The following is a 230,686-nucleotide window of genomic DNA, read 5'->3' as shown; positions in this document are numbered from 1 at the left end:
CCAGCGGCGCGTGGGTGAGCAGCGCCCACAGCCGCTCGGCCCGCTCGTGGACGTTCTCGTCGCCCTTGGAGGGCGCGGCCAGCGCCAGGTCGCGGTGGACGGCGGCGTCGCGGGTGCGGACGGGGTCCACCCACAGGGCGCCGTCCTCCCTGAGCGAGGCGTGCGCGCGGACGTGGCCGCGCAGCCGCTCGGCGTGCGCGCTGCCGGGCAGCCGGGAGAGCAGGGACAGCGCGGTCCCGCGCACGTTGGCGCTGCGGTCGTCCAGCGCCCGGTCGAGGAAGTCCGCGTCCGCCGGGCCGAGCCCGGTGGCGAAGGTCTCCAGCAGGCGGCGGCGCAGGTCGGCCTTGGCCAGGCCGGTCCAGACGGCGGCCAGCAGTTCGCGGGCGCGGTCGGGGTCGGTGGCGCGCAGCGCGGCGAGCGCGCGGCGGCGCTCGCCCGGGGCGCCGCGGCCCCAGTCGCGCTCGCTGAACCGGTCCGCGTGGACCGACTCGGCCAGCATGTAGGACCAGGCGGGGTTGAGCCCTGCCAGCCAGTGGCCGCGTGTGCCGACCGCGGCCGCGAGCGCGGGGCGCAGCTCGCTGTCGCGGGCTCCCTGGTCGAGGAGGGCGGGAACGCTGGAGTGCGCGACGCGCCGTCCCGAGGCGGCCACCAGCCCGAGCCACTCCGGGAGGAGTTCGGTCCGTCCCGTGAGGATGTCCTCCAGTCGGGTGGTCGCGGCCTGTCCGGGCTCGGGGCGCTCGTCCTCGGCGCCGGGCTCGACGGGTTCGACGCCGGTGGCGGGGACGTACCCGGCGGCGCGGCGGACGGCGATCAGGGCCGCCCGGTCCAGGAGGGCGACGGAGTCCTCGTCCTCGGGGGTGGGGGGCAGGTCGGGGGTGTCGGGGACGGGGCGCTTGGAGGTGCCGACCAGGGCAGTGGAGACCAGGCGGTCCCAGGAGTCCACGGCGGCCAGGGGGTCGGGGGTCACAGGGAGACCGCCTTTCCGTTCCGGTCCCACACGGTGATGGGGGTGAGTCCCGTAGCGGGCGACCACTCGGCGGCGACGGTGGAGGGGTGGCCGCCGGTGACCGCGAGGAGGCGCCAGGGCTCGGGGGAGGCCAGGGGCAGGGCGTCGCCCTCGGTGTCGGTGAGGTACCACCGGCCGTCGCGGGCGGGGGCGGCGCGGTCGAGCACGACCGGCCAGGTGTCGCGCCAGGGGTCCTCCGCGAGGGAGGCGGCGAAGTCGTCGAGGGCCTGCACGACCGTGCCGCCCACGGGCGGGGCCGCCTCGGTCGTGACGCCGTCGCCGACGGGGGCGAACCGGTGGCCGTCGGGGTAGAAGGCGAACTCCGCCTCCACGTCGGTGCCGGCCCGGAAGGGGGTGGTGGGCGCCTGGCCGGGTCGGGCGAAGGCCAGGTACAGGGCCACGCGCCCGGTCGCGGCGCCGCGCAGCCACAGGCGGCGCACGCGCATGTCGGCTTCAAGGGTGGAGGCGTCGTGCCAGCCCAGGACCCGCCAGGTGTCGCGGACGCGCTCACCGGTGGCGAGGACCTCCTCGGCCTTGACGGTGATGCCCACCCGGGAGCGGACGGCGCCGCGAACGCGCTCGTCGAGGGCGTCGCCCGCGCGGTAGCCGTTGACCAGCAGGTGGAGGAGGCCGAGCCGTTCGAGCATCCTCTCGGGCCAGCCGTCCCCGCGCGCCGCGGAGGGCAGCCGGGAGACGAGGGAGGCCGCGCCGCCCGCCTTGGCGTCCACGAGGCGCTTGGCCATGCGGTCCCAGTGGTCGTAGCCGTGCTTGGGCACCTCGGCCAGCCCGGTGTCGACCTGGTCGCGCAGCCAGAGGCCGAGTTCGTCGACCCCGGCCCGGACCGCCTCCTCCCTCTTGCGCAGGGTCGCGGCCGCCCGTTCGGGGTCGGCGGGGGCCGCCGGGCCGTTGGCCCTCTCCTGGCGCGCGGCCCTTCCGGAGAGCCACTTGGCCACCCACTCGGGCCGCTCCTCCCGGTCGGCCACGCTGTCCTGGGTCCACAGGGCCAGCAGGCCCAGGACGTGCTTGCACGGAATCTTGCGGCTGGGGCAGCTGCACTTGTAGGCGGTCCCGCCCGCGCCGTCCAGGTGGACGGCGGCCAGGTAGGGCTTGGAACCGCTGCCCTTGCACTCGCCCCAGACGGCGGAGGTGCCGCCGGAGGGGGCGGCGACCGCTCCGCGCTCGGGCCAGGACGACTCCTTGGCCACCTTCAGGGCGGCCTTGCGGGAGGAGGCGTCCGGAGCCAGAGCCCATACGTCGTCGGTACTCCATCGATCGCTCACACAGAGAACACTACGGACTCCCTATGACAAAAAGCGCCCTTTTCGAACCTCCTTGCGAACGCTCGTGGAACTGTCGCATCCCCATGGCAGACTTCGGCCGCGGAGCGGCTCCATCCGGCGCGCGACCCCGGGTTCCGGCGCGAGGGAGCCCCAGAAAAAGAGCACCTTAATACTATTTGTCACTAATACGCATGCACCCTTTCTCTGCCGTGTTGAAAAAAGAACTCCGCCCCTTCTACAATGAGCGATCCCGCTTCTCCCCTCCGTCACCGCACCGGCACACCATCTCCCCGAAGAGAGGGAATCGGTTCGTTGACGAACACACGGCTGTACGGCACCACACCCGCCACCGGACGCGACGGCCTCTGGGCCGCGCTGCGCGAACGCCACGGACCCGTGGCCCCGGTCGAACTGGAGACCGGCGTACGGGCCTGGCTTCTGCTGGGCTACCACGAGAACCTGGCGGTGTTACAGAACCAGCACCTCTTCTCACGCGACACCCGCCGCTGGCGCGAGGTGGCCGAGGGGCGCGTCGACCTCTCCTGCGCCCGGCCCGCGCTGTCCTGGCGCCCCAACGCCCTGTACGCCGACGGGGCCGAGCACACCCGGCTGCGCTCGGCCATCGCGGACAGCCTGGCCAGGGTGGACCTGAACGCCACCGCCCGCACCATCCGGAGGATCGCCGACGAACTCGTCGACTCCTTCGTCGCCGACGGCAGGGCCGACCTCATCTCCGAGTACGCCAACCCCCTGCCCGTGCTCGTGGTCAACAGCCTGTACGGGCTCTCCGACAGCTACGGGTACATGCTGGGCGACCTCACGTCCATCGTCTTCAGCGAGAACGCCGAACGCGCCGAGGACGCCGTCGGCCGCATCCACCAGTACTTCTCCGAACTGGTGGCCCGCAAGCGCAGGATCCCCGGCCAGGACCTGGTGTCGTGGATGCTGGAGCACCCGGCGGGGCTGAGCGACCACGAAGTCGCGCACCAGGCCGCGCTCATCAACAATTCGAGTCACCAGACCACCACACACCTCATCGGCAACACGATGCGCACCCTGTTCACCGACGAGGCGGTCCGCACCGCCTACACGGACGCGCAGATGACCGTGCACGAACTGCTCGACCACGTGATGTGGACCGACACGCCCTTCCAGATCCTGCCCGCCCGCATCGCCCTCCAGGACATGCGCATCGGCGGAGTCGACATCCGTGCGGGCGACGCCCTGCTGATCGGCTTCGACGCCGCCCACCGCGATCCGACCGTCCGCTGCGAACAGGCGGGGGGCAGCCGGGCCCACCTGATGTTCGGCGCCGGGCCGCACGCCTGTCCGGCCCGCGAGCTGGCCCGGCTGACCGCCACGATCGCGGTCACCACGCTCCAGGAGCGCCTGGGCGGGCTCCGGCTCGCCGTGGAGCCCGAGGACCTGCGCTGGACTCCGTCGCCGTTCCTGCGGGGGCTGCGCGAACTCCCGGTGGCCTTCACCCCGGGCGAACCCGTCGCCCTCGGCCCCCGGGAGGGCGCCGGAAGGGGCGGCTCCGGAGGGGACGGGCAGGCGGAGTCCGGGGCGCGGCCAGGGGGCCGGGACCACGACGACGAGGGCTACGAGGACGACCTCCTCAGCCGTCTGCTCGCCTGGTGGCGCGGGCGGAGTTGACCCTGACGCGGCGGCGTCGACTCCTAGTGTCGGTGGTGCGGGCGCGGGGCGTGGGCCCCGCGCCCGGCGCGGCAGGCACGGGCGACGCCGGGGGCGGGCCCCGCGCGCCTTCGCGGTCCCGCGCTAACCGGCGCCCATCGCCCGGATCGGCCCGGCCAGCTCCCGCTCGAAGAAGCCGAAGAACCCCTCCGGATCGGGTCCGGCGTTGATCAGGCACAGGTGGTCGAACCCGGCGGAGGCGAACTCCCGCACCACCTCCAGGTGCCGGTCCGGGTCCGGCCCGTAGGCGAAGACGTCGCGCATCGCGTCCCTGTCGATCAGGGCGGTGGCCGCCTCGAAGTTCACCGGGTTGGGCAGCTCGGCCTGCACCTTCCAACCGGTGAGCGCGAAGCGGAACAGCTCGCGCGCCGACTCCAGGGCGTCGCCCTCGTTGCCCGCCCACGCCAGCGGTACCTCGGCGTAGCGGGGGCCGGAGCCGCCGTTGTCCTCGTAGGCCCGGTTGAGCTCCTTGCTCGGCTCGGTGCAGAACAGGCCGTCACCCGCCTCGGCGGCCAGCAGGGCGGCCTGCTCGCCGCCCGCGGCCACGACGATCGGGGGCGCCTCCTCGGGCAGGTCGAAGACCCGGGCGTCCTCCAGGGTCAGGTACCTGCCGTCGTAGGAGTGGTAGCCGCCCGACCACAGCAGGCGGATGATCTGGATCGCCTCGCGCAGCATCTCGTGGCGCCTGGTGGCGTTGGGCCACCCCTGGCCCACCACGTGCTCGTTGAGGCGCTCCCCCGCCCCCAGACCGAGCGTGAACCGCCCCTCGGACAGGATGGCCGTGGTGGCCGCCGCCTGGGCGACGATCGCCGGGTGCACCCGCAGGATCGGGCAGGTGACCCCGGTGGCCAGCTCGACGCTGTCGGTGCGTTCGGCGATGGCGGCGAGCATCGACCACACGAACCCGGAGTGGCCGTGGCTGTACAGCCACGGGTGGAAGTGGTCGCTGATCTCCACGAAGTCGAACCCGGCCTGTTCGGCGCGGACCGCCTGCTCCACGATCTCGCGGGGCCCGAAACCCTCGGCGAAGAGCTTGTAGCCCACCTTCATCGCGTCTTCTCTCCCCTCGTTACGCCTTCACTCCGTGCCCGGCGTCCCGTACCCGACGCCCCGGCCGTTCCCCGTCAGGCAGGCCCTGTCAGGCGGGCACGGACGCCGTCGGCCGGTCCCAGAACCGGTGCTCGCCCAGCAGCCTCGTGAACTCGGCGACACCGGCCTCCCCCGCGTCCGGCGCGGCGACCACGCCCAGCTCCACCCGCAGGGCGTCCACCGGCCCGGCCAGCTCGTCCGGCAGCGGCGGGGCGAGCAGCTCCGTCCCCGCGCCGACCGCGGCCACCGGCTTGTGGTGCTTGTACGCCTCCAGCACGAAGTGCCGCGCGAGCCCGTCGCCCGCCAGAGTCCGGGCGGCGTCGGGGCCGCCGGTCACCACGACCGCGTCGTAGAGCACCGAGGAGACGGTCGAGTAGGCCCGGTCGACGGTGACGACACCGCCACGCGAGGTCCGGACCGAGCCGTCGGCCGCCGCGAGGAGTTCGACCACGGCCCCCGCCCCGATCAGGGGTTCGCGGAACGCGTCGACGGCGGCCTCGTCCACCCCGTCCGCGACCAGGACGGCCACCTTGCGGCCGACCACGGAGCCGAACGCGGTGTTGAGCTGGCTCAGGGCGGGCGAGGAGCGGCCGTGGTTGGGCGTGGCCTCCCTCTCCGGCGGCTCGACGCCGATCCCCTCCGCGACCTGGACTGACAGTCGGTGGTCCACGTGGTTGAGGTTGGTCACGACCCGCTGGCGCACCTCCAGCTCCTCGCACTTGCCCAGCTCGAAGCGGAAGGCCTCCACCAGGTGATCGCGCTCCCACTCGGCGAGGCTGTTGTAGAAGAGCGTGGCCTGCGAGTAGTGGTCGGCGAAGCTCTCGCTGCGGACCCGGATCTTGTCGCCCTCGACCTTCTCTGTGTAGTGGCGGTAGACGCCCTCCCCGTGCGCCAGGGCCGGGCAGCCCCCGCCCAGGCTGTTGGGGTAGTAGGAGGTCCCGCCCCTGTGCACCCGGTGCTGGGCGAAGCCGTCCCGCTGGTTGTTGCTCACCGGGGCAACCGGGCGGTTGACCGGGATCTGCTGGAAGTTGGAGCCGCCCAGGCGCAGCAGCTGCGTGTCCAGGTAGGAGAAGTTGCGGGCCTGGAGCAGCGGGTCGTTGGTGAAGTCGATGCCGGGGACCACGTTGGCGGTGTGGAAGGCCACCTGCTCCGTCTCCGCGAAGAAGTTGTCCGGGTTCCGGTTCAGGGTCAGCTTTCCGATCGGGCGGACCGGAACCTGCTCCTCGGGGATGATCTTGGTGGCGTCCAACAGGTCGAAGTCGAAGGCGTGCTCGTCCTCCTCCGACACCAGCTGCACGCCCAGCTCCCACTCGGGGTACTGGCCGCGCTCGATGGCCTCCCACAGGTCGCGCCGGTTGAAGTCGGGGTCCTTGCCCTGGACGCGCTGCGCCTCGTCCCAGACCAGCGAGTGCGTGCCGAGCAGGGGCCGCCAGTGGAACTTGACGAAGGTGCCCCGGCCCTCGGCGCTGACGAACCGGAAGGTGTGGACGCCGAAGCCCTGCATCGTCCGGTAGCTGCGCGGAATCGCCCGGTCCGACATCAGCCACATCATCATGTGCGTGGTCTCGGGCTGCAGGCCCACGAAGTCCCAGAGGGTGTCGTGCGCGGACTGCGCCTGGGGGATCTCGTTGTGGGGCTCGGGCTTGACCGCGTGGACGAAGTCGGGGAACTTGATGCCGTCCTGGATGAAGAAGACCGGCATGTTGTTGCCGACGAGGTCGTAGTTGCCCTCCTCGGTGTAGAACTTCACCGCGAACCCGCGCACGTCGCGCACCGTGTCGGCGGATCCGCGCGACCCGGCGACCGTGGAGAAGCGGACGAAGACCGGCGTGGTGACGTCGGGGCCGCTCAGGAAGTGGGCCGCCGTCAGCTCGGAGAACCCCTCGTAGGGGCGGAAGTGGCCGTAGGCGCCCGCGCCGCGCGCGTGCACCACCCGTTCGGGGATGCGCTCGTGGTCGAAGTGGGTGATCTTCTCCCGGGCGTGGAAGTCCTCCAGCAGCGTCGGGCCGCGCGCTCCGGCCCGGAGCGAGTTGTCGGTGTCGCCCACCCGGACACCGGTCTCGGTGGTCAGGGACTGCTCGGAGTCGGTCCTGACCGCGTCGAGCTGGCGGTCCTTGCCGTCGCGCCCGTCGCTTCCCCCACGTCCTTCAGTGCTCACAGCAGGCCTCCGTCGATCTGCGGGTACCACGTGCCGAGGTCTCCCTCCGGCTCCACCTGACCGACGCCCGTTCGGGGCAAACGTCGTTGACCGCCTTTTGGAGCGACGTTCACCGCGGCGCCGTCCGGGCCGGGACGACCCGCGCCGGGCCCGAGTCGGCGGGGGCGAACGGGGTAGGGGCGGGCACGCGGCAAGACCGCCCGGGCTCGCCCGGGCGCACAGCGCGGGACGCCCCGGACCGGTTCCGGGCCGGGCCCGCGGAACCGAGACGACAGGGGGAGACGACCATGTCAGAGACTTCGCCTCCGGCGCAGGGCCAGCCCTACCCCGGCCGGACCGAGCCGATGGATCCGCAGCCCAGGGACGAGATGCGCGACTACGAGGGCCGCGGCCTGCTGAAGGGGAAGCGCGCACTGATCACCGGGGCCGACTCCGGGATCGGCCGCGCCGTCGCCGTGGCCTTCGCCAAGGAGGGGGCGGACGTCGTCTTCGGCTACCTCAGCGAGGACGCCGACGCCCAGCACACGGTGGGGCTGGTCCAGGAGCAGGGGCGCAAGGCGGTGGGCGTACGCGGCGACCTGGCCGACGAGTCCTTCTGCACCCACCTGGTGAACCGCGCGGTGGAGGAGCTGGGCGGGATCGACATCCTCGTCGAGCACGCCGCGACCCAGGCGCCGGTGGACGACTTCACCGACCTGAGCACCGAGCAGCTGCGCCGTACGTTCGACGTCAACGTGATGGGGGTGTTCTGGACCGTCCGCGAGGCGCTGAAGCACATCCCCGAGGGCGGTTCGATCATCATCACGGGGTCCATCAACGGCCTGCGCGGCAACAAGTCGCTGATCGACTACGCGTCCAGCAAGGCCGCGGTGATGAACCTGTCGCACTCGCTCGCGCAGACGCTCATGGGCCGTGGCATCCGGGTCAACTGCGTGGCTCCCGGACCGGTGTGGACGCCGCTCATCCCCTCCACGCTCGGGGAGAAGGGCGCGGAGGGCTTCGGCCAGCAGTCGCCCATGGGCCGGGCCGCGGAGCCGGACGAGATCGCGCCCTCCTACGTCTTCTTCGCCAGCGGACGGCTGTCGTCGTACTACACCGGCGAGACGCTGGCCCCGACCGGCGGAGAGATCCAGGCGAGCTGAGCCGGGGAGGAGGGGGCGGGCCGCGGGTTCCCGGCCCCTCCACGCGCGCCCCCTCACGGCGTGCGCCTCCCCGGCGCAGGAAGAAGCCCCTCCCGGACGGAGTCCGGGAGGGGCTGTCCGGGGTGGGCCGACGGCCCGTCCTGCCGGGGTGGTGTCAGGAGCGGGCCTTGGCGGTGCGACGGTCGTTCTCCTTGCGCAGCGCCTCGACCAGCTGGTCCTTGTTCATGTTCGAGCGCCCCTGGACACCGAGCTTCTTCGCCTGCTCGTAGAGGTGCTCCTTGCTGGCGTTGGCGTCCACTCCCCCGGCGGTCTTCTTGTCCCCGCCACGGCCGCGCGCGGCCTTGGGGTTGGACGCCTGCTCGTCCGAGGGGCCCGAGCGCTGCTTGGGCACCCAGCGGTCGCCCTGTTTCTCGAACTCGTGCTTGACCGCCGCGAAGGCGACGCGGTGTGCGCGCTCGCCCTCCCCGTACTCCTCCACAGCGGAGTCGTGCGCCTTGATCCAGGTGCGCTGGGCCTTCTTCGGAGACCGCTGGAGGGTCGACGGAAGTTCGCTTGCACCGGGCATGGTCCTCACTCCCTCGTCGTGCGCCTACACGGTTCGCCTGCCCTGGGAGGGACCGCCGAAACACCGCGGCCCACCGGCGCGGCGGGGCCTCGGGACGTCGATGCCCAGAACGCCGGTGCCACGGGAGCACCACGAGCGCACCCGGGTCACTGGGTGAGCGCACGCCCCCTCATCCCCTGTGAGCTGGGCTCTGTCACTACTGGTGATTCAACGGATGCACGTTTACCGAAACGACACCATAGTGAACCCACGGCCGAAGGGAGCCGGTCACCCGGCCCCGTCCTCCCGCCACCGAGAGGCGGGGCGGCCACCGCCGATCACCGTACGTTGACCCCCTATCACTACCGTTCGGTAATGTCGGCTTCCCCCCACGGGAGACCCTTGGTCCGCGAACACCGCGAGGTGCGCGGATTCCCGCTGTACGAGAAAAGGAAAAACCGTGCGAACATACCCCCTTTCCCCCGAAGAGACCGACGGCGCACGCAGCGGCCCCCGCTCCCGGGTGGTCCGGTTCGCCGCCCGCGCGGGTATGACCCTGGCGCTCACCGCCGGACTGACCGGCGTCGTCGTGGCCCCGGCCCAGGCCGCCAACCCCTACGAGCGCGGCCCCGCACCGACCGAGTCCAGCGTCACCGCCGAGGAGGGCTACTTCGACACCGACGAGGACAACGTGTCCTCGCTGGTGAGCGGGTTCGGCGGCGGCACGATCTACTACCCCACCGACACCAGCGAGGGAACGTTCGGCGGCGTCGTCGTCGCGCCCGGCTACACGGCCAGCCAGTCCTCGATGGCGTGGATGGGCCACCGGATCGCCTCGCAGGGCTTCGTGGTGTTCACGATCGACACCAACACCCGCTACGACCAGCCCGACAGCCGGGGACGCCAGATCGAGGCAGCCCTGGACTACCTGGTCGACGACAGCGACGTGTCCGACCAGGTGGACGGTGATCGCCTGGCGGTGATGGGCCACTCGATGGGCGGCGGCGGCACGCTCGCGGCCGCCGAGAGCCGGCCGGAGCTGCGCGCGGCGATCCCGCTGACCCCCTGGCACCTCCAGAAGAGCTGGGACGACGTCGAGGTGCCCACGATGATCATCGGCGCGGAGAACGACAGCATCGCGTCGGTGAACCTGCACTCCATCCCGTTCTACGAGAGCCTGGACGGCGACCTGGAGCGCGCCTACCTGGAACTGGAGGGAGCGAGCCACTTCGCGCCCAACCTCTCCAACACGATCATCGCCAGGTACAGCATCTCCTGGCTCAAGCGCTTCGTCGACGAGGACGAGCGCTACGAGCAGTTCCTGTGCCCGCCCCCCGACACCGGGTTCTTCTCCGACTTCTCGGACTACCGGGACTCCTGCCCGCACATCACCTGATCCCGCATCGGCGACGCGGGGCTGCTCCGGTCCCGCGTCGTCCGGAACCGCGACACGGCGGCGGCTCGGTGGACGCTCTCCCGGGCCGCCGCCCCGTGTGTCCGGGCAGAGGAGGTCGTCCTCACCGACGAACAGGGACGGGGTTACCGTCTGGGGGCGCCGTCCAACGCCCCGCCCGTTGATGGTGGACGAGGCAGCGGCGCCTGCCGCCGCGAAGTGGTGCGGTTCGCGTTCAACGCCCGGGGTTGGGAGATGGTCGGCCTCTGCTGCGGTGGCAGCGAAGGCGGCGGGGCTGGCGGGCCTCGGGCAGCACTACCGGCCCCTGGGGCGGGGCGGGGGCGGGCGACGCTGGCAGCGGCAACGGTGGGCGCGGGGCCCGGGCCGCCTTTCGGGCGCGGGCGTGCCGGACACGGACATGCCGGGGACCGGCACGACCCGGGGGTCATTCCCGGCGTGGGGGAACCGGAATCCTGTCGGGCGGATGGTGCCGTTTCCTCTGCTGGTGTGTGCGTAGTTCGCGTTGGTACTTGGCCCGGTTGTGCGGCCCGCACAACGGTTGCAGGTTCGCCACCACCGTGCGCCCTCCCCGGGAGAACGACCGCACGTGGTCGGCCTGGCACAACGCCACCGGCACCTCACACCCTTGCGGGTGGGCGCAGGTGGTGTGCCCGTGGAAGGCTGCCGCCCGTTGCCGGGCTGAGGCCAGGCGTCGACCGGGCCCCACGTCCAGCACCTGGCCGGTAGGTGGGGCGGTGAGCATCCGCACCACCTCGGAGTCGGCGGCCAACTCGTGCACCAGCCCGACGGGGATGACTCGGCCGTGCTCGTCCAGCGCCGGAACTTCCTGACCCTCAGTGTCCAGGTAGGTCTGTACGGGCACGACGATGCGGATCTGCGCCAGCGGGGCGGGAGTGTTGCCGCATCCGGTGTGGGTGGTGGCAAAACGCAGCGCCGCGATGAGCGCGTCGTGCTCACGCTGCGAACGACTGCGCGTGTCCTCGTACGAGACCGCAGCGTCGAAGGTGTCGATGGCCGCGCGCACGACCAACGCATCCCCGGATCCGCCCCAGGCCTGGAGTTGGTAGCTGCCCTGGAACGTGTCATGGACCGTCAGGCCGCGTGCGGCATGAGCAGCTTCGTGGTCGCGGTCCAAACGGTGGGGGTCCAAACGGTAGGCGACCTGGCGGGCCACCGACTGGAGTTGGTTGACCGACAACGCGGGCCGCTCCGCCTTCGCGGCCACCAGCGCCGCTTCGAACCCCTGCCGGTACTGCGCCTGGTCGGGGAAATGGTCCTCGTCACGGGTCTGGACGGCTTTGTCGGTGGCCTTGGCGATCACCACCGCCTCACCCAACACCACCCGGCCCTTCTCCACCGCTTCCACCGTGGCGGGCAGCGTCTCCTCGTGCACGTGCTGGGCCAAACGCGCCAAATCCTTGGCCTGGGCGGTGGGCAGCGCGGCGTGGTGCACCAGCCACTTGTCCAACGTGGAGTAGCCGCTGTAGCGGGCCACCGCACCACGCGCGTACAAACGCGCCATCCGCGCCAGAGCCTGGTACCGGATCTGGTCCAGTTGGGCCCACAGCGCCGCGATCTCCTCAGCGGCCGCCTCGTCCGCCCCGGGCGGGACTTCAGCGTTCAACGCCCGGTCGATGATCTCGCGCGCACCGGCCAGCGCGGCCACGGCCGGGGAATATCCCCCGGGAGCCGCCTCGGGCGCTGCGATCATCATCTCCATACTTCTTATTATAGGCCAGCACCCGCCCTTTCCTCCACTGTTCACAACGTCGAATTCGACGCGTTTCTTTCCCGGGGCTGCTCTCGATTGACAGACCACATTTCAGGCGAACCGAAAGGCGCCCGAAAATGGGCACTTAGAATGGCGGCTGGCATTGGTGTTGCCGTCGCCCGCCCCGGCCGCAGGTGCCGGGATCGTTGCCCGAGGCCGGAGGGTCCGCTTGCCGTTGGTGCCGACGCAGCGAAGCCCGACCACCCCTACTCCTGGGCGTTGGTCGCCCTCCGGTGGTCGCTCCTGCCTTTGGTGCCGCTTTTCGTCGGCCACCCACACCCCCCACCCGGCCCCGGCCGTTCCCCGCCGTCCGTGCCCTTTCGCGGCAGCTGGCGCGCTTTCGCTGCCGCCGGAAACCCCCGCCAGGAATGGCGTAGGAGAGGGGCCCTGTGGGCGGCCCCTCCCTACCCCTCAATTCATTATCATTATTGAGCGCTGGGTGCTTGAGGGCATGCCGAAACATGCGTGGGTGGGATCCCCCCTATTTCCAGGAAACCATCACCGCACCACCCACGACCAGCCCCAATTGCCACCTGTGGAAAACGCAGCCCTACGGAGACCACCGCTCTCCGAAACCATCCGAGCCCGTCCGGGCTCAGTCGTGGAAGGCCAGCTCGTCCGGGCTGAGAGCCGTGAAGTCGGTCTCCTCGATGGGGCCGCCCTCGCGGTCGGTCACACGCGTCTCCTGGATCATCTCGATGCTGCCGCCCGACTCGTAACGGACGACGTAGACGCCCTGGTGGCCGCCGTGGTCACCGTCGCCGGAGGTGAAGGGGACGGAGCTGGGACCCTGCCACTCCTGCGACTCCAGGGCGTCGACGAGCGACTGGCGGGTGAGGTCCTCCCCCGCCGACCTGAGCACCTGGGCGAACATGACGGCCTGGGTCATGCCGAAGACGTGCGTGTTGGTGATCGCGCCGCCCTCTCCGTACTCCTCGTACACGTCGATGAAGAACTGGGCCCACTCGTCGTCCTCGTCCTCCACGCGCGGCATGTAGCTCGTGATGAGCATGCCGTCGAGGAACTCGTCGGCGGGCACGCCCTCGGCGTCGGTGTCCTGCGTGAACTCCGCCAGCAGCCCCTGGAGGGTGGCGGTGTCGCCGCCGATGCTGGAGACCATCCACTGGGGCTCGTAGCCGATGCTGGCCGCCTCCAGCATGCCGAGCGCGACGAACGCCGGGATGCAGGAGCACACGACCACCTCGGCCCCGGTCCGCTCCAGTTCGGCGACCTGGGCGCCGAGGTCGGGCACCTCGGACTCGTAGTGCTCCCGCGCCACGACCTCGTCGCCGAGGTACTGGTCGAGCCCGGACTGGGAGTCCTCGCCGACGTCGTCGTTCTGGAACAGGTAGCCGACGCTCTGGTCGGGGAAGTTCGCCGCGATGTACTCGCCCTGGACCTTCGCCTCCTTGGTGTAGTCGGTCTGCCAGCCGTAGGTCAGCGGGTGCTCGTCGGGGTTGTTCCACGCCAGTGCGCCCGAGGCCGGGAAGACGTCGGGCACGCCCTCCTCGTTGAGGTAGTCGAGGACGCTGCTGTGCGTGGGTGTGCCCAGGCCGCCCACCATCGCGAAGATCTCGTCCTCGATGACCAGCTGCCGGGTCACGTCGATCGTCTGCGCGGGGTCGTAGGCGTCGTCCTCGACCCGGTAGTCGATCTCGCGGCCGTTCACACCGCCCTGGGCGTTGACGTACTCGAACACGGCGCGGGCGCCCTGGGAGATCGCGAGGTAGCCGGGGGCCGCGGGTCCGGTCAGGGGCTGGTGGGAACCGATGACGACGGCGTCGTCGGTGACGCCGGGTGAGACGTTCAGGTCGACCTCGGAGCCCTCGGTGACCTCACCGGCGCCGGTGCAGGCCGTCGCCAGCATCGTCAGGGCCAGGGAGGCCGCCAGGGCGGCACGGGTTCCGCTGCGGTTTGACAACTTCATTGAGACTCCTTCTCGGGGGGCGGGGGGCGGGGGGTGGAGCGGTGCCGGGCGGGCGGGCGCCCCGGCACCGGCTAGCGGGGTCCGGACCCGGCGGGTCCGAGGCGTGTGGTCAGGCGCTGGAGCGCGCCGTGGATTCCCAGGGGCCAGAAGCGCAGGACGAGGATGAGGACCACGCCGAAGAACACGATCGGGAGGTTGTTCTCCGCGTCGCGGCTCAGGCCCAGGGTTCCGGCCAGGTCGGAGACCCAGACCTCCAGGTAGACGACGGCGACCGCGGCCCACAGCGCGCCCCACAGGCTGCCGATGCCGCCCAGGACGAGGGCCGCGAGCAGGGTCAGCGACAGCGCGAGGGTGAAGGTGCTGGGGGTCGCGGTGCCGAGCACGTAGGCCTGGAGGCCGCCCGCGAGGCCGCCCGCCGCCGAGGCGATGACGAACGCGACCACCTTCGTCGTGCCGACCGGGATCCCGGCCATGGCGGCCGCGGTCTCGTCGTCGCGGATGGCGCGCATGCGGCGGCCCAGGCGGCCGGTGGAGACGGTGGCCAGCACGGCCAGGCCGAGCGCCACGGTGGTCCACACGACCAGGGCCTTCCACTCGCTGTCCGTGACCAGGCCCTGGAGGAGTGGCGGCGCGCCCGCCGTGCGGATGTTGAGGCCGTTGCTGCCGCCGAGGACCTCGTGGTAGCGGTGGGTCAGCCCGGGCAGGCCGACGGCGAGGATGAGGGTGGCCCCCGCCAGGTAGGGGCCGTGCAGGCGTGCCGTGGCGGCGCCGACCGCGACCCCTGCGACGGCGGAGACCCCCGCGATGAGCAGCAGGTTCGCCGCCAGGGGGAGCATCGGCTGGTACAGGACCAGCATCGCCATCGTGTAGGCGCCGATCATCATGAACGCGCCGTGGCCTAGGGAGACCTGGCCGCTGCCGCCGACGAGCAGTTGCAGCCCGGCGACGGCCAGGATGGTGTAGCCGACGGCGGCCACGCGCAGCGCGGTGAGGTCTCCGGTGGTAAGCAGCAGCACGGTGACGGCGGCGAGGCCGAGGGCTGCCAGGAGCAGGTGGCGCAGCGGCGCGGGCAGGGCGCGCCACCTGCCGCCGGAGGAAGCGGCGGCGGACGGGTTCGGGGGGTGGGGGGCGGTGGCGCGCTGCGCGCGCTGCCGGGTGGGTGAGGGCATCGCTACACCTTTCGCGCGGCCGGGCGGGACAGGATGCCGTCGGGGCGAACGCTCAGCACCGCGACGACGATGACGAGGGCGGCGAGGGTGGCCAGTTCGGGCCCGGCGTAGCCGGACACGTAGGACATCCCGAGGCCGATGAGCATCCCCCCGAGGACGGCGCCGAACGGGTTGTCCAGGCCGCCGATGACGGCGGCGGTGATGCCGTAGACGAACACGACGTCGAACACGTTCGGGGAGATGAACGGCGGTCCGGCGAGCATGCCCGCCAGGGCGCCGATGAAGGAGGCGATCGCCCACCCCGCGGTGAGCATCAGGCCCACCCGCACGCCGCTGAGCCGGGCGGCCTCGGGGTGGAAGGCGGCGGCGCGCATGCGCAGGCCCAGCGGGGTGAACCGGTACAGGGCGAACAGCAGCAGCGCGACGGCCCCGACCGACACCAGGGCGAACACGTTGGCGGGCGAGAAGCGGCCCACGTAGCTGAACGCGTAGCCGAACCCGTGCTGCTCGTTGCCCCAGACCATTCCGACCAGCCCCTGGACGACCAGGAGGAGGCCGAGGGTGACGATGATGGCGTTGAGCTGGGAGACGCGGGCGATGGGCCGGATGACGAACCGCTCGACCAGCGCGCCCGCGGCCAGACCCGCGGTGAGCGCGGCGGCGAAGCCGAGCCAGTACGAACCGGTGAGCTGGGTGACGGTGTAGGCCGTGTAGACCGCGACCAGGGCGAGCGCGGGCTGGGCGAAGTTCACCAGGCGGGTGGCCTGGTAGATGATCACCAGGGACAGCGCCAGCGCCGCGTAGGCCGCCCCGGAAGCCAGCCCGTTGAGGGTCAGGTTGATGAAGTGGGTCATGCGGGGACTCCTCTAAAAGCCCAGGTAGGCGTGGCGCGTGCGGTCGTCGGAGAGCAGGTCGGCGGAGGCGCCCCCGACCGCGACGCGTCCCTGGTTGAGGACGAACCCGGTCTCGGTGACCGACAGCGCCCCGGCCGCGTTCTGCTCGACCAGGACGACGGTGAGCCCGGTGCGGTCGCGCAGGTCGCGCAGGAGGGTGAAGATCTGCCTGGTGACCAGGGGCGCCAGGCCCAGCGAGGGCTCGTCCAGCAGCAGCACCCGGGGCCTGGCCATGAGGGCGCGGCCGATGGCGAGCATCTGGCGCTCGCCCCCGGAGAGGGTGCTGGCGGGTCTGCCGCGCCTTTCGGCCAGGGGCGGGAAGAGCTCCAGGACCTCGCCCATGGCGGAGTCGCGGCGGCGGTCGGAACGCCACAGTCCGCCCAGGCGCAGGTTCTCCTCGACGGTGAGCTCGACGATGACGCCGCCGCCCTCGGGGACGTGGGCGAGGCCGCGGGTGATGACCTTCTCGGCGGGCAGGCGGGTGATGTCCTCGCCGTCGAGCAGGACGCGCCCGGAGGCGGCCGGGTGGAGGCCGGTGAGGGTGCGCAGAAGGGTGGTCTTGCCCGCGCCGTTGGCGCCGAGGACGGCGCACACGCCCTTGGCGGGAACGGTGAGGGACACGCGGTCCAGGGCGCGGACGGCTCCGTAGGAGGCGCTGAGCTCCTCGACGGACAGCAGGGGCGGGGCGGTCATCGGGCGGCTCCGTTCGCGTCGCCGGGACCGGCGTCGGGGGTGTCGGTGGAGGCGGCGGCCGTGTCCCTGGCCGGGGTTCCCGTGTCCCGGCCGGACGCGTCCGCCGGGGTTGCCGCGTTCGGGGCGGGGGCGGCCGCGGGTGCGTCCGCCGGGGTGCCGAGGTAGGCCTGGGTGACGAGGGGGTCGGCCTGGACCTCGGCGGGGGTGCCGGTGGAGATGACCCGGCCGAAGTTCAGCACGACGATGTGGTCGCAGACCCGCATGACCAGGTCCATGTGGTGCTCGACGAGGACCACGGCCATGTCCCGGCTGAAGCCGCGGATCCGCTCGGCGAGCGCGTCGATCTGCGCCCCCGACAGTCCGCTGGCGGGTTCGTCGAGCAGGAGGAGTTCGGGTTCGCCCACGCAGGCGCGCGCGAGGGCGACCTGCTTCTGTACGCCGTAGGGCAGGGTGGCGGGCAGCCGGTGGGCGTGTTCGGCGACCCCGAAGCGCTCCAGCGCGGCCAGGGCGCGCCCGCGCAGGTCCCGTTCGTCGCGGTGGTGCCGTCCCAGGCCGGTGAGCAGTGAGAACGGGCCTCCGGAGGCGAGGCGGTCGGCCCCGGCGACGACGTTGTCCAGGACCGTCATCATCGGGAAGAGGTTGAGGCCCTGGAAGGTCCGGGCGATGCCCGCGCGGGCGAGGTGGTGGGGGCGGCGGCCGGGCGGCGGGGCGCCCTTCCAGGTGATGGTTCCGGCGGTGGGGCGCAGGACGCCGGAAAGGACGTTGAACAGGGTGGTCTTGCCCGCTCCGTTGGGGCCGATGAGGCCGACCACGGAACCGGGCGCGACCCGGAGACCGACGTCGTCGAGCGCGGTGAGGCCCCCGAAGCGCACGGTCACCCCGTCAGCGCTCAGGAGGTGCTCCGTTGCGGTCGTCGTCATTGGCTGCCTTTCTCTTCGACCGGAGGCGTACCGACCAGTTGGTATGAAGGGGGTGTCCGGCGGCGCCTCGGCCGTCGGCCCGGGGGTCAGTTGAACAGGCGGGCCAGGTCCACGCGGGACCTGATGTTGAGCTTGCGGAAGATGCCGCGCAGGTGGTGCTCGACCGTGCGCGGGCTGATGAACATGTGGGCGGCCACCTCGCGGTTGGTGGCCCCTTCGGCGACCAGCCGGGCGATCTGCTGCTGTTGCGCGGTCAGTTCGCTGGTGGAGACGGGGTCGGGTCCGCGTTCGGCGGTCCCGATCGCGCGCAGCTCGGCGCGGGTCTGGCGCACCCACAGCCGCGCCCCGAAGCGCTCGAAGGTCTCCAGCGCGTTGTACAGGTGCTCACGGGCCCGGCCGGGCAGGCGGGCCCGGCGCAGGTGGGCGCCGAACAGCAGCTGGGTGCGCGCGTGCTCGACGTCGTCGTCCCCGCAGGCCCGGTGCAGGGCCAGCGCGTTCTCGAAGTGGTCGCAGGCCTCGTCGCCCGTGGCCAGCAGACCCGCGCCCCGGGCGGCCAGGGCCAGCGTGCTCGGGCTGCCCACCGACTCGGCCCAGCGCCGGTACCCGGCCAGGGAGGTGCGCGCCCACTCGGTCTCGCCCATGCGGGTCGCCGCCTCCACGAAGTGCGGGGCGGTGAGCAGCCGCATGGTGGGGTGGCCGTGCCCGGGGGCGGCGTGGACCAGGGCGCGCAGCCGGAAGAACGCCTCCGCGGCGTTGCCCCGGGACAGCTCCAGGACGGCCAGCGCCCACGCCGACAGGGCCGCGGCCAGGCCGAGGCTGTTCTCCCCCGCCTGGGCGGCGACCGCGCGGGCCCGGATGCGGCAGGTGTCCACGTCGCCCTGGATGGCGGCGATCATCGCCAGGGACGCCAGGTGCTGGGTGGCCCACACGGTCTGGCCGGTCTCGCGGGAGACCCGCAGGCCGGTCAGGGCGGTCCCGGCGGCCGAGGGGAAGCGTCCGCTCCAGAACTCGGAGAAGACCAGGAAGCCCAGCGCGGCGGGCAGGGTGGCCCGTTCGCCCCGCAGACGGCCGACCTCGACGGCGCGCGAGGTGACCGACCGCACGAACGGCGCGTCGCCCAGGCGCAGACCGCTGATGCCCGCCCAGACCAGTTCGGAGGGCTTGGCGATCGCGGCCAGCCCGGTGGCCTCGCGCAGCAGCGGGGTGGAGCCGGGGTAGTCGCCGCGGAAGGAGACCGCGCAGCCCTCCAGGAAGGACGCGACCATGCGCATCGGCGCCGGGTCGTCCGGGCGGACCAGCGGCAGGGCCAGTTCGGCGGCCCGGCCGTGGCGGACGGCGTCCCCGGCCAGGGAGGCGGCGTCGGCCGAGCGCACGAGGGCGCGCAGGGCCAGGGAGCGGTCGTGGGGGATGAGTTCGCGGCCGACGGTGAGCAGGCGTTCGGCGACGTCCATGGCGTTCTCGCCGCGCATGGCGATCTGGGCGTCGATGAGGTCGGCGGTCGCCCGCCGCCGGTCCGAAACCGCCAGGGGCCGCGCCCGCGCGAGCAGCCGGGCGGCGCGCGCCGAGCTCCCGGCCATGTAGGCCTCGTAGGAGGCCGTGTTCAGTCGGCAGGCGCGTTCGTCGGGGTCGGGGCACAGGTCGGCGGCGCGCTCGTAGGCGTGGGAGGCGGCGAGGCGGCCCTCGATCCTCTTGACGCGCCGGGCGGCGGCGGTCGCGGCTTCGGCGAGCCCGGCGTCGGGCGCGTCGGCCCCCGCGGCGGTGTGGCGGACGAACTCCGCGGGCGAGATCCCGGGGTCGCAGGCGCGGGCCAGGGCGCGGTGCGCGGCGCGCAGCCGCCCGGCGGGGGCGTCCTGGGCGATGGCCCCGCGCGTCAGGGGGTCGGCGAAGACGACGGTGTCGCCCTCCACCCGCACGAGGCCCCGTTCCTCGGCGGGTTCGAGGTCGGTGACGGTCGGTCCGGGGCCGGTGGCGTTCGGTCCGGGTTCCCGGCAGGCCTCCAGCAGCCGGTGGACGCGGGGCTCGTCGCCCAGGGCGGCGAGCAGCAGCAGGTGGCGGACCCGTTCGGGGAGGCCCTGGTAGGGGGAGAGGAGGCCGGCGCGCAGGCGGCCGGGCAGACGAGGCGGGTCGGGGAGGGGCTGCTCACCCAGGAGCTGGCCCCGGGACAGCCCCAGCAGGAGGCCGAGGACGGCGGCGGGGTTGCCGTGGGCGGCGCGGACCAGGGCGGAGCGCACGGCGGAGGCCGGGGTGACCGGGGCCCTGTCGGTGAGGATGTCGTGGAGCGCCCGCTCCTCCAGGGGCGCGAGCGGGAGTTCGGTGACACCGGGGACGAGGGCGTCGAGAGGGGGTTCGGCGCCGGTCTCGGAAGCCCGGGTCCCGGCGGGCTTGCCTTGGCCCTGGCGCGCGGTGAGGACGGCGGCGACGGGGGTTCCGGCGAGGCGCCGGGCGACGAAGGCCAGGGCGTCCAGGGAGGGCGCGTCGAGCCGGTCGGCGTCGTCCACGCACAGCAGGAGGGGGCGGTCGGCCGCGGCGAGGGAGAGCAGTTCGACCAGGCCGGTGTAGAGGGCGAGCCGGTCGGCGTCGGCGACCCCTCCCCCGGTCAGGGCGTCGCGGAGGAGGTCGCGCAGGGGCTCGGGAAGGCGCTCGGTCTCCCGTGAGAGGGGGCGGAGGAGGCGTTGGAGTCCGGCGAGGGGCAGGTCCGCCTCGTCGGCGACGCCGTCCGCGCGGAGCACGGTGAAACCACCTGCGGTCCCGCTCAGGTGCTCCAGGAGCGCCGTCTTGCCTCGCCCGGGGCCGCCGGAGAGGAGCAGGGCGGCGCCCCGGCCGGACCGCGCGTCGTCCAGGGCGTCGGAGAGGGCCCGCTGCTCCGTGTCGCGACCTCGGAGGCGGGCGACGGGGGGTTGTGTGTTCCTGCCAGCCACGTGCACACATTCGCACAGCGGGCCCCCGTCGCGGCAGGTGCGGGCGACCACACTGGTGGTTTCACCGATGCTCGCCCGGAGTCGCACGCGACGTGCGGGACGGGCCTGGGCAGGGGTGCTCACGGTGTCCCCGGGACGGGTGCGCGGGCGGGGCATCGCGGTGCCCACCTGGGTTTCCGCGACCGGGGAAAGTGACGGTGCTCACTCTGCGGAGGGAGCCCGGAACCGCCCCCTCGCCCGCACCGGCCGGGAGCAGGGTTATCAAGCCGTAACGTGCGCGCAACGACACACCCGCGATACCGACAAACGGGACAAAAGATCACACGGATAGCTTTTTATCTTCTTCAGGACACTGTCGCGACCGCCCCCGACGGGGATATCCAGTCCGGGACGCCCCCGTGAGGGAGCGCCCCTACGGCAGGGAGGGACCGACGCCCATGGAGAACCGCTCCACGGCAGCACACGACACTCGGCGGCCGGCGGCCGCCGGAGCCCGCGACGGGAACCGCACCGTGCCCCCGACCTTCGGCGTCGAGGAGGAGTTCTTCGTCGTCGACCCCGGCACCCGCCTCATCCTGTCCCGGGCACCCGAGGTGCTCGCCAACACCCGCGTCCTGCGCGACCACCTGTGCGGCGAGTTCTCCCGCGCGCAGGTGGAGGCCAACAGCCCCGTGTGCGACGACGCGGGCGAGGCCCTGCGCTTCCTGCGCGCGGCGCGCGGGGAGCTGGACCGCGCCGCGGGCGCGGCCGGGCTCGCCGTCGTCGCCTCCGGCACCGCCGTCCTGGGCGATCCGGCCTCGGTGGGGACCAGCGAGGGGCGCCGCTACACCGACATCGCCGCGCACTTCGGCGCGCTGCGCGAGTCGCACGTGGTGTGCGGCTGCCACGTGCACGTTGGCGTCCCCGACCCGGAGACCGCCGTGGCGGTGGGCAACCACCTGCGCCGGTGGCTGCCGTTCCTGGTGGCGCTGTCGGCGAACTCCCCGTTCCACGCCGGACGCGACACCGGCTACTCCAGCTGGCGCACGGTCGCCTGGAACCGGCTGCCCTCGGCCGGTCCTCCCCCGCTCCTGCGCTCCCTGGCCGAGCACGAGCAGACCGTGCGGGCGCTCTCCGACGCCGGGGCGATCCTGGACCGGCGGATGGTCTACTGGGACGTCCGCCTCTCGGACCACCTGCCCACGCTGGAGATCCGGGTGAGCGACGTGGCCGCCACCGCCGAGGAGGCGCTGCTGCTGGCCCTGCTGGTCCGCGGCCTGACCGGTCGAGCGCTCACCGACGTGTGCTACGGGATCCCCGCGCCGGGCATCCCCGACCAGGCGCTGCGGGCCGCCGTGTGGCGGGCCGCCCGGGACGGGCTGGAGGGCGTGGTGCCCGACCCGCTGACCGGTGAGGCGCTGCCCGGACACGCGGCCGCCGAACGGCTGCTGCACGCCGCGCTGCCCGGGCTGCTGGCCACCGGCGACGCCGACCTGGCCTCCTCCCTGCTCTGCCGGGTGCGCGCGGCCGGAAGCGGGGCGTCCCGCCAGCGCGCCGTGTACGACCGGCGGGGCAGTCTCGCCGACGTGGTGGACCACCTCGTGGTCCAGACGAGGGAGGGCCTCGCCTGAGGCGGGCGGGCCGCTGTCGTCCACAGGGGCTACCGCCCGCCCCGGATCCGCGGTTTCCTGGATACGGGGGGTCCCCAGGGCCCTCCCACGTCGTGCTGCCCGTATCCGGCCACCACCCGCCCCAGGCGTCGGCCCCCGGGGCCACCGCCCGACCCCTGAACTACCGCCCCCCGGCCACCGCTCCCGGGGCTACCTCCGGGCAAGCTCCTGCGGGCCCCCGGGGCTCCCGTCCGCGCCCGCCACCTCGGCCATGGTGGGCGGGTTCGCCCCCTCCCGGGTCACCGTGACCGCGGCGACCGAGACCGCGAACCCCAGCAGGTCCGCCAGGTCCGCCCCGTCCAGTCCGGCGAGGCGGGTCCGCGGGTCCTCCCCCAGCCGGTCGTGACGGTCCAGCCAGTTCAGCAGAGCGCCCATGAAGGAGTCGCCCGCGCCCACGGTGTCGGCCACCTCTGTCCTCGGCGCGGCCACCGCCACCTCCTCGCCCCGGCAGACCGCCAGGGCCCCCTCCGCGCCCATGGTCACCACCACCAGCGCCGGGCCCAGCGCGGCGACGGCGTGGGCCGCCCGGACCGGGGACAGGTCCGGGTACAGGAACGCCAGGTCCTCGTCGCTGGCCTTCACCAGGTGCGCCTGCGCGGCGTGCCGCAGTGCCAGCGCCCGCGCGGTGACGGGGTCGCCGATGACGTCGTGGCGGATGTTGGGGTCCAGGGTGAGCGTCACCCGCCCGCGCCCGTGCTCGCGGCGCAGCATCGCCTCGATGAGGGTGGCGCCGGGCTCGCGGAACAGCGCTATCGACGCGGCGTGCAGCGCGCGGACCCCCGGTTCCAACTCCTCGGGCAGCTCCCCCGCGCGCCAGCGCCAGTCGGCGGCGTCGTCCATGCGGAAGTCGTAGCGGGCCGACCCGTCCCGGCCGAGCGTGGCCAGGGCAAGCGCCGTCGGCTCCCGGGCCGGGAGCAGTCCCGCCGGGTCCAGCCCCTCCCCGAGCAGGCGCTCGCGGATCAGCTCGCCGAAGCCGTCCGCGCCGATCCGCGCGAGCAGCCGGGTGGGCGTGCCCAGCCGGGCCGCCGCCACCGCCGTGTTGGCCGGACCGCCGCCGGGCGCCGCCTTGAGCACGTCGGGGCCGTGGGAGGTGGGCAGCAGGTCCATGACGTTCTCGCCCACCACGACGAGGCGGGGGGAGGACCCGGCCCCCGCGGTCCCTCCGGCCGGGGCGCCCTGCGCGTCCCCTGCGTTGTCGGTGGTCACGCGTTTCCTCCGGGGTTCTCATCGGTGCCGGGCAGGAGGGCGGCCGCGATGGAGGCCGACAACCCGACCTGGGGCAGGAGTGCCGCCTGGTAGGCGTGGTAGACGTCCGGCTTGCCCGGCCACACGCTCGCGGCCGGACGGTTGTCCGGGTCCAGCTCGTGGTGCCAGCTGCCGCGCTCGCGGTCCAGGTGGTACCGGTCGGCGTAGGTCCACCAGCGTTCGTACAGCTCGGTGTAGGAGGCCCCGCCCGTGTGCTCCCCCAGCGCCCAGGCGGCCATGGCGGCCTCGGCCACCACCCAGTGCATGCGCTCGCGCACGACCGGCCGGTCCTGCCAGTCGAGGGTGTAGACGAACCCGTCGGCGCCGTCCACGGCCCAGCCGCGCCGGACGGCGTGGTCGAACAGCGCCTCGGCGTCGGTGCGCAGCCACGCGGGGACGGGGTCGCCCGCACGGCTGAGCCCGACCTCCAGGTGGACCAGCAGGCGCGCCCATTCGAGCAGGTGCCCGGTGGTGCTCCCGAAGGGGCGGAAGGGGTGGTCGGGCTGGTCCCGGTTGTAGTCCGGGACGGGCTTCCAGTCGGGGGTGAAGTGCTCGGGCAGCCGCCAGTCGTGCTCGGCGGCCACGCCGTGGATCAGGCGCTCGGCGACGGAGAGCGCGCGGCGGGCCCACACGGCGTCGCCGGTGGCGTCGGCAGCCGCCAGGAAGGCCTCCACGGCGTGCATGTTGCTGTTGGCGCCCCGGTAGTCCTCGGTGGCGTTCCACCCGCTGTCCCAGCTCTCGCGCAGGGCGCCCGCGGACTCCTCCCAGAAGCGCTCCTCGACGACCCGCAGGGCGTCGTCGAGCAGCTCGCGCGCTCCCGGGCGACCGGCGAGGGTGGCGCTGGAGGCGGCCAGGACCACGAACGCGTGCTCGTAGGCCGACTTGCGCGGAAGCTCATGGGAGCGCTCCCGGGAAGAGTCCCCCGCGGTGTCGTCCGGCACCCGGTCGAACCAGCCGCCGTCCCGGGCGTCGCGCAGGGGGCCCGTCGCCAGGGCCGCCACACCGTGGTCGGCCAGCCGCCCCGCGTCGGCCTCACCCCGCAGGTGGGCCAGGGAGAACACGTGCGTCATCCGCGCGGTGATCCAGGCGGCGGCGGGCCGGTCCGGCTCCACACGCCCGTCCGCGTCGAGCCAGCCGAAGCCGTCGGACACGGCGGATCCCGCGGCGAAGCCGTACAGCCGCCGCTCCTCCTCGCGCAGCCACTCGGGCAGGCCCGGGGCCGGTCGTGTCGATGGTGTCAATCCACTGCCTCCTCAAGGCGTCGGTGAGCGGGTCCACGGTATCCCGCGAACTCGACACAGCGGTAGACCGGGGAGCCCGGTCAACAGAACACACCATCACTCCCGGGACAGCACATTTCGGACACGCGACTCCGGAGAGGAGGCCGAAAACCGGGTGCGCCGCCCCACCCCTTCTGCCAGAGTCGCCCCGGCGCCGCGCACACCGCGGCTCCCGGGATCGCCCGGACCCGCGGCGCGGCCGGCTCCCCGTCCGTCCCCGGCAGAAGGCAGGCCCGCCATGGCCCACTCCGCTTCCTCCCCCGAACGCTCCGACCGGGACGCCCTGTCCCGCGACCCCCTGCCCCTGCGCGGCAGGACGGCCCTGGTCACCGGCGCGAGCAGGCGCGGCGGCATCGGCTACGCCGTGGCCCGCCGCCTCGCCGCGTACGGCGCCTCGGTGATGGTCCACCACCACCAGCCGCACGACGCGGAGCTGCCCTGGGGCAGCGACGACCTCACCGCCGTGCTCGACGGCGTGCGCGCGGTGCTCGGCGACCCCGCCGCCCGCGTGGCCGACGTAGGCGCGGACATGGCCGACCCCGACGCGCCCCGGCGGGTCGTGGAGGCGACCGTGGGCGAGTTCGGGCACCTGGACGTCCTGGTGGCCAACCACGCGCGCAACGGCGGCGACGCGTCGCTGGCCGAGGTGACCCCGGAGATGCTGGACGGGCACTGGGCGGTCGACGCCCGCGCTCCGATCCTGCTCGCCCAGGCCTTCGCGGCACGGCACGACGGGCGCCCCGGAGGCCGGGTGCTGTTCATGACCTCCGGGCAGATCCGCGGGGCGATGCCCGGCGAGGTGGCGTACGCGTCGGCCAAGGCGGTCCTGGCCCAGATCACCCCGACCCTCGCCGCCGAGCTGGGCCCGCGCGGCATCACCGTGAACGCCGTCGACCCCGGCCCGGTGCAGACCGGCTACATCGACGAGGAGCTGATGCACCGCGTGCTGCCAGGCTTCCCGGCCGGGCGGGTGGGCATGCCCGACGACCCGGCCAGGCTGCTGGCCTGGCTGACCACCGACGAGGCCTCGTGGGTGACCGGCCAGGTGATCAGCACCGACGGCGGTTTCAGCTGCTAGAAACCGGGCTCAGTCCTGGGGACCGGGTCTGGTCACGCGCCCGGCCGCGTTGCGCGCGGCCGCCTTGGCGCTGCCCAGGTCCGCGGCGCGGCAGGTCCACCGGACGTGCTCGGCGGCCGTGACCGGGTCGTCGGCCATGGGGATGTGCCCGCTGCCGATCAGCGAGACCATGCGCGCGTTGGGCACCCGGCGGTGGGCGTGCGCGGCGCTGGACGGCAGCAGTGTCCGGTCGCGGTCGCCCCAGGCGATGGTCACCGGGCACTCGATCGGCCGCGCCGTGAAGACGTACTCGGCGATGCGCGGCACGAGCCTGATGTAGGGCGAGCCCTGCTGGAGGCCGCGGACGCTGAACCGGGTCGCCTTGGCCACGGGGGACGAGGGGTCGCCGCGCAGCGCGATCCGCGCGGCCGTCCTGGCCGGGGCGGTGTTGGCCAGGCGCTCCTTTACCCGCATCGGGACGTGCGTGGCCAGGCGGGAGAGCGCGCCGACCCCGCGTATCGCGCACCGGGCGAGCCTGTCGGAGAACCCCGCCGGGGAGAACACCGTCACCGACGCGGCCAGGCCCCGGACCCCGAGTTCGAGGGCGATCGAACCGCCGAGCGAGTTGCCCGCCAGGTGCGGGCGCTCCAGCCCGTGCAGGCGGCAGAACTCCTGGATGTCGTCGGTCAGGGTGAGGACGTCGTAGGGTTCGTCGGGGCCGGGCCCAGGCGAGGCGCCGAACCCCGGCAGGTCCACGCAGACGACGCGGTAGTCGGCGGAGAGCCGCCGCATCACGGCGGTCCAGCTCTGGCGGCGGTCCCCGAGTCCGTGGAGGAGGACCAGGGGGCGGCCGCTCCCCCGTTCTTCGAAGGCGATACGTGTCGGGTCCATGTCCTTCGGTCTACCCGATAAGGGGACCGGTAGCGCCCCGGATCCGCGGGGCGCCGGGAGAGCGGCCGGCCCGGGGCACTTCCGGACCGGGCGCGGGGCGGTCAGCTCCTCCGGGGAGCACGCGTCAGGAACACGCCCGACAGCACCGCGAGCAGTCCGAGCACCGGGCCCGCGCCGAGCCCCAGTCCGGACACCGTCAGCAGCAGCATCCCGCCGCCGACCAGCGCCGCGGCGGCCAGGACGCGGACCATGCCCGGGGAACCGCTCAGCACCTTCGGCGGGTTCTCGAACCGCACCGCCCAGTGCGCCAGCGGCACGATCAGGGGCACCAGGACCACCAGCCCCAGCACGCCCCACAGCACCCACAGGCCCGTCAGCGGCTCGGGGGTGTCGATACCCAGGCCGAACACCAGCACGCCCGCCACCACGCTGAGCGGCAGCATGTGCCACAGGTAGACCGTCATCAGCTGAGGGCAGATCCGGTCCAGCAGACGCGCCGGGCCCGGGCGCTCCGACCAGGCGCTGATCCGCTCGCGCAGCAGCACCGCGACGCCGATCTGCAGCGCGCCCATGGCGGCGAGCACCAGGGTGGGCGGGGACACGTTGGAGGACTCCGTGGCGAACACGCCCGTCATGTTGAGCGAGTAGGGGCCGAACGTCGTCAGGGCCAGCGCGGCGGCCGCGCCGCCCGCCACCATCCCCGCGGCGTAGCGCAGGCGGATCGTCCCCGTCGCGTAGCGGAACCCCAACTGGTGCACGCCCAGCCACACGAAGGCCACGTTGAGGTAGCCGACCCAGTCCGCGCCGGTCGAGAAGCGGGTCAGGTCCACGGCCGCGGCGGCGGCCAGCAGGGCGATCGGGACCCACCAGCCGAAGAGCTCCTGGGCCCGCACCAGCAGCGGGGTGGAAACGACCACCAGCACGTACACGGCGAGGAACCACAGCACCATGCCCGCGGCCTCGGCGCCCACCAGGACCGCCTGGGCCGGTGCGCCGCCCAGGACCAGCAGGTGGGAGGCGACGATCCACAGGGCCGTCAGCGGCACCACCGGCCAGGCGAGTCTGCGCAGTCTGCGCGCGAACCAGTCCGACGCGGACATGCCCCGGCCCGAGGCCGAGCGCCAGCTGATGAGGTTGGCCGCGCCCCCGACGAAGAAGATCAGCGGCATGACCTGGACGACCCACGTCAGCACGAAGCCGCCCTCGGTGGCCAGGACGCTCCCCGCCTCGAAGGACCCGGGCTCGTGGACCAGGACCGGCAGCCACCAGTGCTGCATGACCACCAGAGCCATCACGAACAGCCGGATGACGTCCAGGAACCTGTCCCGGCCCGCCCCGGGCCGCGGTGTCCGCGGAGAGGGCAGGAGGGCTGTGCCGGAGGCGTACGCCGACGACGGGCCCCCGCCTTCGTTCTCGACGGTCACGGTCATCGGTCGCTCCTTGGTCTACCCCGTACGCGTGTGCGTCCCCGGACGCGATGGTGCGCGGGGGCCGTGTGGCCGGGATCAGGGGGGTGGCGACGCGTTCTCGAACGCGCCCGGTGGCGTGGCCGCGTCGGCTCAACTGTCGGCGACGCGTGGTAACGAGAGTAGGTCGGGCCGGGTGGTGGCCGCGATGGATCTGACGCCCCTCTCCGAGGGGCGGTTGCCCGACCGTGGAAGGTGGTGCCTGCACCACCGCGCGTCGGGGCGCGGCGGATCGGGGACCGTTCTCCCCCCGGCGGAGGGCGCTGACGCGCCGAACCTGCTCCGGGAAGTCCGGGAGAGTTCCCGCACACGGTACCCCGCGAGACGGCGTGCACGAAACCCTTGGGGAGGGTCCGTGCGCGGAGACGGAACAGCTGTCCGGGGCGGTCGGGCCGCGCGGCAGCGGTGTGAGGGCCCGGGGCGCGTACGGAAACGGCGGCGGAACGAAGAGGTTACCGGTCCGCCGCCCGGCCCCGCACGCGCGGCGGGCCCCGGCCGCCGGTGTCGGCCGTGGGGAGCGGGGCCCGCCGGTTCGCCGTGGCGGCGTCAGGGAGCGGTTGGCAGCGCGCGCTTGTGGGCGGTGGCGCGGTACCGGTCGACCAGCGCCGTCTCCACGTGCCCGGGGACCGGCAGACCCTCCAGGAAGTCGTCGATCTGGTCGTAGGTCAGGCCGAGGGCCTCCTCGTCCGGCTTCTGCGGGGAGAGCGTCTCCAGGTCGGCGGTGGGCACCTTGCGCACCAGGTCCTCCGGAGCGCCCAGCTCGGCGGCGACCGCGCGCACCCGGCGCTTGGTCAGACCGGTCAGCGGCACGAGGTCGGCCCCGCCGTCGCCGTACTTGGTGAAGAACCCGGTGACCGCCTCGGCCGCGTGGTCGGTGCCGATCACCAGTCCGCGCAGGCCGCCCGCGACCGCGTACTGGGCGATCATCCGCTGCCGCGCCTTGACGTTGCCGAGGACGAAGTCCGCCGAGGCCTCGCTGGCGTAGGCCATCCCGGCGGCGGCCAGGGAGTCGGCCATGGCGTCGCTGGCGGGCCGGACGTCGACGGTGAGGCAGCGCTCGGGGGCCGTGAACGCGACGGAGCGGGCCGCGTCCTCCTCGTCCTTCTGCTCGCCGTAGGGCAGGCGCATGGCGACGTACTCGCACTCGTGGCCGTTCTCGCGGGCCCGGTCCACCGCCAGGCGGCACAGGCGTCCGGCGGTGAGCGAGTCCACACCGCCGCTGATGCCCAGGACCAGCGCGGTGGAGCCGGTGCTGATCAGCCGCTCGGCGAGGAAGGCCACACGGCGTTCGATCTCGACGCGCGCGTCGAAGTGCTCGGGCACTGCGAGGTCGCGGATGATCTCGCGACGGTCCTGGCTCAGATCGGTGTCGGTCACTGCGGTCCCCCGTGGGTGTGGTGCGTGTGCCCGCCGATTATCGCCTGTCCGGCGTTCGGGGACGAGCCCGGGGAGCGGCCCGGATCGGAGGGGCCGGTGGAGGAGGCGGCGGAGGGGGCGCGGCGTCGGGGACCGGGGGATCGCGGGGGCGGGGTGGGGATGCGCGGGGGCGGGGGCGGGGTCCGGGGCGGCCTCAGGTGTCCGTGCGCAGGCGGCGGGCGAAGCGCTCGTAGTCGACGACCACGCCGTCGCCGTCCACCGACAGCCGGTACTCGCCGTGCAGGGGGTCGCGGTAGGTGTAGCGCTCCAGGCCGTCCTCGGCGGGGTGGCGGGTGTAGCGCTGTCTGACCCGGCGCACCCGCAGGGAGGGGATGTCGATCCAGACCACCGCGATGTCGCGGTACTCGCCCGGGCGCAGGCCGAGGCGGCGGATGGGCAGGGTGTTGGTGAGCGGGGTGGCGGCGACGTCCACGTCCAGGCAGCCCACCAGTTCGGGCCGGGGAACGCCGTCGGGTCCGCTCCAGTGGCCTCCGTGGGCGTCGAGCGTGACCGACTCCAGGCCCTGGGAGGAGAGGACCTCGGCGTACACCCGCCGGGTCGTCCACGCCAGGTCGGTGCGGACGCTGAAGCGGGTGAGGAACCGCTCCTCGCCCACGACGACGGTCTCCCCGGCCTCCAGGCGGTGGCCGTCGGGCTCGGGGAGGAGCGCGCCCAGCCCGAGGCCCTCGGGCACGTCGGTCCGGGCCCACACGGCCGGGTGTTCCGTCAGTGACGACATGTCACCGTTCTACCGTTCCGGGGTCGGGTGCGCCAGAGCGGCCTTCCCGTCCGCACCGCGGACGCGGTGCGGACGGGAAGGCCGGGACGGCCGCCGCTCCGGCCGCCGGTCAGACCCGTGCGGCCTCTCCCGGGGCGGAACCGGTCCCGCGGATCTCCGCCTCGACCCGGTCGAAGTCGCTCTCCATCTGCGGGGTGACCCTGGCCAGGCCGTTGAAGACGAAGACGGCGGCGACGCTGAGGACCACGGCAGGGACCATGGCGTACAGGCCGGTGCCGAAGAGGTTCGCGTCGAGGACGTCCCACACGATCGCGGTGGTGCCGCCCGCGATCATGCCCGCGAGCGCGCCGGACCAGCTCATGCGCTTCCAGAACACGGAGAGCACCAGGATCGGGCCGAAGCCCGCGCCGAACCCGGCCCAGGCGTAGCCGACCAGGTCCATCACCGACTGGTCGCCCCACAGGGCGATGGCCGCGGCGCCCAGGGCCACGGCGACCACGGTGACGCGGCTGATCCACAGCAGCCTCTTGGGGTCGGCGTCGCGGTCCACGAAGGCCCGGTAGCCGTCCTCGGTGAGGGCGGAGGCGGCGACCAGCAGCTGGGAGTCGGCGGTGCTCATGACGGCCGCGAGGATGGCGGCGAGCAGCAGACCGGCGACCAGCGGGTGGGTGAGGGCCTCGATCAGGAGCGGGAAGACCTGCTCGGAGTTCTCCAGCGGGGTGTCGAAGTAGGCGATGCCGATGAAGCCGACCAGCACGGCCAGTGCCATGGCGGTGACCGCCCAGGCCACGCTGATGGTGGCGGCCTTGGGGATGTCGCGGACCGAGCGGATGCCCATGTAGCGGGACAGGATGTGCGGCTGGCCGAAGTAGCCGAAGCCCCAGGCCAGGCCGGAGACGATGACCACCCAGCCGAGGGTGTCGGTACCCACCCACTGGCCGAGCTCGGCGTCCAGGGCGGTGCCGCCGACGGCCGACAGCAGCCCGTCGCTCTTGTCGGACACGCCCTCGGTCAGCCCGGCGAAGCCGCCGAGCGCGGTGACCGCCATGGCGGGGACGACCAGCAGGGCGATCCACATCATCGCGGCCTGGACCACGTCGGTGTAGGACACCGCGAGGAAGCCGCCGAGCACGGTGTAGAGCACCACGATGCCCACGCCGATGGCGATCGCGGGGCCCGGGCTCAGGCCGAAGACCTGGTCGAACAGGGCGGCCATGGCGACGAGCCCGGAGGCGACGTAGAAGAAGTAGAAGACGATGATGAGCACCGCCGAGACCCCGCGCAGCAGTCTCGTGGGGTCGTTGAAGCGGTTCTCCAGGAAGGAGGAGAGGGTAAGGGAGTCGGAGTCGCCCCCGGAGCGGGCGTCGGTCACGCGCTCGGTGTACACCCGCAAGCGGGGCGCGAGGAGGATCCAGCTCCCGGCGAAACCGCAGGCCAGGCCGACCGCGATCCAGGCCTCTCCCAGGCCGGAGACGTAGATGGCGCCGGGCAGCCCGAGCAGCAGCCACCCGCTGAAGTCGCTGGCGTTGGCGCTCAGGCCCGCCACCCAGCTGTTGAGCTGTCTGCCGCCGAGCACGAAGTCCGACTGCGAGACGGTGCGCTTGTAGGCCCACAGGCCGATGGCCACCATGGCGGCGAGGTACACGCCGAAGGTCGCGACGGACCAGAGCATGGACTCGTCCAAGACACTGCCCTCCCTTCTCCTGAGCGCGCGGGCACGAGCCTTACGCGCTGTTCGTGGATATTGCGGGGGATCATTGCCCCGTGCCCGGTAAGTCACAACATCCGTGCGTGGAACAACACCGCTTTGAGACCTCGGCGAGTCCTCGGCGAGGAGTCGCTGTCCGCCAGGCCATGCCGGGGGGCCGGTGTTTGTCGGGCCGGACATAGACGGGGCCGTCGCCCGCCCCGGATGAGCCCGTGCCGCGAAGCACGTTCCACCGGAGCGCCGGAATCCGTGCGTACCGGTTCCCACGCTCGTCCTCATAACTCCCTTCCGCCGCAGAAAGCACTCGTGGAACTCCGTTCCCTCCGCTCCAATGCCTCTTGACCCGCCGCTGCCCGGGGGCGAGTCGTTCCGGGAAGAGTTGACATCGGGGGAGGTCTCCCGAACGTGGCCACCCCCACAACCCGCGTGGTCCGCTACCCGACGAGCCCTCATGGCGGATGCGTGTGCTCGACCGGTACGACACCGTGGGCGGTGCCGTGCTCCTGTCCCCCCGGCCTGCCGACCACGTGCGCGCACGTCGTCAACGCCGCGCTCGGCCTCGACGGGGGCGGGGAAGAGCATCCGGGCGCGCTCGCCACCGTGCGCCTCGAGTCCTTCGACGGCCGGGAGCGGGAGGCCGCCGTCGACACCCGGCTGTGGTCGGCGGGGCCCGACAGCCGCGACCCGTCCGTGCTGCGGCTGCGGCTGCGGCTGCGGGAACCGTCCTCCTCCCCGATCGCCCCCTCGGGGACCGAGGTGGAGTTCGGGGTGAACGCGACCGCCGAGGCCGGGGCCGTGGTCGTCGAGGGGAGCGCGGAGGCCGCCTTCAACGTCAGGACGACCCGGTCGGACAAGGGCTGAGCGCACACGGCGGTGGCCCGGGTCGCACGCCACGACCCGGGCCACCGCCGGCGGAAGGGGAGCCCTCCGGCTCCTCTAGTCCCAGTCCAGGCCGCCGCCGGTCTGGTACTCGATGACGCGGGTCTCGAAGAAGTTCTTCTCCTTCTGGAGGTCCATCATCTCGCTCATCCACGGGAACGGGTTCTCCGTCTCACCGAAGATGGGCGCCAGGCCGATCTGCTCGGCCCGGCGGTCGGTGATGAAGTGCATGTACTTCTCGCACAGCTCGGCGTTGAGGCCGAGCACGCCGCGCGGCATGGTCTCGCGGCCGTAGGCCACCTCCAGCTCGCAGGCCTCGGTGAGCATCTGCCGGACCTCGGCCTGGAACTCCTCGCTCCACAGGTGCGGGTTCTCGATCTTGATCTGGTTGATCACGTCGATGCCGAAGTTCAGGTGGATCGACTCGTCGCGCAGGATGTACTGGTACTGCTCGGCGATGCCGACCATCTTGTTGCGGCGGCCCAGCGACAGGATCTGCGCGAAGCCGGTGTAGAACCACATGCCCTCGAAGATCACGTAGAAGGCCACGAGGTCGCGCAGGAAGGCCTGGTCGGCCTCCGGGGTGCCCGTGCGGAACTCCGGGTTCTCCAGGTTCTGCGTGTACTTGAGCGCCCAGGCGTCCTTGGCGGTGATCGAGGGGACCTCGCGGTACATGTTGAAGAGCTCGCCCTCGTCCAGGCCGAGGCTCTCGCAGATGTACTGGAAGGTGTGGGTGTGCACCGCCTCCTCGAAGGCCTGGCGCAGCAGGTACTGGCGGCACTCGGGGTTGGTGAGCTGCCGGTACACGGCCAGCACGATGTTGTTGGCCACCAGCGACTCGGCGGTGGCGAAGAAGCCGAGGTTGCGCTTGAGCATGAGGCGCTCGTCCTCGGTCAGCCCGTCCCTGGACTTCCACAGCGCGATGTCGGCCTGCATGGCGACCTCGGTGGGCATCCAGTGGTTGTTGCAGCCCGCGAGGTACTTCTCCCACGCCCACGTGTACTTGAGCGGGAGCAGCTGGTTGACGTCGGCGCGGGCGTTGATCATCGCCTTGTCGTCGACGTTGACGCGCTCGGCGTCGCGCTCGATCTCGCCGAGGCCGCTGGTGGCGCTCGCGCTGTTCTCGGAAACTGCGGTCATGCTGGGGTTTTTCCGTTCCCCGGACGTACCGGAAGAGTCGTGGCTGGGTGGAGGGGACGGACGCCTGCTCGGCCCGGGGCCCGCCGGGAGGGCGGGGGCGGCACGACGCCGCCCCCGCCCTCCGGCCGCCGCACGGGGCGCGCGGCCGCCGGTGCTACTGGCAGGCCTCGCACTCGGGGTCGTCGATCGAGCAGGCCTGGCCGTCGATGATCTCGAACTCGTCCTCGTCGGCCGCGCCGCCGGTGACGGGCTGCGGGCTCGGGGACGGGCTGGGCGCGGGGCTCGGCGTCGGAGCCGGGGCCGGGCTCGGCGCGGGCGAGGCGGCCGGGGCGGCGGGGGCGGCAGGGGTCGCGGCGACCGCGTTGAGGCGGCCGTCGGTGCCCTTGAGCGTGCTCTTCTCCACGTGGGTGGCGCTCTGCGAACGCAGGTAGTAGGTGGTCTTGAGACCGGAGCGCCACGCGCGGCGGTACAGCGAGTCCAGCTTCCTGCCGCTGGGGGCCGCCATGTACAGGTTCAGCGACTGGGCCTGGTCGATCCACTTCTGGCGGCGCGAACCGGCGTCCACCAGCCACTCGGGGTCCACCTCGAACGCGGTGGCGTAGAGGGCCTTGAGGTCGGCCGGGACGCGGTCGATGGCGCCCAGGCTGCCGTCGTGCATCTTCAGCGCGGAGACCATGTCGTCGTCCCACAGGCCGCGGGCCTTGAGGTCGCGCACCAGGTAGGGGTTGACCACGGTGAAGTCGCCGGACATGTTCGACTTGACGTACAGGTTGCGGTAGACCGGCTCGATCGACTGGCTCACGCCGGTGATGTTGGCGATGGTCGCGGTCGGGGCGATGGCCATGACGTTGGAGTTGCGCATGCCCGTGGCCTTGACGCGCTCGCGCAGCGAGTCCCAGTCCAGGGTCTCGCCCCGGTCCATGTCCAGGTCGCCGTCGCGCGACTCGGCCAGCAGGCGCAGCGAGTCGATCGGCAGCACGCCGCGGCTCCACAGGGAGCCCTCGAAGCTCTCGTAGGAGCCGCGCTCGGCGGCCAGCTCCATGGAGGCCTCGATGGCGTAGTAGCTGATCAGCTCCATGCTCTCGTCGGCGAAGGAGACCGCGCCGTCGGAGGCGAACGGGGTGCGCAGCTTGAACAGCGCGTCCTGGAAGCCCATGAGGCCCAGACCCACGGGGCGGTGGCGCATGTTCGCGCGGCGCGCCTCGGGGATCGTGTAGAAGTTCACGTCGATGACGTTGTCGAGCATGCGCACGGCGGTGCGGACGGTGCGGCGCAGGCGCTCGGCGTCCAGGCCGTCCGGGCCCGTGTGCTGGGCCAGGTTGACCGAGCCCAGGTTGCAGACCGCGACCTCGTCGGCGCTGGTGTTCAGCGTGATCTCGGTGCACAGGTTGGAGGAGTGCACCACGCCGACGTGCTGCTGCGGCGAGCGCAGGTTGGACGGGTCCTTGAAGGTGATCCACGGGTGCCCGGTCTCGAACAGCATGGTCAGCATGCGCCGCCACAGGTCGACGGCCGGGATGGTCTTGGAGACCTTGATCCGGCCCGCGGCGGCCTCGGCCTCGTAGTGGGCGTAGGCCTCGGCGAACTCGGCGCCGTACTTGTCGTGCAGGTCGGGGACCTCGTCCGGCGAGAACAGGGTCCAGTCGCCGCCCTGCTCCACGCGCTGCATGAACAGGTCCGGAACCCAGTTCGCGGTGTTCATGTCGTGGGTGCGGCGGCGCTCGTCACCGGTGTTCTTGCGGAGGTCGAGGAACTCCTCGATGTCGATGTGCCAGGTCTCCAGGTAGGCGCACACCGCGCCCTTGCGCTTGCCGCCCTGGTTGACCGCGACGGCGGTGTCGTTGGCGATCTTCAGGAACGGCACGACGCCCTGGCTCTTGCCGTTGGTGCCGCGGATGTGCGAGCCCAGGCCGCGCACCGGGGTCCAGTCGTTGCCGAGGCCGCCGGAGTACTTGGACAGCATCGCGTTGTTGCTGATGCCGTGGAAGATGGCCTGGAGGTCGTCGCCCACGGTGGTGAGGAAGCAGGAGGACAGCTGCGCCCGCACGGTGCCCGAGTTGAACAGGGTGGGCGTGGAGGCCATGAAGTCGAACGAGGACAGCAGCTCGTAGAACTCGATGGCGCGGGCCTCGCGGTCGTCCTCGTTGAGGGCCAGGCCCATCGCCACCCGCATGAAGAACGCCTGCGGCAGCTCGTAGCGCACCTCGTCGCTGTGCAGGAAGTAGCGGTCGTAGAGGGTCTGGATGCCCAGGAAGGTGAACTGCTCGTCGCGCTCAGGGCGCAGCGCGGCGCCCAGGCGGGCCAGGTCGAACTTGGCCAGGGCCGGGTCGAGCTGGCCGAGGTCGATGCCGCGGCCGACGTAGGCGGCGAGGTAGGCGGCGTAGCGCTCGCCCATCTCGGACTGTCCGGCGGCGTCGGGGGCACCGCTGATGAAGGTGAGGGCCTCGCGGCGCAGCTTGTCCAGCAGCAGGCGGGCGGCCACGTAGGAGTAGTCCGGGTCGACCTCCACGAAGCTGCGGGCGGCCATGACCAGGGCGAGCTCCACCTCGGCGTCGGAGATGCCGGGGTAGAAGCCGCGCCGGGCCTCGGTGAGGACCTTCTCCGCCGAAACACCGGTGAGCCGCGCACAGGCCTCGGCTACGACGTGCTCGATCCGGTCGACGGCGGCGGGGGGGTTGCCGTCCCTGCTGGACCGAACGGATGCGGGCACGGCCTCGACGTCAAGGGTCATACAGCGGCTCCAACCTCGATAGAAGAGTCCCGGCGGGGAGGGGACGAGAAGCGAGGGTCGCGCGGCGCTCCCGGCGGACCGGCGCACTGGGTGCGCTCGGTCGTCCGGCCGGCGGGCCGCGGCGGCTCGTTCTCGAAGCCCCGTCGTCGGCACACACTCAGGTGTGCATCACCGGTGGCGGGTGCGCGGGGACCACGGCACTGGGGATTCCGCGGGGGTTCCCGGTACCTGTGACGGCCTCTTCGTCCACTCACCGCTGCGGGGACGGCCCGGCTCGCACCGGGTCCCCTCTGCCTCACCCCGAGGGGTGAACCACCAGCGGGAGAGATACTACATCTAGGGGATGGTGCGTTGGAACACCGCAAGATGATGGCGTGTCATCGATTTCTCAGGTTCTTCGACGATTGTCGAACACACCCTGGAGGCGTGGTATGAGGGGCTCTGGGAGGCCCGTCGGCGCGGGGGCTGAGCGCCCCGCCGGGGCGGCCCTGAGGCGGCCCGACACAGCCTAGGTCGTCGCCGGGGGCGCCCGCACCAGGCCCCGTCCGCGCCACCGCCCCAGTCGGCCCGCAACGCCCGCGCACGGGGGCCGCACGGCTTCGTGGAACCTGGCGTACCCGGTCGTGCGGCCGCGGCTTCGGGGCGCCGCGGAAAAGCGCTCCGGGCGGGGTCGTCCCGGGCGTGTCGCGGCCACCGGGAAGGGAAACGTCGGAAACCTCACTCACCGCGGCCGGGGCCGGCCGCGGCGGCGGACGAACGCGGCGCGGCCCTCACCCGGCGTCGAGCCGCCGGTCCAGGTCGTCCTCGTCCAGGCCCAGGTCGACGCGGACGCGGAACCGGATCCGCAGCAGCTCCAGCAGCAGGTCGTGGACGTAGGGCGAGGAGTCCAGCCCGAGGAAGCGGTGCGCGCCGACCGTGGCCCAGCGCTCGGCGCCCTCCAGGTCGTCGTGCGCGTACAGCGCCTCGGCGACGTGGATGTAGGTCTGGAGCCCCGGGGGCTCCTCGTTCTCCAGGCGTTTGAGGTGGGCGTAGGCCGACCCGACCTCGTTCAACTGCAGCAGCGCACCGACGCTGAGGGCTCGCGCGTCGATCACCGTGGGGCCGCCGTCGTCGATCGCCCTCTGGTAGGCCGAGCAGGCGCGCTCGAACTCCTGGGCGATCTCCCACTGCTCCCCCGCGCGCACGAACAGCTCCGCGCGGGAGATCTCGCTTCCGGCGTCGACCCGGTTGGCCAGGTCCATGAGCTGGGCGGCGACCCGTCCGTGCTCACCGGACCGGACGGCGTGGAATTCCAAACGGTCGAGTTCTGCCGTCGTCACGTGGGTCAACCGCATCGCCCCCATCACCTACTCGCACTCCCCGCGCAAGGATCTCAGGGCCTGGCACGCTCCAGTGCCTGCCAGAACCCCTGGCGCAGTCCGTCCCGGACCTCGTCACGCAACAGGTGGTCGATCGGCAGCGAGGAACCCTGGAGCAGACGCGCCTCCAGGTCGGAGGGCATCCGGGGCCTGCGGGCGAGGACGGCCTCGACCCACAGGGCGGGCGCCTCGCGGGCGATCGACTCCGCGAAGTCGTTCCCTTCTTTGTGCGCAACATGCACCGCTTCGTCAACGGTATGCGTGGCGGGACGCGTCTGCTGGGGATATCCAGGACTGGGACGCGGTTCCCGGTGGTCGCCGGTGGAGAACCGGCTGTCGTGTTCGGGACCAGTAGGCTGCGGTCCCCCGTAGGAGGGGGCCGCCCCACCGCGTTGAGCGGTGTCAGTTTCCGTACTGGTCCCATAGGTAGGGTTTGCGTCGTTCGCACCCCCGAAACCGGGGTTGTCCCCCGGGCCGAACCTGGGGTCCTGGGGCGGCGCGCTCCTCTGCGGTGGCGCGTGCCCCGGTTGGCCGTGCCCCGGTTGGCCGTGCCCCGGCTGGCCGTGCCCCGGTTGGCCGTGCTGGCCCGGTTGCAGGGGCTGCCCCTCCTGGGAGAACGAGCGCTGCGGCCCGGTCCCGCCGGAGAAGGACTGCTGTGGCCCGGTTCCGCTGGCGAAGGACTGCTGCGGCCCCGTCATGTGCTGCTGCGGTGGCGGTGCCTGTCTCGCCGGCAGCCCGTAGCCGCCCTGGTCGGCCCCGCGCAGCGACTGGTGCCCCCCGGTGACGGGGTAGCCCCCCTGGCCACCCGGCGCCGGGTGCCCCCCGGTCATCGAGGCGCCCGGATAGGCGCCGTTGCCGCCCACGTTCGGCGGGACCTGGCCGCCGGAGGGGAAGCCGTTGGCGTCGATCGGGCCGGACTGCTGGTTGTCCGTGTTCGGCCCGGCCAGGTGGTCCCCGCCGCCGCGCTGCTGGGCGAGGGACCTGCGCATGGCGCGCAGCTGGTCCATGGCGCTGCCCTGGGGGACGGGCTGGCCGCCGGTTCCGGCGAACATCGCGTCCAGGCCGACGGCCGATGAGGAGGCCGACTCCACCCGGTTGCCGCCGGGCTGCGCCGCCGCGACGGGCTGCCTCGGGGTCTCGGGCGCCGAGCGGGCGCGGCCGTTGGAGAACGGCGTGGTGGTCTTGGCCGCGGTCTCCTGGGTGGAGCCGCCGCTGGAGAGCAGGTTGACGTGCGGGCGCAGGTGGCCCGCGCCGATCTCGATGAGGTCGTCGCACTCGCGGCGCAGGGCCCGGGAGATGGTCCAGTTGCCCTCGACGGAGACGTGCACGACGGTGACGCGCACGCCCATGTCCTGTACGTCGGCGACGACCGGCGCCATGTCCTCGTCCCCGCTGACCAGGACGGCGTCGCACAGGACGCCGGTACGGGCCAGCGTGGTGAGGTCGCGCTGGACGTAGCCCTCGACGCCCTCGCGGCGGCCGGGCCTTATCCGCGCGCCGCGGAACTTGATACCGGGGATGTCGGCGATGCCGTCCTGCTCCTGGGTCCGCCGGTCGTCGGCGACCGCCTCGTACCAGTAGCAGCGCAGGAGCGGCAGGCCGGTGCGGTCCCGCGCGACCTCGTTGAGGAACTGGACGAGACCGGTGTAGTCCCAGGAGACGGAGTCCCGGTTGCGGGTTCCGTGCACTGCCATCGCGCCGTCCGCGAGAAGGTACCCCGCGTCAACGAACAACGCGCAGCGGTCCACTGGCACCGACCCCCTTCCCTGTTGTCTCTGGGCCATGTCCATGACCGGGCCACAGCCTAGCCAAGTCTGTCTGGTTTTGCGTGCCCCTTGTGGATACACAGAGTTATCGGACTGCTACGCACAGGCGGTTTTCCGGAGGGGTCCGGGGCTGCGCAGCGGCCGGACAGGCCCGGACGGGGTGGGTGGAACCCCGTGCCTCAACTACGCATGGGAGCCGTCAGGACCACCGCCCCCACCATCACGGCGTCCTGTTCCGTCAGGATTCGGATGTCCGTTTCTCGGCCAAGTACTGAGTCGAATCGGACCACGTCGGTGCCGAACGCGAGCGGGTCGCCCACCGCGCCGCGGGCGGACCCGGTGAACGCGTTGTCCGCCCGCCCGTGGCCGCCGACCGGTGCCGCCGCCGCACCGTCCACGGTCACCCGGTCCCCTCCCAGGTCGGGGTCGCCCTCCCAGGCCACCACGTCGATCCGTGCGGGTACGGCGGCGGGCAGCAGGCCCGACACCGCGAAGGGGCCGCCCCCGTCGCCCTGGAAGGAGACCCGGGTGTCGTCGAGGACCATCACCTGGTTTCGGGTGCCCACCCGGGGGTCCTCCAGCACGACCACGAGGCTCCAGCCCGCGTAGTGGCCGCGGCCCTCCCGCACGGGGGCGTCGCCGACCCACCACTGGCCGCCGCCCTGAGCCCGCACCAGGTCCGTGACCTCGGCGAACGCCTGGTAGGCGGGGTAGCCGGGCAGCTCGGCGACACGGTTGCCCGCGGCCTCGACGGTGCGGTAGTCCGCCATGCCCGGACCCTTGACCCGGACGGAGGGGGAGTCGGGCGTCCCGGTCCCGGAGAAGTAGAGCCCCGCCCAGCGCACCCGGCCGCCCTCGGGGAGCTCCCAGGTCGCGGAACTGGAGGAGGTGGTGGAGGGGTCGTCGTCGGCGTCCAGCGGGACCATCGTCCAGTGGTCGTTGTCCAGGTGCGTTCCCTGGCGCAGCCTGGCGCGGGCGCAGGGGCCGTCCTGTGCCCGGGGAGCGTCGTGGAATCCTGGGGTGTCGTGGGTTCCGGTGGCGCCGTGGGCCACCGTCGCCGGGCCGCGGACACCGTGGCCCGCCGCGCCTACGGAGAACGGGTCGCGCACCGTTTCCGTGGGCACATCGTTGTCCGGCGCACCCGCTGTACCGTCAGGAGCCCCTTCGCCCTCGTGCTGACCGGGGACCACATCCTCCTCCGCGGTCGCCTCGGCTTCCGGCGGCTCCGTGCTCGGGGAGGCGGGGGCCTCCGGAGCGGAAGAGGGCTCCGGGCGCGGTTCGGTCCCGGCGCCCGGCGGGCGCGGGTCGGGGGCGTACGGCCAGTCCCACCACGGCCACGGCCAGCGGCCCGTCCGCTCCGGTTCGACGCAGGTCATCAGGGCGTTGCCGACGCTCTCGGCGCGTACCCGGCCCGCCGTGGCGTAGCGGGCCGCGACGCCCTGCGCGCTCACGCCCCGCTCCCCCGTCGCCTCGGCGGTCACGCCCGCCGCGGACACCGAGACCGCCGCCGGGACCCCGACCTCGGCGTCCGGGGCCACGCGCACGTCGATGAACTGGGTGCCGTCCTCCCCCGCCGCCATCCCCGGGTGGACGCACCGGCCTCCCCCGCTGCCCGCGGAGCAGCTCCAGTCGCCGTGCCCCGCCGCCGTGGGAAGCGAGGTGCCCGCACCGCCGGAGGAGACCATCTCCACGCCCGGCGGCAGGGTGAGCAGGGCGACGACCTCCTCGGCAGCGCCGCCGCCGATGTTGCGGACGTCCAGGACCATGATTCCCTCGCCGTCCGGGAGCAGGGAGCCGACCGGGTCGATCCCCGCGGCGAACCGCGGCCCCGGCTCCCGCGCCACCTCCTCCTCCGGTACGTCGGCGGGGGGCACCGCCGGGACCGGCTCGGCGGGCTCGGGCCGCTCGTCCGCTTCGGGGCGCGGCCGGTCGTTGGCCGGAGGAGAGGGCGGCGGCGCGTCCGGAGCGGGCCCGGGTGCCTCCGGAGCGGGCGGCGCCGGAGGCTCCCACGGGGCCGCCGCCGGGGGCGGCTGCTGTTCGGGAAGCGGTTCCGGCGCGCTGGTCAGGGCCAGGGCGACCGCGACCGCCACACCGGCCGCCGCCGTGCCTCCGGCCGCCGCCTGCTGCTGGCGGCGCGACATCCTCCCCCACCAGGCGCCCCCGGCCGGGGTGGCGGAGAGGTAGCCCGCCGCCCCCGCGCCCGCCACCAGCGGCAGGACGACGCCGCGCAGGCCGACGTTGACGTCGGCCAGCTCGGCGTAGACCGCGCGGCAGTCGGCGCAGCCGTCCATGTGCCTGTCGACCTTGGCCGTGTCGCGCCTGGACAGCCCCTCTCTGACGTGGGCGCCGAGCAGGCCGAGGGTCGGGCGGCAGGCCTCGGCGGCGTTCCCGCCCGCCAGGTGCATCTGCAGGTACGCCTGCCGCAGGCCCTCCCGCGCCCGGTAGGCGAGGGCTGCGACGCCGTTCGGCTTCATGCCGAGCACGTCCGCGACCTCGGCCGGTTTGGCCCCCTCGATCTCGGTGTGCCAGAGCACCGACTGCCAGCGCTCGGGGAGGGAGAGGAAGGCCCGGGCGATGAGGGAGCGCTCCAGTCCCTCCAGCGCGGGGTCGACGAAGGGCTGACCGGGGACGAGGCTCTCCATGTCGTCGGTGACGACCTGTCGCCTCTCCCCGCGCCCCCGGTCGTAGGCGGCGTTGCGAACGGCGGTGAGCAGGTAGGGGCGGAAGGAGTCCTGCGGCCCCCCTCCGCGCTGGATGACGCTGAGCACGCGGGTGAACGCCTCGGCGGCGGCGTCCTCCACCTCCGCCTCGCCGCGCAGCAGTTGCCGGGCCAGTCCGCGCGCCGCCGCGGCGTGGCGCTCGTAGAGGGTGGCGTAGGCGCCGGTGTCGCCGTTCCGCACCCACTGAATCAACTCACCGTCACCGACCAGAGTCTCTGTGTGATCGTCGGGGACGTCGTTCACCCGGCGTCCTTTCTGGGGAGTGCGCGCCGCGACCCGGGGAGGAGCCCCCGTCCGGCGCTGGAGGACACGTGCTCGAAAAATATCCCGCATTCGCGTCACAGCCGCCACCGATCTCCGTAATCAGGGGTGAGGGAGGACGGAACGCGCCGAGCGGACGCGGACCCGCCTCCGCGGCAGGACCGACGGACGGGAGCGACGCCATGGGAGATGCCGAGGTGAGGACCGGGACGCGCGACCGTACGGCCCGTGCCCGGGAACTGCGCGCGCCGTGGGGCCGGCGGAGCCGGGAGGCGGGGTGGGACCCGCCCGAGAGCTGGTGGACGCCCGCCGTGGACGCGGTGTGCGGGGCATTCGCGTCGGGGGACGACCTGGCCGGTCCCTGCGGTCTCCTGGGCGGGGCGCGGGCGCGTTCGGGGGTGGGGATCGGGCAGAGCCTGGACGACCTGTCGGCGTTCACCTCGGTGGCGGGCTGGCGGAGCCCGCCGCCGGTCCTGGTCCGGGCGCTGGCCGAGGGGTGGGCGGACGCGGGGCGCGGCTGGGACACCTGCCAGGACCCGCTGACCGGCCTGGCCACCGCGGAGTACCTGCGGACCCGGCTCGGTGAGCTGTACCGGCACACCGGAGACGGGGCGCCGCCCGCCTCGGGGCACCGGTTCGTGGTCGTGGCGCTGGACCCGGGGATCGACCCGTGGCGGCGCACCGCGCGGTTGATCGTGCTCGGCCACGAACTGCGCGGGTTCTTCACGCGCGGGGAGTCGGTGTGCCTGCTGGCCCGGGGGCGGATCGCGGTGGTGGCCCCCGAGTCCGCGGACCTGGACGGCGAACTGGACGCGCTGCGCCGGGGGACCTGCTGGGAGCACGGGGCGGCCGTGTGGACGGTGCCCCTGCCCGCCAGCCACGGGGAGGCGATGGCCCTGATCGGGGAGCTGGAGGAGAGGAGATGACCTGAGGACGCCGTCCCAGCGCCGCGAGGCCCCGGCCTGAGCGGCCCGGCGCGGGACGGCCGAGCCGACCGGACCGGTGCTTCGCCGAGGGGACGGACCCGGACGGTCGGCGCCCGCCGGACCGGGTTGTCCGGGTTCTCTGGCCCGTGGAAGGGCGGCCCGTGAACCGGCCCGGCGGATGGGGGGCGCCGTACGGCGTCTCCGGAGGCGCGTCCGCAAGGGGAGGCGGGCGCGCCTCCCCCTGCCGCCACCCGACCACGGGTTCATCCCAGGTTGAGGCGTCCTCCGGTCACCGTGAAGACGGCCCGGCGCCAAGGGGAGGCCGGAACGCTCCTCACGGCGGCGATCCTCTGCTCGTATCCGCCCTGCACGGGAGTGCGTCCGTGGCCCACGGCGTCGATCCAGGACTCGATTCCCAGCGCCGAGGAGGACTGCGCCGAGGGGGCCTGTGCCGGGGCCTCGGTGGACGGGGGTTTCGCGGCCGGGGCGTACGGGGCCGGGGCGTACGGGGTCGGCGGGTCCACGCGGCCCTCGGCGCGCAGGACGCTGCGACCGGGTTCCGGCTGCCCCGCGCCCGCGTAGGGCGCGGCCGGAATGTCCGGGAACCCGGCGGGCTCCGGTGACCGGCCGCCGTAGGTGAAGTACGGAGCGGCCTGCTCCGCCTCCCCGGCTCCGGTAGGAGCGGACTCCCGCCAGGCGCTCGGCGAGGGGCGTCCGGTGGCCTCCGCGGAACCGGCCTCCTGCGGCGCGGGTCCGCTGACGGCGGCGCCCGCCTCGGGGGGCACATCCGTGGGCCGGGCGGGGTCGGCGGTCTCGGAGTCCTCCGGACGGGGCTCCCCCGTCCCGGCGCCCGGCACGGAGGCGACCGGGCCGGGAGCGCTGCGGGAGTCGGCCGGGTCCACGGGCGGCGGGGCCTGGACGCGCGCGGTGTCCGTGTCGGGGAGCGCGGGTTCGGGGCCCTCGGCAGGGGGATCGGTTCCCTCCGGGCCGCTGGGCTCCGCCGCCTCCGGCTCGGATGCGGACGGGGAGACGCCCTGGTGGAGCGCAGGGCCGTGCTCCCGCGCGGCCTGGGGGGCGACCGGGTCCGGTGAGGTCTCCGAGGCCGTTGAGGTCTCCGGTGAGCCCGGGTCCTCCCCGGCCCGCGGGGTCTCCAGGCCCTCCTCCCGCGTCTTGCGGGCGCGCCGGTCGGCGCCCATGACCAGGAAGACGTCCGTCTCCTCCGCGTCCGGGTCCGGTGAGTCCCCCCCGCCTCCGGGGTTGACGGTCACGGGGTCCGCCGGGCGCGGCGGACCGACCCGCCGGGGCTCGCGGGTCGCGCCGGGAGGTACCGGCGGGCGCGACGCCTCGGCGGAGGGGGTGGTACCGAACCAGGCGCGGGCGGGCGGGAGCTCCTCCCGGGGCCGGGAGCCGGAGGGCGTGCCCCCGTGCGGCGGCGCTTCCCGTCCGCCCGGCGGTCTCCGGCCGTCCGTCCGCTCCTGTCCGCGCGGCGGCTCCGGCCGCGAGGGGGCCGACGGGGTCGCGGGAGGCGCGACCGACGCGCTCCGGTCCGCGGGCGCGGCCGGATCCGGCCGCGGCTGCCATGGCGCCTGCTGCCCCGGATGCGGCGGGGGCTGTGGCCGCTGCGACGGCTGCGACGGCTGCGACCAGGATGTCCGCTGTTCCGGCGGGCTCTGCGTTGGGCCGTGCCCGTACGGCTGGGGCCCCTGAGGCTGCTGGGGTTGCTCGGGAGGTACCGGAGGCTGCTGGGTCGCCGGTGCGGGCATGGGCGTCCCCGACAGGAAGGCCTCGGCTATCGAGTCCTGCGCGAAGGTGCGCGGCGTCGCCGTTCCGCCGGGCGGGGTGGGGGGCCGTTGCGGCCCGGAGCGGCCCGCCCAGGGCGCCCGGTTGGGGCCGGTCGGCTCGTGCGGCCTCGGCGGCTCGACGGCGTAGGGCGTCGGAGGAAGCGCTCCCGGTCCCGGATAGCCCGGCACACCGCCGGGCGGGGTGCCCTGGCCGTGTCCGGGCGCGTCGGGGAACCAGCCGCCGGACGGGGCTGGCTGCGGGCCGCTGGGCCCGCCCCGCTGGCCGTACGCGTGCTGGGGGCCGCTCGGAGGGCCCTGGTCGGCGCCGGGCCGCTGCGGACCGCTCGGCGGCCCCTGCGGACCTTGGGGAGGCTGCCCGCCCGGAGAGGGCTGCGGCCCGCTGGGCACCGCACCCCCACCCGGGAAACCCTGACCGGCGGCGGGCCGCCGCGGACCGCTCGGCACCGCGCCGCTCCCCCGCTGCCGGGCGTCGTGGCCGCCGGAAGGGGCGGGCTGGCCGTGCACCGGCCCGGCGTACCGTCCCGGTCCGCCCCCCGGCGCCTGCTGCCGATCTCCCTGAGCGGGGTCCCCGTGCGCGGGAGCCCCCGGCCGCCAGCCGGTCGGGTTCCCGGCGTCCGGCGGCGCGACCGGGTTCCCCCGGCCGTCGCGCTCGTCCCGGGTCTCCTGCTCCCCGGAAGGCGTTCCCCGCTCCGGCTCGGGTCGCTGCTCCACGGCTACTCCCCTCCTTCGACGCGGGCACGGACCGGCCCGGCGCCGTCCACCGAACGGTCCAGCGCCTCGGCCGCCACCAGCTGAACGGCCCGGTGGGTGGCCTCACGGATGAACCCGGGGCGCACGACCGTGCCCTGGGCCAGGTGCCGGTCGTGCGGCAGGACGATGACGGCCGCACCGCTCTCCGCGATGATCCCGGTCGTGCGGGCCACGTCGAACCCCCGGTCCTCACGCCGCCGTTCGTCGAAGACGACCACCACGGTCCGCCGTACCTCGTCCTGTCTGTCGCCCGCGACCAGCAGGTCCAGCTCGCGCCCGACCCGGATCGCGGCCTCCCGGGTCGCGCGGACCACGCGCACCCGTGCGTGGGCGGCCCCGCCGACGGCCTCCACGAACGCACCGCCCGACTCACCGGCCACGAGGGTCACTCCGAAGAACCGGGAGATCGGCAGCAGCCCGGACATGTAGGCCCCGGCCCCGTCCGGGGCGGCCCGCACCGTCCACAGGCGCTCGTTGGCCTCGCCGAGACTGGCCCGCACCGACTCGAAGCCGGCGGAGTCCACCCCGTCCAGGTCGCCGGGCTCGTCCAGGCCCAGCCGCTCGGCCAGCGACGGCGCCCGGCCGGTGGCGTCCACGGCCAGCACCCGGTCGTGGCGGAAGTGCGCCAGCGAGCGGGCGACCAGCGCGGTCACCACCGACGCGTCGGCGCCCGAACCCAGGTCGTCCACGACGATCCGGCGCCCGGTCGAGGTGGGGCGCTGCAACCGCCTCCCCAGCTCGATGGTGTCGGCCACCTCGTCCGCCGCCCGGAACGGGCGCAGCGCCGCCCGGCCGACGCGGCGCACCCAGCGGTCGCCGCGCACCGGGCGCGTCCCGGAGGCGGCCGGAGCGGCTCCGGCCTGGGAGGCCCCGCCCGGGGCCCGCGTCTGTGAGGCGTTCATCGTCCCCCCGCTCAGAAGGTCGTGAGGAGGCGCTGGAAGGTGCCGAACGCGCCGATCGCCAGGGGCACCAGTACGACGACGGCCACCGCCTCGAACCTGCTGGTGACCCCGCGCAGCCGCGCCCGCACGTGCTCGGGCTGCTCGATCGACAGCACCACCGCGGGAACGGCCGCCACCGCGACCGCGATCCCCAGCGCGGGCCACACCCCCCAGGGCACGGCCTCGGCCCAGGCGAGCAGGAAGGCCACCAGCACCACGAGGCTCGCGGCGATGAGCACCGACTTCTGCGCGACCAGCGGGAACAGCCGGGCCCGGCTGGCCACCACCAGGGCGAGCACCACCGACAGCCCCGCCGTCCACCAGTCGAAGTGGGTGGCCAGGCCGATCCCCGCCGTGGCCGCGGACACCGCCACCGCGATCGTGGCGATCACCAGGCTCCGGTGGGCACCCGCAACCGAGGTGAGCACGTCGCTCCGGGTCACCGCGTCCCCGGAGCTGCGCCGGTCGTCCAGGACCGCCAGTCCGGAGAACATCAGCGCCAGGCGGAGCAGCAGGCTCAGCAGCACCACGCAGGCCACCGCCATGACGACGGCGACCTGGTAGGCGGGCAGGCCCAGCGCCGCGCCCACCGACCACACGGACGCCAGGGCGAGCCCGACACCGCCGCCGGTCAGACCGCCCCTGCCCAGGCCCGACGTGAGCCCGAGCAGCAGGACCAGGCCCGCGACCAGGGCGGCACCGCCGCCCCAGCGGGCCCACTCGGGCCAGCCGAGCTGGTCGCAGGCCAGCCACAGGGCCAGTCCGCCGACCGCGGCGCCGCTGATCGCCAGCGCCGTGCCCAGGGGTTCCCGCCAGGTCGGGCCGATCGAAGCGCCCGCCGCCACCAGCACCGCGGCGACCGCGGCCAGTCCGACGAGGCCGCCGTTGCCGGAGAAGTGCCCCTGCACGATCCAGGCCGCGCCCACGGCGAGGGCGACCAGTGAGACGGTGGCGGTCCAGCGGGCCGCCACCGGGTTCCAGCGCCCCTGGTGGTCGTCCAGGGCCATCGAGACCGCCTCGGGAACCTCGTGCACCACCGGGGCGGGCACCGGTTCCTCCGCCCGGACCAGCCGCAGCACCGCGCCGTCGGTGATCTGCCGTTCCGCGAGCGTGGTGTCGCCCTCCAGGACGATCCCGGAGGCGGTCACCAGGTGCCGCAGTCTGGCGGGGTTCTCCACCTGGTCGCCGAGGAGGTCGAGCACCTCGGTCATGAGCGCGCCCACGGGCTCGCCCGAGGGCAGGACGGCGTCGACCCTGCGCTCCTCGCCGACGAGGGTCACGCGGCTCCAAGCGGTCATTGCCTTCCCATCCTCGCTCCTGCGTCACCGGTGGCCCTGGCCACCGCTCTCGGGTCCGGGGTCCGGGTCCCGGGGTTCGGTCGTGCCCTCCAGCCGGTCGGCGAGGGGGCTTGCGGCGCCGCGCCTAGCCGGGCACGTCGCTGACGGCGATGCGCTCCAGGTAGCCGTTGCCGATGAGCCAGCGGATCGTCGGAACGGCGGGTACCTCGGTGAACCCGGCCGTGTCGAGGGTGAAGCGGACGCCGCCGCCGGGGTGCTCCGCGCTCGCGGGGGCGCTGGTCGCGCTCACCTGGAAGGGGTGGATGACCCGGTAGCGGTGGTAGAGGTCCTCGCCGTCGGGGCCGGTGCGGGCGTGGTCGGGCAGACCGCGCTCACCGAAGGAGGTGCCGTCGGGGAACAGGTAGCGGCCGCTCTCCTGGCCGAAGGCGTCCACGACGTCGCCGACCGCGAGCCCGTGCAGGTAGGAACCGCCGCTGCGCTCCCGCAGACTCTCGCGCACCGTGGTGACCAGCTCCGCCGCGGCCTCGTCGGTCCGCCGCTCCTCTGCCTGGGTGAGGACGGTCGGCTCGGGCTCGGTGGTGGCCAGTTCCTGGTAGAGCCAGCGGGCCGCCTCGTCCTCGGTGGTGAACTCGGGTCCGGTGCGGCCCTGGTCGAAGTCCATGACGGCGGCGGACAGGTAGCCCTCCGCGTCCTGGCTGAGCAGGTAGTAGCTGTCGAGGGTCCCGGGCTCGGGTCGGGGGTCGCCCGGGAGCACGTACAGGCTCCCGGGGACCCCGGCCGCGTCCAGCTCCTCGCGCAGGTCGTCGAGCGTGACCTGCGCGCCGACCCAGTCTCCCGGCATGGGCGGGACGGCGTTGTTGGCCGGTCCCGACGCCTGCTGCTCCTGCTCCACCCGCTGGGCGCTGAGCTGGTTGCTGACGAAGGACCAGCCGACGGTGCCGCCGCAGATGACCGCGGCGAGGCAGGCGCTGATCGCCACCTTGCCGAAGTTCTCGTCCAGGCGGCGCCTGGTGCGCTGGCCGCCGAAGAGCACCGCCTCGCGCAGGCGCTGTCGGCGCACGGCGACGGACTCCAGCAGCTGACTGTCGTAGTCGCGTGCCAACCGTGCTCCTCACTGCCTCTCGTGCGTGTCCCGTGCCCGGGCGCGATCAGATGTTCATGACCGCGCTGTTGGCGCGGCTGAGGGTCTCCTGGGCGGTGGAGTCGTTGGTGGACAGCGTCTCGCGCACGAGCCGGATGATCTCGCGGACCTCGTTACCGGCGTTGTGCCACTTGAGCTCCTTGGCGCTGTACTCCTCGGACACGCCGGTGGCCTCGAACTCGGCCATGGCCTGGCTGACGTCGGTGTCGTGCTCGCCGATCAGGGTCTCGAGGCGGTTGGTGATCGACTGGATGTTGCCCTGGACCTCCTGGGAGGCACCGAGGTCGTAGGCGTTGTTGCTCATGGACGCTCCTTACGGGGGGTCAGGGGATCAGCGGAACTTGGCGGCGTCGAAGTTGGCCGAGCCCATGCTCTGGTTCGCGTCGTCGGCCATGGTCTGGTCACCGGTGACGAACGCGGCGTTCATGCCGCCCTGGCCCTCCTGGATGGAGCCGAGGCCCGCGCGCAGGTCCGCGGTGATGCCGTCGGCCCTGAGCTTGAAGGAGTCGAACGCGGCCTTGCCCGCGCCGTCGAACTTGCCGGACAGGGGCTCGGCGGCCTGGACGAGTTGCTGGATGAGGCTGCTCAGCTCGTCACCGGTGGTGCCGGTGCTCTGGGACAGGGTGGTCAGGGTGCTGTCGCCGATCTGCCAACGTGACAACTTTTCACCTGCTTTCCTCGGGGGTCCTCGCGAGGCTGTTCGCCTCCCGTGGGGGAGGACGCACGCGGAGTGCCCGTGGTTCGGAGGAAGATCCGCGACCGGGCAACGGACTGGATCCCCTCATAGGGGAGGATCTGCATCATACAAGTGGCCTCTGACGTAGGCCCAGGGATGATCCGCGCCTGTGGACGGCGGCCGGTGAACGGCGCGGACACCTGCGGCGGACCGGCCGGGCCCGTTCACTCACCGGGTCCTCCGGGGCGGGTGCCCCGGACGCGGCCGCTCCCCTTCCCTCCGTCGGCGCGTGGCCGTATCCGGCCAATCCGAACGCGGTCCCGGCACCGGCCGGAGCCCCTCCACCGTTACCCGGCCGCGGCTCCGAACGGGGTCGCGGGGACTGGTGACCGCACCCGCGACGTGCGCGCGGCCCCGTGCCACGGCGTTCCGATGCGCGGGGCGCCCCGCGACCGCCCGGGAAACGGCGCCCCGGGAGCGAACCCCGCGGGCGCGCCCGGGATCCCACCCTTCCGGTACCGTCCTCCCCCGGAGTGTTGAGGAGATCCCTTGAGCCACGACGCGGTCGCCCTCCTGGCCGGCCCTCCCGACCGGCGCGCCCTGACCAGGGCCCTGGTCGCCGCCGGACCGGACCTTCGGGTCCGGTTCGCGGCCGACGGCGCCGTGGTCGAACTGCTCGACTCCGGGGGCCGCCTGGTCGCCGCCGTGCAGGCGGCCCAGCGCCTTGCCCTGTCCGCCGAGGCCGAACGGCTCCTGGCCGACGGCGTGGTCGACGACCTGCCCGCCCAGCCCTACTGGGTGGAGGCGCGCGGCGCCGAACTCGCGGACACCGACACCGCCGGGGCCGTCGGCCGGTTCGTCCGCCACCTCGCGGACAGGCTCGGCGGAGTCGTGTGGGAGCCCCAGCCGCGGCTCTCCCGCGGCGACGCCTTCCTGGACGGCTCCACCGACCACCCCGCCGTCACCGCCCGCACCGACAAGGCCGCGGTGGTGGTGCAGGACCGCCCCCTGGTCCCCATGTCCCCCTGGATCGTGGACACCGTCGCCGCCCACGGGCGCGAGGGCCGGCGGCTCCAGGTCGTCACCCCCTCCACCAGCCGCCTCACCCACGCCCTGCACTCGGTGCTGGCCGGCCCCACCGCCCGCTGGGTTGTCCAGGCCCCCGACGGCGCCTACTACGACGGGTTCTCCGGGGTGCCCCTGGTCTGGGACGAACGGGAGGCCTTCGTCCTGGACCGGAGCGCCAGGGGCGAGGACGGGCCGCACGAGGCGTTCCGCGCCCGGGCGGCGGAGGCGGAGGAGACCGGCTCCCACCTGCTCGTCGAACTGAAGGCGGAGCACCCCGCGGACAACGGCCTGGTCCTGGGCGAGGCCGCCGAACTGCTCGCCGAGCGCCTGGGCGGCCGCGCCCCCGCGCTCTGGGGCACCAGCGAACCCCTCCCCCAGGAGTGGGACCGGACGGCGCTGACCCGGCTGTGCCGCGAACGCGCGCCCGGACAGACCTGGTTCGTGTTCACCGGCCCTCCCGAGGGCGTGCGCGAGGAGGGCGTGCTCCCCTTCAGCGGCACCCAGCGGGTGGCGCGCACCGCGCACGGGGTGCGGGAGAGCGTCTCGTTCGCGGTGGCCCGGCCCGCGGGCGAGGAGCACGACCTGGACGCCCTGTCGTCGGTGGTCCGTACACTCACCGAACGCGACGTGCTGCGGACCATGACGGTGCGGCGCGCCGCCGGGCGTCCGGACCTGACCCACCAGCCGCGCTGGTACGGCCTCCCCCTGCCGGTCGGCCTGGCCGTCGGGGTGGAGGGCGTCTCCTCGATCGGCACCGACCGGGCGCTGTCCGCTCCCGTGCGAGGGGTGCCGTTCGGACCGCCGCTCACGCCCTCGGTCTGGTACCGGGTCGGGGACGGCACCGAGCCGGACGGCTGGCAGCGCTTCCGCGAGCTCATGGACCACCTGCACCCCGACGGCGCCCGCGCGGGCTGACCCGCGGACCCGGCCGTGCGCGCGGCCGTGCGCGCGGCCGGGCGCCCGCAGGGGCCGTCCACAGGCGGAAAGCCCCTCCGACACCGTCTTCGATAGGATTTTTCCGCCCCCGCGCAGCCCGCGCCCTCGTCTCCCCGCCCCTGCGCCGAGAGGAAAGCCGATGAGCCTTCGCGTCGTGCACCGGCCGACACGAACCGTGCATCCCACTCCGGTGCAGGAACCGCACGAGGTGGAGGCCCCGCCGACCCTGCCCGACGGCAACGCCCAGGGCAACCCGCTGATGACCATCCTGCCGATGGTCGGCATGCTGGCGTCGATGACCATCATGATGGTGATGCGCAACCCGGCCTTCATCGCGCTGGGCGGCGTCCTCCTCGTGGTCGCCCTCCTCGCCGCCGTGGTCATGCTCTTCTCCCGGCGCGGCCAGGTCGCCCGGCAGCGCCGCAACCAGCGCGAGCTGTACCTGCAGTACCTGGAGGAACTGCGCGAGGAGCTCACCGCCTGGGAACAGGGCACCCGCGCCCACGCCCGGCTGCTCGACCCGCCGCCCGAGGCCCTGTACGACGTCATCCGCGACCCCACCCGGCTCTGGGAGCGCCGCCGCAGGCACCGCGACTTCCTGCGGGTGCGGGTGGGCACCGGCCTGACCGAGGGCCGCCCCCTGCGGCTCGCCGAACAGGGCACCGCCCTCATGCCCACCGACCCGTTCATGCTCTCCGAGGCGCAGGCCGCCATCCGGCGGTTCGCCTCGGTCCCCGAGATGCCGCTGACCCTGCCCCTGGACATGGCCGGGAACGTCAGCGTGATCGGCGAGCGCGAGGACGTGATGCGCGTGGTGCGCGCCCTCGCCGCCCAGTTCGGCGCCTTCCACGCCCCCGAGGACGCCGGGTTGGCGGTGTCCTACCCCGCGGACAGGGCCGATGAGTGGTCCTGGCTGCCGTGGCTGCCCCAGGTCCTGGACCCGCAGCGCCGTGAGGGCGGCGCCGCCGTCCGCCTGATCGCCCCCGACCCGGTCAAGCTGGGCGGCCTGCTCGCGGACGAGCTGCGCTCGCGCACCGACTTCGCCTCCGAGGTCCGCCGGGGCATGGGCAAGCGCGAGGCGTACCGGATGCTGCGCAGGCTCCTGGTCGTCCACGACACCCACGGCGACGTGGCCGCCGAACTGGTCCGGCCCGACCACGCCGTGGACCCCGTCGACCTGGGCGTCACCGTCCTGCACCTGGTGTCCCGCCAGATCGACGAGCCCAGCGACGTGAACGTGCGCGTCACGGTCACCGGCGACCAGGTCCGCGTCGAGGAGCTGCGCGGCGCCGACCCCGTGGTCACCACCGGCACCGTGGACGACGTCTCCGGCGCCACCCTCACCGGTCTGGCCCGCATGCTGGCCCCGCTGCGCCTGTCCCCGGAGTCGGTCGAGGAGACGGCCCAGGAGGGCGGCAGCGTCGACTTCCCCGCGATGATGGGCGTCCATGACCCCGGTTCCATGGACGTGCCGCGCCTGTGGGCGCCGCGCAGCGAGCGGGCGTTCCTGCGCGTGCCCATCGGCGTGGACGACATGGGCCAGCCCGTGGTGCTGGACCTCAAGGAGTCCGCGCAGCTGGGCATGGGTCCGCACGGCCTGTGCGTGGGCGCCACCGGTTCGGGCAAGAGCGAGATGCTGCGCACCCTCGTGCTGGCGCTGGCCGCCTCGCATCCGCCCGAGCGGGTGAGCATGGTCCTGGTCGACTACAAGGGCGGCGCCACGTTCGCCCCGTTCGAGGACATGCCGCACGTGGCCGGGGTGATCACCAACCTGGAGGACGACGCCGCGCTGATCGAGCGCGTGTACGCGAGCCTGTCCGGCGAGGTGCAGCGCCGTCAGCAGGTGCTGCGCGACGCCGGGAACGTGTCCAACATCGGCGACTACACCTACAAGCGCGAGCACGACCCGAGCCTGCCGCCGCTGCCGCACCTGCTGGTGATCATCGACGAGTTCGGCGAGCTGCTCACCGCCCGCCCCGACTTCATCGAACTGTTCCTGTCCATCGGCCGCATCGGGCGCAGCATCGGCGTGCACCTGCTGCTGTCCAGCCAGCGCATCGAGGGCGGCAAGCTGCGCGGCCTGGACACCTACCTGTCCTACCGGCTGGGCCTGCGCACCTTCTCCGAGGAGGAGAGCCGCACGGTCCTCAACACCCCCGACGCCTTCCACCTGCCCTCCCTGCCCGGGTTCGGCTACCTGAAGGTGGACACCAGCGTCTACCAGCGCTTCAAGGCGGGGTACGTCTCCGGCGCCTACCGCGGCCCGGTGGCGGAGGAGGAGCCCGCCGAGGGAGCCCCGTCGGTGCGCCGCTACACCGCCTACAACGCCGACGCCGAGCCGGTGGCGGCCGCCGCCTCCGGGTCCTCCGGCGAGGACGTGCCCATGCCCTCCCGCACGGTGGGCCCGACCCTGCTGGACGTCATGGTCGGCCAGTTCGGCAGGCACGGCGAGCGGACCCGGGAGATCTGGCTGCCGCCCCTGCCGTCCGCGACCACGCTGGACGCGGTGGCGGGCGAGCCGGAGGAGGGCGGCCGCGGGCTGCGGCTGCCCGGCGAGCACGAGGCGATGCGCGTGCCGCTCGGCCTGCTGGACGACGCCGCCAAGCAGTGGCAGGGCGTGTGGAAGCTCGACCTGACCGCGTCCGGCGGCCACGCCGCGATCATCGGCGGCCCGCAGAGCGGCAAGACCACCCTGCTGCGCACGCTGGTGCTGTCGCTGGCGCTCACGCACACCCCCGCCCAGGCGGCCGTGTACTGCCTGGACCTCATGGGCGGCGGGATGCAGTCCCTGGCGGCGCTGCCGCACGTGGGCGGCGTGGCGGTGCGCACCGACGCCGAACGTGTGCGCCGCACGGTGGAGGAGGTCCAGGGCATGCTCGAACACCGCCAGACGGTGTTCCGCGAGCGCGGGATCGACTCGGTCGCCCAGCTGCGCCGGATGCACGCGCGCGGCGAGGTCCCCGAGCTGGCCAGCGCCGACGTGGTGTTCGTCGTGGACGGCTTCGGCGCGCTGCGCAAGGACTTCGAGGACATCGACCCGATCGTGACCGAACTGCTCCAGCGCGGCGGCGGGTTCGGCGTCCACGTGGTGGCCGGGATGCTGCGCTGGAACGACGTGCGCATCGCCGCCCAGTCCAACTTCGGGCAGAAGGTGGAGCTGCACCTCAACGACGCCTCGGACTCCACGATCGACCGCAAGCTCTCGGAGACGATCAGCGCCAGGACACCCGGCCGGGTGCTGACCGACGGCGAGCTGTTCGGCCAGGCGGCGCTGCCCCGGTTCGACGGGGTGGCCGACGACGACAACCTGGGCGAGGTCGTGGAGAAGGCCGTGCGCGCGGTGGACCGGGCCTGGCGGGGCACGCGTGCGCCCCAGGTGCGGATCCTGCCGCACCGGCTGTCCGCCCGGACCCTGCCCACGGCGGAGTCCGAGCCCAAGGCGGTACCGGTCGGCGTGGACGAGCGCGCCCTGGAACCGGTGCTGCTCGACCTGTTCGAGCGGGACCAGAACCTGCTCGTCATGGGCGACGGGGAGTGCGGCAAGACCAACCTGCTGCGGCTGGTCGCCGAGGGCCTCGTGGCGCGCTACTCCTCCGACGAGGTGGTCTTCGCTGTGATGGACCCGCGCCGGACCCTGCGGGGCGTGGTGCCCGAGGAGTACATGGGCGGGTACGCGAGCAACCCCCGCGTGTGCGCGGGGCTGGCGGGCGGCGTGGCCAAGGAGGTCGAGGGCCGCCTTCCCGAGGACGGGGACGTGGACTCCCTGGAACCGGGCTCGTTCAAGGGCCCGCGCATCGTGGTGCTCGCCGACGACTACGACGTGCTCACCACGGCGGGACAGAAGCCGCTGGCTCCGTTCGTCCCGTTCGTGCCCAACGGCCGCGACATCGGCCTGCACTTCGTGGTGGCGCGCCGGGTGGCCGGTGCGGGGCGCGGAATGTACGACCCGCTGGTGCAGGCCATGCGCGAGATCGGCACGAGCGCCCTGGTGATGTCCGGCGACCGGAGCGAGGGCCAGATCCTGCCCCGGGTCTACGCCGCCAGCCAGCCCCCCGGACGCGGCAAGTGGGTGACCCGCGGCGGTTCGTCGCGGCTGGTGCAGACCGCGCTGCGCGAGCCGTACGAGGAGGTGCCGTGACAGCACCGTCCGCTGTCGGAGGGCGGGAGTAGAGTGCGGGTGCGCTTGGGGGATCGCGGACAGCCGGTGTTCGCCCGAACCGCGCCCGTGTCCACGGCATCGGGCAGGACACGCGCCGCGCCCCGCGGCGCCCCGACACCATCACCCACCGAGAGCACCTGACGACGTTCGGCAGGAGAGCCATGCAGCCCCCGCATCAGCCCGCCGGCGGACAGCCGGAGCACGGTTCCCCGTACGCGGGGTACGACGTCCAGCGCGCCTACCGGGCCCCCTACGCCCCCTCTGGTGAGCGGGTACCCGCCCGCCCCTCGCCGTCCGGCTACCAGGCCCCGCCCGCGCCCGCGTATGCGGCGCCTCCGCGGCCCTCCACGTACCCCACGCCCCACCAGACCCCCTACCCGCACGGGCGTCAGGGCTACCGCCCGCCGCCGCAGGACTGGCTTCCGTCGGCGCTCACCGACCCGGGACACTGGAGTCCGCACGACCCCGAGGTCGGCCGCGCCGAGATGGGGGTGCGCTTCGTGGCCCGGCTTCTCGACACGATCGTCTTCGGTGTCCTCTGGTTCGCCATGATGCTGCTGGGAACCCTCGTCAGCACGGCCGTAGGCGGCGGCGAGCTGGACGGCGGCCCCGGCGAGACCGCTTTCATGGTGGTCTACATCTTCAACTTCTTCCTGTTGCCCATCGTGTTGGAGTGGCTCCAGGTCCGCCTGTGGGGACGGTCGGTCGGCAAGGTGCTCCTGGGCCTTTGGGTGGTGCGAGCCGACGGCGGCGGGAGGGTCGGGGCCGGTCGAGCGCTCGTCCGGGCGCTGCTCTACGCGCCCGGGCACACCAACCTGGTCAACTGGCTCCTGCCCTGGTCGATCACCAACGTCCTGTGGCCCCTGCGCGACAAGAGGACCCGCAAGTGCCTCCACGACAAGGCGGCGGGCACGGTGGTCGTCCAGGTCCGCCGCTAGCGGTTACGTCCGGGCCGCACGATCACGCGGGAACCGGAGCGGGACCGGCGCGCGGTGCGCCCGCAGCGCGAACGAGCTGCGTGGTACGGCGGCTCCGGGGAGGAGCAGGGGGACGAACGGCCCGAGAACACCCTTGGTCCCCGCCCCGCCCGCTGGTACCTTCGCGCGATGACGCGATTCGCGGGACCCCTCATCGGCGCGGTTTTCGGCCTCGCCTTCGTCCTGGCCAACTCCGGGCCGCCGCTCGATCCCACCGTCGCCCTCGCGCTGCGGGTGTTCGCGGTCGCGGCGCTCGTCGGGGTGATCGCGCTGACGGCGGTCGCGGGCCGCCGGTCCGGCCCCGACCCGGAACCCGGCCCCGAAGGGCCGCGGATACGGTTCGACGCCTTCTACGGCGTGGTCGTGCTGCTGGAGGCTGTCCTGCTCTTCGGCGGCATCCGGGTGCTGCGCGCCCTGGACGCGCCCGTGCAGGCCAACGTCGCCTGGATCGCCCTCGCCGTCGGTCTGCACTTCCTACCGCTCGCCCGGCACTGGCGGACCCGCTCGCTCCTGGGCGTCGCCGTCTACATGTCGGTGCTCGGCGCCGCGGGGCTGGCGATGGCCCTCACCGGCCACCCCGACTGGGTGCCCCTCGTCAGCGGCGTGGTCACCGGACTGGGCATGCTGACCGGTCTCCTGATCGGCCTGCTGATCCCCCTCGTGAGCACCGGAGGGTCCGGCTCGGCCTCCGCCGACACCGCGCCGACGCCCTCACCGTAGCCGCGGGGCCGACGCCCCGCGGCCGGTGCTACTCCGCCCCGGCCCCGTCCAGCCCGAAGAACGGCAGGCACGGCTCCAGCCCCGCCACGGCGACCGGGACGGTGCGGTGCGCCGCCCAGTCCGACCTGGTCAGCCGGTAGTGGTTCTCCACCACCCGTTCTCCCCTGACCCCGATCAGGTCGAACCCGTTCCCGCGGTACCCCAGGCGTTCGCAGACCCGCTCCGAGGCGGTGTTGCCCTCGAACACCGACGACACCGCGGCCACCGCTCCCAGCCCCTCGAAGGCCAGGTGCAGCACGGCGGCGCGCATCTCGGTGCCGATCCCCCTGCCCTGGTGGGCTCTTCCCAGCCACGATCCGGTGCTCACCTGGCGCGTGACCGCGAAGTCGCGCGCCCCGATTTCCTGGACGCCCACCACGGCGCCCTCGTGGACCACGACGAGGTTGAGGCCCCAGTCCTGCGGCTTCCACGAGGCGAGGACCCCGAGGTTGTGCTGCACCACCCCGAGGGCGAGCTCGTCCGGCGGCCGGTCGGTCCAGGGTTCGGTGAAGGGCATCGTGTCCGGGTCGTGGACGCCCCCGACCGCGACCTCGGCCAGTCGCCCGAGGTCGTCGAAGGACGGGAGCCGCAGTTCGAGGCGCGGTGTGGTCAGCCGCAGGCCCAGGGGCGGGAAGTGGTCGGTGATCATGCGCCGATTCTCCGGAGCCCGCCCGGCGGTGTCATCCGGTTTTCCCGCAGCCCGGCTCCGCGGTCCGGAACCGCGCACCCCGCCGTCGGCACCGCCGGGGAGCACCGACCCGGCCTGGGAGGCCCGGCACCGGCCTGGCCGGCGCCTCAGGAGCCGCCGCGCAGCTCCACCAGCAGCGCGGCCAGGGCCTCGGACGCCTCATCCGGGGCCGCCTCGCGCACGCTCCAGCCCCGCAGTCGCGCCAGGCGGGCCGCATGGCGCAGGCCCGGGTCGGTGAGCAGGTAGCCGCACGGCGCGTCCGGCCAGTCGGAGACCGTCGGCAGCGGCTCGGTCCGGTAGCCGGCGGGCTCACCGGGAGGGACCGCCGTGTCCGGGGCCGCGCCCTCGGGGCTCTGCGTCCTCGCGACGTCCGCGCGGGTGGGGCCGCCCGGCTGGGGCAGGAACGCGTCCACCAGCACGTAGCCGAACACCGGCCGGTGCGCCGCCCGCTGGGCCGCGCCCACGGCGCCCAGCAGCGGTCCGGCACCGCCCTCGGCCACGAGCGCGGTCGGCGCGTCCGGCGCGACCAGGCGGTTGACCTCCAGGCTGGCACGGGCGACGTAGCGGGCCGCGTGCGGCGGGTGCTCGTCGCCGCCCACCTCGGGGCGGACGGCGGTGATGCCGCACCCGGCCAACCGGTCGGCCAGGCCGGGCAGTCGCGTGGGTTCGCCGAGGGTCGGGGGGAGCAGGACGGCGATCACGCGGAGGTGCCTCCCCGGGTCTCGTCGCGCACCCACTCCAGGTAGGCGGGACTGCCTCCGGTGACGGGCACGGCGACGACCTCGGGAACGTCGTAGGGGTGGACCTCGCCGAGGTGCGCGGTGAGCTCGTCCAGCCGGTCGGCGGCGGTCTTGACCACCACCGTCCACTCCTCGTCGGCCCGGACCCGGCCCTCCCAGCGGTAGAAGCTGGTGACGGGCCCGCTCACCTGCGCGCAGGCCGCCAGCCGGTGCTCGACCACCGACCGCGCCAGCCGTTCCGCGCCGTCCCTGCTGTCGACGGTGGTCTCCACCCGGACCGTGTCCCCGGACTGCGGCATGGCCGTCCCTCCCACCGGGGGCGACGCGGTGCGCCCGCGCCCCGTCCGGTGTTCTAGGCTCACTGATCATGAGCGAACGTGATGAACTCCTGCGTCAGATCAACGATAAGGCGGTCGTGCGCGGCAAGGTGACCCTGTCCTCGGGCATGGAGGCCGACTACTACGTCGACCTGCGCCGGGTCACCCTGGACGGGAAGGCCGCGCCGCTGGTCGGCTCGGTCATGTTGGACAACGTCGCGGACCTGGAGTTCGACGCGGTCGGCGGCCTGACGCTGGGCGCGGACCCCGTGGCCACCGCCATGCTGCACGCCGCGCACGCGCGCGGGCGCACGCTGGACGCCTTCGTGGTGCGCAAGGCGGGCAAGGCGCACGGCCTCCAGAAGCGGATCGAGGGGGCGGACGTGCGCGGGCGGCGCGTGCTCGCGCTGGAGGACACCTCCACCACCGGCGGCTCGGTGCTGACTGCCGTGGAGGCGCTGCGCGAGGCGGGCGCCGAGGTCGTGGCGGTCGCGCTGATCCTGGACCGGGGCGCGCGCGAGCGGGTCACCGAGGAGGGCCTGGAGTACCGGGCGGTGTACGGGGTCTCCGACCTGGACGTCTAGGGTCTGTTCTCGAACCGGTCTCAGCTTGCGGGGATCGGTTCGGGCGCCCACGGGGTCCCGGAGGCGCCGGAGGCGGGTTCCCATGAGGGGGACTGCGCCGCAGGCGTCGGTTGAGGGTGGTGGCGGGCGACGGGCGGGCCGGAGCGGAGGCCCAAGAAAACACTGCCCGGCACGCGCGGACCGCGGGGCGATCCGGCGGCCCTCCTCCGCGGGACCGGTGCCGGCGAGGCGTCCGCGCCCCGGGCGGCCTCAGCCGTCCTGCGGGTCGATCGTGAAGCTGAAGCCGGGTTCTCGGTCGGAGATGTCGCGCTCGTCGCCGTCGACGAAGACCTCGACGGCGGCGGGGTCGCCGATGGCGACCTCCAGGCCCTCTTCGGCGGTCGCGTAGTTGACCGACTGGCCCCGGCTCATGCTCTGGTCCATCAGCACGTCGCCGCCGGGAACGCGGACGAAGACGTCGCTGGACTCGCCGACGACGCGGACGTACAGGACGCCCATGTTGCCCGGTTCCGTGCTCTCGCCCGCCGTCTCCGAGGCGTTGGCGCTCACGCTGGTGCCGGGGAGGGAACGGTAGAGGAAGAAACCGCCCAGGGCCAGGAGCGTCACCAGGAGCACGACGGCCCCGACGATGGCCATCACCTGGCCAACGCCACGAGGATCATTCCTATGCCTTCCCACGGCGTTGAATGTAGCGCGTATCACGGCAAAAAGCGACAGCAGTCGCCTGGAATCCCCACGCCTCCCGCGATTCCGTCACAACGGGGATGGGGGGGTCACTCTCCGTCGAACCGGGCGCGCGGAGCCCGGCCGCCGACCCCCGCCAGCTGCGCCTACACCGACAACCCCGGGCAATTTGGTCTAGACCTTTTCAACGGCTCCAGGTATTCGGGATACTTGGGTGACACCTGGTGGACACACCGGACGCACGGCCCGAGGGCCGCCTCCCCCCGACGTCCGTCTCCACCGGGGCAACGCACGTGGGGTGCCGTCGGCGTGATACCGGCGGCCGCTCGCTCCAGGCCGAATCCAGGGAGAGTCAAGCATGCCCATCGCCAGCCCCGAGGTCTACACCGAGATGCTGAGCCGCGCGAAGTCCGAGGGCTTCGCCTACCCGGCCATCAACGTGACCTCCAGCCAGACGCTGCACGCCGCCCTGCGCGGCTTCGCCGAGGCCGAAAGCGACGGCATCGTCCAGATTTCCACCGGTGGCGCGGAGTTCCTGTCCGGCGCCACGGTCAAGGACATGGTCACCGGCTCGGTCGCCTTCGCCGAGTTCGCCCGCGTCGTGGCCGAGAAGTACTCGGTGAACATCGCCCTCCACACCGACCACTGCCCCAAGAACAAGCTCGACGGCTTCGTCCGCCCACTGCTGGAGATCTCCAAGGAGCGCGTGGCCAAGGGCCAGGAGCCGCTGTTCCAGTCCCACATGTGGGACGGCTCGGCGGTCGAGCTGGAGGAGAACCTCCAGATCGCCGAGGAGCTGCTGGCCGCCTCCAAGGCCGCCCGGACGATCCTGGAGATCGAGGTGGGCGTCGTCGGCGGCGAGGAGGACGGCATCGTCGGCGAGATCAACGAGAAGCTCTACACCACGCCGAACGACGCCCTGCGCACCGCCGAGGTGCTGGGCCTGGGCGAGAAGGGCTACTACATGACGGCCCTGACCTTCGGCAACGTGCACGGCTCCTACAAGCCGGGCTTCGTCAAGCTGCGCCCGGAGGTGCTCAAGAAGGCCCAGGAGGCCGTCGCCGAGAAGTACGGCCGGGCCAAGGCGTTCGACTTCGTCTTCCACGGCGGCTCCGGCTCCACCATGGAGGAGATCCACGAGGCCATCGAGTACGGCGTGGTGAAGATGAACGTCGACACCGACACGCAGTACGCCTACACGCGCCCCGTGGTCGACCACATCATGAAGAACTACGACGGTGTGCTGAAGATCGACGGTGAGATCGGCGACAAGAAGGCCTACGACCCCCGCGCCTACGGCAAGGCGGCCGAGGCCGGCATGGCCGCCCGTGTGGTGGAGGCCGCCCAGCACCTGAAGTCCGCGGGCAACAAGATGAAGTAGTCGCGACCCGCCACCGGTTCGGCGGTCCGCGAACGGTGCCCGGCGGCCTCGGCCGCCGGGCACCGCGTTTTCCGGGGACCGTGCTGGCTCGCCTCCCCCGCTTCGCGTGCGCGGATCCGGCGGGAGGGGGAGCGCCCGGCTGCGTGGCACGGAGCGCTCCGGCGGACCGGGCCGCGCGGTGGCAGGATGGGGGCATGAACCTGCACCAGAACCTGCTCAACGAGCCGCCCGAGACGCGCCTGGCCGACAACCCCGAGGCCCGCGATGCCCTCGCCTCCGCCGACGACCCCACGCCGGTCGCCGGGCGCTTCCCCGAGTACTCGGCGGCGTGGGCGCGGCTGGCCGAGCTGGCCCTGGCCGACGGCCAGCCGGTGGCCGCCTACGCCTACGCCCGGACCGGCTACCACCGCGGACTGGACCAGCTGCGCCGTTCGGGGTGGAAGGGCCACGGCCCGATCCCCTGGGAGCACGAGCCCAACCGGGGCTTCCTGCGCGCGCTGCACGCCCTTGGCAGGGCTTCGGCGGAGATCGGCGACGACGACGAGGCCGAGCGCTGCGCCACCTTCCTGCGCGAGTCCAGCGCCGAGGCCGACAAGGCTCTCAACGGCTGACACGCCCGCCCGCCGACCGTCGGGTCGTCCGGGATCGATACGGGTCCCGGACGGCCCGTCCACGCCTCGCGGTCCCCGGTTCTGACGGGGCCCGCGTGTCGCACGTGCCCCGGTGCCCCACTTAACCCGGATGCCCTGGTCGTGTACCCTCAATACGCAACGGCCCCTGTCGCAGCCTTGCGCCAGGGGTTTTCCGTGTTCGGGGCCGGAAAGCCCCGGGTCAGGTGTCGAGCGAAGAGGTAGAGACCAATGCCGGCGATCACGCTCGTGGGTGCCCAGTGGGGCGACGAGGGCAAGGGCAAGGCGACCGACCTTGTCGGCGACCGCGTGGACTACGTGGTGCGCTACCAGGGCGGGAACAACGCCGGGCACACCGTGGTCATCGGCGACCAGAAGTACGCCCTGCACCTGCTGCCCTCGGGCATCCTGTCCCCGAACGTGGTGCCGGTCATCGCCAACGGCGTCGTCATCGACCCGGGCGTGCTGCTGGAGGAGCTGCGCGGCCTCAACGAGCGCGGCGTGGACACGTCCCGCCTGCTCATCTCGGCGAACGCGCACCTGATCATGCCCTACCACCGGGCGCTGGACAAGGTCAGCGAGCGCTTCCTCGGCAAGGGCAAGATCGGCACCACCGGGCGCGGTATCGGCCCGACCTACGCCGACAAGGTCTCCCGCCAGGGCGTGCGCGTCCAGGACATGTTCGACCCCAAGATCCTGCGCAAGAAGATCGAGCTGGCCCTGCACGACAAGAACCAGCTGCTCACCAAGGTGTACAACCGGCGCGGCCTGGAGGCCGAGCCGATCATCGAGGAGTACCTGGGCTACGCCGAGCAGCTGCGCCCCTACGTCGCCGACACCTCCCTGATCCTGAACAAGGCGCTCGACGAGGGCAAGACGGTGTACCTGGAGGGTTCGCAGGGCACCCTGCTGGACATCGACCACGGCACCTACCCGTTCGTGACCTCCTCCTCCCCCACCTCGGGCGGCGCGGCGGCCGGGTCCGGCATCGGCCCCACCCGCATCACCAAGGTCGTGGGCATCCTCAAGGCCTACACCACCCGTGTGGGCTCGGGCCCCTTCCCCACCGAGCTGCTCGACGAGCAGGGCGAGTGGCTGCGCACCCAGGGCGGCGAGTACGGCGTCACCACCGGCCGCAACCGCCGCTGCGGCTGGTTCGACGCGCCCATCGCGCGCTACGCCACGCGGATCAACGGCGTCACCGACTTCTTCCTCACCAAGCTCGACGTGCTCACCGGCCTGGAGCGCATCCCCGTGTGCGTGGCCTACGAGGTCGACGGCGTCCGCCACGACGAGATCCCCATGACCCAGACCGACTTCCACCACGCGAAGCCCGTCTACGAATACCTCGACGGCTGGTCCGAGGACATCACCGGCGTCCGGACGTTCGACGAACTCCCCAAGAACGCGCAGGCCTACGTGCGTACCCTTGAGGAGATGGCGGGGGCCCCGATCTCCGCCATCGGCGTCGGACCCGGCCGCGACGAGACGCTCCAGCTCCGCTCCCTGGTCTGACCCCCGTCTGTCCGCCTTCAACACGAAGAGGCCCCCAGTAGTGAAAGCCCTCGTTCTCGGCGGCGGAGGCCGCGAGCACGCTCTGGTCCGCGCCCTGTCCCTGGACCCGGGTGTCACCAGCATCCACAGCGCCCCCGGCAACCCCGGCATCTCGGAGCTGGCCGAGAACCACGTGCTCAACGTGACCGACGGCCTGGCCGTCACAGAGCTGGCCGCGCGCATCCGCGCCGAGCTGGTCGTCATCGGACCGGAGGCCCCGCTGGTCTCCGGTGTGGCGGACGCCCTGCGCGACCGGGGCATCCCGGTGTTCGGCCCCGACCAGGAGGCCGCCCGCCTGGAGGGCTCCAAGGCCTTCGCCAAGGAGGTCATGGAGGCCGCCGGGGTACCCACCGCCAAGGCGCGGGTGTGCAGGACCGCCAGCCAGGTGTCCGAGGCGCTCGACGAGTTCGGCACGCCCTACGTGGTCAAGAACGACGGCCTGGCCGCGGGCAAGGGCGTCGTGGTGACCGAGGACCGCGCCCTCGCCGAGCAGCACGCCCGCGAGTGCGGCCGCGTGGTCATCGAGGAGTTCCTCGACGGCCCCGAGGTGTCCCTCTTCGTGCTGAGCGACGGGCTGCACGCCCTGCCGCTGCTGCCCGCGCAGGACTTCAAGCGCGCCTACGACGGCGACCAGGGCCCCAACACGGGCGGCATGGGCGCGTACGCGCCGCTGCCGTGGGCTCCGGCCGGTCTGGTGGACGAGGTCATGGAGTCGGTCGTGCGGCCGACCCTGGTGGAGATGAACCGGCGCGGCAAGCGCTACCAGGGCCTGCTGTACGTGGGGCTGGCGCTCACGTCGCGGGGTCCGCGCGTGGTGGAGTTCAACGCCCGGTTCGGCGACCCGGAGACCCAGGTGGTCCTGGACCGCCTGGCCACCCCGATCGGCGCCGTCCTCCAGGCCACCGACACCGGAGGCCTGGGCAGCATCGGCTCCCTCCAGTGGAAGCCGGGCGCCGCGGTCACCGTGGTTGTCGCCGCCGAGAACTACCCCGGCGACCCGGTCAAGGGCGACGTCATCGGCGGCCTCGACCAGGCCAACGCGCTGGAGGGAGCGTACGTGCTGCACGCGGGCACCGACTGGGAGGGCTCGGGCGGCGTCAAGTCGAGCGGAGGCCGGGTGCTCAACGTCGTCGGCACCGGGAGCGACCTGCGCCAGGCGCGCGAGCGGGCCTACGAGGCCGTGGCGCGCATCGAGCTGCGCGGCTCGTTCCACCGCACCGACATCGCCGAGCGCGCCGCGGCCGAGCTGTAGCGGGGTGCGGGCACGCCTGAGGGCGGGCGTGCCCAGGGCACCCCGATGGGGAGGGGGTTCGAGGCCCCCTTTCCAAGTCCATCACGGACCGGGGCACGTTCCACAGCCCCTTCGCGAACCTGTGGACAACCCGCCCGGCGCCGCCCGGCGGCCGGTGCGTAGGAGAGGGGAAGCCATGAGCGGTTTCGTCGTCAGGCCCGAACCCGTCCGGGTCGAAGGGCTCACCCACCTGCACACCGGCAAGGTGCGCGAGCTGTACGCCGCGGCCGACGGGTCGCTGGTGATGGTCGCCAGCGACCGCGTGTCGGCCTACGACTGGGTGCTGCCCACCGAGATCCCCGGCAAGGGGCGGCTGCTCACCCAGCTGTCCCTGTGGTGGTTCGAGCGGCTGGGCGGCCTGGTTCCCAACCACGTCGTGTCCGACGCCCTCCCGGAGGGCGCCCCCGCCGACTGGGCGGGCAGGACCCTGGTGTGCCGCAGGCTGGACATGGTGCCGGTGGAGTGCGTGGCGCGCGGCTACCTGACCGGTTCCGGCCTGGAGGAGTACCGGGCGGACGGCACCGTGTGCGGGATCGCGCTGCCCGGCGGGCTGGTCGACGGCTCCGAGCTGCCCGAGCCGATCTTCACCCCGGCGACCAAGGCCGAGGTGGGCGACCACGACGAGAACGTCTCCTTCGAGGCCGTCGCCGCCGCGCACGGGGCCGAACTGGCCGCCGAGCTGCGCGACCTCACCCTGCGCGTGTACGGGCGCGGCCGGGAGCTGGCGCGCGAGCGCGGCATCATCCTCGCCGACACCAAGTTCGAGTACGGGCGCGACGCGTCGGGGAACCTGGTGCTGGCCGACGAGGTGTTCACCCCCGACTCCTCGCGCTACTGGCCCGCCGACACGTGGGCGCCGGGCGGGCCGCAGACCTCCTTCGACAAGCAGGTCCTGCGGGACTGGCTGCGCTCGCCGGAGTCCGGGTGGGACCGCGCCTCGGAGACGCCGCCGCCGGAGCTGCCCGAACACGTGGTACAGCGCACTCTTGACCGTTACGTGGAGATCTACGAGTGTCTGACCGGGACGAAGCCCGCCCTGTGAGGCACCGCGCGGGGGTGATTCGACGCACGCGACCGCCGATTCGCACCCAGGAGCACGTATGGTGGTGACGTTGTGCGGGTCACCGGAGGCGGGCGAACAACCATACGCACGGCATCCCCGGTCTTTCCCGTTGGCGGAATACCTCTTTGGCCGTTTGGCGGGACTCCATCCCCCGATCTGCGGGTATACCACGTCCTGGACCGGTACATGTGAACGGGTGCTATAGAGTTCTCGCGAACACCGGTTCACTGGCCGCGCAGGTCACACGCATGATGTCGCAACGTTCCAGGGGAAACCCGCGTCTCATACGCACACAGGCGAAGCCCGACGAGGGTGACCTTTTTTCCACATCTGCCTCACAAAGGAGCACATGAGCATGGGCCAGGAGGTTCGTTACCGCGTCCGCGGCGGACGCCCCCTCAGTGGAACGGCGTTCATCCAAGGCGCGAAGAACGCCGTCCTGCCGATGATCGGGGCCGCCCTCCTCGCGGCCAGGGGCCGTACGGTGCTGCGGAACGTCCCGGTCATCGAGGACGTCTACCGAGCTCTGGAGCTCGCCGAGCACGTGGGCGCCAAGGTCGAGTTCCACGAGGCCGAGCGCACCGTCGTCATCGACGCGTCCAACCTCAACGACCCCGAGCGGGCCGTCCTGCCCGCCGAGATCGCGGCCCGTTTCCGCGGCTCCGTGCTCTTCGTCCCGGCGCTGATGCACCGCACCGGCCGCGCCCGCATCGAGGGCGTCGGCGGATGCAACCTGGGCAGCCGCAACCTGGACTTCCACTACCGGGGCTTCGCGCGCCTGGGCGCCGAGGTCACCGAGGACCCCGAGCGCAACCACATCAACGTCGAGGCCAGCAACCTCCGCGGCGGCCGCCTGTACCTGGACACCCCGTCCCACACGGGCACCGAGAACCTCATCATGGCCGCGGTACTGGCTCCGGGCACCACCGTGATCGAGCACGCGGCCCTGGAGCCCGAGGTCATCGACGTCATCAACTTCCTGAGCGCCATGGGCGCCAAGATCAGCGGCGGCGGCACGGGCTTCATCACCGTCGAGGGTGTCAAGGAACTCACCGCGGTCGAGCACACCATCATGTCCGACCGCATCGACGCGGGCGTGTTCGCCATGACCGTCGCCGCCACCGGCGGTGACGTCAGCCTCGTGGGCGCCCAGCTGGACCACCTGGGCGTGGCCCGCTGGAAGCTGGAGCAGATGGGCGTGGGCTTCTCCCAGGAGGGCGCCGTCCTGCACGTCCACCGGGACCCGTCGGTGCCGCTGCGGCCGATCAACGCCGTGACCTCGCCCTTCCCGGGCTTCGCCACCGACCTCCAGTCGCCGCTGATGGCCCTGGCCACCCTGGCCGAGGGTGAGAGCTACATCCACGAGGCCATCTACGACGGCCGGTTCGCCCTGGCCGACGAGCTGACCAAGATGGGCGCCAAGATCGAGGTCGAGGGCACCCGCGCGATCGTGCACGGCACCACCAACCTGCGCGGCACCGAGGTCATCGCCCACGACCTGCGCACCGGTGCGGCCCTGGTCCTCGCCGGACTGGTCGCCGAAGGTGAGACAATCGTGGCGCCCGGCTATCTGGTGGACCGCGGTCACGCTCAGTTCGCGACCCGGCTCGCTGCGCTAGGCGCTGACGTGGAGCGCGTCGTCGTCTCGTAGGGAGCCGAAAGCGCAGTTCAAGCCGGGGTGGGAGCCCGTCTCCCACCCGGGCTTTCGGCGTTGATATGGAAAACGATCTTCTTTGGCCCCGCACAATGGGTACGATCTCGGCAATCATGCCGTGACAGAGATCGGGTCGGGAAACCAGTGGGCGCACATAGTGAAGAGCGTGGAATGGTAGCGGGGAGCAACCCGAGGTGAGTGCCCAGCGTACTGGCGATTTGACGATCGGCGTCATAGGACCCCATGAGGTGGTCGAACGGGTCATGCTCATGGGTCCGGGGTCCACGGGACCCCTCAACGCCAGACTCATCGCCGCCGCGTACCGAGATGAGCAAGAGGCGACGGACAAGGTCGTCAGGCTGGGTTCGGCGATCGACGCGTACCTGTTCGCCAGCCCTGTCCCCTACGAGTTCGCGCGCAAGGCCGGTGTGCTGACGATGCCCGCCACCTTCGTGCCCCTCGGCGGGGCGAGCCTGCACGAGGCCCTGCTCCGAGCGACCCTGGACGAGCGCTACGACCCGACCAGAGCCAGTCTGGACGTGCTCAGCCGCGCCGACGTGGTGGAGGCCTACTCCGAGGTCGACCTGCCCGTGGACGGGATCCACGTGCACGAGGAGCTCACCAACACCGCACAGCTCACGTCCTTCCACGAGGGGCTGTGGCGCCGCAAGGCCACCAAGATGGCCATCACCTGCGTGCGCGGGGTCGCCGAGCGACTGGAGGCCATCGGCGTGCCGGTGGTCAGGCTGCGGCCCACCAACGCGGGTGTGCGCAGCGCCCTGCAGACCGCGGGTCTGCTGGGGGCGCACCACCGCCTGGAGGAGGCCCAGCTGGGCGTGGTGGTGGTGGACGTGCCCACGCTGCGGGACTCGACGCGGCGTTCGACGCCCCGGTACTGGCGGGAGGAGCTGCGGCTGTCCCTGCACAGGCTGCTGCTCCAGGAGGCCCACCGGATCAACGCCACGGCGCACCGGCTGGACGACCATTCGTTCATGGTGACGGCGACTCGCGGATCGCTCGTGACCGCGACCGAGGGTTTCCGGCAGCCGCCGTTCGTGGAGCGGATCAAGGCGGAGCTGGGGATCGCGATCGAGGTCGGCATCGGCATGGGGCGGACCACCCAGGACGCCGAGGCCCACGCCCGGGCCGCGCTGAACCGCGCCCAGGCGTCGCGGCAGAGCTTCGCGGTGGACCGCGAGGGCCGTTCCCTGGTGCCCGCCCAGCGCGCGCCCGCACGTCAGTCCTCCGAACCGCTGCGGACCAAGGGACGCGAGACGCTGATTCGGCTTTCGGAGAAGATCGCCGAGGAGGACGGGCCGCTGGTGGTCGACGCGGAGAACGCCGGGCGGATGCTCGGTGTCACCTCCCGGACCGCGCGTCGGCTGCTGCGGACCCTGGTGGAGGAGGGGCTGGCGTGGCCGCTGCCGCCCAACCGGACCCTTCAGCCGGGCCGTCCCCGCCAGCTGTACCGGCTGATCGTGGAGAAGCTCGACAAGGACGCCGCGGGTAAGTAGCCGACGGCCTGCGCCGAGCCGCACGAGCGCCTGTGAGACGCCTGAAGGCGTCGGACGGGGGTGCTCCCGACCCAGGGGGCGCCCCCGTCCGTGTGCGCGTCTGTGGGGCCGTGTGAGAGGCGTGTGGGCGTGCGCGGGGCGACGGGCGGCGGTTCGGCGTGCGCGGGGCGGCCGGTCGGGCGCCCCGTGGAGTCCGGGGCCGGTTCGGCGTCCGGGGCGGCGGGCGCGAACCGTGAAGGACGGCTGAGCGCGCGCGGAACGGACGGACCCGGGCGACGGGGAGCGGCCGAGCCCACGCGGGGCGGCGGGCGCGGAGCGTGGAGGTCGGCCGAGCCCGCACGGGACGAGTGGTGGAGGCGGTCGAGAGGGGGCGCACTGCCGTCCACAGGCTGTGGAAGCCGGTGTCCGCCGGACGGGCTCCGTGGGACCCTGGAACTCGGGGGGCCGCACGGCGGTCACGGCGAACCGCGGCGCCCCCGGATCGGGGCTAACCCCGCCCAGCCCGTCCCCACCAGCCACCGTCCACAGGCTGTGGACAATTCAGGTGACCCGCGACCGCCCGCCTGGGAGACTCGCGCGCATGGACGACCACGAGGCCCACGACGGCGGCGGCAGCGCTCCGGGCAACGGAACCGGCGACGGCGGCACCGGAACCGGACGCCAACGCCTCCTCCTCATCGGCGGCGGCTCGGGGACCGGCAAGACCACGGTCGGCTGGGAGGTCTCCGTCATCCTCCAGCGGCACGGGATCGCCCACTGCGTCCTGGAGGGCGACTACATGGACCAGGTGCACCCGGCCCCGCCCGGCGACCCCCACCGGGGCGGGATCACCGAACGCAACGTCGCGGCGGTCTGGGCCAACTACGCGGCGCTCGGCCACCGCCGCCTCGTCTACACCAACACCGTCAGCGTGCTGGAGGAGGACATGCTCCGCCGCGCCATGGGCGGCGGGGACATCGTGGTGACCCGGATCCTGCTCACCGCGGGCGAGGCCACCGTGCGCGCACGCCTGGCGGTGCGCGAGACAGGCTCACAGCTGCTCCCCCACGTCGAACGCGGCCTGAGGGCGGCGGCGCGCCTGGACGCCGAGGCGCCGGCGGGAACAGTGCGCGTGGCGACGGACGGCCGCACCGTCGAGGAGGTCGCCGCCCGGGTCGTGGCCGCCGCCGACTGGTGAACCGCGAACCCGCCGCGGTCTGCCGCACGGGCCACCCGCGCCCTCAGGCCGGACGCCGCGCGGCTCCCGGGCCGCCCGGGGGCCGAGCGCTCAGAGGACGCCGCCGCCCGTCCCCGGGCCTCGGCCGGAAGGCGCGCCGCCCCGTCCACAGCCTGTGGACGGTCCTCGGCCGCGCCAAGGCACGGACGCACGGCCCCGAGGACCTACAACGGGGCCTCCGGGACCCCCGCGCCGGACCGTTCCGCGCACCACCGCGCGGTGTCCCTCAGGGAGGGGCGGTCCCGCGCCGTGTCGAGCAGCCGGACGGCCTCGGCGAGCCGCCGCTCACAGCGCACCGACGCCACACTCCCCAGACCGGGCAGCACGTCGCGCACCAGCACGGCCTCCGCCTCCTCCCACGAGCCGACACGGGCCAGCACCCACAGCCGGCTCACCGCGGCGTGGAACAGGAACCGTCCGCTCCCGCCCGTCTCCTCCGCCACCGCGGCCCGTCCGCCCGCCCCGGTCAGTTCCGCCACCCGGTCGAAGGCCTCGACGGCCGCACCCCACGCCCCGGCGTCGGCGTCGGTTATGGCCCGGTGCCAGGCGATCTCCGCCTCGGTCAGCCACCACGTCCACGCCGGATCGCCCCGGCGCGGCCCCTCCAGGTAGCGGCTGAGGGTCTCCCCGATCAGCTTCCGCGCCCGGGTCCGCTCGCCCTCCTGGGCCGCGGCACGCGCCAGTCTCAGGGTGAACAGGGTGCGCACGCTCCCCGCCGGCCCCGCCGCCAACGCCGCCTCGCACACCCGCCGGGCCTCGGTCGGCCGCCACAGGTGGACGTCCTGCATCGCCAGCTGGCTGAGCGCGAAGTACTCCATGGAGCGGTCGCCCGCCACGCCCGCGGCGTCCAGCGCCGTCAGGGTCATCCGCCGGGACAGGCGCTGGCGTTCGGCGTCGAAGGCCACCCAGCCGGTGACCTGGTGCAGTTCGGCGGTCGCGGCGAGCACGTCGGCCGAGTCGGGAAAACGCGTGCGGGCCGCCCCTCGGGCGCGGGCGGCGGCGCGAGCCGCGGCGTCCACGGTGTCGCGGGCGCCGTACCGGGTGTCCAGGGCGACGACGCGCGCGCTGACCGAGCGGACCGCCTCGGCGACCCGCTCCTGCGGCGCACGGAGTACCAGTGCCTCCGAAAGCCCGAGCGCATCAGGAGCCCCAGGGTTCACCAGCCGGTTCCCCGCCCCGTGAACAGCGCGGGGAACCGGCACGGCCGGGCTAACGGCGCTTGCCGTAGGAGGTGGCCACGGCCAGGAACGCGTCGTTCTCCTCGGGGGCGCCCAGACTCACCCGGGCGCCCTCCCCCGCGAACGGGCGCACGGAGACGCCCTCCCGCGCGCACGCCTCGGCGAAGTCGAGCGTGTCCTCGTCCACCCGCAGCCACACGAAGTTGGCCTCGGTCGGCGGAACCGTCCACCCGGAGGCGATGAGCGCGTCGCGCACCCGCCCGCGCTCCTCGACGGTGGCCGCCACGCGCTCCAGCAGCTCCCCCTCGGCGGCCAGGGAGGCGATCCCGGCGGCCTGGGCGAGGTGGTTCACCGCGAACGGGACGAGGGTCTTGCGGACCGCGGCGGTCACCGGGGGGTGCCCCACGAGGAAGCCCAGGCGCACGGCGGCGAGCCCGTAGGCCTTGGAGAAGGTGCGCAGCACGGCGACGTTGGGCCGGTCGCGGTACAGCGAGACGCCGTCGGGCACCCGCGGGTCGCGCACGTACTCGCGGTAGGCCTCGTCCAGGACCACCAGGACGCTCTCGGGGATCCGGTCCAGGAAGGCGACCAGTTCCTCCTCGCGCACGGTGGTGCCGGTGGGGTTGTTGGGGTTGCACACGAGCACCATGCGGGTGTTCTCGGTGACCGCGTCGGCGATCGCGTCGAGGTCGTGCGTCTCGTTCCGGAGCGGAACCCGCACCGAGGTGACCCCCGCCAGCTCGGCGAGCAGCGGGTAGGCCTCGAAGGAGCGCCAGGCGTAGACGACCTCGGCGCCAGGCTCGCCGACGGCTTCGAGCAGCTGCTGGAGCAGGCCCACCGAACCGGCGCCCAGGGCGAGGTGCTCCTCGGGGACTTCGAGGCGGCGGGCGAGCGCGGAGGTTAGCTCGGCGGCGCCCGGGTCCGGGTAGCGGTTGAGTTCGGCCGCGGCCGCCGAGATGGCCTCACGCACCGACGGGAGCGGCCCGTAGGGGCTCTCGTTGGAGGACAGCTTGACCGAACGCCCGTCGGGACCGACGACCTTCTTGCCCGGCTTGTAGGGCGGGATGCTCTCCAGCACCGACCGCAGATATGGCGATTTCGACTCCGACACCGTTGTCCTTCCTCAATACTTTGTGCTAACCCCGCGACACTCTCGGCGACATCGCGTCCGGGTCGGTCACCGCTCCCAGCGGAAATATCGCACAAACGAGGAGATATCACCATGCACTTGCGTCCTTGCCCCACGAACTCGGCACGGAACGACGCTGGTCAGCTCCCCGGGCCGCGCGAGAGGCGAGGACTCGCCCGGTCATGGGCCCTTCCCGTGGCCGTGCCCGCCGCGGTCCTGCTGAGCGCGTGCGGCGGCGGCGCCGCCGGGCAGGCCGCCGACCCCGGCGCCGAGGCCGCGGAGGCACTGCACGAGGCGCAGCCCCTGCACGTCCGCGACGCCACCTTCGCGGCCGAGAGCAGCGAGCGCGGCACCTACTCCGAGCTTGCCACAGTGCGCTACAGCGAACAGGTGCGGGCCGCCGCCGAACTCGACAAGCCCGAGTGCCTCGACGCCGCCAACCAGTGGGCCGCTCTGGACGGGGTGCGCGACTCCCCCGCCTCCGTGGCGGCCTACGAGTGGCCCGAGGGCGCGGTCACGCACATGCTGGTGCGTCTGGACGAGGCCACGGCCGCGGAGGCGCTGTCCAGCACGCCGCCGCGGAGCTGCGACGAGTACACCGCCGCACACGAGGACGGAACCTCGACCGAGTACAGCGTCAGAGACCTGGGGGAAGTGCCGCGGATCGGTGACGAGTCGCGGGCCTTCGCCGTCGAGGTGGAGTCCGGGGGCGACAGGAGCCGCATGGTCAGCCTCATGTACCGCAACGGCGACCTCGTCGGCAGCACGTCCGTCCTCGGGGACGGCGAACCGGAGGACTACGAGACGATGCTCGTGGAGTTCAGCGAGGCCGCCGTGGAGCGGCAGCGGCAGATGCTCGGGCCGGGGGCCGACAGCTGACCACCGGAGCGGTTCCCTGGCCGGGTCCGGTCCGGGCCAGGGGCCCGGAGCCGGGGTCGCGTCCGAACCGGGGTCAGGTCCGGACCGGATGCGCGGCGGCACCGCCGACGGGCCCCGGAGACCGGAGCCCGTCGGAGCGACCTCATCCGGCCGGGGTCGGTTCGCGCCCGCCCCGGTCCGTTCCACCGGCGTCCCGCTCCGCGGCGCCCCGCTGCTCAGCGTCCCGGCCGCCCTCCTCGCGCCCGCTCGGACCGCGCTGTCCCGGAACGCGTTCGCCCCGGCCCCCGCTCTTCCGAACGCCTTCGTCCCGGGCGCTCCCGTCGGGGCCGTCCGCGACGAGGTCCCACACGGCGGAGCGCTCCCGGGCGGTCCGAAGGCTCAGCTCGGCCCTGGCCTCGTCGTGCCGCCACGCGTCCCGCCTGGCGGCCTCCCCCGGGTGTAGGAGCTTGCGCGGCGGGCCGGTGAGCTCGATGCGGGTGACCGCGCCGAAGGAGGCCACCACCGCTCCGCTCTCGCGGTCCACCAGGGCCGCGCGCACCGCGGTGCCGGGCCTGCCCCCGGCCCTGACCGCGTACACCACGTCGACCCGGCGGCCGTGCCGCACGCCGTCGTAGCGCAGGAACCTCCAGCAGCCCTGGCGCCACACGTCCTCGGGTTCGGATCGGAGCATCACAGGTTCGTTGACGCGCCACACGTCACTGCCGCGCAGGGTCCGCACGGTACGGCGCAGCGAGACCTCGCGCAGCGCGCAGGGCTCCTCGTGCAGGGTGCGCGCGGCCGCGGTGCGCAGTTCGGGGCTCAGCAGCGCCAGGAGCAGCAGTTCAGCGCCCAGGACCCCCGCGTGGAGCGCGGTCGGCGAGGCGACCACCTCCCAGCCCGCGGGTTCCAGGCCGAGCGTGGCCAGGGCGGCGGCCGACAGCAGCCCGGCCCGGGTCAGCGTCCGCCAGCCGATCGGCGCCTGGCTCAGCCCGCCGAAGCAGCCGCAGCCCGCCTCGGGGTCGCGCCTGCGGATCACCATCAGGACCACGACCGAGACGGCGAACACGACCGCGGTCAGCGCCCGCACAGCCTCGCCCAGCAGGCCGGTCAGCCCGAGCAGGCCGAACGCCAGCGCGGCCTCCAGCAGGCCGGTGCCGACCGTGGACGCCCGGCGCAGCCGCTCGGGCGCGAGGACGGCCAGGCCCGTGGCGGCCGCCCGCCTGGTGGTCTTGGCGACGGCTCCGACCAGGAGCAGCACCGCCAGGAGCGGTAGCTGCGCCTCGCGGGCCGCCTCGACGATCTCCGGCAGCATCGGTCATCCCTCCCCGTCGTGGACGGTGACGGTCGCGTTGAAGCAGCCGTCCTCCAGCCGCCCGCCGAGGGCGACGAACCCGGTCATGGTGAGGGAGGCCAGCCGTCCCGCGCTCTGGCCTCCGCAGGAGGAGCACAGGTCGCACAGCCAGCTGTCGGCCGCGGCGCAGTCGACCACGGGAAGCGCCGCGGACTCGTGCGTGCAGTCGTTGCGCAGGCTCAGGGTCGCCCCGGTGGACAGCAGCGGCAGCGGAAGGCAGGAGGTGCGCCGGTCGCAGGGCCCCTCGTGGCCGACGGGGTCGAGCGCCGGGTAGGCGATCCCGTCGACGTGGGCGCGCGGATCCATGTGGGATGAGCGGCCCCACGCCGGGTCGTACCAGGTGGCGACGCCGCTCAGAGTGGTGGCGCGCCGACGCGTGGGCGGCCGGTGCGGTGTGGCGCCGAGCGGGTAGGGAGGCTGGGTCGTGGCGGGGCGCACGGCCCGTACGGCCCCCTCCTCCCAGACGCCGACGGCGTCGAAGACGTAGCCGGGTTCCAGCCGCGGGTGGCGGACGGAGATCCGGCCCGAGGTGCGGTAGGGCAGGACGACGGTCTGGCGCGGACGCCCGTGCCCGGGGTCGATCTCCAGGGTGTCGCCGTCGCGGCCGACGATGACGCCGGTGGCGCGGGCGGCCTGGGCCCACACGCGTGCGGCGATGGGGTGGCCGCCGGGTACGCGCAGCACCACGGCGTCGTCACCGGCGCGGAGTTCGCCCGGCCCTACTTCCCCGCCCCGCCAGAACACGGTGGAGCGGTCGTACATGAAGTGCTCCTCGCCGCCAGGCACGGCCAGGCAGAGGATGCGCGCGTTGGCGCTGACGACCACGCCGCGCGCGACGCGGTGCCCGAGCGGCGTGGGTTCGGGTGCGCTCGCGGCGCCGAGCACCGCGGCTGTGAACCTTCTGCGGTCCCGTCCGATCTCGGTGGTCACTGACATCTCGACTGAGCCCCCTCACCAGTACGACTCGTCGCTTCGTCCCCGTTGTCCAGACATGTTCTCGGTGCCGCGGCCCCCACGACACGTGGGGCACCCCATGGAACCAGAGAGCGGATTCCGCGCACACCGGGCTTCGCACATCGGGCGACCCGGGATCGCCCCCAACACAGCCTGTCGTTACAAAGCTACGCATAGAACCCATAAATCTAGAAAGATTCATAAACACCCACAAGGTCCCCCAAAACACAGGGGTTCCCGTTTGTTCGCCCCCACTCCCCTCCACCGGCGGGACCGGTCCCCGCGGCGAGGCCCGGCGAACGGCACCGGCCACCGCCACGGGCTTGTCGGCCGTCGGCGCCGCGACTCGCCGGGGGCGGCGCTCGGAGACGGAAGAAGGCCGGACGCCCGAGGTTCTCCGACGGGCCGTTTGTCGGCGCGTGGGACACACGTGCCCGGATGTTTGCGTTGGCTGTGTGAGAGTTAGAAGGGAGGAACACGACGAAAGCCCGCACAGCGCCCGTGAAGGTCGGTGGTCGGCGTGACAGGGACGACCCGGACGCCCCGGTACGACGAGTTCAGCCACTACGTGGCCGAGCGCGGACCGGCCCTGCTCCGGATGGCCCGGTCGCTGACGGGCAGCCACGCCGACGCCGAGGACCTGCTCCAGGCGGCCCTGGTCAAGACCTTCCTCGCCTGGGACCGGATCACCAACCCGAAGGCGCGCGACGGCTACGTGCGCAGGGCCATGGTGAACACGCAGATCTCCGAATGGCGGCGCAACCGGCTGGACGTCTACCCGACCGACGAGATCCCCGAGCAGCGCGTGGACGACCCCACCTGGCGCAGCGACCTGGCCGACGTGGTGGAGCGCGCCATCGACCGCCTGCCCTCACGGCAGCGGACCACGGTGGTGCTGCGCTACTACGACGACCTCACCGAGGCGCAGATCGCCGAGCGGATGGGGGTGACGCTCGGCACGGTGAAGAGCACGCTGTCCCGCGCCGTGGACAAGCTGCGCCTGGACGCCGACCTCATCATCGAGCGCACCATCGGCTGACCCCGCGGACCCGCCCGGCCCCGCCCGGCCCCGCCCGCACCGGCCACGGGGCACGGCGGGGTCATTCGTTTTGCGCAACCGTCCGTGGTGTCTGTAGGCTTGTCCCAGCCAGGAGGATTCGCCTAGTCAGGTCTATGGCGCCGCACTGCTAATGCGGTTAGGGAGCAATCCCTTCCGGGGTTCAAATCCCCGATCCTCCGCAGGTCAGAAGGGGTTCCGCCCATCGGGTGGGGCCCCTTCGTCGTTCCGTTCCAGACCGTGTGGGACCAAACGGTCGGCCACGACCCCGCACCGTGCCCGACCGCGGCCGACGAGGGATGATCGCCGTGGTCACCTCGGCGGCCGCCGCGACCTCCGGCACCACCGACGCGTACGTGTCCGGGGTGGAGCTGCACAGCCGGTCCCCGGCGTCGCCGACACCGTCTCCCCGTCCACCGCGGCCGCCGGGGCGAAGCTCGCCGCGCGACGCCGCGCGTCGTGGAACCGGATCGTGGTCAGGACCGCCGCATCGGCACGACCATCAAGCTGTCGCCGAAGATCAGCGCGGTGGGCGACATCACGGCTTACGTGCCCGCCGCCGAGACCCGCCGGCTCCACATGGGCGTCCGATGCGCCCTCGGCGAAGCCGAAAGGACCGGGCATGACGCACTCCACCGAAACGGGCGCCGAGCCGGCGAAGGATTCACCACTGATCGTCACGCAGTGAACCGGGTGGGCCGGACGAAGCCCCCGCACGCGGAACACCGGCCCAGCCGACACCGCGTCACCGGGCCGGCAACCTGTGAAAACGGTGCCGGGCGCCTGGCAGACCCTTCACCGTGAGCGACTCCGCCCCTAGCGGAACAGGAAGGGAATATCCGCCGGGCTCCAGGGAAACCGTCGCGGAAGTACTCGGTGCGCCAACCGGGGGACCGCGTTCCAAAAACCTCCCACAGTCGCCGAATCTCACACTTGACCTTGAGGAATTCACCTGGAACCCCGGAGTATCATTCCAGCCCGGGGAATAGGAGGGCGATCAGCGCGGATTCTCCGGTGTTACGTTCGTGGCCGCGTAGCGGCGCCAAGGGACAGCTAGCGGAAAGGAGGAGTCGTGTATGCCGTTGGACCCGAACATGTCCGACTCCTCACGCGACGCGATCAAGGTCCTCACCGGCATCGAGGTCCCCCGCGCCGGACTCTTCGAACTCGGCCGCGCCTCCGAGGTCTACGGCACCCTCACCCAACGCCTGCAACACCTCGAGGAACTCCTCGCCCTCAGCCGCTCCCACGCCCGCCGCCACTTCGACGGCAAGACCGCCGACTACTACGAACGCTCCCTGGACCAGTTCACCAAGGGCGACAACAACTACGTCGGCTCCGCCCAGAACAACTCCACCGTCATGTCCACCGAACTCTTCAAGGCCCGCGCCAACGTCGAGTACATGCACATGATGGTCATCGGCCAGTTCGTCCAACTCCTGGTCGAGATCGCCTGGGCCATCGCCACCGCCAAGTTCACCTTCGGCGCCTCCCTCAAGTGGATCCCCGTCTTCAAGGCCATCCGCAGCCTGGCCATGCGCCGCATCCTGGCCTGGCTCGCCTTCACCGTGCCCAGCCACCAGATCCTCAGCCAGATCTTCGCGAGCATGGACAGCATCATCCAGCGCATCCAGATCGGCCGCGGCACCCGCCACCACCAGGACAAGAAACTCACCCAAAGCTCCCACACCGGAGCCGCCGCCGAGGGCCTGCTCTCCGCCCTGCTCTCCGCGGGCCTGGACACCCTGTTCGCCAAGAACCTCACCGACCTGTTCAACATCGGCCTGAAGAACCTCGACGACCTGCCCGACCCCCGCCCCTGACCCGCACCACCGGCGAGAGCGGCCCCCACCACCCGGCCCCCTTTGCGCCCGAGCCCCGAGGACCCGCCCGGACCGCCCCCCGGCGGCGGACCCGACACGCCCCCCACCGGACCCGTCAAGGACGACCCGCCCGCCAACGGACCCGGCCGCGACACCGACACGCCGCCCCCCGGCGGCGGACCCGACGCGCCCCCCACCGGACCCGTCAAGGACGACCCGCCCACCAGCCCCGACCGGGGCCCGGACTCCCCCACACCCAAAAACGACCCGACCAGCACACCCCTGGCGCCACCGACCCTGAACAAGGACCTGGCCCAGATCCTGGGCCGCCACAACGACGAACTCCTGACCCCCTACCACCCCGGCAGCGCCCCCGGCGCGGGCGCCTTCGACAACCCCGCCAAGGCCGCCGCCGCCCGCGAGGAGTTCGCCGACCTGTTCGCCCGCCACTTCGGCGACCACCTGGGCCACCAGGCGGCGCGCGAGTTGGGCCGCGACTACGCCCGCGCCCTGACCCGGCACTGGAACGACCCCGCCCTGGGCCAGCACCTGCGCCAGAGCATCGGGGACCGTCTGCCCCCGCACATGCGCGACCACCTGTCCGACGTGCCCGTCAACCTGCGCCAACCCCTCAACGACTACTTCTCCACCGCCAGCGCCTACGCCCAGCAGACCGGGGGCAGCCTCGGCTCCGGAGCCCTGGAGGGCTACCTGGGCGAGGGGCTGGGCAGCCTCATGGACGGACGCGGTTGGCAGGCCTCGGTGTGGTCGGCCACCGCGGGCGCCTCCCAGGCCGGTATCCAGCAGGGCGCCACCGACGGGGCCCTGCGCGGTATGGACCTGCTCAAGACCCCACCCGACCTGTCGGTACCACCACCCCCGGCCGAAACCACGAGTGAGGACATCAGCGGCCAGAGCGGTAACCGCGTCGGCCCCGGCGGCACCAACCCCTGGGCGCAGGGAGACGGCGGTCCCGACCAGGACGGTGACCGTGCCCCCGAGCGCGGCGGTGACCGCTCCCACCGGCAAGAGGACCGCGACGGCGACGGGCCCTCCGTCTTCGGCCGCGACGGTGCTCCGGAGTCCTCCGGGCAGGGGACCGGTAACCGTGACGGTGTTCCCGAGGTCGATGACGTCCCCGACCTGATCAGCGACACCGGCTCCGACTACGGCGACACCGACACCGACACCGAGTCCGGCGGGCCCGAGGACCGCGACCGGACCTTCGACGACGACGTCGGCGTGCACCGCGACGAGGACGCCCCCACCCTGGCGCCCGACCCCCTCAAGAACCCCGACCCCGGCAAGGACCCCTTCCACTCCGCCGACACCCCACACCCCGCACCGAGCGGCGGTCCCTTCCATCCCGGAGCCAACGACGCTCCCCTGACCGTGAACTTCCTCAACGCCATCGTCCCCGACAACCCGATGACGGACCCGCCCCCCGGCACCGAGCAGCCCACACCCCACCCGGACAACACCGGCGACACCGGCGACAACAGGGACACCGGCGACACCAACCCGAACGACCGCCCCGACCCCGCTCCAGAGCAGCGGCACACCCCCGCCCCCGTGGCCGTGGCACCCCCCGCGGGCCAGACCACCGCACCACCCGCGAACACACCGCAGAACACCACCCCAGACAGCGGCGGACGCGCGCCCCAGCGCACCAGCGACAACCGCGCGCCGGACTCCTCCCCCCAGGGGACGAACGGCGACGGTGCGCGCGGTACCGGCGAGAGCACGCCACAGTCCGACACCGCACCCGCACCCGCACCCGAGCAGCGGACCGCGTCGGAGGACGTCCCGCCGTCTCCGCGGCCCGTCGCCGAAACCGGCGACGACCAGCACGAGACCGGACCCAGGACGCAGAGCGCGCCGCCCCCGCAGCCCGCGGCCGAGAGCGGCGGCGACCAGCACGACACCGGTCCCGGGACCGAGAGCGGACCGCCCCGGGACACCGAGGACAGCGGGCGCACCGCTCCCGAGCGCGACGCCGAACGGTCCGACGGGCGCGACGAGGACGCCTCCCGCGAAGACGACCGCTCCCAGGACGAAGCCGAGGACCGGTCCGGCGACGACGGGCGGCCGGACGAGGGAACCGACGGCTCCGGCGACGGCCAGCGTCCCGCCGCGAACAGGGAGGCGTCTGAGGACGGCAAGGACCGCTCGGGCCGGGAGGAGGGCGACGGATCCGGTCGTGAGAACCGCGCGGGCGGTGAACGCGAGGGCGAAGGCGCCGGGTCCGCGGACCGGAGCGGCCCCGAAGGGGAAACCGGTCCGGAGCGCAACGCCTCGCCCGCCGCCGAGGGCACGCCGGTCACCGCGCGGAGCACGGACACGGACGCGCCTCCGGCGCCGACCGCCGCCGGACCCGAGCGCGCGGCGGACAGCGGCTCCGACGCCCCCGGACAGACGCGCACCGACCCCACGGCTCCCGGGATCGACCCGAGGGCCGACGCCCGTGCCGCGTCGGTCCTGGACCGCCTGCCCGAACTCACCCGGGCCCTCGCGGACAAGGACCTGTCCGGGGCGCGGACGCTGGGAGCCGATTTCTGGAGGCTGCTGCGACCGGTCGACGGACCGGCCCCGGAGAACCACTCCATCCGCGAGGCGCGCGCGCTGGCCCAGGCACTGGTGTACGTCCTCTCCGACCCGTCCAACAGGCGCGTCCCGTTGAACGGGGAGTCCGCCCCTCCCGAACGCGTCCAGGACGCCGAGTCCCTGGCCCGCGGCATCGGCCGCCAGCTCCGCGACCGCCACGACCCGGTCCGCGCCCGGCTCTGGCTGCCCGGCGGGCGGCTCACGACGGACTACGTCCGCTACGCGATGCAGGACCCCGAGGACCGGGGGCCCTCCCCCTACGGCGCACCGGACGCGGTGAGGACCGTCAACACGGCGCTGGTGGACGGCGACGGAGACGCACCGGCCTCTGGAGAAGGGCCCGGGGAGACGTCGGCACCGGGCCGGACGGCGACCGACACCGACGACACGGCCGCGGAGGTGCGGGACCCGGACGGGGACGGCACCGGGACGGTCGGCGCTCCCCTGAGCGACCGGGCGGAGCCGGAGCCGGAGGAGCGTCCCGCGACCGCCTCGATCCTGGACACGTTCCACAGCGCCCTCAACGAGCAGACCCCGCCCGACCGGAGCGGACCGGTGACCGGGGAGGAGTCCTCCGGCCCGGGGGACGGGCCCTCCCCGCAGCCGCCTCCAGCGCGGTCGGCGCCCGAGCCGAACACGGACGACGACGTGACCGTGTTCCTGATGGAGACGGCGGAACAGGACCCGTCCGAGGACGACGGGCCCTCCACCGGTCCCGGGTGGACGCGCGACCGGGAGGACGGGATGGCCGGCATCCTGGGGCTGGAGGACCCGGCCGCCCGCGCCGCGGAGCTCGATGACCCGGGCACCAACCCGCACACCTTCGACGCGCTGCCCCGGGACCAGCGCGAGGCCGTCGTCTCGCAGGCGGCCAGCGACTGGCTCTCGTCCCTCACCTGGATCCCCTCGCTGGACGCCCCCTCCGTCCAGAAGAGGCTGGAGGACCTGACCTACGACGCGGACGACAACGCCACCGGCGACGACCTCAACGGCTGGCCCCTCTACGAGAAGAACGGGAGGCGCTGGCCGACCCTCGCCGAGATCCGGGAGTTCCACTCCAACGGCGGTAACTCCCACACCCTCATCCGGCTCATCGACGACGTCTTCAAGGCGCCGGACCCCGGACAGCGGCTGCGCCACTGGTACGAAAACTCGGACGAGGCCGGTGCCCTGGCCAGGGCCGCCGGCGGCGCCTACCCGACGGCCGACCGGGTGCTGGACACCCTGCGCACCCTGGACGCCGCGACCGACCGCCCGCTGCCGGGCCCCCTGGAGGTGACCTTCACGCTGAGCGGGGACGAGGGTCTCGCCGGGCTCGCCGGATACGTCGAGGGCGACCCCTCCTCGCTGGTGGGCACCGATCAGCGGGAGGCGGGGTACCTGCGCACCTCCCTGGACCGCTCACCGGCGACCGGAGGCGACGGCACGGCCGTGGTCCGCCTGACCGTGCCCGAGGGCGGGCGCGGCCTGTGGATCGGCGACAGGGCGGACACCTCCGACCCGTACACGCTCCTCCTCCCGCGCGGCACCGGCTACCGCGTCACCGACGTCACGGAGTCGGACGGGATCGTGGAGATCACCGCCGTGGCCCTGCCCGCGGAACCGCGACCGGTGGCCGCGCCCCCGGCGGAACCCGCGGCGGCCCACGACGACACGGGCCACGGAGATCACGAGAGCGACGCCAGTTCGGAATCGGACGCCTCGGACGCGGAATCGGACGACTCAGACGACTCGGACGCGGACACCGACGTCAGGGGCGCCCTCGACGAGGACGGCATCCGCCGCTTCGACTCCCCCGAGGAGATCGAGGGGCAGGACCGGTGGCTCCAGGACCCGGCGAACAACCCCCACGCCTTCGACACCCTCACCCCCGACCAGCGCCGGACGGTCGACTCCTACGTCGAGTCCGCCTGGATCACCCGTGTCGCCCGCATCCGGCCCTTCCTGCCCCAGACCGTCGCCCGACAGCTGATGGAGTGGCGCTCGCAGTCCCGGACCGAGGCGGCCGACCCCGACACGGCGCAGACGGCCCACGGCTGGGACCTGTACGAGGCCAACGGTCTGGTCTGGCCGACCGTGGAACGGCTGCGCCAGATCGCGGCCTCCCCCCAGCCGCTACCCCCGCGGACCCGCGGGCTCATCCAGTACATCCTCGACGCCCCCGACCCCCGTGCCGAACTCGGCCACTGGTTCCAGAACGCGGGATACGCGGGGGTCATCGCCCGGCTCAACGGGGGCGTCTACCCCGACGCCGCCGAGACCCGGCGGCTGTTCCGCCTGATGGACGGCGCGGTCGACCGCCCGCTGCCCGAGGGCATGGCCGTCTCCCGCGGCATGCAGTCGATCGACCACCTCCTGCGCACGACCGGGGGCACTGACCCCCGCGGGCTGGTGGGCACCGTCCACACCGAACCCGGCTACATGTCCACCACCCTGGGCGACACCCCATTCAAGACGGACGCGGAAGGATTCCCCTTCCTGTTGCGCCTGGACGTGCCCGAGGGGAGCCGGGGCCTCTGGATCGGTACGCGCAGCCAGGACCCGGAGCAGATGGAGCTCACCCTGGGCCGCGGCACCACGTACCGCGTCACCGGCGTCCAGGACAGGATCGACCCCGAATCCGGCGGCCCGCAGACCGTGGTCACCGCGACCGTGGTCCGGCTGCCGCGGGCGGTGCCCGACCTCTTCTCGGAGGGGAGCACGGGTGAGGACGGCGTCCGCAGGTTCTGGAGCACGGAGGAGGCCCACTGGTACGGCCACCGCCTCCACGACCCGGCGCACAACCCGCACGCCGTCAACGCGCTCCCCCGGGCACGGCAGGAACTCGCCCGTGCCCTCAGCGCGCTCGCGGGCGGGTTCGACCTCACCCGGACGGACCCCGACGGCGCCCGGGAACTGCTGGACTCCCTACGCGCGGCGAGCCGCGTCACCCAGGCATCCACCCCGGCGGAGCGGCAGCAGGTCATCGGGTGGGAGCTGTACGAGGCGAACGGCCTCACCTGGCCGTCCCCCGACCGGCTGCTCCAACTCCTGTCCGTGGAGCGGGTGCGCAACCCCGCGCGGGCGCGGTTCATCACCGACATCCTCAGGCAGGGCCCCCAGGAGGCGGCCCGCAGGCTGGGCGGGCTGTACAACTCGGCCGGGGCCGCCGGGGTCCTGGCCCGCGCGAACGGGGGCGCCTACCCCTCGCCCGAGAGGCTGCTGGACATGCTCGCCTCCTATGAGAACGCCGTCCGCCGCCCGCTGCCCGACGCGGTCGAGAGCACCTGGTACCTGGACCAGGCGACTGCGCGGCGGTTGCACGGATTCGACCCGCGCGACCCCTCCGCGCTGGTCGGGACCGAGCAGACCACCCGGGGGTACACCGCGGTCGCGCTCAACCCGCGTCCGGTCGGCCCGGGCGAGGGGCCGGCAGCGGTCGTCCGCCTCGTCCTGCCGCCGGGGGCGCACGGCCTCTGGCTGGGCGGCGCGGGCCCCCGCCCCCAGAACCAGGAGATCGTCCTCCCGCCGGGGACCGGGTTCCGGATCGACTCCGTGGACACGTCCGGAGGCCGTCCCGTGATCACCGCGCGGGTGCACGCGCCGACGGACGACACCGCCGCGCCCGAGGCGGTGAGCGCGCCGCCCACCGCAGAGGCAGCACACGAGGCGGTGAGCGCCCCGCCCACCGCAGAGGCCGCGCCCGACGGGGCGAACGACGCCGTCACAGGACCGGACACGGCCCGCAGCGGTCAGGAACCCGGCGACGGACGGGGCCACGTCGACGGGAACGGGATCCGGAGGTTCCGCACGGAGGAGGAACTCGACGCCTACGACCTGTGGCTCCACGACCCCGCCAACAACCCGCACGCCTTCGCGGCCCTGAGCCCTGAGCACCGGAACAGGATCACGGGCTACACCATCGACGGCTGGCTCAACACCGTGGCCCGCAATTCCATGAACGCGGAACGGGTGGGGATCGTTCTGGACCTGATGCGCCAGGACACCGTCGCGTCGTTCGAGACCAACCCCATGGGCTCGCGCGGCTGGGAACTGTACGAGATGAACGACCTCGCGTGGCCGACCCTGGACCGGCTGCGGGAACTCCTGGAGCAGGGACGCGTTCCGGAGAGGGCCGAGGGCTTCGTCAGGTACATCCTCGACGCGCCGGACCCGCAGGAGGAACTCGACAGCTGGCACGCGCGCGCCGGTGAGGCCGGGGAGGTCGCCAGGTCGAGCGACGACGCGTTCCCGCCCCCGGAACGCACGCTCGAACACCTCCGGACCCTGACGGAGGCCATCGACAGGCCCCTGCCCGAGGGGATCGAGGTGATCCGCGGGCTGGAGGAACTGGACCACCTCGAAGGCTTCGACGGCAAGGACCCCTACTCCCTCGTGGGCACCGTCCACACCGAGCGCGGGTTCATGTCCACGTCTCTGGGGCACGAGCTCGCCGGGGTCACGTCCAATTACGCGCACGCGTTGCACCTGACCCTCCCCCGCGGCTCCCGGGGCGTCTGGATCGGTTCGGAGAGCAGGCACCCCGAGGAGCGCGAGATGATCCTCCCCCCGGGTACGACCTACCGGATCACCCGGGCGGGCTGGGGCGGCTCCCGCGGACTGGAGGGCCTGTACATCGAGGCCGAGGTGATCGTGCCGGAGCGTCCGGTTCCCGAACCGGACCAGGAGGGGACCGAGGAGTCCGCCGACCTGCACGTGTTCACGGCGGAGACCGACACGGACGCCACCGTCACGGGCCCCGACGAGCCCGGACTCGGTGCGGACGCGGAGGCCGGACTGGCCGCGCTCCTGGGGCTGGAGGACTCCGGGCGCGAGAGCGACGGAGACGACGCGTACGACGACCGGCCCCTCCTGGACCGCTACGACTCCGACGACGAGGCGCCGACGGCCCCGCGCGCCGACCGGGCCCGGCTCGACCGCACGGACGACGGCGACACCGAGGCCGCGACACCCGAAACGGGCGGCGGAGAGGTCCGCGGGTTCCGCACCAGGGAGGAGTTGGACGCCTTCGCGGAGCGGATGGAGGAGCGGGACGGTGAGCCGCACACCTACGGCGCCCTGCCGCCGGAGCTGCGCGCCCTCATCAGCGGGCACACCGCGTTCCCCTGGCTCAGCAATCTCGCCCGGCTCGGGACCTCCGACCCGGCGGTCGTCCAGGCCAGGCTCGACTTCTGGAGCAGAACCAGCCTGGACAACGCCACCGACCCCGACACCCCCAACGGGTGGGTGCTCTACGAGGCGAACGGCCTGTCGTGGCCCTCGCTCAGCCGGGTGCGGGAACTGTACGCCGAGGGAGGCCGCTCCCAGGCGTTCGAGGCGGTCGCGGCGGACATCTTCGGTTCCTCCGATCCGCGGCTGCGACTGGACTACTGGTACGAGAACGCGGACGACGCGGGGGAGGTCGCCCGGGCCAACGGCGGTGTCTACCCCACCGGGGACAGGGCCCTGGAGCTCATCCGGGACATGGACACGGCCGTGGACCGGCCCCTGCCCGGCCCGATCGCGGTGTCCTTCGCACTGGACGTCGAACGGGACCTGCCCGGACTCGACGGATACGACTGGGACGACCGGTCCGCCGTAGTGGGCAGGGACCAGCGCGAGCGGGGTTACACCACCGTCTCCCTGGGCGACTCGCCCTTCACGACCGCGCAGCGCGACACAGTGGCGGTCGTCCGCATGGTCCTCCCCGAGGACGCGCGGGGTCTGTGGATCGGCGACCGGGGCGCGACGGGCGACCCGCACGCGCTGGTCATGCCCCGGGACTTCGGCTACCGCGTCACCGACGTCCGGATCACCGACGACGGAATGGAGATCGACGCCGAGCCGGTCCGCGCGGACACGTCGGCGCGGGAGCCGTCGGCGGAGGCCGGAGACGGCGACTCCGAGACCTCCACGGTCCTCGACGAGGAGTCGCGCCCTCCGGCGGGCGACGGCCGCGGGCACGTCGGCGACGACGGATACCGGCGCTTCCGCGCCCCGGAGGAACTGGACGCCTACGACCAGTGGCTCCAGGACCCGGCCAACAACCCCCACGCCTTCGACACCCTCACCCCCGACCAGCGCCGGATCGTAGACGCCTACACCAGGTCCGCCTGGATCACCCGGATGGCACGGATCCGGCCCCTGTCCCCGACAGGCGTGGCGCGCCAGTTGGAACTGATCCGGGCCGGGGCCCAGAACGAGGCCGGGCAGGCGGAGACCATGGTGACCGCCCACGGCTGGGACCTGTACGAGGCCAACGGACTCACCTGGCCCACCCTCGACCGGCTGCGCGAGCTCCGGGCGAACCCGGAGGACCTCCCCCCGCGCGCCGCCGGGCTCATCGACTACGTCCTCACCGCCCGCGACCCCGCCGCGGAGCTGCGCTACTGGTTCCACAACGCCGGGTACGCCGGGGTCATCGCCCGCCACAACGGCGGGACCTACCCCGACGTGGACCGCGTCCTGGAACTCTTCCGCCTCCTCGACGACGCCACCGACCGTCCCCTGCCCGAAGGCGTGGTCGTCTCCCGGGGCATGCACTCCATCGACCACCTGCTGCGCGCGGCCGGCAGGTACGACGCCGACGACCTCGAAGGCACGGTCCACACCGAACCCGGGTACGTGTCCACCACCCTGGGCGACCAGGCCTTCAAGAGCGATGCCGCCCCCTTCCGCTACCTCCTGCGGCTCAACGTCCCCCAGGATGCGCACGGCCTCTGGATCGGCTCCCGCAGCCACGATCCCGAACAGCGCGAACTCACCCTCGCCCGAGGTTCCACCTACCGGATCACCGGTGTCCGGGAAACGTTCGACATGAACACGAGCGGGATCGTGACCGTGCTCTCCGCTGAGGTGGTCCTGCACCCGGAGCCCTTCGCCGACCCGCTCTCGGACGGACGGCTGGACGCGTCCGGTGTCCGGCGGTTCCGGACGCCCGCGGAGGCCGACTGGTACGCCCACCGGGCCGGGCGCGCGGAGGGCGGCATGCCGGGGCTGGGCACCCTGCCGGAGGAGGCGCGCCGCGTCGCCTCGGCGTTCTCGGACACCCCGTGGCTCGCGGACCTGGCACTGGTGCCCCCGGACGACGTGCGGACGCAACTCGACCGGCTGCGCTCGATGAGCCGTAGCGAGCGGCCCTCGGTCGTGGACCCCCACGGCAGCAGCGGCTGGGAGGTCTACGAGGCCAACGGGCTCACCTGGCCCACGCTCGACCGGCTGCGGGAGATCGCGGACGCCGCCGAGGAGGGGACCCCCAAAGCGCACTTCCTGCGGACGATCCTCGCGCTGGAGCGTCCCGAGGAACGGCTCGCCGGTCTGTACCGCAGGAGCGGTAGGGCCGGAGCGCTGGCCGCGGCCAACGGGGGGACCTACCCCTCCGCCGAGGATGTGCGGGAACTGCTCGGAAGCTACGACGAAGCGGTGGGGCGCCCGCTTCCGGACGCGGTCGAGACGACGTGGGTCATGACCCACACCCACGACCTCCGGTTCCCGGAGGGGTACGACGAGAGGAACCCCTCCGGCCTGGTGGGCACCGTCCAGAGCAGCCCGGGGTACACCACGGTCTCCTTGAACCCGGAACCCGTGGGCGTGGGGCACCCCGCGGTGACCGTCCGGCTGACCCTGCCCGAGGGCGCGCACGGGCTCTGGCTGGGCGCGGAGGGCCCGCGGCCGTCGAACCACGAGATCGTCCTGCCGCGGGGGATGTCCTATCGCGTCACCGGCGCGGAGAGGACCGCCCACGGTCTGCTGCTGTCCGCCGAGGCCGTCCTGCCGGAACAGACCGGCACCGCCTCCGCGGCCCGACCGCCGACCGTGGAGGAAGCCCCGCCCGCGACCGGAGGGGGGACCGGGCAGGACACGGCCGCCCCCGGCGGGGAGACGGGACAAACAGCCGCCCCGGAGGCCTCCGCGGACACCCCCGCCACCGACACCGGGACCCCCGACGACGGCAGGGGGTACGTCGACGACCGGGGCGTGCGGCGGTTCCGCTCGCCGGAGGAGACCGACGCCTACGGCCGCTGGCTCCACGATCCGGCGAACAACCCGCACGCCTTCGACACCCTCCACGACCGGCAGCGCGAGGACGTGCTCGGGTACACGGCGGACGGGTGGCTCAACGCGATCGTGCGCGAGAACCTCTCGCCCGAGCAGATCCAGGACGCCCTGGACGAGGTGCTGGACGAGACCCGCCTCCAGACCAGCACGGACCCGATGCTGGCCCGCGGCTGGAGCCTGTACGAGCTGAACGACCTGTCCTGGCCCACCGTCGAGCGCCTCCGGGAACTCATGGCGCAGGACCGGGTGCCCGAACACACCGCCGGCTTCGTCAGGTACATCCTCGACGCGCCGGACCCGGAGGCGGAACTGGCGGGCTGGCACCGGAACGCGGGCGCGGGCGGTATCGTGGCGCGGTCCAACGGAGACGTGTTCCCCACCGCGGCCGACGTGGCCGCGTTCCTGGAGCGTCTCGACCGGGCCGTCGACCGCCCGCTGCCCGACACGGTCGAGATGGTCCGCGGCCTGTCCGAGGTCTCGTTCCTCGACGGGTTCCGGGACATGGACCCCTACTCCCTGGTGGGCACCGTCCAGACCGAGCCCGGTTTCATGTCCATGTCCCTTGGCAACAAGCTGGCCGAGCACCACAAGGCCGAATCCGGGCACGTCGTCCACCTGACCGTGCCCGCGGGCAGCCGCGGCCTGTGGATCGGTGAGAGGAGCGACTACCCGGAGGAGCGCGAGGTCGTCCTCGCCCGGGGCACCACCTACCGGATCACCCGCGCGGGATGGGGCGGATCGTTCGGGGTGCCGGGGTTCTACATCGAGGCCGAGGTGGTGCCCCCGCCGCGGACGGAGACCGCTCCGGCGCCGGAGCGGCGGGCCGGGGAGGCCTCGGACGTCCAGGTGCTCACCGTGCTGACCGAAACGGAGACCACCGTGACCGGGCCCGAAGAAGTGGGGCTCGACAGCGGCACCGAGGCCTTCCTGAGCGCCCTCCTGGGGCTGGACTCCGCCGCTTCCCCGGAGACCGGGGCACAGGCCGCCGGGCCGGACCTGCCCGCCGACCGCCCCGGACGGGTCGACCCCGACGGCGTGCGCCGGTTCGGCACCGACGACGACGGCTCGGGGTACGGGAAGCTCGTCCTCGGCGACCGGTTCCCGTCCCTGGCCCCGGAGCAGCAGGACTCCGCCCGGGCCTACACGAAGAACGCGCAGTTCTACAACGACTTCTCCCGGCACTCCAACCCCGAGTCCGAGGTCCTGCGGCTCAGCGAGCAGCGGTTCTTCGGCTCCTGGGTCGAGAAGTGGTTCGACGGGCACACACCGACCCGGGAGAACGCCGAGAGGACCTGGGACCTGCTGCGCGAGGGGATGGACCGGCTCGACCGGGCGGTGGAGCCGGTCCCGGAGGCGGTCGAGGTCCGGCGCTCGGTGTTCAGCGTGGGCTTCATGGCCCCGCCGGGGCGGCCATTCCACGACCCCACGGACCTGATCGGCACGGAGTTCCTCGAACGGGGGTTCCTCTCGGGGTCGCTGGGGGTCGAGACGGTGAACCGGACCGCCGCCTACCAGTTCCACCTGGCCGTGCCCGCGGGGCACCCCGCCCTGTGGATCGGCGAGAACAGCGTGCACCGGACCGAGAGGGAGCTCCTCCTGCCGCGCGGAACGCGCTTCAGGATCGACGACGCGCTCCAGGACCCCGACACCGGCCAGTGGACCCTGCGGGTGACCGTGCTGCCGTTCACCCCGCGACCGTGACGAAGGAGGAGGGATGACCGACGAGGAGCGGGCCGCGCGGGACGAGTTCCGCCCCGAGTTCACGGGCGCCGAGCCCCGGTTCGCCGCCGACACCGACGGGCCGGTGCTGCACGTCCCCGTGCTGCGGGAGGACGGGAGCGCGCTGGGCCGCCTCTGGGCTTCGCGGGACGGGACCGCCGCGGGGTTCCTGCCCGTGCCCGGCCCGGCGGGGCTGAACGCCAAGGGCGCCTGGGTGCGCCGCCTGATCCTGGCCCGGGCCCAGGGGCTGGACGCCCTCGGCGCGCTGGCACGCTGGACCGGGGCCCCTCAGGACGACCGGGCCGGGGCGGTCCCGCCGGGGAGCGTGCCCGAGCACGCCGACCGACCGGACGGGATCCCTCCCCCCTGACCCGGGCAGGACACCCGGTACCGCAGTGGCAGTTGGAGACGAGAGGAAGTGGGGACGGCCATGGACGGTGGGCGCTCACCCGAGGACGGGTACCGAACGGACCGGGGCGGGGCGGAGCCCGACCCGTACCGCGGGACCGACGGCGCCGGGGATCCGGCGCGTGCGCCGGGCGCGGGGCAGGGGGCGTTCGACCGGTGGAGCGACGAGGCGCTGTCCCCCGTACTGGTCGGCCGCTCCTACGCCCCGACCACCGCGGGCCCCGTGGTGTACCTCCCCGTGCACCGGGACGGCGGCCTCATCGGGTACCTGTGGGCCTCCGAGACCGAGGAGGCCAGCGACTTCCAGCCCCTCCTGCCGCCCGACACGGCGGGCAACACCGCCCGAGGCTGGTGGACGATGGAGCACGTGCGCCTGCGCGGCGAGGGGCTGACCGCGCTGGAGGCGCTCCGGTCCTGCGCCGGGAGGGTCGACGACCCCCAGGGGGGACGGGTGGACGCCGACGCCCCCGAGTCCCGTGCCGCGAGCCTGGAGGAACTGCGCGCCCTGGCCCGCGGCTGAGACGCGGGACCCCGGCCGCGCGGTCCGGCCGCCCGGGCCGCTGGACCGCGCGGGCGTCGGCGGGGCGCGGAGTTCCGTTGCGCGGTCGTGGGGCCGGCGCTCCGGCGGTCTCAGACCGAGCGCTCGGCGATGGGGTGGTAGGCGCGCTGCCTGCCTTCCAGGGTGTCCGTGACCACGGCTCCGAGGCTGTTGCGGATGTGGGAGCGCACCAGTCCGGCCGCGGCGGCGCCGTCGCCGACGACCACGAGTTCCAGGATCTCGTGGTGCTGGTTGAGGTCGAGGGTGCGCGGCTCGGCGCCCGCGGGCAGCTCCAGGCCGATCCGCCGGTACCGGTCGGCCTTGTCCCACAGGTCGTCCAGGAGCCTGGTCATCACGCTGTTGTGCGATGCGGCGTAGATCGCTTGGTGGAAAGCCCGGTGCGCCGTGATGGCCTCCTCACCCCAGGTGCGGGTGACCGGCAGGAGCCGGTCGGCGGCCTCCCTCATCGCGGCGATGTCGCGTTCGGTGCGTCGCAGTGCGGCGAGCTCCGTGGCGGAGGGCTCCAGCGAGAAGCGGGCCTCCAGCAGCTCGCGCGCCTCGGAGGCGCTCATGGGCGCCACGCGCACGTCCCGGTGGGTGTCCATCACGACCCAGTCCTCGCTGGCCAGCCGCCTGACGGCCTCGCGCAGGGGCGTGATGCTCATCCCCATCTCCTCCGCCAGTTCGTACTGCGACAGGCGTGAGCCCGGGGCGAGCTCACCGGAGGTGATGCGGCGGCGCAGCTCCGTGTAGGCCAGCCCGCCCTTGCTGGAGAAGACGTTCGCCCCGGTCATCGTGACCTCTCTCACCAAAATCCCGCTCACGGTCTTGTGACCCCCGTCTCGGCCAGTATAGGCTCCGCATAACTTATAAGTGACTTATAAGATCAAGTTCGGCAGGAAGAGACCCATGCGAATCGTTTCCGCCCACGTCGGCACCATCCCCATCAGCTCGTCGATGCGCAACGCGTACATCGACTTCAGCAAGATGGACTGCACGATCCTGGCGCTGGTCAGCGACGTGGTGGTCGACGGCGAACCCCTGGTGGGCTACGGCTTCAACTCCAACGGCCGGTACAACGCCACGGCCATCCTGAACGAGCGGATGCTGCCGCGGCTGCGCGAGGCCGCCCCGGAGGAACTGCTGGACGGGAACGGCGAACTCTCGCCCGCCGGGGCGTGGGACGTCATGATGCGCAACGAGAAGCCGGGCGGGCACGGCGAACGCTCCGTCGCCGTCGGCGTGGTGGACATGGCGCTGCACGACCTCGCCGCCAAGGCCGCGGGTGTGCCGCTGTACCGGTGGATCTCCGACCACTACGGCGACGGCGAGCCGGACGAGGACGTCTTCGTCTACGCCGCCGGAGGCTACTACGCGCCCGGCAAGACACTGGAGGACCTCCAGGACGAGATGCGGGGCTTCCTCGACGCCGGGTACGAGGTCGTCAAGATGAAGATCGGCGGCGCCGACCTGGCCGAGGACCTCAGGCGCATCGAGGCGGTCATCGACGTCCTGGGCGGTGACGGGTCCCGGCTGATGGTGGACGTCAACGGCAAGTTCGACCTGCGGACCGCGCTGGAGTACGGCCGGGCCATCGACCGGTACGGCCTCTTCTGGTACGAGGAGGTCGGCGACCCGCTGGACTACGCCCTGAACGCGACGCTGTCGGAGGACTACCGCAACCCCATCGCGACCGGTGAGAACCTGTTCTCCCTCCAGGACGCGCGGAACCTGATCCGCTACGGCGGGATGCGCCCGGACCGCGACTTCGTCCAGATCGACCCGGCGCTGAGCTACGGGCTGACGGAGTACCGCCGGGTCCTGGACATGCTCGCCCGGCACGGCTGGTCCTCCCGCCGGTGCGTCCCGCACGGCGGGCACCAGTTCTCGCTGCACATCGCCGCCGCCCTCAAGCTCGGCGGCAACGAGTCCTACCCAGGGGAGTTCCAGCCCACGGGCGGCTTCGCCGACGACGCGGTGGTCACCCGCGGGCGTGTGGCGCCGGGCGACCTCCCGGGCATCGGGCTCGAAGGCAAGGCGGAGTTCCACGAGGTCCTGCGGGGCCTGCACGGCTGACCGCCCGGGAAGGGCGGCTCCCGCGACGGTCGCGGACACGGGAGCCGCCGCCCCCGCGCACGACCGCTCCCAGGCGGCGTGAACGGCCGTCCGGGCCACGGGCGCCGCCGACGGAGCCGGTGCCACGACCGGCGACGGTCCCCTGTTTCCCGCGCGGAGTCCCCACGGCCCCGTTCCCCCGGCCGACGCCGACCCGCGTACCCCCCGAACCGGTCCCCCGCCGCGCTCCGCGCCGAGCGAGGGGCCAGAAGAAGGTGCAGTGATGGCAACCTCTTACCCGTACTCCCTGTGGGAGGGCCTGTGGGCGTCGCACAGGGACGTCAAAGGGCTCCTGACGTTCTCCGGACGCGGGAGGTCGCGACGGGCCGAGCCGGCGGCCTCCGTCGGCGGGCCCGCCGCCGCCCATGACGGCCCCGGAGCCGCGGAACCGGGCGCCGAGTCCGGCGGGCCCGGCCCCGGCTACACGCCCGCGCGCGTCACCGGGCTGGTGCTCGGTCCGCTGCTGTTCGTGCTGACGCTCGTGTTCTTCGAACCCGAGGGGCTCTCCTCGGCGGGACGTGCGGTCCTCGCCACCACCCTCTGGGTCGCGACCTGGTGGATCACCGAGGCGATACCCATCCCGGCCACGTCCCTGCTCCCGGTCGCGCTCCTGCCGCTGACCGGCGCGCTGGAGGGCGACGCCGTGGTCGCGGCGTACGGCAACGACATCATCTTCCTGTTCCTGGGAGGGTTCTCGCTCGCGATCGCGATGGAGAAGTGGAACCTCCACCAGCGCATCGCCCTCTCGATCGTCGCGGCGATCGGCACGAGTCCGCGCCGCATCGTCCTCGGCTTCATGGTCGCGACGGGCTTCCTGTCGATGTGGGTCTCCAACACGGCCGCCACGATGATGATGATCCCCGTCGGCCTGGCGGTCGTGTACCAGGCCTCCCGTTCGCTGCGGGGCGGGGAGTTCGCCGACGACCTGCCCAGGTTCGAGAAGTCCGTGGTCTTCGGCATCGGCTACGCGGCCACCATCGGCGGCCTCGGCACGCTCATCGGGACACCGCCGCTGGCCGTCCTCTCGGCGACCGCGGGGGAGCTCTTCGGCGAGAGCGTCTCGTTCGGCGGGTGGATGCTCTTCGGGGTCCCGATCGCCGTCGTCCTCCTCGCGCTCGCGTGGTTCTACCTGACGGGCGTCAAGCTCAGGGTCCGCTTCAAGCAGCTTCCCGGCGGCAGGGAGATCATCCGGGAGGAGAGGAGGTCCCTCGGCCGGATGTCCACCGAGGAGAAGCTCGTACTCGGCGTCTTCCTCGGCACGGCGTTCATGTGGGTGACCCGGTCGTTCCTGTGGGAGGGCCTCCTTCCGGGGATCAGCGACGGGGTCATCGCGATCGTCGCCACCGTGGTCCTGTTCACGCTGCCGACCCGCGGCGCCGGGGAGCCGAGGATCCTCCGGTGGGAGGACTCCAAGAAGATCCCCTGGGGGATCCTCCTGCTGTTCGGCGGCGGGCTGGCCATCGCCGCGGGGTTCGTGGACACCGGCCTCTCCGCGTGGATCGGCGAGCAGCTGCGCGTACTCGACGGGGTCGACGTCATCCTGACCGTCGTCATCGCCACCGCGCTCGTGCTGTTCCTGACGGAGATCACCTCGAACGCCGCGACGGCGACGATGATCCTCCCGGTCATGGCGGCCCTCGCGGTCTCCCTGAACATCCACCCGTACGCGCTGATGGTCCCCTGCGCGATGGCCGCGAACTGCGCGTTCATGCTCCCGGTGGGCACCCCTCCGAACGCGATCATGTTCGGCACCGGCAGGGTGACGATCATGGAGATGGTCAGGAGCGGGTTCTGGCTGAACCTCATCGCCCTCGCCCTCGTGGTCGCGGGGACGCTGTTCCTGCTTCCGGCGCTGTGGGGGATCGACCTGATGACCCTTCCCTCCGCGTTCCGGTGAGCGGTGCGTCCGGTTCCGGTGGAGCAGCTCGGTGGCACGGGCGTGCGCCGCCACCGCCGGGTCGGGGTCCTCCGCCGCCGCCCTGGAGAGGGCGGCGGCGACGCGGGTGTTCTCCGGGGTCGTGTGGGCCGTGTTGATCGGAACCACCTCATGCACCCGAGTGAAGACCCTGCCACCGTGTCAAGGTCGGGCCCGTGCCCGGCGAACGGCGTGCGGCCGGCGCGGGGGTCAGGTCACCAGTCCCTGCCGGTAGGCGTAGACCACGGCCTGGACGCGGTCGCGCAGGTCGAGTTTGGTGAGGATGCGCGAGACGAAGGTCTTCACGGTCTCCTGGCTGATGAACAGGCTCGCGGCGATCTCGCCGTTGGACAGGCCGTCGGCGATCAGGCGCAGGACCTCCAGCTCGCGCGGGGTCAGCCGGGCGTCGGCCGCGGCGGCGTCGGGGGGCCGGATCCGGGCGGCGTACCTGCCCACCAGCTGCCGAGTGACCTCGGGGTCCAGCAGCGCCGCGCCGGTGGACACGGTGCGGATGCCGTGCAGGAGCTGGGCCGGGGGCGCGTCCTTGAGCAGGAACCCGCTGGCGCCCGCGCGCAGCGCCTCGTAGACGTACTCGTCGAGGTTGAACGTCGTGACCACCAGGACCTTGACGGGGCGGTCCACCCCGGCCCCGGCCAGGCGCCGGGTGGCCTCGATGCCGTCGAGCACGGGCATGCGCACGTCCATGACCACCACGTCGGGGCGCAGCCGCTCGGCGAGTTCGACGGCGGCCGCGCCGTCCCCGCACTCACCGGCGACCTCCAGGTCGGGCTGCGCGTCGATGATGGTGACGAGGCCGGTGCGGATCAGTACCTGGTCGTCGCAGACCAGGACCCGGATCGGCGCGCTCATGCCCGGTCGCCCGCCGGAGCGTGCGCGGGGATGCGGGCGTGGACGGCGAAGCCCCCGCCCTCGCGCGGGCCCGCGGTGAAGTCGCCGCCCAGGACCTCGACGCGTTCGCGCAGACCGACCAGGCCGCGACCGCTTCCGCCCGGGGAGACGCCCGGGGGCCCGGCGTGGTCGGTGCTGACGTTCACGGTGATCTCCTCGGGGCGGTGGCGCACCCGCACGGTGGTGGGGCTGCCGTGCGCGTACTTGAGGGCGTTGGTCAGGGCCTCCCGCACGACGCGGTGCGCGACGAGGTCGGCGCTGCCCCGAGAGGAGGCCGGGGTGCCCTCCTCGCTGAACTCCACCGGCTGCCCGGCACGGCGCGTCTGCTCGACCACGGTGAGCAGCCCTTCGTCGGACGCGGGGACGGAGTGGTCGGGGTTGAGCAGGTCGAGCAGGTGTCGCAGGTCGGTGATGGCCCGCCTGCCGGTGTCGGTGACCGCGGTCAGGGTCTGGTCGAGCCGGTCGGGCGCGGAGGTCAGGTAGCGCGCCGACTCGGCCTGCACGACCATCGCGGTCACGTGGTGGGTCACGACGTCGTGGAGTTCGCGGGCGATGCGGGTGCGCTCTGCGGTGCGGGTGGCCTCGGCGACGAGGCGGCGGCGTTCGGCCTCGGCGATGCGGGTGGAGCGCAGCCACGCCCCGACGCCCCAGGCCAGGGCCAGCGCCCCGTAGAAGGTCACGTACCCGGCCGGGGTCTCGCCCGTCCCGAGCCGGTCCACCCCGACCGACAGCACCACGTAGGCGGCCGAGGCCACGAGCACGGTGGTGCGCCGGTACCGGTGGACGTGGGCGCCGGCGCTCACCAGCGCGATGGGCAGCGCGGTGCCCGCGAACAGGTGGTAACCGTTGAGCTGGTCGAGGGCGAAGCCGCCCGCCACCAGGACCAGGGACGGGATCGGCCAGCGCCGCCGCCCGGCCAGGGGGAGGGACTGGAGGGCGACCGCGACCAGCCCCAGGGCGTCGAGGGGGCGGTCGGCCACCCCGCCGAACTCGGTCCCCTGCCCGTGCAGTGACGGGATGAGCGAGGCGGTCAGTAGCAGCAGCCCCAGGGGCAGGTCCCGGAGGGTGACGTCGAGTCGCCGCCACAGTTCGGGGAGCCGCCGGAGACTGGTCACTGGGGAAGTGTAGTGGTGGCGGCGAGACGCTCGCCGCGCCGGAGGACGGGGACGATCCGGTCGCGTCGGCGGGCGATCCACATGAGGACCACGGTGACGATGACGCAGAACACCACGGAGTACATGCTGCCTTCGGGGCCGAAGTCGCCGCCGGTGATGATCGTGGGGCCCGAGATGGTGACGTCCAGCAGCCCCTGGGGGGTGTCGCTGCCCGAGACCGCGGTGCTGAAGACGGCGGATCCGGCGATGTTCCAGCCGAAGTGCAGGCCGATGGGCAGCCACAGGCTGCGGGTGGCGATGTAGGCGGCGGTGAGCATGCCGCCGGCCTCGATGGCGATGGCGATGGCGCCCCACAGGGTGGCGTGCGGGTTGATCAGGTGCACCAGGCCGAAGGCCAGGCCGGTCAGTGCGAGGGCGATCCAGCTGCCGGTGCGCTCCTCGATGATGCGGAACAGCACGCCGCGCCACATCAGCTCCTCGGTCACCGCGACGGCGGCCATGAAGCCCACCAGTCCCAGGGCGCTCATCGGAGAGCCCAGGCCGTTGACCTGGTAGCCGCCGAGGAAGACGATGTTGACGATGACCAGGGCGAACAGCCCGACGCCGAGGAGGGTGCCCCAACTGGTGGAGGAGACGGCGCCCTTCCAGGCCAGTTCGGTCACGGTGCGGCGCTCGGTGCGGCGCACCACCCACCGGTAGACGAACACCGAGGCCACGGCGACCAGGAGGCCCAGGACCAGGGCGATCCAGGGGGTGTCCTGGAACGCCATGACTCCCTGTGCACCGATGAAGGCGACCGCGGCGACGGCCAGGAGCTGCCAGACAAGTCTCATCGGAATTCCTTCGTAGGGGGTTTCGCGTCTGGCCAGAAAGCTACTGAAGGCGGTGGTGCGCGGTCGTCACCCTGGAGTGGACACCTGCGCGTAGCTCGCACGGGGGACACGGGGGCGCGGGGCGGGCCTTCGCCGGTCCCCTCCGGTGCGCGGCCCGCGCCCGTCCGCGGCGGTCGGCGGCCTCCCGGAGGCGGTAGCGGGGCGAGTCCCGGTAGACGGCGGGCCCGTCCCCCGGAGGAGCCGGGGGTTCCGGAGTCCCCGCGCGCCGGGGAACCGGGGAGGCGCACCTGGACGGTGGGCGCCTCCCCGGAGCCGTGCCCGGACACTCAGACGGGCCCCTCCCGCAGGCCCGAGGTGATCCGGTGGTAGAGGCCGCCGGAGGTCAGGCCGCCGTCGACGACCAGTTCGGCCCCCGTCACGTACCGGGAGGCCTCCGACAGCAGGAACAGCACGACGTCGGCGACCTCCCCGGGTTCGGCCACCCGGCCCGCGGGCACCGAGCGCAGGCTCTCATCGACGAAGTCGTCGGTCCCCGAGCGCAGCAGCGGGGTGTCCACCAGCCCGGGGTGCAGGGAGTTCACCCGCACTCCCCAGGGCGCGAACTCCAGCGCGCCCACCTTGCTCAGGCCGCGCACGCCCCACTTGCTCGCGCCGTAGGAGGCGGAGAAGTAGCCGGTCATCCCGGCGATGGAGGACACGTTGACCACCGAGGCCGACCCCGACTCGCGCAGCAGCGGTGCCATGGACCGCATGCCGTAGAACACGCTGGACAGGTTGACGTCGAGCACGCGGCGCCAGTCCTCGTCGGTCGTGTCGGCGATCCCGAAGCGGTGGCTGACCCCGGCGTTGTTGACCAGCCCGTCCAGGCGTCCGCCGTCCTCGCCCGCGATCCGGTCGCGCAGGCGCGTCCAGTCGTCCGGGTCGGCGGCGTCCAGGCGGGCGAACCGGGCCGTCGCGCCCAGCTCACCTATCTCCCGGGCCGTGTCCTCGCCCCGCTCCGCGTCCAGGTCCGCCACCCAGACCCGGGCGCCCTCGCGTCCCAGTGCCAGGGCCTCGGCCCTGCCCATGCCGCCCGCGGCGCCCGTCACCAGGACGACTCGCCCGGCCAGTCCGTGTCCGGTCCCGCCGCTCGTCGCGTCCGCTGTCCGCACGTCCCTCCTCCTCTCAGTCGATTCAGTCGATGGGCAGTTCGGTGCCGCGCGTCTCGGTGACGAAAAGGACGGTCACCAGGGTCACCAGGGCGGTGAGGACGAAGTAGCCCGCGGGCGCCAGCGGCTGGCCGGTGGCGCTGATCAGCCAGGTCGCGACGAAGGGCGCGGTGCCGCCCAGGAAGGTGTTGGTGACGTTGTTGCCGAGCGCGATCCCGCTGTAGCGGGTGGAGGCGCTCAGCATCTCGGCGTAGGTGACGAACGAGGCGCCGTTGACGACCGAGACGCACACGAACAGCACCGTCTGGCCCACGATGGCGGCCCAGGCCGGACCGGCGGACATCATCATGAACATCGGGAAGCCCAGGAGCGCGGCCCCGACGCTGCCGATGAGGATGACCTTCCTGCGGCCGATGGTGTCGGCCAGGTAGCCCGAGAGCGGCAGGGTGGCGGCGCCGACGACCATGGCGACCGAGGTCGAGGCGAAGGCCAGCTGGGCGGAGTGCCCGGCGGTGGTCTGGAGGTAGGTGGCCGCGTACACGGAGACGATGTAGTAGCCGCCGGTGATCACCGCGCCCAGGCCGATGATCTTCAGCACGGACCGCCAGTTGGTGACCAGCAGGGTCCGGATCGGCATGCGCTCGGTCTCGCCCTTGTCCTCCAGCTGCTTGAACTGCGGGGTGTCGTCCAGGTGGCTGCGGATGTAGAGGCCGATGACGCCGATGGGCAGGCTGAGCAGGAACGGCAGGCGCCACGCCCAGTCCAGCATCTGCTGCTCGGTGAAGGCCGTGGTGAAGGCGAGTGCCACCAGCGAGGCGAACAGCGAGCCGAAGTAGGTCCCCGAGTTGACCAGGGAGGTCTGGGTGGCCCGCCAGCGCGCCGGGGCGGACTCGGCCACGAAGGCGTTGGCGCCGCCGAGTTCGCCGCCCGCCGCGAAGCCCTGGACGCAGCGGCACAGGACCAGCAGGACGGTCGCCCACACGCCGAGGGTGTAGTAGTTGGGCAGCACTCCGATGGCGGCGGTGGCCAGGACCATCAGCAGGATGGTCCAGGACAGGGCCCGCTTGCGCCCGTAGCGGTCCCCGATGTGGCCGAAGAGGATGCCGCCGGGCACGCGCATGAAGAACGCGACGGCGAAGGCCGCGAACGTGCCCAGCAGGGCCGCCGTCGGGTCCTCCGAGACGAAGAAGAGCATCGCCACGAACGTGGCCATGTAGCCGTAGATGCCGAAGTCGTAGTACTCGACGACGGTGCCGATGACCGCCGCGCGGATGACCTTCATCCGCGACTGGAAGCCCGCCTCCGGCGCCGGTGCTGGTCCGGACGCCGACTGCTGGTGGAGTGACATGCTGCCTCCCTGGGGAGAGGATCGGATCGGTGTGTGCGCCGCCCGATCCCGTGGTCGTGGGGGATGGCGGGGGCCGGGGCGCGTGCTGTCGACCGTCGTTGGGACGGTGGAGCCGTGCGCCGAGGGAACCGCGTGGAGTGTCCGGTGCGGTGGGGCGGAGGGTGCGGGGCGGGTGCGCCTCAGGACCCCCGCCCCGGGGCGGGTCCGGTGGCGCCGCCCGTCACGCGACGGGTCGCGCCCGCCGGGCGGGTCCGGTCCGCGCGCCCGCCGCTCCCCGGCCGGCGACGCGGCCCATGGTGAGGGCGTTGGCGACCGCGTTGCCGCCGCCGACGTAGCGGGGGCCGAGGACGCCGGCGCCCGCCTCGCCCGCGGCGAAGAGCCCGGGGACCGCGGCCCCGGTGCGGTCGCGCACGGCGGCGGCGGAGTCGATCTCCAGACCGGCGTGCGTGCAGACGATCTCGGCCGGGAGTACGCGGGCCGCGTAGTACGGAGCGGTGTCCAGGGGCTCGGGGTCGGTCCGCGCCCCCTTGCCGCGCAGGGTCAGGTGGCGCAGGAAGTCCGGGTCCCGCCCGTTCGGCAGTTGGGAGTTCCAGGTCCGCACCGTGGTGAGCAGCGCGGCCTCGGGAACCCCCATGAGGGCGGCCAGTTCCTCCAGGGTGTCGGCGCGCAGGGTGCGGCCGGCGTCGGCCTCCTCGGTGACGCGTTCGGGGGTCCAGTCCGCGTACCCGGCGGGCAGCGAGGCCCGGGCCCGGTCGTCGAACACGCACCAGGCGGAGCCGCCCTGGGCGTCGATGATGCCGGTGGAGACGGCGTAGGAGGCGTCCTCGTCCATGAATCGGCGCCCGGCCCCGTTGACGTACACGCGCGAGAGCGGCGGGAACCCCGACTGCCAGTGGTGCTGGCGCTGGAAGTAGACGGTGGGCAGCCGCAGCCCCCAGCCCGAGCCGGCCACGGAGGCACCCACCTGTTCGGCGAAGCGCATGTGGTCGCCACGGCTGCCTGGCGCGGCCACGACGAACGCGTGCTCGCCCGCCTCCAGGGCGTCCGGGTAGTACTCCTTGAGCAGTTCGGGGTCGCGGGCCAGGCCGCCGGTGGCGACCACGACGGCGTTCGCGCGGACGGTGACTCCGTCGGCGACGACGCCGCGCACCCGGCCGTCCTCGAACAGCAGGTGCCGCACCCGGGTGTTGAGCACGGTCTCGACCCCGAGGCGGCGGCAGGCGGCCGCGAGCACCTGGACCAGTCCGAGCCCCTGGTCGGCCGGAACGTGGGCGCGCCAGACGTCCTCGACCCCGGCCCGGGTCAGGCCGGGCATGTGCGCGTTGGTGGAGGTCCGGGCCGGGAACCCGGCGCCCAGTCCGATGAGCCATTCCAGGGTGGGTCCGGCGCTCTCGCAGAAGGCGCGGACCAGCCCGGGTTCGAGCATCCACTGGTTGAGGTCCATGTAGTGCTGGTAGAAGCGCTCGGCGCTGTCCTCCACGCCCGCACCGCGCTGGACGCTGGTCGCGGCGGCGGTGAAGAGCCCGGCCGAGAGCTGGGTGGAGCCGCCCAGCTCGGACTCGGACTCGAACAGCAGGACGCGCGCGCCCTCCTCGGCGGCGGTGACGGCCGCGGCGAGCCCGGCCCCTCCCCCGCCGATGACGACGACGTCGGCGGTCTCCTCGTCGTCGTGGTCGTGGTGGCCGAGGTGCTCAGACATGGCGGGACCCCCCGTCGACGGCGATGCTGTGCCCGGTCACGTAGCGGCTGCTGTCGGAGAGCAGGAAGAGCAGGACGCCGACGACCTCCTCGGGGGAGCCGACCCGGTGCAGCGGCACGTTGTCCAGGGCGGCGGCCAGGGCCTCGGGGTCGTCCTGGAGCCAGCGCGTCATCTCGGTGTCGATGAAGCCGGGGGCGATGGAGTTGACGCGCAGTCCCTTGTCGCCCAGTTCGACGGCGAGGGACTCGGTCAGGTGGGCGACGGCGGCCTTGGACGCGCAGTAGGCGGCTCGGCCCCGGCGCACGCGCACCGCCGACACCGAGGACATGTTGACGATGACGCCGCCGGGCCGCATGCGGCGGGCGGCGGCCTGGGCGCCGTGCAGGACCCCTTGGACGTTGACGTCGAGGACGGCGGACATCTGCTCGGCGGTGATCTCGCCGACGGTGGCGTACGGGAAGACCCCGGCGTTGTTGACCCAGTAGTCGAGGGAGCCGAACTCGTCGACGGCGGCGCGGGCGAGGTCGTCGTGCTGCTCGGGCACGACCACGTCGACGCGGCGGGGGGCGACCCGGCCGGGCCGCTCGCTCAGGGCGCCGTCGGCCAGGTCGCGGTTGATCTCGTCGGCGACCCGCTTCATGTCGACGTCGTTGATGTCGGCCGCGACGACGTTGACGCCGCGGGTGGCCAGGGCGGCGGCGAAGCTGCGGCCCATGCCGCGCGCGGCCCCGGTGACGACCGCGGTGCGGCCGGTCATCTCGGGGTGGACGGCCTCCATCACGCGGTGGACGACGCGGGCGGGGCCGGTGCCCTCGTGCTGGGTCATGGTGTGCGGCCTTTCCTTGGTGGGACGGGACCGGGGTGGCGGGTCCGGGTCTGCTGGGGAGCGGGTGCGGTGGGTGCGGGTCCGGCCGGGCGCGGCCGGGGTTCAGGCGGTGTCGTCGCGCCGGACGTCCCGGCGCGCGACGCGCCAGTCCTGTCCGTCGTGGACCAGCCGGTCGCTGACGGTGGTGAACCTCAGGATCGCGGTGTCGCCCGTCACACGGGTGCCGATGACCTGAAGATAGGCGCTGACCTGCGCCTGTGTGGTGTCCGCGGACTCCACGAAGAGGTTGGTGACCACGTGGCGGCGCACCTCGCCCGCTTCCCGGGCCGCGTGCGCGAAGTCCTCGGCGAAGGCCCGCAGGCGGTCGCGCCCCACGACCGGCGCGGGATAGGTCGGTGAGTGGAACTCGCCGTCGGGGGCGAAGGTCTGCGCCCAGGCGTCGGCGTGGCCGCCGTCGATCAGGTGGGACTGGCGCGCGTAGAGCTGGTGGATGCCGGTGACCAGCGAACCGTCCATGACCTCCCCCTTAGTGTGCGATAATCGCACTAGGCGTGCAATTAAGGCTTAACGTATGTGTCACACGTCACCCGCGTCAAGAGGCGGGAGGTGTATCTTCGCGGTGCGAGAGGAGCCAGATGCCCGAGACACCGGCCGACAGGCCCAACACCCGGACGTCCAAGACCCTGCACAACGGGATCGAGGTGTTGGAGCTGCTCAGCCGCAGTCCGCACGGACTGTCGCTCACCGAGATCGCCGAGGGGGTGGGGGTGCACCGCACGGTCGCCCACCGGCTGGTGCGCACGCTGGAGGAGCACCGGCTGTGCAAACGCGACCCCTTCAAGCGCATCACCCTGGGGCCCGGACTGGTCGCGCTGGCCGAGTCGGTGGAGGCGGACCTGCGCCAGGTCGCCGGTCCGGTCCTGGCCGAGCTGGCCGAGTCGCAGGCGGCCACCGCGCACCTCGTCGTTCCCGAGGGTGAGGGCGAGGCGCGCGCCCTGATGGTGGTGGAACCGCGCGGGGCCACGGCCCACATCGCCTTCCGGACCGGCCGGGTCGATCCCATCGACAAGGGGTCGGCCGGGCTGGCGCTGCTCGCGGCCATGCCGCCCCGGCCCGGGGAGCGCGAGGAGGTCGCCCTGGCCCGCGAGCGGGGCTACGCCGTCTCCCACGCCGAGGTGACCAACGCGGTGACCGGGGTGTCGGCGGCGGTGGTCGGGAGGAGTTCCGCTCCGGTGGCCAGCGTCGGCGTCTCGCTCCTGGAGCTGGACGACCCCGCCCCCTTCGGCGCCGCCGTGCGGGAGGCGGCCGGCCGGATCGCCGGGATGGTGCACCTGCCCTGAGCCGGGGCCGGGCGGGATGGGCCGGACCTTTTCCCCTGGCCGCAACCGGGGGAGAAGACGCCGGTTATCGGTGCGTTGGAGCCGACTCGTCGCGCCCCCGCACACATCACGTTCCTCTGACCAGTCGGAATGCGCCGCCCCGAGGCCCCGGTTTCGGCCCCCGGGGCCCTTGGCAGCTCCCCCTCAGTACTGGAGAGTGTCCGCGCGGACACGCAAGGTCCGCAGTATCCAAGGAGAATCCCGTGCGCGTTTCCACAGCCCTCCGCGCGGCGACCACCGCCGCGTCCGCCGCCGTCCTGTGCCTCCTTCCGCTCTCCTCGCCCGCGCAGGCCACCGTCGACGACGAGCACTGCGTCCTCGTCCTCGACGAGCTCCGACACGGTCAGGAGGAGTCCGCCGTGCTGTCGTACGCCTGCTTCCCCGACGCCCGGTCCCGCGACAGGTCCCACCAGGCCGCGGCGGACACGCTGCTGATGACCTGGTACGACCTGCCGGACTTCGCCGGAGGCAGCACCCAGGTCCGCGGAGACTTCGGCGGCTGCGACGGGGAGGGCTACGGCATCGCCTACGTAGGCGACGACTGGAACGACCGCGTCAGCTCGTTCCGCACGTTCAACGGCTGCAACACGGTGTCGGGGTACCACCACGCGAACTACGGGGCCGACGCGTACTACTGCGGCAAGTGCGGCGACAGCGGCTTCAGCGAGTCCTACGTCGGCTCGGGGGCCGACAACGCGATCAGCTCCTTCTGGATCAGCCGCCTGTGAACCGGTCCCGCCCCGCCCGGCCACGGGCGGGCGTTCCTCAGCGGCCCGTGCGCCGCTCCGTCGCCGGGCTCACCGCACGTCGAGGTCGGCCAGGGCCGCGGCGGCGGCCCTCGCCCCGCTGACCAGCGCACCCTGGAGCGAGGGCGTGTCGCGGTGGTCGCCCGCGACGTAGAGGCCCTCCTCCAGGCGGACCGGACGGCGCAGGTCGCCCAGGGGCGGCGGCGCCGCGGGCAGGGCGTCGGGCACGTGCACCGTCTCCAGGTGCTCCCAGTCCCCGTCCCGCTCGCCCAGGATCCCGGCGGCCTCCGCCCGTACCTCGGCCTCCGGGGGCTGGTGGGGCCCCACCGTGGAGGAGGCGATCAGCGCCCGGCCCGGCGGCGCGTAGGACGGGGCGGTGGCGGTCAGCACCATGACGCTGCTCAGCCTGGTCCCGCTGCGCCGGGAGCGCCCGTCCACGTGCAGGAGCGGGTCGTCGTCGGGTCCGGCGGGACGGGAGTGGTAGTAGGTGGTGGCGGGGTTGAGCACCGGCGCGGGCAGCGAGGGCAGGAGCCTGGGCGCCGCTCCCGGGCCGACCGCGACCACGACGGCGCGGGCCCGCACGGTGCCCGCCTCGGTGCGCACCAGGCCCGGCGCCACCTCGTGCGCGGGCGTCCCCAACAGGAAGCGCGCGCTCCCGGCACGCGTCGCGAGCTGGTCGGAGACGGCCTGGACGCCCGCCTCCGGAACGGCCAGCCGACCCCGCGCGAAGCTGCGCCAGACCAGGTCGTTGACCCTGCTGGACGTGCTCAGGGACTCGTCCAGGAAGACGCCGGTCAGGAAGGGGCGCACGAGGGTGTTCACGGCCCGTCTGCCCAGACCGAGGCGGCGCAGCGCGGTGAGGGTGTCGGTCTCGGGCCTGGCCTTGATCCGGTCGGCCGGTTCCAGGGCGTCCGCGGCCACGGCGCGCAGCAGGCGGAAGAGGTCGGAGGGGCGCACGAGCGAGCCGGACAGCAGGGACAGCGACGCCAGGGCACCGGAGAGCGACGGGTGCAGCCGCAGCAGCCCCCGGTCGGTGCGCACGGCCATCCCCTTGGGGAAGGACCGCAGGCGCAGGGCGTCCAGGTCCAGGCGGCGGCGCACGGCCGGGTAGGCGGTGTTGAGGATCTGGAAGCCGCGGTCGAGCACGTAGCCGTCCCGCACGTCGCTGCGGACGCGTCCCCCCACGGACTCCCCGGCCTCCACGACGGTCACGTCGAGCCCGGCGGCGGCGAGGTCGGCGGCGGCGACCAGTCCGGCCATGCCCGCCCCCACGACCACGGCGTCGCAGCGCTGCGGCAGATCAGTCATGGCGCCAGCGTAGGTCAGCCGCCCGCGCCCGGCCCGGACGCGGACCGGCGAGCCGCGGGCGGACCCGGCGGAGCCCTCCCGGCCGCCCGCGGGGTTCCAGAGGGGCTGAAACGGTGTCAGGAGGCCGGAGGAGCTACAGGAGGGCTCAAGGGTTCCGGGGTCCCGGACGCATCAGAGGGGCTTCCTCCGGCTCCGCCCCTGCTCGGGGGCGCGTGTGCACGAAAAGCCTTTTCGGTGACCGGTCCCACCCCTTACGGGCCGCTATCACCGTCCGTAACCACACAGGGCACATCGGCTGCTTTTCGCATCCGGGCACGCTGGGTAACCACATGGCGTCTCGTTGTCCTCGCAGCTCAGGCGGCTCACATGTCCCATGACCACGGCATCCCTCCCCTGACCACCGTCAAGCCCTCCGACAAGCGCTATCCCGCGCTCGACCGGGGGTTCAACCAGCGCTGGATCGCCCGTCCCGACTACGTGCGGATGGTGGCCACGCCCGAGGGCGCCGCCCGCGCCCTGTCCGAGGCGGTCAACCAGACGGCGGCGGACACGGACCGCACGCGGATCACGGTGCGTTCGGGCGGCCACTGCTACGAGGACTTCGTCTGCGGCGACGACGTCCGCGTGATCCTGGACGTCAGCCCCATGTGCGGGATCGGCTACGACCCCGAACTGGAGGCGTACTGCGTGGAGGCGGGCGCCACCAACTGGCACGCCTACAGCCACCTGTACCCGCTCAGCGGCAGGGCCCTGCCGGGCGGGTCCTGCTACTCGGTCGGCATGGGCGGGCACATCACCGGGGGCGGCTACGGTCTGCTCTCCCGCCAGTACGGGCTCACCGTGGACTACCTGTACGCGGTGGAGGTGGCCGTGGTGCGGCCCGACCGCTCGGTCGAGCTGGTCGTGGCCACGCGGGACGATCCCGATCCCGACCGCCGGGAACTGCTGTGGGCGCACACCGGGGGCGGAGGCGGGAACTTCGGGATCGTCACCCGGTTCTGGTTCCGCGACCTGCCCGAACCCCCGTCGAACGTGCTGCTCAGCGGCCTCTCGTGGAAGTGGTCCGACTTCACCAAGGACGACTTCGCCGCCCTGGTCACGGCGTACGGCGAGTACTTCCGCGACCACCAGGACCCGGACGAGGCGTCCGGCAGGCTCTTCGCGCTGCTCAAGCTCAACCACGTCAGCAACGGGGAGATCGGCCTCGTCGCGCAGGTCGACGCCGACGACTCCGAGGGCGGGCGGGCCATGGAGGAGTTCCTGGACGCCGTCGACGGCCGGATCGCGCCGGAGTCCGGGCAGATGACGACCCCCATGGGGGAGCACCCCGCGGTCCGGGGCATGCAGACCCCCCGGAAGCTGCCCTGGCTGACGGCCACCCAGGTGCTCAACGGCTCCGGCGAGAACCAGTGCGGCAAGTACAAGTCGGCCTACCTGCGCAGGCCCTTCAGCCCTGCGCAGATCGAGGCCATGTGGGCCTACCTGGGCAAGGAGCACTACACCGACTACGTCAACAAGGAGGCCCTGATCCAGGTCGACTCCTACGGCGGGGCCGTCAACCAGCCGCCGGTGGACACCGCCGTGCCCCAGCGCGACTCCGTGCTCAAGGTGCAGTACCAGGTCTACTGGAAGCGCACCGAGCCGGAGTCCGACGTGGCCCGGCACGTCGCGTGGATCCGCGACACCTACCGCAAGACGTTCGCCTCCACCGGCGGGGTCCCCGCGGTCGGCGACGCCACCGACGGGTGCTACGTCAACTACCCGGACGTCGACCTCGGCGACCCGGCCTGGAACACCTCGAAGGACCGCTGGTCGAAGCTCTACTACAAGGACTCCTACCCCCGCCTCCAGCGGGTGAAGGAGCGGTGGGACCCGCTCAACGTGTTCCGGCACCGGCAGTCGGTCGAACTCCCCTCGGCGGCGGGCGGTGCCGGTCAGGGCTCCGGGGCCTCCTGAGGGAACCGGCCCCGTACACGCGGTGTCACCCCGTGCGCGCCACGGGGTGACACCGGTCGTGGACCGGCCGGTCAGCCGGTGTAGGTCGGGTCGGCGGGCACGGGGACGGGGGCCGCGGCCTCCTCGGCCGGGGTGGGCTCCTCGGCGGGCGGCGTGGACTCCTCCCCCGGCTGGGCCGGGTCCTCACACGGCTCGGCTCCCGCACCGGACTCCTCGCCGGGCGCACCCTCACCGTGCGCCCACCCGCCGGGCTCCTCGGACGGCGCCACGGCACCGGGCTCCTCGGCGGGCGGCGCGGCCTCCGGGGAGGAGCCCCAGCACTCGGCCGGGGCGGGGGTGGGGGTGGCCGATTCGTCGGCCCAGACGGGAGACCCGCCGAACAGGGCGGCGGCCGCGAAACCGGCGGCGATCAGGCAGTGCTTCAGACGCATGGCAGTCCTCGTGTGTGGTTCGTGTGCGCGGGATACCGTCCCGCGCGGCGGTCCGGAGCAGGTCGCCTCAGCCGGAGATCTCGACCGGGGTGCCGATCGGCAGGTTCTCGGCCATCCAGGTGATGTCCTCGTTGGAGACCCGGACGCACCCGTGGCTGACCTCGCGGCCTAGGGCGTCCTCGTCGTTGGTGCCGTGCACGGCGAGCTGGCCGAGCCCGCCCGCGAACGTCTCCAACGTCTCGGAGAACCCGCTCAGACCGAAGGCGTAGACCCCGTAGGGCCCCTCCGGGTCCGGCGGCTGGAGCAGCTCGGTGAAGTAGTAGCGGCCCTCGGGGGTGGGGGTCTCGCCCTCACCCGTGCCGATCACCCCGGTGCGCACCTCCTCGTCCCCGTCGAAGACGGTGAACGCGAAGTCGCCGGTGTCGACCTCCACGCGGTACGCCGTGGAGGTCAGCCACACGTCGTCGCTCCTCACCCAGCCCGTGCTGCCGTTCGGCCGGACCGGCAGCAGGACCCGGAGCCACTCGCCCTCGTTGCGCTCGACGAGGAGAGCGCGCTCCACCCCGAAGTCGTTCGGACTCGCGAGGGTGTGCAGCACCTCCTCGCCGCCGGGCTCGGCGTGGACGTCGATCCCGTCGCCGACGACCGTCGCGATCTCCACGCCCTCGACGCCGTTGCCCGCGGTGTCGACGGGTTCTTCCCCCGACTCCGCTCCGCCGTCCGGGGCGGACGAGCAGGCGGTGAGCGCCGTCAGGGCGGCGGCCGTGAGGAACGTCAGGGCCCGGGTGGGGCGTGCGGGCGTCGTTGGGCGCATGGGATTTCCGTCCGGCTTCGTTCGGGGAGGAGTCCGGCGTGCTCGCGCTCCGGACGACAACGAACACTGGCCGACGAATGTGAAGAACCCGTGTGCCCGTCGTGTGGGACCTGTGTGATGACCTGCGGGGGCTCCACCGGGCCGCTCCGGCGCCCTCGCGCGCACGCGTACGATCGAGCCGCACCGAGGCCCGACCGGGCCGGAAGCCGATCGGAGGTCACCGTGTGCGCGCATGTGCTGGTCGCCGAGGACGACGTCAACCAGGCCGACCTGATCCGGCGCTACCTGGAGCACGAGGGGCACTTCGTCCGCGTCGTGCACGACGGGCGCGCGGCGGTCGCGGCGCACCACCGGGACCGCCCCGACCTGGTCGTCCTGGACGTGATGATGCCGGTCATGAGCGGTCTCGACGCGTGCCGGGCCCTGCGGGCGGAGTCCGACGTGGCGGTGCTGATGCTCACCGCCCGCTCCACCGAGGAGGACCTGCTCACCGGTCTCGACCTGGGCGCGGACGACTACGTCACCAAGCCCTACAGCCCGCGTGAGCTGATGGCGCGGGTGCGCACGCTGCTGCGCCGCTCGCGCAGGGACCCCGACGGCGCGGACCGGGTGCTGCACGCGGGCCCGGTCTCGGTGGACCCGTCGCGCCACGCGGTACGGGTGGCCGGAACCCCGATCACGTGCACGCCCGCCGAGTTCCAGCTGCTCGCCGCGCTCGCCGCCCAACCGGGCCGGGTCCTGACGCGCGCGCAGCTGCTGGAGCACATCCACGGCATGAGCCGGTTCATCACCGAGCGCACCATCGACGTGCACGTGAAGAACCTGCGCCGGAAGCTGGAGCCGGACCCGCGCAGGCCGGTGCGGCTGATCACCGTGTACGGCGTCGGCTACAAGCTCGTCGGGAAGAGCGATGACCGGTCGGCGTAGGGGCGCGCTGCGGCACAGCCTGCTGGCGCGCCTGCTGGCGAGCTCGGTCCTGGTGGCGGTCTGCTCGATCTTCGCGACGGCGTGGCTGGCGGTGCAGAGGACGTCGGAGTCGCTCACCGTGCAGCAGGGGGAGACCCTGGCCGTGGACACGCGCATCCACGACACGCTCGTCGCCTACGCCGCCGCCCACCCCGGGTGGGACGGCGTGGGCGAGACGGTGGGGAGCCTGTCCGAGGAGACGGGGCGGCGGATCGTCCTGACCACCGAGAACCGCGGACTGGTCGCGGACTCGGCCGAGGGGGCCCGGCCGCTTCCGCCGCGGACGACCTCGGTCGTCGATCCGCTGGCGGTGGACGTCACCCTCGCATCCGACGTCACCGGGCGCATCGACCCCCGTGCGGTCGGGCCGTTCGCGCTGCCGGAGCGGGAGCGGCTCCGTCTGGCCGAGAGGGCGGAGGACACCGCGTCCTGCCTGCGTGACCTGTACGGGATGGCGGCGGAGGTGGAGGCCGGGCCCAGCGGACGCCCCGCCGTCACCGTGGCCCAGGCGAACCGGTACGCGTGGCTGGACTGCGGACTGGAGGCGCTGGAGGAGCCGACCGACGTTGAGCGGGAGGCGCTGGAGGAGCTGAACGGCCTGGTCAGGACCTGCCTGGGTGCGCGGGCTCCCGAGGAGGCCGAGGCGGAGTACCGGATGGACGGGGTCCTCGGGGTCCCCGTGGCGTTCTCCGCCGGCTCCGCGACGGACCCCGGCGGCCTCGCGGCGGACTCCGGGAGCTTCGCGGACGATGCCCGTGCCCCGCGTGAGCCCTCGGCGCCCGGGGAGGAGACGGTCGCTCCGGGAGAGGCGCCGGACGATCCGGGCGGGGGCGCGGTCCCCGTGCCCGGGGAACCGTCCGAGGCGGAGCGGGACCCGTCCGGGGACTCGGTACCGCCTCCCGCGCAGGGCGGGCCGGCAGCGTCGCAAGAGCCGTCGCCTCCTCTTGTGCCCGAGGAGGCCCCGACCCCGGGGGCGGTTCCCGAGGATACGGGCGGTCGGGGGTCCGGGGCGCCTCCCGAGCCGCCGCGCTTCGACGCGCGCACCTCCGCGTGCCTGGACTCCGCCCGGCGCGAGCAGTTGGACCCCTACGTGGCCCCGGCGGCGCTGCTGTTCACCGACGACCCCGAGGCGGAGGCGTCGGGCGTCGTGCCGCTGACCGGCGAGGGCCTGGTTCGGGTGTTCGGCGTGGTGCTGCTGGTACTGGTGCTGACGGTGGTGGTCAGCGTGGCGGTGTCCACGCGGCTCGTCCGCCCGGTGCGCGCGCTCACCGACGCGGTGCGGCGGATGCGCGAGGGGCGGGGGGACTCGCGGGTGGAGGTGCGCGACTCCGGTGAGCTGGGCCAGCTGGCGGACGCGTTCAACGAGATGGCCGAGCACCTGGAGCGGTTGGAGAAGCAGCGCCGGGCCATGGTCAGCGACGTCTCGCACGAACTGCGGACGCCGCTGAGCAACCTGCGCGGCTGGCTGGAGGCGGCCCAGGACGGGGTAGCCGACCTGGACCGGGAGCGGATGGGGATGCTGGTCGGCGAGACGCTGCTGCTCCAGGACATCGTCGACGACCTCCAGGACCTGGCGCTGGCGGACGCGGGCAAGCTGCGGCTGTCCCCGGAGCCGGTGGACGCCGGGGCGCTCGTGGAGCAGGTGGTGGACAGCCAGCGGCTCAGGGCCGCCGGGGCCGGGCTGCGGCTGGTGGCGGAGGCCGGGGACGTGGTGGTGGTCGCCGACCGGACCCGGCTGGTGCAGGTGGTCGGGAACCTGCTGGGGAACGCGCTACGGCACACCCCGGCGCCCGGAACGGTGACCGTGCGGGCGCGCCGCTCGGGCGGGGAGGCGGTCGTCGAGGTGGCCGACACCGGTGTGGGCATCCCGGCGGAGGACCTGCCGCACGTGTTCGACCGGTTCTGGCGGGCGGACAAGTCGCGCAACCGGCGTACGGGAGGGAGCGGGCTGGGATTGGCCATCGTGCGCAACCTGGTGGAGCTGCACGGCGGGTCGGTGTCGGTGGAGAGCACCGTCGGTGAGGGAACCACGTTCACGGTGCGGCTGCCGCTGGAGGGACCGCGAGGGGTGGAGGAACCGGAGTGGCCCGAGGGATCGGAGTGGCTGTCGGAGGACTGAGGGTGACCGGGCCTCCGGCCGCGGCCGGAGGCGGTCACGCCGCGTCCGGAATGCCCTGTCTCGTCTAGGATTCAGGCAGGCGCGGCACCGGCCCGACCGCGCTTCCCCCTGTCCCGGGCCCGCGGAGGATGCGTGCACCAGCCCCCGAACGTCCGTGTCCCGAACGCCGGGGAGGGCTACGCCCGGTCGTACGACCGCTGGGTGACGGCCTTGGCGGTTCTCTTCGGCGTGTTCTTCGGGAACCAAGCGGTCAACGCCGGAGCGATGATGCTCTTCGACGTCTCGGAGGACGTCTCCGGAGTGTTCCGGGAGTGGGGGGAGTTCGCGGCGGTCCTGTCGGTCGCGGCCGCGACCGTGGGCCTGGCCGTCCTCCCCCTCTCTCTGTCGATCCCCCTCCTGTCCCTCCGAGGGCCGGTACGGCCGGGACGGCTTCCTCCGTGGACCACTCCGGCACAGGCACGGACCGCGAGGGCGCTGTTGAACGACGGTGTGCTCAGCAACGACCCCTGGACCGACCAGGTGGCCCGGGCGTGGGCGGACACCATCCTCTGGAACGCGGGGCACCTGTCCTCCCCGGCCTTGCGTTTGATCCCCGTCGCCTCCTGCGTCCTGATGCTCGCGATGGGTGCCGCCGCCTTCGCGTCGGGCGCCCGGGCGGGCGACCTGAACCAGATGGCGCTCCAGGCCAACTGCCTCGCCTTCTTCGGAGCGGCCCTGCTCCTGGTCCCGTTCCAGACCCGACGAGTGGGAAGGGCACGTAGGTTCCGCGCACTCCACGAAACCGCGCACGGGAAGGTGAGCCGATGAGCGAGCAGCGCCCTCCCCTGTTCGTCCGTATCCGTGCCTACGCCCACCGGTACCCACGTGGTTACGCGATCCGCGCTGGCCTTGCAGGCGGCCTCTTCTTCGGTACGTTCACGGGGCTCTTCTGGGCCTTCTTCCTCCAGTCCGTCGGGGACAGCGCCGTGTGGGCCCTTCCGTTCGGGGCGGTTTCGGGGGCCCTCTTCGGCGTTTTCGTGGCCGTGGTCATCGTCAGATCGCTTCCTTCGGCCCCTCTCCCCCCGGGCACCGACCGAGCGGGGATGCGTCAGGCCGCGCGACTGGTCCGCGGCGGAGTCCCCGGCACCGATCCCCTGGTCAACCAGATCGCCCGCCACCAGGCCGAGTCGGTTCTGCGTCAGCAGTACTGGCCGAAGACGATGGCCACTGTCTTCGGCTTGGGTCTGGCGTTGAACCTGTGGTCGGTAACGATGAGCATCACCGGCCCCGGGCTCTGGGGCAACGTCGTGGGCATCGTGGTGTTCTCCTTCATTCTGTTCGTGGCGATGCCGCTCACCGCACGCCAACGCAGGCGGGCCCGGGCCTTCCTCACCGCGTTGGAGCAAGTCCCGGGCCCTGGCCCCGACGCCTGAGTCCTCAGCGGCCGAGCGCCCGGAACCGCCGCACGCACAGCGGGAAGAAGACCGCCGTGAGCACCAGCGGCCAGACCACGGCCATGAGCACCGCGTTCTGCGCGATCCAGCTCTCCCCGCCCCACCCCGGGTTGCCGAACAGCTCCCGGGTGGCGGCGACCGTGGACGACAGCGGGTTCCAGTCCGCGACCGCGCCCAGCCACACCGGCATGGACGCCGTCGCCACGAAGGCGTTGGACAGGAAGCCCAGCGGGAACTCCAGCATGTGCACGGCCCCGAGGGCGCCCTCGCCCCGCACGGCCAGGCCCACGTAGACGCCCACCCACACCAGCGAGAAGCGCAGCAGCAGGAGCAGCCCGATCCCCGCGGCGGCCTCACCGGTGCCGCCGTTCCACTGCCACCCCACGAGCAGGCCGCACAGGACCAGCAGGGCCAGGGTGATCGCCGACCGGAGCATGTCCGCCGCGCACCGGCCCACCACGACGGCCGAGGGCGCCATGGGCATGGAGCGGAACCGGTCGGTGACCCCGCGCGCGGCGTCCTGGGACACGGCGGTGACCGTCTCGCCCACCCCGAAGACCATCGCCATGGCGAACATGCCGGGCATCAGGAACTCCCGGTAGTCCCCGCCGCCGGGCACGGTCATCGCCCCGCCGAACAGGAACCCGAACATCAGCACCATGACCACGGGGAACAGCAGTCCCGCGACGAGCTGGCCGGGTTGGCGCAGCCAGTGCACGACGTCGCGCCGGGCGATGGTCCACCCGTCCGCCAGCGCCCAGCGCAGCCGGTCGGCGGGCGCGGACGCCGCTCCCGGGATGACGGTGTCGTTCATCGGCTCTCCCCCACTCGGTCCTCGTGCTCCTCGTGTTCGCCGTGGTCCTCGCGGTTGCCGTACTCCTCGATGTCACCGCGTTCCCCACGAACGTCTTGACCGTCGCGGTCACCACTGCCGTCGCGGTCACCACGGTCACCACGGTCCTCATGGCCGCCGGTCAGGTGCAGGAAGACCTCATCCAGGGTCGGGCGGCGCAGCGCGACGTCCTCCACCTCGATCCCCTCCTCTTCCAGAGCCCTCACCACCTCGGTGAGGGCCGCGACCCGGTTCCGAACACCGACGCCGATCCGACGCGCGTCGGCCTCGACCTCGGGACGCTCTCCGCTCACCCTGCCGATGAGGGCGGCGGCCCGGTCCAGCGCGGCGGCCTCGTGGAGCACCACGTCGAGCCGGTCGCCGCCCAGCCGGGACTTGAGCTCCTCCGGCGTGCCCTCGGCGACGACGCGGCCGGAGTCGACCACCGAGATCCGGTCCGCCAGTCGGTCGGCCTCCTCCAGGTACTGGGTGGTGAGCAGCACCGTGGTGTCGCCCGCCACCAGTGCGCGGACGGCGTTCCACACCTCGTTGCGCCCCCTGGGGTCGAGCCCGACGGTGGGCTCGTCCAGGAACAGCACGGGCGGGGACAGGATCATGCTGGCGGCCAGGTCCAGGCGGCGGCGCATGCCGCCGGAGTAGGCGCTGACCGGCTTGCGTCCGGTGTCGGCCAGGCGGAAGCGCTCCAGCAGTTCGTCGGCCCGCGCGGCGGCGCGCCGGGCGCCCAGGTGGTAGAGGCGGCCGAACATCTCCAGGTTCTGCCGTCCGCTGAGCACCTCGTCCACGGCGGCGTTCTGGCCCACCAGGCCGATGCTCCGGCGGACCGCGTCCCCCTGGGAGGCCACGTCGTACCCGGCGACGCGCGCGGTGCCCTCGTCCGCGCGCAGCAGCGTGGCCAGGACGCGTACGGCGGTGGTCTTGCCCGCGCCGTTGGGGCCGAGCAGCCCGCACACGCTGCCCGCGGGCACGTCCAGGTCGAACCCGCGCAGCGCCCAGCTCCTCCCGTAGCGCTTGCCCAGACCGCGCGCGGTGACCGCGCCTCCGGTCGTGTTCACAGCGTTCCCCTCTCCACGCTTGTCGTACGCCGTACAGTACGGCCTACGATCGAGGGAACACAAGGGGATCGGAGATAATTCCGTACGGCGTACAGAATCTTTTTTCCGGCCTGGGACGGGGCGTAGCCTCCGCTCCGCGCCGGGGTTCAGGCGGTGGGCCGCTGGTCGGCCCGGAGCAGTCGGCGGACCTCGGCCGGGACGAAGCGCAGGTGGCCGCCGGGAGTACGGACCACGGGGATGCGGCCCTGTGCGACCCACCGGTTCACGGTCCTGGGATTGACCCTGAACAGGTCGCCCACCTCGGCCACGGTGAGCAGGGAAACGGGCAGGTCGGTGCGGGGTGTGTGGGTCACGGGAGTCCTTCGTCAGGGGTGGAGGCGGGGGTGGAAGACAGAGGGCGGAGCCGCGCGCCGGGGCCCGGAGCCGCCCGGCGCGCGGCCGGTTCAGGGAGTGCGCTGCCGGGGGATGGACGGCGGCTTCTCCGGTGGCAGTGCCTCCAGTGGTGACCTCCACACGGTCGGGTGGAGGCGGTGGTGTTCCCACGGGGTGCGGCACACACGGACCTGCGTGCCCTTCTGGGCGCCGTAGACCTCCTCGTGCTGCCAGGTCGAGCCCAGGCAGCGGACTCTCACCCTGTGGGCGCGGGCCCAGGCGCGCAGGGCCTCCCTGCTCTCCACTTCGTGCACCTCGAACACGGTCCTCGGTTGGCGGCGCGGCTCGGGCACGGCGGTCATGGCTCGTGTCCCTGCCGTTGACCGGACTCGCGCAGCTCACGGGCGGCCTGCTGAGCCAAGCGGGCGAGCTTCTCCAGGGCGGCGACGCGCGCGGCGCGGCCGTGCGCGCTCCAGCCCGGGGAGAGGTCGACGTGGCAGGCGGCCACGGCCAGGGAGGCGAGGGAGCCGGAACCGTTGGCCTCGCGGCACAGGCGGACGTCGTCGCACGTCAGATCCGTGATGGTGACGGCGGTGGTCGCGGACATCATCGCTTCGCCTCCCGGAGTACCTGGTGCGCGGCCGTGCGCACGATCGGGAGGGCGCCCGTGGCGACGCTGACCCATGCCGTGGGCAGGACGGCGAGGAAGGGGCGGACGCGGTTGCTGCGGCTGCGGCGCGACCGGAAGGCGAGGGAGCTCACGCGCGCACTCCCTCGAAGGCTCGAGCGGCGTGGGCGACCTGGGCGGCGTGGGCGGACTGGATGGACTGGGCGGTGTGCCACTGACGGACCACGGCGGTGAGGTCGCCCGGCGGGCGCGGTGGCGGCGCGGCCGGGGCGATGACGTGCAGGATGTCGCCGCCGAGGTGGTCGGGGGCGGGTCGCTTGTGTGCTCGCTTCCGCTCCCATGCCCGGCAGTAGGGCGGGATGAGGTCGCGCTCCACCGGGGGTTCGACGGGCTCCGGAGGAGGGGGCGGCGGTTCCTGCCACTCCCAGCGGCGGCGCACGGGCGGGCGGCGGCACGGGGCTTGGGTTCGAGCGGAAGGCGGCGCGGACCGCGCGTGGCGGCCCCGGGCGGGCGGAGCTATCACCCGCCACAGCATCACGAAGAACTGGATCAGGTATCGCACGAGGCGACTCCTCTCGGCTGCCGGGTGGGAAGCCCGGCAAGGACTGAGTAACCTCATGATGCAACTAGGATTCCAACTTTTCAAGGATGGGATTCCTAGTTGTACGCTTACACCCGATATCCAGTTACAGGATTCCTAAAATGTCCCTCTCTGACCGACGACGATCTACGATCAGGGGCATCATGGCCACCAGGTACTCGCCAACCATCCGTCGACGTCGCCTGTCCGCTGAGCTGCGACGCATCCGCCAAGCCGCGCGCATGACCAGTGAGGAAGTCGCGAAGGCCGCCGAGCTGTCCAAGTCGACGTATTCCAACATCGAATCCGGCCTCAAGCAGCGCCCGAAGCTCCCGGAAATCCGCGCCATCCTCAAGGCCTGTGGGCTGTCACCCGGCCGCGAGTACGAGGAGATCCTCGACCTGTGCCGCCAGTCCCTCGAACGCGGTTGGTGGAACCGGTACCGAGACGTTCTGGCCGCGAGATACGTGGGATTCGAAACCGAGGCCAACGCGATCTCCACGTGGGAGCCTGTGGTCCTGCCTGGCCTGCTCCAGGTGCCGGGATACATGGAGGTCATCGCCCAGGCCGCGTTGTTGCGGCCGGAGGACATCCACCGCATCGTCGACGCGCGGATGACACGACAGCGCATCCTGGATGATGAAGACGCACCTGAGCTGTGGGCCATTTTTGACGAGACCGCACTTCTGAGGTTGGAGCAGCACCCGATGGTGCGTCAGGAGCAGGTCCGCCACCTGCTGGAGATGGCCGAGCGCCCGAATCTGACCCTCCAGATGACACGCGCGGCCCAGCTCAACGCGGGGAGCGGAGGCCCCTTCGTCATCCTGGAGTTTCCCGAATCGGTCGACCCCACGGTGGTCTATTTGGAAACGGACACCGATGGAATCTACTTGGAGGAGCCCGACGAGGTCGCCCGCTACAGAAACCTGATGAACCACCTGCGCCTGGCCGCTCTCCGTCCCGGCGAGACGATCGACCACCTTCGACAGATGATCGAGTAGAAGACCATGACCTCAGTTCCCACCCTGTTGAACTTCCGTAAGTCGAGCTACAGCCAGCCCAGCGGCGGCAACTGCGTCGAGGTCGCCGACGCCCCCGGAGTGTCAGCCGTTCGCGACACGAAGTACCGCGACCGAGGGCACCTGCTGTTCGAGTCGCCGGAGTGGCGTCGGTTCGTCGACTGCGTGAAGACCGACGGCTGACCCAGTCCAAACGAAAGGCCCCTGGTGATCTTGGTCGCCAGGGGCCTTCGTGTACTCGTTCCGTGATCACTGTAGCGTCCGCGCCCGGCGGGTGTTGGCAGGGCGACCCCGGAAGACGAGCCTGTACAAACGAGACGCAGCACCGCACTGAGGATGTCCGCTACTAGGTTCTTCGGGTACGCCATCGCACAGTGGTGCGCTCCCTTTCCCGGTGATCTTGTACTTATAGCGAGGTTCGATGATCGAACCTCGCTATAAGTACAAGATCACCGCAGTTCAGAACCCTTGCGTCACACCGGCGACGGTTCCGGCCAGCACACATCCGGCGCCTGCTGGCGGACGCCGCACAGCCCGGGACCGTCCCCGCGTGCGCGGAGACCACGTCCCCGCAGACGTGCCACCGCACCCGGCCAGCGTCCATGCGTGCCCTGCCCCAAAAGGCCCGACGCCTGCGGGCACCGTCGAGCGCGGCAGCCGCCCGGAACCAGGAAGTCACACCCCTGCGACACCACCGATGACGTGCGGGTGGTCCCTGGGCTCCTCCCCCTCCATCGGCAACTCCACCACGGGCACGTACCGGCCGACCGCCTCCCCGCCGTACTCGTCGCTGTAACCGAGGGTCCCGCCGCCCGCCCGTACCTCGTGGGCGCTGTTGAGCAGCATCAGCTGGGAGGCCACCTCCTCCGCGGTGGGCGGGCCGCCGTCCAGGTCCATCCCGTTGGTCATCCGCACCGCACTGGCCGCCACGGCGAACGCGTCGTGGTTGACCAGGGCGTATCCGCTGTTGAGGGCGTCGGGGTCCTCGTCCCCCGCGTACTCGTGGAAGGCGTTCACGAAGGACCCGTAGTGCGGCGGCGCGTTCTCGGGAACCCGCCCCGTGCTCCAGCGCGGATCGACCGACGAGGCGTAGACCAGGGTGATGTCCCCGTCGCGCAGGTAGCCCATCACCTCCTCGTCGTCCACGGCGGTCAGGCCGATCACGGAGAACAGCACCCGGAAGTGCTGGTCGGAGCAGGCCCGGCTGGCCAGGGAGGCGAGGAACTCCTTGAGGTCCGGGGCCCGCCCCGCGAAGAGCACCGTGTCGGTGCCCGACGCGCACACGTTGAGGGTCACCGTGTGGAACAGGCCCGCACGGGGCGGGTCCCCGACGGTCGTGCCGGTGTACTCCTGGGGGTGCCCGGTGATGTACACGCCGAGCTGGTTCTCGTAGGCCTCGCGCAGTGAGGAGACGAACAGGTCGGGTTCGTTGGCGTCGTAGACCAGGCTCGCCCCGGGCGTCTCCTCCAGATCGTCGAGGTAGGCCCGCAGCGCCCGCACGTACTCGGTGTTGCTGGGCGCGGCGCGCATCAGACCCGGCGCCTCGGGGTGGGCCAGGCCGTCGGCGGTGACCGCGGCCGAGACCATGGGGATGCCGTGCACGTCCAGGCGGGCGGCCACGTCCCGGGTGGAGCTGACGCTCACGCCCATGCCGATCACCGCGACGAGGGGGTTCTCCTCGTCTTCGGCCATGGCCGCGAGTTCGTCCACCACCGGCTCCCAGCCCTCCTGCTGCCCGCCCATGTTGGCCAGGTGGAGCTGGATCGCCGGACTCCGGTCGCCGAAGTGGGGGGTGTGGTTGGCCCGCATCTGGGCGGTGTGGGCCCCCTCCAGCGACCTGACCATACGGACGGGGTCCATGGGGCTGACGTCGCCGAAGGTGAGCGTGCCCAGGAGGGCGATGCGGACGACGTGCCCGTCGGCCTCCTCCGCCACCCGGGTGTTCTCGCGGGCGATGGCCGCCTGCACCTCGGTGTACTCCTCGTGGTAGACGTACGACCCGTCGGTGACGCCCACGCACTGCCCCTCGGACAGGCGCACGCCGCTTCCGGGCCCGCCGCAGGTGAACACGTCCCAGTAGAGGGCGACCGGAACCAGCAGCAGGAGGACCAGCGCCGGGACGACCAGCTTCCACCAGCGCCGCAGCCGCCTGCGGACGAGGGAGCCCGGACCGCCGGGCACGTGCGGGGACAGGGGCGCGTCGTGGGGGCCGGTCATGGTCGTCCCTTCTGTGGTGGGCGGTCGCTCACGCCTTGGCCCCGAACTTGGCGACCAGCCGCAGGTGCCACGCCGCCTCGTCGAAGATGTGCGCCGCTCCCTTCGGAGCCCGTCCGGCGAGGTCGTTCAGCGCCATGTGGCAGACCGAGTGCAGGGCCCCGGAGCGGAAGAGGTCGGGGTCGTTGAGGATCTGGCGGGCCGCGACGAGCTTGAGGACGGTCTCGGTCTCCTCACCTCCCTCCGCCCCCTCCGGGGCCGCGTGCCGCTGCCAGGTGTGCGTCCAAGCGTCCAGGAGCGGGAACGACGGACGGACCCGCAGGGGCGCCGCGGTGACGCCCCGCAGCAGGCGGACCCACTCCTCGCCGCCGATGTCGGGTGCCTTGAGCCAGCCCTGGAGGTGCCAGGCCACGCGGGTGAGCTGACCCGCGCAGAGGCGGTGGTAGATCGCGCACTCGGCGGAGCGCCGGTTGTCGGACTCCCCGCTCTGGTAGTGGTCGGCGAGCCTGCGGTGGACGGCGTCCCAGTTCCCCGGGGCTCCGCTCGGGCGCCGGGCCAGGCTGCGGGACAGGAGGCGGCGCAGCACGGTGGTCGTCTCCGGGGCCGTGCGGTCCCACAGGGGGTGGTCGAGGAGGCGGTCCTCCTCGACGCGTTCGGTGAGCTCGCCCGACCGGTTCAGCCACAGCCCCGCGTCGGGGTCCCTGGCGGCGGAACAGGTGACCAGCGCCTCCCGCAGGCGCTGGTCGAGGCGGTCCGGATCGACTCCCAGGGCCGTGGTGAGCATGCCCTCCTCCACGGTCACGGCCGACTCCAGACCGGTGACCGGGTCGACGGGGCGGTGGGCGAGCGCGGCGTGCAGGCTGGTGCCCCGGACCGCGACCCAGGCGTCGGCGAGCTGGGCGGTGGTTCCGGGGTGCCCTCCGGTGAAGTCCGCGAGGAGGTCGACGATCTCGTTCGAGACGTGGCCGCTGCCCTTGGCGCGGGAGCGGGCGCGCGAGAACAGTTCGCCGATGGCGCGCCGGTCGAGCGGTTCCAGGGGCGAGAAGCGCATGTACTGCCGGGTGTCCTCGTAGAACCGTTGGAGGGGCACGCCGTCGACCGTCTCGGACGCGGTGGCGACCACGGTGAGCGGTTCCGGGAAGCCGACGCCGCCGAGGAGCCCGCTCCGGGCGAAGGGCGCCGGGACCTCGGCCAGGGCCCGCAGGAGCACGGGTCCCACGCCCCGGTCGGCGTTGTCCAGCAGCAGGACCGGGGTGGGCTGGTAGCCCACGCGCCTGGCCGCGTGCTGGAGGTCGGTGAACAGGGCCTCGCTCAGGAAGCGGGCCACCTTCTCCCGGTTGGAGATGCGGGACACCGCGTCCACGGCGTCGGGCTCGCGCGCCTGGAGCCACAGGTGGTAGAGGGAGTCGGCCACCTGTTCCCGGGCCTGCCCGCCCTGGCCCTGGGCGCGCATCCACTCGAAGACGCGCTCCAGCACGCGGGCGCCCACGCCGGATACGGCGGCGGCCCACCGGGCGAGGTCGACGGGCAGCGGGTCGACGCCGACCAGTTCGGCGGGCGGGATGAGGTCGCCCGCCTCGCTCAGGAACCTGCTCAGCCGGCCCATGCCGCTGGGCCACACCTGGTCCACCAGGGCGGTGATCTCCGCGTGCGCCCGGTCGTTGCGGCTCCTGATGTCTCCCTCGTCGCCCGGCGCCCCGTCGGCGTCGATCTCCAGGCGGACGGTGATCAGGCTGATCCAGAGCCGGGGGAACTGGAGGCGCCCGTAGTAGCGCAGGGCGCGGGCCAGGCCCCTCTCCTGGTGGGAGGAGATCGCGGCGAAGGCGTCGGGAACACTGGAGTGGTACCTGACGTCGGCGAGGTCGAGGTGGGCGTGGGGGACGCCGAGCCTCTCCAGTTCGCGGGCCTTGTGCAGGGTGAAGTGGGACTTGCCGTACCCCCGGGGGCCGTGGACGAGCAGGATGGGTCGCCTGCGGCCGGGCGGCCCCGACCAGCCGGGGTCCACGAGTTCCTTGTAGCAGACGGCCTGCGCCTCCTGCCCGACCGGCGTCTCATGACCGTCCGGCACCTGCGCGCCATTCGCCACGACCCGATGGCCTCCCTTTGTCCGCTCCAGTTCCGGCCCGCCACCGACATATGATGCGCACCCTGCCGAGATTTATGGCCATATCGGGTTTTTGTGACGTACGCGTTATGAGACTCATCCATATATGAGTGCTCTGATCTCTTATGCGCAACTTGATGTTGCTGTTTCTGGTGTTGCTGATGGTGCTTCTGAGTGCGCGTTAAAAGGGCGCGCTCCGAGGTTGTCCACAGAAGCAGGAGGCGCCTTCCGGCGCGGCGGCGGCCCTGTTTTCATGAAGGGGAGGGAGCGAGAACCGCTGACCCGACGATCCGAACGGAGGCCCCGTGACCGGTACCGAGGCGGCGCCCGCCCCCCGCACGTCCGCCGCCGCCGGCCCGCGTCCGCGCGTGCCCGGACCCGGCACACCGGACGCCCGGGGCCCCTGGCGCTACCTGTGGTGGCTCATCGCCTCCCAGCCGTGGCGGGTCCTGGCCGGAGCCTTCTGGGGAACGGTCTGGATGGTCGGCCTCATGGTGATGCCCTACCTCGTCTCCCGCGCCGTCGACGACGGGCTGCGGTCCGGGGACCGGGGTGCGCTGCTGCTGTGGGCGGGCGCCCTGGCGGGCACGGGGGTGCTCAACGCGGCCGTGTCGATCATGCGGCACCGCACCATGACGCTCGTGCGGATGGACGCCTCGCTCCGGACCATGCGCGTGACGGCCAGACACGCGGCCCGGCTGGGCGCGGCGCTGCCCCGGCGGCTCTCCTCCGGGGAGCTGTCCGCCCTACAGGTGCTGGACGCGGGCCGGATCGCGCACACGCTCACCATGACCGGGCCGGGGGTCGGCTCGGTGATCGCCTACGCCTCGGTCGCCGTCCTGCTGCTGACCGTTTCACCCCTGCTGGCGGCGGTCGTGCTGGTCGGCGTACCGCTGCTCGCCCTGACCCTGGGACCGCTGCTGCGCAGTCTGCGCGGCGGACAGAGCGGCTACCGCGAGCAGGAGGGGCTCCTGACCACCCTGGCGGGCGACATCGTCGCCGGGCTGCGCGTGCTGTCCGGAATCGGCGGCCGGGAGCGGTTCGCCGCCCGCTACCGGAAGCGCTCGGCCTCACTGCTGCGCCGGGGGTACCGGCTCGGCGCGACCAACAGCTGGTTCGAGGCGGTCAGCTCCTGCCTGCCGGTGGTCTTCCTGGCGGCGGTCACCTGGATCGCCGCCCGGCTCGCGGTGGCCGGGGAGATCACCGTGGGCGAGGTGGTCGCCGTGTACGGCTACGTGGCCGTGCTCGTCATGCCGGTGTTCTTACTGATCGAGGCGGCCGGCGCCCTCACCCACGGCCACGTGTCGCTGGAGCGCGTGGTGAAGCTGCTGCGGTCCGGGCCCGATCTGTCGGAGGGCGGCGGCGCGGCTCCCCCGGCGGGCCCCGCCGAACTGGTGGACCCCGAGAGCGGAACGCGGGTGCCGCCGGGGTCGATGACCGCCCTGGTCTCGCTCAGGCCCGGGGACGCGGCGCTGGTCGTGGACCGGCTGGGCCGCTACACCGACTCCGACGCCCTCTGGGGCGGAGTGCCGCTGCGCGACGTGGCCGTGGAACGGGTGCGCGACCGCGTCCTGGTCGGCGACAACGAGTCGTACCTGTTCGCGGGTCCGCTGCGCGAGGTGGTCGCGGTGCACGGCGGCCGGACTGACGAGCAGGTCATGGAGGCGCTGCGGACGGCCGGAGCGCTGGACGTGGTCTCGTCCCTGCCCGACGGGCTGGACTCGGCGGTGGAGGAGCGGGGCCGCAACCTGTCCGGCGGGCAGCGCCAGCGGGTGCGGCTGGCCCGCGCGGTCCTGGCCGAACCGGAGGTGCTGATGCTGGTCGAGCCCACCTCTGCGGTGGACGCGCACACCGAGGCGCTGATCGCGGCCCGGCTGCGCGAGGCACGGGAAGGGCTCACCACCGTGGTCGCGGGCACCTCGCCGCTGCTGCTGGCGCGGGCGGACCGGGTGGTGCTGCTGGACGAGGGGCGGGCCGTGGCGGTGGGCACGCACGGGGAGCTGGTGGCCACGCGGCCGGACTACCGGAAGCTGGTCCTGCGCGGAGCGGACGAGGGGAGCCGGTCGTGAGCACGGAGACGGGGAAGGGCACGAAGAACGACGGAAGCGCGGAAGCGGGGAAGAGCGCGAAGACCGGCGGGAGCGCGGGAAACGGGGAGGGAACCGGGGCCGTCGCAGGCGCAAAGGCCGAGGCGGGAACGGGAACCGGGCGGGTCGGCGGCGGGCACGGGACGCACGCCGGGGAGGAGGAACGGCTGCCGGTGGCGGAGCCCGCCGAGGCGCGCCGGGACGCCTGGCGACTGGTGTCGGCCGACCGCGCCGGGCTGACCGCGACGCTCGCGCTGACCTGTCTGGCCAGCGCGGCCGGGCTGGCCGGACCCTACCTGCTGGGCCGGATCATCGACCTCCTGGAGGCCGGGCGGGCCACCGTCGCGGCGGTCGACGGGCTGGCCGCCGCCGTCCTGGCCTGCGCGCTGGCGCAGCTGGTGCTGACCCGGTACGCACGGCTGGGCGCGTTCCGCTTCGGGGAGCGGGCACTGGCGCGGCTGCGCGAGGAGTTCGTGGACCGGGCCCTGGCCCTGCCCGCCCGCGTGGTGGAGCGGTCGGGCACCGGGGACCTCACCAACCGGGCGTCCGGCGACATGGGGGTGATCGCGACGACCCTGCGCGGAGCCGTCCCCGACGTGTTCCCCGCCCTGGTGCAGATCCTCTTCCTGTTGGCCGCGGTGTTCTGGCTGAGCCCGTCCATGGGCGTGCTGGTCCTTGTGGTCGTGCCCCCGCTCTGGTGGGCGCTGCGCTGGTACCTGAGCCGGTCGCGCGCCGCCTACCTGGCGGAGGGGGCGGCCGCCTCGACGGCGCTGGCCGGGGTGACCGCAACCGCCGAGGGCGGACGCACCGTGGAGGCGCTGGGGCTGCGCCGGGAGCGGGTGGCCCGTACCGACCGCGACACCCTGGAGCTGTACGGGGCGCGGCGGCGGACCCTGCGCCTGAGATCGGTGCTGTTCCCCGTCGCCGACGTCGCGTTCTCCCTGCCCGCCGTGGTGGTGCTGCTGGGTGGCGGCCTGCTCCACCTGGAGGGCGGGGTGAGCCTGGGTGTGGTGGTGGCCTGCTGCCTCTACATGCGCCAGATGGAGGAACCCGCCACCGGGATCATGTACTGGGTGGAGCAGTTGCAGCGGGGAGGGGCGTCGTTCGCGCGGGTGCGCGGCGTGGGCCGGGTGGCGGCTCCGGTGGGCGCCGCCCCGACACCCGCCGACGATCGGATCGAGGTCCGCGGCGCCCGCTACGCCTACGCGGCGGGTACGGACGTCCTGCGCGGGATCGACCTGACGGTGCGGCCCGGCGAGCGGCTGGCGGTCGTGGGCCCCTCGGGAGCGGGCAAGACCACGCTGGGGCGGCTGCTGGCCGGGGTGGACGCGCCGGACTCGGGGAGCGTGCTGGTGGGCGGGGTGCCCGTGGCCGACCTGGGCCCGGAGGAGCTGCGCCGCCGCATCGTCCTGGTCGACCAGGAGCACCACGTGTTCGCGGGGACGCTGCGCGAGAACCTGGCCCTGGCCTCGGAGGAGGCCGACGACTCCGACCTGCTGGCCGCGCTGGAGGCGGTGGACGCGGACTGGCCGCGGGAGCTGCCGGAAGGACTGGACACCCCGCTGGGCGCGGGCGGTACGGCGCTGGACGCCGCGGCGGCACAGCAGCTGGCCCTGGCCCGGGTGGTGTTGGCCGACCCGCACACGGTGGTGCTCGATGAGGCCACCTCGCTGCTGGACCCCACCGCCGCCCGGGCGGCGGAGCGCTCCCTCGCGGCGGTGCTGGAGGGCAGGACGGTGATCGCGATCGCGCACCGGCTGCACACCGCGCACGACGCCGACCGGGTGGCGGTAGTGGAGGACGGCCGGATCACCGAACTGGGCGGCCACGACGAACTGGTGGACGCGGGCGGCGCCTACGCGGCCTTGTGGAGATCCTGGCACGGCACCGCTTGACCCCCCGGACGATGCGGCCCTTCGCGGTCAGTCGCTGGGACCGTCCCCGCGTGCGCGGGGAGCACTCCTCGTCGTTGAAGCTGGGAAGCATGCCTCCGGGACCATCCCCGCGTGCGCGGGGAGCACCGCCTCCCGCCGTTGGGCTCTGGGGGGTGGTTGGGACCATCCCCGCGTGCGCGGGGAGCACCCACCATGGCCGGACTGCCCGCCGCCGCTATCGGGACCATCCCCGCGTGCGCGGGGAGCACGTAACTGACCTCGGAACTTACCAGCGGCAAGCGGCCGAATTTCCAACTTCCCGAGAAACAGACATTTCACCCACAAAGCCAGGTCCGGACCGACCCATGGTTTCACGCGCAGGACCAGCACACTCGCCCTACTGATCAGGACCGCGACCAGCTAGACACCCGCGCAACGCACCCCGACCGAAGGACGCGTCCGGACTGTCACCGACCTGCGGCACCATGGAGGCGACCACCGCCGCCAGCCCCGAGGAGCCGCCATGTCCGACCAGCGCTGCGCCTGGGCCCGGGGGTCGTCCGAGCTGATGCGGGCCTACCACGACCACGAGTGGGGCAGGCCCTCCCGCGACGACGCGCACCTGTTCGAGATGCTCGTCCTGGAGGGCGCGCAGGCCGGGCTGTCCTGGTCCACCGTGCTCAACAAACGGGAGAACTACCGGCGGGCCCTGGAGGGCTTCGACCGGGACCGGATCGCGGAGTACGGCCAGGAGGACACCGACCGGCTCCTCCAGGACTCCGGGATCATCCGCAACCGGCTCAAGGTGGCCTCGCTCCCCCGCAACGCCCGGGCCTTCGGGGACGTGCGAGAGGAGTACGGCACCTTCGCGGCGTACCTGTGGGGCTGGGTGGACGGAACGCCCGTGGTCAACCGCTTCACCGAACCCTCCGAGGTCCCGGTGAGCACCCCGCTTTCGGACCGGGTCAGCAAGGACCTGAAGAAGCGCGGCTTCACCTTCGTGGGCACCACCATCGTCTACTCCTACCTTCAGGCCGTGGGCGTGGTCGACGACCACCTGGTCGACTGCCCGGCCAAGCCCGCCTGACCACCGCCGACCGATCCGACCGCGCCCGACCGCGCCCGACCGCGGCTGGGCGCCGGCCCGGTGGCGGGGCGCCGCCGCCCCGCCGCCTTCCCCGATCAGTCGGCCCCGGACACCTCCACCGGGGCGCGCCTGCGGAGCCGTCCGAGGTCCTTCCGCATGCCCTGGCCCCGTCCCGAACCGCGCCCCCTCGGAGCCCCGGGCCACCCTTGCGCGCTATTTTCGTACACCGTACTGTACGGCTTACGGAAACCAGGACCCCCCACTGGACGGATGGAGAGCCATGACCTTCCTCGTCGCCGGAGCCACCGGCAACGTCGGCCGCCACGTCGTCGGACAGCTGCTCGGCGCCGGGCACCCCGTACGCGCGCTGACCCGCGCCCCCGGCCGGGCACGCCTGCCCGAGGGCGCGCAGGTGGTCGGCGGCGACCTCACCGACCCGGACGGCCTCGCCCCGCACCTCGAAGGGGTCACGGGGCTGCACCTGATCACCTTCGGCGGGGACGACTACAGCCCCCTCACCTCGGCGCCGCGCCTGGTCGAACTCGCCGCGAAGGCGGGCGTGCGCCGGGTGTCGGTGCTGTGCGACTTCTACCCGGGTCCGGTGGAGGAGGCCCTGGCCGCGAGCGACCTGGCCTGGACCCTGCTCCACCCGGTCGAGTTCATGGCCAACACCCTGGACTGGGCCGGCTCCGTCCGCGCGGAGGGCGTGGTCCGCGAGGCGCGCACCGCGCCCAGCGCCCTGGTCCACGAGGCCGACATCGCCTCCGTGGCGGTCACCGCCCTCACTGAGGACGGCCACGGAGGCCGCGCCTACCCCCTCACCGGCCCCGAGGCGCTGACCCCGGCGGAGCGGGTGGCCGCGCTCTCGCGCGGGATCGGCCGCGAGGTCGGGCTGGTCCGCCTCACCCTGGCGGAGGAGGCCGAGCGGCTGCGCGCCCTGGGCCACGACGAGGAGTACGTGGCCTTCGGCCTCCAACTGGTCACCGACCCGCCCGAGGTCGGCGCCAGGGTCCAGGACACCGTCGGGAAGGTGACGGGCAGGCCCGCGCGCACCTTCGCCGAGTGGGTCGGGGAGAACGCGGACGCCTTCCGCCCGCGGGCCTGACCCTCGGCCCGCCGCGTCCGGCCGGGACCGCTCCCCCGGCCGGACGGGTCCCGGCCCCGCGAACCTCCCGGCGCCCCGGCCTCCCCGCGACGCCGCGCAGCGGGGGGCGTGCGCCCTTGGAACACGCCCTAGACTGGCCGGACACCGGACCGAGAGCAGGACGGCCGATGCCCACGCAGTACACCAAGAGCGGCGACCCCGCGCGCAGTCTCGCCCTGCTGTGGCGGACACAGGAGCCCGTCAGCCGCCGCAACAAACCGGACCTGAGCGTGGACCGGATCGTGGCCGTGGCCTCGGAGATGGCCGACACCGACGGGCTCGCCGCGCTGTCCATGCGCAAGGTCGCCGAACGCCTGGGCGTGGGGACCATGTCCCTGTACACCTACGTGCCCGGCAAGGGCGAGCTGGTCGACCTCATGCTCGACGCCGCCTACGCCGACATGTACGCGGACGGCGAGCGCCCCGAGCACTGGCGCGAACGGCTGAGCGCGGTGGCGTACGCGAACTGGCGGCTGCTCCTGCGCCACCCCTGGATGCTCCAGACCCCGCGGGGCCGCCTCCTGGGTCCCCACCTCATCGCCAAGTACGAGTACGAACTGTCCGCCGTGGACGGCCTGGGCCTGTCCGACGTCGAGATGGACTCCACGGTCAGCCTGGTCAACAGCTACGCGGAGGGCGCCGCCAGCCAGGCCGCGGCGGTCAGTGAGACCGAACGGGCCACGGGGATGACGGACGGCCAGTGGTGGAGCACCCACGGCCCGCTGCTCGCGGCGTTCACACGGGACAGCGACTACCCGCTCGCCTCGCGGGTGGGCAGCACGGTGGGCAGGGAGCACAGGACGGTCTACTCGTCCGACCACGAGTTCGCGTTCGGCCTCGAACGCGTCCTGGACGGCGTCCGGGTCCTGGTGGAGTCGCGCTCGCCCCGGGGCGCGGAGGAGTCCTGAGGAGCGGAGCACCCGGGGTCAGGGGGTCGCGCGGCGGCCCTCCACCGGCACCGCGCGTCTCTTCGGCCGACCCGTCCGCCTCCGGCGGCGGACGCCGACTCCGCCTAGATCACCGCGTCCCCGCCCCGGACGGGGACGAGCCCGCTCCGGAAGGCCCAGACCACCAGCTGGACGCGGTTGCGCAGTCCCCGTTTGGCCAGGACGCTGGACACGTGTGACTTGATGGTCGTCTCGGACAGGCCGAGGACCCCGGCGATCTCGGCGTTGCTGGCGCCGGTGGCGACCAGCGCGACCACGTCCTTCTCGCGGTCGGTGAACTGCTCCTTCCAGCACGAGTCCGGGTCGTCCGCCCCGACGCACACCGCCGCCTCGTAGCGCACGAACTCCTCCACGACCGTGCCGACCACGGCCGGATCGAGCACGGTGTGCCCCTCCCGGAGCGAGCGCACGGCGTCGGTGATGACGGACATGTCGCTTCCGGTGAGGATGTAGCCGCAGGCGCCGGCCCGCAGGCAGCTCACGAGGTTGTCCCTGTCGTTGGGCACCGCCAGGGCGAGGACGCGAACGCGGGGTTCGTCCAGCTCCGAGAGCTCGCGGACCACCTCGTTCCCCCTCTCCCCCAGCGCCGCCATGTCGACGACGGCCACGTCGGGACGGAGCTGCCGTGCCCTGGCCACCGCCACTCGCAGGTCGCCGGTCGTTCCGACCACCTTGATGTCTTCCGTCGCTCCGAAGGCCGTACACAGTCCCAGCCTCACTACGTCCTGGTCACCGATAATCAGTACGCGGGTAATCAGTTGACCTGTCCCCTTTTCGTGCGAAACCTCCCGGGTGCGGGGGCGGGGGAACCCGGGGTTGTCCATTGGAAAGAAGCCAGCCGTCCTTAAATCCCCGATACCTTACGGACAAACCCTTCGCCCTTGGCCGCATGTGGCCAGCGGAGAATAAAACCGAAAAAACCGGTCACCGACCGTGTTCGCGGAGCACAGAGGTCCGAGCATCGCGCCGGGATCCTCATTTCCCTCCCCGTGGGCGATCGCGCCCGGGCAGGACGCGCCGTACCCGGAGGCTTCGATCCGCAACCATTTCCTTTTCCATAGGATATCGCCGTGGGTATCGGACGGGGAATTCCCCTCTTTTTGGAATCCCGTCCCTAAAGGACGGTTCCTCATCCGCCCCAGGCGACGGGAAGGGAGTGCACCCCGTAGACCGCGGAGGTGTCGCGCATACGAACGCTGTGCGGCGGGACGGCCAGGCGCAGGTCGGGTATCCGCCGGAACAGCGCGCCGTACCCCAGCCGCAGTTCCGTCCGGGCCAGCTGGTGGCCCAGGCAGTGGTGGGCGCCCAGGCCGAAGGCCAGGTGCATGGGGCGCTCCCGCCCCGGGTCGAGCACGTCGGGACCGGGGAAGGCCCGCGGGTCGCGGTTGGCGGCGGCCAGGGATACCACGACCGCCTCCCCCGCCCGGACGCGCTCCCCGCGCACCTCCAGGTCCTCGCGGGCCACCCGCATCGCCCCGAACTGCATGATCGTCAGATAGCGCAGCAGCTCGTCCACCAGCCGCGTCATCGGCTCCGGGTCGGTAGCGGTGAGCGCCCCGCGCCACGGTCCGGGGTGGGTGAGCAGGGCGAACGCGCCCAGGGCGAGCATGCTCGCCGTCGTCTCGTGCCCGGCGACCAGCAGCAGGAAGGCCATCGCCGCGACTTCCCCGTCCGTCAGGTCCGGGGCGTCCAGCAGCCCGCTGAGCAGGTCCTCCCCCGGTTCGCGGCGCTTGCGGCGCACCAGATCGGCCAGGAAGGCGTTGAGGTCGGCGAGCGCCGCCGAGACCCGCTCCCGGGGCTGTCCCACGTCGAAGGCGACCGCCGTGTCGCGCTGGAACCGCTCGCGCTCCCCGTAGGGCACGCCGAGCAGCTCGCAGATGACCAGTGACGGCACGGGCAGGGCGTAGTCGGCCACCAGGTCGGCGGGCGCGCCCGCCGAGAGCATGCGCTCCACGTGCTCCTCGGCGATCTCCCCGATGCGCGACTCCAGCAGGAGCATCCGCCGCCGGGTGAACTGCCCGGCCAGGTGCCTGCGGTAGCGGGTGTGCTCGGGCGCGTCCATCCGCACGAAGAAGCCGGGCGCCGCGGGAGGCGCGGGATCCTGCCCCGGCGGTGGGACGCGGATGTCCTGCCGCGCGCTGAAGCGCTGGTCCACCAGGACGTCGCAGGCCAGCTCGTAGTCGGTCACGAGCCACCCCTCCGTCCCGTCGGGCAGGGCCAGCCGGGTGATCGGCGACCTCTCGCGCAGTTCGGCGAAGCGCGGAGGCGGGTCCAGGGCGTGCTCACGCGCGGTGGGCAGGCTCACAGGGCACGCCGACGGTGTCGGGGTGTCGGCCATGGACGTGCTCCTCTCGTCGCGGGGGCCCGCGCTCACGGGCGCGCGGACGCCCCGGCGTGGGCGGCGGCCATCGCGGTGACCAGGGTCGTGTGGTAGCAGGTGCGGAAGACGTAGGCGGTGGCCCGCTCCCCCGTGCGCCCGGCCAGGACCCCGGCGTCGAAGGGCGGACCGGGCAGGGAGCCGTCGGGGCGCTGGGCCCCGGCCAGCCGCTCCCAGGCCCGCCGTTCCAGCGCGGGGGGAGCCCCTCCGGCGATCCGCGCGCACAGGAGCAGTTCGGCGGCCAGGTCCAGGTGGCCCTCGTCCAGGTAGGCGCGCAGCAGGCCGTCGAGCACGCGCCCCGTGCGCGCGGCGTCCCCCGGCAGCGGCCGGGCCCCGAAGTCGGTGGCGTACAGGACGGCGTGCGTGACCCCGTAGGCGTCGTACTCGCCGGTGCCGCCCGCGTGCTCGGCCAGGCAGGCCTCGTAGAGCGGCGCGGCGCCGGGCAGGTCCGCGGGGGCGGCGAGCCCGGCCAGGTCGAGGATGTGGCGCAGTTCCAGGGCCAGGACCGGCGAGGCGCCCGCGCCGGGGGGCCGCGGGGGCCGCCGCTCGGCCGAGGCGCGCGCGTCGGCGATGGGCCCGTCCGCCGGACGGCCCAGGTCGGCCAGCAGCGCCGCCGTCCACAGCCGGTAGGGCGGGTTCTCGCCCTCCCCGCCGGGGGCGGTCGCGGAGACCGCGTCGCGGGCCAGCTCAGCGGCGGCGCGCTCCAGTTCCGCGGCTCCGGGCGGGGCCGGGTCCGCCCGGCGCAGGAGGCGGCAGAGCATGAGCAGCTCCATGACGGTGGAACCGGCGAAGTCACGCGGCGGGAAGTGGTCGTCCCAGCGCGGCCCGAACCACTCGGCGTGGTCCGTGAGCCAGGCCAGGGCCGCGTCCAGGACGCCGGAGGCGGTGCTCGCGTCCGTCCGGGCCGTCGTGCCCGTCCCCCCGGTGGCGGCCATCGGTCCTCCCCGTCGTGCGCCGGGCGGGTCCCGGCGGTCTCCTCTTCCCTGCCGACGCTCCCGACACTAGGTCGGCCCCGCGCACGGCGCCTCGGTCCGGAGGAGGAAATACGCGCCCCTCCCGCGGACCGGCCGGGGCCGTCCGGGCGGCGGAGCCTCCTACCTGGGGAGGAGGATGCGCGAGAATGTCCGGGAATCGCGCCGCGAAGGGCGTCGTGAAGCGGTGTGGGTCCCCGGGTCACGGGTAGGTTGAAGCCCGCGTTCACGGAGAGCGACCATCGAGCGACACTGGAGTGGGGACGGTATGGGAGACATCGACCTGGCGCTGATCGGGGACCTGTACCGCAGGTACCGGGACCCCCTGGCGAAGGTGCGGGACGCGCAGCGCGAGTTCCTCCGGCGCACGCGCGGGCGGATGACGCCGCAGCTGGACGACCTGGAGGCGGAGATCACCTACCTGCTGCTGCGCGAGACGCGGCCGGACACGGTGATGGAGCTGGGGACCTTCCACGGCTGGTCCACCACGTGGATCCTGTCCGCGCTGCGCGACAACGGCGGGGGGACGCTGCACTCCTTCGACATCGTGGACAACGTGGTGGCGAACGTGCCCTCCGAGCTGTCCCTGGGTCGGTGGGAGTTCCACAAGGGCGACGTCCGCGAGAACATGTCCCAGGTCCCCGAGGGGATCGGGTACCTGTTCGTGGACGCCGCGCACAACGGGCGGTTCGCCAGGTGGTACCTGGAGGCGCTGTTCCCGCGCGTGGCCCCGGGGACGCCGGTCAGCGTCCACGACGTCTTCCACGGCAAGCGGGCCCTGCCCTTCACCGAGGGCGCCGTGGTGCTGTCGTGGCTGCGCGAGAACGGCACGGACTTCTTCACCCCCTCCCGCAAGAAGGCCCCCGCGCCCTACACCGCCCTCCTGGAGCTGCGGGAGGACCTGGGGCTGGGCGAGCCGGTGCGCACCAGCACCGACAACCCGATGATCTACTTCCGGATGCCGCGGCACCGGGGCGTCCGGAACGGGGACTGAGGCACCCGCGCCGGGCCGGGCCCCGGGCCGTGCGCACGGAGGCCCGGGGTGGCGGGGCGCCCGCGCCGGTCGGGGCCGCCCGGTCTCAGACCGGCACCGGCCCCGCCCCGCTGCTGCGCCACAGGCGGGCGTAGGCGCCCCCCGACGCCGACAGCTCCGCGTGCGTGCCCGTCTCGACCACCCGGCCGCCGTCGAGCACCGCGATCCGGTCCGCGCGGGCGGCCGTCGCCAGGCTGTGGGTGACCACGAAGGTCGTCCTCCCCCGGGACAGGCGGTCCATCGCCGTCAGCACGGCGCGCTCGGTGCCCGGGTCCAGCCCCGCGGAGGGCTCGTCCAGCAGCAGCACGTCGGGGTCCACCAGCTGCGCCCGCGCCAGCGCGACGAGCTGGCGCTGTCCGGTGGACAGGCCGCGCCCGCGCTCGCCGACAGGGTGGCGCATCCCCCGTGGCAGGGCCGCCACGGCGTCCAGGGCGCCGACGGCGCGCACGGCCTCCTCCACCTCGCGGTCGCCGGCACCGGGGCGTCCGTAGCGCACGTTGTCGGCGACGGTCCCGGTGAACAGGTGGGGCTCCTGGGGGACCACCCCGAGTCTGCGACGGTGCTCGGCCGGGTCGAGGTCGCGCACGTCCGTCCCGTCCACCAGGACCGCTCCCCGGTCGGGGTCGTGGAAGCGGGCGATGAGCCTGACCACGGTGGACTTCCCGGCGCCGGTCCCGCCGACCAGCGCCACGGTCTCGCCCGGGTCGGCGGACAGGGTGACGTCGGCCAGGGCGGGCCCGCCCGCGCCGGGGTAGGTGAAGCCGACCCCCTCCAGGCGCACCCGGCCGCCGCCCCGCCGGACCGGTGCGGGGACCGCGCGCCGGGAGGTCGCGGCGGTGGGCGGCGTGCGCAGCAGTCCGCCGATGCGGTCCACTCCCACGCGCGCCTGCTGGTAGCTGTCGAAGACCACCGACAGCTGCTGGAACGGGGCGTAGAACATCCCCAGGTAGAGCAGGAACGCGGTCAGGACGCCCACCGACAGGGTGCCCTCCGCCACCCGGTACGCGCCCGCCCCGAGGACGGCGGCGGTGGACACGTCCCCGAGCAGGGTGACGAACGGGAAGTACAGGGCGATGTGGCGCTGGGCGGTCAGCCGGGTCCTGCGGTAGCGGTCGGACAGGGCGGCGAAGCGCGCGCTCGCGCCGTCCTCGGCCCCGGCAGCCTGGGACTCGCGCGCCCCCGCCACCTGTTCCTGGAGGTCGGCGTTGACCTCCCCGATCCGTTCCCGGGACAGGTGGTAGGCCAGCGACACGCAGCGGCGGAAGTACAGGGTCGCGGCGAGCAGCACCGGCAGGACCGCCAGGGCGACCAGGGCCAGGCCCGGGTCCAGAACCAGCATCGCCGCGACCATCCCCAGCACGGTGGCGCCGTTGACCACGACGATGGTCAGCCCGCTCTCCACGAACGTGGACAGCGCGGTGACGTCGGTGGTCATGCGGGTCATGGTCCCGCCGCCTCGCTCGCGCTCGTGGAAGTCCACGCCGAGCCGGTGCAGGTGCCGGAAGACCCGCAGGCGCAGGGCGTACAGGGCGCTCTCCCCGGTCCGCGTGACCACGCGGGGCTGGAGTGCCAGGACCCACCAGTTGACCGCCACCAGGGCCAGGGCCGCCGCGCCCGCGGCCGCGACCGCGCCCGCGTCGCCGGGGGCGACGCCCCGGTCCAGCCCCCAGCGCAGTACCACGGGCAGGGCGGTGGTGGCCAGGGCGTCGGCCAGGACCAGCAGGACGGCGAGCGCCAGCAGTGCCCGGACGGGGGACAGCACCCGGCGGACGCCGAAGCGCGCTCCGGGCTCCTCCGGCGGCGTGCGGTCCAGGCGCCCGGCGGGGCGGTCGTCGGCGGCGGGCAGCGCCGCCTCTTCGGGGTCGGCCGCCTCCGGCACGGGTTCGGGCCACAGGGGGGAGCCGCCGCTTTCGGGGGCCGGAGCCGGTTCCTCGACGCCGTCCCCGTCCCCGGCGCGCAGCCGCGCGAAGAGCGGACAGCGCCGGGTCAGTTCCGCCTCGGTGCCCACGTCCACCACCCGGCCGCCGTCGAGCACCGCGATCCGGTCGGCGAGGGCGAGGGTGGACCTGCGGTGGGCCACGAGCAGGACGGTGCGGTCGGCGGTGACGTCGGCGAGCGTGGCGACCATGGCGGCCTCGGTGGCGGCGTCCACGGCCGAGGTGGCGTCGTCCAGCACCAGGACGCGGGGGTCGCCCATGAGCGTGCGGGCCAGGGCCACGCGTTGGCGCTGGCCGCCGGACAGGGTCAGGCCGCGCTCCCCCACGGGGGTGTCGTAGCCGTCGGGGAGCGCGCTGACGAAGCCGTCGGCCCCGGCGGCGCGGGCCGCCGCGCGGACCTGCTCTCGGGTGGCGTGCGGGCGTCCGTACGCGATGTTGTCGGCGACGGAGCCGGAGAACAGGAACGGTTCCTCGAAGGCCACGCCGACCGCGGCGCGCAGCGAGCGCAGTCGCAGCGAGCGCACGTCCACCGCGCCGCCGGGAGGGCCGATCCGAACGGCGCCGCCGGTGGTGTCGTAGAAGCGGGGCAGCAGCAGCGAGACGGTGGACTTGCCCGACCCGGCGGGACCGACCAGCGCCAGGGTCTCGCCCGGGCGCACGCGCAGGGAGAGCCCGTCGAGCACGGTGGAGTCGCGGGTGTAGCCGAAGCGCACTCCGTCCAGCTCCACGCCGACCGGGCCCTCGGGCACGTCGGCGGCGTCGGGCGCGTCGGTGACGTCGGGGCGGGAGTCGGCGAGGTCGAACACGCGCAGGGCCGCGGGCCGCACGAGCTGGGCGCTCATGACCAGGTTGGACAGGGACGCCGACGGCGCGGTGAGGGTGACCATGTACCCCGAGAAGGCGACGAGGGCGCCCAGGGACACCTCGCCGCGGGCGACCAGCCACGCGCCCGCCACCAGCACCGCGGCCTGGCCGAGGTAGGGCAGCACGCCGAGGGTGGCGCTGGGGGCCGCCTGCATGCGGGCCACCCGCATGCGCTCGCCGAACAGGCGGGCGGCGAGGTCGGCCAGGCGCCGGGTCTCGCGCTCCTCCTGGCCGAAGGCCTTGACGACGCGGACGCCGGTCACGGTCTCCTCGACGTGCTGGGCGATCTCGGCGGCACGGCGCTGCACGGCCATGGTCGCGGGCGGCATGCGGCGGCTGACCCGCGCCGTCACCACGACGAAGGAGGCCACGACGGCCGCGGCCACGACGGTGAGCACGGGGGAGAGCCACAGCATCGCGGAGAAGGCGAACACGATGAGCACAAAGCCGCCCAGGGCCTGGGGCGCGGTGGCCAACAGCCCCTGGACCAGTTGCAGGTCGGTGTTGGCGCGCGACATCACCTGGCCCGTGCGCAGGGTGTCCTGTTTGCCGCCGTCGAGCCGCTGGACCGAGTCGAACACGGCCGTGCGCAGGTCGTGCTGGACGCCCAGGGCGAGCTTGCCGGACAGGAACTGGCGGGCGAACGCCCCGGCGAACTGGAGGGCGGCGGCTCCCAGCAGGGCGAGGGCGAGCACGCCGATCCGGTCCGTGCGTCCCTGGACCGCGTCGTCCACGGCGATCTGGGCGGCCAGCGGCGCCAGCGCGGTCAGCCCGGTCCCCAGGACGGCCGACGCGGCCACCCCCGCGGCCAGCGCCGGGTGGCGGCGGCAGGCGGACAGCAGCCGCCGGACCCAGTGGCGGCCCCGGTCGGCGGGCGCTTCGGTCGGCGGGGAGCCGGGCATCAGACCTCCGGTGTGACGGGGCGCGCCAGGACGAGCTGCTCCCACGCGGGCCGCGCCCCGGTGGCCGCGTACAGCAGTGCCAGGGCCACGCCCGCGTCCCCTTCGAGGAAGGAGGCGTCGCGGATCATCCCGGCGGGGTTGAAGTAGGTCAGCGGGCCCTCGGCGCGCCGCTCGGCGAGCCAGCCCGTCCAGCGCCGGACGCACTCCAGCCCCTCGGGAAGGCCGTGGTCGTCGTGGGCGCGGCGGCCGAACCAGACCAGTCCGGCGGCGCCGTGGCACACGCACCCGTCCGTGATCCCGCAGTCCCGCTCGGGCCGGGTGGCGACCGCCAGGGCGGTGGCGCGCGCCAGGTCCGCGTCGCGCGGGTCCCCGGTGACCCCGGCGGCCGCGGTCAGGGCCAGGGCGATGCCGGGGTCCCCCGAGCACCAGGTGGCGCGGGCGGGCGTGTAGCGCGTCTCGACGCGGTGCGGGAAGACGGCGTGGGAGAAGTCGCCGCGCTGGGCGCGCAGCCAGCGCACGGCGTCGTCGAGCAGCGGGCGTGCGCGCGGGGCGGCGGCCGTCCCGGCGGCCGAGGCGAGGTAGGACACCAGTCCGGCGGTGCCGTGGGCGGCGCCGAGCACCCGGCAGCCCGCGGACTGGTCGGCACGGCGCGCCGGTGAGTCGCCCAGGCGCAGGAACAGGCCGTCGCCGTCGCGTTCGGCGCGCTCCTCGACCACGTCCAGGACGCCGGAGGTGGCCTTGTCGCGGAACCCGGCGTCGGGGTGGGCCAGGGCGTAGACGCCCAGGCCCAGTACGCCCATGGGCAGGTCGACCTCGCCCTCGGCGGGGTAGTCGGCGATCCACCGCAGGACGGCGTCGTCCACGGCGCCCAGTCCGGACGGCTCGGTGCCGCGCTCCCGGGCGAGCCGGAGCGCGGTCCACCCGGCCTGGGCGGCGCCACGGTAGAGCCAGGGGCCGGTGCCGCCGCCGGAGCGCAGCAGGCCCATAGCCCCGTGGAAGGCGTCCTCCGCGCGGTGGTCCTCGCCGAGGGCGCGGGCGAACTCCATCCGGGCCACGGCCTGGTCCAGCAGCAGCGGGAACGTGGGGTTCTCGCGCACATGGGCGTCCGTGTCGGCCAGGAACCGCCGCGCCAGGTCCAGCGTGTCAGCGTCGTTCATCGCTTCTTGCCCTCCAGTGCGTGCAGGCGGCGCAGGTGGCGCCGGGCGAGTTCGTGCGCCAGGTACTCCATGCGCACCGCGTCGAAGGCGAAGGTCCGGTTCAGGTGCAGGTGCAGCGCCGACCCGAGCACCGACCACCGGCCGCGGGTCCCGGTCCCGGGCGCCAGGGCGGCGGCCAGCGCGCCCAGGGCCTTGGCCACGTCCTCGTCGGGGCGGACCTCCTCCACGTGGGCGCGCAGGGCGGACTCGTGCGCGCGGGCGAACTTGCCGAGGCGGTTGCCCTCGCGGGTGGGGGCCACGTCCAGGCCGCCCTGGCAGGCGCGCAGGAACTCGTCGCGCTCGTCGAAGGCGGTGAACAGCTCGGTGCACCAGTGGGTGACGTCGGCGACCGCCCGGTAGAGGCGGGCGGACTCGTCGGCCAGGTCCGGCAGGGCTGCGGCGACGCGGTCGCTGGAGGCGGTGAACAGCCCCTCGGCCGCCCGCAGGCCCTCGGTGCCGCCGTAGCGCGCCACCTCGGGCACGTACTCGTCCAGGACGACCCTGCTGACCAGCCCCTCGGCGGCCAGCCGGGCCCCGAGGGCGTCCACGGCGGTGAGCACGCCGGGCCGTGCGGCGGGTTCGGCCGGGCGGACGCGCACCCGCACGTGGTAGCCGTCCCCGTCCTGGTAGCGGAGGAAGAACCACTGGTCGGCCTCCCCGGCGGCGCGCAGGTCCGTGGAGAGCCGGTGGGCGCGCGACACAACCTGGTCGGCGGTGGCGTGCCCGCAGTACAGGCGCGCGTAGACCCAGGCCCGGCCGTGGCCGCGGTCGAGGAGGGCCGTGCCCGCGCCGGGGCCGGGCGGCTCGCGCAGGACGGGTCCGGTGGGCACGACCACCTCGGCGACGTGGCCCCCGCCGGGGCCGCGCACGGCGGGCGCCTCGGCCTGGGGCATCTCCACGAAGGCGGTGTCGCGGTCTCCGGCGCGCGCCAGGGCCGCGCGCACCGAGGCGTCCTCGCGCAGGTCCACGGGGAGCACGTGGTCGTACTCGCCGGTGCCCACCCAGGTGCGCCCGCCCAGGCCGGGCAGGCGGTCGCGCAGCGCGGCGGCCGGGGAGGGCGCGGACAGGACCGCGGCGACGTCCCCGGGGCGCAGCAGCCAGCGCTCGGGGGTGACCACGACCCGGCCGCAGGTGACGCGCGGCAGGTGGGGCAGACGGGCCAGCGGGCCCCATGACCAGCCCGCTCCCCCGGACGTGGCCAGGTGGCCCAGCACCGCGTAGACCGGGTCCAGCCCGTGGAAGTCGACGTTGTGGGCGGTGTTGAGCTCCACGAGGACGGGTCGGCCGGTGCGGGAGTCGCGCAGCCGGAATCCGTCCGGGCACAGGCGCAGGAGCAGCCGGTCCAGGTGCAGGGTGCCCGCGTGGGCGCCGGTCAGGGCGATGGTCTCGTCCAGCACGCGGGGGCGCACCAGGACGTTGCCGATGCGTCCGCCCGGGTGGTAGACGAGTTCGGCGTGGAGGGGCTCCTCCGCCGCGTCCCCGGCGCGGTACCGCTCGCGGGCGAGGTCCACCTGCTCCCGGACGCGGTCGGCCACGGCGGGGCGGTGGAGGCCGAACCGGGCCGCCAGGGCGTGGGGGGCGCGGCCGACCCCGCCGACGAGCATGCTGTGCGGCCCGTCGTGGGAGGCCGGGTCGGCGTCGCCGAGCAGGACGGCCAGCAGCGCGCGGGAGCCGTCGGTGCCGGCCTCGGGCAGGTGGGCGATGTCCACGGAGCCGCCGTCGAGGTGGCCGCCGTCGGCGGTCCAGCGTCCGAGCAGGTCGAGCAGCTCGGGTTTGACGGTGGGCTCGGCGGGGCGGGAACCGGTGCGCAGACCCGCCCTGGCGGCGAGTTCGGAGGCGCCGCGCCGGGCGGGCCGGAGCACGCCCGACTCCAGGTCCAGCGCGCTCAGCAGCGGTACCTCGGCGTCCTCGAAGCGCTGGGCGAAGGCGGCGCGGAAGGAGGCCATGTCGAAGCCGGGGCCGCCGCCGGGTGAGGAGAGCGCGGCGAGGCGGCGCACGGCGGAGCGCAGGTCGGCGACGGTGCGCCGGTCCAGGCTGGCGGCGCGCATGGCGAGTTCGGGGTGCAGGTCGAAGCGTTCGGCGTACTTGGTCCGGGCCAGGGCGGGCGCGTGGTCGGCGGCGCGGTCCCAGGCGGTGTCGAGCCGGTCGCGCAGCCCGGGCTCGAAGGCGCGCTCCCCGGCGGCGTCGGCCAGCAGGACGCGCACGGCGGCGGCCCGGTCGCGGTCGCCGACGGCGTCCAGGAGGCGCACGGCCCGGTCGGCGGGCTCGTCGCCGGGGGCGATCAGGCCGTCGGAGGGCTGGAGCAGGCCCCTGTCCCGCAGGCCGCGCACGAAGGCGCGCAGGCGGTCGGGCTCCACGCCGGGCAGCCGCTCGGCGAGCACGTCGGCGAGGTCGGCGGCGCTCGTCTCGGCGCCGCCGAGGACCTCCAGGGCGGTGTCGATGGCCTCGGTGCGCCGCACGCTCACCACGGCCGCGGTCGCGTCGCCCGGAGCGGCGAAGCGCACGGCGGAGGGGCCGACTCGGGCCAGGGGGTTGAGCCGCAGGGGGACGCGGTCGGGGTCGGCGTCGGCGAGGGCGTCGGCGACCATCTCCTCCAGGGCGCGCACGTCCACGCGCACCCGCACTCGGTGCCGCTCGCGCCGGTCGGCCTCCAGGTCGCGGAGGCCCCCGACCGTCAGCGGCGCGGTTCCGGCGAACAGTCCGTAGGGGGTGGCGCGCCCGCCCATGCGCGCGAGGTAGCGCAGCAGGGTGGCGCGGGCGCGCTCCCCGGACGCGGACGCGGTGCGCAGGTGGGGGTCCGCGGCCAGGTCGACGGCCATGGCGGCGACGGGGTCGTGGACGTCTCCCGCGGCGACCATGCGGGCGGACTCCTCGACGCTGAGCAGGGGTACGCGGACCAGGCCGAAGTCCGATCCGCTCACCGGGCACCGCTCCCCGTGGCGGCGGCCTCGGCGGGAAGGGGCCCGTCGGCGGGCGCCGGGTGGCCGGTGGGTGTGGTGGCGGCCCCGCCGGAAGGGCCGCGGCCCCGGCGGGGGAGGCCGCGCGGCGGCGCACGGCGGCGAAGACCTCCTCCACGGCGCGCAGGTGGTCCTCGGGGTCGCTGGACAGCTCGGTGACGACCGCCTCGTCGGCGCCGGTGATGTCCAGGACGCGGTGCACGGCTTCGGCGCACTGGTCGGCCGTGCCCGCGCAGTTGACCCGCACGCCCTGGCGCAGGCTGTCGGCGCGCGCCGTGGCGGGGTCGTCGTTGGCGACCAGGGCCAGGGCCACGGCCGTGCGCCCGCCGGGGCGGGCCGCGCGGTAGGCCCTGAGCGTGCTGACGCAGGCGTCCACGTCGGTGTTGAAGAACAGGGCGTGGCAGTAGTGGGTGCCGGTCCTGGCCGCGATCTCGGCGGAGCGGTTCCCGGCGCCGTGCGACCAGAGCTGGAACCCGGTGTCCACCGGATCGACCCACTCGGCGCCCCCGCGCAGGAGGGAGACGGTCGCGTCGATGACGGCGCCCACGTCCCGGCCGCGTTCTCGCAGGTGGGCGAGGTCCTCGGCCGCTCCCCCGCTCACGTCGCCCCGGCCGAACCCGACGTCGAGGCGGTCGGGGCAGAAGTGCGCGGCGGCGGCGACGTCCTCGGCGGTCAGGTGGGGGTCGCGGATCCTGGACAGCGTGACGGCGGTGCCCACGCGCACGCGCCGGGTGTGGCTGCCCAGGACGGCGGCCAGCAGCAGCGGGTTGGTGCTGGGCACGCCGGAGGCGTGGTGCTCGGGCAGCCAGACGCGGCTGTAGCCCAGCCGCTCGGCGAGCAGGGCCGAGGCGAAGGCGGTGTCGCGCTTGTCCCGGACGGGTCGGCCCTCGGTCAGGTCGAGGTACTCCAGCAGGCCCAGCGGCGGCGCGGCGTCCGGCGGCGTCTCCTCGCGGTCCTGCGCTGTGTCGTCGTTCATGGGGGCTGCCTCCTCGGCCGGGTCCGCGCCCGCGGCGCCGCGCTCGCGGAAGGGACGGAGAACACCTGTGGATGTGCCTCGGGGCGGCGGTCGCCGAGCGGCCGCCGCCCCGGGCCTGTTCGTACCGGGCCGCGGTGGTTCAGGGACGGGGTTCCACCGTCACGGACGGCCGGGTGCCGTCCACGGCCTCTGTGGGGACTACGGGTCCACTCCCTAGCAGGAGACGGTGTTGGCGCTCGGGCAGGGGGTGCCCCAGCAGGTGGTGCCGAAGGTGATCGGACCGGGGGCCTCGGCGCCGCTGTTCTCGACGGACTGGCCCGAGCCCGGGGTCTCGAAGGTCTCGGCGTCGACGTCGAGGTTGATCTCGGGGCGGTTGCTGGCGGAAACGGCCATGGGAATGCCTTTCTCGAAACACGGCGACCGTTTTGTCGGTAACGCCTGTTGTGAAATACACATTAGGCTCCTGCCGCGCCGCGGTCTTCATTCACGCGGACCATTTTCCCCTCCTCCTTCGGGACGGGGCCTCGGCCTTCCGCGGGACGACCTCCCCGTCCCCGGGTGCGGGGGTCGCACAAAGGAGGCCCCCGCCCGAAGGGGGGCCGCGAATGCCCGCGATCCGGGAAACGGACCCGCTACCACCTGCTTTTATACCTGACCCGCCCGACACGGCGACTGCGGCGCCGCCGCCCGTGGCCGGGGCCGCGCCGCCCCGTGTCTCCGCCCCGGGGAGGAGACTCACCGACCGGAGACGGAAACCCCGGATAACAGCGGAAAGCCGTAAAAATAACCCGCGAAATCGAAAACCCCGACCGCCGAGACGGCGGCCGGGGACCGGAAACCGCGTCAGAGGACGCCCTTGTGCCGTTCCTTGACGAACTCGGTGACCGAGGAGACCACGTAGTCGATCATCTCGTCCGTGAGCCCGGGGTAGACCCCGGTCCAGAAGGTCCGCTCCGTGGCGACGTCGCTGTTCTCCAGGTCTCCGGACACGCGGTGCGGCCGGTCCAGGTAGGCGGGGTGGCGGGTCAGGTTGCCCGCGAAGAGCAGGCGGGTGCCGATCCGCCGGGACTCCAGGAAGTGGACCAGCTCGGCCCGGTCGAACGGAGCCGCGGGGTCCACGGTGACCACGAAGCCGAACCAGCTCGGATCGCTGTTGGGCGTGGCCTCCGGCAGGATCAGGCCCGGAAGTCCGTCCAGGCCCTCCCGCATCCGGCGCCAGTTGCGGCGCCGGGCCTCGCCGAAGGAGTCGAGCTTGTCGAGCTGGCTCAGCCCGAGCGCCGCCTGGAGGTCGGTCGCCTTCAGGTTGTAGCCCACGTGGGAGAACGTGTACTTGTGGTCGTAGCCGGGGGGCAGCGTCCCGAGCTGGTAGCTGAAGCGCTTGCGGCAGGTGTCGCTCTCACCGGGCTCGCACCAGCAGTCCCGCCCCCAGTCGCGCATGGACTCCACCACACGGGCCAGCATGAGGTTGGACGTGAGCACGCAGCCGCCCTCGCCCATGGTGAGGTGGTGCGCCGGGTAGAAGCTGACCGTCGACAGGTCGCCGAAGGAGCCCGTCACCCGCCCGTCGTGGAGGGAGCCCACGGCGTCGCAGTTGTCCTCGATCAGGAACAGGTCGCGTTCCTCGGCCAGGCGCGCCATCTCCCGCGCCTCGAACGGGTTGCCCAGCGCGTGGGCGATCATGATCGCCCGGGTACGCGGGCCGATGGCCCGTTCCACCCTTTCGACCGTGGTGTTGTACGTGCGCAGCTCGATGTCCACGAACACGGGTACGAGCCCGTTCTGGAGGATCGGGTTGACGGTCGTCGGGAACCCGGCGGCGACCGTGACGACCTCGTCGCCGGGGCGCAGCCGCTGGTCCTCCAGCAGGTGCGAGGTCAGCGAGGACAGCGCGAGCAGGTTGGCCGAGGAGCCGGAGTTCGTCAGGTGGGCCTTGCGCCTTCCGAGCCTGCGGGCGAACGCGGACTCGAACCGGCGTGCGCTGGGGCCCGCCGCGATGCGCATGTCGAGGGCGGCCGCGACCAGGGCCACCCTGTCCTCCTCGTCCAGGACCGCCCCGGAGGGCCAGATCTCCGTCACACCCGGAACGAACTCGCGTTCGGTGCGGGTGGACCGGTGGTGGTCGCGGACCGCATCGAGAACCGCCGCCGCCTCGTCACTCGTCGCCATGCGTGGTACTTCCCTCCTGGGCTCGCGGCCCGGACGGGAGCGGACCCCTCCGACCGCTTCCGCGGACACCGGACCCTCCCGGCCTCCGGGCCCGGGTACAGCGCGGAAAGAATAGGGGAAGCGCCGAGCGGCACCACCCCCTTCGGGAGGGGGGAGCGGACCCGCTCCCGCTCCGGCGCGGGCGGGGCGCCCCGCCCGCCGCGGCTCTGGCAGTATGGCCGCGCCGAGTCCGTGGCCGGCTGCCGCCGCCACCGGTGCCTCGGCAGCGGTCGACACGAGGGAGGTCGTGTGTCCTCGACGCTCGGGGGTACGGGAGCGCCGGTACGGCTCGGGCTGGTCGGCTGCGCCGACATCGCCTGGAGGCGCGTTCTGCCCGCCGTGGCGGCGACGCCCTCGGTGGAGCTCGTCGCCGTGGCCAGCCGCGACCCCGCCAAGGCGCGCGAGTTCGCCGAGCGCTTCGGCTGCGAGGCCGTCACCGGCTACGCCGACCTGCTCGCGCGCCCGGACCTGGACGCCGTGTACATGCCGCTCCCGGTGGGGCTGCGGCACGAATGGGTGGGCCGGGCCCTGGAGGCCGGGCTCCACGTCCTGTCCGAGAAGCCCCTGACCGTCGGCGAGCGGACCTCGGCCGAGCTGGTCGCCGAGGCCGGTCGGCGCGGCCTGACCGTCATGGAGAACTTCGCGTTCCGGCACCACTCCCAGCACCACGAGCTGAGGCGGCTGCTGGAAGGCGGCGCGGTGGGGCGCACGCGCGCGCTGATGTGCGAGTTCGGCGTGCCGGCGCGCGCGCCGGGGGACATCAGGCACGACCCGGCGCTGGGCGGCGGCGCGCTGCTCGACGTGGGCGTGTACCCGCTGGGCCTGGCGCAGTTCCTGTTGGGAGACGGCCTGCGCGTACACGGCGGCTTCCTGGCCCACGAGCCGGACACGGGGGTGGACGCGCGGGGTTCGGTGCTGCTCTCGGGTCCGGGCGGGGTGGCGGTGCAGCTCGGATTCGGCTTCGGGATGCACTACCGCAACACCTACACCGTCTGGGGGGAGAAGGGGAGCCTGCGGCTGGACCGGGCCTTCACACCGCCCGAGACTCTGCGCCCCGCCCTGGAGCTGCGCACGGACGAGGGGACCGAGGACCTGTCCCTGGAGGCCGACCACCAGTTCCGCAACCTGTTGACGGCGTTCGCGGACGGCGTGCGGGGGCGGACGGCCGTGGACACGGCGCCGGTCCTGGCCCTCGCCGGCCTGGTCGAACGCGTCCGAGAGGCCGCCGCCCACTCCCCGGTCTGAACGCGTGCGCGCCGGGTGTCAGCCCCCCGCCCGGCGGACGAGCGCGTCGGCGAGGTCGGACGGCGAGGGCATCGCGCGCATCTCGTCGCGCACGCGCGCGGTGCCCCGGGCCAGGGCCGGGTCCTCCAGCAGCCGGGAGACCGCCGTGCTGACGTCCCCGGCGGTCATGGTCCGGTGGGGGACGGAGACGGCCGCGTCCCGCGCGGCGAGCATGTCGGCGAGCATCGGGTCGTCGAACCAGCTGGGGACGATGACCTGCGGCACGCCCGCGTCCAGTCCCGTGAGCACGGTCCCCCACCCCCCGTGGTCGACCATGGCGGCGCAGGTGGGGGCCAGGGCGTGCAGGGGCACGTACTCGACCAGGCGGGCGTTGCCGGGGACCGCGCCCAGCTTCTCCTGCTCACGGGCTGGCAGGGTGGCCACCACCTCCACGTCCAGGTCGGCCAACCCCTCCAGGAGGTCCCGGAACACGTCCCCGCCCCGGTCCTGACCCATGAGGGTGGTGCCCAGGGTGACGCAGACCCGGGGTCGGTCGGGGGGTGTGCGCAGCCAGTCGGGCACGACGGCGCGTCCGTTGTAGGGCACGTAGCGCACCGGCAGGTACTCCAGGTCCGCGGGCGTGTCCACCCTCAGAGGAGCGGGCACCTGCTCGACCGTGGCCTGGCCGTGGACCAGGGACTCGGAGAAGTCCACCCCGTGCCGGGCGGCCCGGGCCCCCAACCACGCGGCCAGGGGGTCCTCCCGCTCGGAGGCGGGCCGCTCGCCCATCCGCGCCAGGAAGCGCGCGCGGGTGCGGGCGAAGATGTCGGCCCCCCACAGGTAGCGCACGTGCGCGGCCCCGCAGGCCTCGGCGGCGATCGCCCCGGAGAAGCTCACCGAACCCCAGACCACCAGCTCGGGGCGCCACTGGCGGCAGAGGGCGACCAGGTCGTCGACCATGGGGTCGTTGACCATCCGCCACCACCACGGCACCACACGGCGGTAGCCCTCCAGCAGGTACTCCCAGGGAACCCGTTCGTAGGGGTCGGTGACGCGGCCGAACAGCGGGACGTCGTCCAGGGTGTCGTGGAGGTCGAAGACCTTCATCGTGCGCCAGAAGGAGTGGTCCCTGCCGACGGCGGCGAAGGGCAGTCCCGCCCCCGCCGCGACGGGCTCCAGCGCGGGCTGGCTGGCCACCCGGACCTCGTGGCCCGCGGCGCGCAGCGCCCACGCCAACGGGACCATGCCGAGGAAGTGCGGCTTCTCCGCGGCCGCGGCCAAGAGCACACGCATGTCCCGTCCCCTCCTCGAAACGCGTCGGAAGACTAGGGGAGGACGCGTCGGCCCGTCCAACCCCGTCGGCGCCGGGGCGCGCACGTGCCGCCTCCGCCCCCTCGCCCGGAGCTGGTAGACATGGCGCTTCCGCCGGAGCGGCCCCCGCTCCGCGCCCTCCACACCTCGGTGCCCCCACCGACCGACGACCCCCAGGAGAGTGACCGTGCGCGTCGTCGTGGCGTCCCTCGCCGAGAAGACGAACTTCCTGAGCCTGGTGCCCCTGGCGTGGGCGCTGCGCGCCGCGGGCCACGAGGTCCGGGTGGCCAGCCAGCCCGCGCTGGAGCCCGTGGTGCGGGAGACGGGCCTGCCCTTCGTCGCGGTGGGACGCGACCACGGGTTCTGGCGCCACCTCACCGCCCGGTCCTCCTTCGACGGGATGCGGGGAGGCGTCCCCCTCTTCTCCGTGTACGGCCGAGGCGGGCCGGAGGCTCCCTGGGAGGAGACCCTGGAGGAGTACCGGCAGGTCGTCACCTGGTGGTGGCGGATGGTCAACGACCCCATGGTCGACGACCTGGTGGCCCTCTGCCGCCAGTGGCGCCCCGACCTGGTGGTCTGGGAGCCCATCACCTTCTCCGGGGCGATCGCCGCCGAGGCCTGCGGGGCCGCGCACGTGCGCTATCCCTGGGGCGCGGACGTGTTCGGCGCCGTGCGCGCGCGCTTCCTGGCGCGGATGGGCGAGCGGCCCGCCTCCGAGCGGCAGGACCCCCTGGCCCAGTGGTTGGGGGCCCGGGCCGCCCGGCACGGGGTGGACTTCTCCGAGTCCCTGGTCCACGGCCAGGCCACGGTCGAGCAGGTGCCCGCTCCTCTGAGGGTGGACACGCCCGCGGACCTGGAGTACCTGCCGGTGCGCTACGTGCCCTACAACGGACGCGCCGTCGTGCCCGACTGGCTGCGCACACCCCCCGACCGACCCCGTGTGGCCCTGTGCCTGGGCACCAGCACGGCTGCGTGGCTGGGCAGGTTCGGGGTGGACGTGGCAGCGGTCCTGGAGGGCCTGGCCGACCTGGACGTGGAGGTGGTGGCCACCCTGCCAGCCCGTGAGCAGGAGAAGCTGGGCGCGGTCCCCGGCAACGCCCGCCTGGTCGAGTACGTGCCCCTGCACGCCCTGGCCCCCACCTGCGCCGCCATGATCACCCACGGCGGGACGGGCACCGTCCTGACCGGCCTCGCCCACGGGGTCCCGCAGCTCGTCTCGCCCCGGCCCACCTTCGACGAGCCCCTGCTGGCCTCGTCGGTCGCTGCCGAGGGCGCGGCGCTGGTCGTGGACCCCGACCGCCTGGACGCCGAAACCGTCACCGAGGGCGTGCGCACCCTCCTGGAGGACCCCCGCCACACCCGGGCCGCCCGCGCCCTGCGCGAGCGCATGGACGCCATGCCCGCCCCCGCCGACCTCGCCCGCACCCTCACCGCACACCGGTCCGCATTCCGAAGCAAATGAAACCAGGCCGAAACGCCACATCGAAAACAACCGGAACATAAACGGACACTTTCTGTGGTTCACTGGCCCGGACCGCGGAACGCCACGGAGAAAAGGCGGCGCGGAAAGGGCGCGGCCGCGTCGGGGCGTAACGCGCGAAACAGCCGACCGACCGGCGGACCGCGAAGGCACAGAGGAGCGAGGAGGGCCCGTGCCCATCCTGGAAGTCCAAGGAGTGAGCAAGAGATATGGGAAGAACCTGGCGGTCGACGACGTCAGCTTCTTTATCGACGAGGGGGAGACCTACGGCCTGCTGGGACCCAACGGAGCGGGCAAGTCCACCACGATCGGCATGATCACCGGCATCCTGCGCCGGGACGCCGGGACGATACTCGTGGACGGCGTCGAGCACAGCGTCACGAACAGGAAAAGCAAGTCCCTCATCGGGTTCGTCCCCCAGGAACTCGCCCTCTACCACGACCTCAGCGCACGCGACAATCTGCGTTTCTTCGCGCGCATGTACGGGCTCTCCTCATCGGAGGCGCGAAGCCGGACGGAGGAGGTCCTGGAAACGGTCGGCCTCTCCGAGCGCGCCGGTGAGGCCGTATCCAAATTCTCCGGAGGAATGGCCCGAAGGCTCAATATCGGCCTCGGTCTGCTCAACAACCCGAGGCTCCTCATCCTCGACGAACCGACGGTCGGCGTGGACCCCCAGAGCCGCAACTCCATCCTGGAGAGCGTGGACGCCCTGACGCGGGGCGGCGTCTCCGTGCTCTACACGACGCACTACATGGAGGAGGCCGAACGCCTCTGCGACCGCGTCGGCATCATCGAGGGCGGCCGCATCCGCGCCGAGGGCACGCAACGCGAACTGGTGGCCCAGGTGGGCGAGGACGACACGGTCCTGGTCACCCTGGACTCCCCCGGCGAGAGGCTGCTCGACGCCCTGCGCGCGCTGGACCGCGTGGACGAGGCGACCTGCGAGGGGAACCGGATCAGGCTCCTGACGCCCGACGCCCGGGACGTCCTGCCCCGCGTCCTCGACACCCTGACGCGGGAGGGCGCCGGCATCAGGTCGGTCGAGGTCCAGGAGCCGGACCTGGAAGCCGTCTTCCTGCGCCTGACCGGGAAGGGACTCCGGGAGTAGCCATGGCGAACGGAACCAACGCCCTCTCCATGACCGCGGCCATCGTCGCCAAGGACGTGCGCCAGCGGCTGCGGGACGGCAGCCTGCTGGTCTTCGGGCTGCTCCTGCCGCTCGGGGTGGCCTTCTTCTTCAACATGCTGCTCGGCGACGGGACCTCCCAGGCGACGAGCTCGGATTACGTGGTCGTCGACGGCGACTCCGGAACGCTCGGCGAGGGCTTCGTCGACGAGGCGCTGCGCCCCCTGGAGGACGACGGGGTGCTGGAGCTGTCCGAGGCCGGTTCCGAGCGCGAGGCGCGCGAGGCGGTCGAGACGGGGGCCGCCGACGCGGCCTTCCTCGTCCCCGAGGACTTCACCGAGTCGCTGGAGGCGGGCGAGGACGCGGTCCTCACCGTCGTCGGCGACGCCGACTCCCCCGTGGCCACCCACATCGCCCGGGAGATCGGCCGCGCCTACGCCACCGAGCACCACCGCATCCGCCTCGCGATCGCCACCGGCTTCGACTCCGAACCGGACCCGGCCGCCGCGGCCCGGCTCCTGGAGGAGGCGGAGACGGCGACGCCGCCGCTGACGGTGGTCGAGGACGCGGACCTGGAGTGGCGGGAGCTGGGCACCGCCACCTACTACTCGGCCTCCATGGCGTTCTTCTTCGTCTTCTTCGCGGCGATGTTCAGCGTCACCAGCATCTTCGACGAGAAGGCCGGCGGGACCCTGGCACGCCTCCTGGCCAGCCCGGTCCCGCGCGGGGCGATCCTGGTCGCGAAGCTCTCCAGCGGACTGCTCATCGGCCTGGCGAACATGGCGGTCCTGGCCGTCGCGACGACCCTGTTCTTCGGCGCCGACTGGGGCGACCCGCTGGGCGCGGCGGCGCTGATCACCACGGGCGTGCTGGCCGTCATCGGGCTCACCGCGGCCGTGGCGAGCTTCGCGCGCAGCTCGGAACAGGCCGCCAACTGGCTCTCGGTCCTGGCGATGCTGCTCGGAGCGTTCGGTGGAGCGCTGTTCCCGATCTCGCAGCTCAACGCGCTGGCGGTCGTCAGCTACCTGACCCCCCACCGGTGGTTCCTGCTCGGCCTGGGCGAGCTCTCGGCGGGAGGCGTCGGCTCGGTCCTCCTGCCGTGCGCGGTCCTGCTCGCGCTCGGCCTCGTCGGCTCGACCGTCGCGCTGTTCCGTATGGGACGGATGGTGAACTCATGAAATCGCTGACCATCGGCGTCCTCAACGTACGCCGCGTCTTCCGCGACCGGACGAACATCTTCTTCGTCCTGCTGCTCCCCTTCCTGATGGTCTTCATGATGGGGCTGATGTACGGGGAGGGGAGGCCGGTCCTGGGCGTCGTCGCGCCCTCCGGCGGAGGACTCTCCGAGCGCCTCGTGGGCGCCTTGGAGGAGGACGAGCGCATCGACGTCCTGCGCCTGGACGAGACGGAGATGCGCGACCTGGTGGAGGCCGGGGACGTCCAGGCGGGCCTGGTGGTCCCGGACGACTACGGGGACCTGGTGCGCGACGGCGGGCAGGTCGAGCTGGAGCTCGTCACGCGCGGCGACGACTGGGCCGCCGCGGACGTGGGGACCTGGGTCCGCTCCGTGGTGGCGCAGGAGTCGGCGCTGCTGAGCACCGCCCGGGTCACGGAGAGCGTCCGCGACGACGGGTTCGAGGAGCGCCTGGCGGACGCGGAGGAGACCGACGTGTCCGGCGTCCGGGTGGAGGTGGTCACCGCGGGTGAGGCCACGTTCCCCGAGGGGGTCTCCTCGCACAGCCTGGCGGCTCCCCCGCTGCTGCTGCTCTACACCTTCATCACGGCGCTGACGACGTCGCTGGGCATCGTCCAGGCCAGACGCTCGGGGGTCCTGCGGCGCTTGTACGCCTCCCCCACCTCGGCGGGGTCCATCGTCCTCGGCGAGGCGCTGGGCAGGTTCCTCATCGCCCTGACACAGGCCCTGCTGATCCTCTTCGGGTCGGCCCTGCTGTTCGGCGTCGCGTGGGGGAACCTGTTCGCCACCTCGCTGGTGGTGACCGCGTTCTGCCTGGTCAGCAGTGGCGCGTCACTACTGCTCGGCAGTCTGGCGAGGACCGAGGGCGGCGCGCTGGCGGCGGCGGTGGGCATCAGCCTCGGGGCGGGCGCGCTCGGCGGCACCATGCTCCCGCTGGAGTCCTTCGGCGACACCATGACCACCGTCGCGTTCCTGACCCCGCACGCCTGGGGCTACGACGCGTTCAGCGCGCTGGTCCGCGACCAGGCCTCGGTCGGGGACGTGCTCCCGCACGTGGGCGTGCTCCTCGGGTACGCCGCCGTCCTCCTGGCGCTGGGCGTCTGGCGCTTCCGCGCCGCGGTCACCAGGTAGGCGGGGCACCGGCGGGGTGCCGCCCCCGGCCGTGGCCGGGCGCGGCACCCCTTCTCCGGGGGCGGCGGCGGATCAGGCGGACCCGTCCGTCACCGCCCGGTGGGAGGGCGTCAGCTGCAGCTCACGAGGCTGGCACCGCTGTTGAGGAAGGCGCCCTCCTCGACGAGGGTCTCCGCCTCCAGGGACTGCAGGTCGAGAACGTCGCTCACGGCCATTTCTTCACCTTTCAGGAGAAAGGAATCCCGGGCTGCCCGAGGCATTCGACCCGGGCCCGCACCGCGATCCGACCCGGCTTTGTGCCAGGGTCGTCTCACGATAACAGCGCCCGCCCCGCCGCTTCCTTCCCATATCCAAGAGCCTCTTTCCCCGAGTCCGGGAAAATTGACGGCGGCCCTGCGGCGGGGAATGGCGGGCGCACCTGGCGGGATGCGGCGGGAGCCGGGGCGGGGCGGCCCGGCGGCGGAGGCGGGACCGCGCGTACCTGCCAGAACAGAGCCCGCGAGGCGGCTAAGGTAACCGGAGCCGCCCCGCCTGTCCCGCTGGCGGGACAGGCGGCGGGAACCCCGGATACGCCCCCATTCCCTCCGTCCCCGTTTTCGGGAATCCTCCCCCTTCCGGCGCACGGCAGGAACGGAACGGCTGCGAACCGACAAAGAGTTGAGGCAGGAGAGCGTGCCAGAAAATATCGTGGAAACACGCAGAGTCAGGCTCCGACCGGTTGAGAACCTGGGCTCGGCCGCCGCCGTCCGCGCATTGGCGGAGGGGGGCGTCCCCGAATTCCCGGGAATGGACGACCTCGTCAGGCCGCTCCCCCGCGACGCCGCGGACGCGGCGGAGCAGTTCCTCGCCGTCGCCCCCTCCACCGGCGCCGTCCTGGGGTTCTGTTCGCTCTCGCGCCTGGACCCGGAGGAGCGGTGGGTCCAGGTGGACGTGGTCGTGGACGAGGGGGCCAACGCCGTCGGCATCGCGTTGGAGGCCACGGTGCTGACCGTGGACCGCGCCTTCCGCGCGTGGCCGGTGGACGAGGTCCGCTTCTGGTCCGCCGGCGAGCGGGCGAACGGCCTGCGCGACCACCCGACCATGGTGACCGAGTCGGAGCCCCCTCGGCGGCCCCCGGGCCTGGAGTCCGCCTCCCACTTCGTCATCCAGCGCGAACGCTGGGAACGCTACGGCGCCAAGTTCGTCCAGCGCCTCTCCCAGGGGCCCGACGCGGGCTGAGGACACCACCCCCACCACACCAGAGAAGAGGTTCGCAACGATGGCCGCAGTAGACCAGAGCGAGATCCTGTCCCAGATCAAGGTCCAGGCGATGACCGTCCTGATGTTCACGTCGAACGAGCCGCAGTTCGACCTCCCCGAGCCCTCGCAGACGAGCGACCTGGACTCGTTCTCGATCGTGCAGCTCGTCCTGGCCCTGGAGGACGTCTACAACGTGTCCCTCCTGGAGGACATGTCGGAGTTCACCGGCAGCAGCTTCGAGGACCTGGCCGGGTTCGTGGCGGAGAGGATCCGTGAGCAGAAGGGGGCGCCCGACCGGGCGTGACCCCGGCGGGAGCGCCGTGTCCGCTCCGGGAGCGGACACGGCGTTCCCGTCCTCAGGCGCGTCGGCCCTCGGCGGCCAGCTCCTCCAGCACCGGGACGAGCCCGGCCGGGCTGGTCATCCCGTGCGCCCTGTCGCGGAGCACGCGCGCGCCCTCGGCGAAGCGGGGCTCGTCGAGCAGGCGCCCGACCATGCGGGCGACCTCCGCGCCCGTCATTTCGGTCCCCGCCAGCGTGAGGCCCGCCCCCAGCTCCGTGATCCGCTCGGCGAGCAGCGGTTCGTCGAAGACGTACTGGGCCATGGAGAACTCGGGGAGGACGAGCTGCGGGACGCCGTGGAACACCGCGGTGCAGAAGGTCCCGGCTCCCCCGTGGTGGACCACCGCGTCGCAGTGGGGCATGAGCGCGTGCAACGGCACGTGCTCCACCACCCGGACGTTGTCCGGCAGGGTTCCGGCCCGCGCGCTCTGCTCGGCGGACAGGGTGGCGACGACCTCCGCGTCCAGCCCGGCGATCGACTCCAGCAGCTCCGCGAGGGGCAGCCGGTAGCGGTCGTCGAACTTCTCCGGCACGGCCGAGCCGAGGGTCAGGCAGACCCGCCTGCGCCCGCCCGGGGAGCGCAGCCAGTCGGGCACCACCGCGGTGCCGTTGTAGGGCACGTAGCGCAGGGGGATGTGGCGCACGCCCTCCTCGGGGTCCAGGCGCACACCCGGCGGATAGGGGTCCAGGGTGGCCTGGCCCCGGACCAGGTCCTCGGAGAAGTCGGCGCCCACGCGCCGGGCGCTGCGCTCCAGCCAGTCGGCGAGGGGGTCCTCGCGGTCGGCGGCGGGCAGTGCGGCGGCGCGCTCCAGGAACCGGCGGCGGGTGCGGGAGAACACGTCCAGCCCCCACAGGACCCGGACGTGCGCCGCGCCCGAGGCCCGGGCCGCCACCGGCGCGGCGAAGGTGGTCGGCTCCCACAGGACCAGGTCGGGGCGCCACGAGCGGCAGAGGTCGGTGAGGTCGTCCAGCATGGGCGTGTTGACCGGGTGCCACCACAGCCGGACGAACGCGCGGTAGCCGTCGAGCAGGTAGTCCCAGCCCAGCGCCTCCGGATCGCTCCTGGTCATGTCGAAGCCCCGGCTGTCGCCGAAGCCCAGGCCCTTCAGCGTGGTCAGCAGCTGGTGGAAGAGGTGGTCCCGGCCCACCCGGACGGCGGGCAGCCCGGTGCGCGCGGCGACGGGGACCAGCGCGGGCTGGCTGGCCACCCGCACCTCGTGCCCGGCGGCGCGCAGCGCCCACGCCTGCGGGACGAGGCCCAGCAGGTGGGTCCTCTCCGCCTGGCTGACGACGAGCACGCGCATGTGCGGTACTTCCTCCCGGTCGGACCGGTCGGGGCGCGCCCCGACCTCAGCCCAGGGTGTGCAGGCAGACGAGGAGGGTCCTCGCCTCGATGTTGAGGTAGTGGCCGTGCCGGACCAGCTCCATGAGCTGGGCGACGGTGACCCAGAGGAAGTCCGGGGGGACCTCCGCGGGCGTGTCCGGGTCGGCCTCGACGATCCGGTACCTGGTCTGAGCGTGGTGGAAGCGCCCGCCCTCCTCCGAGAGCAGGGCGTCGTAGCGCACGCGGTGGGCCGGCGGCGACTCCGCCTGGGCGGCGAAGGGTTCCGGGCGGCCCAGGGCCTCCGCCGAGGCCGAGTACTGCACCGTCGGGGTGATCTCGACGCGGTCGAGGGTCCCCGGTTCGGCGCGCGCCCGGACCAGGACGTGGAGCACGCCGCCGATCTCGCGCACGAGGAAGGCGGCGAACCCGTGCCTCTCGGGGGCGAGCAGGGGCTGCGTCCAGGACGCGACCTCGCGGATGCGCGCCGAGACCGAGACCATGATGATCCGGAAACCGGGGCCGCCGGAGATCTCGTCCCCGGTCCGGCGCCACCCCTCGGCCCGGGGCAGCGGCAGCAGCTCGGAGCGCCAGTCCACGACCGTCTTGGCCTCGGTGAACCAGCTGACCACACCGGTCATCGGGTGCAGCGCGCCGTCCCCGTAGGAGCGAGCGAGCGCCCGCCCGAAGGGGTCCTCGGGTTCCGACGCCTCCCCGCGGGTCACGGGCAGGCAGGACAGCACCGTGCGGGCGTCCATGTTGACGAGGTTGTCCCGGCGCAGCATCCCGTGGATCTGCCGGAGCGTGAACCACCGGTAGTCCTCGTGCTCGGGGACGTCCTCGTCGGGGCCCACCTCGACGACGATGTTGCGGTTGTGCTTGCGCCAGAACCACTCGCCCTGCTCGGACTGGAGCACGTCCACCAGGACCCGGCCGCGGCGCGGAGCGCGGAAGTACTCCACGTAGGGGGTGGCCCGGCCTCCGTGGACCCCCGTGTAGTTGCTGCGCGTGGCCTGCACGGTGGGCGAGACCTGGCGGAGGTTGACGTTGCCGGGCTCGAACTTGGCCTGCATCAGGAAGTGGGGCACCCCGTCGAACTCCTTGACCAGGATGCCCAGGATGCCGATCTCCGGCTGGTCGATGACCGGCTGGTGGACCACCGCACCGCCGGAGGCCACACGCAGCCCCCGGACGGAGAAGAAGCCGCCGCTCTCGTGGACGAGGTCCCCGGTCCCGGAGGAGAAGGACCAGCTGCGCGTGTGGTCGAAGCCGACCCGCTCGACGGAGAGCAGTTCGTGCCGGGGCCTGCTCTCCCACCACCGGACGAACTCGGCGTCGGACACCAGCGGCACCGCCCGGTCCGACGCCGAGAGCGCGAACCGGGCTCCGTCCCCGGAACCGGTCACAGCCTGGCCAGGGTCTTGGTCAGGGCCTCGATGATCCGGTCCTGCTCCTGCCGGGGCAGCGAGGGGTACATCGGCAGCGAGAAGATCTCGTGGGCCAGCTTCTCGGTCACCGGCAGGCTCCCGGTCTCGTAGCCCAGGTGGGCGAAGCCGGACATCGTGTGGACGGGCCACGGGTAGCTGACGTTGAGCGCGACGTCGTGGGCCTTCATCTCCTCGATGATCCGGTCCCGCTCGGGGTGGCGGACCACGTAGAGGTAGTAGGCGTGCTCGTTCCCGGGCGCCGTCGCGGGCAGGACCAGGCCGGTGTCGGCGAGCGCCTCGTCGTAGGCGCGCGCCACCGCCCTGCGGCCCTCGATGTACTCGTCCAGACGGCCGAGCTTGCGGCGCAGGATCTCCGCGTGGACCTCGTCGAGCCTGCTGTTCTGCCCGTTCGGCGTGACGACGTAGTAGCGCTCCTGGTCCATGCCGTAGTAGCGCAGGCGCCTGAGGGAGGCGTCGACCTCCGGGTCGTTGGTGATCGTCGCGCCCGCGTGGCCGTAGGCGCCGAGGATCTTCGTCGGGTAGAAGGAGAAGGCGGCGGCGTGGCCCATGGAGCCCGCCACGCGCCCGTGGTGGGTGGCTCCGTGCGCCTGGGCGCAGTCCTCCAGGAGGACCAGGCCGTGCTCGGCGGCCAGCGCCTCCAGCGGGGCCATGTCCACGCACTGCCCGTACAGGTGGACCGGCAGGATGCAGCGCGTGCGCTCCGTGATCGCCGCGGCGACCTGGTCCACGCGCATGAGGTAGGTGTCCGGGTCGATGTCGACGAAGACCGGGTGCGCTCCCACCAGGTCGATGGCCAGGACCGTGGGCGCGGCCGTGTTCGACACGGTGATGACCTCGTCGCCCTCACCGACGCCCAGGGCGCGCAGGGCGAGCACGATGGCGTTGGTGCCGTTGTCGACGCCCGCGCAGTGCGCCACGCCGTGGTAGCGGGCGAACTCCTCCTCGAAGGCCACCAGGGAGGGGCCCCAGATCAGCTTCCCCGACTTGAACACCTTGTCCACGGCGTCGAGGATGTCCTCCCTTTCCTTCTCGTACTCCTCCAGGTAACCCCAGACATAGGTCGTCATGTGTTCCTCCGTTTTCAGGTCGCCAGTGGCCGAAAGAAACGGGCGCCCGGATCGTGTCAGCAAGGGGTCCCCGCGCGGCGACCACCCGTATCCGCACCGGTTTCCGGCGCGCCGGGGGAATCGCCGGCGAGGGTTTCCCGCAAGGGGAGTCAAAATACACGGCGGGCCCGCAACGGGCCCGGGATCTCGGCTCAGCCGACCTCAATCATTTTCTTGGCAGCCATGTCCAGGGCCTTGGAAGCCCACTCCGGGAAACTCATACCAGAACTCTCGGCGGCTTCCTGCCATTGCCTCTTCCGCTCCGGGTTAATGGCCACCTGAACGTATATGGTCTCCCGTGCGGGGTCCACTCCCCGGGCCTTGAGGCGGATGCGGCGGCGGAGCTCGTTGCGGGACCAGCGGCCCGCCTCGGCCTCGGCCAGCCAGCGCTCCTGCTCCTCCTCCGGGAGGCCGCACACCTCGGCGTGGTGCTGGAAGCTCAGCTTCTCGCGGCGCCGGGCGGGGACGAACTTCCTGGCCACCCATGCGTAGTTGCGCAGGGTCTGGTAGTCGAGGGAGGTCTTCTCGATCGCGCGCTTGTACCGCTGGGGGTAGTTCTCCTGGCCGTAGATGAGCCAGTCCCCGAGCCACCAGGCGGACGCGTCGGAGATGACGAAGATGTGCTGTCCCCAGCGCTCCCAGTCGACCATGGCCATGCCGTCGGGCAGGTGGAGGCTCGTTCTGCGGGTGGGGTTGCCCGAGGCGCCCCGCCGACCGCCCGAGTCCGCGGCGGACCGGCTCCGTCTGGCTTCGGGGACCTTCGCCTGGGGGCTGGCGTGGCTGTCCGGATTCATCACTGCTTCCATGTGGGTCCCCTTATCGACCTTCCTGAGAGGGCAAGAGAACTCAGCGCTCGGGCCAGGATCAGTCGTCTTGTAAGACAAGGTGGTCTGATATCGGTAAGAGGGCTCACAACGCATGTTCGCGGGCTGTGCGGACAAGGGTCCGAGCACACGTCAACACCGGGTTCATGGGAGCGCACGTGAAAAAGGGGAATGGTCGACAGAAATCGATCCTCAACCCCTCAGCGCAGATATGCGGTGAGCACAGAACGGACACAGTCTTCAAACTGGTTTAAAGAGGTCAAGAAATCAACTGGAGCCTGAAGACCCTCCCTGGCCGATGCCGCAGCGAAACCGGTCGTGGATAACTGGCGATAACTCGACCGTCAACATGGCCGGTATCGGTCAACGCCGTTCGTAAAGCAGCGTATGAGATAGCTGAGCGTACAGGCAACCCCCTGAATATTAAGCACTTTGTGCTAGGCGGCGCACACGGTAAGTCGCGCAGGTGGGACGGGAAACCGCGCGCCCCGGCCCCGGCGACACGAGGCCCGACCGGTGATCACGCTCAGCGACGGACCCCGGACCCGAGGAGGAAGGTCATGTGAGAAAAGGTTTTACTAATTCATTCGAAACCTTCGCCCTAGCATTTCTGACAGATAGCGAGGATCTCCGGTGCGTATCTTGTTCGCAACGTTCTCCGAGAAGACCCACTTCATCGGGATGACCCCCCTGGCGTGGGCGCTGCGCGCCGCCGGGCACGAGGTGCGCGTCGCCAGCCAGCCCGAGCTCGCGCCGACGGTGGCCGCGACCGGGCTGCCGTTCGTCGCCGCGGGGTCGGACCACGTGCTCCCCCAGGTGATCGCCTGGGTCGGGCGCATGGCGCGGGACATGCGCCCCGACTTCGACATGATGCGCGTGGCGGCTCCGGAGGGCCCCTCCGGGGAGGAGCTGCGGGCCGCCTACCGCGACGTGCTGGTGCCGCTGTGGTGGAAGGTCGTCAACGACCCGATGCTGGAGGACCTGGTCGCCTTCTGCCGCGAGTGGCGCCCCGACCTGGTCGTGTGGGAACCCATCACCTTCTCCGCGGCGATCGCCGCGGAGGCGTGTGGCGCGGCGCACGTGCGCTTCCTGTGGAGCCTGGACCTGTTCGCCGCGATGCGCGAACAGTACCTGCGCCACATGGAACGACAGCCCCCGCAGGAACGCGACGACCCCCTGGCCGCATGGCTGGGCGACCGCGCGGCCCGCCACGGCGTGGACTTCTCCGAAACCCTCGTCCGCGGCCGGGCCACCCTGGACCACCTGCCCGCCTCCCTGGGCGTGCCCGCCCCCACCGGCGCCCACCGCCTGCCCATCCGCTACGTGCCCTACAACGGACGCGCCGTCGTCCCCCACTGGCTGCGCACACCCCCCGACCGCCCCCGCGTCTGCCTCAGCCTCGGGACGACGGCCACCCAGCGCCTGGGCGGCTACACGGTCGACGTCGCGACCCTCCTGGAGGGGTTGGCCGACCTGGACGTGGAGGTCGTGGCCACCCTGCCAGCCAGCGAACAGCACAAGCTGGGCGCCGTCCCCGGCAACGCCCGCCTGGTCGAGTACGTCCCGCTGCACGCCCTGACCCCCACCTGCGCCGCGATGATCACCCACGGCGGGGCGGGCACCGTGATGTCCGGCCTGGCGCACGGGGTCCCGCAGTCGGCCGTGCCGCACCACATGTACGACGAGCCCCTGCTTGCCTCACTGGTGGCCGCGCAGGGCTCGGGAGTGGTCGTGGACCCCGCCCGGGTCACCCCCGAGGCCGTCCGGGAGAGCACCCGGCGCCTGCTGGAGGACCCCTCCCACGCCGAGGCGGCGCGGCGCCTGCGCGGGGAGATGGCCGCCATGCCCTCCCCCGCCGAGGTCGCGCGCCAACTGGCGCGGGCCGCGGGGGAGGGCGGGCAGGCGGACCTCACACGGTGGTGACGTCCGGGACGTAGTGGATCCAGCGTCCCCCGGCCTCGCGGAACCCCTCCTCCTTGGCCATGATCTCCTCGGCGTGGTTCCACGCCAGCAGGAGGGCGCGGTCGGGGTAGGAGGCCGTGAACGCGCCGTGGTCGCGCACTGGCACGTGGGAGCCCGGCGTCAGGCGACCCTGCTTGGCCGGCGTGGTGTCGCAGACGAACTCCAGCAGGTCGGGGCCGATCCCGCAGAAGTTGAGCACGGTCGCGCTCTTGGCGGTGGCGCCGTAGCCCACCACGCGCAGGCCCCGGTCGCGCAGCGAGCGCAGTTCCTCCACGAGGCGGTCGCAGTTGCCCCGCACCCGGTCCGCGAAGGAGGCCAGCGACTCCGGGGAGGTCAGCTCCCGCTTCCTCTCCTCCTCCAGGATCGCCTCCACGGCTGGGGACGCGGCCCGGGAGCCCTCGCGTGCCAGGGTGTAGCGCAGCTCGCCCCCGTGCGTGGGCAGACGCTCGACGTCGACCAGCTCCAGGCCGAACCTGCGCGCCATGTTGCGCACGGAGGAGGCGGTGAACAGGAAGAAGTGCTCGTCGTAGAACTGGTCGAAGGACGCCTTCTCGCTCACGTCACCGAAGTAGGGGTCCTCGAAGACGAACACGCCCCCGGGGGACAGCAGCTCCCCGATCCCCTCCAGCACCGAGTCCACGTAGGGGATGTGGCAGAAGGTGTTGGCCGCGTAGACGACGTCGGCGGGCCCGTCCTCGGCCCGGATCTCCAGGGCCGTCGCCTTCTCGAAGAAGGCGTTGCGCACGCGCACGCCCTTGCCGCGGGCGACCTCGGCCACGGCTCCGGAGGGCTCCATCCCGAGGTGGCGCACGCCCGCGCGGGCCACCGTCTCCAGCATGACGCCGTCGTTGCACCCCAGCTCGACCACGAAGGGGTCGGAGCCGGTCAGGTGCTCCGCGAGGAGCTTCTCGGCGGTCGCCTCGAAGTGGGAGCGCATCACGGTGGAGCCCGAGGAGTAGTACGGGTACCCCTCGTGGAACATGCGTTCCCGGGGCACCTCCTCCATCAACTGCACCATCTGGCAGTCCGGGCAGAGCCCGACCGCGAGCCGGTAGAAGAACTCCTCGCTCGTGTCGTCGGGCGCCCGGAAGGCGTCGGACAGCGGCTGGCGGCCGAAGTCCATGAACTGGGTGACCGTTCCTTCGCAGACACGGCACGTGGTGGTGGGGACCAACCTCAACTCCTCGGCTTCTCACGGACGTCGTCGGACGGGCGCGCCGGAGTCGGCGGCCCGGGGCGGGCGGGGCGGTGGCGCACCGGCCGCGGCGGGGTCATCCGGTGGTGTTCTCCGGCTGTTCGAGCCACCAGGGGTTCTCCTCGGCCCACTCGATGGTCCGGGCGACCCCCTCCCGCAGCGAGGTGGTGCTCTTCCAGCCCAGGAGCGAGCGGATCTTGCCCGCGTCGGGGATGCGCCGGTCCAGGTCCTGGTAGGAGTGCCCGAACCGGTCGCGCGTGTCGATCGAGGTCGGGACGACCCCGCCGCCGGTCATCTCCACGATCAGGTCCACTGCCTCGCGGATGGTGACCTCGTCCGAGCTGCCGACGTTGAAGCACTCGCCGTCCGCCTCCGGACGGGTGCCGATCTCGACCGTCGCCTCGACGGCGTCGTCGATGTAGGTGAAGCTGCGGGTCTGGCCGCCCTCGTCGTAGACGACGGGGGGCTCGCCGCGCAGGGCGCGGTGCAGGCTGCGGCTGACGAGGAAGGCGGGGCGCTGGCGCGGCCCGTAGAGGTTGAAGTAGCGGACGATGGAGGCGTTGAGCCCCCGGCCCATGTAGCCGAACGTCAGGTGCTCGGCCAGGGCCTTGCTGGAGGAGTAGCTCCACCGGCTCGCCGAGGTCGTGCCGAGGACCCGGTCGGCGTCCTCCTTCCAGGGGACGTCGGGGTTCTTGCCGAACACCTCGCTGGTGCTGGCGAAGACCACCTTGGCCCCTGCGCGCTCGGCCAGGTCCAGGACGTTGCGCGTCCCCGTGAAGTTGACGTCGATGACCTCCATGGGGGACTCCAGGTACCGGTCCACCCCCACCACGGCGGCGAGGTGGTAGACCACGTCGACGCCCCCGCGGACCGCCTTGGCGAGCTGCTCGGAGGAGCTGACGCTGCCCCGGACGTACTCGACCTCCTTCCATGAGGGGGCGGGCGCGGGCCGGGCCCCCCTCGTGTCGAAGACCACGACCTCGTCGCCCCTGGCGAGGAGCCGGTCCACGAGGTGGCTTCCGACGAAGCCGTTCCCTCCGGTCACTACGGCGCGTGCCACGTGTCTACCGTCCGATCCCTCGGTAGGTGAAACCGAGCCCCGTCAGGGACTCGACGGTCTGGTCGTCGAAGTGGGCCCTGCCGTCCAGGAGGAGGCACTCCCGCGCCGTGAGACGGCGCAGGGCCGCCATGTCCAGTGCGGCGAACTCGTCGTGCCAGGCGAGCACGGCGAGGCAGTGGGCCCCGGTCGCGGCCGCCTCCGCCGAGGGCGAGGGCTCCAGTCCGAACGCCTTGCGGACCTCGTCCGGGTCGGCGAGCGGGTCGAACACCGCCACGTCGGCCCCGGCGTCGCGCAGCGCCGCGACCACGGGCAGGGTCGGCGTGGACCTCAGGTCGCCGGTGTTGTTCTTGAAGGACAGCCCGATCACGGCCACGCGGGCCCGCTCTGCGGGGGTCCCCAGCGCGTCCAGCCCCTCGGTGACGAGCCCCGCGACGTAGCCGGGCATCGCGTCGTTGGCGCCGCGGGCCGAGACGACGGTTCCCAGGTGCACGCCCCTGTCGCGGGCGGAGCGCCACAGCATCCAGGGGTCCTTGGTCAGGCAGGAGCCCCCGACCCCGACCCCCGGGGAGAGGACGTTGATGGTCCCTCCGCCCTTGGGCACCTCGTTGGTGGCGGCGATGACCTCCATCGCGTCCACCCCGATCGACGAGCAGAAGCGGGCCAGTTCGTTGGCCAGGGCGATGTTGTGGTCGATCCACCAGTTGTTGAGGAGCTTGACCGTCTCGGCGGCCTCCATGGAGGAGCAGACGACGGTCCGTACGCCGAGCCGGGACTCCCAGAACCTCGCGGCGGCGGCCCCGCTCTCCGCGTTCCACCCGCCGACGACCACGGGCAGCTCCCGGATCTCCGCCAGGGCGTTGCCCTGGGACAGCCGCTCGGGGCAGAAGGCCAGCCCGAAGTCCTCGCCGCACCTCAGTCCGCCGCTCTCCAGCAGGGGGACGACGAGATCGCGGGTCGTGCCCGGGGGGACCGTGCTCTTGAAGACGAGGAGCTGCCCGCGGCGCAGGTGGCGGCCCGCCTCGGCGGCCGCGCTCCTGATCTGGGTCTCGACGAGGGTGCCGTCCTCCCGGACCGGCGTGCCGACCGCGACGACGACCACGTCGGCCGAGGAGATCGCGGAGTAGTCGGTCGTGGCGCGCAGGCGCCCGGCGCCCCGCCCCCGGGCCACCAGTTCGGGCAGCCCGGGCTCCTTGAGGTGGCAGCGGCCCGCCTCCATCTCCTCGACCGGGTGGGCGTCCACGTCCACGCCCACGACGTTCACCCCGTTGGACGCGAGGCTGGCGGCCACGCACGACCCCACGTACCCCAGGCCGACGACCGAGACGGTGATCTCCTCCCGGTCCAGCAGGAAACGCATACGATCTCCATTCGACTCTCAGCCCGGCGCTACAGGGAAAACAGGCCCGGAGGGACCTTGACGGGAAAAGGCCGGTTCCGCACCCGGCCATTCACCTGGCCCGGAGGCCGGATTCTCCCACTCTTTCTTCACTACTTCCCGTGGCCAGCGGCGCACGGGGCGACATCGAGGGAATCATCGTCGGAATCGGAACAGCCAGCTTCTCTACAATCCCCTTTGTCGAAGACAGATAAAGCACCGGCCGGATCGGCTGGGCAATGATATCCGCGCGGAAGCGGCTCTTGGCAAACCCGGTTGCGCGGTGATTGGACCGCCCGCCGGAAAGGTAACAGGCCCGCCACCGGAGGCGGCGGAACCGGGAGCGCCCCGGTTCCGTCCCGGTGCGCGGGACCGCACACGAAGGACGGAGGCGACGGCCGTGCGCGTGCTGATCGCGACGCAGGCGGAGCGGACCCACTTCCTGGGGCTGGTGCCCCTGGCGTGGGCGCTGCGCGCCGCGGGCCACGAGGTCCGGGTGGCCAGCCAGCCCGAACTGGAGGCGGTGGTCACCGGGACGGGCCTGCCCTTCTCCCCCGTGGGCAGGGACCACCTCCTGCGCCGGGTCATGCGGCAGTACCACGCGATGACCGGCGGGGAGGACGATGACTTCGACATGGCCGAGGACCGCGACGAGGTCCTGACCTGGGACTACCTCCTGGAAGGCTACCGCCTGACCGTGCAGTGGTGGTGGCGGATGGTCAACGACCCCATGGTCGACGACCTGGTCGCCCTCTGCCGCCAGTGGCGCCCCGACCTGGTGGTCTGGGAGCCCATCACCTTCTCCGGGGCGATCGCCGCCGAGGCCTGCGGGGCCGCGCACGTGCGCTACCTGTGGGGGGCCGACATCTTCGCCCGCACCCGCGCGCGCTTCCTGGCGCGGATGGGCGAGCGGCCCGCCTCCGAGCGGCAGGACCCCCTGGCCGCGTGGCTGGGGGCCCGGGCCGCCCGGCACGGGGTGGACTTCTCCGAGACCCTGGTCCACGGCCAGGCCACCGTCGAACAGGTGCCCGCTCCTCTGAGGGTGGACACGCCCGCGGACCTGGAGTACCTGCCGGTGCGCTACGTGCCCTACAACGGACGCGCCGTCGTCCCCGACTGGCTGCGCACACCCCCCGACCGACCCCGGATCGGCCTCAGCCTCGGGACCAGCGCGAACGAGTGGTACGGCGGTCACCGGGTCTCCGCCGGGGAGATCCTGGAGGGGTTGGCCGACCTGGACGTGGAGGTGGTGGCCACCCTGCCAGCCCGTGAGCAGGAGAAGCTGGGCGCGGTCCCCGGCAACGCCCGCCTGGTCGAGTACGTGCCCCTGCACGCCCTGGCCCCCACCTGCGCCGCCATGGTCACCCACGGCGGCCCCGGCACCGTCCTGACCGGTCTGGCCCACGGAGTCCCGCAACTCCTGTCGCCCAACGCGCACATGTTCGACACGGTCCTGCTGTCCGGGCTGGTGGAGGGGGCCGGGGCGGGCAGGGTCGTGGACCCCGACCGCCTGGACGCCGAAACCGTCACCGAGGGCGTGCGCACCCTCCTGGAGGACCCCCGCCACACCCGGGCCGCCCGCGCCCTGCGCGAGCGCATGGACGCCATGCCCGCCCCCGCCGACCTCGCCCGCGCCCTCACCGGCCTCACCCGCACCTGAACACGGACCGCGAGAGGAGCCTCAGACGCCGCCGCCACGGGACGGCGTTGTCCCGCTGGCGGGACCGTCCCTCAGGCGGGAGCGCCCAGTTCCTCCAGGACGCGGGGCAGGCCGCGCACCGCCTCCGCCGGCGAGGGCATGGCGGCCATCTCCCCGCGCAGGCGCCGCGCCGCCTCGGCGTGGGAGGGGTCCTCCAGCAGGCGCCGGGTCGCGTCGCGGACGCTGTCGGCCCCCGCCTCGCCCGACCGCACCACCAGCCCGGCCCCCTCCCGCTCCACCAGCCGCGCGAGCAGGGGGGCGTCGAGTCGGGGGCCGGGCACGAGGAGCTGGGGAACACCGTGGGAGAGCCCGGAGCACAGGGTCCCCGGCCCCGCGTGGGTGATCATGACGTCGCAGGTGGGAGCCAGGACGTGCAGGGGGGCGTACCCCACCAGCCGCACGTTGTCCGGGACCGCGCCGAGTGCTGCCTCCTCCTCGGGGGGCAGGGTCGCGACCACCTCCACGTCCAGTTCGCCGAGGCCGCGCACCACCTCGGCCAGGGAGAACGTGTGCCCGCCGAACCACTCGGTCGTGCTGCTCCCCACGCTGAGGCAGACGCGGGGGCGGTCGGGGGGTGTGCGCAGCCAGTGGGGGACGACGGCGCGTCCGTTGTAGGGCACGTAGCGGATGGGCAGGCGGTGGGCGCCGGTGGGGGCGGGCACGCCCAGGGAGGCGGGCAGGTAGTCCAGGGTGGCCCGGCCGCGGACGAGGGTTTCGGAGAAGTCCACGCCGTGGCGGGCCGCGCGGTCGCCCAGCCATGCGGCCAGGGGGTCGTCGCGTTCCTGCGGGGGTTGTCGTTCCATGTGGCGCAGGTACTGTTCGCGCATCGCGGCGAACAGGTCCAGGCTCCACAGGAAGCGCACGTGCGCCGCGCCGCACGCCTCCGCCGCGACGGGGGCCGCGAACGTCGTCGCCTCCCACACGACCAGGTCGGGCCGCCACTCGCGGCAGAAGGCGACCAGGTCCTCCAGCATCGGGTCGTTCACCATGCGCCACCACCAGGCCGCGGTGTCGCGCACGCCCCAGCGCATCTCGTCCCAGGACAGGTCGCCGGGCCAGCTCTCCCCCACGTCGAACAGCCCCGGGGCGTCGCCCTCGCCCCACTGCGTCACCAGTTCGAACCGCTCGCGCAGCAGGTGGTCCCGCCCGACCGGGACGGCGGGCAGGCCCGCGCGCCTCAGGAACCCCGCCAGGGCGGGCTGGCTGGCGACGCGCACCTCGTGCCCGGCGGCGCGCAGCGCCCACGCCAGGGACACCATGCCGATGAAGTGCGTCTTCTCCGCGTAGGAGGCGAGTAGTACACGCAAGGGGTCATCTCCCAGATGGAAGGCGGAACCCGCTTCCGGAGCCGGGGCGGGCGCCGCGCGGCTCGGCGGCGGGGGAGCGGGCCCTCGGCCGCGTCGAGTTCACGGGGCCCGGGATACGGTGCCATTCGTCCGCCGGGAGCGGGTCGGTCCCGGCCCGAATCCGCCGGACCGGAGCATACCGGCGCGGCCTTTCCCCGGAACGTGGAAGCCTTCCCCCGACGGCCTTTCCCGCTCCGGAAAAGTGGCGGCCTGCCCGTGGGCCCCTGTAGCGGATGACAGCTCCGTCCGACCCCGAATCCCGTTTTCTCCGCGAGAGACACCATGAAACAGGGGAGAGAATGCAGTACACACGCCTTGGCCGGACCGCTCTGGAGGTCAGCCGGCTCTGCCTGGGAACGCTGAATTTCGGCGTGAACACCCCGAGGGACGAGAGTTTCGCGATGATGGACAGGGCCCTCTCCCACGGCGTCAACTTCTTCGACACCGCCAACCACTACGGATGGCAGGTCCACAAGGGGATGACCGAGGAACTCATCGGCGAGTGGTTCGGCAGGGGCGGCGGACGCCGCGAGCGCTCCATCGTGGCCACCAAGGTCTTCAACCCGATGAGCGAATGGCCCAACGACCGCGGCCTGTCGGCCCGCCACATCATCGCCTCGTGCGAGGGGTCCCTGCGCCGGCTGGGCACCGACTGGATCGACCTCTTCCAGATGCACCACGTGGACCGCAACGCGCCGTGGGAGGAGGTCTGGCAGGCGATGGAGATCCTGGTCCACCAGGGCAAGGTCCGCTACGTCGGCTCCTCCAACTTCGCCGGCTGGCACCTGGCGGCGGCGCAGGAGGCCGCCAACCGCAGGAACTTCCTCGGCCTGGTCTCCGAGCAGTGCGCCTACAACCTGGTGACGCGCCACGTGGAGCTGGAGGTGCTCCCCGCGGCGCAGGCGTACGGCATCGGGGTCCTGACCTGGTCGCCCCTGCACGGCGGCCTGCTCGGCGGCGCCATCCGCAAACTGCGCGAGGGCACCGCGGTCAAGACGGTCAAGAGCCGGGCGATGCAGGCGCTGGAGGAGCGGCGCGAGACGATCGCCGCCTACGAGGACCTGTGCGACGAGCTGGGCAGGGACCCCGCCGAACTGTCCATCGCCTGGGTCCTGTCACGCCCGGAGGTGCACTCGACGATCGTCGGGCCGCGCACCCTGGAGCAGTTCGACGGGGCGCTGCGGGCCCTGGAGACGGGGCTCGGCGACGGGGTCGGCGAACGGATCGACGCCCTGTTCCCCCCGGTCGGCAAGGGCGGCCCCGCCCCCGAGGCGTGGTCCTGGTGACCCCGGGAGGGCCGGGGCCGCTCAGGCCTCCCCGGCCCTCCCGGCGCACAGCATCGCCGCGATGCTGCGGACGTCGGTGAACGCGCGGGGGTCGATCCTCTCGGCCCGGATCGGCACGCCCAGGCCGGTGTGGATGTGGTTCATCAGCACGGCGGTGTTGAGGGAGGTGAGCACGCCCCACTCCCGCAGCGGCGAGTCCTCGGTCAGCTCGCCGTGGGGGTCGCCGTCCAGGAACCGGTCGCGGACGAAGAGCAGGAGGAGCTCCCGCACCTCCTGCTCGCTGGCGTCCTTCGTCACGTGTTCTCCCTCCGCTCCGGAGCGCGCGCCCACCGGGCGAGCTCCAGTCTGTCGGTCTTGCCGTTGGGTGTGCGCGGCAGCGCCCCGGTGAAGCGCACCGCGTCCGGGATCATGTAGGCGGGCAGGTGCCGCGAGGCGTGGCGCTTGAGCCCCAGCACCCCCAGCCGGGCGCCCCTCCTCAGGACGGCGAACGCCGTGATGGCCGCCGTGACCCCGCTCCCGGTCACCACGACGGCCGCCTCCTCGACGTCAGGGCTGCGTTCCAGCGCCGCCTCCACCGCCCCCGGCTCCACGCGGTACCCGCGGACCTTGGCCATGTGGTCGCGGCGCCCCAGGAACTCGAACACGCCGTCCCCGCGCATCCGTGCCAGGTCGCCCGTGGCGTAGGGGCCCTCCACGGGCGGCGCCCCCCAGTAGCCGAGCATCACCGTGGGGCCGTCCACCACCAGTTCCCCGACCTCGCCCGGAGCCGCGGGTCCGCCCGTGTCCGCGCGCACCCAGACGCGGTTGCCCGCGGTGGCCCGGCCGATGGGCAGCGGTCCCCCGTCCTCCAGGTCGGCGGGCACCACCTCGTGGAAGGTGCACGCGTTGGTCTCTGTGGGTCCGTACAGGTTGAGCAGCCGTGCGGGGCTCCACTCCGCCAGTCGCCGGGCGTACTCCGGGGGGAGCGCCTCCCCGGCGAAGAGCACGGCGCGCAGGGCCGGGGGCGGGGGCCGGTCGGCGAGCCCCCCGTCGCGGAGCATCAGCACCAGCGCCGAGGGCACGGAGTACCAGACGGTCACGCCCTCGCCGTGGACGAGGTCCACGAGCAGGTCGGGCGCGAAGGAGTACCCCTCGGGGATCAGCGTGACCGACGCCCCCGCGCTGAAGGCGGTGTACAGGTCCAGGACCGACAGGTCGAAGGTGAGCGAGGCGTGGTTGGCGAAGCGGTCCCCCGGCCCCGCGTCCAGCTCCCCGCGGGCCCATTCCACGAAGGCCAGGGCGCCCGCGTGGCTCACCGTCACGCCCTTGGGCCTGCCGGTGGACCCCGAGGTGTAGAGCACGTAGGCGGGCGCGTCCGCTGGCGCGGTGCAGGCGGGGACCGGCCCGCTCCGCGCCGGAGGGGCGTCGATGTCGAGGACCGCCGTGTCCGCGACGAGGCGTCCGCGCAACCGCTCCAGGTCCGCCGCGGCGGCGCAGACCACACGCGGTCGGCAGTCCTCGGCGATCCGCAGGACGTGGTCCGGCGGCATGGCGCCGCTGGCCGGAACGTGGACGGCCCCAGTCCGGAGCACCGCCTGGGACGCGGCGACGGCGCGCAGGCCCTTCTCCGCCCAGACCAGGACGCGTTCGCCGGGGCCCGCGCCCAGCGCCGCCAGGTCGGCGGCCATGGCGTCGGCCTCCGCGTCCAGCTCCGCGTAGGTCAGCTCCCGGCCCCCGCAGCGCAGCGCGGTGCGCTCGGGCGCCTCGCGCGCGGACCGGCGGACCAGGTCCTGGAGGTTCACAGGCCCTCCCCCCTGGCGATGATCTCGCGCTGGATCTCGCTCGTGCCCGAGACGAGGGTGCCGGGCAGGGCGTCGCGCAGCCGCTGCTCGACCCCCGTGGCGACGAGGTAGCCGGAGGAGCCGAAGAGCTGGACGGCGTCGAGCCCGTTGGCCACGGCGGCCTCGGTGACCGCGACCTTGGCCAGGGCGACGGCGGTGTCGGCCTCCGGCCTGGCCCGGTCGAGCAGCCAGCAGGCGCGGTAGAGCAGGAGGCGGGCGCCCTCCAGCCGCTGGCGCATCGCGGCCACCCTGTGCGAGACCGCCTGGAACTCGCCGATCGGCCGCCCGAACTGCCTGCGGCCGCGTGCGTGCGCCGCGACCCGGCCCATCTGGTCCTCCATGGAGCCCAGGTAGATCGCCGGGAGGCAGGCCCGCTCCCAGGCCATGGAGAACTGGAAGACCGCGTTCCCCTGCCCCTCGGCGCCCAGCCTGAGCGAGGCGGGCACGCGGCATCCGGAGAAGGTCACCGGCGCCGCCGCGCAGGCGTGCAGACCCGCCTTGCGCAGCGTCGGGCCGACGGTGACCCCGGCCGTGCCGCGCGGCACGGCGAACGCGGTGACGCCGAAGAAGCCCGCCGACGGGTCGGTTACCGCGTAGGCGACCAGGACGTCGGCCTCGGCGGCGTTGCTCACGAAGGACTTGGTCCCGTCGAGCACGTAGTCCCCGTCGTCCGGCCGGGCCGTGGTCGCCATGGCGTTGACGTCGGAGCCCGCCCCCTCCTCGGTCGCGGCGTTGCCCGCGACCAGTTCCCCCGCGGCCATGCCCCGGAGCAGGTCGGTGACCTCCGGGCCGCGGCCGAACTCGCGCATGGGGACGCCGCAGGCCAGCAGGTGGGCGGCCACCGCGAAGGGCAGCCCGGCGTCGGGGCAGGCCGAACCGAGGGCTTCCAGGGCGAGGGCGGTGTCGAGCGCGCCGAGCCCTCCGCCGCCCACGGAGGCGGGCAGGCACGCACCGGTCAGTCCGGCCTCGGCCGCGGTCCGCCACTCCTCGCGGGTCAGCGGCTGGTCGTGTTCGCGGGGCGGGGCCCCGCCGAGGCGGTCCCGGACGAGCGCGGCGACGCGCTCGCCCCTCTCGCGCTGCCCGGGGGTCGGGTCGAAGTCCACGGTGTCCCTTCCGTCTCAGGAGCCGGACGGGGGTTCGGCGATCCTCACCACGGCGCAGGAGACGGTCATCCCCGAGCCGAGTCCGCCCAGGATGACGTGGTCCCCCGGCCCGACCTCGCCCTCGTCCATGAGGTGGCGCAGGCCGATGAAGGGGTCGGCCGCGCCGATGTGCCCGATGGTGCGGCCGTGTGCCCACGTGGAGCGCTCCATCGGCAGGCCGAGGACCTCCATCCAGCGGTGCTCCACCGCCTCGGGGCCCAGGTTGCCGAAGGCCGCCCGGGAGACGTCCCCGAAGCCCACCCCGGCCTCGGCCAGGGTCCGGCCCACCAACAGCATCATCTTCTTCTGGAGGGTGAACCAGGCGATGTTCACCTCCGGGTCCAGCTCGCCCCTCCGGGCGTGGTCGCGGGCCCTGGCGCGGAAGTCGAGGAGCGCGCCGGTGGTGGCCGCGGGCGGGAAGTCCGGCTCGCCCGAGCGGTGGTGCTGCTCCAGTTCGGGGACGACCATCGACCCCACCGCGAGCACCCGCGCGGGCCCGGGGCGCCGGCCGAGGAGGACGGAGCAGGCGCCGTCGCCCAGCACGAAGGCGCCCGACCGCCACCGGTCGACGCCCGGGGTGCCGAAGTTGTCCGCGGCGACGAGGAGCGCCGTGGCGTCCTCGGGCGCCTCCCTCAGGTGGGGGACGCACAGCTCCATGGCGGTGAACAGGGCGTTGCACCCCTGGCGCACCTCGGCGGCGATGACGTCGCCGCGGACCAGGTGGTGCTGGAGGTGGTACTGGGGGAACCAGCCGTCCGGGCCCTGGTGCCAGGTGTCGGCGTACAGCAGGACGCGCACGTCGTCCGGGCTGGCCCCGGCCCGCTCGAAGGCCTCGCGGGCGCTGCGCAGCGCCATCTCCGGCGCGGGCAGGTCGTCGGCCACGGCGGCGCCGGCCATGTCGTGCACGGCGGCCTCCTCCGCCGTCGTGAGGCCCCGTTCGACCGCGGACCGCACGCTCACCCGGGCCTCGGGCAGGTACACGCCGAGGCCGCGGATCCATAGTTCTGGCGTCTTCAAGGGGAACCCTTCCTGTCCGGTCGCGGCGGGCGGCCGGGGCCCGCCCGGATGCGCGCCCGGTGGGCGGCGCGCCCCCGGACCGGGGCGCGGGACGAAGGTAGCGAAGGGCCGGGGCGCCCGCCCCGGCCTCCGTCACAGCTCCGGCAGGGGCCACCGGTCGGCTCTGCCAGCGGCCTCCGCGGCCAGGGCGTCGCGCACGGCCCGCACCTCGGCGGCCAGGGGGCGGTCGCGGTCCAGCGGCGGGCTGAGCTCGGCGACCCGGGCCCACGGCCCGGCCTCCTCGGACCGGCCCGAGAGCGCGGCGAGCTGCGCCAGGCCCACGCCGAGCGAACCGACGACGAGCCAGGCCAGCTCGACCGCCTGGGCCAGGGAGTTGGCGCCGTTCAGCGCCATCGGCACGTGGTCCTGGTTGCCGTTGTTGCAGGGCAGGGCGGTGAGGCTGGCGGGGGTCACGAGCTGGCGGATACGCGAGACGAACGAGGTGGCGCTCACCTGGACCCCGGCCAGACCGCTGCCCGCGCCGGGCCGGGGGGTGAGCATGGGGGGCAGGCCGCCGTTGGTCTCCGAGGCGCAGAGCAGGGAGAGCTGCCGGTCGGCCAGGTAGGCGACCTGCTGGAGGGCCAGGCCGATCTGGTCCGAGCACAGCCCCACCGGCATCGCGTGGAAGTTGCCCCCGTGCAGGACCTCGTCACCGTGGCTGACCGGGTTGTCGGTGGTCCCGACCGCCTCGCGCAGCAGGATGCGCGAGGCGGCGGAGAGCTGGTCCAGGACCGCGCCCAGCACCTGCGGCGCGCACCGCAGGCTGTAGGGCTCCTGGAGGGGCCGCGAGGGCGCGCGCTCGGCGCCGGCGGGCAGGTCGGACCTGATCCAGGCCGCGACCGCGGCCTGGCCCGCCTGGCCCCGGGCCTCGGCGACACCGTGCGCGTACGCCTGGGGGTTGGCCCCCAGCAGGTCCGCCATCCGCGCCGTCATCATCGCCGAGGCGCGCACGACGTCCTCGACCTGCTGGTGGTTGTGCAGGGTCACCGCGAGACTGACCCCGCTGCCGTTGACGAAGGAGAGGGCCTCGCGTGCGCTCCAGCGCACGGGGGCGGCGCCCAGGCGGGCGAGGGCCTCGTCGGCGGGCACGCGGGACCACCGGCCGGGGCCGTCGGACACCCACGCCTCCCCCTGACCGGCGAAGGCCAGGGCGGCGCTGGCCAGGGGCTGGAGGTCGCCGCTCGCGCTGACGGTGCCCTCCCGCGGGATGACGGGTGTGAAGCCCCGGTTCCACAGGCCGACGAGCTCCTGCCAGAAGTCGACCGAGACCGCCGAGTAGCCCCGGCGCATGCTGGTGAGGCGCAGCGCGACCACGAGCCTGCTGACCTCGGGCGGGAGCGGCTCGCCCTGGGCGCTGCCGAGGTGGGAGATGAGCCCCTCCCCCTGCTCGCCCGCGGACTCCGCCGCGGGGAAGGCCACGAGCGGACCGAAGCCGCGCGTCACTCCGTAGACGTCGGCGCCCCCGGCCAGGTGCTTGGCCATGGTCGTGGCGCTGGCGCGCATGCGCGAGAGGTCCTCCTCGGTCCATCCGATGCGTGCGTCCGGCTCGGCCTGGCGGAGGACCTCGGCCAGGCTGCTCGGCGTAGGCGTCAACTGTCCACTCCTTCGGGGCGGGCGCGCGCCGGCTGCACGCGCCGTAGTTTGCCTGTCTCGGAGCGGTCGATCCGCTCCACCGCGCACACTCTCCGCGGGCGGTACGCGATCTGGTCCAGGGCCCGCGCCATCTCGTCGGCGCCCGGGACGCCGTTCTCCCCCGGTACGACCAGCAGGTCGAAGTGCTCGCCCGTCAGGGGGTCGCGCACCGGGACGCAGGCGAGGTCCTCGCATTCCAGGGCCCCGGCCAGGGTCTCCTCCATGGCGTCCAGGTCCAGGCGGCGGCCGTTGACGTTGACCAGCCGGGTCCTGCGTCCGGCGAAGCCGAAACCGCGCTCTCCCACGCGGACCACGTGGTCGTCCATGCGGCACTCGGGGCCCGCCGTCCCGTCCTGGGGGCGGGCCAGTCGGGGGCTGCGCACCACCAGGGGCGCCTCCGCCGCCGGGTCGGCGGGCCCGTCGCCGAACTCGACGTCGGGGAAGAGGCGCCACGGCGGGTCGTCCGGGCCCCACACCCGGTGGGCGACGCCACCGGTCTCCGTGGACCCGAAGACCTCCACCAGGCTCGCCCGGTCCCCCAGCCCGGCCATCAGGTCGGCCGCGCTCTGCGGCAGGACGGCCGTGCTGTGCACGAAGGCCAGGTGCTCGGCGGAGGCGAGCCACTCCCGGCGCCGCCGCAGGATGCGGAAGGCCCAGGGGATGGCCATCACCGCCCAGCGGCGGCCGCGCACCGGCGGGAGCGGCGCGAACTGGGAGACGTACCAGACCGGCACGCCCAGGTAGGCGGGCACCAGCACGCTGGCGAGCATGCCGTAGACGTGCCGGGGCGGGGCGAAGGACAGGACCGCCTCCGGGCGGTGGCCGACCACCAGGTCGGCGAGCAGGCGGGCCTCGTCCATGAGCTGCTCACGGGTGCGGAACCAGGACCGCGGCCGCCCCGTGCTCCCCGAGGTGAAGAACTCCGTCTCGGGCGGGAGGAGTCCGGCGAGCAGCCGGTCGGCCGGTTCGTCCGCCTCGTCCCAGCGCACCGTCCACGGGCGCTCGGTGAGTTCGGGGGCCCGGGGCAGCTTCGCCATGAGGTCGCCGGGGGTCAGCTCGTCAACCGCCACGTGAGTCCTGATCCGATCGTGGTCGTGTCCCGGACCGGTCCGGGAGCTGTGCGGATGGGGCGCGCCCGCGGGCCCGTGTCCCGCCGGCGGGACGCGGCCCGGGGCGGGGCCCGTCAGTCGTCCTGCTGGGGGAGGCGCTTCTTCAGCGGCTCCCACCACGCGCGGTTCTCCGTGTACCAGGCGACGGTGCGGGCCAGCCCCTCCTCGAAGGAGACGGAGGGGCGGTACCCGAGCCTGGTCTCGGCCTTGGAGCCGTCCACGGAGTAGCGGCGGTCGTGGCCCTTGCGGTCGGCGACGAAGCGGACCATCGAGCCGTCGCGGCCGAGCAGTTCCAGGAGCGCCTCGGTGACCTCCAGGTTCCGCTTCCCGACGGAGCCGCCGATGTTGTAGACCTCACCGGGCTCGCCGTGCTCGGCCGCCAGGGCGAGGGCGTCGCAGTGGTCGTCCACGTGGACCCACTCCCGGACGTTGCCGCCGTCCCCGTAGAGGGGGACCGGGACGCCGTCCAGGAGGTTCGTCACGAAGAGGGGGATCATCTTCTCGGGGAACTGGAAGGGACCGTAGTTGTTGGCGCAGCGGGTGACGCAGACGCGCATCCCGTAGGTCCGGTGGAAGGACCGCGCCAGCAGGTCCGAGGCGCTCTTGGAGGCCGAGTAGGGGGAGTTCGGCTCCAAGGGGTCGCTCTCGACCCAGGACCCCGTGCTGAGGGTTCCGTAGACCTCGTCGGTGGAGACGAGGACGAAGTTCTCCACGCCCTCGTTGAGCGCGCTGTCCAGCAGGTGGAACGTGCCCAGGACGTTGGTGCGCACGAAGCACCCCGCGTCGGAGATGGAGCGGTCGACGTGGGTCTCGGCGGCGCAGTGGACCACGGTCGAGACCCCGCGCATGAGGCCGCGGACGAGCTGCTCGTCGCAGACGTCCCCCTGGACGAACGTCATCCGGGGGTGGTCGGCGACGGAGGCGAGGCTCTCCGTGGTGCCCGCGTAGGTCAGTTTGTCCAGGACCACGACCTCGGCGTCCGCGAAGCGCGGATAAACGCCTGCGAGCACGCGCCTGACGAAGTTCGAACCGATGAATCCGGCTCCACCGGTGACCAGGATCTTCATACGCCCGCACCCTGCCATACCCCGGCCGCCCGGCGGGCGGCCTCCATGACGTACTCGCCGTAGGGCGAATTCTGCATTTCCTCCCCGAGGCGATAGCACTCATCGGCCCCGATGAAGCCCATGCGCAATGCGATCTCCTCAAGACAGGCGACTCGGACTCCGGATTCACGGGCCATGGTGGACACGTACCGGCCTCCCTCCAGCAGGGATTCCTCCGTGCCGAGGTCGAGCCACGTTATCTCGTTCCCCATGGTCACGAGTTCGGCTCTGCCCATTTCCAGATAAGCGCGGTTGACATCGGTTATCTCAAGCTCTCCGCGCCCGGAGGGTTCGATCCGCTCAGCGATGTCTACCACGTCCTGGTCATAGAAATAAAGCCCGGTCACCGCGTAGTCCGACTCCGGCTCGGAGGGCTTCTCCACCAGGGAGACGAACCTGCCCTTTTCACCGAAGCCCGCCACGGCGTAATGCCGGGGGTCGCTCACCTTGCACCCGAACAGCGTGCAGCCGGCGGTGGAGGCGGCGGCCCTGCCGAGGAGGCCCGGAAACCCTTCGCCGTGGAATATGTTGTCGCCCAGCACCAGGGCGCTACGGGTTCCCCGAATGTGCTCCCTCCCGATGAGGAGCGCCTCGGCTATACCTCTGGGCTCTTTCTGGACCGCGTATTCGATCTCTATTCCCAGATGGCCTCCGTCACCCAGGGCCTGCTGGATGAGAGGGAGGCTCTCTGCGTTCGATATCACCATGATCTCCCGGATTCCGGCCATCATGAGCACGGAAACCGGATAGTAGAACATCGGCTTGTCATAAACCGGGAAAAGGTGCTTGGAGACACTTCGCGTGGTGGGGAATAGGCGGCTCCCAGTACCGCCTGCCAGCACAATACCTTTCATGGTGACTCCCAACGGTGGCCGAACATCGATATTGCTGGGCAAGCACACCACGGATGCGCCGTGGTGCTTTGGTCAGCGGCCTGGACCCGGCACTCGGTGCTAGGCTCTCCGAACCTCTCCCGAAGGAATCCTCACAACAGTACCGTCACGCTGCCTCGGGAGAGGAGAACAGCCCGGAGTGCAGCACCCGCAATGAACATGCCGCGGGCCGGACTTGTCAAGGATCGGTGCCGGCTTTCACTCCTCGGACCATCGGGTCATCGAAATCTCGGAAGTGGGGAACACGTTGCGAATCGTCGTCGCGGCTTACGCGGACAAAGCTTATTTCTTTAGCATGGTGCCGACGGCGTGGGCGCTGCGCGCCGCCGGGCACGAGGTCCGGATCGTCACACAGCCCTCCATGACCGAGGCCGCGGCGGAGACGGGCCTGACCGTGGTGCCGGTCGGCGGCGACCACACCCTGGCCGAGGTGCTGGCCCACGCCCGCGAGCAGCAGGGCGAGTCGATCTTCGACCTGGCCGAGGAGCGGCCGCAGATGCTGGTGCCGGAGAAACTGCACCACGCCTACGAGGAGTACGTCACCTGGTGGTGGAAGCTCGTCAACGAGCCGATGGAGCGGGACCTGGTCGCCTTCTGCCGCGAGTGGCGCCCCGACCTCGTGCTGTGGGAGCCCAACACCTACTCCGCGGCGATCGCCGCGGAGGCGTGCGGCGCCGCGCACGGGCGTTTCCTGTGGAGCGTGGACCTCTTCGCACGCATGCGGCGCCTGTACCTGGGGGCAGCCGACGCCACGCCCGGGCCCGACCCGCTCAGGAGCTGGCTGGAGGAGAGCGCGGCCCCGTACGGAGTGGAGTTCTCCGAGGACCTCGTACTCGGCCAGTTCTCCGTCCACCAGCTCCCGGAGGCGCTGCGGTCGCGCGAACTGGAGAGGACGGGCACCCACCTGAGCGTGCGCCCGGTCCCCTACGCCGGAAGCGCCGTCCTGCCCTCGTGGGCGCGGGCCGGGTCCGAGCGGCGGCGCGTCCTGGTGGACTGGGGGTCCTGGAGCAGGACGGCCGAGGGCGCCGCCGCCCTGGTGGACGTCATCGACGCCTGCGCCGAGATCGGCGCCGAGGCCGTCGTCCTCTCCCCCGCCTCCCGCCGGGACTCCCTTCCCGCGCTGCCCGAGGACGTGGTGGTGACCGACTCGGGGGCGGCCCACATGCTCATGGGCTCCGGCTCTCTGATCGTCCACGGCGGCGGCTTCGACGTGTGCTGCAACGCCGTGGTCGAGGGGCTGCCGCAGCTCGTCGTGCTCAACACCGAGCAGTTCGACGCCGCTCCGCTCTCGCGGGCGCTCTGGGAGCGCGGGGCCGCGCGCGTGCTGGCGGTGGAGGAGGTCCTCACCCGGGGCGTGGACGACCTCCTCGCGGAGCTCCTGGACAGCGGGGAGGTACGGGCGGCGGCCGGGCTGGTGCGCGACGAGGCCCTGTCCGTGCCCGCCCCGGACCAGGTGGTGCCGGAGCTGGAGCGCATCGCGGCGGCCCGTGGCGGCGGCGTCTGAGGCTCCTCTCGCGGTCCGGGTTCAGGTGCGGGTGAGGCCGGTGAGGGCGCGGGCGAGGTCGGCGGGGGCGGGCATGGCGTCCATGCGCTCGCGCAGGGCGCGGGCGGCCCTGGTGTGGCGGGGGTCCTCCAGGAGGGTGCGCACGCCCTCGGTGACGGTTTCGGCGTCCAGGCGGCCGGGGTCCACGACCCTGCCCGCCCCGGCCCCCTCCACCAGCCGCGCGAGGACCGGGATGTCGAACATCCGGGCGTTGGGCGACAGGAGTTGCGGGACTCCGTGGGCCAGACCGGTCAGGACGGTGCCGGGGCCGCCGTGGGTGACCATGGCTGCGCAGGTGGGGGCCAGGGCGTGCAGGGGCACGTACTCGACCAGGCGGGCGTTGCCGGGGACCGCGCCCAGCTTCTCCTGCTCGCGTGCGGGCAGGGTGGCCACGACCTCCACGTCCAGGTCGGCCAACCCCTCCAGGAGGGTCGCGACGTCGACCGTGTAGCCGCCCAGGCGCAACGCCGCCGTCGTCCCGAGGCTGAGGCCGATCCGGGGTCGGTCGGGGGGTGTGCGCAGCCAGTCGGGCACGACGGCGCGTCCGTTGTAGGGCACGTAGCGCACCGGCAGGTACTCCAGGTCCGCGGGCGTGTCCACCCTGAGCGGGGCGGGGACCTGCTCGACCGTGGCCTGGCCGTGGACCAGGGACTCGGAGAAGTCCACCCCGTGCCGGGCGGCCCGGGCCCCCAACCACTGGGCCAGGGGGTCCTGCCGCTCGGAGGCGGGCCGCTCGCCCATCCGCGCCAGGAAGGTCCGGCGCACCCTGCTGAACAGGTCCACGCTCCACAGGTGGCGCACGTGGGCGGCCCCGCACGCCTGGGCCGCGACGGGGGCCGCGTAGGTGGACGGCTCCCAGACCACCAGGTCGGGGCGCCACTGGCGGCAGAGGGCCACCAGGTCGTCGAACATGGGCTCGTTGACCGTCCGCCACCACCAGGTGACGACCCCGCGGTAGCCCCGGAGGAGGTGGTCCCAGGTCAGGACCTCGTCGCGGTCCTCGGCCATGTCGAAGTCCAGGTACCGGTCCGCCCGGCCGTCCCGGCTGATCCTGGCGAAGTGGTGGTCGCGGCCCACGGCGGTGAAGGGCAGCCCCGCCCCCGCCGCGACGGACTCCAGATGGGGCTGGCTGGCCACCCGGACCTCGTGGCCCGCGGCGCGCAGCGCCCACGCCAGGGGCACCAGCCCCAGGAAGTGGGTCCGCTCCGCCTGCGTCGCGAACAGCACCCTCATCCCGGCGCTCCCCGACGGAGGGAACCCGTCCTCGGGGCCGCGCTCACGCCGTCCTCCCGGCCGCGGCGTCCCGGACGTAACCGGTCCCGGCCGCGTCCCACGCCTCCCGGTAGACGGCGAAGATCCGCACCGAGCGCAGCCGTTCGCCGTCGAGCACGTACTCGGAGAGCGTCCCCTCCCGGTGCACCTCGACGCCGCTCGCCCGCAGCGCGGGCAGCCCGCTGTCGACCACCCAGAAGTAGACCTTGCGGATGTTCCACATCGCGAAGGCGTAGTTCACGGCGAGGGCGTGGGCGTGCTCCACGCCCTCGGGGCCCAGCACCTCCGGGTCCGCGGCCACGGAGCACTTGACGTAGCGCCCCAGCGGGTTCAGGGAGTGGAGGGAGGCGTAGCCCCCGACCCTTCCCGACCCCGGTTCCTCCACGAGGAACTGCGCGGCCACGCCCTCGAACTCCTTGGGCCACAGGGACGCGAAGACGTCCCTGCTGGGAAGGCCCCCCAGCCCGTGCCGCGAGAGCTCGTCGTGGACCGCCTCCCCCGACCTCTCCGCCGTGGAGGCGAGCCTGACGGCGCGCGTCACGATATGCGGGAACACGATCTCCTGCACCACATCTCCCGTCGCCCCGAACGGGGCAGAGAAAAGCGCTGTGAAGAATGGATTTCTCCACAGCGCATCAGAGGAATCAGCTGCAACCGACGTAGCTGAGACCGCTGTTCAGCAGAACGGCTTCATCGAGGACGGTGTCCATCTCCTGAAGGGACAGGACGTCAGAGAGAACCATGGCTGGCCTCCTTTCCTTCGCGTGGGCCGACACTGGCGGGACAGAACCTAGGACAATTCCTCCGGCTCGACAAGAAGGCGGACCGGACCGGCGGCCCCGGCCGCGGCGGCTGTCCCGCCGGCGGGACGCCGCGCGGCGGGCGGGGGCCGCGCCGCGGCGCGGACACTAGGGTGTGGCGCCATGCTCACACTGCACCTGGAGACCCCGCGTATCAGGTTCGGTCCCATCGCCCCGGAGAAGGTCGGAGAACTCTACGACCTCCTCGTGGAACTGGGCCTGGAAAGCCTTCCGTCACGGGACGCCTTCATCGAGTCCTACCACTCGGTGGCCAAGCGCTTCGTCGACGTATTCGAGATCCAATTCCGCAGTACGGGCGAGGTACTCGGTTTCGCGTCGATTCGCGAACACGATCCGGCGGGGCACGTGAAACTGGGCATCTTCATGCGCACGGACCGCCTTCCCGTGGGCGTGGGAGCCGAGTCCATGATGATGCTCGTCAACTACGCCTTCGCCCACTGGGATTACCTGCGGAAGGTATACGTTCTGACGACGGACGCGAGTCTGGGGAAATTCGGCTCGGCGCTCGCCAGCACACCCCGGGAGGCGTCCCTCCCCCGGCACGTCTACTTCCAGGGCCGCCTGTGGGACCTGCACTTCTACTCGGTCTCCCGCGGCGTCTGGACCGCCAAGGGGGCGCCCATCCTCGACCGGATCGCACGCGGACCGCGTTCGAGGACGTCCGGGGGCCCGGACCGCGGCTGAGCCGCCGACCGCTAGCCGGACGCAGCACCCGCCACACCGCCCATCCCGGAGGGAAGCCCCCCATGCTCGACCTCGTCGAGATGTACACGCTCGCGGACCCGTTGTTCTTCGAGGAGCCGAGCAGGCTCACGGACGACTCCCCCAACGCCCTCGTGACCCCGGCGGACCTGTCCGTCACGAGGCTGGACCCGCCCCCGGGTTGGCGGCGCGAGCGCGACGGCCTGTGGCACGTCGTCTCCCCGGAGGCTCCGGACCTGCCCGAGCAGGGCTGGAAGATCCACGTCTCGGCGACCGTGGACAACGCGGACGCGATCTGCCGGGAGGTGTGGGAGCACTGCACGGAGCACGGCCTGGTGTTCAAGTACCTGTTGAACAGGAACATCCTGGTCGCGGCCAACACCAAGTACGCCCCCCGGGCCTCCAGCGGCAAACTGCTCACCGTCTACCCCCGCGACGAGGAGGAGCTGGAGGGGACCCTGCACGCGCTCTCCGCGCGAGTGGGCGGGCAGCCGGGCCCCTACGTCCTGAGCGACCTGCGGTGGGACCGGGGGCCCCTGCACGTCAGATACGGGGCCTTCCGCCAGATGTGGTGCCTCGACGAGCACGGCTCCAGGGTCCCGGCGCTGCGCGCCCCGGACGGAGCGCTGGTGCCGGACCGCCGGCTGCCCTCGTTCACCCCGCCTCCCTGGGTGGCGCTCCCCTCCTTCCTCCAGCCGCACCTCGACGCCCGCTCGACCGGGGAGCGCGTGCCCTACCTCGTCGACAGGGCCCTGCACTTCTCCAACGGCGGAGGGATCTACCTGGGACGCCGCGAGGAGGACGGCACCCGGGTCGTGCTCAAGGAGGCCCGCCCCCACGCCGGACTCGACCGCGAGCTGCGCGACGCGGTCTCCCGCCAGACACGGGAGGAGGAGAACCTGCGGCGCCTGGACGGGGTGCCCGGCGTGCCCCGGTTCCTGGACAGCTTCACCCTGGGCGGCCACCGCTTCCTGGTCCAGGAGTACAAGGAGGGCCGGACCCTGGGCTCCTGGTGCGCCGTGCACCACCCCGGCGTCACCGAGGCGTACGCCGACGCCGACGCCCTCGCCGCCTTCACAGGGCGCGCCCTGCGCATCCTGGGCCGGCTGGAGGCGGTGCTCGGCGCCGTCCACGACCGAGGCCTGGTCTTCGCGGACCTGCACGCCAACAACGTGCTGGTGGACGAGGACGACGAGGTCTGCCTGATCGACTACGAGCTGGCCTTCGACGCCAAGGGGGAGGGGCGCCGGGCCCCGCTCGGAGCCCCCGGGTTCGCCAGCGCCGACCGGGTCGGTACCGCGGTCGACCGGTACGCCCTGGCCGCGACCCGCCTGTCGGTCTTCCTGCCCTTCTCCCGGATCACCGCCCTGTCGCCGCACAAGGCCGCGGAGCTGGTGGACCTGCTCCGCGAGCTCTACCCCGTCCCCCGCGAGTGGGCCGACGAGATCGAGCGCGAACTGGTCCCGGAGCGCCCGGAGGAGGCGCCCGCGCGCCCGCCCGTGTCCCTCGGCTCCGTAGCGGCGGGCATCACCGCCTCCGCGACCCCGGAGCGGACCGACCGGCTGTTCCCCGGAGACCTCCAGCAGTTCCTCTCCGGCGGCTACGGCGTCGCCCACGGCGCGGCCGGTGTCCTGTGGGCGCTGGAGCGCGCGTGCGGGACCCGCTTCCCGGAGCACGAGGAGTGGCTGCTCTCCGCCGCGCGGCGGCTGCGCTCCCCCGGCCCGGGCTTCTACGACGGCGTCAGCGGCCTCGCCTACGTCCTGGACCACCTCGGCCACCGCGACGAGGCCGACGACCTGCTGGAGCGCCACGCCGGGCAGGAGTGCGGCGGGATCTCCCTCTTCTCCGGCACGGCGGGCGTGTGCGCCGCGCTGGTCCACCTCTCCCGGGGCGGCTCGGACGACGCGCGCATGACCCGCGCCCTCGCCCTGGGCGGGCGGCTCTCGGAGGCGGTCGCGGAGGCGGAGGCGGCCACGGAGCCCCCGAGGCCCGGACGCGCGGGGCTCATGCGGGGGTGGAGCGGCGTGGCCCTGGCCGTGCTGAACCTGTACCGGGCGACGGGCGACGGCCTCTGGCTCGACACGGCGGCGCGGGCCCTGCACCTGGACCTGGACCAGTGCGTCTCCGCACCGGACGGCACCCTGCTGGTACGCGACCGCGGGGCGCGGGCCCTGCCCAACATCGACGCCGGGGGGCTGGGCGTCGCCCTGGTCGCCAAGGAGCTCCTGGAGCACCGCGAGGACGGGCGCTGCGCCGAGAGCCTCCCCGCGCTGACCCGTTCGTGCCACACCCTGCTGTACGCCCAGGCTGACCTGTTCCACGGCAAGGCGGGCCAGGTGGCGGCGCTGGCCCGTCTGGGCGGAGCGCCCGAGGCGCTGCGCTCCCGGGTCGCCGAGCTGGAGTGGTACGCCCTGCCCTTCCGGGGGCGGACCGCCTTCCACGGCGGCCGGGTGCCGCGGCTGTCGATGGACCTGGCCACGGGCGGAGCGGGCGTACTCCTCGCCCTGGCCGCCGCCGAGGGGGGCGGTCGGCCGTTCCTCCCCTTCTTCTCCGAGGCCCCCTAGGGCCGCGGAACCGGACCGGACGGTCCGCGGCCGGGGCGGCGTGCGCCCCGGTCCCGCCGACCATGGACGAAGGACCGATCGGATGTACGACACCTACTACGCCGCCGTCTACGACGCGGTGATGATCCACCGGGGCAAGGACTACGCCGCCGAGGCCGACCGGATCGGCGAGATCGTCCGGGAGCGGCGGCCCGGCTCCGCCTCGCTGCTGGACGTGGCGTGCGGGACGGGCCTGCACCTGCGCGCGTTCGCGGAGCGCTTCGACGAGGTGGCGGGCCTGGACGGGTCGCGGGAGATGCTGGCGCTGGCCCGGGCGCGCGTCCCGGGCCTGCGGACCTGGTGCTCGGACCTGCGGGAGACGGCGCTGGAGGCGCGTTTCGACGCCATCACCTACCTGTTCGCCGTCCCGCACCTGGAGTCGGAGTCGGAGCTGAACGCCGTGGTCCAATCGCTCGCGGACCACCTGAACCCGGGAGGGCTCCTCCTCCTGGAACCCTGGATCGGCCCGGACGGTTTCACGCCCGGTCACGTCTCACGGGACGTGGTGGAGGACGGCGACCGCACGATCATGCGCCTGTCCCACTCCGCCTCCGTGCCCGGGCGGCGCGACCGGATGTCGATCGTCGTGCACTACGCCGTGGCCGACCCCGCGGAGGGGCTGCGCCACGCCACCGAGTCGACGGAGATGTCCCTGTTCACCCCGGAGCAGTACGCGGCGGCCTTCGAGCGGGCCGGGTGCGAGGCCGAGCACCTGAGGACCGAGCCGTTCGCGCACGGGCTGTGGGTGGCCCGGCGCCGCGACGGCTGATCCGGCTCAGCGCTCCTCCCCCTCCGGCAGCGCGCGCCGGGCGGGGCCCCCGAGCTCCCCCCGCCGCGCCGACGGGTGGGGGAGCCGCGCGGCCACGGCCGTGGCCACCGCGGCCGTGGTCCCGCCCTCGTAGTCGCGGCCCCACTGGCTCCAGTGGACGGAGAGGGGGTCGTACCGGGGCTCGGTGCGGTCGCCGCGGCCGTCCGCCGTCACGAACCTCAGGCTGCCGTCGTGGCCGCCCGCCACGGAGGTCCACCGCACCTCGGCGATGTCCCCCAGCGCGAGCTGCTGGGGGCCGGCCGCGCGTTTGGCCGCCTCCGCCTTCCAGTTGGGCCTGATGTAGACGTGGGTCCCGTCGAAGACGACGGACGCGTCACCCGCCTCGGAGCGCACCGGAGCCCCGGGGGCCCCGACCAGGTACCGGTCCGGGGCGCCCTCGGGGGGCAGGGCGGCGAGCTCCTCGGTGACGGTCTCCGCGAAGTACTCGGCCACCAGGACACGGGAGCGGCCGACCCTGAGCTGGTACGGGTCGCCCCTGCGGGCCAACAGGCCCCGGGTGACCTCGGTGAAGGGGTCTGCGCCCGGGCGGAGGTGCGCCCGCAGGGTCCCGCCTCCGCGCCGGGGTTCGAGGACGACGCCCGCCAGCGCGGGCAGCGGCAGCGAGACCACGCCCAGGGCACGGCGCAGCTTGTGGGACCTGCGGCCCGGTGTGATCCACACGGCCGCGCCGTCGAAGGACCACGAGCCGTCGCGCGCGCTTACCTCAGCCATGCCGTCATCGTAGGGGAGAGGTCACCGCCCGGCCCCTTCGACGGAGGGCGCGGCCCCCTCGCCGCGCTCCTCGGCGGGGGTGTTGATGCCCCGGCCGGTGTGCGCGAGGAAGACGTCGTCCAACGAGGGCGACCTGACCTGAACCGACGTGATCTCGGTGTCCGTCTCGGCGAACAGGCGGGGGACGAACCGGCGCCCGTCGGCCACCGTGAACCAGACGGTGTCGCCCTCGACCACCGGGGCCGTGTCCAGGATCGGCCGGAGCCGCTCGCAGAGCGCCCCGGGGTCGCGCGCGACGATCTCCACGCGGTCCCGCCCGATCCCCGCCTTGAGTTCGGCGGGGCTGCCGACCGTGACGATCCCACCGCCGTCGATGATGGCGATGCGGCCGCAGTTCTCCGCCTCCTCCAGGTAGTGCGTGGTCATGAGCACGGTGACGCCCTCGCGCTCGTTGAGCTCCCTGACCCGGTCCCAGATGGCCTCCCTGGAGCGGGGGTCGAGCCCGGCGGTCGGCTCGTCCAGGAACAGCAGGCGCGGACCGTGCAGCAGCCCCCTGGCGATCTCCAGCCGCCGCCGCATACCGCCGGAGTAGGTTCCCGCGAGCCTCTCCCGCTCCTCCCACAGGCCCACGTCCCGCAGTGCCCGGGAGACCCTCTCGTCGACCTCCTCCGGGGGCACCCCGTAGATCTCCGCGTGGAACCTGAGGTTGTACCAGCCCGTCAGGTAGCGGTCGAGGGTCTGTTCCTGGAACACCAGGCCGATGCTGCGGCGCACGTCGGGCCGCTCCCGGACGATGTCGAAACCCGCGATCGAGCCCGTCCCGGAGGTCGGTGTGACCAGGGTCGAGAGCATGCCTATCAGCGTGGACTTGCCCGCTCCGTTGGGCCCGAGGAGACCGAACAGCTCCCCCGGGGCCACGTCCAGGTCCACCCCCCTGACGGCCTCGACCCCACCGAAGCGCTTGGTCAGTCCGCGCGCGCGGACCATGGCCCGCGGGCCGGAGCCGTTCAACGGCGTGTTCTCCAACAGTCCTCCGTACGTAGGCGCCCGTGTCGGGCGCGCGGACGCGGGCGCCCCGGTCCCGCGGGCCGGGACCCTCACGCGGGGTCCGCCCGGCCGACGCGCCCTTCGACGAAGCCGGTCCCGGCCCGCTCCCACGCGTCCCGGTAGACCGCGAAGACGCGGGCCGTACGCAGTGTGCCCCCGACGAGCACGTACTCGGGCAGGGAGCCCTCCAGCCGGACCTCGGCCCCGGTGCGGCGCAACGCGGAGGGGTCCTCCTCCAGGGTCCACAGGTAGAGCTTCCTGAGGTTCCACATGGAGAACGCGTAGTTGACGGTGAGCGCGTGGGCGTCGGTGGCGCCCCGCGGTCCCAGGGCCGCCTCGTCCGCCGCCAGGGAGCAGCAGCCGTGGCGCGCCTGGAAGTTGAACCCGTGCAGGGAGGCGTAGCCCGCGACGCGCCCGGAGCCCGGGACGCGCACGAGGAACTGCGCGCCGACCTGGTCGTACGCGCCCGGCCACAGGGCCTCGAACACCTCGCGTCCGGGCACTCCGGCCACGCCGTGCCCGACGAGTTCGTCGTAGACCCCGCCGCCCCTCCTGGTGTCGGTGGGGTCGAGCACCGCGTCGGCGGAGCCGGTGTGGGGGAAGATCATCGGACACGACCTCTCGGGGGCCGGGCCGTCGCGCCCGGCCGGACGTCGGGGGGAGCGCCGCGGAGGAGGGCGCCTCCGCGGCGCTCCCGTCGGGGGACCGGACGGTGCTTTTCGGACCGGCCTCAGCTCGGGGGGTTCGTTCGGGCGCCGAAGGTTCCCGTTCCCCGGGCGCCCGAACACGGACCGAGGCGAAGCAAAGGTCCGAGAAGCATTGCCTAGGCGGGGCGGACGATCACGTCACCGCTGCATCCGACGAGGCTGAGTCCGCTGTTCAGCATGGTGCTCTCGTCGACAGCGATCTCGAAACCCTGCAAATCGAGAACGTCGGAAAGGGGCATGTTCCCTCCTCGGAGGAGAATGGACGGGGGTGCCGGCACGAAAGGAACATAGAAGAACTCGGGACCGCCCACAAGAGAGGTTCCCGCGCCCGCCCGGACAGCTCCCGTCCTCCTTTGGTGGGATCATCGGCAGAGCCCCTTCCGCTTGGTACGCCGGGCCTCAGGCGGGCCTGACGATGACGTCGCCGCTGCAGCCGACATAGCTCAGACCGCTGTTGAGGAGGGCCTCCGCCTCCAACCGCACGCCCAGGGACTGGAGGGAGAGGACATCGGAAATGATCATGTTTCCGCCTTTCTCGGATGCGTTTCCGACAGGACGTGCCAGAACCTAGGCAAGGGATTCGAGGGGCGCAAGGGAAATGCGTGGAACCGCACGTCCCGCCGGCGGGACGTTTACGCGCGCGGGGCCCGCGGAGCCTTCTCGGACGCGCGGCGCCCTTTCGCGGGCTTTCCGCGAGGACGTTCGGGGTGCTTTCTCCGCCCTTCCGCGCCGTCCCGGCTATGGGAGCGCTCCCATAGCCGGGGGCGCGTGCAAGGATGGCCTCTCCCCCGGGCTGCTACGCCCGACGGTCCCACGGAAAGGCCAGGGCAGTCGGCGATGATCTCCCTCCACCTCCAGACCCCCCGTGTCCGGTTCCGCCCCATCGGGGAGGACAACGTCCTCGGGCTGTACCGACTGCTGCTGAGGCTCGGGATCGAGACGCTCCCGGCACGGGACAGCTTCGCGTCGTCCTTCAGGGCGCTGGACGGTTCGGACGTCACCGTGCTCCAGATCGAGGCCGCCGGAAGCGGCGAGGTCCTGGGGTTCGCCTCGGTCCGCGAGCGCAGCCCGGCCGGACACGTGAAGATCGGCATCTTCATGGACCCGGACGGACTCGCCGCGGGGGTCGGCGCCGAATCGATGATGCTCCTCGTCAACTACGCGTTCGCGCGCTGGGACGACATCAGGAAGGTGTACGCGCTGACCACGGACGCGAGCCTCATGCACTTCGGTTCGGCGCTGTTCGCCACGCCCAGGGAGGCGACGCTCCCCGGCCACGTCTACTTCCGGGGACGGCTGTGGGACCTGCACTACTACTCGGTCTCCCGGGACCACTGGCTCCAGACGGGGGCCCGGCTCCTCGAGCGCATCACCGGGGGCCGGTCGCGGCGGGAGGCCGGCCCGGTGGAGATCGGCTCCGCACCGGTCTGGACCGAGTGACGGGCGCCCGGACCGGCTCCCCACCACCACGAGCAAGGACAAGGACCAGATGACGGCCACGCGACGGCGCCCGCTCCCCACCTCGCCCTTCGGGCTCGGCCACGACCTGCGCACGGTCCGGGTCGTGCTCAAGCGCGACCTCTTCCGCTTCGTCCACGACGTCAGCCGGGGCGTGGCGATGCTGCTCCAGTCGGTGATGTGGCTGTTCGTCATCGGGGTGGGCTTCGGCTCCCTCATCCCGAGGGGCGAGGACGACCTCCCGCTGACCGCGGTGATGTTCCCGGGCGTGGTCGTCATGACCGTCATGGGGACGGCGGTGTCCGCCGCGGCGACCATCGTCACCGACCGCGAGGTCGGCTTCCTGCGCGGAATGCTCGTCGCCCCGGCCAAGCGCTCCGCGCTGATCCTGGGCAAGATCCTCTCCGGCGCGGTCCTGGCCACCCTCCAGGCCGGCATCATCCTGGCGGTGGCCGGCCTGGCGGGGGTGCCCTACGCGCCGGGGCTGATGCTGACCCTGTTCGGGCTCACCTTCCTGGTGGCGCTGACGGCGTCGGCGGTGGGCGTCCTCATCGCGATCTCGGTCCGGGGCAGCGAGGCGTTCATGGGGATGGCCCAGCTGGTCATCTCACCCCTGGTACTGCTGTCGGGCGCCATGTTCCCCATCGGGAACCTCCCCTCCTGGCTCACCGCGATCACACTGGTCAACCCCGTCACCTACGTCGTCGACCCCATGCGGCAGGCGGTCTTCGCCCACCTGGACACCTCACCTGAGACCGAGGCGCTGTTCAACCCCGGCATCACCTGGTTCGGCTGGCAGATCCCCTGGGCGGCCGAGGTCGCCCTCGTCGCGGGCGTGGGCGTACTGCTGGTCTGGCTGACGGTGGTCAGGTTCGGCGACTCCGAGTAGCGGGCGCCCCGGTCCACGCGGGACCGGGGCGCGGGCGGCGCTACAGGGCGGCGGCCTCCCCGGCCAGACCGGTGATCCGCTCCCACTCCCCCGCCGCCACCAGGTCGGCCGGGGTCAGCCAGCTGCCGCCCACGCAGCCCACGTTCGGCAGCGCGAGGTAGGCGGGGGCCGAAGCGACGGTGATGCCGCCGGTCGGGCAGAACCGCACCTGGGGCAGGGGGCCCGCCAGCGACTTCAGGAACGCGGCGCCGCCCGAGGCCTCGGCCGGGAAGAACTTCATCTCCGTCACCCCGCGCTCCAGCAGCGCCAGGGCCTCGGAGACGGTGCCCACGCCGGGCAGGAAGGGCAGGCCCGTGTCGGCCATGGCCGACGCCAGCCGGTCCGTGCACCCCGGGCTGACCAGGAAGCGCGCTCCCGCCTCGGCGGCCGCGGCCGCCTGGTCGGGGGAGGCCACGGTGCCCGCGCCGACCACGGCCTCGGGCACCTCGGCGGCGATCCGCGCGATGGCCTCCAGCGCGGCCGGTGTGCGCAGGGTCACCTCGATGCCCGGCAGGCCGCCCGCCACCAGCGCGCGGGCCAGCGGCACGGCGGAGTCGGCGTCCGAGACGACCACCACCGGCATCACCGGGGCCAGGTCGAGGACGTCGGCGCCCGAACGGGGGTTCGTCGTCATGTCGTGTTCTCTCCAGGGTCGTTCGAAGGTCTGGGGCGGGCGCGCCGCGGCCGCGGGGGCGTGCGTGGCGGGTGTCCGCCGCGCGCCCCGGGCCGGTCCCCCGGCGCGCCCGGGTCGGCGGGTCAGGGCCCGAAGACCCCGGCGCCCCTCTCGGCGGGGCCGACCGCGCCGCGCAGGGCCGCGAAGAGCTCCCGGCCGGTGCCGGTGGCGGAGTCCGCGCTGGGACGTGCGGGCTCGCGGCCGGTCAGGTCGGCCAGCACCTCCAGTGTGCCCGTGGTGGCGTCCAGGCGGATGGGGTCGCCGTCGCGGACGTAGGCCAGCGCGCCGCCCGCCTCGGCCTCGGGGGAGACGTGGATGGCGGCGGGCACCTTGCCCGAGGCGCCCGACATGCGTCCGTCGGTCACCAGCGCCACCTTCTGGCCCCGGTCCTGGAGCACGGCCAGCGGCGGCGTGAGCTTGTGCAGCTCGGGCATGCCGTTGGCGCGCGGCCCCTGGAAGCGGACCACCGCGACGAAGTCGCCGGTCAGCTCCCCGGCGGCGAACGCGTCCTGGAGTTCGGCCTGGTCGCCGAAGACGCGGGCGGGCGCCTCCACCACGTGCCGCTCCGGCGCGACCGCGGACACCTTGATGACGGCGCGGCCCAGGTTGCCCGACAGCATGCGCAGGCCGCCGTCGGGGGCGAAGGGGTCGTCCGTACCGCGCAGGACCGAGGTGTCGCCGCTCTCCTTGGGGCCGTCGACCCAGGTCAGCTCGCCCCCGTCCAGGTTCGGGACCTGGCGGTAGCGGCCCAGGCCCTCGCCCATCAGGGTGCGCACGTCCTCGTGGAGCAGTCCGGCGTCCAGCAGGGAGCCGATCAGGTGGGCCATGCCGCCCGCCTCGTGGAACTGGTTCACGTCGGCGGCGCCGTTGGGGTACATGCGGGTGAGCAGCGGCACCACCTCGGACAGGTCCGCGAAGTCGTCCCAGGTCAGCTCGATACCGGCGGCGCGGGCGATGGCGACCAGGTGCAGGGTGTGGTTGCTGGAGCCGCCGGTGGCCAGCAGGGCGACCACGGCGTTGACGACGGCCCGCTCGTCGACCTGGCGGCCGACCGGGTTGTAGGAGTCCCCCAGGGCGGTGCGGGCGAGCACGCTGCGCCCGGCCTCGGCGGTCAGGGCCTCGCGCAGCGGGGTGCCCGGCTGCTCGAAGCTGGCCCCGGCCAGGTGCAGGCCCATGACCTCCATGAGCATCTGGTTGGAGTTGGCGGTGCCGTAGAAGGTGCAGGTGCCGGGCGAGTGGTAGGCGGCGGACTCGGCCTGGAGCAGCTCGCGGCGGCCCACCCGGCCCTCGGCGAAGCGCTGGCGCACGCGGGCCTTGTCCTTGTTGGGCAGGCCCGAGGGCATGGGTCCGGCGGGCACGAACGCCACCGGCAGGTGGCCGAAGGACAGGGCGCCGATCAGCAGGCCCGGCACGATCTTGTCGCACACGCCGAGCATCAGCGCGCCGTCGAACATGTCGTGGGAGAGGGCCACGGCGGTGGCCATCGCGATGACGTCCCGGCTGAACAGGGAGAGCTCCATGCCCGCGCGGCCCTGCGTGATGCCGTCGCACATGGCGGGCACGCCCCCGGCGAACTGGGCGACGCCGCCCGCCTCGGCCACGGCGGCCTTGATCAAGGCCGGGTAGGACTCCAGCGGCTGGTGCGCGGAGAGCATGTCGTTGTAGGCCGAGACGATCGCCAGGTTGGGCGTGACGTCGCCGGACAGCTTGAGCTTGTCCGAGACGCCGCAGGCCGCGAACCCGTGGGCGAGGTTGGCGCAGCCCAGGGCGGAGCGGGCGGGGCCCTCGGCCGCCGCCGCGTCGATCCGCGCCAGGTAGGCGGACCGGGTGTCGGCGCTGCGCTCGGCGAGGCGCCTGGTGACGTCTGCGACGACGGGGTGGACGGCGGGTCCGTACCCTGCGGTGTCGGCGTCGCCGGGGATGTGCGCGGTCATCGGGGTCGCTCCTCTTCGTACCACGTACGGCCTGTTCGGCCGATGAGCCGGTGCGCGCCCGCGGGGCCGGCGCTTCCGGCTGGATAGGTCTCCGGGGTGGTGCTCAGGCCGTTCCACGCCTCGATGACGGGGTCCACCCAACGCCAGGCGGCCTCGACCTCGTCGCGGCGCATGAAGAGGGTGGAGTCACCGGCCAGGACGTCCGTCAGCAGCCGCTCGTAGGCCTCGGGCGAGCGGGTGGCGAAGGTGTCGGCGAAGCTGAGCTCCAGCGGCGCGGGCCGCAGCCGCAGCGCTCCGGCGCCGGGCGTCTTGGCCAGCATGGTCAGGTGTATGCCCTCGTCCGGCTGGAGCCGGATGACGAGGCTGCCCGCGCCGGGCAGGTTGGTGCCGGGGAAGATCGTGTGCGGCACCTCGCGGAAGCGGATGACGATCTCCGAGCGGGCGTGCGACATGCGCTTGCCGGTGCGCAGGTAGAAGGGCACCCCCGCCCAGCGCCAGTTGGCCACCTCGGCGCGCAGGGCCACGAAGGTCTCGGTGTCGCTGAGGGCCGGCCCGCCGGGCTCGTCGAGGTAGCCGAGCACCTCCGAGCCCTGGACGGAGCCGCGCCCGTACTGGCCTCGGACGGTGTCCTCGGCGACACGGTCCCCGGTGAGGGGGCGCAGCGACTGGAGGACCTTGAGCTTCTCGTCGCGGACCGAGTCGCGGTCGTAGCTGGCCGGGGGCTCCATGGCGGTCAGGCACAGCAGCTGGAGCAGGTGGTTCTGGACCATGTCGCGCATGGCGCCGGAGGTGTCGTAGTAGCCCCGGCGCCCGCCGACGCCGACGGTCTCGGCGGCGGTGATCTGGACGTGGTCGATCCAACGGGAGTTCCACAGGGGTTCGAGGAAGACGTTGGCGAACCGCAGCACCAGCAGGTTCTGCACCGTCTCCTTGCCCAGGTAGTGGTCGATGCGGTAGATGCGCGACTCGTCGAAGACCGCCCCGACCGCGTCGTTGACGGCGCGTGAGGAGGCCAGGTCGCGGCCCAGGGGCTTCTCCATGACCACGCGGGAGTCGGGGGTGACGAGCCCGGCGTCGCTCAGGCCGCGGCAGATCGCGCCGGAGATCATCGGCGGGACGGCGAGGTAGAAGACGCGGTCGCGGCCGGGGCCGAGGGCGGCGGTGAGGGCGTCCCAGCCCGAGGGGTCGCCGCCGACGTCCACGGTGACGTGGGAGAGGCGCTCCAGGAACCGGTGGAGCACGTCGGGCTCGGCGACCTGGACGGCGTGGTGGCCTCGGACCGCGGAGGCGGCCTTGTCCCTGAGGTCGGCGTCGGTGAGGCCGTCGCGAGAGACGGCGACGACACGGGTCCCCCCGGCCAGGTGGCCGTCGCGGTCCAGCAGGTACAGGGAGGGGAGGAGTTTGCGCATGGACAGGTCGCCGGTACCCCCGAAGACCACCAGGTCGGTGGCACGGGACGCGGACTGCTGCGGCATCTTCGGTCTGCTCCAGCGGGGAGGGAAGGGGATGGGGAGCGGGGGGCGGAGTGTGACGCAGGAGGGGGTGCGGGGAGGCGGTGCGGACGCGCGGGACGTCCGGCTCTTTGAGCCTAAGCCCGACTATGGTAAAAAACCAAGCACACTTGAGAACAATTATTTACATAACCTCCCAGCCTTGTAGTCGTAACCTCATGGTTGAATGAGCTATGGCCAGAACCCCCGGACGCCTGTCCTCTGCTGCCACCAGCGGCCACATCCTGGAGCTGATCCGCTCCGGAACAGCGACCAGCCGCTCCGAGATCGGCCGGGTCACGGGCCTGTCCCGTCCCTCCGTCGCCCTGCGGGTCACCGAGCTGATCGGCGGCGGGCTCGTCACCGAGGGCTCGGGCGCGGTCTCCAGCGGCGGACGGCCGCCGACCCTGCTGGAGTTCAACGCCGCCAGCGGCCTCATCCTCACCAGCGCGCTGGGCATGGTCCGCAGCCAGGCCGCCGTGTGCGACCTCGACGGCGAGGTCCTCGTGCGCACCCCGGGCTCGCCCGCCATGGAGCAGGGCCCCGACGCCACCCTCCCCTGGCTGCTGGACACCTGGTCCGAGCAGATCGCCTCGCTCGGCCGCGACCCGGGCGACGTGCGCGGCGTGGGCATCGGCCTGCCCGGGACCGTCGAGTTCCACGCGGGCCGCGCCGACGACCGCCCCTTCCTCGGCAAGTGGGCGGGCGTGGCGCTGGCTCCGCTGGTCGCCGAGCGCTTCCCGGTGCCGGTGATGGTGGACAACGACGTGAACGTGATGGCGCTCGGCGAGCACATCGCGGGCGGGCACGGGCACCCCGACGACATGGTGTTCGTGAAGGCCTCCACGGGGATCGGCGCGGGCCTGCTGTCCGGCGGGCGGCTGCTGCGCGGTTCGCTGGGCGCCGCCGGGGAGATCGGGCACATCCCGGTGCGCGGCGCGGGCGGGCTTCCGTGCCGGTGCGGCAACACCGACTGCCTGGAGGCGGTCGCGGGCGGGCGGCGGCTGCTGGAGAGCGCCGCAGAGCAGGGGTGCCGGGCGCGGACGCTCAAGGACCTGGTGGCGCTGGCCTCGGGGGGCGACCCGGTGGCCGTCACCCTGGTCCGGGAGGCCGGACGCAGACTGGGCGAGGCCCTCGCGGGGGCGGTGAACCTGCTCAACCCCGAGGTGATCGTGCTGGGCGGCGACCTGGCCGAGGCCTACGACCACCTGGTGGCGGGTGTGCGGGAGGTGGTGTTCCAGCAGTGCACCGCCCTGGCCACCCGGCAGCTGCGCGTCGTGGCCAGTTCCCTGTGGGACGACGCGGGCGTGCGCGGCTGCGCGGCCATGGTGACCGAGGAGATCCTGTCGCCGGGGGCGGTGAACAAGCTCCTGGCGGGCTGAGCGCGCCGACCGCCCCGTTCTCCGTCCACGGGCTGTGGACGGGGAAGTTACCTCCGCGCCCGACCGGGAATCCCCGCAGGGGAGGGGATCGTCCCCCTCCGGCAACCACCGTGACCCGCGACCGAGCCGTGCCCCCGCGCTCACCCCGGTTGAACTGCGACGACACGCTCGTCGGCGCGCACTCGCCCCGCACTCGCACTTGACAACCGCCCTCGGTGTGACGAATAGTCACCGAGCATCACCCCCGCCCCGCACACCTCCGTCACCCCCGTGGCCGCGCCCGTGCGGACCCCCGCCCGGAAAGGTCCCCGCCGTGTTCCCAGAGAACCCCCTCGTACTGATCCTGTTGGGCGCCGGAATCAGCCTGGTCACCAGCGTCGTCGTCACCGCCGTCCAGGCCCGCCTGGTCAGGCGCGACTCCATCCGCACCTCCTCCCGCGCCTCCGCGCGCACCCTCACCAGCGCCTTCATCGCCGAACGCGACTCGGTCGACGGTGGCGACAGCTTCCTCGCCGAGGCGGAGCTGACCGTCATGTCCATGACCGACCGCAAGACGCGGGACCGGCTGCGCGACGTCATCCGCCTGCTGCGCGAGCGGGCCCTGCCGGAGATCGAGGAGCTCAGCGGGGTCAGGTCCGAGCGCTCCCGCCAACTGCTGTGCGACCACGCCCTGGAGGTGCTCGGCGCGCACCTGCGTTCCGAGAAGCTGCCCGAGGTGCCCGCCGCGGTCCGCAAGATGCTGTCCGTGGAGGAGGAGGCGCTGAGCATCCACTCCGGCGAGACCCCGCGCCCCGCCGAGCCCATCGCCAAGAGCGCGGTCACCCCGCGCCCCCGGCACACCGGCGCCAAGGCCGCGGCCCCGGCCCGCACGCCCGCCAAGAGCGCGGCCAAGACCCCCGCCAAGCCCGCGGCCAAGGGCGGGCGCTCCTCCTCCGCGGCCGCGGAGGAGCCCGCCAAGGAGAGCGCCTTCTGGGACGACTGACCGGGTCCCGCTCCGCCGACCGCCCGCCGTCCCGCTCCGAGGGGCGCGGGCGGTCCGCGTTCGCCCCGACGCCGAACGGACATAGGCGTTTCAAGCGGACAAGCCGGGGAAAGTCAGGCGGACGGACTCCAGGAGACGACCACGGGGGCTGATGAATTGTGCGGCGCAATTGCGGTCAGGCCCCTCGCTCGGGGACAACCCGCGCGCGCGGACGGGAAGAACTTGACCTAGGATCTCTGCCACGCACACGTTTTCCGTGCCCTGGGCCGCACCCGCTTCCCGGTGCTGCCCGTGCCCCGTGGGCCGCCCCCGAATCCCCAGGAGGCCCCGGATCCGGCGACCGCCCGCCGCTGACGTTCCGCGCGTTCCCCGCCCTCCCCCGCACTCGGACGCGTGTCCCTCCGGCCCGGCGTCCGACCGCTGGCACGTCCCGCCGTCCGAACTCACCGAGATTGCACGATGCCCGCTGACGAGAAGCCCTCTGCCTCCGGCAGGGACCACACACCAGACGACAGGCCCGAGGACGACTCCGCGCCCGGATCAGGGCCCGCGAACACCGGCGACGACGCGGCCGGTGGGGACACCACCGCGCCCGAAACCGGATCTGACGGGGCCGACCGGGCCCAAGTGTCGGACGAGACTGAGGGGGCGGAAGAGGCCGGAAAGGCTGAAGAAGCCCCCGAAACCGGTGTGACATCAGACACCGATGGTACCCAGGAGGCTCAGAAGGCTGGCGAGCCCGCCGAGACCGAAGAGGCTGCCGAAACTGGCGACGCACAGAGGCCCGCCGGGACCGAAGAGGCCTCCGGAGTCGAGGAGGCCGCTGGGGGTGAGAAGGCTGTTGAGACCGAGGAGACCCCCGAGGAGCAGGCGGCTGGATCCGCCGCCGGGGCCGAGGGGGACACCGGGAACACGGAGGCCGCCGAGGCCGGTGTGACCACCGAGACAGCTGAGGACGTCCCGGCCGTCCGCACGAAGCGCCGCCGGACCGGCAGGATCCTGGTGTGGGTCGCCGCGAGCCTGGTCCTCGTCCTGGCCGCCGGGATCGGCACCGCCTACGGCTACTACCGCTCGCTGCGCTCGGACATGGTCCAGTACGACATCGACGGGCTGCTCAAGGAGGAGGACCGGCCCGAGAGGATCAACGACTCCGTCAACATCCTCTTCATGGGCACCGACGGCTACGAGGAGGGCAGCACCGCCTACTCGACGGAGTTCGAGGGCGAGCGTTCGGACTCGGTCATGCTGGCGCACATCTCGCCCGAGAGCCGGGTGTCGGTGATCAGCTTCCCCCGCGACTCCCTGGTGGCCCTGCCCGAGTGCGAGCCCTACGGCGACACCGAGGGCACGTCCGGTTACTTCGGCATGATCAACGCCGCGATGTACCACGGCGGACCGCCCTGCGTGGTACGCACCATCGAGTCGCTGAGCGACGTCCGCATCGACCACTTCGTGCACCTGAGCTTCATGAGCTTCCGGGACGTGGTGGACGCCATCGGCGGCGTGGACATGTGCATCCCCGAGCCGATGGAGGACAGCCGCTCCAAGCTCGACCTCGACGCGGGCCAGCAGACGCTCGACGGCGACGATGCGCTGTCCTTCGTCCGGGCCCGCTACGAGATCGGCGACGGCGGCGACATCGGCCGCATCGACCGCCAGCAGATGTTCCTCGCGGCCCTGGCCGACCAGGTGACCAGCAACGACGTGATCACCGACCCGGGCAGGCTCAACGCCGTCCTGCGCGCGGTGGCCGAGCACAGCGCCACCGACAGCGCCCTCACGTTCGACCGGATGCTGTCGATCGCCGTGACCCTGGCGGACGTGGAGCTGACCGACATCGAGTTCCACACCGTGCCCTGGTACCAGGCGCCCTCCAACCCCAACCGGGTCCTGTGGTACGAGGACCAGGCCGAGGAGCTGTTCACCGCCGTGCGCGAGGACCGGCCCCTGCCCCTCACGATGGCCGACGAGGCCCCCGTTCCCCAGGACCCGCCCGGGGCCTCGCCCTCCCCGGCGGACGAGGACGTCGCGGACGCCTCCCCGGAGGACGACCCCGCCCGTCCGGGCGTGGGACGCGACGCCACCTCCAGCCCGTGCTCCGACGGCCTGGGCTACGGCACCGGGGACGAGCTGGAGTAAGACGCCGCGGAGGGGCCTTCGGGACTCCTGGAGCCCTCCGGGAACCCAGAGGCCCCTCCGCCCTTCTCTCCGGGCCTTCCGGAACGCCGAGGGCCCCGGGTCCGGTACGAGAGTCGTACCGGACCCGGGGCCCTTCCGTGTTCCCGGGGACTCCGGGCACGAGGGACCGCGGTTCCGGTCCCCCCGGTCCGGAACCGCGGTCGGGCCTCGGGCGGCGGAGACTCCGCCCTCCGCCGGTACGCGCCTGGAACCCCCACAGTTCCGTTCGGCGCCCCTCAGCGGAGGTGGTCCCGCTCACCGCCCGAGGCTCGTGCGCCCGCCACGACCGGCGGGCGCACGTTCCAGGGAGGTCAGGCGATGCTGTCGGGCAGCAGGTTCAGCTGGCTGGTGTCCACCTGGGGCCGACCCAGGTCGGGCATGCCGTCCACGCCCACCAGGTCGTTGCCCACGAAGTCGCCGGAGGGGTCGAGCTGCGTCGTGCGGACGGCGTCGACGGCGAGGTCGGCCACGTCCGAGACCTCGGGAGCGGCGGCCATGGGCAGCGTGCCCCCGGGCACGGGCAGCAGGTCGGCCGAGGCGTCGGCGACGGTCTCGGGCAGCGGGGAGGTGCTCGCGGACATGGGCAGCTTCACGTCGTCGGACAGCACCAGGTCGGAGACCAGGTCGGCGGCGCCGCCGGTCAGGTCGGTGTTCTGGCCGTTGATGGGGCCGGTGGGGGAGTCCGCGGCGGCCAGGGGAAGGGTGTCCCCGGACGCGGGCAGGGTGGCGTCCAGGCCGCTCAGGTCGGTGCCGACCTCGTGCGTGCCCCGTTCGACCGACGAGCCCAGCTGGTCGAGGCCGTTGCCGACCGTCTCCCTGGTGTCCTCCAGGGACAGGGAGGACTCCGGGTGCGACAGCGGCAGGGTGCCGCCGCCCGTGCCGCCACCGCCCAGCAGCCCGCCCAGGATGTCGGCACCGCCCAACCCGGTGGAACCGCCGCCCAGCAGACCGGACAGAGGGTCACCCGACACCGGGCCCGAGGCCAGCGGCTCCGTCGGGGCGTGCGACAGCGGCAGGGTACTGCCGCCGGTGTCCAGGCCCACGCCTTCGAGCAGGCCGGTCCCGCCCAGCAGGGTGGACAGCGGGTCACCCGACACCGGGCCCGAGGCCAGCGGCTCGGTGGAGGCGTGGCTCAGCGGCAGGGTGCCGCCGCCCGTGCCGCCACCGCCCAGCAGCCCGCCCAGGATGTCGGCACCGCCCAATCCGGTGGAACCGCCGCCCAGCAGACCGGACAGCGGGTCACCCGACACCGGGCTCTCGGTACCCGCCAGGGGCAGCGTCTCGCTGACGGTGTTCAGCTCCAGCGGCCCGACGTTGGTGGCGTTCTCCTCCCCCGCCCGGATCGGCGTGTCGGTGGAGACGGCGTTTCCGGCGACCGGGCCGAGGGGCTGCTCCTGGGCGGACTGGCGCCGCACGTCGGGCTGGGCGGAGATCTGGCCGGGCTCGACCTTGACCAGCTCTCCCAGGGGCGTGGAGACGCCCTCCGTCAGCGGCGCCGGAACCTGGCTGCCCAGGTCGTTCAGCGCGAGCCCGTCCGTGGCGCCGCCGAGGGCGTCGGCCCCGGCGATCCCGGCGCCGAGGGCGACGAAACCCGCGGTGCTGGCGGCCACCAGCAGGGTCCTGGCAGAGGTGCGGGCGGTGTTGAACATGTCGTGTGTCCTTCCGGAATGTGGTCTGTGGCTCTCGCGTGGACGGCGTTCGTGTGCGCTTCCCGCCGTCCGACGGCTCCGCTCCCCTGGCCGGGGGGAGGGTTCCGTTCGGGTCCGGGCTTTCCGGTGGGAGAGCCCCCCGCGCCTGGAGGGAGCGGTGCGGCTCTACCGGTCATCAGTCGTGGATCTGGCTGGCCACTGACTGACGTGAACCTCGCCGTCGAGGTGCGCGGCTCACGTCAACCCCCAGAGGAGTCCGGCTCCTCACCCACCGTGACCGGTAGGAGGCGCTGCGGCTCTGGGAAGGGGCGTGCCAGGAGGGGTCGCTGGGCGACCGGGCTGGAGGGGGACCGCTAGTCGGGCGAGAAGGTCGGCTCGTCCGCGGACTCGGCGGGGACCGCGAGCAGGACGTGCCGGGCGGCCTGGAGCTGGCCGGGCGCCGGTGCCGGGGCACCGGTGGTGGGCAGGTAGCCCGCGACGGCGGGAACCCCGCTCGGAGCGCCCTGGGCGGAACCCGAGGCGGAGCCGCCCAGCCCGGAGGGCGTGGCGACCGGATCGGAGACCAGCCGCGCCGGAGCGTTCTCCGCGGCCGGGCCGGTGTGCGCCCGGACGGCGCCCGCGGTGGACCCGGTGACGGCCGGGACGAAGTGCGCGACGACCTCGGCGGGCGCGGACGGTACCGCTTCCCCGCTCTCGGCTCCGGTCCGCGCGTCCGTGTCGGCCGGGTCCGCGGAAGGATCCTGCGTCCGCGGCTCGGTGTCGGGTACGTCGTCCTCGTCGAGGTACTCCCCGACGGGCTCGGTCACCCCGTGCACGGTGTCGCGGATCTGCCGGGCCACCTCGGGGGTCTCGGACACGTCGCCGCCGGAGACCCCGGCGGACGCGTCGAAGACCATCCGCGTGGTGCTCTCCCCCACCGCGGACACGGCGCCGACCAGCGGGTCGTTGATCCTGGCGGTCATGGGGACGGAGGTTCCGGAGTCCGCGGGCGCGGCGTCCGAGCGGTTCCCGGAGCCGGGGCCGCCCGTGTCCGTCCGGACAGCGGAGTCCTGTCGCGAGCCGTCGCGCGCGGCCTCGGGGCGCTCCGCGACCGCTTGCGCGGCGGGTGCCCGCACGGTCGCGGCGACGGAGGCGGCCTGGTGCGCGAGGGTGCCGTCCGCCCCCTCCTCCTGCGCCCGCACGGGGTCGGAGGCCGTCAGCCAGGCGGTGACCACGAGCCCGGAGAGCAGGGCGGCGAGCAGCAGGGCCCGCCGCACCGGCGCTGGGAGCACGGCGGAACGAGCGCCGGGGGCGCTCGTGAGACCGTGGACTCCAGACACCGGGGGTTCCTCTCCACCGTGGGGCGCGGACCGACACGCGGGGGCGGTCGGGGCCGGTCGCGCCGCGGCGAGCGGCGGCTCCCAGCCGTGGGACGGGAGGTCACAAGGGCCTCGTCGCGTCCGCTGATCGCGACGTTAGCATGAATTAGACGACCGGAACCCCGAATCCACAGGAATTCCCGCCCATCCGGAACCGGCCCCTGAACAGCAAGATGTGGCAAACCGGGGAAAAACCAACGACAATTCAACTATTACGCCCGAGGAAACGCGCATTGCCACAACGCCGACCGGCTCTGCGGAGGTTGACGGACACATGACTGAGATCCCCCAGAGCTCCTCCCTGTCCCCCAACAGCGTCGAAGAACTGCTGGACGAGGTGCGCTCGCTGGACCCGCGCATGTCCGCGCACGGCAGGGTGCACTCGCTGCTCCAGGCCGTCCTGGCCATCGGCGGCGACCTCGACCTGGCGACCGTGCTGCGCAGACTGACCGAGGCGGCGGCGCAGCTGACCGGCGCCCGGTACGCGGGCCTGGGCGTGATGGACGAGGACGGGGGCTTCAGCGAGTTCATCCCCGTGGGCCTGAGCGAGGAGCAGTCCCGGCGCATCGGCGGGTTCCCACACGGCAAGGGCGTCCTGGGCGTACCCCTGAACGAGCGCGCGCCGCTGCGCCTGGCCGACCTGCGCGAGCACCCCGACTTCGAGGGCTTCCCCGAGGGCCACCCGCACATGGGCAGCTTCCTGGGCGTCCCCATCCAGGTGCGCGACGAGATCTTCGGCAACCTCTACCTCACCGAGAAGGCCCGGGGCGCGGAGTTCGACGAGGACGACGAGGCGGTGGTGACCGCGCTGGCCACGGCCGCGGGTATGGCCATCGAGAACGCGCGCCTGTACGAGGAGGCGCGGCTGCGCGAGCGGTGGCTGGCCGCGTCCACCGAGGTCACCACGCGCCTGCTGTCGGGTGCCGACACCTCCGAGGTGCTCGCCCACATGGCCGCGCAGGCTCGGGAGATCGGCGGCGCGGACACGGCCGTGATCATGCTCCCCGACCCCCGCGCCCGGGGGCACCTGTTCGCGGAGATCGCGGACGGGCCCATCGCCCAGGAGATCCTGGGGACGCCGGTGGAGATCCACGACTCAGCGTGCGGGTGGGTGTACGAGTCGGGAGAGGCCCTGAGCGTCCCCGACCTGAGCCGGGCGAACTGCCCCATGCTGGCCCACCGCGGCTACGCCTCGGGCCTGGTGGTGCCCCTGGGCACGCCGGGGAACACGCGCGGGGTGCTGCTGCTGGGCAAGCTGTCCGACCGCGCCCCGTTCACCGCGGCGGTACGCCGCATGCTGCACGGTTTCTCCGTACAGGCCGCGGTGGCCCTGGAACTGGCCGAGGCGCGGCGCGACACCGAGCGCCTGGCGGTGCTGGAGGAACGCGACCGGATCGCCAAGGACCTGCACGACGTTGTGATCCAGCGCCTGTTCGCCTCGGCGATGACGCTGATGAGCACGCTGCGGCTGATCGCCTCGCCCGAGGCCGAGGAGCGGGTGCAGCGGACCATCGACGAGCTCGACGGCACCATCCGCGAGATCCGCTCGACGATCTTCGCGCTCCAGAACCCGCCGAGCCGCAGGGACACCTCGCTGCGCGGACGCATCCTGAAACTGGCCGAGAACACCGCGCACAGCCTGGGATGCCACCCCGGGGTGAGCCTGGACGGGCCGATCGACGCGTCCGTGCCCGACGACATCGGCGAGCAGCTGCTCGCCGTGCTCGGCGAGGGGCTGACCAACGTGGCGCGGCACGCGCGAGCGACGGAGGTGCACGTGTCGGTGGCGGTGGAGGAGGACGCGGCCACCGGGCGCCCCACCACCCTGACCCTGACGGTGACCGACAACGGCGTGGGGCTGCCCGGGCACGGAAGGCGCAGCGGTCTGCGCAACCTAGAGCAGCGGGCCCGTGCGCTGGGCGGCGGTTTCACCGCGCGCGGGAGCGAGGGCGGGGGCACGGTGCTGGTGTGGCGGGTGCCCCTGCGCGACGACGCCGTGCCGCCCCCGGACAGTTTCTGAGGGACCCGGAGGCGCGGTCCCGGTCCCTGGCGTGACCGGGGCGACCGGGACCGCCCGGCCCGCCGGGGCGGGCCGGGCAGCCGCGGTCAGTACCGGCGGCCGCGCAGTTCGGCGACGAGCACGGCGGCCTGCGTACGGCGCTTGAGGTCCAGCTTGGACAGCAGGGCGGACACGTAGTTCTTGACGGTCTTCTCCGCCAGGTACAGGCGCTCGCCGATCTGCCGGTTGGTCATCCCCTCGCCGATGAGGTCGAGGATCTGCCGCTCCTGCGGGGTCAGCTCGGCCAGCGGGTCCGGCTCGGCCTGGGCCCCGCGCAGCCGCTCCAGCATCGCGCCGGTGCTGCCCGAGTCCAGCAGCGAACCGCCCGAGGCCACCGTGCGGACCGCCCCGACCAGGTCGGCGCCGTGGATCTGCTTGAGCACGTACCCGGCCGCTCCGGCCATGACGGCGTCGTACAGGGCGTCCTCGTCGGCGAACGAGGTCAGCATCAGGCAGGCGATCTCTGGGTGGTCCGAGCGGATCTCCCGGCACACCTGCACGCCCGACCCGCCCGGCAGCCGCACGTCCAGGACCGCGACGTCGGGCAGCACCACGGGAATCCGCGCCAGCGCCTGCTCGGCCGTCCCGGCCTCGCCGACGACGGTCATGTCGTCCTCGGTCTCCAGCAGGGCGGCCACTCCCCGGCGGACCACCTCGTGGTCGTCCACCAGGAACACCCTGATCCGCTTGCGAACGCCCTCGGCTCCACCAACCGGCATCGGCCCATCCTCATCCCTGCGTCACCGCGATCAGACACCGCTCCGATGAAGACGGTAATACGTGCGGAGGCCCGCGCGCGGGCCCTTAGGCACCGAACTCCTCGGACGAAGGTCCTACAAACGGACAATTCTCCTCATCTGTGGAGCAAAGCGCCTGATCGCAGCGGGTGTGGGCGTGGCTCCCACGAGCCACGGAACCTCTCCGAATTCACGGCCTCCGGTCCGCCCAGGGGCGGGCGAGCTCGAAAGCGCGGCAGGCCTCCAGCACCCGGGCGTCGGCGTGCCGGGGCCCGACCACCTGGAGGCCCACCGGCAGCCCCGCCGCCGTGAACCCGCACGGCACGCTCGCCGCGGGCTGCTGGGTCATGTTGAACGGGTAGCTGAACCCCGCCCAGGAGGTCCACCGCTCCCCCGCCAGACGCGGCGGCGACTCCAGCCCCGCCTCGAACGCCGCGACCGGCATCGACGGGGTGAGCAGCAGGTCGTAGGCGTCGTGGAAGCGGCCCATCCGGGCACCCATCTCCATCCGCAGCGCCATCGCGGTCAGGTAGTCCTGCGCCGAGTAGGTCAGCCCCTCCTCGACGATCTCCCGCAGGCCGGGGTCGAGCAGCTCCCGCTGGCGGTCCGTGAGCCGGTCCGTGGCCTTGGCCGCGCCGGAGTACCACAGCACGTGGAACTCCTCCCGTGATTCGGGCAGACCGGGGTCGGCCTCCTCCACCCGGGCGCCCAGCGCCTCGAACACGGCCACCGCGTCGGCGACCGCCGCGGCCACCTCCGGGTCCACGTCCAGACCGCCCAGGGTGGGGCTGTAGGCGATCCGCATGCCCCGCACCAGCCGCTCGGCGTCGGTGCGCAGGCGCACGTCGCCGAGGCCGGGCGCGGGCGGCGCCAGAGCGGCCCAGTCGCGCGCGTCGTGCTGGGCCATGACCTCCAGCATCAGCGCCATGTCGCCCACCGTGCGGGCCAGCGGCCCGGTGTGCGCGAGCGACCCGAAGGGGCTGGCCGGGTAGTGCGGCACCAGGCCCCACGTGGGCTTGATCCCGCACACGCCGGTGAAGCTGGCCGGGATGCGGATCGAACCGCCCCCGTCGGTCCCGGTGGACAGCGGTGCCATCCCGGCCGCGACGGCCGCCGCGGACCCGCCGCTGGAGCCGCCCGGCGTGGTGGACAGGTCCCACGGGTTGCGGGTGACGCCGGTGAGCGGGCCGTCGGTGACGCCCTTCCAGGCCAGCTCGGGCGTGGTCGTCTTGCCGACGAACACCGCGCCGCTCTCGCGCAGCCGGGCCACCGCCGGGGAGTCCTCCTCCCACGGACCCTCCTGGGAGCTGGTGACCGACCCCTTCAGGGTGGGCCACCCCCGGGTGAGGTGGACGTCCTTGACCGAGACCGGCACCCCGTCCAGGGCTCCGGAGGGCTCGCCGCGCCGCCACCGCTCGGCGGAGGCGCGGGCGGCCTCGCGGGCCTCGTCCGGGCGCACCAGGCAGAACGCGTTGAGCGCCGGGTTGTCCCGCTCGATGCGCTCCAGGACGGAGTCGACGGCCTCCAGCGGGGACACCTCCCCGGCGGCGTAGGCCGCGAGCAGCTGCTCGGCGGACAGGTCGGCGGGCCCGGAGGGCCCGCCGGAGCGCGCCTGCGGAACCGCGGTCGCCCCCGGGGCGCCCTCGGCCGCGCCGACGTCCGCGCTCGCGTCCTCGGTCCCGGCCCGGTCGGAACGGATCGTCACTTCAGCCTCCCGTGTCACGCCATCAGGGGTCAGCCGGGCACGTAGCCGCGGCTCTTGTCGACCACGTTGAGCAGTTCCCGCCCGTCCAGGTAACGGGCGAGGTTGTCGAGGAACAGGTCCATGAGGTCACCGCGCCAACCGACGACGTCGCCCGACATGTGCGGCGAGACCACCGACCCGGGCAGTCCCCACAGCGGTGAGACCGCCTTGAGGGGCTCGTCCTCGAACACGTCCAGCGCGGCACCCGCGATGACGCGGTGCTCCAGGGCCGCGGCCAGGTCGGCCTCGACCACGATGGGACCGCGCGCCACGTTGACCAGACGCGCGGTGGGTTTCATCAGCCCCAGGAAGCGGCGGTCGACCAGCCCCCGGGTGGCGTCGGTGAGCGGGGCGGCCACCACGACGTAGTCGGCCTCGGGGAGTTCGCCGACCAGGGTCGGGGCGCCGCCGGCTCCGCGCTCGGCCAGGCTGGACTCGACCACGGAGCCGAAGTCGGGGTCGCCGCCGCGCGCGCGGCTGCCGGAGGCGTTCACGCGCATGCCCACCGCAGTCAGCTTGCGGGCGATGTGGCGGCCGATCGGCCCGGTCCCGACGACGAGGGCCCGCTTGCCGGACACGCGCTCGGTCTCCCGGTGCTCCCAGCGGTGCTCGCGCTGGTGCTCCCAGGTCTGCTGGAAGCCCTTGGCGAAGGCGATGACCCGGCCGAGCACGTACTCGGCGATGGGCTCGTCGAAGACCCCGCGCGAGTTGGTGACCACCGCCGGGCCCTCCACCAGGCCGGGGAACATGAGGTTGTCCACCCCGGCGGTGGCGGCGTGCACCCAGGACAGGGAGTCGGCCTTGGGCCAGGCGGAGGCCAGCGCCTCGGTGAACAGGTCCCAAACCAGCAGCGCGTGCGCCCCGGGCAGCCTGGCGGGGAGTTCGTCGGCGGTGGCGTAGACGACCTCGCCGAGCCGGGGATGGTCGTCCATCCGCTCGCGGCCGGGCGGGAGGTCGTCGCCGTGGAGGACGAGGAGTCTCGGTCGGTCGGGCGGGATGAGGCTGTTCACGGGCGTGCACTCTCCGGTTGGCGACGGTGGTTCAGAGAGGTCGTCGGGGACGGATCGCCCTGCACGGGAAACGCTAGGGAGCCCGCATAGGATTGTCAACAATCCACAAATCGACTGTTCCGCCCGAAACCGGGCCTCTCATGCCACCTCTGACCTGCCCGGGATACCCACTCGCACCGGGGTTATTGCCGCATCCGGGTTGTGGACCCTAGGATTGTCAACAATCAACAGCCCCGACGCCGGGGGTGTTCTCGCAGGTCCCCGCTGCCCGACGTCGAAGGGACTACCCATTGCCCCGGTACATGACCATCACCCTGCCCAGGCGCGGGGTCTCCTGCGTCGCCGAACTCCTGGACAAGGACGCTCCCCGCACCTGTGAGGCGGTCTGGAGCGCACTGCCGCAGGGCGACGCGGTCCAGCACGCCAAGTACGCGCGCAACGAGGTCTACACGATGGTGCCGCGGTTCGCCGAGGCCGAGCCCGGCCAGGAGAACCCCACCGTCACCCCGATCCCCGGCGACGTCGTCTACTTCTCCTTCGACGGGGGCATGCTCGACCGCGCATTCAAGGAGGACAAGGGGATCGGCCACCTGCCCGGCGTCATCGACCTCGCCCTCTTCTACGGGCGCAACAACCTGCTCCTCAACGGCGACGTCGGCTGGGTGCCCGGCAACGTGTTCGCCAGCGTCGTCGAGAACCTGCCCGCCATGGCCGAGGCCTGCAACGACGTCTGGCGTTCGGGCAGCGTCGGCGAGCGCCTGGTGTACGAGCGCCTGGAGCGCTGACCGGTCCGCGAGCCGCCACGACCGCGCCCACGGGCGACCCCCTGGGCCCGGTGCGGAGCGACCGCGTCCCCTCGGGGACGGCAACGACAACACACATCCGGGAGGTGAGTGACCGATGCGGACCGACGGAGAGCACACGAACGGCACCGGCGCGCAGCAGCAGGTCGTCGAACTGGCCGCGAGCACGCGGACGCCGTGGCAGGCGGGAGTCGGCGTCATCGCGCCCTACGACTTCGCGCTCGACCGCGAACTCTGGCGCTGGACGCCCGACGACGTCTCACTGCACGTCACGCGGTTGCCGTACGTACACGTACCGGTGACGGTCGACCAGGCCGCCGCCCTGTGCCGGGAGGAGCACGTGGACCCGGCGGTCCGCGCGCTGCTCGCCCCCGAGCCCCTGGCCATCGGGTACGCGTGCGCCTCGGGCAGCTTCGTGCACGGCGCCCGGGGCGAACGGCGCCTGCACGGTGCCATGGTGGGCGCCGGGGCGCCCGCCGCCGTCACCACGTCCGGGGCGCTGGTCCAGGCCCTGGGAGCGCTCGGCGCCGACCGGATCGCCGTCGTCACGCCCTACGTGGACAGCGTGACCGACCGGCTCCTGGCCTACCTCGCCGAGCACCGCGTCGCCGTGACCTCCAGCGTGGGGCTGGGCCTGCTCAGCCACATCTGGCGGGTGACCTACGCCGAGGTGTCCGAGGCGGTGCACTCGGTGGACCGCCCCGACGCCCAGGCCGTGTTCATCAGCTGCACCAACGTGCTCACCTACGACATCATCGCGCCCCTGGAACGCGAGCTGGGCAAACCGGTGATCGCGGCCAACCAGGTGACCATGTGGGCCGTGATGAGGGCGGCGGGCCGCCAGGCCGTGGCCCACGGACAGAGCCTGATCGACGTAGCCGCACCGAGTGCCGCGTGACGCGAAGGAGAGCCGCATGACCCGCGTCGGATTCCTCTACCCCGGGTTCAGCGCCGAGGACGACTACAAGGCCTTCGAGGGCCTGCTCGGAGGGGGCGTCGAGCTCCCCGTGGTGCACACGCTCATGCGCGAGGACGCCCACCGGGTGGACGCCCTGCTCGACGTCGGCGGCGAGGACGTGCTCGCCAGGGGCGCCCAGGAGCTGGCAGTGATGGAGGTGGAGGCCGCGGTGTGGGCCTGCACCAGCGGCAGCTTCGTGTTCGGCTGGGAGGGCGCCCGCCGACAGGTCGCGGGGGTGCGCCGGCACACGGGCGCGCCCTCGTCGAGCACCTCGTTCGCCTTCGTGCACGCGCTGAGCCAGCTGCGCGTCTCGCGGGTGGCGATCGCCGCCACCTACCCCGACGACGTCGCCCAGAGGTTCGTGGAGTTCCTCACCGAGGCGGGGGTGACCGTGCTGTCGCTGGCCAGCCACGGCATCGCCACCGCCGCCGAGGTCGGCGACCTGGACCCCGACGACGTCCTGGACTTCGTCATCTCCAACGACCACCAGCGCGCCGAGGCCGTCCTGGTGCCGGACACCGCCCTGCACAGCGCCCACCTCATCGAACCCCTGGAGGCGCTGCTGGGCAAGACCGTGCTCACCGCCAACCAGGTGAGCGTGTGGGAGGGGCTGCGCCTGGCGGGGGAGACCGCGGGGCGGGGCTCCGGACCGGGCATGCTGTTCCGCTCGGGTTCGGCCGCGGTCAACAGCGTCCTGGCGTCCCGTTAACCTCGACGACGCGCCCGCCGCGCGTCCCGTCCCCGACCCGAGAGGAGGGCGGCCATGTCCGCCCCAGGCCAGCTCAGACCCGTGCCCCGGCGATCAACCGCAGAACTGATCGCCGACCAGCTGCGGTCCGCGATCATGTACGGCTCGCTCGCGCCGGGGGACCAGCTCGGCGAGTCCGAGCTGGCGGGTCAGCTCGGGGTGAGCCGCGGCCCCCTGCGCGAGGCGATGCAGCGCCTGGTGCAGGAGGGGCTGCTGCGCAGCGAACGGCACAGGGGGCTGTTCGTGCGCGAACTCACGCCCGCGGACGTGCGCGACGTCTACGTGGCCCGACTCGCCGTCGAGCGGACCGCGTGCGAGCTGATCATGCGCGGCAACCGGGGCGAGGCCGTCGCCCGCCTCACCCCCGCCGTGGAGCGGCTCGCCGCCGCGGCGGCGGGCCGCGACCGCAACGCCATGAGCGACGCCGACCAGGCCTTCCACCAGACCCTCGTCAGCTGCGCGGGCAACAGCCGCCTGGAGCGCATGGCGCAGACGCTGCTGGTGGAGACCCGGATGTGCCTCACCGTGATGCAGGACGTGTACCCGGAACCGGAGGAGCTCCTGGACGAGCACCGCCGCATCCTGGACGCGATCGTGGACGGGGCGGAGGAGGAGCTGCTGAGCCTGATCGAGGCGCACATGGTGGACACGGTGGCGCGCATCAACGGCGGGGGCGGGGAGTCCGCACCCGAGGCCTAGGCCGTGTCCTTGTGAACCTGCCCTCGGCTTCGGTTCGTGCTCGGCGGCGCAGGAGAACATTCGGAGAACAGGCCCCGGGGCTCCCGCGGGGCGCGGGCGTGCCGTCCGGTCACTCCCGCAGCCGGTACCTGGCCAGGATTCGCTCCCTGGCCTCCTCGAAGCTCATCTCACCGCGTGCGATCCGCTCCAGGTCCGCCCGCGCCTCCGGCGAAGGTTCACCGCCCGCCGCCCTGACCGAGGCGAGAGCGGCGGCGGTGTCGCCGTCGTCGTGGATCCGTGTGCCCATGGGACGAGCCTAGGCGGTGCCGCTCCCGCGCCACAGGCGAACCCCCGGACCGCCGGGAGATCCGGTCAGATTCCGCCGATGCCGACGTACTTGGTCTCCAGGAACTCGTCGATGCCGACCCGGCCGCCCTCGCGGCCCAGACCGGAGTGCTTGACCCCGCCGAAGGGCGCGGCCGGGTTGGAGACCACGCCCTGGTTGAGGCCGACCATGCCGGTCTCAAGGTTCTCGCTGACCCGCAGCGCCCGGTTGAGGTCGCGGGTGTAGACGTAGCTGACCAGGCCGTACTCGGTGTCGTTGGCGGCCCGCAGCACCTCGTCCTCCGTGTCGAAGGGAAGCACGGGGGCCACCGGGCCGAAGATCTCGGTGGTGGACAGTTCGGCCTCGAAGGGCACGTCGGCGAGCACGGTGGGCTTGTAGAAGTGGCCCGGACCGTCGCCGGGGCCGCCGCCGACCAGCACGCGGGCGCCCTTGCCCACGGCGTCGTCCACCAGGCCCTGCACCTTGTCGCGGGCCTTGTCGTCGATGAGCGGGCCCACGTCGACGCCCTCGTCCACGCCGCGGCCCAGGCGCAGCGCGCCCATGCGGCGGCTGAGGCGCTCGGCGAACTCCTCGGCGATGCCCGCCTGGGCGTAGATGCGGTTGGCGGCGGTGCAGGCCTCGCCGATGTTGCGCATCTTGGCGAGCATCGCGCCGTCAACGGCGGCGTCCATGTCGGCGTCGTCGAAGACCAGGAAGGGCGCGTTGCCGCCCAGTTCCATGGAGGTGCGCAGGACCTGCCCGGCGCTCTGTTCGAGGAGCTTGCGGCCCACGGCGGTGGAGCCGGTGAAGGAGACCTTGCGGACGCGCCCGTCGCTGAGCAGGGGCTCGGTGACCGAACCCGGGTCCGTGGTGGGGATGACGCTGAGGACGCCCTCGGGGAGCCCGGCCTCGGAGAGGATGCCCGCCAGGGCGAGGGCGGACAGGGGGGTCTGGTGGGCGGGCTTGAGGATCATGGTGCACCCCGCGGCGATAGCGGGGCCGATCTTGCGGGTGCCCATCGCCATGGGGAAGTTCCAGGGGGTGATGAGCATGCAGGGGCCGACCGCCTGGCGCATGACCAGGAAGCGGGACTTGCCGTCGGGCGAGGTGGAGAACCTCCCCTCGATGCGCACGGCCTCCTCGGAGAACCAGCGCAGGAACTCGGCGGCGTAGGCGATCTCACCCCGCGCCTCGGCCAGGGGCTTGCCCATCTCCAGGGTCATCAGGACCGCCAGGTCCTCCCGGCGCTCCATGAGCAGCTCGTAGCCCCGGTACAGGATCTCTCCGCGGTCCCTGGGCGCCGTGCGCATCCAGTCGGCCTGGGCCCGGTGCGCCGCGTCCAGGGCGTCGAGCGCGTCCTCCTTCCCCGCGTCCGCGACCTCGCAGAGCACCTCGCGGGTGGAGGGGTCCTCCACCTCGAAGGCGTTCCCGGAGGCGGCGTCGCGCCACGTCCCGCCGATGAACAGCCTCTTGTCCACCTGCGCGACGACCCGTGCTTCCTGATCCGACATGTTCGCTACTCCCCGGTCGAGATTCGGCCTTTGGTCAGAACTGCCCAACGTGCGCCCACTGGACACCGTCGCCGCACGGATGTTTCCATAGCAGCGTCGATTGTCAACAATCCTACGGAATACGCGACACGGAATCGAGGCCACGCATGGCGGAGCTCTCCCCGATCCTCAAGCAGGCGACACCGGTCGTCGCCGCCCGAGGCGAGGGCGCCTACATCTACGACGAGGACGACCGCCGCTATCTCGACTTCACCGCCGGCATCGGCGTCACCAGCACCGGCCACTGCCACCCCCGCGTGGTGGCCGCCGCGCAGGAGCAGGTGGGCACCCTGGTGCACGGCCAGTACACCACCGTGATGCACCGGCCGCTGCTGCGGCTCACCGAGCGGCTGGGGGAGGTGCTGCCCGCAGGGCTCGACCGGCTGTTCTACGTGAACTCGGGCAGCGAGGCCGTCGAGGCCGCCCTGCGGCTGGCCCGGCAGGCGACCGGTCGGCAGAACGTCATCGTGTTCCAGGGGTCCTTCCACGGGCGCACCATGGGCGCCGCGTCGCTGACCACGTCCGGGGTCAAGATCCGGGCGGGCATCGGCCCGCTGATGCCCGGCGTGGTGGTCTCGCCGTTCCCGTACGCCTACCGGCTGGGCGTGTCCGAGGCCGACGCGGTCGCGTACGCGCTGCGCGAGCTGGACTACCTGTTCGCCACGGTCACCTCGCCCAAGGACACGGCCGCCGTGTTCATCGAGCCGGTGCTGGGCGAGGGCGGCTACGTGCCGGTGCCCGCGGCCTTCCTCCAGGGGCTGCGCGAGCGCGCCGACCGGCACGGGTTCCTGCTGGTCGCGGACGAGGTGCAGACCGGCTTCGGGCGCACGGGCACGTTCTGGGGCCACGAGCCCTCGGGCATCCGGCCGGACGTGGTCATCACCGCCAAGGGGCTGGCCAGCGGCTTCCCGCTGTCGGCGATCGCCGCCCCCGCCGCGATCATGGAGAGGGCCTGGCCGGGCTCCCAGGGCGGGACCTACGGCGGCAACGCGGTGTCCTGCGCCGCCGCCCTGGCGACCCTGGACGTGATCCAGGAGGAGGGCCTGGTGGAGAACGCCGCACGCATGGGCGAGCGGCTGCGGCTGGGCCTGGAGAAGGTCGCGGAGGCCAACCCGGTCATCGGCGACGTGCGCGGCCGGGGGCTGATGCTCGGCAACGAGTTCACCGCCGCCGACGGCACGCCGGACGGCGCCACCGCGCTGCGCGCCCAGCAGGCCGCGGCCCGGCACGGGCTCCTGCTGCTGACCTGCGCCCCGGACGGGAACGTGGTGCGGATGATCCCGCCGCTCATCGTCGACGGCGACCAGGTCGACAGCGCGGTGTCGCTGTGGGCCGCCGCCGTGGAGGAGGCCGTCGCGGGCTGAGGCGAGATTCGTGACCGCCGCCCCGGTACGGATTCCGTGCCGGGGCGGTAACGTGCGGTGCGGACCCCCGAGAAACCGCGCGTCCGAAACGCGTGTCCGAAACGGAGGGGCCGAGCGCGGCGAACCGCACGCGAGAGGAGCCGAACCAGTGTCGGACAGCCGGTGGAAGGTCGCGGACAGCACGCGCGGGGGCGCACGTCCCGTCCTGGACCCCTCACTGCCTCCCCGCCTCTCCGGAAGGCTCCGGAAGCATCTGCCCTTCCTGCGCTCGAAGCGGGCCTGGGCCAAGCAGCCCCGGCTCCCGAACCGGACGCGCATGGCGGCGGGAGGGACCGCCGTGGCCGCGCTGAGCCTCCTCTGGGCACTGGTCAGCGGCCCCCTCCTGGTGTGGTCGGTCCCCCTGTACTTCCTGGGCCTGCTGGCACAGGCCGCGGTCGTGGGCGCCGCCGGACTCGCCATCACCCGCGTGCGCCCGAGGTCCCTGCTGCCGCGGTGGCTGTCGCGGACCTCGCGGCGCCGGTCCTGGCAGGCGTTCTCCCTGACCTTCGTGCCCGCCACCCTGACGAGCTGGTTCCTCGCCCTGGCGGGTCCGGAGTGGGCCTTCAACCTCTACTGGTTCGTGCCGGGCGCGGTGTACGCGGCCGCCGCCCTGTGGGCGGGGTGGTGGTGGCCCCGGGGCGACCGGCTGGCGGCGGCGCACGCGGACCGCTACCTGGTGCCCGCGAACCTGGGTCGGCAGGGCACCCGCCTGCTGCTGGACGTGCAGAGGACGATCGGGACCGTCGAGGAGGCCGACCTGCGGCTGGGCGACTCCTTCGACGCGGCCCAGCCCCTGTCGGTCCTGCGCGCCGAGGAGTGGCGGATCGCCTCGCTGCTGCACCGGCACGAGCGGATCAGGGAGGAGTACGTGGCGGACTCCCTCGACGCCGTCTCGGAGCGGGTGCTCGCCGTGCTGGACCAGCAGCACGAACGGCACGAGGCCGTGTACCGCGAGCTGGCGGCGCGGGTGGACGCGATCCGGGACTACGGCGCGTCCGTCGAGGAGGCCCTGGCCGCGCACACCGAGTGGGAGCAGGTCCGAAGGGTCGAGGAGCGCCAGCGCGAGCTGGACCTGCTCCTCGCCCAGGTGGACTCCGACGGCGGCAACGCCGACCAACTGCACGGCGAGGCCCTGAACGCGCGCGCCGTCAGGGAGACCCGGGACGAGTTGATCGACCGGATGCTGGAGGCGGGCCGCTCCCTGGAGTCCGGGGCCGCCGGGTCGGCCGAAGCCGCCCTGCTTACGGAGACCGCCGAAGCCGCCCTGCCGACGGAGACCGCCGAGGGCGCGAGGGCGTAGACCGGGAGCCGCGGCACCCCCGTGAACCCCGGTCCACCAAGGGGAGAACTCCTGTGGACGCCCGTCCGCCGAAAACGTTCACCCGCGGATCCGAAAATGATTCGGCCGAGGAGTGACATGAGTCACATGGCAACTTTGTTACCAGTGAGAACACGAGAGCGTCACGGACGGATCGTGACCACGGGTTGACGCGGCGCTTCGGTGGTCGTCAGATTGGGCGCGTCTTACCAGCCCCTCCAGTGAGGCGACCCCCATGATCGACCGAAGACTGTTCCTCGGCGGCGCATCGCTCGCCACCGTCGGCACCCTGCTCGTCACCAGCGGTTGCTCCCGTGCGGAGAGCAACGGCGAACTCACCTCGGGCGGCGGCCAGGCCGGCGCCCTTCCGGTGAGGGTCGCCAACGAGACCGGCACCTTCCCCGACAGCGAGATCCGCGCCTACGTCGTGGGCACCGACCTGACCACGAACACGCAGTCCTGGGTCGACGCCGACGGCGTCGCGCACCCGGTCGCGGAGTCCGACAACACCGACGAAGGGTTCACCGACTACTCGATCCCGCTGGACTCCGTCAGCGAGCTGACCCTGCCGTTCATGTCCGGCCGGGTGTACTTCGCCCTCGGCGGCAAGCTCCGGTTCAAGGTCGTCACCGACGGCAACGGCAGACCGGCGCTCCAGTACCCGGCGGGCTGGGTCGAGTCCGACCCCAGCCACGGGGTGCTCCACGACACCGTGGAGTTCACCCACAACGAGACCGGCATGTACTGCAACACCAGCATGGTGGACCAGTTCAGCGTGCCGCTGGCCATCCGCCTCCAGGGCGAGGCCGACCAGACCACCGGCACGTTCGAGCCGGGCGGCCGCGACGCGGTCTTCGCCACGCTCTCCGCCGACCCCGTCTTCTCGTCGCTCGTGCTGCGCGAGGGAGAACTCGTCATCGCCCCCGGGCACGGGCTGGACGCCGGACTGTTCCCCGCCGACTACTACGACTCCTACATCGACCAGGTCTGGGAGCGCTACAGCACCACCGACCTGCGCGTCACCACCAACGCCGGGACCTTCACCGGCCGCGTGGACGGCTCGGGCAACCTGGTCTTCGACGGCGGCGTGGCCCCGATCCCCAAGCCCTCCACCCGCGACGTCTTCTTCTGCGACGGCGCCCTGGCGGCCCCCAACGACGGCATCACCGGTCCGGTGGCCGCGATCCTGGGCGCGGCGTTCAACCGCTCGACCCTGCTGGACACCGCCGAGCACCCGGTCACCGACCCCGCGGCGTTCTACAACCACGAGACCACCAACCGCTACGCGGCGGTCTTCCACGAGAACACCGTGGACGGCAAGGCCTACGGCTTCGCCTTCGACGACGTGTCGAACTTCGCCTCCTACGTCCAGGACCACGCGCCGGTGTCCCTCGACGTGACGCTGACCGCGTTCTAGCGCCTCCCGGGCCGGGGCCCCTCAAGACCGGAGGCCCCGGCCCAGCCCCTGCTCCCGGCTGTTCCTCCCCGAAACCGAGGTGTTCCCCGTGCCCACCCGTATCCGTCCCGGCCACATCGCCCTGGCCTGCGCCGTCGCGCTCCCCCTGACCGCCTGCGCGACGGGCTCCCCCGTGGAGGTCGAGACCGTCGCCGACCAGACCTCCGCGTCGTGCGGCCTGTTCTTCGACGACTTCGACTACACCGGCCCCGACGACCCGGCCCTGCGCGGACAGGGGTGGAACGTCCGCAGCTGGCCCGGCGGCCCCGGCGTGCCCGGCGCGTCCTGGGACGCCGACAACATCTCCTTCGCCCAGGAGGGCGGCGACTCCCTGCTCCGCCTGACCTCGACCACCGACGGCACCCCGGCGGGCACCAGCCAGGCCGAGCTGACCTTCGGCGAGGAGAAGTTCCACGAGGGCACCTACGCCGCCAAGGTCGAGTTCGCCGACGCCCCGGTCTCCGGCCAGGACGGCGACACCGTGCTCCAGACCTTCTACACGATCACGCCCCTGGCCTACGACAACGATCCCGCCTACAGCGAACTCGACTTCGAGTACCTGCCCAACTCGGGCTGGGGCGCCCCGGCCGAGGCCATGTACCTGACCTCCTACCACACCTACCAGCGCGACCCCTGGGTCGCGGACAACACCAGCGACGTGGTGAACCGCTCCTTCGGCGGATGGCGCGACCTGGTGGTCCAGGTGACGGACGGCGTGGTCCGCTACTACGTGGACACGCACCTGGTGGCCGAGCACAGCGGGAAGTACTACCCCTCGTCGCCGATGTCGATCAACTTCAACCAGTGGTTCGTCGACATGAGCGGCCACACCGGCGGCCCGAGCACCTACGTGCAGGACGTGGACTGGGTGTACCACCAGCAGGGCGAGGCCGTTGCCCCCGAGGAGGTCAACCGGCGCGTGGGCGCGCAGCGCGACGCGGGCGTCTCCCGCGTCGACGGGGTGGTCCTCGGCGGAACCTGCTGACGCTCCGGCCCGTCCGCCGGGCGGCGGGCCCGGCACGACGCGGTCGCGTCGGGGCCGCCGCCGCTCGGCCCCGGACCGCCCGGCGGACGGGGACCGGCATGACCGGTCGCACACTCACAAAACGGTTCGAGGCCCTCTGACACCGTGATAGAGTCAAAGACGTCGCCAGGGAGACCGGGCGACACACAACTGAACAACCTGCACTCGTAGCTCAATGGATAGAGCATCTGACTACGGATCAGAAGGTTGGGGGTTCGAGTCCTCCCGAGTGCGCCACCTTGAGACAGTGGAGAAACCGCCGGACCCGCACACCACACGGGCCCGGCGGTTTCTTTTGCGCTGTCCGGCGGACGGCTGACAGCGGCCGGACCCGGCCCCTTACGGAGGGCTGCGGCGAATACGTGGTGCGGAGTTCAGCGCACCACGGCCCACGGGGACGGCCCCGGCCGACCCGGCATACGGGCCCGGTCATATGGCGCTTTCCGTGCCCCAAGGTGTCCACCGATGCAGGCCACGAGGGCCAGACACCCCCGAGACCCTTCGCTCCACGACGCTTGTCACGCCCCTCGTCGCCGTCGACGCACCTGGCGTAGACCCGCGGCAGCACCTCTTGACCACGCCCCGCCCAGGCCGCCGCCCGAGCGGGGCCGATCCGTCGCAGTCGGTACTCGTGTCGGCTCGTGTGGGCCAGCACCACCCCGACGACCGCGCTGTTCACCGAGCTGTCGGCGGTCGGAGTCCCTTGACTCGACGAGGGGCTGGGGATAGCTTTCGACCTATGATGTTCGCAATGGGTACAAGTATCCGCGATGCGCACAGGAGGGTTTCGTGATCGCCCCTCTGGACGAGGCTGTCCGGCAGCTCGTCCATGACGGCGACACCGTCGCCCTGGAGGGGTTCACCCATCTCATCCCCGTGGCCGCCGGGCACGAGATCATCCGACGGGGCCTGCGCGACCTCACCCTGGTGCGCATGACGCCCGACATCGTCTACGACCAGCTCATCGGCGCCGGGTGCGCCAGGAAACTCGTCTTCTCCTGGGGCGGCAACCCCGGCGTCGGCTCGCTGCACCGCTTCCGCGACGCCGTCACCTCGTCCTGGCCCGTGCCCCTGGAGATCGAGGAGCACAGCCACGCCGGGATGGCCAACCGCTACATGGCGGGCGCCTCCGGTCTGCCCTTCGCCATCCTGCGCGGCTACTCCGGCACCGACCTGGTCGAGCACAACCCCAACATCAAAATCGTCACCTGCCCCTTCACCGGGCAGGAACTGGCCGCCGTCCCAGCACTCAACCCCGACGTGGCCGTGATCCACGCGCAGCGGGCGGACCCCCGGGGCAACGTCCAACTGTGGGGCATCACCGGCGTCCAGAAGGAGGCCGCGCTGGCCTCCGAACGGGTGCTGGCCACGGTGGAGGAGGTCGTGGACAACCTCGACCCCGTACCCGGCCAGGTGATCCTGCCCAGCCGGATCGTGGACGCCGTCAGCGTCGTCCCCGGCGGCGCCGCGCCCTCCTACGCGCACGGCTACTACGAGCGCGACAACGCCGCCTACCGGGCCTGGGACGCGGTCGGCCGCGACCGCGAGGCCTTCACCGCCTGGCTCGCGGACCTCACTGCCGGCGCCGGGGCCCCTTCCGCCCCCGCGCCGCCCGCGGCCTCCGGCACCAGCGACACCGGAACTGTCGGGAGGGGCGCGTGACCACCGTGACCTGGACCTCCGACGAGATCATGACCGTGACCGCGGCGCGCTCGCTGCGCGAGGGGATGTCCTGCTTCGTCGGTATCGGGCTGCCCAGCACCGCCGCGAACGTGGCCCGCCGCACCCACGCTCCCGACCTGTGGATGGTCTACGAGTCCGGCACCCTGGGCGCCGTCCCCGACCACCTGCCGCTGTCCATCGGCGACGGCGTCCTGGCCGACACCGCCGACACCGTGGTCTCGGTCCCCGAGGTCTTCAACTACTGGCTCCAGGCCGGACGGATCGACGTCGGCTTCCTCGGCGCCGCCCAGATCGACCGGTACGCCAACATCAACACCACCGTCATCGGCGACTACACGGACCCGAGGGTGCGCCTGCCCGGGGCGGGCGGCGCCCCCGAGATCGCCGCCTCCTGCCGCGAGGTCGTCGTCGTCATGCGGCACAGCTTCCGCGCCTTCGTCGAGGAGGTCGACTTCGTCACCTCGGTCGGCCACGGCTCGGGCCCCGGCGACCGCGAGCGCCTGGGCCTGCGCGGCGCCGGTCCGGTGCGGGTGGTCACCGACCTCGGAGTGCTCGAACCCGACCCCGTCACCCGCGAACTCGTCCTGACCGGTATCCACCCCGGCGTGGCGCTGGACGCGGTCCGCGAGGCCACCGGCTGGGACCTCACCGTCGCCCGGGAGCTCGCTCAGACCTCACCGCCCACCAGCACGGAACTCTCCGTCCTGCGCGATCTCACCGGCCCGGAACCGCTTGGCGACCCGCACGGGCCACGCCACCAGGTGTGACGTGACACGGCGGAGAAGACGAAGCCGTACGCCGGTATCGCCGGGGCGCACGCGCGGACACGGAGCCGGGGGCGACGGGGTTCTGGTGTGCGGTTCGGCGTGCCTCGTGCCTGCTCCGACAGGGCGCGAGGCCGGGGCCTGACGCAGGAGAACCGCGCGGCCCGGCCCGCGGGGGCCGGGCCGCACCGGGCCGGATCAGGCCGGGGTGATCTCGGAGACGGTGGACGCGCCCAGGTCCGGGTTGACGCAGACGCGGTCGTTTCCGTCCGTGGGCACGTAGGCGGAGCCCTCGTCGTTCTGGAGGAACAGGTGGGCCCCGGCCGCCTCGATGGGTTCGCACTCCTCGGGGTCGTAGACCTCCGGGTTGGGGCGGGACACGGTCACCGTGGCCGCGTCGCCCGGGTACAGCGCGAAGACGCTGCCGTCCTGCCCCTGGATCTCCGCTTCGGCCCCGATGAGGTTGCCGTCGGGCTGGCCCCAGTACATGCTCGCGAGGGAGGGGTACATGGTGCACGCCACGTCGTCCTCGGGGCTGAGCGGTTCCTGCTTGACAAGCTCGAACTCGATGTGGACGGTACCGGCCGCGCCCTCGCGCGCCGTCTCGGCCACCTCGAAGTCCGCCGCCGTGCAGTCGCGGACGCTCATGGCGCCCGCATCGGAGTCGGCGGTTCCGGCGACCGCGGGCGCGGACGCGAGCAGGAGGGCGGGCAGCGACACCGCGCCCAGGGCCGCGGTTCGGACCGGACCGATGCGAAACGCGCTCGTCATGGTGAACATCCCCTCATCCCGTGTTGCGTGTGTTCCTTCTGTCGGCGTCGGTCCATGACCGATTGGTGATGGTGTGACGCCGATTCCCTCTGTGTCGTTCTCTCCCGGAAGCGTTTTAAACAACGTTTACCGATGCGGTGCCGACAGGCCGCTACGGGACGCTCCGGCGCGCCTCCTCCGGCGGAGACCGGCACCCGGCGCCGCGAGACCCGGGCGAACCGCTAGGAGGGCCGCCCGGCTATCCTCCGGGAAGCCGCCTGCCGTGGCGGCGCCCGGCAAGCCGGGGCCGTACGCCGCTCGTCCCACCCACGGAGCGCCCCATGCCAGCACCGCACGCGCGGACCACCAACTGGGCGGGCAACGTGACCTTCGCCAGCCCGCGGGTCCACCGGCCCAGGACGGTGGACGAACTGCGCCGCGTCGTCCGCGACAGCGCGCGGATCCGCGCGCTGGGCAGCGGCCACTCCTTCAACCTCGTCGCCGACTCCGACGCCGACCTGGTGCGCCTGGACGGGCTGCCCGCGGAGGCGGAGACCGACGCCGAGGGCCGGACCGTCACCGTCACCGCCGGTACCCGCTACGCCGAACTGGTCACCGCGCTGCACGGGCGGGGGTTCGCGCTGGCGAACCTGGCCTCGCTGCCGCACATCTCGGTCGCGGGCTCGTGCGCTACCGGCACCCACGGGTCCGGGGACGGCCAGCGCTGCCTGTCCGCCGCCGTGCGGGCGGTGCAGCTCCTGGGACCCGACGGCGACCTGGCCTGGCTGAGCCGCGACGCGGACCCGGAGGTCTTCCCCGGCGCGGTGGTCGCGCTGGGCGCGCTGGGCGTCGTCACCCGGCTCTCCCTGGAGATCGAACCGGCGTTCACGGTGGCCCAGCGGGTCCGCGTCGGGGTGGCCCTGGACGAGGTGGCCGACCGCGTCGACGACGTGTTCGGCGCGGCCTACAGCGTCAGCCTGTTCACCGACTGGCTCGGGGAGGGCTCCGTGTGGCTCAAGCACCGCACCGACCGCCCCGAGGGCGACTGGCGGGGCGGTCGGCCCGCGTCCGGACCGGTGCACCCCGTCCCGGGGATGCCTCCGGAACCCAGCACCGAGCAGATGGGGGTCGTCGGCCCCTGGCACGAGCGGCTCCCGCACTTTCGCCCCGAGCTGGAGCCGAGCGCGGGCAAGGAGCTGCAGTCAGAGTTCTACGTGCCGCGCGAGGCCGCGGGCGCCGCGTTCGCGGCCCTGCGCGGGATCGGGCACCTGCTGGCCCCGGCGCTGTACGTCGCGGAGGTGCGCACGGTCCGCGCGGACGACCTGTGGCTGAGCCCCGCCCACGGCCGTGACTGCGTCACCTTCCACTTCACGTGGCTGCCGGACCCGCGGGCCGTGGCGCCGGTCCTGGCGGCCGTGGAGGAGCGCCTCCTGCCGCTTGGCGCCCGCCCGCACTGGGGCAAGCTGACCGCGATGGCCCCGGCCGACGTCACCGCCCGGTACGAGCGCGCGGCGGACTTCGCACGCCTCGCACGCGCGCTCGACCCGGACGGCAAGTTCCGCAACGCCTTCACCGACGCGCTCTTCCCCCGCGGGTGAGGCGGGGCCGGGGGCGCCGGGCCGCCTCGCGGGGCCCTGTGAGGCGGCCCGGCGGGAGAGCGCGGTCAGGCCGGGTCGACCCGGTACAGGGTGGTCGAGCCGGACACCTCGTTGGCCACGGCCAGCACCGGCACGCCCCGGATCGGCGAGTCCGAGGCGCTGATGAAGGCCAAGCCCTCCGCGCCCAGGTCGCCCGCCTCGCCGGTGCCGGGCTCGGCGGTGAAGTCGCGGTTGTTCAGGTACTGCACGAAGGACGCCTCCCGCGGATCGGTGACGTCGTAGACCATCACGCCGCTCACCCGTTCCAGTCCCACGAACGCGTAGGTGCGGCCCGCCACCTCGCCGAGCACGACACCCTCGGGCTCGGGGCCCTTGTCGTCGCTGCGGTTGTCGAAGGCGTTCTCCGCGTGGTCGGAGTTGAAGGACTCCGGCTCGGCCTCGGCGGTGATCCGCTCGAAGTCCGACCCGGAGTCGAAGAGGAGCTCACCCCCGGCGGTGAAGATCGAGAACGAGCGTCCGCCGAACGCGTACACGTCCTCGTAGCAGCTGCCGTCCTCGCGCAGGCCCTCGGCGGCGGTGACCGTCAGCCTGCCCATGTTGGCCTCGTCGAGCAGTTCCCCGGTGCCGTCGACGCCCAGGTCGTTGTCGGCCAGGAACTCCCGGAGGCGCGGGGAGTCCTCGCACAGCGGGGTCTGCTCGGCCAGGTCGGCCAGGCGCGTCTCCTCGGAGTAGCCGTCCCAGTCGCGGGTGTCGCCCTCGTTGGCGGTGACCAGCAGGGTCTGGCCGCGCCAGCGGTAGGTGTCGAACCCGTCGGGCTGGTACATGCCGTACACCGGCCAGTTGGCGATGCGGACGCCGTCGTCCCGGTTCGACACGTCCAGCTCGTTGCCGGGCGCCATGTGGTCCTTGAGGCCCAGGGGCACGATGTCGGTGAACTCGGCGGTGCGCAGGTCCAGCAGCGCGACGGCGTTGGCCTCCTGGAGCACCACCTGTGCGCTGTGGGCGGTGTCCGCGGAGATGTACTCCGGCTCCAGGTTGCGCGCCACCCGGCCCGGTGTGCCCGGTTCGCCGGTGGACAGGTCCGGCCCGAACACCCGCACCCCCGAGGGCAGCTCCCGTTCCCCGTCCCAGGCACGGAAGTCGGCGGTGCGGACGTCGTCCTGGGTGACGGCGGCGGGCCTGCGGTTCACGCGGACGACGCTCACCGAGCCCTCGGGGTCGGCCGAGTAGTCGTCGGCGGGCTCCCCCTCGTTGGCCACCAGCAGCAGCCTGCCCTCGGGCGTGAAGGCGGCCATGTCCGGCAGGGCGCCGACCCGGACCGCGTTGAGCGCGGTGCCGTCGGTGCCGTAGAAGACCACCCAGCCGTCGTCGGTGCGGTCGGGGGCCTCCACCGCCACGGCCACGGTGTCGCCGTGGACCGCCACGGAGTTGGCGACCGCGCCCTCCGGCACCACCGAGCCGTCGGCCGCCTCGACCCCGGGTGTGCGCAGGTCGAACAGCTTGGCGGGGGCCGCGGGGTCGGAGACGTCGAGGACCTCCACCGTGGCGGCCAGGGCGTTGACCACGTACAGGCGCTGGGTGCGCGGGTCGTGGGCGACGATCTCCGCCGCCGCCTCGTCGAAGGAGCCGGTGCGGTAGCTGCCGAGGACGGACAGTTCGACGCCGTCGCGCCCGCCCTCGCGGGGCTCCTGCCGCTCCGCGTGTGCGGGGGCCGCCGTACCGGTGAGGGCGACGGCGAGGGAAACCGCGGCCGCCGTGGTCTTGCGCATACGTGCTTCCTGGGGGCTCCGGGGGAATGGGCGCGGTCACGCCCGCGCCGAAGCCAACCAGGGGCGGACGAGATCGGGCTGAACGCCCGGTGGCGCGGGGGTGAAGGCGGGTGGCGGCCGGTCCGAGGCGGCGGGGCCCGGTGGAAGGGGCCTCGGCTTCGGGCACGGGCGTCCCGGTCGGACGGAGAACCGGGCGCTCGCGTACCAGCGCCGTGACGGCGGCCGTCCTCCGGCGACCCTACCGGTCACGGGAATGTGCTTTACGCCGCCCTACCTGTGGAAATTCCACGCGCATGGCGCCAAATCGGTGCATTGACGCACCGGCGCACCGGAGAAATCCGCGGAAAACCGCCGCGGGCACATGTCCGAACGGCACGGGAAAAGGGGGCGGCGGGGGTTCGGCGGGTGTCGGGCCCCGGCGGCGGACGCCGCGGGGTCACCGGGAATAGCCGGAGGGAAAGTCCTGGGAGAACTCAGTGACCGGCCGACCGGAGCCTGTGCCAGGCGGTCGTCCAGCGCTGGCGCTCAGCGGCGTCCTCACCGGCGCAGGCGGTCACGAAGGCCATCAGGAACACGTACCGGGGCAGCTGGGTCCCCTCCAGGACGTCCCGGAAGGTGGTCGCCCGCACCGCTCCCCCGCACAGGTACTCCAGCTCCAGGTAGGACCAGTCGCCCGCCCAGACCAGGTAGCGGCGCATGACCAGCAGGAACTCCGCGGGCGTCTCGGCGTCCAGGGGGTTGGGGCGGCCCTCGTAGCCGTCCAGGGCGCGGACGGTCGGGTGGCGCTCCACGGCGGAGCTGGGGGCGGTGAGGACCCGGTCGAGCCAGCTGGTGCGACCGAGGGACCGGTTCGGTCCGGTGGGTTCGAGGACGCCCGTGGTGGTCACACCTTCTCCTTTTCACCGGTCGAAATCGACGTCATGAGGGGTTCTCTCGTACGCGCCGCGCCTGTTCGGCGCGCACGCGAGCGGGGGGATGGAGAGAACGACGAAGGTCGGATACCAGCTGTTGTGGGGAGAACTCCGACGCTTCGGTTACGGAGAAACCTACCGGATGAACACGGAACGCGAAAGCGCCTGGCGGCACGGTTTCGGAGAGGCGTTGGTCTCCCCCGGGTGTGACGTCGCCGCCGTCGATCCCACTGTTGTGTGCTTTTACCGCAAAGGACAACAAAGGTCATCTGGAGCACCGGGCAAAACGTCCCCCATGGCGGCGGTGCCTGAAACGCGACCACCTGGGACGTCAGGGGGCAAGCTCCCTGGTTCACCAGATTATTTTGTCCGAATACGAAATTTAAGCATGACCATAACCAGGGTCACGGTGTCCACTCCAGCACGGTGGCGTCGTCGCTCCCCTTGCCGCGCGGATGACGCAGCCGGTCGGGGTCGGCGGCCTCCAGTTCGCGCACCCGGTCCAGCAGGGCGCGCGGTCCCCTGTCCGAAACCAGGGAGAACGCCTGGCCCCAATCCAGATCCCCGAAGAGGTCCACCACCCGGCTCGCCCCGTCGGTCATGGCGGTGAAGCGCCCGAGGGGCAGGGTTCCGGACAGCGCCTCCTCAGCCGCCCGCGGATGGGCTCCCGCCGTCCAGAAACCCCCGGGAACGTTGCGGTACGCGCGGATGGCGTCCCAGGGGCTCCCCCGGCGGGCCAGGTCGGCCCTGAGGCCGTCCAGGCGGGTGTCGGTGAGCACGTGCAGCCCGTCCACGCCCTCCACCAGCAGCACGGAGTCGGACAGCACCAGGTACTCCAGCGCGTCGGAGCCGGCCCTGACCACCACGGCCGTGGCGGACGGGCTCTCCTGGTTGGCCAGGTCGCAGGTGTGCGCGTGCAGGGCGGAGGCCGTCGCGATCGCCTCGGCGAGGGCCTCTCGCAGGGGGAGCCCCGCGTCGGCCCCGGCCAGCAGCAGGGCGCCGAGCCGCCGGGTGTACCAGGCCACCCCGTGGGAGCAGCCCGTCTCCAGGTCCCGGGGCGCGCTCGCCCCGTCCAGGAGGACCGCGCTGGTCGCGGTCGCCGCGGCGAAGTCCTCGTTGGGTCGGCCGGGGGAGCCCGGCTCCGTGGCGACGCGGAAGGGCATTCCCGGGATCTCCCGTTCACGGACGGCACGTCTGTCGTGGGCGCCGCGGCCCCGCCCAGGAGGCACGACGACCAGGCACTTCCTACCCCGGAAAGTTACACCCATGGAAAGCACAGCTTTCGGGTAGTTGAACGGTTCAGTACTTTTCCGGAGACGGCCGAGAACGCCCGCCCCTGCTCCGGCAAGGACGCGAGCAGGAGAAGCACCCCCCGCGACGAAAGTCGGGGACCCGCACCCGCAAGGACCAGAACAGGAACCGGAAGATGACAACGGGATGGATCACCCCATGTGGAATGTTCCCTACTATTTTCGGAGGGCCAGGCGAATACTCAGGAGAATGGTTCCGCTCCCGGTCAGGAAGGCGCTCTTCCTCCCCGTCTCATGGAGGCACCGGAGGAGGGACCCGGAACTCACCGTGTCGACCTACCGGCGCGAACCCGTGCTCGCACGGCGCTGGTCCGGCCCCTTCGACATCGAGGACTCCGTCGCCCGGCGGACGAACCGCTTCGCCGACCTCCTGCGTGAACGGGGGATCGACTACTTCCTCTCCCGGTCCAACGGCGTGTACCACCGCTCGGTCGCCGTGTCCGAGCAGGACAGGGCCGAGGTCCTCGCGGTCCTCGCCTCCCGCTACAGCCTCCGCGGCTCGTACGTGAGGACTCCGGCCGGGTACCGGCCCCTGTCCCCGTTCCGGCTGCGCCGGCTCCGCCGCGCTCCGGTGATCCGGCTCGGGGAGCACGTCGTCGGCGGCCGGGGCCCCGCGGTCGTCGGCCCCGCCCACGGCTTCACCGTGGAGTTCTGGCAGGAGGGCGAACGGTTCCTGGCCTCCCCCGACCACGAGGAGAGGCTGGACCGGCTCCGGGTCGTGGCGCCCGAACACGTCCTGCGGGAGTCGCTCATCGCCCCGCAGCCCAACCCGGTGAGCGAGGTGATCCCCGGCAAGGGCCGGAAGTCCGCCGAGGTCAGGGTCGGCGACCGGACCCATCCCACCCTGGACGCCTTCACCTGGGAACTGGCCACCGACCTCACCTTCCCGATCGACGCCGTCTACACCTGGGTCGACGGGGCCGACGAGGCGTGGCGGGCCAGGCGCGACGCCCACCTCGGGGCGGACGCCCCGGCCAACCCGAACTCCGCCTCCGACTCCCGCTACACCAGCCGGAACGAACTCCTCTACTCCCTGCGTTCGCTGGAGATGTTCGCCCCCTTCGTGCGCAGCGTCTACATCGTCACCGACGGCCAGACGCCGCCGTGGCTGGACACCGGCCATCCACGGGTACGGGTGGTGGACCACACGGAGATCTTCGCCGACCCGTCGGTCCTGCCGGTGTTCAACTCTCACGCCATCGAGTCGCAGCTGCACCGCGTCGAGGGCCTGGCCGAGCACTACCTGTACCTCAACGACGACGTGTTCTTCGGTCGGCCCGTGTCCCCCTCCCTCTTCTTCCACTCCAACGGGCTCGTGAAGCTGAACCCCTCCCCGTACCGCTTCGGCCTGGGCGAGGTCAGCGGGGAGGACCAGCCCGTGGACGCCGCCGCCAAGCGCAACGGCGCGCTGCTGGAGAGGCACTTCGGCAGGGTGCCCGTGTCCAAGTTCAAGCACACGCCCATCCCGCAGCGCCGGTCGGTGGTCCGGGAACTGGAGGGGAGGTTCCCCGAGGTCTTCGCGCGGACCGCGGCGTCGCGGTTCCGCCACCCGGAGGACCACTCCGTGCCCTCGTCCCTGCACCACTACTACGCGCTGTTGACGGGCAGGGCGGTGATGGGCGGGCTGC

At 73.1% G+C, this 230,686-nt stretch carries 182 protein-coding genes and 2 tRNA genes (2 of these 184 cut by a window edge); 77 read left to right on the top strand and 107 right to left on the bottom strand.

The features are described from left to right. Together KGD83_RS02220 and KGD83_RS02215 are read right to left on the bottom strand one after the other, a co-directional pair. A protein-coding gene (locus KGD83_RS02220) for a DUF5691 domain-containing protein (protein ID WP_212642291.1) crosses the window boundary here: on the bottom strand, positions 1-967 show its 5' portion. 536 nt of this gene lie to the left of the window's left edge; only the first 967 of its 1,503 coding nucleotides appear in the window; its start codon is at positions 965-967; the stop codon falls past the left edge of the window. Continuing rightward, positions 964-2,211: an SWIM zinc finger family protein gene (locus KGD83_RS02215; RefSeq protein WP_212644236.1), complete on the bottom strand. Its 1,248-nt coding sequence runs from the start codon at positions 2,209-2,211 to the stop codon at positions 964-966. Before KGD83_RS02215 ends, KGD83_RS02220 begins: the two co-directional genes overlap by 4 nt. A 387-nt stretch (positions 2,212-2,598) precedes the next feature. Between KGD83_RS02215 and KGD83_RS02210 the strand changes: the two genes are divergently transcribed. Continuing rightward, the gene (locus KGD83_RS02210) at positions 2,599-3,942 is read left to right on the top strand and encodes a cytochrome P450 family protein (RefSeq protein WP_212642290.1); all 1,344 of its coding nucleotides are present in this window, start codon (positions 2,599-2,601) and stop codon (positions 3,940-3,942) included. A 123-nt stretch (positions 3,943-4,065) separates the two neighbouring features. Here KGD83_RS02210 and KGD83_RS02205 read toward each other — a convergent pair whose 3' ends face one another. After that, a complete protein-coding gene (locus KGD83_RS02205) occupies positions 4,066-5,031 on the bottom strand; it encodes a TIGR03557 family F420-dependent LLM class oxidoreductase (protein WP_212642289.1) in 966 nt (321 codons plus the stop codon). Between the two features lie 88 nt (positions 5,032-5,119). After that, positions 5,120-7,228 (bottom strand): catalase, encoded by a 2,109-nt coding sequence (locus KGD83_RS02200; protein ID WP_212642288.1) that lies wholly within the window; start codon positions 7,226-7,228, stop codon positions 5,120-5,122. Between the two features lie 287 nt (positions 7,229-7,515). On the opposite strand from KGD83_RS02200, the gene KGD83_RS02195 reads away from it, so the two are divergent. Further along, on the top strand, positions 7,516-8,370 hold the full coding sequence (locus KGD83_RS02195; protein WP_212642287.1) for an SDR family oxidoreductase: 855 nt from the start codon (positions 7,516-7,518) through the stop codon (positions 8,368-8,370). A gap of 154 nt (positions 8,371-8,524) precedes the next feature. Here the strand turns inward: KGD83_RS02195 and KGD83_RS02190 are convergent, their stop codons facing one another. Continuing rightward, positions 8,525-8,935 (bottom strand): ChaB family protein, encoded by a 411-nt coding sequence (locus KGD83_RS02190; RefSeq protein ID WP_212642286.1) that lies wholly within the window; start codon positions 8,933-8,935, stop codon positions 8,525-8,527. A 439-nt stretch (positions 8,936-9,374) separates the two neighbouring features. Between KGD83_RS02190 and KGD83_RS02185 the strand changes: the two genes are divergently transcribed. Further along, positions 9,375-10,310: an alpha/beta hydrolase family protein gene (locus KGD83_RS02185; RefSeq protein WP_212642285.1), complete on the top strand. Its 936-nt coding sequence runs from the start codon at positions 9,375-9,377 to the stop codon at positions 10,308-10,310. Positions 10,311-10,752: 442 nt separating this feature from the next. Here KGD83_RS02185 and KGD83_RS02180 read toward each other — a convergent pair whose 3' ends face one another. The 7 genes from KGD83_RS02180 to KGD83_RS02150 form a co-directional block, all read right to left on the bottom strand. After that, positions 10,753-12,039, bottom strand: coding sequence for an HNH endonuclease signature motif containing protein (locus KGD83_RS02180; protein WP_212644235.1), 1,287 nt, complete (start codon positions 12,037-12,039; stop codon positions 10,753-10,755). A gap of 655 nt (positions 12,040-12,694) precedes the next feature. Next, positions 12,695-14,020: an ABC transporter substrate-binding protein gene (locus KGD83_RS02175; protein WP_212644234.1), complete on the bottom strand. Its 1,326-nt coding sequence runs from the start codon at positions 14,018-14,020 to the stop codon at positions 12,695-12,697. Positions 14,021-14,097: 77 nt separating this feature from the next. Further along, the gene (locus KGD83_RS02170; protein WP_212642284.1) at positions 14,098-15,195 is read right to left on the bottom strand and encodes a branched-chain amino acid ABC transporter permease; all 1,098 of its coding nucleotides are present in this window, start codon (positions 15,193-15,195) and stop codon (positions 14,098-14,100) included. A gap of 2 nt (positions 15,196-15,197) precedes the next feature. Next, the gene (locus KGD83_RS02165) at positions 15,198-16,049 is read right to left on the bottom strand and encodes a branched-chain amino acid ABC transporter permease (protein WP_017562488.1); all 852 of its coding nucleotides are present in this window, start codon (positions 16,047-16,049) and stop codon (positions 15,198-15,200) included. Positions 16,050-16,061: 12 nt separating this feature from the next. Further along, entirely contained in the window at positions 16,062-16,781 is a 720-nt protein-coding gene (locus KGD83_RS02160; protein WP_212642283.1) for an ABC transporter ATP-binding protein, read from the bottom strand. After that, positions 16,778-17,701, bottom strand: a complete 924-nt coding sequence (locus KGD83_RS02155; RefSeq protein WP_212642282.1) for an ABC transporter ATP-binding protein — start codon at positions 17,699-17,701, stop codon at positions 16,778-16,780. The genes KGD83_RS02160 and KGD83_RS02155 overlap by 4 nt, the downstream gene beginning before the upstream one ends. A gap of 86 nt (positions 17,702-17,787) precedes the next feature. Then, positions 17,788-20,670 (bottom strand): helix-turn-helix transcriptional regulator, encoded by a 2,883-nt coding sequence (locus KGD83_RS02150; RefSeq protein ID WP_212642281.1) that lies wholly within the window; start codon positions 20,668-20,670, stop codon positions 17,788-17,790. A 386-nt stretch (positions 20,671-21,056) separates the two neighbouring features. Here KGD83_RS02150 and KGD83_RS02145 point away from each other — a divergent pair, with 386 nt between their 5' ends. Further along, positions 21,057-22,229, top strand: coding sequence for a carboxylate-amine ligase (locus KGD83_RS02145; RefSeq protein WP_212642280.1), 1,173 nt, complete (start codon positions 21,057-21,059; stop codon positions 22,227-22,229). Between the two features lie 189 nt (positions 22,230-22,418). Here the strand turns inward: KGD83_RS02145 and KGD83_RS02140 are convergent, their stop codons facing one another. Further along, positions 22,419-23,474, bottom strand: coding sequence for a carbohydrate kinase family protein (locus KGD83_RS02140; RefSeq protein ID WP_212642279.1), 1,056 nt, complete (start codon positions 23,472-23,474; stop codon positions 22,419-22,421). Continuing rightward, the gene (locus tag KGD83_RS02135) at positions 23,471-24,754 is read right to left on the bottom strand and encodes an AGE family epimerase/isomerase (protein WP_212642278.1); all 1,284 of its coding nucleotides are present in this window, start codon (positions 24,752-24,754) and stop codon (positions 23,471-23,473) included. The genes KGD83_RS02140 and KGD83_RS02135 overlap by 4 nt, the downstream gene beginning before the upstream one ends. Before the next feature lie 277 nt (positions 24,755-25,031). On the opposite strand from KGD83_RS02135, the gene KGD83_RS02130 reads away from it, so the two are divergent. Next, positions 25,032-25,871 (top strand): SDR family oxidoreductase, encoded by an 840-nt coding sequence (locus tag KGD83_RS02130; RefSeq protein ID WP_212642277.1) that lies wholly within the window; start codon positions 25,032-25,034, stop codon positions 25,869-25,871. Between the two features lie 9 nt (positions 25,872-25,880). Here the strand turns inward: KGD83_RS02130 and KGD83_RS02125 are convergent, their stop codons facing one another. The 5 genes from KGD83_RS02125 to putP form a co-directional block, all read right to left on the bottom strand. Continuing rightward, complete coding sequence (locus tag KGD83_RS02125; protein WP_212642276.1) at positions 25,881-26,741, bottom strand: alpha/beta fold hydrolase; 861 nt, start codon at positions 26,739-26,741, stop codon at positions 25,881-25,883. Between the two features lie 101 nt (positions 26,742-26,842). Continuing rightward, on the bottom strand, positions 26,843-28,171 hold the full coding sequence (locus KGD83_RS02120) for an acyltransferase family protein (protein ID WP_212642275.1): 1,329 nt from the start codon (positions 28,169-28,171) through the stop codon (positions 26,843-26,845). Between the two features lie 582 nt (positions 28,172-28,753). Then, on the bottom strand, positions 28,754-29,584 hold the full coding sequence (nadE, locus tag KGD83_RS02115) for an ammonia-dependent NAD(+) synthetase (RefSeq protein WP_212642274.1): 831 nt from the start codon (positions 29,582-29,584) through the stop codon (positions 28,754-28,756). Between the two features lie 193 nt (positions 29,585-29,777). Further along, positions 29,778-30,362: a putative glycolipid-binding domain-containing protein gene (locus tag KGD83_RS02110; protein ID WP_212642273.1), complete on the bottom strand. Its 585-nt coding sequence runs from the start codon at positions 30,360-30,362 to the stop codon at positions 29,778-29,780. 109 nt (positions 30,363-30,471) lie between these two features. After that, positions 30,472-32,034, bottom strand: coding sequence for a sodium/proline symporter PutP (gene putP, locus KGD83_RS02105; protein ID WP_212644233.1), 1,563 nt, complete (start codon positions 32,032-32,034; stop codon positions 30,472-30,474). Between the two features lie 441 nt (positions 32,035-32,475). Between putP and KGD83_RS28420 the strand changes: the two genes are divergently transcribed. After that, positions 32,476-32,931: a CU044_2847 family protein gene (locus tag KGD83_RS28420; protein WP_249352083.1), complete on the top strand. Its 456-nt coding sequence runs from the start codon at positions 32,476-32,478 to the stop codon at positions 32,929-32,931. 75 nt (positions 32,932-33,006) lie between these two features. Here KGD83_RS28420 and KGD83_RS02095 read toward each other — a convergent pair whose 3' ends face one another. The 5 genes from KGD83_RS02095 to KGD83_RS28920 all read right to left on the bottom strand — a co-directional run bounded on the left by KGD83_RS02095 (position 33,007) and on the right by KGD83_RS28920 (position 42,907). Continuing rightward, positions 33,007-34,089, bottom strand: coding sequence for a ribonucleotide-diphosphate reductase subunit beta (locus KGD83_RS02095; RefSeq protein WP_013155602.1), 1,083 nt, complete (start codon positions 34,087-34,089; stop codon positions 33,007-33,009). 154 nt (positions 34,090-34,243) lie between these two features. Next, the gene (locus KGD83_RS02090; protein ID WP_212642272.1) at positions 34,244-36,820 is read right to left on the bottom strand and encodes a ribonucleoside-diphosphate reductase subunit alpha; all 2,577 of its coding nucleotides are present in this window, start codon (positions 36,818-36,820) and stop codon (positions 34,244-34,246) included. Between the two features lie 770 nt (positions 36,821-37,590). Continuing rightward, on the bottom strand, positions 37,591-38,163 hold the full coding sequence (locus KGD83_RS02085; RefSeq protein WP_212644232.1) for a tetratricopeptide repeat protein: 573 nt from the start codon (positions 38,161-38,163) through the stop codon (positions 37,591-37,593). A gap of 29 nt (positions 38,164-38,192) precedes the next feature. Continuing rightward, positions 38,193-39,926 carry an NYN domain-containing protein gene (locus tag KGD83_RS02080; protein WP_212644231.1) on the bottom strand — a complete coding sequence of 578 codons (1,734 nt, stop codon included), beginning with the start codon at positions 39,924-39,926 and terminating at the stop codon, positions 38,193-38,195. Between the two features lie 197 nt (positions 39,927-40,123). After that, positions 40,124-42,907, bottom strand: a complete 2,784-nt coding sequence (locus KGD83_RS28920; RefSeq protein WP_212642271.1) for a sigma-70 family RNA polymerase sigma factor — start codon at positions 42,905-42,907, stop codon at positions 40,124-40,126. Between the two features lie 200 nt (positions 42,908-43,107). On the opposite strand from KGD83_RS28920, the gene KGD83_RS02070 reads away from it, so the two are divergent. Beyond that, positions 43,108-43,851 carry a hypothetical protein gene (locus KGD83_RS02070; RefSeq protein WP_212642270.1) on the top strand — a complete coding sequence of 248 codons (744 nt, stop codon included), beginning with the start codon at positions 43,108-43,110 and terminating at the stop codon, positions 43,849-43,851. A 263-nt stretch (positions 43,852-44,114) separates the two neighbouring features. Here KGD83_RS02070 and KGD83_RS02065 read toward each other — a convergent pair whose 3' ends face one another. The 6 genes from KGD83_RS02065 to KGD83_RS02040 form a co-directional block, all read right to left on the bottom strand. After that, positions 44,115-45,119 (bottom strand): hypothetical protein, encoded by a 1,005-nt coding sequence (locus KGD83_RS02065; protein ID WP_212642269.1) that lies wholly within the window; start codon positions 45,117-45,119, stop codon positions 44,115-44,117. Positions 45,120-46,366: 1,247 nt separating this feature from the next. Next, positions 46,367-47,305 carry an ATPase gene (locus KGD83_RS02060; RefSeq protein WP_212642268.1) on the bottom strand — a complete coding sequence of 313 codons (939 nt, stop codon included), beginning with the start codon at positions 47,303-47,305 and terminating at the stop codon, positions 46,367-46,369. Positions 47,306-47,316: 11 nt separating this feature from the next. Further along, on the bottom strand, positions 47,317-48,642 hold the full coding sequence (gene eccD, locus KGD83_RS02055) for a type VII secretion integral membrane protein EccD (protein ID WP_212642267.1): 1,326 nt from the start codon (positions 48,640-48,642) through the stop codon (positions 47,317-47,319). A gap of 124 nt (positions 48,643-48,766) precedes the next feature. Next, a complete protein-coding gene (locus KGD83_RS02050; protein WP_212642266.1) occupies positions 48,767-49,744 on the bottom strand; it encodes a TNT domain-containing protein in 978 nt (325 codons plus the stop codon). Between the two features lie 46 nt (positions 49,745-49,790). Continuing rightward, positions 49,791-50,087 (bottom strand): pore-forming ESAT-6 family protein, encoded by a 297-nt coding sequence (locus KGD83_RS02045; protein WP_013155612.1) that lies wholly within the window; start codon positions 50,085-50,087, stop codon positions 49,791-49,793. Positions 50,088-50,114: 27 nt separating this feature from the next. After that, complete coding sequence (locus KGD83_RS02040) at positions 50,115-50,444, bottom strand: hypothetical protein (RefSeq protein ID WP_212642265.1); 330 nt, start codon at positions 50,442-50,444, stop codon at positions 50,115-50,117. A 564-nt stretch (positions 50,445-51,008) separates the two neighbouring features. On the opposite strand from KGD83_RS02040, the gene KGD83_RS02035 reads away from it, so the two are divergent. From KGD83_RS02035 to KGD83_RS02020, 4 genes are all read left to right on the top strand, one after another. Beyond that, positions 51,009-52,442: a DUF6177 family protein gene (locus tag KGD83_RS02035; protein ID WP_212642264.1), complete on the top strand. Its 1,434-nt coding sequence runs from the start codon at positions 51,009-51,011 to the stop codon at positions 52,440-52,442. Between the two features lie 160 nt (positions 52,443-52,602). Then, positions 52,603-56,601: a type VII secretion protein EccCa gene (eccCa, locus tag KGD83_RS02030; RefSeq protein WP_212642263.1), complete on the top strand. Its 3,999-nt coding sequence runs from the start codon at positions 52,603-52,605 to the stop codon at positions 56,599-56,601. A gap of 182 nt (positions 56,602-56,783) precedes the next feature. Next, the gene (locus tag KGD83_RS02025; protein WP_212642262.1) at positions 56,784-57,560 is read left to right on the top strand and encodes an RDD family protein; all 777 of its coding nucleotides are present in this window, start codon (positions 56,784-56,786) and stop codon (positions 57,558-57,560) included. Between the two features lie 168 nt (positions 57,561-57,728). Continuing rightward, entirely contained in the window at positions 57,729-58,319 is a 591-nt protein-coding gene (locus KGD83_RS02020) for a hypothetical protein (protein ID WP_212642261.1), read from the top strand. 28 nt (positions 58,320-58,347) lie between these two features. Here KGD83_RS02020 and KGD83_RS02015 read toward each other — a convergent pair whose 3' ends face one another. From KGD83_RS02015 to cutA, 3 genes are all read right to left on the bottom strand, one after another. Beyond that, positions 58,348-59,007, bottom strand: coding sequence for a GNAT family N-acetyltransferase (locus KGD83_RS02015; RefSeq protein ID WP_212642260.1), 660 nt, complete (start codon positions 59,005-59,007; stop codon positions 58,348-58,350). A gap of 146 nt (positions 59,008-59,153) precedes the next feature. Next, positions 59,154-59,747 (bottom strand): hypothetical protein, encoded by a 594-nt coding sequence (locus KGD83_RS02010; protein WP_212642259.1) that lies wholly within the window; start codon positions 59,745-59,747, stop codon positions 59,154-59,156. Next, positions 59,744-60,085: a divalent-cation tolerance protein CutA gene (gene cutA, locus KGD83_RS02005; protein WP_212642258.1), complete on the bottom strand. Its 342-nt coding sequence runs from the start codon at positions 60,083-60,085 to the stop codon at positions 59,744-59,746. The genes KGD83_RS02010 and cutA overlap by 4 nt, the downstream gene beginning before the upstream one ends. Positions 60,086-60,153: 68 nt before the next feature. Here cutA and pyrE point away from each other — a divergent pair, with 68 nt between their 5' ends. Beyond that, positions 60,154-60,687 (top strand): orotate phosphoribosyltransferase, encoded by a 534-nt coding sequence (gene pyrE, locus KGD83_RS02000; RefSeq protein WP_013155624.1) that lies wholly within the window; start codon positions 60,154-60,156, stop codon positions 60,685-60,687. Between the two features lie 249 nt (positions 60,688-60,936). On the opposite strand, the gene KGD83_RS01995 is transcribed toward pyrE, so the two are convergent. After that, positions 60,937-61,323, bottom strand: coding sequence for a RodZ domain-containing protein (locus KGD83_RS01995; protein ID WP_212642257.1), 387 nt, complete (start codon positions 61,321-61,323; stop codon positions 60,937-60,939). A gap of 406 nt (positions 61,324-61,729) precedes the next feature. Between KGD83_RS01995 and fbaA the strand changes: the two genes are divergently transcribed. From fbaA to KGD83_RS01955, 8 genes are all read left to right on the top strand, one after another. After that, a complete protein-coding gene (gene fbaA, locus KGD83_RS01990; RefSeq protein WP_212642256.1) occupies positions 61,730-62,752 on the top strand; it encodes a class II fructose-bisphosphate aldolase in 1,023 nt (340 codons plus the stop codon). Positions 62,753-62,946: 194 nt separating this feature from the next. After that, positions 62,947-63,363 carry a DUF3151 domain-containing protein gene (locus tag KGD83_RS01985; RefSeq protein ID WP_212642255.1) on the top strand — a complete coding sequence of 139 codons (417 nt, stop codon included), beginning with the start codon at positions 62,947-62,949 and terminating at the stop codon, positions 63,361-63,363. Positions 63,364-63,612: 249 nt separating this feature from the next. Then, positions 63,613-64,896 carry an adenylosuccinate synthase gene (locus KGD83_RS01980; protein ID WP_013155628.1) on the top strand — a complete coding sequence of 428 codons (1,284 nt, stop codon included), beginning with the start codon at positions 63,613-63,615 and terminating at the stop codon, positions 64,894-64,896. 40 nt (positions 64,897-64,936) lie between these two features. Beyond that, entirely contained in the window at positions 64,937-66,187 is a 1,251-nt protein-coding gene (purD, locus tag KGD83_RS01975) for a phosphoribosylamine--glycine ligase (protein WP_212642254.1), read from the top strand. Between the two features lie 175 nt (positions 66,188-66,362). Further along, a complete protein-coding gene (locus KGD83_RS01970; RefSeq protein ID WP_212642253.1) occupies positions 66,363-67,268 on the top strand; it encodes a phosphoribosylaminoimidazolesuccinocarboxamide synthase in 906 nt (301 codons plus the stop codon). A 376-nt stretch (positions 67,269-67,644) separates the two neighbouring features. Further along, positions 67,645-68,940: a UDP-N-acetylglucosamine 1-carboxyvinyltransferase gene (murA, locus tag KGD83_RS01965; RefSeq protein WP_212644230.1), complete on the top strand. Its 1,296-nt coding sequence runs from the start codon at positions 67,645-67,647 to the stop codon at positions 68,938-68,940. Positions 68,941-69,191: 251 nt separating this feature from the next. Beyond that, a complete protein-coding gene (locus tag KGD83_RS01960; protein ID WP_013155632.1) occupies positions 69,192-70,457 on the top strand; it encodes a hypothetical protein in 1,266 nt (421 codons plus the stop codon). Between the two features lie 580 nt (positions 70,458-71,037). Beyond that, a complete protein-coding gene (locus KGD83_RS01955; RefSeq protein WP_212642252.1) occupies positions 71,038-71,634 on the top strand; it encodes a hypothetical protein in 597 nt (198 codons plus the stop codon). Between the two features lie 203 nt (positions 71,635-71,837). Here KGD83_RS01955 and KGD83_RS01950 read toward each other — a convergent pair whose 3' ends face one another. Then, the gene (locus KGD83_RS01950) at positions 71,838-72,833 is read right to left on the bottom strand and encodes a DNA-binding protein (RefSeq protein WP_249352081.1); all 996 of its coding nucleotides are present in this window, start codon (positions 72,831-72,833) and stop codon (positions 71,838-71,840) included. A gap of 49 nt (positions 72,834-72,882) precedes the next feature. After that, positions 72,883-73,962, bottom strand: coding sequence for a histidinol-phosphate transaminase (gene hisC, locus KGD83_RS01945; protein WP_212642251.1), 1,080 nt, complete (start codon positions 73,960-73,962; stop codon positions 72,883-72,885). Positions 73,963-74,175: 213 nt separating this feature from the next. On the opposite strand from hisC, the gene KGD83_RS01940 reads away from it, so the two are divergent. Continuing rightward, a complete protein-coding gene (locus tag KGD83_RS01940; RefSeq protein ID WP_212642250.1) occupies positions 74,176-74,859 on the top strand; it encodes a hypothetical protein in 684 nt (227 codons plus the stop codon). A gap of 142 nt (positions 74,860-75,001) precedes the next feature. On the opposite strand, the gene KGD83_RS01935 is transcribed toward KGD83_RS01940, so the two are convergent. Next, on the bottom strand, positions 75,002-76,150 hold the full coding sequence (locus KGD83_RS01935) for a MauE/DoxX family redox-associated membrane protein (RefSeq protein WP_212642249.1): 1,149 nt from the start codon (positions 76,148-76,150) through the stop codon (positions 75,002-75,004). 3 nt (positions 76,151-76,153) lie between these two features. Next, positions 76,154-77,125, bottom strand: coding sequence for a hypothetical protein (locus KGD83_RS01930; protein WP_212642248.1), 972 nt, complete (start codon positions 77,123-77,125; stop codon positions 76,154-76,156). Between the two features lie 529 nt (positions 77,126-77,654). Between KGD83_RS01930 and KGD83_RS01925 the strand changes: the two genes are divergently transcribed. The 6 genes from KGD83_RS01925 to KGD83_RS01900 all read left to right on the top strand — a co-directional run bounded on the left by KGD83_RS01925 (position 77,655) and on the right by KGD83_RS01900 (position 93,311). Then, positions 77,655-78,182, top strand: a complete 528-nt coding sequence (locus KGD83_RS01925; protein WP_212642247.1) for a SigE family RNA polymerase sigma factor — start codon at positions 77,655-77,657, stop codon at positions 78,180-78,182. A 111-nt stretch (positions 78,183-78,293) separates the two neighbouring features. Further along, positions 78,294-78,382: transfer RNA gene (locus KGD83_RS01920), tRNA-Ser, on the top strand. A gap of 894 nt (positions 78,383-79,276) precedes the next feature. Next, complete coding sequence (locus KGD83_RS01915; RefSeq protein WP_212642246.1) at positions 79,277-80,023, top strand: hypothetical protein; 747 nt, start codon at positions 79,277-79,279, stop codon at positions 80,021-80,023. Between the two features lie 42 nt (positions 80,024-80,065). Beyond that, positions 80,066-92,365 (top strand): ADP-ribosyltransferase, encoded by a 12,300-nt coding sequence (locus KGD83_RS01910; RefSeq protein WP_212642245.1) that lies wholly within the window; start codon positions 80,066-80,068, stop codon positions 92,363-92,365. Between the two features lie 13 nt (positions 92,366-92,378). Then, positions 92,379-92,753 (top strand): hypothetical protein, encoded by a 375-nt coding sequence (locus KGD83_RS01905; protein ID WP_212642244.1) that lies wholly within the window; start codon positions 92,379-92,381, stop codon positions 92,751-92,753. 60 nt (positions 92,754-92,813) lie between these two features. Next, on the top strand, positions 92,814-93,311 hold the full coding sequence (locus KGD83_RS01900) for a hypothetical protein (protein WP_212642243.1): 498 nt from the start codon (positions 92,814-92,816) through the stop codon (positions 93,309-93,311). A gap of 110 nt (positions 93,312-93,421) precedes the next feature. Here KGD83_RS01900 and KGD83_RS01895 read toward each other — a convergent pair whose 3' ends face one another. Further along, positions 93,422-94,123, bottom strand: coding sequence for a GntR family transcriptional regulator (locus KGD83_RS01895; RefSeq protein WP_212642242.1), 702 nt, complete (start codon positions 94,121-94,123; stop codon positions 93,422-93,424). Between the two features lie 115 nt (positions 94,124-94,238). Between KGD83_RS01895 and KGD83_RS01890 the strand changes: the two genes are divergently transcribed. Together KGD83_RS01890 and KGD83_RS01885 are read left to right on the top strand one after the other, a co-directional pair. Continuing rightward, a complete protein-coding gene (locus KGD83_RS01890; protein WP_212642241.1) occupies positions 94,239-95,405 on the top strand; it encodes an enolase C-terminal domain-like protein in 1,167 nt (388 codons plus the stop codon). 262 nt (positions 95,406-95,667) lie between these two features. Further along, on the top strand, positions 95,668-97,341 hold the full coding sequence (locus KGD83_RS01885; RefSeq protein WP_212642240.1) for an SLC13 family permease: 1,674 nt from the start codon (positions 95,668-95,670) through the stop codon (positions 97,339-97,341). Positions 97,342-97,569: 228 nt separating this feature from the next. Here KGD83_RS01885 and KGD83_RS01880 read toward each other — a convergent pair whose 3' ends face one another. The 8 genes from KGD83_RS01880 to KGD83_RS01845 form a co-directional block, all read right to left on the bottom strand. Beyond that, positions 97,570-98,229, bottom strand: a complete 660-nt coding sequence (locus KGD83_RS01880) for a response regulator (RefSeq protein ID WP_212642239.1) — start codon at positions 98,227-98,229, stop codon at positions 97,570-97,572. Next, positions 98,226-99,383 (bottom strand): sensor histidine kinase, encoded by a 1,158-nt coding sequence (locus KGD83_RS01875; RefSeq protein WP_212642238.1) that lies wholly within the window; start codon positions 99,381-99,383, stop codon positions 98,226-98,228. Before KGD83_RS01875 ends, KGD83_RS01880 begins: the two co-directional genes overlap by 4 nt. Next, the gene (locus tag KGD83_RS01870) at positions 99,380-100,216 is read right to left on the bottom strand and encodes a type II CAAX endopeptidase family protein (RefSeq protein ID WP_212642237.1); all 837 of its coding nucleotides are present in this window, start codon (positions 100,214-100,216) and stop codon (positions 99,380-99,382) included. Before KGD83_RS01870 ends, KGD83_RS01875 begins: the two co-directional genes overlap by 4 nt. Before the next feature lie 326 nt (positions 100,217-100,542). Next, complete coding sequence (locus KGD83_RS01865) at positions 100,543-101,367, bottom strand: SDR family NAD(P)-dependent oxidoreductase (protein ID WP_212642236.1); 825 nt, start codon at positions 101,365-101,367, stop codon at positions 100,543-100,545. A gap of 22 nt (positions 101,368-101,389) precedes the next feature. Continuing rightward, positions 101,390-102,712, bottom strand: a complete 1,323-nt coding sequence (locus KGD83_RS01860) for an MFS transporter (RefSeq protein WP_212642235.1) — start codon at positions 102,710-102,712, stop codon at positions 101,390-101,392. A 220-nt stretch (positions 102,713-102,932) separates the two neighbouring features. Further along, positions 102,933-104,411, bottom strand: a complete 1,479-nt coding sequence (locus KGD83_RS01855; protein WP_212642234.1) for an FAD-dependent oxidoreductase — start codon at positions 104,409-104,411, stop codon at positions 102,933-102,935. After that, positions 104,404-105,237: an SDR family NAD(P)-dependent oxidoreductase gene (locus tag KGD83_RS01850; protein ID WP_212642233.1), complete on the bottom strand. Its 834-nt coding sequence runs from the start codon at positions 105,235-105,237 to the stop codon at positions 104,404-104,406. The genes KGD83_RS01855 and KGD83_RS01850 overlap by 8 nt, the downstream gene beginning before the upstream one ends. A gap of 102 nt (positions 105,238-105,339) precedes the next feature. Further along, on the bottom strand, positions 105,340-105,753 hold the full coding sequence (locus KGD83_RS01845) for a nuclear transport factor 2 family protein (protein ID WP_212642232.1): 414 nt from the start codon (positions 105,751-105,753) through the stop codon (positions 105,340-105,342). Between the two features lie 119 nt (positions 105,754-105,872). Between KGD83_RS01845 and KGD83_RS01840 the strand changes: the two genes are divergently transcribed. Beyond that, a complete protein-coding gene (locus KGD83_RS01840) occupies positions 105,873-106,577 on the top strand; it encodes an IclR family transcriptional regulator (RefSeq protein ID WP_212642231.1) in 705 nt (234 codons plus the stop codon). Positions 106,578-106,819: 242 nt separating this feature from the next. Continuing rightward, entirely contained in the window at positions 106,820-107,344 is a 525-nt protein-coding gene (locus KGD83_RS01835; RefSeq protein WP_212642230.1) for a hypothetical protein, read from the top strand. 69 nt (positions 107,345-107,413) lie between these two features. On the opposite strand, the gene KGD83_RS01830 is transcribed toward KGD83_RS01835, so the two are convergent. Beyond that, the gene (locus tag KGD83_RS01830) at positions 107,414-108,670 is read right to left on the bottom strand and encodes an FAD-dependent oxidoreductase (protein ID WP_212642229.1); all 1,257 of its coding nucleotides are present in this window, start codon (positions 108,668-108,670) and stop codon (positions 107,414-107,416) included. 366 nt (positions 108,671-109,036) lie between these two features. On the opposite strand from KGD83_RS01830, the gene KGD83_RS01825 reads away from it, so the two are divergent. Beyond that, positions 109,037-110,626, top strand: coding sequence for an FAD-binding oxidoreductase (locus KGD83_RS01825; protein ID WP_212642228.1), 1,590 nt, complete (start codon positions 109,037-109,039; stop codon positions 110,624-110,626). 71 nt (positions 110,627-110,697) lie between these two features. Here the strand turns inward: KGD83_RS01825 and KGD83_RS01820 are convergent, their stop codons facing one another. Continuing rightward, the gene (locus KGD83_RS01820; protein WP_212642227.1) at positions 110,698-111,057 is read right to left on the bottom strand and encodes a hypothetical protein; all 360 of its coding nucleotides are present in this window, start codon (positions 111,055-111,057) and stop codon (positions 110,698-110,700) included. Between the two features lie 67 nt (positions 111,058-111,124). Beyond that, the gene (locus KGD83_RS01815; RefSeq protein ID WP_212642226.1) at positions 111,125-111,871 is read right to left on the bottom strand and encodes a L,D-transpeptidase; all 747 of its coding nucleotides are present in this window, start codon (positions 111,869-111,871) and stop codon (positions 111,125-111,127) included. Between the two features lie 222 nt (positions 111,872-112,093). On the opposite strand from KGD83_RS01815, the gene KGD83_RS01810 reads away from it, so the two are divergent. From KGD83_RS01810 to KGD83_RS01795, 4 genes are all read left to right on the top strand, one after another. Next, a complete protein-coding gene (locus KGD83_RS01810; RefSeq protein WP_212642225.1) occupies positions 112,094-112,798 on the top strand; it encodes a response regulator transcription factor in 705 nt (234 codons plus the stop codon). Beyond that, positions 112,782-114,956 carry a sensor histidine kinase gene (locus tag KGD83_RS01805; RefSeq protein ID WP_212642224.1) on the top strand — a complete coding sequence of 725 codons (2,175 nt, stop codon included), beginning with the start codon at positions 112,782-112,784 and terminating at the stop codon, positions 114,954-114,956. Before KGD83_RS01810 ends, KGD83_RS01805 begins: the two co-directional genes overlap by 17 nt. A 132-nt stretch (positions 114,957-115,088) precedes the next feature. Further along, a complete protein-coding gene (locus KGD83_RS01800) occupies positions 115,089-115,763 on the top strand; it encodes a hypothetical protein (RefSeq protein ID WP_212642223.1) in 675 nt (224 codons plus the stop codon). Beyond that, a complete protein-coding gene (locus KGD83_RS01795) occupies positions 115,760-116,368 on the top strand; it encodes a hypothetical protein (protein ID WP_212642222.1) in 609 nt (202 codons plus the stop codon). Before KGD83_RS01800 ends, KGD83_RS01795 begins: the two co-directional genes overlap by 4 nt. A 4-nt stretch (positions 116,369-116,372) precedes the next feature. Here KGD83_RS01795 and KGD83_RS01790 read toward each other — a convergent pair whose 3' ends face one another. The 7 genes from KGD83_RS01790 to KGD83_RS28400 form a co-directional block, all read right to left on the bottom strand. Further along, positions 116,373-117,203, bottom strand: a complete 831-nt coding sequence (locus KGD83_RS01790; protein WP_212642221.1) for an ABC transporter permease — start codon at positions 117,201-117,203, stop codon at positions 116,373-116,375. After that, positions 117,200-118,294, bottom strand: a complete 1,095-nt coding sequence (locus KGD83_RS01785) for an ATP-binding cassette domain-containing protein (RefSeq protein ID WP_212642220.1) — start codon at positions 118,292-118,294, stop codon at positions 117,200-117,202. Before KGD83_RS01785 ends, KGD83_RS01790 begins: the two co-directional genes overlap by 4 nt. Positions 118,295-118,440: 146 nt before the next feature. Continuing rightward, on the bottom strand, positions 118,441-118,647 hold the full coding sequence (locus KGD83_RS01780) for a BldC family transcriptional regulator (RefSeq protein WP_212642219.1): 207 nt from the start codon (positions 118,645-118,647) through the stop codon (positions 118,441-118,443). A 90-nt stretch (positions 118,648-118,737) separates the two neighbouring features. Then, positions 118,738-119,028 (bottom strand): hypothetical protein, encoded by a 291-nt coding sequence (locus KGD83_RS01775; protein ID WP_212642218.1) that lies wholly within the window; start codon positions 119,026-119,028, stop codon positions 118,738-118,740. Further along, positions 119,025-119,273, bottom strand: a complete 249-nt coding sequence (locus tag KGD83_RS01770) for a hypothetical protein (protein ID WP_249352080.1) — start codon at positions 119,271-119,273, stop codon at positions 119,025-119,027. Before KGD83_RS01770 ends, KGD83_RS01775 begins: the two co-directional genes overlap by 4 nt. Continuing rightward, complete coding sequence (locus KGD83_RS01765; protein ID WP_212642216.1) at positions 119,273-119,428, bottom strand: hypothetical protein; 156 nt, start codon at positions 119,426-119,428, stop codon at positions 119,273-119,275. Before KGD83_RS01765 ends, KGD83_RS01770 begins: the two co-directional genes overlap by 1 nt. After that, positions 119,425-119,856: a hypothetical protein gene (locus KGD83_RS28400; RefSeq protein WP_249352079.1), complete on the bottom strand. Its 432-nt coding sequence runs from the start codon at positions 119,854-119,856 to the stop codon at positions 119,425-119,427. The genes KGD83_RS01765 and KGD83_RS28400 overlap by 4 nt, the downstream gene beginning before the upstream one ends. 182 nt (positions 119,857-120,038) lie before the next feature. Between KGD83_RS28400 and KGD83_RS01755 the strand changes: the two genes are divergently transcribed. After that, positions 120,039-120,875 (top strand): helix-turn-helix domain-containing protein, encoded by an 837-nt coding sequence (locus KGD83_RS01755; RefSeq protein WP_047868913.1) that lies wholly within the window; start codon positions 120,039-120,041, stop codon positions 120,873-120,875. 6 nt (positions 120,876-120,881) lie between these two features. Continuing rightward, positions 120,882-121,076 (top strand): DUF397 domain-containing protein, encoded by a 195-nt coding sequence (locus KGD83_RS01750; RefSeq protein ID WP_047868912.1) that lies wholly within the window; start codon positions 120,882-120,884, stop codon positions 121,074-121,076. 492 nt (positions 121,077-121,568) lie between these two features. Here KGD83_RS01750 and KGD83_RS01745 read toward each other — a convergent pair whose 3' ends face one another. Next, positions 121,569-123,110, bottom strand: a complete 1,542-nt coding sequence (locus KGD83_RS01745; protein ID WP_212642215.1) for a type 1 periplasmic-binding domain-containing protein — start codon at positions 123,108-123,110, stop codon at positions 121,569-121,571. 28 nt (positions 123,111-123,138) lie between these two features. Continuing rightward, positions 123,139-125,193 (bottom strand): hypothetical protein, encoded by a 2,055-nt coding sequence (locus tag KGD83_RS01740; RefSeq protein ID WP_249352078.1) that lies wholly within the window; start codon positions 125,191-125,193, stop codon positions 123,139-123,141. A 323-nt stretch (positions 125,194-125,516) separates the two neighbouring features. On the opposite strand from KGD83_RS01740, the gene KGD83_RS01735 reads away from it, so the two are divergent. From KGD83_RS01735 to KGD83_RS01715, 5 genes are all read left to right on the top strand, one after another. Then, positions 125,517-127,280 (top strand): ABC transporter ATP-binding protein, encoded by a 1,764-nt coding sequence (locus tag KGD83_RS01735; RefSeq protein WP_212642214.1) that lies wholly within the window; start codon positions 125,517-125,519, stop codon positions 127,278-127,280. A gap of 185 nt (positions 127,281-127,465) precedes the next feature. Next, positions 127,466-129,193 carry an ABC transporter ATP-binding protein gene (locus KGD83_RS01730; RefSeq protein ID WP_212644226.1) on the top strand — a complete coding sequence of 576 codons (1,728 nt, stop codon included), beginning with the start codon at positions 127,466-127,468 and terminating at the stop codon, positions 129,191-129,193. Between the two features lie 502 nt (positions 129,194-129,695). Further along, the gene (locus KGD83_RS01725; protein WP_212642213.1) at positions 129,696-130,259 is read left to right on the top strand and encodes a DNA-3-methyladenine glycosylase I; all 564 of its coding nucleotides are present in this window, start codon (positions 129,696-129,698) and stop codon (positions 130,257-130,259) included. A gap of 280 nt (positions 130,260-130,539) precedes the next feature. Continuing rightward, positions 130,540-131,364, top strand: coding sequence for an NAD(P)H-binding protein (locus KGD83_RS01720; RefSeq protein WP_212642212.1), 825 nt, complete (start codon positions 130,540-130,542; stop codon positions 131,362-131,364). A 167-nt stretch (positions 131,365-131,531) separates the two neighbouring features. Further along, positions 131,532-132,311, top strand: coding sequence for a TetR/AcrR family transcriptional regulator (locus tag KGD83_RS01715; RefSeq protein ID WP_212642211.1), 780 nt, complete (start codon positions 131,532-131,534; stop codon positions 132,309-132,311). Positions 132,312-132,415: 104 nt separating this feature from the next. Here KGD83_RS01715 and KGD83_RS01710 read toward each other — a convergent pair whose 3' ends face one another. The 3 genes from KGD83_RS01710 to KGD83_RS01700 form a co-directional block, all read right to left on the bottom strand. Then, positions 132,416-133,087 (bottom strand): LuxR C-terminal-related transcriptional regulator, encoded by a 672-nt coding sequence (locus tag KGD83_RS01710; RefSeq protein WP_256448858.1) that lies wholly within the window; start codon positions 133,085-133,087, stop codon positions 132,416-132,418. 392 nt (positions 133,088-133,479) lie between these two features. Continuing rightward, a complete protein-coding gene (locus tag KGD83_RS01705) occupies positions 133,480-134,688 on the bottom strand; it encodes a cytochrome P450 (protein ID WP_212642210.1) in 1,209 nt (402 codons plus the stop codon). Between the two features lie 32 nt (positions 134,689-134,720). Next, the gene (locus KGD83_RS01700) at positions 134,721-135,662 is read right to left on the bottom strand and encodes a DUF6895 family protein (protein WP_212642209.1); all 942 of its coding nucleotides are present in this window, start codon (positions 135,660-135,662) and stop codon (positions 134,721-134,723) included. A gap of 304 nt (positions 135,663-135,966) precedes the next feature. Between KGD83_RS01700 and KGD83_RS01695 the strand changes: the two genes are divergently transcribed. Beyond that, positions 135,967-136,692 carry a class I SAM-dependent methyltransferase gene (locus KGD83_RS01695; RefSeq protein ID WP_212642208.1) on the top strand — a complete coding sequence of 242 codons (726 nt, stop codon included), beginning with the start codon at positions 135,967-135,969 and terminating at the stop codon, positions 136,690-136,692. A gap of 85 nt (positions 136,693-136,777) precedes the next feature. On the opposite strand, the gene KGD83_RS01690 is transcribed toward KGD83_RS01695, so the two are convergent. The 5 genes from KGD83_RS01690 to rfbH all read right to left on the bottom strand — a co-directional run bounded on the left by KGD83_RS01690 (position 136,778) and on the right by rfbH (position 147,729). Beyond that, complete coding sequence (locus tag KGD83_RS01690; protein WP_212642207.1) at positions 136,778-140,434, bottom strand: ABC transporter ATP-binding protein; 3,657 nt, start codon at positions 140,432-140,434, stop codon at positions 136,778-136,780. Beyond that, a complete protein-coding gene (locus KGD83_RS01685; protein WP_212642206.1) occupies positions 140,434-141,591 on the bottom strand; it encodes a lanthionine synthetase C family protein in 1,158 nt (385 codons plus the stop codon). Before KGD83_RS01685 ends, KGD83_RS01690 begins: the two co-directional genes overlap by 1 nt. Then, positions 141,588-144,551, bottom strand: a complete 2,964-nt coding sequence (locus KGD83_RS01680) for a lantibiotic dehydratase (protein ID WP_212642205.1) — start codon at positions 144,549-144,551, stop codon at positions 141,588-141,590. The genes KGD83_RS01685 and KGD83_RS01680 overlap by 4 nt, the downstream gene beginning before the upstream one ends. 1,225 nt (positions 144,552-145,776) lie before the next feature. Continuing rightward, complete coding sequence (locus KGD83_RS01675) at positions 145,777-145,956, bottom strand: hypothetical protein (protein ID WP_017562790.1); 180 nt, start codon at positions 145,954-145,956, stop codon at positions 145,777-145,779. A gap of 450 nt (positions 145,957-146,406) precedes the next feature. Beyond that, a complete protein-coding gene (gene rfbH, locus KGD83_RS01670) occupies positions 146,407-147,729 on the bottom strand; it encodes a lipopolysaccharide biosynthesis protein RfbH (protein ID WP_212642204.1) in 1,323 nt (440 codons plus the stop codon). Positions 147,730-148,017: 288 nt separating this feature from the next. Between rfbH and KGD83_RS01665 the strand changes: the two genes are divergently transcribed. Next, positions 148,018-149,013 carry a Gfo/Idh/MocA family protein gene (locus tag KGD83_RS01665; RefSeq protein ID WP_212642203.1) on the top strand — a complete coding sequence of 332 codons (996 nt, stop codon included), beginning with the start codon at positions 148,018-148,020 and terminating at the stop codon, positions 149,011-149,013. 18 nt (positions 149,014-149,031) lie between these two features. Here KGD83_RS01665 and KGD83_RS01660 read toward each other — a convergent pair whose 3' ends face one another. After that, on the bottom strand, positions 149,032-150,285 hold the full coding sequence (locus KGD83_RS01660) for an activator-dependent family glycosyltransferase (RefSeq protein WP_212642202.1): 1,254 nt from the start codon (positions 150,283-150,285) through the stop codon (positions 149,032-149,034). 205 nt (positions 150,286-150,490) lie between these two features. Between KGD83_RS01660 and KGD83_RS01655 the strand changes: the two genes are divergently transcribed. The 4 genes from KGD83_RS01655 (at position 150,491) to KGD83_RS01640 (ending at position 155,235) form a co-directional block, all read left to right on the top strand. After that, the gene (locus KGD83_RS01655) at positions 150,491-151,765 is read left to right on the top strand and encodes an activator-dependent family glycosyltransferase (protein WP_212642201.1); all 1,275 of its coding nucleotides are present in this window, start codon (positions 150,491-150,493) and stop codon (positions 151,763-151,765) included. Between the two features lie 190 nt (positions 151,766-151,955). Beyond that, positions 151,956-152,891, top strand: a complete 936-nt coding sequence (locus tag KGD83_RS01650) for an ABC transporter ATP-binding protein (RefSeq protein ID WP_249352076.1) — start codon at positions 151,956-151,958, stop codon at positions 152,889-152,891. A 2-nt stretch (positions 152,892-152,893) separates the two neighbouring features. Then, positions 152,894-154,087 carry an ABC transporter permease gene (locus tag KGD83_RS01645; RefSeq protein ID WP_212642200.1) on the top strand — a complete coding sequence of 398 codons (1,194 nt, stop codon included), beginning with the start codon at positions 152,894-152,896 and terminating at the stop codon, positions 154,085-154,087. Next, positions 154,084-155,235 (top strand): ABC transporter permease, encoded by a 1,152-nt coding sequence (locus KGD83_RS01640; protein ID WP_212642199.1) that lies wholly within the window; start codon positions 154,084-154,086, stop codon positions 155,233-155,235. Before KGD83_RS01645 ends, KGD83_RS01640 begins: the two co-directional genes overlap by 4 nt. 110 nt (positions 155,236-155,345) lie before the next feature. Here KGD83_RS01640 and KGD83_RS01635 read toward each other — a convergent pair whose 3' ends face one another. Continuing rightward, entirely contained in the window at positions 155,346-155,450 is a 105-nt protein-coding gene (locus KGD83_RS01635) for a hypothetical protein (RefSeq protein WP_013155697.1), read from the bottom strand. 571 nt (positions 155,451-156,021) lie between these two features. On the opposite strand from KGD83_RS01635, the gene KGD83_RS01630 reads away from it, so the two are divergent. Both KGD83_RS01630 and KGD83_RS01625 read left to right on the top strand, forming a co-directional pair. Continuing rightward, positions 156,022-156,453 (top strand): GNAT family N-acetyltransferase, encoded by a 432-nt coding sequence (locus KGD83_RS01630; RefSeq protein ID WP_249352075.1) that lies wholly within the window; start codon positions 156,022-156,024, stop codon positions 156,451-156,453. Between the two features lie 40 nt (positions 156,454-156,493). After that, positions 156,494-156,778 (top strand): hypothetical protein, encoded by a 285-nt coding sequence (locus KGD83_RS01625; protein ID WP_013155699.1) that lies wholly within the window; start codon positions 156,494-156,496, stop codon positions 156,776-156,778. A gap of 52 nt (positions 156,779-156,830) precedes the next feature. Here KGD83_RS01625 and KGD83_RS01620 read toward each other — a convergent pair whose 3' ends face one another. The 4 genes from KGD83_RS01620 to KGD83_RS01605 form a co-directional block, all read right to left on the bottom strand. Further along, positions 156,831-158,117, bottom strand: a complete 1,287-nt coding sequence (locus tag KGD83_RS01620) for an activator-dependent family glycosyltransferase (protein WP_212642197.1) — start codon at positions 158,115-158,117, stop codon at positions 156,831-156,833. A gap of 46 nt (positions 158,118-158,163) precedes the next feature. Next, positions 158,164-159,540: an NDP-hexose 2,3-dehydratase family protein gene (locus tag KGD83_RS01615; protein WP_212642196.1), complete on the bottom strand. Its 1,377-nt coding sequence runs from the start codon at positions 159,538-159,540 to the stop codon at positions 158,164-158,166. Further along, positions 159,537-160,649, bottom strand: coding sequence for a DegT/DnrJ/EryC1/StrS family aminotransferase (locus tag KGD83_RS01610; RefSeq protein WP_212642195.1), 1,113 nt, complete (start codon positions 160,647-160,649; stop codon positions 159,537-159,539). The genes KGD83_RS01615 and KGD83_RS01610 overlap by 4 nt, the downstream gene beginning before the upstream one ends. Before the next feature lie 191 nt (positions 160,650-160,840). Then, positions 160,841-161,494: an LmbU family transcriptional regulator gene (locus KGD83_RS01605; RefSeq protein WP_013155703.1), complete on the bottom strand. Its 654-nt coding sequence runs from the start codon at positions 161,492-161,494 to the stop codon at positions 160,841-160,843. Positions 161,495-162,145: 651 nt separating this feature from the next. Between KGD83_RS01605 and KGD83_RS01600 the strand changes: the two genes are divergently transcribed. Then, positions 162,146-163,435 carry an activator-dependent family glycosyltransferase gene (locus KGD83_RS01600; RefSeq protein ID WP_212642194.1) on the top strand — a complete coding sequence of 430 codons (1,290 nt, stop codon included), beginning with the start codon at positions 162,146-162,148 and terminating at the stop codon, positions 163,433-163,435. Here the strand turns inward: KGD83_RS01600 and KGD83_RS01595 are convergent. The 3 genes from KGD83_RS01595 to KGD83_RS01585 form a co-directional block, all read right to left on the bottom strand. Next, positions 163,422-164,648, bottom strand: a complete 1,227-nt coding sequence (locus tag KGD83_RS01595) for a class I SAM-dependent methyltransferase (RefSeq protein ID WP_212642193.1) — start codon at positions 164,646-164,648, stop codon at positions 163,422-163,424. The two genes, KGD83_RS01600 and KGD83_RS01595, sit on opposite strands and share 14 nt — an antisense overlap. A 97-nt stretch (positions 164,649-164,745) precedes the next feature. Next, entirely contained in the window at positions 164,746-165,729 is a 984-nt protein-coding gene (locus KGD83_RS01590) for an NAD-dependent epimerase/dehydratase family protein (protein WP_212642192.1), read from the bottom strand. Positions 165,730-165,733: 4 nt separating this feature from the next. Continuing rightward, the gene (locus KGD83_RS01585) at positions 165,734-167,086 is read right to left on the bottom strand and encodes a nucleotide sugar dehydrogenase (protein ID WP_212642191.1); all 1,353 of its coding nucleotides are present in this window, start codon (positions 167,084-167,086) and stop codon (positions 165,734-165,736) included. Between the two features lie 418 nt (positions 167,087-167,504). On the opposite strand from KGD83_RS01585, the gene KGD83_RS01580 reads away from it, so the two are divergent. Then, positions 167,505-168,764, top strand: a complete 1,260-nt coding sequence (locus tag KGD83_RS01580; RefSeq protein ID WP_212642190.1) for an activator-dependent family glycosyltransferase — start codon at positions 167,505-167,507, stop codon at positions 168,762-168,764. Between the two features lie 71 nt (positions 168,765-168,835). On the opposite strand, the gene KGD83_RS01575 is transcribed toward KGD83_RS01580, so the two are convergent. Continuing rightward, entirely contained in the window at positions 168,836-170,110 is a 1,275-nt protein-coding gene (locus tag KGD83_RS01575; RefSeq protein ID WP_212642189.1) for an activator-dependent family glycosyltransferase, read from the bottom strand. A 338-nt stretch (positions 170,111-170,448) separates the two neighbouring features. Here KGD83_RS01575 and KGD83_RS01570 point away from each other — a divergent pair, with 338 nt between their 5' ends. Then, the gene (locus KGD83_RS01570; RefSeq protein ID WP_212642188.1) at positions 170,449-171,435 is read left to right on the top strand and encodes an aldo/keto reductase; all 987 of its coding nucleotides are present in this window, start codon (positions 170,449-170,451) and stop codon (positions 171,433-171,435) included. 21 nt (positions 171,436-171,456) lie between these two features. On the opposite strand, the gene KGD83_RS01565 is transcribed toward KGD83_RS01570, so the two are convergent. From KGD83_RS01565 to rfbA, 8 genes are all read right to left on the bottom strand, one after another. Next, the gene (locus tag KGD83_RS01565; protein WP_212642187.1) at positions 171,457-171,732 is read right to left on the bottom strand and encodes a phosphopantetheine-binding protein; all 276 of its coding nucleotides are present in this window, start codon (positions 171,730-171,732) and stop codon (positions 171,457-171,459) included. After that, a complete protein-coding gene (locus tag KGD83_RS01560; protein ID WP_212642186.1) occupies positions 171,729-173,216 on the bottom strand; it encodes an amino acid adenylation domain-containing protein in 1,488 nt (495 codons plus the stop codon). Before KGD83_RS01560 ends, KGD83_RS01565 begins: the two co-directional genes overlap by 4 nt. Then, positions 173,213-174,358, bottom strand: a complete 1,146-nt coding sequence (locus KGD83_RS01555; RefSeq protein WP_212642185.1) for an acyl-CoA dehydrogenase family protein — start codon at positions 174,356-174,358, stop codon at positions 173,213-173,215. Before KGD83_RS01555 ends, KGD83_RS01560 begins: the two co-directional genes overlap by 4 nt. A 15-nt stretch (positions 174,359-174,373) precedes the next feature. Beyond that, on the bottom strand, positions 174,374-175,414 hold the full coding sequence (locus KGD83_RS01550; protein ID WP_212642184.1) for a ketoacyl-ACP synthase III family protein: 1,041 nt from the start codon (positions 175,412-175,414) through the stop codon (positions 174,374-174,376). 132 nt (positions 175,415-175,546) lie between these two features. Next, complete coding sequence (locus KGD83_RS01545; RefSeq protein WP_212642183.1) at positions 175,547-177,046, bottom strand: aromatic amino acid ammonia-lyase; 1,500 nt, start codon at positions 177,044-177,046, stop codon at positions 175,547-175,549. Further along, on the bottom strand, positions 177,043-178,155 hold the full coding sequence (locus tag KGD83_RS29020) for an AMP-binding protein (protein WP_212642182.1): 1,113 nt from the start codon (positions 178,153-178,155) through the stop codon (positions 177,043-177,045). The genes KGD83_RS01545 and KGD83_RS29020 overlap by 4 nt, the downstream gene beginning before the upstream one ends. Positions 178,156-178,268: 113 nt before the next feature. Beyond that, the gene (rfbB, locus tag KGD83_RS01535; protein ID WP_212642181.1) at positions 178,269-179,261 is read right to left on the bottom strand and encodes a dTDP-glucose 4,6-dehydratase; all 993 of its coding nucleotides are present in this window, start codon (positions 179,259-179,261) and stop codon (positions 178,269-178,271) included. Then, a complete protein-coding gene (gene rfbA / locus KGD83_RS01530; RefSeq protein ID WP_212642180.1) occupies positions 179,258-180,154 on the bottom strand; it encodes a glucose-1-phosphate thymidylyltransferase RfbA in 897 nt (298 codons plus the stop codon). The genes rfbB and rfbA overlap by 4 nt, the downstream gene beginning before the upstream one ends. A gap of 334 nt (positions 180,155-180,488) precedes the next feature. On the opposite strand from rfbA, the gene KGD83_RS29015 reads away from it, so the two are divergent. Beyond that, the gene (locus KGD83_RS29015) at positions 180,489-181,697 is read left to right on the top strand and encodes a nucleotide disphospho-sugar-binding domain-containing protein (protein WP_212642179.1); all 1,209 of its coding nucleotides are present in this window, start codon (positions 180,489-180,491) and stop codon (positions 181,695-181,697) included. Positions 181,698-181,718: 21 nt separating this feature from the next. On the opposite strand, the gene KGD83_RS01520 is transcribed toward KGD83_RS29015, so the two are convergent. The 3 genes from KGD83_RS01520 to KGD83_RS01510 all read right to left on the bottom strand — a co-directional run bounded on the left by KGD83_RS01520 (position 181,719) and on the right by KGD83_RS01510 (position 183,751). Then, the gene (locus tag KGD83_RS01520) at positions 181,719-182,969 is read right to left on the bottom strand and encodes an activator-dependent family glycosyltransferase (protein WP_212642178.1); all 1,251 of its coding nucleotides are present in this window, start codon (positions 182,967-182,969) and stop codon (positions 181,719-181,721) included. Between the two features lie 43 nt (positions 182,970-183,012). After that, the gene (locus KGD83_RS01515) at positions 183,013-183,564 is read right to left on the bottom strand and encodes an N-acetyltransferase (RefSeq protein WP_249352074.1); all 552 of its coding nucleotides are present in this window, start codon (positions 183,562-183,564) and stop codon (positions 183,013-183,015) included. Positions 183,565-183,652: 88 nt separating this feature from the next. Next, the gene (locus KGD83_RS01510; RefSeq protein WP_013155722.1) at positions 183,653-183,751 is read right to left on the bottom strand and encodes a hypothetical protein; all 99 of its coding nucleotides are present in this window, start codon (positions 183,749-183,751) and stop codon (positions 183,653-183,655) included. 180 nt (positions 183,752-183,931) lie between these two features. Here KGD83_RS01510 and KGD83_RS01505 point away from each other — a divergent pair, with 180 nt between their 5' ends. The 3 genes from KGD83_RS01505 (at position 183,932) to KGD83_RS01495 (ending at position 187,903) form a co-directional block, all read left to right on the top strand. After that, the gene (locus tag KGD83_RS01505; protein ID WP_212642176.1) at positions 183,932-184,513 is read left to right on the top strand and encodes a GNAT family N-acetyltransferase; all 582 of its coding nucleotides are present in this window, start codon (positions 183,932-183,934) and stop codon (positions 184,511-184,513) included. Positions 184,514-184,575: 62 nt separating this feature from the next. Next, positions 184,576-187,095 (top strand): class III lanthionine synthetase LanKC, encoded by a 2,520-nt coding sequence (lanKC, locus tag KGD83_RS01500; RefSeq protein ID WP_212642175.1) that lies wholly within the window; start codon positions 184,576-184,578, stop codon positions 187,093-187,095. Positions 187,096-187,177: 82 nt separating this feature from the next. Further along, positions 187,178-187,903: a class I SAM-dependent DNA methyltransferase gene (locus tag KGD83_RS01495; protein ID WP_212642174.1), complete on the top strand. Its 726-nt coding sequence runs from the start codon at positions 187,178-187,180 to the stop codon at positions 187,901-187,903. A 6-nt stretch (positions 187,904-187,909) separates the two neighbouring features. Here KGD83_RS01495 and KGD83_RS01490 read toward each other — a convergent pair whose 3' ends face one another. The 5 genes from KGD83_RS01490 to KGD83_RS01470 all read right to left on the bottom strand — a co-directional run bounded on the left by KGD83_RS01490 (position 187,910) and on the right by KGD83_RS01470 (position 190,950). Continuing rightward, the gene (locus KGD83_RS01490; protein ID WP_212642173.1) at positions 187,910-188,674 is read right to left on the bottom strand and encodes a DUF4429 domain-containing protein; all 765 of its coding nucleotides are present in this window, start codon (positions 188,672-188,674) and stop codon (positions 187,910-187,912) included. Between the two features lie 21 nt (positions 188,675-188,695). Then, positions 188,696-189,700, bottom strand: coding sequence for an ABC transporter ATP-binding protein (locus KGD83_RS01485; protein ID WP_212642172.1), 1,005 nt, complete (start codon positions 189,698-189,700; stop codon positions 188,696-188,698). A 71-nt stretch (positions 189,701-189,771) separates the two neighbouring features. Beyond that, a complete protein-coding gene (locus tag KGD83_RS01480; RefSeq protein WP_212642171.1) occupies positions 189,772-190,329 on the bottom strand; it encodes a GNAT family protein in 558 nt (185 codons plus the stop codon). 215 nt (positions 190,330-190,544) lie between these two features. Next, on the bottom strand, positions 190,545-190,667 hold the full coding sequence (locus tag KGD83_RS01475) for a hypothetical protein (protein WP_013155729.1): 123 nt from the start codon (positions 190,665-190,667) through the stop codon (positions 190,545-190,547). Positions 190,668-190,827: 160 nt separating this feature from the next. Further along, positions 190,828-190,950 carry a hypothetical protein gene (locus KGD83_RS01470; RefSeq protein WP_013155730.1) on the bottom strand — a complete coding sequence of 41 codons (123 nt, stop codon included), beginning with the start codon at positions 190,948-190,950 and terminating at the stop codon, positions 190,828-190,830. Positions 190,951-191,265: 315 nt separating this feature from the next. Between KGD83_RS01470 and KGD83_RS01465 the strand changes: the two genes are divergently transcribed. Continuing rightward, complete coding sequence (locus tag KGD83_RS01465; protein WP_212642170.1) at positions 191,266-191,868, top strand: GNAT family N-acetyltransferase; 603 nt, start codon at positions 191,266-191,268, stop codon at positions 191,866-191,868. A 49-nt stretch (positions 191,869-191,917) separates the two neighbouring features. After that, positions 191,918-192,775, top strand: coding sequence for an ABC transporter permease (locus KGD83_RS01460; RefSeq protein WP_212642169.1), 858 nt, complete (start codon positions 191,918-191,920; stop codon positions 192,773-192,775). Between the two features lie 40 nt (positions 192,776-192,815). On the opposite strand, the gene eda is transcribed toward KGD83_RS01460, so the two are convergent. From eda to zwf, 3 genes are all read right to left on the bottom strand, one after another. Further along, positions 192,816-193,448 (bottom strand): bifunctional 4-hydroxy-2-oxoglutarate aldolase/2-dehydro-3-deoxy-phosphogluconate aldolase, encoded by a 633-nt coding sequence (gene eda / locus KGD83_RS01455; RefSeq protein ID WP_212642168.1) that lies wholly within the window; start codon positions 193,446-193,448, stop codon positions 192,816-192,818. A 122-nt stretch (positions 193,449-193,570) separates the two neighbouring features. After that, entirely contained in the window at positions 193,571-195,421 is a 1,851-nt protein-coding gene (edd, locus tag KGD83_RS01450) for a phosphogluconate dehydratase (protein WP_212642167.1), read from the bottom strand. After that, positions 195,418-196,896: a glucose-6-phosphate dehydrogenase gene (gene zwf, locus KGD83_RS01445; protein WP_212642166.1), complete on the bottom strand. Its 1,479-nt coding sequence runs from the start codon at positions 196,894-196,896 to the stop codon at positions 195,418-195,420. The genes edd and zwf overlap by 4 nt, the downstream gene beginning before the upstream one ends. A gap of 209 nt (positions 196,897-197,105) precedes the next feature. Here zwf and KGD83_RS01440 point away from each other — a divergent pair, with 209 nt between their 5' ends. The 3 genes from KGD83_RS01440 to KGD83_RS01430 all read left to right on the top strand — a co-directional run bounded on the left by KGD83_RS01440 (position 197,106) and on the right by KGD83_RS01430 (position 201,414). Next, the gene (locus tag KGD83_RS01440) at positions 197,106-198,293 is read left to right on the top strand and encodes an ROK family protein (protein ID WP_212642165.1); all 1,188 of its coding nucleotides are present in this window, start codon (positions 197,106-197,108) and stop codon (positions 198,291-198,293) included. A 313-nt stretch (positions 198,294-198,606) separates the two neighbouring features. Then, positions 198,607-199,275, top strand: coding sequence for a hypothetical protein (locus KGD83_RS01435; protein WP_212642164.1), 669 nt, complete (start codon positions 198,607-198,609; stop codon positions 199,273-199,275). 459 nt (positions 199,276-199,734) lie between these two features. Then, positions 199,735-201,414: an LCP family protein gene (locus KGD83_RS01430; protein ID WP_212642163.1), complete on the top strand. Its 1,680-nt coding sequence runs from the start codon at positions 199,735-199,737 to the stop codon at positions 201,412-201,414. A 350-nt stretch (positions 201,415-201,764) separates the two neighbouring features. Here KGD83_RS01430 and KGD83_RS01425 read toward each other — a convergent pair whose 3' ends face one another. Together KGD83_RS01425 and KGD83_RS01420 are read right to left on the bottom strand one after the other, a co-directional pair. Beyond that, positions 201,765-203,102, bottom strand: a complete 1,338-nt coding sequence (locus KGD83_RS01425) for a hypothetical protein (protein WP_212642162.1) — start codon at positions 203,100-203,102, stop codon at positions 201,765-201,767. Positions 203,103-203,455: 353 nt separating this feature from the next. Then, the gene (locus KGD83_RS01420) at positions 203,456-204,373 is read right to left on the bottom strand and encodes a hypothetical protein (RefSeq protein WP_249352073.1); all 918 of its coding nucleotides are present in this window, start codon (positions 204,371-204,373) and stop codon (positions 203,456-203,458) included. Between the two features lie 361 nt (positions 204,374-204,734). Here KGD83_RS01420 and KGD83_RS01415 point away from each other — a divergent pair, with 361 nt between their 5' ends. After that, the gene (locus KGD83_RS01415; protein WP_212642160.1) at positions 204,735-206,480 is read left to right on the top strand and encodes a GAF domain-containing sensor histidine kinase; all 1,746 of its coding nucleotides are present in this window, start codon (positions 204,735-204,737) and stop codon (positions 206,478-206,480) included. Between the two features lie 86 nt (positions 206,481-206,566). Here the strand turns inward: KGD83_RS01415 and KGD83_RS01410 are convergent, their stop codons facing one another. The 3 genes from KGD83_RS01410 to KGD83_RS01400 all read right to left on the bottom strand — a co-directional run bounded on the left by KGD83_RS01410 (position 206,567) and on the right by KGD83_RS01400 (position 210,010). Beyond that, a complete protein-coding gene (locus KGD83_RS01410; protein ID WP_212642159.1) occupies positions 206,567-207,238 on the bottom strand; it encodes a response regulator in 672 nt (223 codons plus the stop codon). Positions 207,239-207,446: 208 nt separating this feature from the next. Then, complete coding sequence (locus KGD83_RS01405; protein ID WP_212642158.1) at positions 207,447-208,961, bottom strand: amidase; 1,515 nt, start codon at positions 208,959-208,961, stop codon at positions 207,447-207,449. A gap of 29 nt (positions 208,962-208,990) precedes the next feature. Beyond that, entirely contained in the window at positions 208,991-210,010 is a 1,020-nt protein-coding gene (locus KGD83_RS01400) for a D-2-hydroxyacid dehydrogenase (protein ID WP_212642157.1), read from the bottom strand. Positions 210,011-210,312: 302 nt separating this feature from the next. On the opposite strand from KGD83_RS01400, the gene KGD83_RS01395 reads away from it, so the two are divergent. The 4 genes from KGD83_RS01395 to KGD83_RS01380 all read left to right on the top strand — a co-directional run bounded on the left by KGD83_RS01395 (position 210,313) and on the right by KGD83_RS01380 (position 213,218). Beyond that, a complete protein-coding gene (locus KGD83_RS01395) occupies positions 210,313-210,795 on the top strand; it encodes a DUF3830 family protein (protein ID WP_212642156.1) in 483 nt (160 codons plus the stop codon). 115 nt (positions 210,796-210,910) lie between these two features. Then, on the top strand, positions 210,911-211,711 hold the full coding sequence (locus KGD83_RS01390; protein WP_212642155.1) for a maleate cis-trans isomerase family protein: 801 nt from the start codon (positions 210,911-210,913) through the stop codon (positions 211,709-211,711). Between the two features lie 16 nt (positions 211,712-211,727). After that, entirely contained in the window at positions 211,728-212,480 is a 753-nt protein-coding gene (locus KGD83_RS01385; protein WP_212642154.1) for a maleate cis-trans isomerase family protein, read from the top strand. Between the two features lie 54 nt (positions 212,481-212,534). Next, the gene (locus KGD83_RS01380) at positions 212,535-213,218 is read left to right on the top strand and encodes a GntR family transcriptional regulator (protein ID WP_212642153.1); all 684 of its coding nucleotides are present in this window, start codon (positions 212,535-212,537) and stop codon (positions 213,216-213,218) included. Positions 213,219-213,327: 109 nt separating this feature from the next. Here KGD83_RS01380 and KGD83_RS01375 read toward each other — a convergent pair whose 3' ends face one another. Together KGD83_RS01375 and KGD83_RS01370 are read right to left on the bottom strand one after the other, a co-directional pair. Beyond that, positions 213,328-213,504, bottom strand: a complete 177-nt coding sequence (locus KGD83_RS01375) for an antitoxin VbhA family protein (RefSeq protein ID WP_160313090.1) — start codon at positions 213,502-213,504, stop codon at positions 213,328-213,330. A gap of 65 nt (positions 213,505-213,569) precedes the next feature. Then, a complete protein-coding gene (locus tag KGD83_RS01370) occupies positions 213,570-215,033 on the bottom strand; it encodes an NAD-dependent succinate-semialdehyde dehydrogenase (RefSeq protein ID WP_212642152.1) in 1,464 nt (487 codons plus the stop codon). Positions 215,034-215,179: 146 nt separating this feature from the next. Between KGD83_RS01370 and KGD83_RS01365 the strand changes: the two genes are divergently transcribed. The 7 genes from KGD83_RS01365 (at position 215,180) to KGD83_RS01335 (ending at position 222,723) form a co-directional block, all read left to right on the top strand. Beyond that, the gene (locus tag KGD83_RS01365) at positions 215,180-216,436 is read left to right on the top strand and encodes an aspartate aminotransferase family protein (protein WP_212642151.1); all 1,257 of its coding nucleotides are present in this window, start codon (positions 215,180-215,182) and stop codon (positions 216,434-216,436) included. Between the two features lie 148 nt (positions 216,437-216,584). Continuing rightward, entirely contained in the window at positions 216,585-217,775 is a 1,191-nt protein-coding gene (locus KGD83_RS01360; protein ID WP_212642150.1) for a hypothetical protein, read from the top strand. Positions 217,776-218,028: 253 nt separating this feature from the next. Then, positions 218,029-219,210: a glycoside hydrolase family 64 protein gene (locus KGD83_RS01355; protein ID WP_212642149.1), complete on the top strand. Its 1,182-nt coding sequence runs from the start codon at positions 218,029-218,031 to the stop codon at positions 219,208-219,210. An 88-nt stretch (positions 219,211-219,298) separates the two neighbouring features. Next, a complete protein-coding gene (locus KGD83_RS01350; protein WP_249352072.1) occupies positions 219,299-220,234 on the top strand; it encodes a glycoside hydrolase family 16 protein in 936 nt (311 codons plus the stop codon). A gap of 200 nt (positions 220,235-220,434) precedes the next feature. Then, positions 220,435-220,510 (top strand) — tRNA-Arg (locus tag KGD83_RS01345). Positions 220,511-221,062: 552 nt separating this feature from the next. After that, a complete protein-coding gene (locus KGD83_RS01340) occupies positions 221,063-221,935 on the top strand; it encodes a CoA transferase subunit A (RefSeq protein ID WP_212642147.1) in 873 nt (290 codons plus the stop codon). Beyond that, entirely contained in the window at positions 221,932-222,723 is a 792-nt protein-coding gene (locus KGD83_RS01335) for a CoA-transferase subunit beta (protein ID WP_212642146.1), read from the top strand. The genes KGD83_RS01340 and KGD83_RS01335 overlap by 4 nt, the downstream gene beginning before the upstream one ends. A gap of 195 nt (positions 222,724-222,918) precedes the next feature. Here KGD83_RS01335 and KGD83_RS01330 read toward each other — a convergent pair whose 3' ends face one another. Beyond that, the gene (locus tag KGD83_RS01330) at positions 222,919-223,491 is read right to left on the bottom strand and encodes a DUF4232 domain-containing protein (RefSeq protein ID WP_249352071.1); all 573 of its coding nucleotides are present in this window, start codon (positions 223,489-223,491) and stop codon (positions 222,919-222,921) included. Between the two features lie 320 nt (positions 223,492-223,811). Between KGD83_RS01330 and KGD83_RS01325 the strand changes: the two genes are divergently transcribed. After that, positions 223,812-225,068 (top strand): FAD-binding protein, encoded by a 1,257-nt coding sequence (locus tag KGD83_RS01325; protein ID WP_212642144.1) that lies wholly within the window; start codon positions 223,812-223,814, stop codon positions 225,066-225,068. Between the two features lie 65 nt (positions 225,069-225,133). Here the strand turns inward: KGD83_RS01325 and KGD83_RS01320 are convergent, their stop codons facing one another. The 3 genes from KGD83_RS01320 to KGD83_RS01310 all read right to left on the bottom strand — a co-directional run bounded on the left by KGD83_RS01320 (position 225,134) and on the right by KGD83_RS01310 (position 228,911). Next, complete coding sequence (locus KGD83_RS01320) at positions 225,134-226,837, bottom strand: choice-of-anchor I family protein (protein ID WP_212642143.1); 1,704 nt, start codon at positions 226,835-226,837, stop codon at positions 225,134-225,136. A gap of 473 nt (positions 226,838-227,310) precedes the next feature. After that, positions 227,311-227,724, bottom strand: coding sequence for a hypothetical protein (locus tag KGD83_RS01315; RefSeq protein WP_212642142.1), 414 nt, complete (start codon positions 227,722-227,724; stop codon positions 227,311-227,313). A gap of 428 nt (positions 227,725-228,152) precedes the next feature. Next, a complete protein-coding gene (locus KGD83_RS01310) occupies positions 228,153-228,911 on the bottom strand; it encodes a hypothetical protein (RefSeq protein WP_212642141.1) in 759 nt (252 codons plus the stop codon). A 415-nt stretch (positions 228,912-229,326) separates the two neighbouring features. Between KGD83_RS01310 and KGD83_RS01305 the strand changes: the two genes are divergently transcribed. Then, on the top strand, positions 229,327-230,686 hold the 5' portion of the coding sequence (locus tag KGD83_RS01305; RefSeq protein ID WP_212642140.1) for a stealth family protein. 185 nt of this gene lie beyond the right edge of the window; the window shows 1,360 of its 1,545 coding nt (coding positions 1-1,360); the start codon lies at positions 229,327-229,329; the stop codon falls past the right edge of the window.

Origin of the sequence: Nocardiopsis akebiae (genome assembly GCF_018316795.1) — a bacterium.
GTDB classification, from domain to species: Bacteria; Actinomycetota; Actinomycetes; order Streptosporangiales; family Streptosporangiaceae; genus Nocardiopsis; species Nocardiopsis dassonvillei.
This window is presented reverse-complemented; position numbering and strand designations above follow the sequence as displayed.

What these genes read in the sequence shown, in the direction of transcription:
- KGD83_RS01465 (WP_212642170.1), top strand. Translation starts at nt 191,266, where the DNA reads ATGATCTCCCTCCACCTCCAGACCCCCCGTGTCCGGTTCCGCCCCATC.
- KGD83_RS01635 (WP_013155697.1), bottom strand. Translation starts at nt 155,450, where the DNA reads ATGGCCGTGAGCGACGTTCTCGACCTGCAGTCCCTGGAGGCGGAGACC.
- KGD83_RS01375 (WP_160313090.1), bottom strand. Translation starts at nt 213,504, where the DNA reads ATGGGCACACGGATCCACGACGACGGCGACACCGCCGCCGCTCTCGCC.
- KGD83_RS01880 (WP_212642239.1), bottom strand. Translation starts at nt 98,229, where the DNA reads ATGAGCGCGCCGATCCGGGTCCTGGTCTGCGACGACCAGGTACTGATC.
- KGD83_RS02070 (WP_212642270.1), top strand. Translation starts at nt 43,108, where the DNA reads ATGGGAGATGCCGAGGTGAGGACCGGGACGCGCGACCGTACGGCCCGT.
- KGD83_RS01725 (WP_212642213.1), top strand. Translation starts at nt 129,696, where the DNA reads ATGTCCGACCAGCGCTGCGCCTGGGCCCGGGGGTCGTCCGAGCTGATG.
- KGD83_RS02060 (WP_212642268.1), bottom strand. Translation starts at nt 47,305, where the DNA reads ATGAACGCCTCACAGACGCGGGCCCCGGGCGGGGCCTCCCAGGCCGGA.
- KGD83_RS01475 (WP_013155729.1), bottom strand. Translation starts at nt 190,667, where the DNA reads ATGCCCCTTTCCGACGTTCTCGATTTGCAGGGTTTCGAGATCGCTGTC.
- KGD83_RS29015 (WP_212642179.1), top strand. Translation starts at nt 180,489, where the DNA reads ATGGTGCCGACGGCGTGGGCGCTGCGCGCCGCCGGGCACGAGGTCCGG.
- KGD83_RS01905 (WP_212642244.1), top strand. Translation starts at nt 92,379, where the DNA reads ATGACCGACGAGGAGCGGGCCGCGCGGGACGAGTTCCGCCCCGAGTTC.
- KGD83_RS01860 (WP_212642235.1), bottom strand. Translation starts at nt 102,712, where the DNA reads ATGTCACTCCACCAGCAGTCGGCGTCCGGACCAGCACCGGCGCCGGAG.
- KGD83_RS01980 (WP_013155628.1), top strand. Translation starts at nt 63,613, where the DNA reads ATGCCGGCGATCACGCTCGTGGGTGCCCAGTGGGGCGACGAGGGCAAG.
- KGD83_RS01790 (WP_212642221.1), bottom strand. Translation starts at nt 117,203, where the DNA reads ATGAACGACACCGTCATCCCGGGAGCGGCGTCCGCGCCCGCCGACCGG.
- KGD83_RS02205 (WP_212642289.1), bottom strand. Translation starts at nt 5,031, where the DNA reads ATGAAGGTGGGCTACAAGCTCTTCGCCGAGGGTTTCGGGCCCCGCGAG.
- KGD83_RS01755 (WP_047868913.1), top strand. Translation starts at nt 120,039, where the DNA reads ATGGCCACCAGGTACTCGCCAACCATCCGTCGACGTCGCCTGTCCGCT.
- edd (WP_212642167.1), bottom strand. Translation starts at nt 195,421, where the DNA reads ATGACCGCGCACATCCCCGGCGACGCCGACACCGCAGGGTACGGACCC.
- KGD83_RS01820 (WP_212642227.1), bottom strand. Translation starts at nt 111,057, where the DNA reads ATGCGTCTGAAGCACTGCCTGATCGCCGCCGGTTTCGCGGCCGCCGCC.
- KGD83_RS01585 (WP_212642191.1), bottom strand. Translation starts at nt 167,086, where the DNA reads ATGCGTTTCCTGCTGGACCGGGAGGAGATCACCGTCTCGGTCGTCGGC.
- KGD83_RS01610 (WP_212642195.1), bottom strand. Translation starts at nt 160,649, where the DNA reads ATGACGACCTATGTCTGGGGTTACCTGGAGGAGTACGAGAAGGAAAGG.
- KGD83_RS01505 (WP_212642176.1), top strand. Translation starts at nt 183,932, where the DNA reads ATGCTCACACTGCACCTGGAGACCCCGCGTATCAGGTTCGGTCCCATC.
- KGD83_RS02165 (WP_017562488.1), bottom strand. Translation starts at nt 16,049, where the DNA reads ATGACCCACTTCATCAACCTGACCCTCAACGGGCTGGCTTCCGGGGCG.
- KGD83_RS02145 (WP_212642280.1), top strand. Translation starts at nt 21,057, where the DNA reads ATGGAGAACCGCTCCACGGCAGCACACGACACTCGGCGGCCGGCGGCC.
- KGD83_RS01605 (WP_013155703.1), bottom strand. Translation starts at nt 161,494, where the DNA reads ATGGAAGCAGTGATGAATCCGGACAGCCACGCCAGCCCCCAGGCGAAG.
- KGD83_RS01440 (WP_212642165.1), top strand. Translation starts at nt 197,106, where the DNA reads ATGGCCAGAACCCCCGGACGCCTGTCCTCTGCTGCCACCAGCGGCCAC.
- putP (WP_212644233.1), bottom strand. Translation starts at nt 32,034, where the DNA reads ATGCTCTGGTCCGTCGCGACCTTCGGCGTGTACCTCGCCGCCATGGTG.
- KGD83_RS01795 (WP_212642222.1), top strand. Translation starts at nt 115,760, where the DNA reads ATGAGCGAGCAGCGCCCTCCCCTGTTCGTCCGTATCCGTGCCTACGCC.
- KGD83_RS01430 (WP_212642163.1), top strand. Translation starts at nt 199,735, where the DNA reads ATGCCCGCTGACGAGAAGCCCTCTGCCTCCGGCAGGGACCACACACCA.
- KGD83_RS01720 (WP_212642212.1), top strand. Translation starts at nt 130,540, where the DNA reads ATGACCTTCCTCGTCGCCGGAGCCACCGGCAACGTCGGCCGCCACGTC.
- eda (WP_212642168.1), bottom strand. Translation starts at nt 193,448, where the DNA reads ATGACGACGAACCCCCGTTCGGGCGCCGACGTCCTCGACCTGGCCCCG.
- pyrE (WP_013155624.1), top strand. Translation starts at nt 60,154, where the DNA reads ATGAGCGAACGTGATGAACTCCTGCGTCAGATCAACGATAAGGCGGTC.
- KGD83_RS01380 (WP_212642153.1), top strand. Translation starts at nt 212,535, where the DNA reads ATGTCCGCCCCAGGCCAGCTCAGACCCGTGCCCCGGCGATCAACCGCA.
- KGD83_RS02095 (WP_013155602.1), bottom strand. Translation starts at nt 34,089, where the DNA reads ATGACCGCAGTTTCCGAGAACAGCGCGAGCGCCACCAGCGGCCTCGGC.
- KGD83_RS02180 (WP_212644235.1), bottom strand. Translation starts at nt 12,039, where the DNA reads ATGATCGCAGCGCCCGAGGCGGCTCCCGGGGGATATTCCCCGGCCGTG.
- KGD83_RS01325 (WP_212642144.1), top strand. Translation starts at nt 223,812, where the DNA reads ATGCCAGCACCGCACGCGCGGACCACCAACTGGGCGGGCAACGTGACC.
- KGD83_RS01320 (WP_212642143.1), bottom strand. Translation starts at nt 226,837, where the DNA reads ATGCGCAAGACCACGGCGGCCGCGGTTTCCCTCGCCGTCGCCCTCACC.
- KGD83_RS02160 (WP_212642283.1), bottom strand. Translation starts at nt 16,781, where the DNA reads ATGACCGCCCCGCCCCTGCTGTCCGTCGAGGAGCTCAGCGCCTCCTAC.
- KGD83_RS01630 (WP_249352075.1), top strand. Translation starts at nt 156,022, where the DNA reads ATGGACGACCTCGTCAGGCCGCTCCCCCGCGACGCCGCGGACGCGGCG.
- KGD83_RS01900 (WP_212642243.1), top strand. Translation starts at nt 92,814, where the DNA reads ATGGACGGTGGGCGCTCACCCGAGGACGGGTACCGAACGGACCGGGGC.
- KGD83_RS01815 (WP_212642226.1), bottom strand. Translation starts at nt 111,871, where the DNA reads ATGCGCCCAACGACGCCCGCACGCCCCACCCGGGCCCTGACGTTCCTC.
- cutA (WP_212642258.1), bottom strand. Translation starts at nt 60,085, where the DNA reads ATGCCGCAGTCCGGGGACACGGTCCGGGTGGAGACCACCGTCGACAGC.
- KGD83_RS01660 (WP_212642202.1), bottom strand. Translation starts at nt 150,285, where the DNA reads ATGCGTGTGCTCTTGGCCGCGGCCGCGGAGAAGCCGCACTTCCTCGGC.
- rfbH (WP_212642204.1), bottom strand. Translation starts at nt 147,729, where the DNA reads ATGGCGACGAGTGACGAGGCGGCGGCGGTTCTCGATGCGGTCCGCGAC.
- fbaA (WP_212642256.1), top strand. Translation starts at nt 61,730, where the DNA reads ATGCCCATCGCCAGCCCCGAGGTCTACACCGAGATGCTGAGCCGCGCG.
- KGD83_RS01385 (WP_212642154.1), top strand. Translation starts at nt 211,728, where the DNA reads ATGACCCGCGTCGGATTCCTCTACCCCGGGTTCAGCGCCGAGGACGAC.
- KGD83_RS01890 (WP_212642241.1), top strand. Translation starts at nt 94,239, where the DNA reads ATGCGAATCGTTTCCGCCCACGTCGGCACCATCCCCATCAGCTCGTCG.
- KGD83_RS01935 (WP_212642249.1), bottom strand. Translation starts at nt 76,150, where the DNA reads ATGCTGCCGGAGATCGTCGAGGCGGCCCGCGAGGCGCAGCTACCGCTC.
- zwf (WP_212642166.1), bottom strand. Translation starts at nt 196,896, where the DNA reads ATGCCGCAGCAGTCCGCGTCCCGTGCCACCGACCTGGTGGTCTTCGGG.
- KGD83_RS01745 (WP_212642215.1), bottom strand. Translation starts at nt 123,110, where the DNA reads ATGACCGGCCCCCACGACGCGCCCCTGTCCCCGCACGTGCCCGGCGGT.
- KGD83_RS01970 (WP_212642253.1), top strand. Translation starts at nt 66,363, where the DNA reads ATGAGCGGTTTCGTCGTCAGGCCCGAACCCGTCCGGGTCGAAGGGCTC.
- KGD83_RS01415 (WP_212642160.1), top strand. Translation starts at nt 204,735, where the DNA reads ATGACTGAGATCCCCCAGAGCTCCTCCCTGTCCCCCAACAGCGTCGAA.
- KGD83_RS02195 (WP_212642287.1), top strand. Translation starts at nt 7,516, where the DNA reads ATGTCAGAGACTTCGCCTCCGGCGCAGGGCCAGCCCTACCCCGGCCGG.
- KGD83_RS02025 (WP_212642262.1), top strand. Translation starts at nt 56,784, where the DNA reads ATGCAGCCCCCGCATCAGCCCGCCGGCGGACAGCCGGAGCACGGTTCC.
- KGD83_RS02015 (WP_212642260.1), bottom strand. Translation starts at nt 59,007, where the DNA reads ATGATCACCGACCACTTCCCGCCCCTGGGCCTGCGGCTGACCACACCG.
- eccD (WP_212642267.1), bottom strand. Translation starts at nt 48,642, where the DNA reads ATGACCGCTTGGAGCCGCGTGACCCTCGTCGGCGAGGAGCGCAGGGTC.
- KGD83_RS01460 (WP_212642169.1), top strand. Translation starts at nt 191,918, where the DNA reads ATGACGGCCACGCGACGGCGCCCGCTCCCCACCTCGCCCTTCGGGCTC.
- KGD83_RS01620 (WP_212642197.1), bottom strand. Translation starts at nt 158,117, where the DNA reads ATGCGCGTGCTCGTCGTCAGCCAGGCGGAGAGGACCCACCTGCTGGGC.
- KGD83_RS01425 (WP_212642162.1), bottom strand. Translation starts at nt 203,102, where the DNA reads ATGTTCAACACCGCCCGCACCTCTGCCAGGACCCTGCTGGTGGCCGCC.
- KGD83_RS01365 (WP_212642151.1), top strand. Translation starts at nt 215,180, where the DNA reads ATGGCGGAGCTCTCCCCGATCCTCAAGCAGGCGACACCGGTCGTCGCC.
- KGD83_RS01985 (WP_212642255.1), top strand. Translation starts at nt 62,947, where the DNA reads ATGAACCTGCACCAGAACCTGCTCAACGAGCCGCCCGAGACGCGCCTG.
- KGD83_RS01885 (WP_212642240.1), top strand. Translation starts at nt 95,668, where the DNA reads ATGGCAACCTCTTACCCGTACTCCCTGTGGGAGGGCCTGTGGGCGTCG.
- KGD83_RS01395 (WP_212642156.1), top strand. Translation starts at nt 210,313, where the DNA reads ATGACCATCACCCTGCCCAGGCGCGGGGTCTCCTGCGTCGCCGAACTC.
- KGD83_RS01830 (WP_212642229.1), bottom strand. Translation starts at nt 108,670, where the DNA reads ATGACTGATCTGCCGCAGCGCTGCGACGCCGTGGTCGTGGGGGCGGGC.
- KGD83_RS01520 (WP_212642178.1), bottom strand. Translation starts at nt 182,969, where the DNA reads ATGAGGGTGCTGTTCGCGACGCAGGCGGAGCGGACCCACTTCCTGGGG.
- KGD83_RS01410 (WP_212642159.1), bottom strand. Translation starts at nt 207,238, where the DNA reads ATGCCGGTTGGTGGAGCCGAGGGCGTTCGCAAGCGGATCAGGGTGTTC.
- KGD83_RS01570 (WP_212642188.1), top strand. Translation starts at nt 170,449, where the DNA reads ATGCAGTACACACGCCTTGGCCGGACCGCTCTGGAGGTCAGCCGGCTC.
- KGD83_RS01645 (WP_212642200.1), top strand. Translation starts at nt 152,894, where the DNA reads ATGGCGAACGGAACCAACGCCCTCTCCATGACCGCGGCCATCGTCGCC.
- lanKC (WP_212642175.1), top strand. Translation starts at nt 184,576, where the DNA reads ATGCTCGACCTCGTCGAGATGTACACGCTCGCGGACCCGTTGTTCTTC.
- KGD83_RS01870 (WP_212642237.1), bottom strand. Translation starts at nt 100,216, where the DNA reads ATGAGACTTGTCTGGCAGCTCCTGGCCGTCGCCGCGGTCGCCTTCATC.
- KGD83_RS01825 (WP_212642228.1), top strand. Translation starts at nt 109,037, where the DNA reads ATGTCCCATGACCACGGCATCCCTCCCCTGACCACCGTCAAGCCCTCC.
- KGD83_RS02045 (WP_013155612.1), bottom strand. Translation starts at nt 50,087, where the DNA reads ATGAGCAACAACGCCTACGACCTCGGTGCCTCCCAGGAGGTCCAGGGC.
- KGD83_RS01675 (WP_017562790.1), bottom strand. Translation starts at nt 145,956, where the DNA reads ATGGCCGTTTCCGCCAGCAACCGCCCCGAGATCAACCTCGACGTCGAC.
- KGD83_RS01510 (WP_013155722.1), bottom strand. Translation starts at nt 183,751, where the DNA reads ATGGTTCTCTCTGACGTCCTGTCCCTTCAGGAGATGGACACCGTCCTC.
- KGD83_RS01625 (WP_013155699.1), top strand. Translation starts at nt 156,494, where the DNA reads ATGGCCGCAGTAGACCAGAGCGAGATCCTGTCCCAGATCAAGGTCCAG.
- KGD83_RS01845 (WP_212642232.1), bottom strand. Translation starts at nt 105,753, where the DNA reads ATGGACGGTTCGCTGGTCACCGGCATCCACCAGCTCTACGCGCGCCAG.
- KGD83_RS01955 (WP_212642252.1), top strand. Translation starts at nt 71,038, where the DNA reads ATGGACGACCACGAGGCCCACGACGGCGGCGGCAGCGCTCCGGGCAAC.
- KGD83_RS01685 (WP_212642206.1), bottom strand. Translation starts at nt 141,591, where the DNA reads ATGAACGACGCTGACACGCTGGACCTGGCGCGGCGGTTCCTGGCCGAC.
- KGD83_RS01850 (WP_212642233.1), bottom strand. Translation starts at nt 105,237, where the DNA reads ATGACCCAGCACGAGGGCACCGGCCCCGCCCGCGTCGTCCACCGCGTG.
- KGD83_RS01690 (WP_212642207.1), bottom strand. Translation starts at nt 140,434, where the DNA reads ATGCCCGGCTCCCCGCCGACCGAAGCGCCCGCCGACCGGGGCCGCCAC.
- rfbA (WP_212642180.1), bottom strand. Translation starts at nt 180,154, where the DNA reads ATGAAAGGTATTGTGCTGGCAGGCGGTACTGGGAGCCGCCTATTCCCC.
- KGD83_RS01355 (WP_212642149.1), top strand. Translation starts at nt 218,029, where the DNA reads ATGATCGACCGAAGACTGTTCCTCGGCGGCGCATCGCTCGCCACCGTC.
- KGD83_RS01695 (WP_212642208.1), top strand. Translation starts at nt 135,967, where the DNA reads ATGGGAGACATCGACCTGGCGCTGATCGGGGACCTGTACCGCAGGTAC.
- KGD83_RS01715 (WP_212642211.1), top strand. Translation starts at nt 131,532, where the DNA reads ATGCCCACGCAGTACACCAAGAGCGGCGACCCCGCGCGCAGTCTCGCC.
- KGD83_RS01855 (WP_212642234.1), bottom strand. Translation starts at nt 104,411, where the DNA reads ATGTCTGAGCACCTCGGCCACCACGACCACGACGACGAGGAGACCGCC.
- rfbB (WP_212642181.1), bottom strand. Translation starts at nt 179,261, where the DNA reads ATGAAGATCCTGGTCACCGGTGGAGCCGGATTCATCGGTTCGAACTTC.
- KGD83_RS01640 (WP_212642199.1), top strand. Translation starts at nt 154,084, where the DNA reads ATGAAATCGCTGACCATCGGCGTCCTCAACGTACGCCGCGTCTTCCGC.
- KGD83_RS01895 (WP_212642242.1), bottom strand. Translation starts at nt 94,123, where the DNA reads ATGACCGGGGCGAACGTCTTCTCCAGCAAGGGCGGGCTGGCCTACACG.
- murA (WP_212644230.1), top strand. Translation starts at nt 67,645, where the DNA reads ATGGGCCAGGAGGTTCGTTACCGCGTCCGCGGCGGACGCCCCCTCAGT.
- KGD83_RS02120 (WP_212642275.1), bottom strand. Translation starts at nt 28,171, where the DNA reads ATGACCGTGACCGTCGAGAACGAAGGCGGGGGCCCGTCGTCGGCGTAC.
- KGD83_RS01490 (WP_212642173.1), bottom strand. Translation starts at nt 188,674, where the DNA reads ATGGCTGAGGTAAGCGCGCGCGACGGCTCGTGGTCCTTCGACGGCGCG.
- KGD83_RS01775 (WP_212642218.1), bottom strand. Translation starts at nt 119,028, where the DNA reads ATGACCGCCGTGCCCGAGCCGCGCCGCCAACCGAGGACCGTGTTCGAG.
- KGD83_RS01805 (WP_212642224.1), top strand. Translation starts at nt 112,782, where the DNA reads ATGACCGGTCGGCGTAGGGGCGCGCTGCGGCACAGCCTGCTGGCGCGC.
- KGD83_RS02110 (WP_212642273.1), bottom strand. Translation starts at nt 30,362, where the DNA reads ATGTCGTCACTGACGGAACACCCGGCCGTGTGGGCCCGGACCGACGTG.
- KGD83_RS01770 (WP_249352080.1), bottom strand. Translation starts at nt 119,273, where the DNA reads ATGTCCGCGACCACCGCCGTCACCATCACGGATCTGACGTGCGACGAC.
- eccCa (WP_212642263.1), top strand. Translation starts at nt 52,603, where the DNA reads ATGAGCCTTCGCGTCGTGCACCGGCCGACACGAACCGTGCATCCCACT.
- KGD83_RS01495 (WP_212642174.1), top strand. Translation starts at nt 187,178, where the DNA reads ATGTACGACACCTACTACGCCGCCGTCTACGACGCGGTGATGATCCAC.
- KGD83_RS01470 (WP_013155730.1), bottom strand. Translation starts at nt 190,950, where the DNA reads ATGATCATTTCCGATGTCCTCTCCCTCCAGTCCCTGGGCGTGCGGTTG.
- KGD83_RS01310 (WP_212642141.1), bottom strand. Translation starts at nt 228,911, where the DNA reads ATGCCCTTCCGCGTCGCCACGGAGCCGGGCTCCCCCGGCCGACCCAAC.
- KGD83_RS01370 (WP_212642152.1), bottom strand. Translation starts at nt 215,033, where the DNA reads ATGTCGGATCAGGAAGCACGGGTCGTCGCGCAGGTGGACAAGAGGCTG.
- KGD83_RS02155 (WP_212642282.1), bottom strand. Translation starts at nt 17,701, where the DNA reads ATGACGACGACCGCAACGGAGCACCTCCTGAGCGCTGACGGGGTGACC.
- KGD83_RS01330 (WP_249352071.1), bottom strand. Translation starts at nt 223,491, where the DNA reads ATGACGAGCGCGTTTCGCATCGGTCCGGTCCGAACCGCGGCCCTGGGC.
- KGD83_RS01995 (WP_212642257.1), bottom strand. Translation starts at nt 61,323, where the DNA reads ATGGCCATCGTCGGGGCCGTCGTGCTCCTGGTGACGCTCCTGGCCCTG.
- KGD83_RS01915 (WP_212642246.1), top strand. Translation starts at nt 79,277, where the DNA reads ATGCCGTTGGACCCGAACATGTCCGACTCCTCACGCGACGCGATCAAG.
- KGD83_RS02090 (WP_212642272.1), bottom strand. Translation starts at nt 36,820, where the DNA reads ATGACCCTTGACGTCGAGGCCGTGCCCGCATCCGTTCGGTCCAGCAGG.
- KGD83_RS02190 (WP_212642286.1), bottom strand. Translation starts at nt 8,935, where the DNA reads ATGCCCGGTGCAAGCGAACTTCCGTCGACCCTCCAGCGGTCTCCGAAG.
- KGD83_RS02020 (WP_212642261.1), top strand. Translation starts at nt 57,729, where the DNA reads ATGACGCGATTCGCGGGACCCCTCATCGGCGCGGTTTTCGGCCTCGCC.
- KGD83_RS01840 (WP_212642231.1), top strand. Translation starts at nt 105,873, where the DNA reads ATGCCCGAGACACCGGCCGACAGGCCCAACACCCGGACGTCCAAGACC.
- KGD83_RS02085 (WP_212644232.1), bottom strand. Translation starts at nt 38,163, where the DNA reads ATGGGGGCGATGCGGTTGACCCACGTGACGACGGCAGAACTCGACCGT.
- KGD83_RS01700 (WP_212642209.1), bottom strand. Translation starts at nt 135,662, where the DNA reads ATGGCCGCCACCGGGGGGACGGGCACGACGGCCCGGACGGACGCGAGC.
- KGD83_RS01705 (WP_212642210.1), bottom strand. Translation starts at nt 134,688, where the DNA reads ATGGCCGACACCCCGACACCGTCGGCGTGCCCTGTGAGCCTGCCCACC.
- KGD83_RS01930 (WP_212642248.1), bottom strand. Translation starts at nt 77,125, where the DNA reads ATGTCAGTGACCACCGAGATCGGACGGGACCGCAGAAGGTTCACAGCC.
- KGD83_RS01390 (WP_212642155.1), top strand. Translation starts at nt 210,911, where the DNA reads ATGCGGACCGACGGAGAGCACACGAACGGCACCGGCGCGCAGCAGCAG.
- KGD83_RS01480 (WP_212642171.1), bottom strand. Translation starts at nt 190,329, where the DNA reads ATGATCTTCCCCCACACCGGCTCCGCCGACGCGGTGCTCGACCCCACC.
- KGD83_RS02170 (WP_212642284.1), bottom strand. Translation starts at nt 15,195, where the DNA reads ATGCCCTCACCCACCCGGCAGCGCGCGCAGCGCGCCACCGCCCCCCAC.
- KGD83_RS01750 (WP_047868912.1), top strand. Translation starts at nt 120,882, where the DNA reads ATGACCTCAGTTCCCACCCTGTTGAACTTCCGTAAGTCGAGCTACAGC.
- KGD83_RS02125 (WP_212642276.1), bottom strand. Translation starts at nt 26,741, where the DNA reads ATGGACCCGACACGTATCGCCTTCGAAGAACGGGGGAGCGGCCGCCCC.
- KGD83_RS02130 (WP_212642277.1), top strand. Translation starts at nt 25,032, where the DNA reads ATGGCCCACTCCGCTTCCTCCCCCGAACGCTCCGACCGGGACGCCCTG.